This window comes from Pseudomonas sp. Emmai, from assembly GCF_055179735.1.
The window spans coordinates 400603-631288 of sequence record NZ_CM143685.1; the positions used below are offsets into that span (position 1 = coordinate 400603).

192 protein-coding genes, 2 tRNA genes and 6 pseudogenes (2 of these 200 running past the window's edge) are annotated in these 230686 nt (G+C 59.5%); 111 read left to right on the top strand and 89 right to left on the bottom strand.

What is annotated here, in order from left to right:
- Positions 1-11895 carry the 5' portion of a retention module-containing protein gene (locus tag ACY4LX_RS01825; protein WP_463259010.1) on the bottom strand. 1188 nt of this gene lie to the left of the window's left edge, so the window shows 11895 of its 13083 coding nt (coding positions 1-11895); the start codon lies at positions 11893-11895; its stop codon lies beyond the left edge, outside the window.
- Positions 11896-12254: 359 nt separating this feature from the next.
- Here ACY4LX_RS01825 and ACY4LX_RS01830 point away from each other — a divergent pair, with 359 nt between their 5' ends.
- From ACY4LX_RS01830 to ACY4LX_RS01880, 11 genes are all read left to right on the top strand, one after another.
- Positions 12255-13607, top strand: a complete 1353-nt coding sequence (locus tag ACY4LX_RS01830; protein WP_169372230.1) for a TolC family outer membrane protein — start codon at positions 12255-12257, stop codon at positions 13605-13607.
- A gap of 42 nt (positions 13608-13649) precedes the next feature.
- Positions 13650-15806: a type I secretion system permease/ATPase gene (locus ACY4LX_RS01835; protein WP_463259011.1), complete on the top strand. Its 2157-nt coding sequence runs from the start codon at positions 13650-13652 to the stop codon at positions 15804-15806.
- Positions 15796-17163 (top strand): HlyD family type I secretion periplasmic adaptor subunit, encoded by a 1368-nt coding sequence (locus ACY4LX_RS01840; protein WP_463259012.1) that lies wholly within the window; start codon positions 15796-15798, stop codon positions 17161-17163. Before ACY4LX_RS01835 ends, ACY4LX_RS01840 begins: the two co-directional genes overlap by 11 nt.
- 423 nt (positions 17164-17586) lie before the next feature.
- Entirely contained in the window at positions 17587-18474 is an 888-nt protein-coding gene (locus tag ACY4LX_RS01845; protein WP_463259013.1) for a TauD/TfdA dioxygenase family protein, read from the top strand.
- Between the two features lie 17 nt (positions 18475-18491).
- Positions 18492-19517, top strand: coding sequence for an ABC transporter substrate-binding protein (locus ACY4LX_RS01850; RefSeq protein ID WP_463259014.1), 1026 nt, complete (start codon positions 18492-18494; stop codon positions 19515-19517).
- 5 nt (positions 19518-19522) lie between these two features.
- Positions 19523-20383 carry an ABC transporter ATP-binding protein gene (locus ACY4LX_RS01855; protein WP_463259015.1) on the top strand — a complete coding sequence of 287 codons (861 nt, stop codon included), beginning with the start codon at positions 19523-19525 and terminating at the stop codon, positions 20381-20383.
- Between the two features lie 20 nt (positions 20384-20403).
- Entirely contained in the window at positions 20404-21270 is an 867-nt protein-coding gene (locus ACY4LX_RS01860; protein WP_463259016.1) for an ABC transporter permease, read from the top strand.
- A 164-nt stretch (positions 21271-21434) separates the two neighbouring features.
- A complete protein-coding gene (locus ACY4LX_RS01865; protein WP_463259017.1) occupies positions 21435-22361 on the top strand; it encodes a LysR family transcriptional regulator in 927 nt (308 codons plus the stop codon).
- 247 nt (positions 22362-22608) lie between these two features.
- The gene (locus ACY4LX_RS01870; protein WP_463259018.1) at positions 22609-24144 is read left to right on the top strand and encodes an MFS transporter; all 1536 of its coding nucleotides are present in this window, start codon (positions 22609-22611) and stop codon (positions 24142-24144) included.
- A 26-nt stretch (positions 24145-24170) separates the two neighbouring features.
- Positions 24171-25232 (top strand): HlyD family secretion protein, encoded by a 1062-nt coding sequence (locus ACY4LX_RS01875; protein WP_149661525.1) that lies wholly within the window; start codon positions 24171-24173, stop codon positions 25230-25232.
- On the top strand, positions 25229-26821 hold the full coding sequence (locus ACY4LX_RS01880; RefSeq protein ID WP_463259019.1) for an efflux transporter outer membrane subunit: 1593 nt from the start codon (positions 25229-25231) through the stop codon (positions 26819-26821). Before ACY4LX_RS01875 ends, ACY4LX_RS01880 begins: the two co-directional genes overlap by 4 nt.
- Here the strand turns inward: ACY4LX_RS01880 and ACY4LX_RS01885 are convergent.
- Positions 26802-27491 carry an NYN domain-containing protein gene (locus ACY4LX_RS01885; protein WP_463259020.1) on the bottom strand — a complete coding sequence of 230 codons (690 nt, stop codon included), beginning with the start codon at positions 27489-27491 and terminating at the stop codon, positions 26802-26804. The genes ACY4LX_RS01880 and ACY4LX_RS01885 overlap by 20 nt on opposite strands.
- Before the next feature lie 500 nt (positions 27492-27991).
- Between ACY4LX_RS01885 and ACY4LX_RS01890 the strand changes: the two genes are divergently transcribed.
- The 4 genes from ACY4LX_RS01890 to ACY4LX_RS01905 are packed head-to-tail and all read left to right on the top strand — an operon-like array spanning position 27992 to position 32696.
- On the top strand, positions 27992-28774 hold the full coding sequence (locus ACY4LX_RS01890) for an efflux RND transporter periplasmic adaptor subunit (protein ID WP_149661527.1): 783 nt from the start codon (positions 27992-27994) through the stop codon (positions 28772-28774).
- A complete protein-coding gene (locus ACY4LX_RS01895) occupies positions 28771-30090 on the top strand; it encodes an efflux RND transporter periplasmic adaptor subunit (protein ID WP_149661528.1) in 1320 nt (439 codons plus the stop codon). Before ACY4LX_RS01890 ends, ACY4LX_RS01895 begins: the two co-directional genes overlap by 4 nt.
- Positions 30091-32187, top strand: a complete 2097-nt coding sequence (locus tag ACY4LX_RS01900) for a biotin/lipoyl-binding protein (protein WP_463259021.1) — start codon at positions 30091-30093, stop codon at positions 32185-32187.
- Positions 32188-32198: 11 nt separating this feature from the next.
- Positions 32199-32696 carry a GNAT family N-acetyltransferase gene (locus tag ACY4LX_RS01905; protein ID WP_149661530.1) on the top strand — a complete coding sequence of 166 codons (498 nt, stop codon included), beginning with the start codon at positions 32199-32201 and terminating at the stop codon, positions 32694-32696.
- 68 nt (positions 32697-32764) lie between these two features.
- Here ACY4LX_RS01905 and ACY4LX_RS01910 read toward each other — a convergent pair whose 3' ends face one another.
- Both ACY4LX_RS01910 and ACY4LX_RS01915 read right to left on the bottom strand, forming a co-directional pair.
- Positions 32765-33076, bottom strand: coding sequence for a DUF6916 family protein (locus ACY4LX_RS01910; RefSeq protein ID WP_149661531.1), 312 nt, complete (start codon positions 33074-33076; stop codon positions 32765-32767).
- Between the two features lie 54 nt (positions 33077-33130).
- Complete coding sequence (locus ACY4LX_RS01915; protein ID WP_463259022.1) at positions 33131-33718, bottom strand: phage tail protein; 588 nt, start codon at positions 33716-33718, stop codon at positions 33131-33133.
- 212 nt (positions 33719-33930) lie between these two features.
- On the opposite strand from ACY4LX_RS01915, the gene ACY4LX_RS01920 reads away from it, so the two are divergent.
- The 7 genes from ACY4LX_RS01920 (at position 33931) to ACY4LX_RS01950 (ending at position 46967) form a co-directional block, all read left to right on the top strand.
- Positions 33931-35502, top strand: a complete 1572-nt coding sequence (locus ACY4LX_RS01920) for a glycosyltransferase family 39 protein (protein ID WP_463259023.1) — start codon at positions 33931-33933, stop codon at positions 35500-35502.
- A gap of 306 nt (positions 35503-35808) precedes the next feature.
- Positions 35809-36654, top strand: coding sequence for a sulfotransferase family protein (locus tag ACY4LX_RS01925; protein WP_149661570.1), 846 nt, complete (start codon positions 35809-35811; stop codon positions 36652-36654).
- A 51-nt stretch (positions 36655-36705) separates the two neighbouring features.
- Positions 36706-43104, top strand: coding sequence for an Ig-like domain-containing protein (locus ACY4LX_RS01930; protein WP_463259024.1), 6399 nt, complete (start codon positions 36706-36708; stop codon positions 43102-43104).
- A gap of 42 nt (positions 43105-43146) precedes the next feature.
- Complete coding sequence (locus ACY4LX_RS01935; RefSeq protein ID WP_463259025.1) at positions 43147-44664, top strand: TolC family protein; 1518 nt, start codon at positions 43147-43149, stop codon at positions 44662-44664.
- Entirely contained in the window at positions 44648-45253 is a 606-nt protein-coding gene (cysC, locus tag ACY4LX_RS01940) for an adenylyl-sulfate kinase (RefSeq protein ID WP_463259026.1), read from the top strand. Before ACY4LX_RS01935 ends, cysC begins: the two co-directional genes overlap by 17 nt.
- A complete protein-coding gene (locus ACY4LX_RS01945) occupies positions 45250-46035 on the top strand; it encodes an aspartyl/asparaginyl beta-hydroxylase domain-containing protein (protein ID WP_463259027.1) in 786 nt (261 codons plus the stop codon). Before cysC ends, ACY4LX_RS01945 begins: the two co-directional genes overlap by 4 nt.
- A complete protein-coding gene (locus ACY4LX_RS01950; protein WP_463259028.1) occupies positions 46023-46967 on the top strand; it encodes a sulfotransferase family protein in 945 nt (314 codons plus the stop codon). Before ACY4LX_RS01945 ends, ACY4LX_RS01950 begins: the two co-directional genes overlap by 13 nt.
- Positions 46968-47148: 181 nt before the next feature.
- Here ACY4LX_RS01950 and ACY4LX_RS01955 read toward each other — a convergent pair whose 3' ends face one another.
- The 5 genes from ACY4LX_RS01955 to ACY4LX_RS01975 all read right to left on the bottom strand — a co-directional run bounded on the left by ACY4LX_RS01955 (position 47149) and on the right by ACY4LX_RS01975 (position 50073).
- Positions 47149-47562: a DUF6124 family protein gene (locus ACY4LX_RS01955; protein ID WP_463260555.1), complete on the bottom strand. Its 414-nt coding sequence runs from the start codon at positions 47560-47562 to the stop codon at positions 47149-47151.
- 9 nt (positions 47563-47571) lie between these two features.
- Positions 47572-47985 carry a DUF6124 family protein gene (locus ACY4LX_RS01960; RefSeq protein WP_463260556.1) on the bottom strand — a complete coding sequence of 138 codons (414 nt, stop codon included), beginning with the start codon at positions 47983-47985 and terminating at the stop codon, positions 47572-47574.
- 9 nt (positions 47986-47994) lie between these two features.
- Positions 47995-48369, bottom strand: coding sequence for a DUF6124 family protein (locus tag ACY4LX_RS01965; RefSeq protein WP_463259029.1), 375 nt, complete (start codon positions 48367-48369; stop codon positions 47995-47997).
- Positions 48370-48778: 409 nt separating this feature from the next.
- Positions 48779-49537: a slipin family protein gene (locus tag ACY4LX_RS01970; RefSeq protein ID WP_463259030.1), complete on the bottom strand. Its 759-nt coding sequence runs from the start codon at positions 49535-49537 to the stop codon at positions 48779-48781.
- A 2-nt stretch (positions 49538-49539) separates the two neighbouring features.
- Entirely contained in the window at positions 49540-50073 is a 534-nt protein-coding gene (locus ACY4LX_RS01975) for an NfeD family protein (protein ID WP_463259031.1), read from the bottom strand.
- A 196-nt stretch (positions 50074-50269) separates the two neighbouring features.
- Between ACY4LX_RS01975 and ACY4LX_RS01980 the strand changes: the two genes are divergently transcribed.
- The 15 genes from ACY4LX_RS01980 (at position 50270) to pgaD (ending at position 66317) form a co-directional block, all read left to right on the top strand.
- The gene (locus tag ACY4LX_RS01980) at positions 50270-50731 is read left to right on the top strand and encodes an aminoacyl-tRNA deacylase (RefSeq protein ID WP_463259032.1); all 462 of its coding nucleotides are present in this window, start codon (positions 50270-50272) and stop codon (positions 50729-50731) included.
- A gap of 119 nt (positions 50732-50850) precedes the next feature.
- Complete coding sequence (locus ACY4LX_RS01985; protein WP_463259033.1) at positions 50851-51096, top strand: DUF2789 domain-containing protein; 246 nt, start codon at positions 50851-50853, stop codon at positions 51094-51096.
- 145 nt (positions 51097-51241) lie between these two features.
- A complete protein-coding gene (locus ACY4LX_RS01990; RefSeq protein ID WP_133840022.1) occupies positions 51242-51487 on the top strand; it encodes a type II toxin-antitoxin system prevent-host-death family antitoxin in 246 nt (81 codons plus the stop codon).
- A complete protein-coding gene (locus ACY4LX_RS01995) occupies positions 51477-51758 on the top strand; it encodes a type II toxin-antitoxin system RelE family toxin (RefSeq protein ID WP_133840023.1) in 282 nt (93 codons plus the stop codon). The genes ACY4LX_RS01990 and ACY4LX_RS01995 overlap by 11 nt, the downstream gene beginning before the upstream one ends.
- 389 nt (positions 51759-52147) lie before the next feature.
- Positions 52148-52576: a MarR family winged helix-turn-helix transcriptional regulator gene (locus ACY4LX_RS02000; RefSeq protein WP_149661544.1), complete on the top strand. Its 429-nt coding sequence runs from the start codon at positions 52148-52150 to the stop codon at positions 52574-52576.
- On the top strand, positions 52573-54645 hold the full coding sequence (locus ACY4LX_RS02005) for an FUSC family protein (RefSeq protein WP_463259034.1): 2073 nt from the start codon (positions 52573-52575) through the stop codon (positions 54643-54645). Before ACY4LX_RS02000 ends, ACY4LX_RS02005 begins: the two co-directional genes overlap by 4 nt.
- Entirely contained in the window at positions 54642-54851 is a 210-nt protein-coding gene (locus tag ACY4LX_RS02010; protein WP_054050271.1) for a DUF1656 domain-containing protein, read from the top strand. The genes ACY4LX_RS02005 and ACY4LX_RS02010 overlap by 4 nt, the downstream gene beginning before the upstream one ends.
- Positions 54848-55741, top strand: a complete 894-nt coding sequence (locus tag ACY4LX_RS02015) for an efflux RND transporter periplasmic adaptor subunit (protein WP_149661546.1) — start codon at positions 54848-54850, stop codon at positions 55739-55741. Before ACY4LX_RS02010 ends, ACY4LX_RS02015 begins: the two co-directional genes overlap by 4 nt.
- Positions 55738-57186 (top strand): efflux transporter outer membrane subunit, encoded by a 1449-nt coding sequence (locus ACY4LX_RS02020; RefSeq protein WP_463259035.1) that lies wholly within the window; start codon positions 55738-55740, stop codon positions 57184-57186. The genes ACY4LX_RS02015 and ACY4LX_RS02020 overlap by 4 nt, the downstream gene beginning before the upstream one ends.
- 82 nt (positions 57187-57268) lie before the next feature.
- Complete coding sequence (locus tag ACY4LX_RS02025) at positions 57269-57904, top strand: NADH:ubiquinone oxidoreductase subunit N (RefSeq protein WP_149661548.1); 636 nt, start codon at positions 57269-57271, stop codon at positions 57902-57904.
- A 283-nt stretch (positions 57905-58187) separates the two neighbouring features.
- Positions 58188-59693, top strand: coding sequence for a YdgA family protein (locus tag ACY4LX_RS02030; RefSeq protein ID WP_149661549.1), 1506 nt, complete (start codon positions 58188-58190; stop codon positions 59691-59693).
- 255 nt (positions 59694-59948) lie between these two features.
- A complete protein-coding gene (gene pgaA, locus ACY4LX_RS02035; RefSeq protein ID WP_463259036.1) occupies positions 59949-62429 on the top strand; it encodes a poly-beta-1,6 N-acetyl-D-glucosamine export porin PgaA in 2481 nt (826 codons plus the stop codon).
- A 12-nt stretch (positions 62430-62441) separates the two neighbouring features.
- Complete coding sequence (pgaB, locus tag ACY4LX_RS02040; RefSeq protein WP_463259037.1) at positions 62442-64439, top strand: poly-beta-1,6-N-acetyl-D-glucosamine N-deacetylase PgaB; 1998 nt, start codon at positions 62442-62444, stop codon at positions 64437-64439.
- Between the two features lies 1 nt (position 64440).
- Positions 64441-65793, top strand: coding sequence for a poly-beta-1,6-N-acetyl-D-glucosamine synthase (gene pgaC / locus ACY4LX_RS02045; RefSeq protein ID WP_463259038.1), 1353 nt, complete (start codon positions 64441-64443; stop codon positions 65791-65793).
- Positions 65790-66317 carry a poly-beta-1,6-N-acetyl-D-glucosamine biosynthesis protein PgaD gene (gene pgaD, locus ACY4LX_RS02050; RefSeq protein WP_463259039.1) on the top strand — a complete coding sequence of 176 codons (528 nt, stop codon included), beginning with the start codon at positions 65790-65792 and terminating at the stop codon, positions 66315-66317. The genes pgaC and pgaD overlap by 4 nt, the downstream gene beginning before the upstream one ends.
- A gap of 160 nt (positions 66318-66477) precedes the next feature.
- Here the strand turns inward: pgaD and ACY4LX_RS02055 are convergent, their stop codons facing one another.
- Complete coding sequence (locus ACY4LX_RS02055; protein WP_463259040.1) at positions 66478-68007, bottom strand: FAD-dependent oxidoreductase; 1530 nt, start codon at positions 68005-68007, stop codon at positions 66478-66480.
- A 141-nt stretch (positions 68008-68148) separates the two neighbouring features.
- Here ACY4LX_RS02055 and ACY4LX_RS02060 point away from each other — a divergent pair, with 141 nt between their 5' ends.
- The 5 genes from ACY4LX_RS02060 to ACY4LX_RS02080 all read left to right on the top strand — a co-directional run bounded on the left by ACY4LX_RS02060 (position 68149) and on the right by ACY4LX_RS02080 (position 72029).
- Positions 68149-68709 carry a YbhB/YbcL family Raf kinase inhibitor-like protein gene (locus ACY4LX_RS02060; RefSeq protein WP_463259041.1) on the top strand — a complete coding sequence of 187 codons (561 nt, stop codon included), beginning with the start codon at positions 68149-68151 and terminating at the stop codon, positions 68707-68709.
- A gap of 89 nt (positions 68710-68798) precedes the next feature.
- The gene (locus ACY4LX_RS02065; protein WP_463259042.1) at positions 68799-70520 is read left to right on the top strand and encodes a vWA domain-containing protein; all 1722 of its coding nucleotides are present in this window, start codon (positions 68799-68801) and stop codon (positions 70518-70520) included.
- Between the two features lie 17 nt (positions 70521-70537).
- Entirely contained in the window at positions 70538-71119 is a 582-nt protein-coding gene (locus ACY4LX_RS02070; protein ID WP_149661557.1) for an RNA polymerase sigma factor, read from the top strand.
- The gene (locus tag ACY4LX_RS02075) at positions 71116-71736 is read left to right on the top strand and encodes a hypothetical protein (protein ID WP_463259043.1); all 621 of its coding nucleotides are present in this window, start codon (positions 71116-71118) and stop codon (positions 71734-71736) included. Before ACY4LX_RS02070 ends, ACY4LX_RS02075 begins: the two co-directional genes overlap by 4 nt.
- Positions 71737-71756: 20 nt before the next feature.
- Positions 71757-72029, top strand: a complete 273-nt coding sequence (locus tag ACY4LX_RS02080) for a hypothetical protein (protein WP_463259044.1) — start codon at positions 71757-71759, stop codon at positions 72027-72029.
- Between the two features lie 300 nt (positions 72030-72329).
- Here the strand turns inward: ACY4LX_RS02080 and ACY4LX_RS02085 are convergent, their stop codons facing one another.
- Entirely contained in the window at positions 72330-72530 is a 201-nt protein-coding gene (locus tag ACY4LX_RS02085) for a KTSC domain-containing protein (RefSeq protein WP_463259045.1), read from the bottom strand.
- Positions 72531-72906: 376 nt separating this feature from the next.
- Here ACY4LX_RS02085 and ACY4LX_RS02090 point away from each other — a divergent pair, with 376 nt between their 5' ends.
- The 3 genes from ACY4LX_RS02090 to ACY4LX_RS02100 all read left to right on the top strand — a co-directional run bounded on the left by ACY4LX_RS02090 (position 72907) and on the right by ACY4LX_RS02100 (position 74868).
- A complete protein-coding gene (locus ACY4LX_RS02090; protein ID WP_463259046.1) occupies positions 72907-74025 on the top strand; it encodes a polymorphic toxin type 44 domain-containing protein in 1119 nt (372 codons plus the stop codon).
- Entirely contained in the window at positions 74006-74425 is a 420-nt protein-coding gene (locus tag ACY4LX_RS02095; protein WP_463259047.1) for a hypothetical protein, read from the top strand. Before ACY4LX_RS02090 ends, ACY4LX_RS02095 begins: the two co-directional genes overlap by 20 nt.
- Positions 74426-74556: 131 nt before the next feature.
- Complete coding sequence (locus ACY4LX_RS02100; protein ID WP_463259048.1) at positions 74557-74868, top strand: hypothetical protein; 312 nt, start codon at positions 74557-74559, stop codon at positions 74866-74868.
- Between the two features lie 441 nt (positions 74869-75309).
- On the opposite strand, the gene ACY4LX_RS02105 is transcribed toward ACY4LX_RS02100, so the two are convergent.
- A tRNA-Arg gene (locus ACY4LX_RS02105) sits at positions 75310-75386 on the bottom strand.
- A gap of 349 nt (positions 75387-75735) precedes the next feature.
- On the opposite strand from ACY4LX_RS02105, the gene gabD reads away from it, so the two are divergent.
- From gabD to ACY4LX_RS02120, 3 genes are all read left to right on the top strand, one after another.
- The gene (gabD, locus tag ACY4LX_RS02110; protein WP_054050229.1) at positions 75736-77178 is read left to right on the top strand and encodes an NADP-dependent succinate-semialdehyde dehydrogenase; all 1443 of its coding nucleotides are present in this window, start codon (positions 75736-75738) and stop codon (positions 77176-77178) included.
- A 185-nt stretch (positions 77179-77363) separates the two neighbouring features.
- The gene (gabT, locus tag ACY4LX_RS02115; protein WP_123515981.1) at positions 77364-78641 is read left to right on the top strand and encodes a 4-aminobutyrate--2-oxoglutarate transaminase; all 1278 of its coding nucleotides are present in this window, start codon (positions 77364-77366) and stop codon (positions 78639-78641) included.
- A gap of 129 nt (positions 78642-78770) precedes the next feature.
- The gene (locus ACY4LX_RS02120; RefSeq protein WP_149658981.1) at positions 78771-79985 is read left to right on the top strand and encodes an HDOD domain-containing protein; all 1215 of its coding nucleotides are present in this window, start codon (positions 78771-78773) and stop codon (positions 79983-79985) included.
- 124 nt (positions 79986-80109) lie between these two features.
- Here the strand turns inward: ACY4LX_RS02120 and ACY4LX_RS02125 are convergent, their stop codons facing one another.
- Both ACY4LX_RS02125 and desA read right to left on the bottom strand, forming a co-directional pair.
- On the bottom strand, positions 80110-81099 hold the full coding sequence (locus tag ACY4LX_RS02125) for a GGDEF domain-containing protein (protein WP_149658982.1): 990 nt from the start codon (positions 81097-81099) through the stop codon (positions 80110-80112).
- A gap of 382 nt (positions 81100-81481) precedes the next feature.
- A complete protein-coding gene (gene desA / locus ACY4LX_RS02130) occupies positions 81482-82669 on the bottom strand; it encodes a delta-9 fatty acid desaturase DesA (RefSeq protein ID WP_133840048.1) in 1188 nt (395 codons plus the stop codon).
- A gap of 147 nt (positions 82670-82816) precedes the next feature.
- Here desA and dibA point away from each other — a divergent pair, with 147 nt between their 5' ends.
- The 6 genes from dibA (at position 82817) to ACY4LX_RS02160 (ending at position 89220) form a co-directional block, all read left to right on the top strand.
- Positions 82817-84736, top strand: coding sequence for a phosphodiesterase DibA (gene dibA, locus ACY4LX_RS02135; RefSeq protein ID WP_463259049.1), 1920 nt, complete (start codon positions 82817-82819; stop codon positions 84734-84736).
- Positions 84737-85114: 378 nt separating this feature from the next.
- Entirely contained in the window at positions 85115-85297 is a 183-nt protein-coding gene (gene oscA / locus ACY4LX_RS02140) for a sulfur starvation response protein OscA (RefSeq protein ID WP_054050217.1), read from the top strand.
- 141 nt (positions 85298-85438) lie between these two features.
- Entirely contained in the window at positions 85439-86452 is a 1014-nt protein-coding gene (locus ACY4LX_RS02145) for a sulfate ABC transporter substrate-binding protein (protein ID WP_463259050.1), read from the top strand.
- A gap of 70 nt (positions 86453-86522) precedes the next feature.
- Positions 86523-87341 carry a sulfate ABC transporter permease subunit CysT gene (gene cysT, locus ACY4LX_RS02150; protein ID WP_463259051.1) on the top strand — a complete coding sequence of 273 codons (819 nt, stop codon included), beginning with the start codon at positions 86523-86525 and terminating at the stop codon, positions 87339-87341.
- 13 nt (positions 87342-87354) lie between these two features.
- The gene (cysW, locus tag ACY4LX_RS02155; protein WP_054050211.1) at positions 87355-88227 is read left to right on the top strand and encodes a sulfate ABC transporter permease subunit CysW; all 873 of its coding nucleotides are present in this window, start codon (positions 87355-87357) and stop codon (positions 88225-88227) included.
- A 3-nt stretch (positions 88228-88230) separates the two neighbouring features.
- On the top strand, positions 88231-89220 hold the full coding sequence (locus ACY4LX_RS02160; RefSeq protein ID WP_149658986.1) for a sulfate/molybdate ABC transporter ATP-binding protein: 990 nt from the start codon (positions 88231-88233) through the stop codon (positions 89218-89220).
- A 99-nt stretch (positions 89221-89319) separates the two neighbouring features.
- Here ACY4LX_RS02160 and ACY4LX_RS02165 read toward each other — a convergent pair whose 3' ends face one another.
- Positions 89320-89838, bottom strand: coding sequence for an Mpo1 family 2-hydroxy fatty acid dioxygenase (locus tag ACY4LX_RS02165; RefSeq protein WP_463259052.1), 519 nt, complete (start codon positions 89836-89838; stop codon positions 89320-89322).
- Positions 89839-89922: 84 nt separating this feature from the next.
- Here ACY4LX_RS02165 and ACY4LX_RS02170 point away from each other — a divergent pair, with 84 nt between their 5' ends.
- On the top strand, positions 89923-90609 hold the full coding sequence (locus tag ACY4LX_RS02170) for a Crp/Fnr family transcriptional regulator (protein WP_463259053.1): 687 nt from the start codon (positions 89923-89925) through the stop codon (positions 90607-90609).
- Between the two features lie 193 nt (positions 90610-90802).
- Positions 90803-91168 carry a response regulator gene (locus ACY4LX_RS02175; RefSeq protein ID WP_149658989.1) on the top strand — a complete coding sequence of 122 codons (366 nt, stop codon included), beginning with the start codon at positions 90803-90805 and terminating at the stop codon, positions 91166-91168.
- 130 nt (positions 91169-91298) lie between these two features.
- On the opposite strand, the gene ACY4LX_RS02180 is transcribed toward ACY4LX_RS02175, so the two are convergent.
- Positions 91299-92303, bottom strand: coding sequence for an AraC family transcriptional regulator (locus tag ACY4LX_RS02180; protein WP_149658990.1), 1005 nt, complete (start codon positions 92301-92303; stop codon positions 91299-91301).
- Between the two features lie 100 nt (positions 92304-92403).
- Between ACY4LX_RS02180 and ACY4LX_RS02185 the strand changes: the two genes are divergently transcribed.
- Positions 92404-93477 (top strand): fatty acid desaturase, encoded by a 1074-nt coding sequence (locus ACY4LX_RS02185; RefSeq protein WP_463259054.1) that lies wholly within the window; start codon positions 92404-92406, stop codon positions 93475-93477.
- A 318-nt stretch (positions 93478-93795) separates the two neighbouring features.
- Here ACY4LX_RS02185 and ACY4LX_RS02190 read toward each other — a convergent pair whose 3' ends face one another.
- The 15 genes and pseudogenes from ACY4LX_RS02190 to ACY4LX_RS02260 all read right to left on the bottom strand — a co-directional run bounded on the left by ACY4LX_RS02190 (position 93796) and on the right by ACY4LX_RS02260 (position 113486).
- Entirely contained in the window at positions 93796-94827 is a 1032-nt protein-coding gene (locus tag ACY4LX_RS02190) for an IS110 family RNA-guided transposase (protein WP_463259055.1), read from the bottom strand.
- Between the two features lie 148 nt (positions 94828-94975).
- Positions 94976-96100 (bottom strand): annotated as a pseudogene (locus ACY4LX_RS02195) (sulfatase-like hydrolase/transferase); the annotation flags it as partial.
- Positions 96101-96224: 124 nt separating this feature from the next.
- Positions 96225-97355, bottom strand: a complete 1131-nt coding sequence (locus ACY4LX_RS02200) for a hypothetical protein (protein WP_463259056.1) — start codon at positions 97353-97355, stop codon at positions 96225-96227.
- A complete protein-coding gene (locus tag ACY4LX_RS02205) occupies positions 97348-101028 on the bottom strand; it encodes a toxin VasX (RefSeq protein WP_463259057.1) in 3681 nt (1226 codons plus the stop codon). The genes ACY4LX_RS02200 and ACY4LX_RS02205 overlap by 8 nt, the downstream gene beginning before the upstream one ends.
- Positions 101025-101924 (bottom strand): DUF4123 domain-containing protein, encoded by a 900-nt coding sequence (locus ACY4LX_RS02210; RefSeq protein WP_463259058.1) that lies wholly within the window; start codon positions 101922-101924, stop codon positions 101025-101027. The genes ACY4LX_RS02205 and ACY4LX_RS02210 overlap by 4 nt, the downstream gene beginning before the upstream one ends.
- Positions 101911-103959: a type VI secretion system Vgr family protein gene (locus tag ACY4LX_RS02215; protein ID WP_463259059.1), complete on the bottom strand. Its 2049-nt coding sequence runs from the start codon at positions 103957-103959 to the stop codon at positions 101911-101913. Before ACY4LX_RS02215 ends, ACY4LX_RS02210 begins: the two co-directional genes overlap by 14 nt.
- Positions 103960-104090: 131 nt before the next feature.
- Positions 104091-104606 carry an Hcp family type VI secretion system effector gene (locus ACY4LX_RS02220; protein ID WP_054051032.1) on the bottom strand — a complete coding sequence of 172 codons (516 nt, stop codon included), beginning with the start codon at positions 104604-104606 and terminating at the stop codon, positions 104091-104093.
- A gap of 413 nt (positions 104607-105019) precedes the next feature.
- Positions 105020-105463 carry a hypothetical protein gene (locus tag ACY4LX_RS02225; protein ID WP_463259060.1) on the bottom strand — a complete coding sequence of 148 codons (444 nt, stop codon included), beginning with the start codon at positions 105461-105463 and terminating at the stop codon, positions 105020-105022.
- Complete coding sequence (locus ACY4LX_RS02230; protein ID WP_463259061.1) at positions 105435-105875, bottom strand: hypothetical protein; 441 nt, start codon at positions 105873-105875, stop codon at positions 105435-105437. Before ACY4LX_RS02230 ends, ACY4LX_RS02225 begins: the two co-directional genes overlap by 29 nt.
- Before the next feature lie 92 nt (positions 105876-105967).
- A complete protein-coding gene (locus ACY4LX_RS02235) occupies positions 105968-107476 on the bottom strand; it encodes a hypothetical protein (protein ID WP_463259062.1) in 1509 nt (502 codons plus the stop codon).
- Positions 107469-109193, bottom strand: a complete 1725-nt coding sequence (locus ACY4LX_RS02240; RefSeq protein WP_463260557.1) for a site-specific integrase — start codon at positions 109191-109193, stop codon at positions 107469-107471. Before ACY4LX_RS02240 ends, ACY4LX_RS02235 begins: the two co-directional genes overlap by 8 nt.
- Positions 109186-109836 carry a site-specific integrase gene (locus ACY4LX_RS02245; protein WP_463259063.1) on the bottom strand — a complete coding sequence of 217 codons (651 nt, stop codon included), beginning with the start codon at positions 109834-109836 and terminating at the stop codon, positions 109186-109188. Before ACY4LX_RS02245 ends, ACY4LX_RS02240 begins: the two co-directional genes overlap by 8 nt.
- Positions 109837-110548: 712 nt before the next feature.
- Positions 110549-111061: pseudogene (locus ACY4LX_RS02250) on the bottom strand (sulfatase-like hydrolase/transferase); the annotation flags it as partial.
- A 14-nt stretch (positions 111062-111075) separates the two neighbouring features.
- Positions 111076-111891 carry an ABC transporter ATP-binding protein gene (locus ACY4LX_RS02255; RefSeq protein ID WP_463259064.1) on the bottom strand — a complete coding sequence of 272 codons (816 nt, stop codon included), beginning with the start codon at positions 111889-111891 and terminating at the stop codon, positions 111076-111078.
- The gene (locus ACY4LX_RS02260) at positions 111888-113486 is read right to left on the bottom strand and encodes an ABC transporter permease (RefSeq protein ID WP_463259065.1); all 1599 of its coding nucleotides are present in this window, start codon (positions 113484-113486) and stop codon (positions 111888-111890) included. The genes ACY4LX_RS02255 and ACY4LX_RS02260 overlap by 4 nt, the downstream gene beginning before the upstream one ends.
- 383 nt (positions 113487-113869) lie before the next feature.
- Between ACY4LX_RS02260 and ACY4LX_RS02265 the strand changes: the two genes are divergently transcribed.
- Positions 113870-114883 (top strand): ABC transporter substrate-binding protein, encoded by a 1014-nt coding sequence (locus ACY4LX_RS02265; protein WP_463259066.1) that lies wholly within the window; start codon positions 113870-113872, stop codon positions 114881-114883.
- A gap of 149 nt (positions 114884-115032) precedes the next feature.
- Here the strand turns inward: ACY4LX_RS02265 and ACY4LX_RS02270 are convergent, their stop codons facing one another.
- Entirely contained in the window at positions 115033-115953 is a 921-nt protein-coding gene (locus ACY4LX_RS02270) for a LysR family transcriptional regulator (protein WP_463259067.1), read from the bottom strand.
- 183 nt (positions 115954-116136) lie between these two features.
- Between ACY4LX_RS02270 and ACY4LX_RS02275 the strand changes: the two genes are divergently transcribed.
- Entirely contained in the window at positions 116137-117042 is a 906-nt protein-coding gene (locus ACY4LX_RS02275) for a TauD/TfdA dioxygenase family protein (RefSeq protein ID WP_149658997.1), read from the top strand.
- A gap of 116 nt (positions 117043-117158) precedes the next feature.
- On the opposite strand, the gene ACY4LX_RS02280 is transcribed toward ACY4LX_RS02275, so the two are convergent.
- The gene (locus tag ACY4LX_RS02280) at positions 117159-118775 is read right to left on the bottom strand and encodes an alkaline phosphatase family protein (RefSeq protein WP_463259068.1); all 1617 of its coding nucleotides are present in this window, start codon (positions 118773-118775) and stop codon (positions 117159-117161) included.
- 212 nt (positions 118776-118987) lie between these two features.
- The gene (locus ACY4LX_RS02285; protein WP_463259069.1) at positions 118988-119932 is read right to left on the bottom strand and encodes a LysR family transcriptional regulator; all 945 of its coding nucleotides are present in this window, start codon (positions 119930-119932) and stop codon (positions 118988-118990) included.
- Positions 119933-120097: 165 nt separating this feature from the next.
- Here ACY4LX_RS02285 and ACY4LX_RS02290 point away from each other — a divergent pair, with 165 nt between their 5' ends.
- A complete protein-coding gene (locus tag ACY4LX_RS02290; protein WP_463259070.1) occupies positions 120098-122449 on the top strand; it encodes a TonB-dependent receptor in 2352 nt (783 codons plus the stop codon).
- A gap of 31 nt (positions 122450-122480) precedes the next feature.
- Here ACY4LX_RS02290 and ACY4LX_RS02295 read toward each other — a convergent pair whose 3' ends face one another.
- Positions 122481-123044, bottom strand: a complete 564-nt coding sequence (locus tag ACY4LX_RS02295; RefSeq protein ID WP_463259071.1) for a hypothetical protein — start codon at positions 123042-123044, stop codon at positions 122481-122483.
- A gap of 773 nt (positions 123045-123817) precedes the next feature.
- On the opposite strand from ACY4LX_RS02295, the pseudogene ACY4LX_RS02300 reads away from it, so the two are divergent.
- From ACY4LX_RS02300 to ACY4LX_RS02355, 12 genes and pseudogenes are all read left to right on the top strand, one after another.
- Positions 123818-123958, top strand: a pseudogene (locus tag ACY4LX_RS02300) (energy transducer TonB); the annotation flags it as partial.
- Positions 123904-124329, top strand: a pseudogene (locus ACY4LX_RS02305) (TonB-dependent receptor); the annotation flags it as partial. The pseudogenes ACY4LX_RS02300 and ACY4LX_RS02305, both read left to right, overlap by 55 nt.
- 120 nt (positions 124330-124449) lie before the next feature.
- Positions 124450-124788 (top strand): hypothetical protein, encoded by a 339-nt coding sequence (locus tag ACY4LX_RS02310; protein WP_463259072.1) that lies wholly within the window; start codon positions 124450-124452, stop codon positions 124786-124788.
- 383 nt (positions 124789-125171) lie between these two features.
- Entirely contained in the window at positions 125172-125987 is an 816-nt protein-coding gene (locus ACY4LX_RS02315; protein ID WP_463259073.1) for an energy transducer TonB, read from the top strand.
- Positions 125988-126032: 45 nt separating this feature from the next.
- On the top strand, positions 126033-126758 hold the full coding sequence (locus ACY4LX_RS02320; RefSeq protein WP_463259074.1) for a MotA/TolQ/ExbB proton channel family protein: 726 nt from the start codon (positions 126033-126035) through the stop codon (positions 126756-126758).
- Between the two features lies 1 nt (position 126759).
- A complete protein-coding gene (locus ACY4LX_RS02325) occupies positions 126760-127161 on the top strand; it encodes an ExbD/TolR family protein (RefSeq protein WP_003220570.1) in 402 nt (133 codons plus the stop codon).
- Positions 127162-127471: 310 nt separating this feature from the next.
- Positions 127472-128053 (top strand): alpha/beta hydrolase, encoded by a 582-nt coding sequence (locus ACY4LX_RS02330; RefSeq protein ID WP_133840072.1) that lies wholly within the window; start codon positions 127472-127474, stop codon positions 128051-128053.
- 53 nt (positions 128054-128106) lie between these two features.
- Positions 128107-129036: a sigma 54-interacting transcriptional regulator gene (locus ACY4LX_RS02335; protein ID WP_463259075.1), complete on the top strand. Its 930-nt coding sequence runs from the start codon at positions 128107-128109 to the stop codon at positions 129034-129036.
- A gap of 315 nt (positions 129037-129351) precedes the next feature.
- On the top strand, positions 129352-130134 hold the full coding sequence (locus ACY4LX_RS02340) for a MetQ/NlpA family ABC transporter substrate-binding protein (RefSeq protein WP_149659005.1): 783 nt from the start codon (positions 129352-129354) through the stop codon (positions 130132-130134).
- 561 nt (positions 130135-130695) lie between these two features.
- Entirely contained in the window at positions 130696-131361 is a 666-nt protein-coding gene (locus ACY4LX_RS02345; protein WP_463259076.1) for an amino acid ABC transporter permease, read from the top strand.
- Positions 131342-131473 (top strand): annotated as a pseudogene (locus tag ACY4LX_RS02350) (amino acid ABC transporter permease); the annotation flags it as partial. The gene ACY4LX_RS02345 and the pseudogene ACY4LX_RS02350, both read left to right, overlap by 20 nt.
- Positions 131462-131680: pseudogene (locus ACY4LX_RS02355) on the top strand (glutamine ABC transporter substrate-binding protein); the annotation flags it as partial. The pseudogenes ACY4LX_RS02350 and ACY4LX_RS02355, both read left to right, overlap by 12 nt.
- A 180-nt stretch (positions 131681-131860) precedes the next feature.
- On the opposite strand, the gene ACY4LX_RS02360 reads toward ACY4LX_RS02355, so the two are convergent.
- Positions 131861-133021 (bottom strand): AAA family ATPase, encoded by a 1161-nt coding sequence (locus tag ACY4LX_RS02360; protein ID WP_149659010.1) that lies wholly within the window; start codon positions 133019-133021, stop codon positions 131861-131863.
- 315 nt (positions 133022-133336) lie between these two features.
- On the opposite strand from ACY4LX_RS02360, the gene ACY4LX_RS02365 reads away from it, so the two are divergent.
- The 3 genes from ACY4LX_RS02365 to ACY4LX_RS02375 are packed head-to-tail and all read left to right on the top strand — an operon-like array spanning position 133337 to position 138554.
- Entirely contained in the window at positions 133337-134440 is a 1104-nt protein-coding gene (locus tag ACY4LX_RS02365) for an efflux RND transporter periplasmic adaptor subunit (RefSeq protein WP_463259077.1), read from the top strand.
- Positions 134437-135504, top strand: a complete 1068-nt coding sequence (locus ACY4LX_RS02370) for an efflux RND transporter periplasmic adaptor subunit (protein WP_463259078.1) — start codon at positions 134437-134439, stop codon at positions 135502-135504. Before ACY4LX_RS02365 ends, ACY4LX_RS02370 begins: the two co-directional genes overlap by 4 nt.
- A complete protein-coding gene (locus ACY4LX_RS02375; RefSeq protein ID WP_463259079.1) occupies positions 135501-138554 on the top strand; it encodes an efflux RND transporter permease subunit in 3054 nt (1017 codons plus the stop codon). Before ACY4LX_RS02370 ends, ACY4LX_RS02375 begins: the two co-directional genes overlap by 4 nt.
- 108 nt (positions 138555-138662) lie before the next feature.
- Here ACY4LX_RS02375 and ACY4LX_RS02380 read toward each other — a convergent pair whose 3' ends face one another.
- The 13 genes from ACY4LX_RS02380 to ACY4LX_RS02440 all read right to left on the bottom strand — a co-directional run bounded on the left by ACY4LX_RS02380 (position 138663) and on the right by ACY4LX_RS02440 (position 152121).
- Positions 138663-139292, bottom strand: a complete 630-nt coding sequence (locus ACY4LX_RS02380) for a class I SAM-dependent methyltransferase (RefSeq protein WP_463259080.1) — start codon at positions 139290-139292, stop codon at positions 138663-138665.
- A gap of 153 nt (positions 139293-139445) precedes the next feature.
- Positions 139446-139790 (bottom strand): DUF6124 family protein, encoded by a 345-nt coding sequence (locus ACY4LX_RS02385; protein WP_149659017.1) that lies wholly within the window; start codon positions 139788-139790, stop codon positions 139446-139448.
- 541 nt (positions 139791-140331) lie between these two features.
- On the bottom strand, positions 140332-140976 hold the full coding sequence (locus tag ACY4LX_RS02390) for a methionine ABC transporter permease (RefSeq protein ID WP_463259081.1): 645 nt from the start codon (positions 140974-140976) through the stop codon (positions 140332-140334).
- Positions 140966-142087 carry a methionine ABC transporter ATP-binding protein gene (locus tag ACY4LX_RS02395; protein ID WP_463259082.1) on the bottom strand — a complete coding sequence of 374 codons (1122 nt, stop codon included), beginning with the start codon at positions 142085-142087 and terminating at the stop codon, positions 140966-140968. Before ACY4LX_RS02395 ends, ACY4LX_RS02390 begins: the two co-directional genes overlap by 11 nt.
- Before the next feature lie 2 nt (positions 142088-142089).
- Positions 142090-142899, bottom strand: coding sequence for a MetQ/NlpA family ABC transporter substrate-binding protein (locus tag ACY4LX_RS02400; protein ID WP_149659019.1), 810 nt, complete (start codon positions 142897-142899; stop codon positions 142090-142092).
- 145 nt (positions 142900-143044) lie between these two features.
- A complete protein-coding gene (locus ACY4LX_RS02405) occupies positions 143045-144412 on the bottom strand; it encodes an LLM class flavin-dependent oxidoreductase (RefSeq protein ID WP_463259083.1) in 1368 nt (455 codons plus the stop codon).
- Complete coding sequence (locus ACY4LX_RS02410) at positions 144412-145605, bottom strand: SfnB family sulfur acquisition oxidoreductase (RefSeq protein WP_463259084.1); 1194 nt, start codon at positions 145603-145605, stop codon at positions 144412-144414. The genes ACY4LX_RS02405 and ACY4LX_RS02410 overlap by 1 nt, the downstream gene beginning before the upstream one ends.
- 38 nt (positions 145606-145643) lie before the next feature.
- Positions 145644-146885: an SfnB family sulfur acquisition oxidoreductase gene (locus ACY4LX_RS02415; RefSeq protein ID WP_149659022.1), complete on the bottom strand. Its 1242-nt coding sequence runs from the start codon at positions 146883-146885 to the stop codon at positions 145644-145646.
- 450 nt (positions 146886-147335) lie between these two features.
- A complete protein-coding gene (locus ACY4LX_RS02420) occupies positions 147336-148100 on the bottom strand; it encodes a hypothetical protein (protein ID WP_463259085.1) in 765 nt (254 codons plus the stop codon).
- Between the two features lie 468 nt (positions 148101-148568).
- Positions 148569-149324, bottom strand: a complete 756-nt coding sequence (gene tcyN / locus ACY4LX_RS02425) for an L-cystine ABC transporter ATP-binding protein TcyN (protein ID WP_149659024.1) — start codon at positions 149322-149324, stop codon at positions 148569-148571.
- 4 nt (positions 149325-149328) lie between these two features.
- Positions 149329-149994 (bottom strand): cystine ABC transporter permease, encoded by a 666-nt coding sequence (tcyL, locus tag ACY4LX_RS02430; protein WP_178129110.1) that lies wholly within the window; start codon positions 149992-149994, stop codon positions 149329-149331.
- Complete coding sequence (gene tcyJ / locus ACY4LX_RS02435; protein ID WP_123402703.1) at positions 149994-150794, bottom strand: cystine ABC transporter substrate-binding protein; 801 nt, start codon at positions 150792-150794, stop codon at positions 149994-149996. The genes tcyL and tcyJ overlap by 1 nt, the downstream gene beginning before the upstream one ends.
- Before the next feature lie 334 nt (positions 150795-151128).
- A complete protein-coding gene (locus ACY4LX_RS02440) occupies positions 151129-152121 on the bottom strand; it encodes a D-cysteine desulfhydrase (RefSeq protein WP_149659027.1) in 993 nt (330 codons plus the stop codon).
- Between the two features lie 190 nt (positions 152122-152311).
- Between ACY4LX_RS02440 and epsC the strand changes: the two genes are divergently transcribed.
- Together epsC and betT are read left to right on the top strand one after the other, a co-directional pair.
- A complete protein-coding gene (gene epsC / locus ACY4LX_RS02445; RefSeq protein ID WP_149659028.1) occupies positions 152312-153238 on the top strand; it encodes a serine O-acetyltransferase EpsC in 927 nt (308 codons plus the stop codon).
- A 418-nt stretch (positions 153239-153656) separates the two neighbouring features.
- Complete coding sequence (betT, locus tag ACY4LX_RS02450; protein ID WP_178129121.1) at positions 153657-155612, top strand: choline transporter BetT; 1956 nt, start codon at positions 153657-153659, stop codon at positions 155610-155612.
- A 17-nt stretch (positions 155613-155629) separates the two neighbouring features.
- Here the strand turns inward: betT and ACY4LX_RS02455 are convergent, their stop codons facing one another.
- A complete protein-coding gene (locus tag ACY4LX_RS02455; protein WP_463259086.1) occupies positions 155630-155887 on the bottom strand; it encodes a hypothetical protein in 258 nt (85 codons plus the stop codon).
- 824 nt (positions 155888-156711) lie between these two features.
- Between ACY4LX_RS02455 and mgrA the strand changes: the two genes are divergently transcribed.
- Entirely contained in the window at positions 156712-157749 is a 1038-nt protein-coding gene (gene mgrA / locus ACY4LX_RS02460; RefSeq protein ID WP_133837750.1) for an L-glyceraldehyde 3-phosphate reductase, read from the top strand.
- A gap of 139 nt (positions 157750-157888) precedes the next feature.
- On the opposite strand, the gene tauD is transcribed toward mgrA, so the two are convergent.
- The 7 genes from tauD to ACY4LX_RS02495 all read right to left on the bottom strand — a co-directional run bounded on the left by tauD (position 157889) and on the right by ACY4LX_RS02495 (position 166379).
- Positions 157889-158731 carry a taurine dioxygenase gene (gene tauD, locus ACY4LX_RS02465; protein WP_463259087.1) on the bottom strand — a complete coding sequence of 281 codons (843 nt, stop codon included), beginning with the start codon at positions 158729-158731 and terminating at the stop codon, positions 157889-157891.
- A gap of 55 nt (positions 158732-158786) precedes the next feature.
- On the bottom strand, positions 158787-159620 hold the full coding sequence (tauC, locus tag ACY4LX_RS02470) for a taurine ABC transporter permease TauC (RefSeq protein ID WP_169372122.1): 834 nt from the start codon (positions 159618-159620) through the stop codon (positions 158787-158789).
- Positions 159617-160411 (bottom strand): taurine ABC transporter ATP-binding subunit, encoded by a 795-nt coding sequence (tauB, locus tag ACY4LX_RS02475; RefSeq protein ID WP_149659034.1) that lies wholly within the window; start codon positions 160409-160411, stop codon positions 159617-159619. The genes tauC and tauB overlap by 4 nt, the downstream gene beginning before the upstream one ends.
- Before the next feature lie 15 nt (positions 160412-160426).
- Entirely contained in the window at positions 160427-161404 is a 978-nt protein-coding gene (tauA, locus tag ACY4LX_RS02480) for a taurine ABC transporter substrate-binding protein (RefSeq protein ID WP_463259088.1), read from the bottom strand.
- 469 nt (positions 161405-161873) lie between these two features.
- The gene (gshA, locus tag ACY4LX_RS02485) at positions 161874-163457 is read right to left on the bottom strand and encodes a glutamate--cysteine ligase (protein ID WP_149659036.1); all 1584 of its coding nucleotides are present in this window, start codon (positions 163455-163457) and stop codon (positions 161874-161876) included.
- A 214-nt stretch (positions 163458-163671) separates the two neighbouring features.
- Positions 163672-164055: a PaaI family thioesterase gene (locus ACY4LX_RS02490; RefSeq protein ID WP_140668028.1), complete on the bottom strand. Its 384-nt coding sequence runs from the start codon at positions 164053-164055 to the stop codon at positions 163672-163674.
- Positions 164055-166379 carry a Tex family protein gene (locus tag ACY4LX_RS02495; RefSeq protein WP_149659037.1) on the bottom strand — a complete coding sequence of 775 codons (2325 nt, stop codon included), beginning with the start codon at positions 166377-166379 and terminating at the stop codon, positions 164055-164057. The genes ACY4LX_RS02490 and ACY4LX_RS02495 overlap by 1 nt, the downstream gene beginning before the upstream one ends.
- A gap of 361 nt (positions 166380-166740) precedes the next feature.
- Between ACY4LX_RS02495 and ompR the strand changes: the two genes are divergently transcribed.
- Entirely contained in the window at positions 166741-167481 is a 741-nt protein-coding gene (gene ompR, locus ACY4LX_RS02500) for an osmolarity response regulator transcription factor OmpR (protein WP_123402686.1), read from the top strand.
- 102 nt (positions 167482-167583) lie between these two features.
- Entirely contained in the window at positions 167584-168897 is a 1314-nt protein-coding gene (locus ACY4LX_RS02505; RefSeq protein WP_133837757.1) for an ATP-binding protein, read from the top strand.
- A gap of 167 nt (positions 168898-169064) precedes the next feature.
- Here the strand turns inward: ACY4LX_RS02505 and rimK are convergent, their stop codons facing one another.
- The 3 genes from rimK to rimA are packed head-to-tail and all read right to left on the bottom strand — an operon-like array spanning position 169065 to position 171242.
- Entirely contained in the window at positions 169065-169970 is a 906-nt protein-coding gene (rimK, locus tag ACY4LX_RS02510; protein WP_054047778.1) for a 30S ribosomal protein S6--L-glutamate ligase, read from the bottom strand.
- The gene (rimB, locus tag ACY4LX_RS02515) at positions 169967-170446 is read right to left on the bottom strand and encodes a retropepsin-like aspartic endopeptidase RimB (protein ID WP_054047776.1); all 480 of its coding nucleotides are present in this window, start codon (positions 170444-170446) and stop codon (positions 169967-169969) included. Before rimB ends, rimK begins: the two co-directional genes overlap by 4 nt.
- A gap of 16 nt (positions 170447-170462) precedes the next feature.
- Entirely contained in the window at positions 170463-171242 is a 780-nt protein-coding gene (gene rimA, locus ACY4LX_RS02520) for a S6 modification regulatory phosphodiesterase RimA (protein ID WP_348132830.1), read from the bottom strand.
- A gap of 116 nt (positions 171243-171358) precedes the next feature.
- Between rimA and ACY4LX_RS02525 the strand changes: the two genes are divergently transcribed.
- Entirely contained in the window at positions 171359-171766 is a 408-nt protein-coding gene (locus ACY4LX_RS02525) for an RNA-binding S4 domain-containing protein (protein ID WP_149659039.1), read from the top strand.
- Positions 171767-171880: 114 nt separating this feature from the next.
- On the opposite strand, the gene ACY4LX_RS02530 is transcribed toward ACY4LX_RS02525, so the two are convergent.
- Complete coding sequence (locus ACY4LX_RS02530; RefSeq protein WP_348132834.1) at positions 171881-172690, bottom strand: phosphatase PAP2 family protein; 810 nt, start codon at positions 172688-172690, stop codon at positions 171881-171883.
- Between the two features lie 102 nt (positions 172691-172792).
- Between ACY4LX_RS02530 and hslO the strand changes: the two genes are divergently transcribed.
- Both hslO and ACY4LX_RS02540 read left to right on the top strand, forming a co-directional pair.
- Complete coding sequence (hslO, locus tag ACY4LX_RS02535; protein WP_123515852.1) at positions 172793-173695, top strand: Hsp33 family molecular chaperone HslO; 903 nt, start codon at positions 172793-172795, stop codon at positions 173693-173695.
- Positions 173696-173877: 182 nt separating this feature from the next.
- Positions 173878-175419: a phosphoenolpyruvate carboxykinase gene (locus ACY4LX_RS02540; protein ID WP_149659042.1), complete on the top strand. Its 1542-nt coding sequence runs from the start codon at positions 173878-173880 to the stop codon at positions 175417-175419.
- A 76-nt stretch (positions 175420-175495) separates the two neighbouring features.
- On the opposite strand, the gene ACY4LX_RS02545 is transcribed toward ACY4LX_RS02540, so the two are convergent.
- From ACY4LX_RS02545 to ACY4LX_RS02565, 5 genes are all read right to left on the bottom strand, one after another.
- Entirely contained in the window at positions 175496-176767 is a 1272-nt protein-coding gene (locus ACY4LX_RS02545; RefSeq protein WP_463259089.1) for a type II toxin-antitoxin system HipA family toxin, read from the bottom strand.
- A 2-nt stretch (positions 176768-176769) separates the two neighbouring features.
- Positions 176770-177258: a helix-turn-helix domain-containing protein gene (locus tag ACY4LX_RS02550; protein WP_463259090.1), complete on the bottom strand. Its 489-nt coding sequence runs from the start codon at positions 177256-177258 to the stop codon at positions 176770-176772.
- A 194-nt stretch (positions 177259-177452) separates the two neighbouring features.
- The gene (locus ACY4LX_RS02555) at positions 177453-177806 is read right to left on the bottom strand and encodes a DUF1493 family protein (protein WP_463259091.1); all 354 of its coding nucleotides are present in this window, start codon (positions 177804-177806) and stop codon (positions 177453-177455) included.
- Positions 177807-178004: 198 nt separating this feature from the next.
- Positions 178005-178304, bottom strand: a complete 300-nt coding sequence (locus ACY4LX_RS02560) for a hypothetical protein (RefSeq protein ID WP_149659045.1) — start codon at positions 178302-178304, stop codon at positions 178005-178007.
- A 513-nt stretch (positions 178305-178817) separates the two neighbouring features.
- Positions 178818-179099: a hypothetical protein gene (locus tag ACY4LX_RS02565; protein ID WP_149659046.1), complete on the bottom strand. Its 282-nt coding sequence runs from the start codon at positions 179097-179099 to the stop codon at positions 178818-178820.
- A gap of 297 nt (positions 179100-179396) precedes the next feature.
- Here ACY4LX_RS02565 and ACY4LX_RS02570 point away from each other — a divergent pair, with 297 nt between their 5' ends.
- Complete coding sequence (locus ACY4LX_RS02570) at positions 179397-179900, top strand: polysaccharide deacetylase (RefSeq protein ID WP_463259092.1); 504 nt, start codon at positions 179397-179399, stop codon at positions 179898-179900.
- 10 nt (positions 179901-179910) lie between these two features.
- On the opposite strand, the gene ACY4LX_RS02575 is transcribed toward ACY4LX_RS02570, so the two are convergent.
- Positions 179911-180963 (bottom strand): S8 family peptidase, encoded by a 1053-nt coding sequence (locus ACY4LX_RS02575; RefSeq protein ID WP_463259093.1) that lies wholly within the window; start codon positions 180961-180963, stop codon positions 179911-179913.
- Positions 180964-181231: 268 nt separating this feature from the next.
- Here ACY4LX_RS02575 and ACY4LX_RS02580 point away from each other — a divergent pair, with 268 nt between their 5' ends.
- The 3 genes from ACY4LX_RS02580 to ACY4LX_RS02590 all read left to right on the top strand — a co-directional run bounded on the left by ACY4LX_RS02580 (position 181232) and on the right by ACY4LX_RS02590 (position 185054).
- A complete protein-coding gene (locus ACY4LX_RS02580) occupies positions 181232-183160 on the top strand; it encodes a RecQ family ATP-dependent DNA helicase (RefSeq protein ID WP_463259094.1) in 1929 nt (642 codons plus the stop codon).
- 115 nt (positions 183161-183275) lie between these two features.
- Complete coding sequence (locus tag ACY4LX_RS02585) at positions 183276-184502, top strand: 3-hydroxyacyl-CoA dehydrogenase (protein ID WP_463259095.1); 1227 nt, start codon at positions 183276-183278, stop codon at positions 184500-184502.
- 132 nt (positions 184503-184634) lie between these two features.
- Positions 184635-185054, top strand: coding sequence for an acyl-CoA thioesterase (locus ACY4LX_RS02590; protein ID WP_149659050.1), 420 nt, complete (start codon positions 184635-184637; stop codon positions 185052-185054).
- Between the two features lie 69 nt (positions 185055-185123).
- On the opposite strand, the gene ACY4LX_RS02595 is transcribed toward ACY4LX_RS02590, so the two are convergent.
- From ACY4LX_RS02595 to ACY4LX_RS02610, 4 genes are all read right to left on the bottom strand, one after another.
- On the bottom strand, positions 185124-185609 hold the full coding sequence (locus ACY4LX_RS02595) for a glycine zipper domain-containing protein (RefSeq protein ID WP_463259096.1): 486 nt from the start codon (positions 185607-185609) through the stop codon (positions 185124-185126).
- Positions 185610-185995: 386 nt separating this feature from the next.
- Complete coding sequence (locus ACY4LX_RS02600; protein ID WP_463259097.1) at positions 185996-188344, bottom strand: FdhF/YdeP family oxidoreductase; 2349 nt, start codon at positions 188342-188344, stop codon at positions 185996-185998.
- Positions 188341-189180, bottom strand: coding sequence for a formate dehydrogenase accessory sulfurtransferase FdhD (gene fdhD, locus ACY4LX_RS02605; protein WP_149659053.1), 840 nt, complete (start codon positions 189178-189180; stop codon positions 188341-188343). The genes ACY4LX_RS02600 and fdhD overlap by 4 nt, the downstream gene beginning before the upstream one ends.
- Positions 189181-189272: 92 nt before the next feature.
- Positions 189273-190160: a LysR family transcriptional regulator gene (locus ACY4LX_RS02610; RefSeq protein ID WP_463259098.1), complete on the bottom strand. Its 888-nt coding sequence runs from the start codon at positions 190158-190160 to the stop codon at positions 189273-189275.
- Between the two features lie 136 nt (positions 190161-190296).
- Here ACY4LX_RS02610 and lysM point away from each other — a divergent pair, with 136 nt between their 5' ends.
- Positions 190297-190746 carry a peptidoglycan-binding protein LysM gene (gene lysM, locus ACY4LX_RS02615; protein WP_149659055.1) on the top strand — a complete coding sequence of 150 codons (450 nt, stop codon included), beginning with the start codon at positions 190297-190299 and terminating at the stop codon, positions 190744-190746.
- Positions 190747-191249: 503 nt separating this feature from the next.
- On the opposite strand, the gene yrfG is transcribed toward lysM, so the two are convergent.
- Positions 191250-191912, bottom strand: coding sequence for a GMP/IMP nucleotidase (gene yrfG, locus ACY4LX_RS02620; protein WP_463259099.1), 663 nt, complete (start codon positions 191910-191912; stop codon positions 191250-191252).
- Between the two features lie 90 nt (positions 191913-192002).
- On the opposite strand from yrfG, the gene nudE reads away from it, so the two are divergent.
- The gene (nudE, locus tag ACY4LX_RS02625; protein WP_133837780.1) at positions 192003-192569 is read left to right on the top strand and encodes an ADP compounds hydrolase NudE; all 567 of its coding nucleotides are present in this window, start codon (positions 192003-192005) and stop codon (positions 192567-192569) included.
- Positions 192566-193399, top strand: coding sequence for a 3'(2'),5'-bisphosphate nucleotidase CysQ (gene cysQ / locus ACY4LX_RS02630; RefSeq protein WP_463259100.1), 834 nt, complete (start codon positions 192566-192568; stop codon positions 193397-193399). Before nudE ends, cysQ begins: the two co-directional genes overlap by 4 nt.
- 116 nt (positions 193400-193515) lie before the next feature.
- Here cysQ and ACY4LX_RS02635 read toward each other — a convergent pair whose 3' ends face one another.
- The 4 genes from ACY4LX_RS02635 to rfbC form a co-directional block, all read right to left on the bottom strand.
- Entirely contained in the window at positions 193516-193971 is a 456-nt protein-coding gene (locus ACY4LX_RS02635; RefSeq protein ID WP_463259101.1) for a YiiD C-terminal domain-containing protein, read from the bottom strand.
- A 40-nt stretch (positions 193972-194011) separates the two neighbouring features.
- Complete coding sequence (locus ACY4LX_RS02640) at positions 194012-195406, bottom strand: sigma-54-dependent transcriptional regulator (protein ID WP_149659059.1); 1395 nt, start codon at positions 195404-195406, stop codon at positions 194012-194014.
- A complete protein-coding gene (locus ACY4LX_RS02645) occupies positions 195403-197211 on the bottom strand; it encodes a sensor histidine kinase (protein ID WP_463259102.1) in 1809 nt (602 codons plus the stop codon). Before ACY4LX_RS02645 ends, ACY4LX_RS02640 begins: the two co-directional genes overlap by 4 nt.
- Positions 197212-197315: 104 nt before the next feature.
- Entirely contained in the window at positions 197316-197861 is a 546-nt protein-coding gene (gene rfbC, locus ACY4LX_RS02650; protein ID WP_149659061.1) for a dTDP-4-dehydrorhamnose 3,5-epimerase, read from the bottom strand.
- Positions 197862-198026: 165 nt separating this feature from the next.
- Between rfbC and ACY4LX_RS02655 the strand changes: the two genes are divergently transcribed.
- From ACY4LX_RS02655 to ACY4LX_RS02670, 4 genes are all read left to right on the top strand, one after another.
- A complete protein-coding gene (locus tag ACY4LX_RS02655) occupies positions 198027-200939 on the top strand; it encodes an aminotransferase (protein ID WP_463259103.1) in 2913 nt (970 codons plus the stop codon).
- A 236-nt stretch (positions 200940-201175) separates the two neighbouring features.
- Complete coding sequence (gene aguB, locus ACY4LX_RS02660; RefSeq protein ID WP_149659063.1) at positions 201176-202054, top strand: N-carbamoylputrescine amidase; 879 nt, start codon at positions 201176-201178, stop codon at positions 202052-202054.
- 5 nt (positions 202055-202059) lie between these two features.
- Positions 202060-203166, top strand: a complete 1107-nt coding sequence (gene aguA / locus ACY4LX_RS02665; RefSeq protein ID WP_463259104.1) for an agmatine deiminase — start codon at positions 202060-202062, stop codon at positions 203164-203166.
- A 244-nt stretch (positions 203167-203410) separates the two neighbouring features.
- Positions 203411-203623, top strand: a complete 213-nt coding sequence (locus ACY4LX_RS02670; protein WP_123598111.1) for a hypothetical protein — start codon at positions 203411-203413, stop codon at positions 203621-203623.
- A 282-nt stretch (positions 203624-203905) separates the two neighbouring features.
- Here ACY4LX_RS02670 and ACY4LX_RS02675 read toward each other — a convergent pair whose 3' ends face one another.
- On the bottom strand, positions 203906-205999 hold the full coding sequence (locus ACY4LX_RS02675) for a TonB-dependent receptor (RefSeq protein ID WP_463259105.1): 2094 nt from the start codon (positions 205997-205999) through the stop codon (positions 203906-203908).
- Positions 206000-206243: 244 nt separating this feature from the next.
- Here ACY4LX_RS02675 and ACY4LX_RS02680 point away from each other — a divergent pair, with 244 nt between their 5' ends.
- The 6 genes from ACY4LX_RS02680 to ACY4LX_RS02705 all read left to right on the top strand — a co-directional run bounded on the left by ACY4LX_RS02680 (position 206244) and on the right by ACY4LX_RS02705 (position 210933).
- Positions 206244-206915 carry a DsbA family protein gene (locus tag ACY4LX_RS02680; protein WP_463259106.1) on the top strand — a complete coding sequence of 224 codons (672 nt, stop codon included), beginning with the start codon at positions 206244-206246 and terminating at the stop codon, positions 206913-206915.
- Positions 206916-207192: 277 nt separating this feature from the next.
- Positions 207193-208497 (top strand): OprD family porin, encoded by a 1305-nt coding sequence (locus ACY4LX_RS02685; RefSeq protein WP_463259107.1) that lies wholly within the window; start codon positions 207193-207195, stop codon positions 208495-208497.
- Between the two features lie 229 nt (positions 208498-208726).
- Positions 208727-209473: a 2OG-Fe dioxygenase family protein gene (locus ACY4LX_RS02690; protein WP_463259108.1), complete on the top strand. Its 747-nt coding sequence runs from the start codon at positions 208727-208729 to the stop codon at positions 209471-209473.
- Positions 209474-209486: 13 nt separating this feature from the next.
- On the top strand, positions 209487-209924 hold the full coding sequence (locus ACY4LX_RS02695; protein ID WP_208295464.1) for a GNAT family N-acetyltransferase: 438 nt from the start codon (positions 209487-209489) through the stop codon (positions 209922-209924).
- Positions 209921-210637 (top strand): AzlC family ABC transporter permease, encoded by a 717-nt coding sequence (locus ACY4LX_RS02700; RefSeq protein ID WP_149659069.1) that lies wholly within the window; start codon positions 209921-209923, stop codon positions 210635-210637. Before ACY4LX_RS02695 ends, ACY4LX_RS02700 begins: the two co-directional genes overlap by 4 nt.
- The gene (locus ACY4LX_RS02705; RefSeq protein WP_010464672.1) at positions 210616-210933 is read left to right on the top strand and encodes an AzlD domain-containing protein; all 318 of its coding nucleotides are present in this window, start codon (positions 210616-210618) and stop codon (positions 210931-210933) included. Before ACY4LX_RS02700 ends, ACY4LX_RS02705 begins: the two co-directional genes overlap by 22 nt.
- Here ACY4LX_RS02705 and ACY4LX_RS02710 read toward each other — a convergent pair.
- Positions 210850-211776, bottom strand: a complete 927-nt coding sequence (locus ACY4LX_RS02710; protein WP_463259109.1) for a LysR family transcriptional regulator — start codon at positions 211774-211776, stop codon at positions 210850-210852. The genes ACY4LX_RS02705 and ACY4LX_RS02710 overlap by 84 nt on opposite strands.
- Before the next feature lie 482 nt (positions 211777-212258).
- Here ACY4LX_RS02710 and ACY4LX_RS02715 point away from each other — a divergent pair, with 482 nt between their 5' ends.
- The 4 genes from ACY4LX_RS02715 to ACY4LX_RS02730 all read left to right on the top strand — a co-directional run bounded on the left by ACY4LX_RS02715 (position 212259) and on the right by ACY4LX_RS02730 (position 214206).
- Positions 212259-212549, top strand: coding sequence for a type II toxin-antitoxin system RelB/DinJ family antitoxin (locus ACY4LX_RS02715; RefSeq protein ID WP_149659071.1), 291 nt, complete (start codon positions 212259-212261; stop codon positions 212547-212549).
- Positions 212515-212829 carry a type II toxin-antitoxin system YafQ family toxin gene (locus ACY4LX_RS02720; protein WP_123511297.1) on the top strand — a complete coding sequence of 105 codons (315 nt, stop codon included), beginning with the start codon at positions 212515-212517 and terminating at the stop codon, positions 212827-212829. Before ACY4LX_RS02715 ends, ACY4LX_RS02720 begins: the two co-directional genes overlap by 35 nt.
- A gap of 289 nt (positions 212830-213118) precedes the next feature.
- On the top strand, positions 213119-213529 hold the full coding sequence (locus ACY4LX_RS02725; protein WP_149659072.1) for an MbcA/ParS/Xre antitoxin family protein: 411 nt from the start codon (positions 213119-213121) through the stop codon (positions 213527-213529).
- On the top strand, positions 213529-214206 hold the full coding sequence (locus ACY4LX_RS02730; RefSeq protein WP_463259110.1) for an RES family NAD+ phosphorylase: 678 nt from the start codon (positions 213529-213531) through the stop codon (positions 214204-214206). Before ACY4LX_RS02725 ends, ACY4LX_RS02730 begins: the two co-directional genes overlap by 1 nt.
- A gap of 188 nt (positions 214207-214394) precedes the next feature.
- Here the strand turns inward: ACY4LX_RS02730 and ACY4LX_RS02735 are convergent, their stop codons facing one another.
- Both ACY4LX_RS02735 and ACY4LX_RS02740 read right to left on the bottom strand, forming a co-directional pair.
- Positions 214395-214679, bottom strand: a complete 285-nt coding sequence (locus ACY4LX_RS02735; protein ID WP_123598117.1) for a DUF3077 domain-containing protein — start codon at positions 214677-214679, stop codon at positions 214395-214397.
- Between the two features lie 587 nt (positions 214680-215266).
- On the bottom strand, positions 215267-215590 hold the full coding sequence (locus ACY4LX_RS02740; protein ID WP_463259111.1) for a helix-turn-helix domain-containing protein: 324 nt from the start codon (positions 215588-215590) through the stop codon (positions 215267-215269).
- 228 nt (positions 215591-215818) lie between these two features.
- On the opposite strand from ACY4LX_RS02740, the gene ACY4LX_RS02745 reads away from it, so the two are divergent.
- The 7 genes from ACY4LX_RS02745 to ACY4LX_RS02775 all read left to right on the top strand — a co-directional run bounded on the left by ACY4LX_RS02745 (position 215819) and on the right by ACY4LX_RS02775 (position 222754).
- Positions 215819-216040 (top strand): tautomerase family protein, encoded by a 222-nt coding sequence (locus tag ACY4LX_RS02745; RefSeq protein ID WP_123402644.1) that lies wholly within the window; start codon positions 215819-215821, stop codon positions 216038-216040.
- Positions 216037-216693: a DsbA family oxidoreductase gene (locus tag ACY4LX_RS02750; RefSeq protein ID WP_463259112.1), complete on the top strand. Its 657-nt coding sequence runs from the start codon at positions 216037-216039 to the stop codon at positions 216691-216693. Before ACY4LX_RS02745 ends, ACY4LX_RS02750 begins: the two co-directional genes overlap by 4 nt.
- A 43-nt stretch (positions 216694-216736) precedes the next feature.
- A complete protein-coding gene (locus tag ACY4LX_RS02755; protein ID WP_463259113.1) occupies positions 216737-217447 on the top strand; it encodes an SDR family NAD(P)-dependent oxidoreductase in 711 nt (236 codons plus the stop codon).
- Positions 217448-217974: 527 nt separating this feature from the next.
- Positions 217975-219771 carry a hypothetical protein gene (locus tag ACY4LX_RS02760; protein ID WP_024645030.1) on the top strand — a complete coding sequence of 599 codons (1797 nt, stop codon included), beginning with the start codon at positions 217975-217977 and terminating at the stop codon, positions 219769-219771.
- A 28-nt stretch (positions 219772-219799) separates the two neighbouring features.
- Positions 219800-220747: an ABC-three component system protein gene (locus ACY4LX_RS02765; RefSeq protein ID WP_024645031.1), complete on the top strand. Its 948-nt coding sequence runs from the start codon at positions 219800-219802 to the stop codon at positions 220745-220747.
- Positions 220740-220970 (top strand): ABC-three component system middle component 8, encoded by a 231-nt coding sequence (locus ACY4LX_RS02770; RefSeq protein WP_200866307.1) that lies wholly within the window; start codon positions 220740-220742, stop codon positions 220968-220970. The genes ACY4LX_RS02765 and ACY4LX_RS02770 overlap by 8 nt, the downstream gene beginning before the upstream one ends.
- Positions 220967-222754 carry a DUF2326 domain-containing protein gene (locus tag ACY4LX_RS02775; protein ID WP_177030458.1) on the top strand — a complete coding sequence of 596 codons (1788 nt, stop codon included), beginning with the start codon at positions 220967-220969 and terminating at the stop codon, positions 222752-222754. Before ACY4LX_RS02770 ends, ACY4LX_RS02775 begins: the two co-directional genes overlap by 4 nt.
- Positions 222755-223083: 329 nt before the next feature.
- Here ACY4LX_RS02775 and ACY4LX_RS02780 read toward each other — a convergent pair whose 3' ends face one another.
- The 9 genes from ACY4LX_RS02780 to ACY4LX_RS02820 form a co-directional block, all read right to left on the bottom strand.
- Entirely contained in the window at positions 223084-224061 is a 978-nt protein-coding gene (locus tag ACY4LX_RS02780) for an integrase domain-containing protein (RefSeq protein ID WP_463259114.1), read from the bottom strand.
- A gap of 756 nt (positions 224062-224817) precedes the next feature.
- A complete protein-coding gene (locus ACY4LX_RS02785; RefSeq protein WP_145314196.1) occupies positions 224818-225126 on the bottom strand; it encodes a hypothetical protein in 309 nt (102 codons plus the stop codon).
- A gap of 238 nt (positions 225127-225364) precedes the next feature.
- A tRNA-Thr gene (locus ACY4LX_RS02790) sits at positions 225365-225440 on the bottom strand.
- A 78-nt stretch (positions 225441-225518) separates the two neighbouring features.
- Positions 225519-226343, bottom strand: a complete 825-nt coding sequence (locus ACY4LX_RS02795; protein WP_463259115.1) for an FkbM family methyltransferase — start codon at positions 226341-226343, stop codon at positions 225519-225521.
- A gap of 332 nt (positions 226344-226675) precedes the next feature.
- Positions 226676-227908 carry a methyltransferase gene (locus ACY4LX_RS02800; protein WP_463259116.1) on the bottom strand — a complete coding sequence of 411 codons (1233 nt, stop codon included), beginning with the start codon at positions 227906-227908 and terminating at the stop codon, positions 226676-226678.
- Complete coding sequence (locus ACY4LX_RS02805) at positions 227889-228578, bottom strand: ABC transporter permease (protein WP_149659085.1); 690 nt, start codon at positions 228576-228578, stop codon at positions 227889-227891. Before ACY4LX_RS02805 ends, ACY4LX_RS02800 begins: the two co-directional genes overlap by 20 nt.
- Positions 228575-229270 carry an ABC transporter permease gene (locus ACY4LX_RS02810; RefSeq protein ID WP_149659086.1) on the bottom strand — a complete coding sequence of 232 codons (696 nt, stop codon included), beginning with the start codon at positions 229268-229270 and terminating at the stop codon, positions 228575-228577. The genes ACY4LX_RS02805 and ACY4LX_RS02810 overlap by 4 nt, the downstream gene beginning before the upstream one ends.
- A gap of 77 nt (positions 229271-229347) precedes the next feature.
- Positions 229348-230094 (bottom strand): ABC transporter substrate-binding protein, encoded by a 747-nt coding sequence (locus tag ACY4LX_RS02815; protein WP_463259117.1) that lies wholly within the window; start codon positions 230092-230094, stop codon positions 229348-229350.
- A 13-nt stretch (positions 230095-230107) separates the two neighbouring features.
- Positions 230108-230686, bottom strand: the 3' portion of a protein-coding gene (locus ACY4LX_RS02820; protein ID WP_133837806.1) for an ABC transporter ATP-binding protein. It continues 195 nt past the right edge of the window; only the last 579 of its 774 coding nucleotides appear in the window; its start codon lies off the right edge, out of view; the stop codon is at positions 230108-230110.

Below are 230686 nucleotides of genomic sequence, written 5' to 3' on the forward strand. Positions count from 1 at the left end.
GATGAAATACGTGAGGTTCTTCGCCCCGGTGTTGGCCACTGCATCGGCGCTCTGGAACCAGTTGGCCGTGGTCTTGAACACGTCCTCGTAGTTGGTGCCGCCGCCCGACGCCATCGAGTTCAGGACGGCCTTGAGCGAGGCCAGCGCGTTCGGGTCGTTCAGGTTGACCGACACCGACTTGTTGACCTGGGTATCGAAGTCCACCAGGAAGATGTTCACGGTGCCCGAGTTGCCGCCCATGCTCTGCTTGAGGGTGTTGAACACCGACGTCAGCGAGTCCTTGGCCGCGTTGATCGACGACGCGCTCATGCTGCCGGAGCTGTCGACCATGAAGGCGATGTTGTAGTTGGTGCCCGGCACCACGGTCAGGCCGCCGATGTCGGCGACGATGATGTCGTTGCCGTCGGTACCGGTGACGGTGTCGCTGGCCGAGGTGGCGGTGATCGCGTTGTACGTCGCCGGGAAAACGGTGACCGGGATCTGCGCCGTGCTGATGGCCGAACCGCCCAGGGCCTCGGTGGAGGTCGAGGTCACGGTCAGGTTGAACTGGCCGTTGTAGTACGGCGGCGGGGTCACGGTCAGGGTGCCGAGGTTCCAGCCGGTGACGTTGGCTTCGCCGACCGTCGCGGTGGCGGTGAAGGTGTGGCCGGCGCCATCGGTGAGGATCGAGCCTGCCGGGATGCCGCTGATTTTAACGCTCAGGCTTTCGGAGCCGTCGGTGTCGGTCAGTGCAGTCTTTATCGCGGACAGGTGAACGCTGGTGCCTTCGAAACCGGTATTGAGTTTGTAGCCGTCGTAGTAACCCTCACCGCCCGTGCCATGCAGGTCGGAGACGGTTACGCCGGACGCGGCCAGATCCGCCACGCCGGTGTACAACGGCACGCCCGCGCTGCTCAGATCGACCGGTGTCGCGCCATTGACCGACAGGTTGACGTCATAGCTGCCTGGGCCGCTCTGGTTGTGGTGGTAGATGTCGAGGGTGTAGTAGCCGCTGGCGGTCGGGGTGAACGAACCGCTCAAGCTGCCGCCCGCGCCCCACAGGGCGGACGCGACGTTCTTGCCGCCAATGGTCACCAGCAGGCTGTCATCGCCAGAACCGCTGAAGGTGTAGGTCTTGCCGGCTTCGAGGTAGATCAGGCCGGAAGTTTTCGATGCCGTACCCGCTGCGACACTGCCGTCGGACTGCACGTTGGTCACGTTGGTGCTGGAGTTCGGTGTACCCGCCGCGTCGATCACCGACTTGAGCGTGCCAGTCGGCGCGCCGCTGCCGTCGGTGCCCAGGCCCGACAGACCGGTCCAGACTTCTTTGATCAGCCCGGTGGATTTGACGCCATTGTCCGCAACGGTCAGGGACGGTGCATCGGCGACCGGCGTGATGTCGATTTTGATCGTGCCGGTGTTGCCCAGCAATTGACCGTCGGTTGGCTGGAACTTGATCTGCGCGTAGTCCGCCTGATTGTTACCCAGGCCGGTGCCGCCGTAGCCGTTGGTCCCGGATTCGTTAGCGTCCGGAGTGAAACGCAGCTTGCCGGCGTCAATGTCAGCCTTGGTGAAGGTCTGGTTGGTGGTGACGTCGGTCCAGGTCGAGCCATTCAGGTACTGCAACTTGCCTTCGCCCGGCAGGCCGGTGATTTTCACCCCCAGGCTCGCGGCCGGGCTGTCGACATCACTGACGCCGAAGGTCGACCAGCCGAGGATCAGCGGGGTGTCTTCGGTGCCGGTGACGTTGACTGGCGCAGCGGTCGGCGCATCGTTCACAGCGACCACGTTGACGGTGGTGGTTGCGACGTTCGAGTAGTTACCGCCATCGGTCACGGTCACGGTGATGATCCGCGGCACGGTGCTTGGGTCTTCACTGTTGTTGGTGAAGCTGATGTTCTTGATCGCCTGCATGTAGTCGGCCAGCGTCGCATTGCCCGACAGGGTCAGCGTCACCGTGCCGTTGGTGCTGTTGGCATTGATGGTGATGCCGTTGACGCTGTTGCCCAGGTTCAGCGCATCGCCGTCCTGACGGTTGGTCAGCACCACGGTCGCGCCGGTCAGCATCGTGCTGTCCGGGTCGGTGATTTTCAGGTCGGTGTCGGCAATCGACACGCCCGCGCCCGGGGTGTTTTCGGTGAAGGTCACGTTGTAGTTGGCACCAGTGGCACCGCTGGAGTTGTTGGCATCCAGGTCGATGACCGGCGGCGCATCGTTGTCGATGATCGAGGTGCTGACGCTGCCATTGGTGGCGCTGACTGCGAGGTTCTCGAAGTTGCCGCCGGTGGCCGAGTCGATCTTGACCACGAAGTTTTCGGTGCCTTCGGTGATCTTGTCGTCAATGGTCGCCACGTTGAAGCTGGCGCTGCTGGCGCCGGCCGGGATCTTCACGGTGTACACACCGGTGAAGTCCGAACCGTCGGCGGCGGTGCCGCTGTAGACGATTTTCAGCGTCACGTCGGTTTGCGCCGGGTGCGTCAGGCTGACGGTGTAGCTGGCGGTCTGGCCTTCGGTCACCGAGGTGCTGCCGGTGATGCTGACTTCGGTCTTGTCGATGGTGTCGGTGACAGTGGTCGAAACGACTGACTTGTTCGCGCCGATGGCTTCGAGGTTACCGCCGCTGGCGCTCTTGATCGAGTCAGTGACAGTCGGTGCGCCGATGTAGAAATCGTTGCCCGCGATGACTGGCAAGCTGCCGGAGCTCTGGCCGACGGCGATGGTGATCACCTTGCCGCTGTCCAGGGTGACGGTCACAGGCTCGTTGTGCGCGGTGACCAGGTTGCCTTTGGCGTCGGTCAGGGTCGCGGTGTAGGTGATGGTGCCGTTTTCATTCACCGTCGGTGAGGCGGTCAACGTCACGGTAGTCGTGTCATTGACGTCATTCACCGTAGTGGTGACCGGCGTTTTGTTCGGCGCAACGGCTTCGAGGTTGCCACCGGCCGCATCCTTGATGGATTCGGCCACGGTGGTTGGACCTTTGTAGACGTCGTTGCCGGCCGCCACGGCCAAGATCCCGGAGCTCTGGCCGACGGCGATGGTGATCACTTTGCCGCTGTTCAGGGTGACGGTCACTGGGTCGTTGTGCGCGGTGACCAGATTGCCTTTGGCATCGGTCAGGGTCGCGGTGTAGGTGATGGTGCCGTTTTCATTCACGGTCGGCGAGGCGGTCAACGTCACAGTCGTCGTGTCATTGACGTCATTCACCGTAGTGGTGACCGGCGTTTTGTTCGGCGCAACGGCTTCGAGGTTGCCACCGGCCGCATCCTTGATGGATTCGGCCACGGTGGTTGGACCTTTGTAGACGTCGTTGCCGGCCGCCACGGCCAAGATCCCGGAGCTCTGGCCGACGGCGATGGTGATGACCTTGCCGCTGTTCAGGGTGACGGTCACTGGGTCGTTGTGCGCGGCGACCAGATTGCCTTTGGCATCGGTCAGGGTCGCGGTGTAGGTGATGGTGCCGTTTTCATTCACGGTTGGCGAGGCAGTGAGCGTCACGGTCGTCGTGTCATTGACGTCATTCACCGTAGTGGTGACCGGCGTTTTGTTCGGCGCAACGGCTTCGAGGTTGCCACCGGCCGCATCCTTGATGGATTCGGCCACGGTGGTTGGACCTTTGTAGACGTCGTTGCCGGCCGCCACGGCCAAGATCCCGGAGCTCTGGCCGACGGCGATGGTGATGACCTTGCCGCTGTTCAGGGTGACGGTCACTGGGTCGTTGTGCGCGGCGACCAGATTGCCTTTGGCATCGGTCAGGGTCGCGGTGTAGGTGATGGTGCCGTTTTCATTCACGGTTGGCGAGGCAGTGAGCGTCACGGTCGTCGTGTCATTGACGTCATTCACCGTAGTGGTGACCGGCGTTTTGTTCGGCGCAACGGCTTCGAGGTTGCCACCGGCCGCATCCTTGATGGATTCGGCCACGGTGGTTGGACCTTTGTAGACGTCGTTGCCGGCCGCCACGGCCAAGATCCCGGAGCTCTGGCCGACGGCGATGGTGATCACCTTGCCGCTGTTCAGGGTGACGGTCACTGGGTCGTTGTGCGCGGTGACGAGGTTGCCTTTGGCATCGGTCAGGGTCGCGGTGTAGGTGATGGTGCCGTTTTCATTCACGGTTGGCGAGGCAGTGAGCGTCACGGTCGTCGTGTCATTGACGTCATTCACCGTAGTGGTGACCGGCGTTTTGTTCGGCGCAACGGCTTCGAGGTTGCCACCGGCCGCATCCTTGATGGATTCGGCCACGGTGGTTGGACCTTTGTAGACGTCGTTGCCGGCCGCCACGGCCAAGATCCCGGAGCTCTGGCCGACGGCGATGGTGATCACCTTGCCGCTGTTCAGGGTGACGGTCACTGGGTCGTTGTGCGCGGTGACCAGGTTACCTTTGGCATCGGTCAGGGTCGCGGTGTAGGTGATCGTGCCGTTTTCATTCACCGTCGGCGAGGCAGTCAACGTCACGGTCGTCGCGTCATTGACGTCGCTGACGATGGTCGTGGCTGGCGTGGTGTTTGGTGCGACGGCTTCCAAATTCCCGCCCGAGGCATCCTTGATCGACTCGGAAACGGTGGTCGGGCCTTTATAGACGTCATTGTCCGCCGTGACCGGCAAGCTACCGGAGCTTTCGCCCACAGCGATGGTGATCACCTTGCCGCTGTTCAGGGTGACGGTCACGGGTTCGTTGTGCGCAGTGACCAGGTTGCCTTTGGCGTCGGTCAGGGTCGCGGTGTACGTAATGGTGCCGTTTTCATTCACGGTCGGCGAGGCAGTGAGCGTCACGGTCGTCGCGTCATTCACGTCGCTGACGATGGTCGTGGCTGGCGTGGTGTTTGGTGCGACGGCTTCCAAATTCCCGCCCGAGGCATCCTTGATCGACTCGGAAACGGTGGTTGGGCCTTTGTAGGCGTCGTTGTCCGCCGTGACCGGCAAGCTACCGGAGCTTTCACCGACCGCGATGGTGATCACCTTGCCGCTGTTCAGCGTCACGGTCACGGGTTCGTTGTGCGCGGTGACGAGATTGCCTTTGGCATCGGTCAGGGTCGCGGTGTACGTGATGGTGCCGTTTTCATTCACGGTCGGCGAGGCGGTCAACGTCACGGTCGTTGCGTCATTGACGTCGCTGACGATGGTGGTTGCAGGCGTAGTGTTCGGCGCAACGGCTTCGAGGTTGCCACCGGCCGCTTCCTTGATGGATTCGGAGACGGTAGTTGGACCTTTGTAGACGTCGTTACTTGCCGTGACTGGCAAGCTACCGGAGCTTTCACCCACCGCGATGGTGATCACCTTGCCGCTGTTCAGCGTCACGGTGACTGGCTCGTTGTGCGCAGTGACCAGATTGCCTTTGGCGTCGGTCAGGGTCGCGGTGTAGGTGATGGTGCCGTTCTCGGCAACGCCTGGGGTCGCGGTCAGGGTTACCGTGGTGGCGTCATTCACGTCGCTGACGATGGTGGTCGCAGGCGTGGTGTTTGGCGCAACGGCTTCGAGGTTGCCACCGGCCGCTTCCTTGATCGACTCGGAAACAGTGGTCGGACCTTTATAGACGTCATTGTCCGCCGTGACCGGCAGGCTACCCGAGCTTTCGCCGACCGCGATGGTGATGACCTTGCCGCTGTTCAGCGTCACGGTCACGGGTTCGTTGTGCGCGGTGACCAGGTTGCCTTTGGCGTCGGTCAGGGTTGCGGTGTAGGTGATGGTGCCGTTCTCGGCAACGCCTGGGGTCGCCGTCAGGGTTACCGTGGTCGCGTCATTCACATCGCTGACGATGGTGGTCGCAGGCGTGGAGTTTGGTGCGACGGCTTCGAGGTTGCCACCGGCCGCTTCCTTGATCGATTCGGAAACGGTGGTCGGACCTTTGTAGACGTCGTTGTCCGCCGTGACCGGCAGGCTGCCGGAGCTTTCGCCCACCGCGATGGTGATGACTTTGCCGCTGTTCAGGGTGACGGTGACGGGCTCGTTGTGCGCGGTGACGAGGTTGCCTTTGGCATCGGTCAGGGTCGCGGTGTACGTGATCGTGCCGTTTTCATTCACGGTCGGTGAGGCGGTCAACGTCACGGTCGTTGCGTCATTCACGTCGCTGACGATGGTGGTCGCAGGCGTAGTGTTCGGCGCTACGGCTTCCAAATTCCCGCCCGAGGCATCCTTGATCGACTCGGAAACGGTGGTTGGGCCTTTGTAGACGTCATTGTCCGCCGTGACCGGCAAGCTACCGGAGCTTTCACCGACCGCGATGGTGATCACCTTGCCGCTGTTCAGCGTCACGGTGACGGGTTCGTTGTGCGCAGTGACGAGGTTGCCTTTGGCATCGGTCAGGGTCGCGGTGTAGGTAATGGTGCCGTTTTCATTCACAGTCGGCGAGGCAGTGAGCGTCACAGTAGTCGCGTCATTCACGTCGCTTACGATGGTCGTGGCTGGCGTGGTGTTTGGTGCGACGGCTTCCAAATTCCCGCCCGAGGCATCCTTGATCGACTCGGAAACGGTGGTCGGGCCTTTGTAGACGTCGTTGTCCGCCGTGACCGGCAGGCTACCCGAGCTTTCACCCACAGCGATGGTGATGACCTTGCCGCTGTTCAGGGTGACGGTGACGGGCTCGTTGTGCGCGGTGACCAGGTTGCCTTTGGCATCGGTCAGGGTCGCGGTGTACGTGATGGTGCCGTTCTCGGCAACGCCTGGGGTCGCCGTCAGGGTTACCGTGGTCGCGTCATTCACGTCGCTGACGATGGTGGTCGCAGGCGTGGTATTTGGTGCGACGGCTTCCAAATTCCCGCCCGAGGCATCCTTGATCGACTCGGAAACGGTGGTTGGGCCTTTGTAGACGTCGTTACTTGCCGTGACTGGCAAGCTGCCGGAGCTTTCGCCGACGGCGATGGTGATCACTTTGCCGCTGTTCAGGGTGACGGTGACGGGCTCGTTGTGCGCAGTGACCAGGTTGCCTTTGGCATCGGTCAGGGTCGCGGTGTACGTGATGGTGCCGTTTTCATTCACCGTCGGCGAGGCAGTCAACGTCACGGTCGTTGCGTCATTGACGTCGCTGACGATGGTCGTGGCTGGCGTGGTGTTCGGCGCGACCGCTTCCAAATTCCCGCCCGAGGCATCCTTGATCGACTCGGAAACGGTGGTTGGACCTTTGTAGACGTCGTTGTCCGCCGTGACCGGCAGGCTGCCGGAGCTTTCGCCGACCGCGATGGTGATCACCTTGCCGCTGTTCAGCGTCACGGTGACTGGCTCGTTGTGCGCGGTGACCAGGTTGCCTTTGGCGTCGGTCAGGGTCGCGGTGTAGGTGATCGTGCCGTTTTCATTCACCGTCGGCGAGGCGGTCAGCGTCACGGTCGTTGCGTCATTCACGTCGCTGACGATGGTCGTGGCTGGCGTAGTGTTTGGCGCAACGGCTTCGAGGTTGCCACCGGCCGCTTCCTTGATCGATTCGGAAACGGTGGTCGGACCTTTGTAGACGTCGTTGTCCGCCGTGACCGGCAGGCTGCCGGAGCTTTCGCCGACCGCGATGGTGATCACCTTGCCGCTGTTCAGCGTCACGGTGACTGGCTCGTTGTGCGCGGTGACCAGGTTGCCTTTGGCGTCGGTCAGGGTCGCGGTGTAGGTGATCGTGCCGTTTTCATTCACCGTCGGCGAGGCGGTCAGCGTCACGGTCGTTGCGTCATTCACGTCGCTGACGATGGTCGTGGCTGGCGTAGTGTTTGGCGCAACGGCTTCGAGGTTGCCACCGGCCGCTTCCTTGATCGATTCGGAAACGGTGGTCGGACCTTTGTAGACGTCGTTGTCCGCCGTGACCGGCAGGCTGCCGGAGCTTTCGCCCACAGCGATGGTGATCACCTTGCCGCTGTTCAGCGTCACGGTCACGGGTTCGTTGTGCGCGGTGACCAGGTTGCCTTTGGCATCGGTCAGGGTCGCGGTGTAGGTGATCGTGCCGTTTTCATTCACCGTCGGCGAGGCGGTCAGCGTCACAGTCGTCGCGTCATTCACATCGCTGACGATGGTGGTCGCAGGCGTGGTGTTTGGTGCGACGGCTTCGAGGTTGCCACCGGCCGCTTCCTTGATGGATTCGGAGACGGTAGTTGGACCTTTGTAGACGTCGTTACTTGCCGTGACTGGCAGGCTACCGGAGCTTTCACCGACCGCGATGGTGATCACCTTGCCGCTGTTCAGCGTCACGGTGACGGGTTCGTTGTGCGCAGTGACGAGGTTGCCTTTGGCATCGGTCAGGGTCGCGGTGTAGGTAATGGTGCCGTTTTCATTCACAGTCGGCGAGGCAGTGAGCGTCACAGTAGTCGCGTCATTCACGTCGCTTACGATGGTCGTGGCTGGCGTGGTGTTTGGTGCGACGGCTTCCAAATTCCCGCCCGAGGCATCCTTGATCGACTCGGAAACGGTGGTCGGGCCTTTGTAGACGTCGTTGTCCGCCGTGACCGGCAGGCTACCCGAGCTTTCACCCACAGCGATGGTGATGACCTTGCCGCTGTTCAGGGTGACGGTGACGGGCTCGTTGTGCGCGGTGACCAGGTTGCCTTTGGCGTCGGTCAGGGTCGCGGTGTAGGTGATGGTGCCGTTTTCATTCACCGTCGGCGAGGCGGTCAACGTCACGGTCGTTGCGTCATTCACGTCGCTGACGATGGTGGTCGCAGGCGTGGTATTTGGTGCGACGGCTTCCAAATTCCCGCCCGAGGCATCCTTGATCGACTCGGAAACGGTGGTCGGGCCTTTGTAGACGTCGTTGTCCGCCGTGACCGGCAAGCTGCCGGAGCTTTCACCCACAGCGATGGTGATCACTTTGCCGCTGTTCAGGGTGACGGTGACGGGCTCGTTGTGCGCGGTGACGAGGTTGCCTTTGGCATCGGTCAGGGTCGCGGTGTACGTGATCGTGCCGTTTTCATTCACGGTCGGTGAGGCGGTCAACGTCACGGTCGTTGCGTCATTCACGTCGCTGACGATGGTGGTCGCAGGCGTGGTATTTGGTGCGACGGCTTCCAAATTCCCGCCCGAGGCATCCTTGATCGACTCGGAAACGGTGGTCGGGCCTTTATAGACGTCATTGTCCGCCGTGACCGGCAAGCTACCGGAGCTTTCGCCCACCGCGATGGTGATGACCTTGCCGCTGTTCAGGGTGACGGTGACTGGCTCGTTGTGCGCAGTGACCAGGTTGCCTTTGGCATCAGTCAGGGTCGCGGTGTACGTGATGGTGCCGTTTTCATTCACGGTCGGCGAGGCAGTGAGCGTCACAGTCGTTGCGTCATTCACGTCGCTGACGATGGTGGTCGCAGGCGTGGTATTTGGTGCGACGGCTTCCAAATTCCCGCCCGAGGCATCCTTGATCGACTCGGAAACGGTGGTTGGGCCTTTGTAGACGTCGTTACTTGCCGTGACTGGCAAGCTGCCGGAGCTTTCGCCGACGGCGATGGTGATCACTTTGCCGCTGTTCAGGGTGACGGTGACGGGCTCGTTGTGCGCAGTGACCAGGTTGCCTTTGGCATCGGTCAGGGTCGCGGTGTACGTGATGGTGCCGTTTTCATTCACCGTCGGCGAGGCAGTCAACGTCACGGTCGTTGCGTCATTGACGTCGCTGACGATGGTCGTGGCTGGCGTGGTGTTCGGCGCTACGGCTTCCAAATTCCCGCCCGAGGCATCCTTGATCGACTCGGAAACGGTGGTCGGGCCTTTATAGACGTCATTGTCCGCCGTGACCGGCAAGCTACCGGAGCTTTCGCCCACAGCGATGGTGATCACCTTGCCGCTGTTCAGCGTCACGGTCACGGGTTCGTTGTGCGCGGTGACCAGGTTGCCTTTGGCATCGGTCAGGGTCGCGGTGTAGGTGATGGTGCCGTTTTCATTCACGGTCGGCGAGGCGGTCAACGTCACGGTCGTCGCGTCATTCACGTCGCTGACGATGGTCGTGGCTGGCGTAGTGTTCGGCGCTACCGCTTCCAAATTCCCGCCCGAGGCTTCCTTGATCGATTCGGAAACGGTGGTCGGACCTTTGTAGACGTCGTTGTCCGCCGTGACCGGCAGGCTGCCGGAGCTTTCGCCCACAGCGATGGTGATCACCTTGCCGCTGTTCAGCGTCACGGTCACGGGTTCGTTGTGCGCGGTGACCAGGTTGCCTTTGGCATCGGTCAGGGTCGCGGTGTAGGTGATGGTGCCGTTTTCATTCACGGTCGGCGAGGCGGTCAACGTCACAGTCGTCGTGTCATTGACGTCATTCACCGTAGTGGTGACCGGCGTTTTGTTCGGCGCAACGGCTTCGAGGTTGCCACCGGCCGCATCCTTGATGGATTCGGCCACGGTGGTTGGACCTTTGTAGACGTCGTTGCCGGCCGCCACGGCCAAGATCCCGGAGCTCTGGCCGACGGCGATGGTGATCACCTTGCCGCTGTTCAGGGTGACGGTGACGGGCTCGTTGTGCGCGGTGACGAGGTTGCCTTTGGCATCGGTCAGGGTCGCGGTGTAGGTGATCGTGCCGTTCTCCGCAACACTCGGGGTCGCGGTCAGCGTTACGGTCGTGGTGTCGATCGAGTCGGTGATGGTGGTGACGGCCGCTACGTTGCTCGGCACCAGGTTCTCAAAATTCCCGCCGGTAGTGCCGGTAACGGTGATGCTGACGGTGCTGCCATTGTTGTAGACATCATTGGCTGGCGTTGGAACGTTCACGCTGCCGGTGGTCTGGCCGGCGCCAATAGTGATGGTCGAACCGTTGGACAGGGTCACAGTGACCGGCGTTTGTGCCGGGTTGGTCAATGTCGCGGTGTAGGTGATCTCGCCGCCCTCGACGACGGTGCCAGTGGCCGTGAGGGTCAGGTTGGTGGTGTCCACCGAATCGGTAATAGTCGTGACCGCTGGCGCTGGGTTTGGAGACAACTGTTCGAAGTTACCGCCGGTTGCACTGGTGATCGTGGTGCTGACAGTGCTGCCATTGTTGTAGACGTCATTGGCGGGCGTCGGAACGTTCACGGTGCCGGTGGTCTGGCCGGCGCCGATGGTGATGGTCGAGCCGTTGGACAGGGTGACGGTAACCGGCGTCTGCGCCGGGTTGGTCAGGGTCGCGGTGTAGGTGATCTGCCCGCCTTCAGTCACGGTGCCGCCCGCCGTCAGGGTGACGGTGGTGGTGTCGATGGTGTCGGTGACTTGAGTCGTCGCCGGCACGGTTGGCGGGGTCACGATGATGCCGCCGCCGCCCGTGGTGCCGGTGACGGTCACGTCGATCTGGGTCGGGTCGTTATAGACGGTGTCGTTCGGCGCCAGCGGTACGTTGACGGTGCCGGTGGTTTGGCCAGCCTGAATCACGATCACCGCGCCGTTGGACAGGGTGATGGTCAGGTCGCTGGTCGGTGCCTGGGTCAGGGTCGCGGTGTAAACCAGAACGCCGCCGGCTTCGGTGATGGTGGGCGTGGCGCTCAGGCTCAGGGTCGAGGCCTGCACGATGTTGGCGTTGTTGGTGGTCTGGCCGCCGATGGTGTTCTGCGTGGTCGCTCCGGCAGCGCCGATGCCCGCGGTCGGGAAACCAATGGTCGGGTCTACCCGGCCAGCGGTGGCGTCCAACATCACGAAGCTATGGCCGCCACCGGCCGCGCCGCCTGTACCGGCAGCGGTCGGGCCGGCTGCGGTGGCTTCGAGGTCTGTGGTCGGGTCGGCGCCGGCAGCGATGGCCTGCTGCAGTTCTTCAACCGATGGCGCGGCTTGTGCAGTGGCTTCTGCCAGGTCGGTGCTGGAATCCGGAGCGCTGCCACTCCATTGAGTGTCGCGGCCCAGGTCCAGGGTCCGGCCATCGGCCAGTTCGAGCGTGACGGCGCCAGCGGCACCGGTGTCTACCTGATCGCCGACAAGCAGTCGATCGCCTTCAACGAGTACGCGGCGCACGCCCTCTGGGGACACCGCGAAAACCTGACCGACAATGCTTTTGACGATGGCAACAACACTGCTCATTGAAGACTCTCCGGGTGTCACGTTCAGTTGACTTCCATGGACCTGATGGCGAACTCGCCAAAGCAGTCTGGACGTACTTTTAAAAAATGTAGGGCATAAGCTTGACGCTGTAATCCGTCAACAATTTGGCTATATTTTTTCGCTATTTACTTTATGCCAAACTATTGACCTTATGGGTGCCATCCTAAACAATCGCCCCAGTAATGTCACATTGATATTTAAGCGGCGACCTGTCCTACAGCGTGTGATCCAGTTCCTGTTTTGAACTTTCCGACATACGGTCATTCCGGTCACCATCATCCGACGCAGCGCCACTCTTTGCTGTGATTCAAGACAAGAAGTTCTGGGAAATTTTCTTCATGCGTTCGTACTTGTTCAAAGCCTTACCCTTCGCCCTTGCCGCCAGTTTCGTCCAAGCACAAAGCCTTCCAGAAGCCATGCAACAAGCGCTGGACGTCCATCCGGAGATCCAGGCAGCGGTTAATAGCCGATTGGCCGCGGATTATCAGTTAAAGGCCGCCAAAGGTGGATACCTGCCACGGGTCGATCTGCTGGGCGGTTACGGGCGCGAAGGCACGGATAACGTCACCACCCGCGCCGACACCGGCAGCAATCACTGGGAAACCCTGAACCGCAGCGAGTCAAGTTTGCGTCTGTCGCAGATGGTTTTTGACGGTTTTGCGACGTCCAGCGAAGTGGGGCGTCAACAAGCCACCGTTAACTCCCGCGCCTATTCCCTGCTGGGCACTTCCGAGCGCACCGCGCTGACCGTGGCCCAGGTTTACCTCGACGTGCTGACCCGCCGCGAATTCGTGCGCCTGGCCGAAGACAACCTCAAGAGCCACGAGCGCATCTTCGACCAGATCAAATTGCGCACCTCCCGGGGTGTCGGCAGCGGCGCTGACATGGACCAGGCCGAAGCCCGTATGGCCCAGGCCCGCAACAACCTGATCACCGAACAGACCAACCTGGCCGACGCCGAGACCAACTTCCTCAGCGCTGTCGGCCAGATGCCCGATCAGCTTGAGCGTCCTGCGCCATTCCTCGCCCTGCTGCCGGCCAACCTGAACGAAGCCCGCTCGCAGATGCTGGAAAACAGCCCGATCCTGCGCTCCGCCGAGTCCGACATTTCTGCGGCGGAAAAACAGTACGAAGCGGCCAAGTCGTCGTTCTACCCGCGTTTTGATGCCGAACTGGGCCGCTCTGCCGACAACGATGTCGACGGCCAGAATGGCCACAGCAACGAGTGGCAAGCCATGCTGCGCATGCGCTTCAACCTGTTCGCCGGTGGCAGCAACAAGGCGGACCTGGAATCCAAGTCGTACCTGTCGAACCAGGCGCTGGACATCCGCAACAACGCCTTGCGCGTGTTGAACGAAGAACTGGGCCTGGCCTGGAACGCCCTGAACAACGCCAACGCCCAGGTGCCGATCGCCCAGCAATATGTCGATCACAGCACCGCGGTACGCACGGCTTATCAGAAGCAGTTCAGCCTGGGTCAGCGCACCTTGCTCGACTTGCTCGACAGTGAAAACGAGTTGTTCACCGCTTCGCGCCGCCTGGCGGACATTAAAAACACTCAGTTATTTACTCAGTACCGAATCAAGGCGACCATGGGCGAGTTGCTCAAGAGCCAGGGAGTGGTCGCACCGTTGGCATCCGTTGTGCAGAACGACGTGAAGCCAAAGGTTCAATTGCCCGGTATGAATTGAGCAGGACCTTTATCGTTCAATTGTTAGCCAAGAGTGCCGAGCGTGGAATCAGAAGTCAGTCGAGTTCAACTCATTCATGATCCACGCGCGCTGCATGACGATCCGTTACTGGATGGTCTGCTGGCCCTGTGCACGCTGCACCAGAAACCCGCCAGCGCGGCGATGCTCACCACTGGCCTGCCGCTGCCCAAGCAACGCCTGAGCATCGAGTTGCTGCCCCGCGCCGCGGCTCGCGCCGGGCTGCAAGGGCGGGTGCTGCAGCGCAAGCTGGAAGATATTCCGACGATTGCGATGCCGGCGCTATTGCTGCTCAAGGACGGCCGCAGTGCGGTGCTGCTGGGCTGGCAAGGTGAAGACCAGGCTCGCGTGCTGCTCAGTGAAACCGATGGCGGCGAAAGTGTCGTCAACCGTGAACTGCTGGCAGACGACTACATCGGCAAAGTCTTCTTCGCCCAACCGCAACATAAATTTGACGTTAACCACGGCACGCTGATTCCCCGCGCGCGTTCGTGGTTCCGCGACACCCTCAAGCGTTCGCGCTGGCTGTACGCCGACGCCATCGCCGCCAGTTTCCTGATCAACATCATCGCCATGGCCGCGCCGCTGTTCGTGATGAACGTATACGACCGCGTGGTGCCGAACCAGGCCGAATCGACCCTGTGGGTGCTGGCGATCGGCATCACCGGCGCCTACCTGTTCGACCTGATCCTCAAGAGCCTGCGCAGCCTGTGCCTGGACCTGGCCGGCAAGAAAACCGACCTGATCATCTCGGCCACGCTGTTCGAGCGCATCGTCGGCATGGCCATGAAGTACCGCCCGGCCCGGGTCGGCAGCTTCGCCCAGAACATCCATGAGTTTCAGAGCCTGCGCGACTTCCTCGCCTCGCTGACCCTGACCAGCCTGATCGACCTGCCGTTTACCCTGCTGATCTTCATGGTCATCGCCATTCTCGGCGGCCATCTGGTTTGGATTCCGGTGCTCGCGTTCCCGATAGCGCTGCTGATCGGCTACGCCTTGCAGAAGCCACTGGTAGCGACCATGGAACGCACCATGGCTCTGGCCGCCGAGCGTCAGTCGAGCCTGATCGAAACCCTCGCCGGCCTCGATGCCGTGAAGGTCAACAACGCCGAAAGCGAACGCCAGTACCAGTGGGAACAGACCATCGGCACCCTCAGCCGCCTCGAGCTGCGAGTGAAAATGCTCTCCGGTCTGGCGATGAACATCACCCTGCTGATCCAGCAACTGGCCGGGGTGATCATGATTGTCTTCGGCGTGTACCAGATCATTGCCGGCAACTTGAGCATGGGCGGCCTTATCGCCTGCTACATGCTCAGCGGTCGTGCGCTGAGCCCGCTGGCCTCGCTTTCCGGCCTGCTGACCCGTTACCAGCAAGCGCGGGTGACCATGGTGTCGGTGGACCAGATGATGGAGTTGCCCCAAGAGCGCAACTTCGAAGAGCGCCCGCTGAGCCGCAAGGTCCTGCAAGGCGCCATCGAATGCCGTCAGCTGAACTTCACCTACCCGAACCAGCAAAACCCGGCGCTGAAGAACATCAACCTGATCATCAAGCCCGGCGAAAAAATCGGCATCATCGGTCGCAGCGGCTCGGGCAAAAGCTCCCTGGCCAAGTTGCTGGTGGGTCTCTATCAGCCGGACGACGGTGCCTTGCTGGTGGACGGTGTGGATATCCGCCAGATCGACGTCAGCGAACTGCGCCACAACATCGGCTACGTGCCTCAGGACATTCAATTGCTCGCCGGTACGCTGCGGGACAATTTGGTCTCGGGCGCGCGCTATGTAGAAGACGAACTGGTGCTGCAAGCCGCCGAATTGGCCGGCGTCCACGAATTCGCCCGTCTGCACCCGCAGGGTTATGAACTGCAAGTGGGCGAGCGCGGACAGAATCTGTCCGGCGGCCAACGGCAGAACGTGGCCCTGGCGCGTGCGCTTCTGCTCAACCCGCCGATCCTGCTGCTCGACGAACCGACCAGTGCCATGGACAACACCGGCGAAGAACGCCTCAAGCAACGCCTCGCCGCGGTGGTTGAAAACAAAACCGTGGTGCTGGTGACGCACCGGGCGTCGCTGCTGTCGCTGGTGGATCGCCTGTTGGTGATCGACCGTGGGCAGATTCTCGCCGATGGGCCGAAAGCCGTTGTGATGGAAGCGTTGAAGAAGGGGCAGATCAGTGTTGCTTAAGTCGGGTTTCAAGGACTCTATCCGCCGCTACTTCAAAGGCTCTGCCTCGCTGCAAGGCCAGCCGTTGCCGGAAGTGAACAAGGCACTGATCGAAGATGCGCCGCGTGTGGTGCGGTTGACCATCTGGGCGATCATCGGCTTCTTCGTGTTCCTGATGCTGTGGGCCAACTTCGCCGTGATCGACGAAGTGACCAAGGGCGAAGGGAAGGCGATTCCGTCGTCGAAGATCCAGAAAATCCAGAACCTTGAGGGCGGGATCGTCTCCGAACTGTTCGTCAAGGAAGGGCAGATCGTCGAGGCTGGCGCGCCGCTGATTCGCCTGGATGACACGCGATTCGCCTCCAACGTTGGCGAAACCGAGGCGGATCGCCTGTCGATGCTGCTGCGGGTCGAGCGCCTGAGCGCCGAGGTCGATGACCGTCCGCTGAATTTCCCGGCTGACGTGCTCAAAGCCGTGCCCGGCCAGGCGGCCAGCGAAGAGTCGCTGTACACCAGCCGTCGTCAGCAGTTGCACGATGAAATCGGCGGCTTGCAGGAACAGTTGATCCAGCGTCAGCAAGAGCTGCGCGAGTTCTCCTCCAAGCAGTCGCAGTACCGCAATGGCCTGGCGTTACAACGCCAGGAAATCAACATGTCCGAGCCGCTGGTGGCCCAGGGCGCGGTATCGCCGGTGGAAGTGCTGCGGCTCAAACGTGCTGAAGTGGAAACCCGCGGGCAACTGGACGCGACGACCCTGGCCATTCCCCGCGCCGAATCGGCGATCAAGGAAGTGCAGCGCAAGATCGACGAAACCCGCGGCAAGTTCCGCAGCGAAGCCCTGACCCAACTCAACGAAGCCCGCACCGACCTGAACAAGGCCCAAGCCACCGGCAAGGCCCTGGAAGATCGCGTGAGCCGCACCCTGGTGACATCGCCAGTGCGCGGGATCGTCAACAAATTGCTGGTGAACACCATTGGCGGCGTGATCCAGCCGGGCGTCGACCTGGTGGAAATCGTGCCGCTGGACGACACCTTGTTGGTGGAAGCCAAAGTCCGACCGCAAGACATCGCCTTCCTGCACCCGGGGCAAGAGGCGACGGTGAAATTCACCGCGTACGACTACACCATCTACGGTGGGCTCAAAGCCAAGCTGGAGCAGATCGGTGCTGACACCATTACCGATGAAGACAAGAAAACCACCTACTACATCATCAAGCTGCGCACCGATCGCAGTCACCTCGGGACCGATGAAAAGCCGTTGCTGATCATTCCGGGGATGGTGGCGTCGGTGGACATCATCACCGGCAAGAAGACGGTGCTCAGCTATCTGCTCAAGCCGATCATTCGGGCGCGAGCTGAGGCGTTGCACGAGCGGTAGATCTTCGCAGGGGCTGATGGCCTCTTCGCGGGCAAGCCTCGCTCCTACAAGGTTTGTGTCGTTCACATCATTTGTGTGCGACGCGGACCTGTAGGAGCGAGGCTTGCCCGCGAAGGCGTCCTCAAAAACACCACTTACTGATCGTTCCCACGCTCTGCGTGGGAATGCCGCCCTGGACGCTCCGCGTCCACCGTGACGCAGAGCGTCACGGGGTGTGTTCCCACACCGGGGCGTGGGAACAATCGGTGGCATATCGTTATTCATTAACGGTATTTAAATTTCAATTCTTATGACTATAAAGTCACTCTCCTGCGTACCTGCCGACCAATCGGCGCGCCGCACGACACGAACCAACACGGGACCTCCGTGAGTTTCTGATCGACGCGCGCGCCCTTGAGCGTGCCGTGCGTGGGAGTGATTTAAATGTCAGCCGTCTCTGCATCTCAAAGCATCGCGCCGCAAACCTTCGACATCCGCCCGTTCAGTGGCGCCGTCGGTGCCGAAATCATCGGCCTGGACCTGTCCCGCCCGATCAATGACCAGGACTTCGCCCGCATCCACCGCGCGCACCTGGATCATCACGTCGTTGTGTTCCGCGACCAGCGCATTACCCCCGAACAGCAAATCGACTTCAGCCGCCGCTTCGGCGTGTTGCAGATCCATGTGCTCAAGCAGTTCCTGCTGGCCGGGCACCCGGAAATCCTCATCGTGTCCAACATCATCGAAAACGGCGTCTCCGTCGGCCTCGGTGATGCCGGCAAGTTCTGGCATTCCGACCTTTCCTATAAAGAACTGCCGAGTCTGGGCTCGATGCTGCACGCCCAGGAACTGCCATCCGAAGGCGGCGACACCCTGTTCGCCGACATGCACAAAGCCTGGGACGGCTTGCCCGACGCGCTGCGAAAAGCCGTCGAAGGCCGCTCCGCCGCGCACTCCTACACGGCGCGTTACAGCGAAACCAAATTCGAAGGCAATTGGCGCCCGACCCTGACGCCTGAGCAACTCGCCCAGGTCGCCGAAGTCGTGCACCCGATTGTCCGCACCCACCCGGAAAACGGGCGCAAGGCGCTGTTCGTCAGCGAAGGCTTCACCACGCGCATCGTTGGCCTGCCTACAGATGAGAGCAAACAGCTGCTCGCCGAGCTCTACGCCCACAGCGTGTTGCCGCAAAACATCTACCGCCATCAGTGGCAGCCCCACGACCTGGTGTTCTGGGACAACCGTTCGCTGATCCACCTTGCCGCCGGCTGCCCCGGCTACCTGCGCCGCAAGTTGTATCGCACCACCATCCAGGGCGACGCGCCTTTCTGATTTGTCGGAGAACCACCATGTCCAAACGTCTTTCATTGGCACCGCTGGCTGCGGCCATCGGCCTGGGTTTCAGCCTGATCGCCAGCAGCCTGTTGGCGCCGACCGTGGCTCAGGCTGAAGGTGAAATCCGCATCGCCGAGCAGTTCGGTATTGTTTACCTGCTGCTCAACGTGGTCCGCGATCAAAACCTGATCGAGAAATACGGCAAGCAGGAAGGCATCGACATCAAGGTCGACTGGACCCAGCTCTCGGGCGGGGCGGCGGTCAACGATGCGTTGCTCTCCGGCTCCATCGACATAGCCGGGGCCGGCGTCGGTCCGCTGCTGACCATCTGGGACCGCACCCACGGCAAGCAGAACGTCAAAGCCGTCGCTTCGTTGGGGAACTTCCCGTATTACCTGGTGAGCAACAATCCCAAGGTTAAAACCATCGCTGACTTCACCGAAAAGGACCGCATTGCGGTGCCGGCGGTCGGGGTGTCGGTGCAGTCGCGCTTCCTGCAATACGCGGCCGCCAAGCAGTGGGGCGACAAGGAATTCAATCGTCTCGACAAATACACCATCGCCATTCCGCACCCGGACGCTACGGCGGCGCTGATCGCGGGCGGCACTGAGCTGACCGGGCATTTCTCCAACCCGCCGTTCCAGGATCAGGCGCTGGAAAACCCCAACGTGCATGTGGTGCTCAACACCTACGACCTGCTCGGCCCGAACTCGCCGACCGTGCTGTTCGCCACCGAAAAATTCCGCGACGAGAACCCGAAAACCTACAAGGCCTTCGTCGAAGCCCTGACCGAAGCGGCGCAATTCGCGCAGAACGATAAAGGCGCAGCAGCGGACACTTACCTCCGCGTGACCAAAGCCAAAATCGACCGTGCGGCGCTGCTGAAAATCATCGACAACCCGCAGTTCGAATTCAGCGTCACGCCGAAAAACACCTACCCCCTGGCCGAATTCCTCTACCGCGTCGGTGCCATCAAAAACAAACCGGATTCGTGGAAGGATTACTTCTTCCAGGACGCCAAACCGCTGCAAGGGAGCTGATCGAGATGAACGCTCCTTTGCAAGGCCACACGGCCAGCAACCCGATCACGGCAGCCCAGGCGCTGCTGTCGGTCGATCACGTCAGCCTGGAATACCGCACGCCGCAGCGCGTTGTCCGGGCCACTCATCAGGTCAGTTTCGAGATCGATCCTGCGGACCGTTTTGTGCTGCTCGGCCCGTCCGGGTGCGGTAAATCGACATTGCTCAAAGCGGTGGCCGGGTTCATCCAGCCTTGCGAGGGCGAGATTCGTCTGTTGGGGCAAACCGTCCACGCGCCAGGGCCGGACCGAATCGTGGTGTTTCAGGAATTCGATCAACTGCCGCCGTGGAAAACGGTGAAGCAGAACGTGATGTTTCCGCTGCTGGCCTCGAAAACCCTCAAGCGCAAGGAAGCCGAGGAGCGGGCGCTGCACTATTTGGACAAGGTCGGGTTGGCGGCGTTTGCCGATGCTTATCCGCACACCTTGTCCGGCGGCATGAAGGCGCGGGTGGCCATCGCCCGGGCATTGGCCATGCAGCCAAAAATCCTGCTGATGGACGAACCCTTCGCCGCCCTGGACGCGCTGACCCGACGCAAGATGCAGGAAGAATTGCTGCTGCTTTGGGAAGAAGTGCGCTTCACCCTGCTGTTCGTCACCCACTCCATCGAAGAAGCGCTGGTGGTGGGTAATCGCATCCTGCTGCTGTCGCCGCATCCGGGGCGGGTGCGGGCGGAAGTCCACAGCCATCAATACGACTTGCACAGCCTGGGTGGCGTGGCGTTTCAGGAATCGGCGCGGCGCATTCACCGGTTGTTGTTCGATGAAGGTCAATCGCCGGAAACCGAGCGCGAGCTGGATTTTTCTGACATCCGCATCGCTTATTGAGCCATTGAGAGGAGTGCCCGATGAGCCAGTTTTCATCCGCGCGTCAAGAATTCGAAACCGTATTAGAGCCTCTGACGAGCGTACCGCTGGAGCGAGAATTGCCCCTCGGCCAGCGTATATGGCAACAGGGCTGGGTTCGCAAAAGCCTGATTCTGATCTTGCTCGCCGTGTTGTGGGAAGTGGTGGCCCGTATCCAGAACAACGACCTGCTGCTGCCAAGCTTCCTGCAAACCAGCAGCGCGCTGTATGACGGCCTGCTCAGCGGCGAATTGCTGGGCAAAGTGTGGATTTCGCTGGTGGTTTTGCTCAAGGGTTACCTGATCGGCATCGTCCTGGCGTTTGCCTTGACCACCCTGGCGGTCTCCACGCAGTTCGGTCGTGATCTGCTGAGTACGCTGACCTCGATGTTCAACCCGCTGCCGGCGATTGCGTTGTTGCCACTGGCGTTGCTGTGGTTTGGCCTGGGGCAGAACAGCCTGATTTTTGTGCTGGTGCATTCGGTGCTGTGGGCTTTGGCCCTCAATACCTATGCCGGTTTTCTCGGCGTCTCGGAAACCCTGCGCATGGCCGGGCGTAACTATGGCTTGAAGGGTATGCGTTTCGTGCTGTTCATCCTGATCCCGGCGGCGTTGCCGTCGATTCTGGCGGGGCTGAAAATCGGCTGGGCCTTCGCCTGGCGCACGTTGATCGCGGCGGAGTTGGTGTTTGGTGCCACCAGTGGCAAGGGCGGGTTGGGGTGGTACATCTTCCAGAATCGCAATGAGCTGTACACCGACAAGGTGTTTGCCGGGTTGGCCGTGGTGATTCTGATTGGGTTGCTGGTGGAGAACCTGGTGTTCGATACGTTGGAGCGGGTGACGGTGAAGCGTTGGGGGATGCAACGCTAAAACACCCACCCCGCCGTAGGAGCAAAGCTTGCTCGCGATAAACGATAACGCGGTCCACCTGATACACCGCGACGCTTCCATCGCGAGCAAGCTTTGCTCCTACAGTACGGATTCGCTGCTAGCATTGCGCCTGAATCAATCCTGATCAGCGATGAGTGCTCAGCATGCAACTCCCGGACATGAACCTGTTGGTCGCCCTCGACGCTTTGCTCGACGAGGGCAGTGTGGTGGGCGCCGCGCGGCGGATGAACCTCAGCCCGGCCGCCATGAGCCGAACGCTGACCCGCATCCGCGAAGCCATCGGCGACCCGATCCTCGTGCGCGCCGGACGTGGCCTGGTGCCAACCCCCAAGGCATTGGCACTCCGTGAACAAGTGCGCGATGTCGTGGAGCAAGCCGCGCTGTTGTTCCGCTCCGCCGATGTGGTGGAACTGGGCACCCTGCGCCGGCGCTTCAGCATCCGCGCCAATGACTTTTTCGTCGGCGTTTACGGCGGCAAGTTGTTCGACACCATGGAGCGCCAGGCCCCGCATTGCGAGCTGCGGTTCGTCCCTGAAGGCGATGGCGACGATGAGGCGCTGCGCGAAGGGCGAATCGACCTGAGCGTCAGCAACAATCGCCCGTCGATGCCGGAAGTGAAGATCCAGAACCTGTTTTCAACGCATTTCGTTGGTCTGGCGCGGGAAGATCATCCGTTGTTCGGTCAGGAGATCACCGCCGAGCGCTACGCCGGGTTTTCGCATATCAGCATGTCCCGGCGCGGGATTGCCCGTGGGCCAATCGACACGGCACTTGAGGCGTTGGGGCTGGAGCGTCGTGTGGCAGTGATTGCGCCGAGCTTTCATGCCGCGATGTTTGCCCTGCCCGATTCCGACCTGCTGCTGCCGGTGCCCCAGGAAGCACTGCTGAGCGTACGGCGTCTGGGCCTGAAACTGCGCTCGTTCACGCTGCCGATTCCACTGCCGACGCTGATGCTGACCCAGGCCTGGCACCCACGCTACGACAAGGATCCGGCCCATCGCTGGATGCGTGAAACGCTGAAGGCGTGTTGCGATGAGACGTGGTTGGCCGCGCAGCCCATCTCAAGTTGATCACGGCCCCCTTGTAGGCGCGGGCTTGTGTGGCGAGGGGGCTTGCCCCCGTTGGGTCGCGAAGCGGCCCCAAAACCAAAGCACAGGGACTGCTGCGCAGTCCAACGGGGGCAAGTCCCCTCGCCACAAAAGCCTGATCCCGCAATTGCTGCGTCTGACGCACTTATAACCTGCCAACAAGTCAATTTTCGTAACGCCTCATCCTCCCTAAAATGCCCCGGTATTCACACCCCGGAGCTCGCAGTCCATGACTTCCCTCACGGCCCCGGCCCCTCTCGCCGTGGCCAGCCCTGCCGCCGTCACCCCGCCGGTTTTCGGCCTGCGGATCATCATCGGTCTGGTGGGCGTGTTGCTGGCGGTGCTGGTGTCCGGCCTGAACGAGATGGTGACCAAAGTCGCCCTCGCCGACATTCGCGGCGCGTTGGCCATCGGTTACGACGAAGGCACCTGGCTGGTCGCCAGTTACACCGCGACGTCGGTGGCGGCGATGGCGTTCGCGCCGTGGTGCTCGGTGACGTTTTCCTTGAGGCGTTTCACCCTCTACGCCATCGGCGCTTTCACGCTGCTGGGCGTGCTGTGCCCATTCGCTCCGAGCTACGAAAGCCTGTTGCTCATGCGCATCTTGCAAGGTCTGGCCGGCGGGGCGTTGCCGCCGATGCTGATGACCGTCGCCCTGCGTTTCCTGCCGGCCAACGTCAAGCTCTACGGCCTGGCCGGGTATGCCCTGACCGCGACCTTCGGCCCCGGCCTCGGCACGCCGCTGGCCGGGTTGTGGACCGAGTACGTCGGCTGGCAATGGACCTTCTGGCAAATCATCGTGCCGTGTCTGATCGCCATGGCGGCCGTGGCTTATGGTTTGCCCCAGGACCCGCTGCGCCTGGAACGCTTGAAGCAATTCAACTGGCGCGGTTTGCTGCTGGGTTTCCCAGCGATTTGCATGTTGGTGATCGGCATCTTGCAGGGCAATCGGCTGGACTGGTTCGAATCGAGCCTGATCTGCTTTTTGCTCGGCGGCGGTTTGCTGTTGTTGGTGCTGTTTCTGATCAACGAATGGTCGCAACCGATCCCGTTTTTCAAGTTGCAGATGCTCGGCATTCGCAACCTGTCGTTTGCCTTGATGACACTCGCTGGAGTGTTGGTTGTGTTGCTGGCGGTGGTGATCATTCCGTCCAGTTACCTGGCGCAAGTCCAGGGTTATCGGCCGATCCAGACCGCGCCGATCATGCTGCTGGCGGCGCTGCCGCAGTTGATCGCGCTGCCGTTGGTGGCGGCGTTGTGCAACCTGCGCTGGGTCGATTGCCGCTGGGTGCTGGGGCTTGGCTTGAGCATGTTGGCGCTGTCCTGCCTCGGGGGTTCGCAGCTGACCTCGGTGTGGATTCGTGATGATTTCTACGTTCTGCAACTGCTGCAAATCTTCGGGCAACCGATGGCGGTGTTGCCGCTGTTGATGCTCGCAACCGGCAGCATCACGCCGATGGAAGGGCCGTTCGCCTCGGCCTGGTTCAACACCGTCAAAGGCCTGTCGGCGGTGATCGCCACCGGCGTCATCGACGCGCTGACCACCGCCCGCCTGCATTTCCACTCGACCATGTTGGTGGACGACCTCGGCAACTCGCCCCTGGCCGACAGCGACAGCGCCGGCCTTGCCCACCGACTGCACGAGCAGGCCGTGGTGCTCACGGCCTCCGATCTTTATCTGTGCATGGCGGGCGTAGCGGTCGCGCTGATCCTGCTGATTTTCTGGCTGCCGACGCGGATCTTCCCGCCCCGGGCGCCGACTTGAACGCTTCACTGAAACAGAAGGTTTTTATGACGACTTTTACCAAGCAAAAAGTGGCGGTTGGCGTGGCCGCCGCGATCGCGGTCGGCGTGCTGATTTACCTGGTCGCGCCGGGGCTGTTCGGCAAACGCACGCAACAGAGCACCAACGATGCCTTTGTCTCGGCGGACTTCACCCTGGTCGTGCCACGGGTCGCCGGGTTTATCAAAGAGGTGTTGGTGGAGGACAACCAGCAGGTCAAGGCCGGGCAGTTGTTGGCCTTGATTGATGACCGCGACCTGCGCGCCGCCGCCCAGGCTGCCGACGCCGAAACCCTGGTCGCACGGGCGCAACTGCAAAACGCTCGAGCGACTCTTGAACGCCAGACCTCGGTGATCGCCCAGGCCCAGGCCACGGTGGTCGCGGCCAAGGCGGAAATGGCCTTCGCCGAGCATGAATTGAATCGCTACGACCACCTCGCCGGCGTCGGCGCCGGTACGGTGCAGAACGCGCAACAGGCACGTACCCGCATCGATCAGGCGACCGCGCGGCTGGCCAACGCCACGGCGGTGCTGGCGGCGGAGCGCAAGCAAGTGGACATTCTCACCGCCCAGCGTGATGCCGCCGAAGGTGGACTGAAACGCTCGCAAGCGGCGCTGGAAATCGCCAGTTACGAGCTGTCCTACACGCGCATCGTCGCGCCGCAGGATGGCATGGTCGGTGAGCGCGCGGTGCGGGTCGGCGCCTACGTGACGCCGGGCAGCAAGATTCTCGCCGTGGTGCCGTTGGCCCAGGCGTTTGTGGTGGCCAATTTCCAGGAGACTCAGCTGCGGGATGTGCAGCAGGGGCAGGACGTGCAGGTGCGCGTCGATAGTCTCGGCGGCGAGATGTTGAGCGGCCGCGTCGAAAGCATTGCACCGGCCACCGGGGTGACGTTTGCCTCGGTCAAACCGGACAACGCCACCGGCAACTTCACCAAGGTCGTGCAGCGGATTCCGGTGAAGATCGTCCTCGATCCGGGCCAGCCATTGGCGGATCGGTTGCGGGTGGGGATGTCGGTGGAGGCGCGGATTGATACGGCGACGCCAATGCATGAGGTGGCCAAGCGATGAACTCCGCTAATCACTCATCCCTGTGGCGAGGGGGCTTGCCCCCGTTCGAGTGCGCAGCACTCGCAGATTCTGGGTCCGCTTCGCGGCCCAACGGGGTGGTGCGGCATTCCGACAAGCCCCCTCGCCACAAAAGTTGCATGCAGCCAGTCGCTCTTGTGTTGAGCCTGTTTTTCCTGAGCGCCTGCACCGTCGGCCCGGACTTCCACAAACCCGAGCCACAACAGGTCACCGAATGGTCAAAACCGCAAAAGGCTGCCGAAAGCCAAGCGGTCACCCAAACCATGGACGAGCGCTGGTGGGAAGTGTTCCATGACCCGAAACTCTCGGCCCTGAGCCAACGTGCCCTGACCGATAACCTCGACCTGAAACTCGCCAGCAGCCGCTTGCAGCAAAGCCGCGCCGCACGCCAAGTCATCACCGCTGACCGCTATCCCACGACCGCCGCCACTGGCAGCTACGGGCGTGAACGCAACAGCGGCGAAGGCCTGAGCGATCCTTCAGGCAAAAACGGCAACTCAGCCTTCAACCTCTGGGACGCCGGTTTTTCCGCCTCCTGGGAACTGGATGTCTGGGGCCGCGTGCGCCGCGAAACCGAAGCCGCCGACGCCACCCTCGAAGTCGCCGAAAACGACCGACGCGGGGTGCTGCTGTCGGTATTGGCCGAAACCGCCCAGGACTACATCCAGCTGCGCGGCGTGCAGAACACCCGCGCCGTCACCGAGCAGAACCTCGACGTCGCCCGGCACAGCCTGAAGCTCTCGCAACTGCGCCTGGCCGACGGCGTGGCCACGGACCTGGACGTCGCCGAAGCCGCCGCGCAAGTGGCGGCCATCGAATCGCGCCTGCCCGCGCTGGAGCAGCGCCAGTCACAACTGATCAACGCTCTGAGCCTGTTGATGGGCGAACCACCGCAAGCGTTGCACGCCGAGTTATCCACAGACGCGCCCGTGCCGCAGACCCCGCGCCAGGTCGCCATCGGCCTGCCGTCGCAACTGGCCGAACGGCGCCCGGACATCCGCCAGGCCGAAGCCCGCCTGCATGCCGCAACAGCGAGCATCGGTGTGGCCAAGGGTGATTTCTATCCGCGGATCACCCTGTCGGGCAACATCGGTTCCCAGGCCATGCAACTGAGCGATTTCGGCTCCTGGGGCTCGCGCTTGTTCGGCATCGGCCCGCAATTCAGCCTGCCGCTGTTCGACGGCGGCAGACTGCGCGGCATGCTCAACCTGCGCGAAGCCCAACAACAGGAAGCGGCCATCGCCTACCAGCAAACCGTACTGCGCGCCTGGCATGAAATCGACGACCAGTTGACCGCCTACAACGCCAGCCAACTGCGCCGCGACAGCCTCGCCGAAGCCGTGCGCCAGAACCAGATCGCGTTACGTACCGCGCAACAGCAATACGTGGAAGGCGTGGTGGATTTCGTCAACGTGCTGACGGTGCAAGGGGAGTTGTTGGCGACTCAGCAGCAGTGGGTTGAGAGTTCGACGGGCGTGTCGTTGGCGATGGTGGGGTTGTACAAGGCGTTGGGGGGAGGGTGGGAGTCGGTTTATCCGGTGGCGAAAGTCGCTACCAATAATCCGGTTTGATGGCTGGCGTCTTGCGGGTAGGGACCTTGTCTGGAAACTGGTGTGACTGGAGCTCTTCTGCGGAGATGGCACGTCGCATCCAGTGCGAATGGTCCTTCAAAGAACCGGGCGGAATTCGTTTGAGCCCTGTCCTGTAGGGAAGAACGATACCTATGGTTATGTGGGGAAAGTCTTCTCGGATAGCTTTCAGTGCGGGAGCCATGTCTGTATCCCCAGATACCAGAACGAGTTGCTGGATGCTTTCAGCTGCGGTGACCTTGGTTTGTCTGGCCGCTGTGCGGTACATGCTTATCGCGATATGGACGTCAGTTTCCTTTTCTTCCAGCTTCCAGATAGGCGTTGTGTCCTGCCGCGAAGCACCGATTTTCTTGTTGATGAAACGGGGCGCGCGCGCCGGTTGGAGTTGGTGGCGGCCATAGTGAACGTCAACTTTGTGAGCCCTCAGAGCCCGGACGTAAGTATCTTGAGCCTCCTTGGATGCGATGCCACGCGTAGCCAGTTCCGGTTTAACCGACGCAGTGAAGTAGTCGATTGAGGCGACAGAGCTTTGAGGGTTTTCAATGTGAGCGATATAGGCCAACAACTGTGGCAGGTTTAGCCATTTGTAAGGGGTATCAGCCAGCAACCCGTAGAACACGTTGTAGCCATCAACGAAGAACGCAGTGCGCACAAATCCAACCCTCAGAAACGAAAAAACCGGCCGAAGCCGGTTTTTTCACCCCAACTGCCAGAGAACTGAATCTCTGCGTACGGGGTTGAGTAGTGCGCAAATCCTAAATTGCGTGTGTCATGCACGTCAACCATTGACGGATCAGGGCTCTACTCGACTGGATTCTTTCCAGCACCGGCAACCCAGTTTTGGACAGCTGCCAGGTTGAGGGTCAAGTCACAAATGGCTTCATCTGTTAACGATTGTTGCAACAGGCAAGCTGCGAAGAGGCGGATAGTGTGCAGGGGCGAAACGTCTATCCCCCGCTTCAGTTTCGACTGAAGGCGAGTTCCCAATTTCGTGTGGGATTTTGTACCCGCCCTCATTAAGCGAGAGAGCAAACAAGCACTCTGAAAATTTTGTCCTTTTTGAAACAACACATTTCCACCCAATGCTGGCTATTTGCTTGACGCAACCCCCCGCTGTCGTAGACTCCGGTCATCCGTCAGGGAGTCACGGTTATGCCGCGTTTTGGAAGTTGGGTTATCGGATTGACCTTTGTAACGTGCGCAGTACAAGCGCAAACCCCTGCGCCAGACGATCCGTTGCTGGAGAACAGCGCGGCCGGTGGCACTGCCCAGGCCAGCAGTGAGGCCCGGGGTGTGTTGCGGGCGCGGGATCAGGCGGTGCTGGCCAGCGAGTTGCCGGGGCGGATTGTCGAGTTGCCGTTCAGCGAGGGCGAGTCGTTCAAGAAGGGCGATACCCTGGCCAAGTTCGATTGCTCGGGTTTTCAGGCCCAGCTCAATGCCGCGCAAGCCGCCAGCCGTGGCGCCAGTGAAGAGCTGTCGCACAACAAACAATTGGCGGCGTTGAATTCGGTCGGGCGTTTCGAAGTGGCGCGGGCCGAGGCCAAGGTCAGCGAGACCCAGGCGCAATCCCAGGTGTATCAGGTGCAGGTCAAACGCTGCAGCGTGCTCGCACCGTTCGATGGCCAGGTGGTCGAGCGCAAGGTCCAGCGTTATGAAAGTGTGGCGGCCGGTGCGCCGTTGCTGGATGTGGTCGATAACCGCACCCTGGAAATTCATTTGCTGATTCCGTCGCGCTGGATGGGCAAGCTCAAGCCCGGCCAGACCTTCAGTTTTGTCCCCGATGAAACCGGTCAACCGCTGAACGCCACGGTCAAGCGCCTGGGCGCGCGGATCGATGAGGGCAGCCAGACCTTGCTGTTGGTAGCGACGCTGCCGAACGCTGCAGGCCTGATGGCGGGTATGAGCGGTACGGCACGATTCGCGGAGCTTAAGTGAACGCCCCGATGACCGGCGGGGCCGAGCAGGTCTTCGCCCGATTCCTCGACCTTGAACGTCAGACCCGAGCCGCTCGCAACCCGGCGCAACTGGCTTACAGCCTGGTCAATGACGGCCAGGCGTTGTTCGGTTTCCGCCACGCGGCGCTGTTGATTGCCGGCAAAGTGCAAGCCGTGACCGGTGTCAGCACCGTGGACCCGAACGCGCCGTTCGTGGCGTTTGTCGAGCAGGCGGTGGCGCAGTTGTTCAAGCTCGAGCTGTTGAAACAGGCGCGAGCGATTTCCCCCACGCTGCTAAGCGAACCGATTCAGGCCGATTGGAAAAGTCTGTCCAGCGCCCAGGTGTTTTGGTTGCCGTTGGTGGATCATCAGGGCGAGGTGTTTGGCGGTTTATGGCTGGCCCGCGACGTGGCGTGGAACCCACCCGAACAAATCCTGCTGTCGCAACTGGGCGACACCTACAGCCACGCCTGGCTGGCGCTGCAACCGCGCAAACCCTGGCGCCTGCGCTGGACCCGAAAACGTCAGGTCGCCTTGGTCGCCGTGTTGTTGCTGGGGTTGTTGATCCCGGTGCGCCAATCGGTGCTGGCGCCGGCGCAAGTGGTGCCGCTGGGTGGGCGCGTAGTGGCGGCGCCGCTGGACGGGGTGATCGCCGAATTTCTGGTCAAACCCAACCAAGCGGTAAAAACCGGCGACCTGCTGCTGCGCTTCGAAAGCACCACCCTCAAGGCTCAGGCCGATGTGGCCGATCGTGCGCTGGGTGTGGCGGAAGCTGAGCTCAAGGCCAATTCCCAGCGCTCGTTCGCCGACACAGAGTCCAGTTCGAAGATTGATCTGTTGGCGGCGCGGGTCGAGCAGAAACGCGCTGAACGTGATTACGCCCGCGAACTGCTCAAACGCAGCGAAGTCCGTGCCGAACGCGACGGCATCGCGGTGTTTGCCGACGCCGACCGCTGGACCGGAAAACCAGTGCAGACCGGCGAACGGTTGATGGAAATTGCCGACCCGAACCAGGCTGAACTGCGCATCGAACTGGCGGTGGGCGATGCGATTGCCCTGGCGCCGGGGGCGCAGGTCGCGTTGTTCCTCGACAGCGACCCCTTGCAGCGTCACTTGGCCAAACTCGAACGCTCAGCCTACGAGGCGCAGCCCACGGCGGGCGGGCAACTGGCTTACCGACTGGATGCCAATTTCGAAAATGCCCCGCCCCGAATCGGTTTGCGCGGCACCGCGAAAATCTTCGGCGACCGCGCGCCGCTCGCGTTGTACCTGTTGCGCCGGCCGTTGGCCGGGTTACGGCAAAGCGTGGGCCTCTAAATGACCTTGCCGAGCTTGCGGGCCGACCTGCAATTGTCGGCCGCCGCCCCAGCCCTCGACGGCTCGCCGCGCTGGACCCTGGCGGATCCGGTGCGCGGGCGCTATTTCAAACTCGGCGCGGCGGCGATGCGCTTATTGCGGCATTGGTCCCTTGGCGATCCCGAGCAAGTGCTGCGTGCCGCCAACCGTGAGCCGGGTTTGCCGCTGGACGGTGCCGAGCTTGAGCAGTTGCTGGGGTTTTTGCGCAGCCACGATTTGATCACCGCACTCGATCCGCAACAACGTGCCAGCTACAGCCTGAAAGCCGCCGCTCAGCGCCGCAGCCTGTGGCAAATCCTGCTGCATCAGTACCTGTTTTTCCGCATTCCGCTGTGGCGCCCCGACGCGTTTCTCAATCGCGCCTGGCCGTGGCTGGAGCGGTACGGCCCGCGTGCATTGCGCTACGGGTTGCCGGCCACTTTGGGGCTGGGTGTGTTTCTGGTGTCCCGCGACTGGCAGCGCTTTATCGCGACGTTCCCGCACCTGTTCAGCCTCGGCGGCGCGCTGTCCTTCGGCGTGGCGCTGTTCTTCGCCAAGCTCTGTCACGAGTTCGGCCACGCGTTCATGGCCAAGCGCGCCGGTTGTCGGGTGCAGAGCATGGGTGTGGCGTTCATGGTGATGCTGCCGATGTTTTATACGGATGTGAGCGATGCCTGGCGGGTCAATGACCGTCGAGCCCGGCTGCTGATCGGTGCCGGCGGCGTGCTGGCGGAATTGCTGCTGGCCTGCATCGCGCTATTGGCTTGGTCACTGCTGCCGGACGGCCCGGCGCGCACGGCGGCGTTCATGCTCGCCAGCGCCACGTGGATGACCACGCTGGTGATCAACCTCAATCCATTCATGCGTTTTGACGGTTATTTTTTGCTCAGCGATTTTCTCGAAGTGGACAACCTCCAGGGGCGGGCCTTTGCCCTGTGCCGCTGGCGTCTGCGCGAGTTTCTGTTCGGCTATGGCGAAGCGGCGCCGGAGCCGTGGTCGCCGAAGATGCAGCGGCGTTTGTTGATTTGGGGGTATGGCTCATGGCTGTGGCGTGCGGTGTTGTTTTTCGGGATCGCGCTGGCGGTCTACCACTTGTTCTTCAAGGTATTGGGGATTTTCCTGATGCTGGTGGAGCTGGTGTGGTTCATTTTTCTGCCGATCATGAGTGAATGGCGCCAGTGGTGGACCCGTCGTGAACAGGCCCACGGGCCGCGCGTATTGCTGAGTGGCCTGGCGTTGCTCGGGATGCTGCTGGTGCTGGTGTTGCCATGGCGCAGCGCGGTGGAGTTGCCGACGATGCTCGAGGCCGGACGCGCCAGTGCCTTGCATGCGCCGGTGGCATCGCGGGTCAAACGCGTGAATGTGCAGGACGGTCAGGTGGTTGCCGAGGGCGATGTGCTGGTCGAGCTGGAATCGCCGGACCTGGATTCGCGCCAGGCGATCGTGCGCCAGGAAATTCAGATCCAGCAGTTGCAGATGCGCCGTCAGGCCGGTCGCAGCGAAACCGCAGCGGACGCCACTATCGTTGAACAACGCCTCGCCGAAGCGGTGGCCGAATACCGTGGGCTGGCCGCTCAGCGCGAGCGCCTGCTGCTTCGCGCGCCCCACGCCGGCACAGTGCGCGATCTATTGCCTCAACTGGTGCCCGGTCGTTGGCTGGCCACCAAAGACGCGTTGGCGCGGGTGGTCGAAGACGGGGCGCGGTTGCGCGGTTATCTGGCCGAGGCTGATCTCTGGCGGGTGACGCCGGGCGCGCACGGGCGCTTTATCGCCGACGATCCGATGCACCCGGCCGTCGCCGTGCAACTGACCGACATCGATGCCAATGGCGTTGCTTATGTGGATCAGGAAGCGCTGACGTCCGACCATCACGGGCCGATTGCCGTGCGCCGTGATCAGTCGCAACGGGCGGAGCCGGTACAAGCGCAATACGGCGCACGGCTCAGCCTGCTCGACAATGCGTCGACACCGATGCAGCCCCTGCGCGGCATTGTGGTGTTGCAGGGCAGCGGTGAATCATTGCTGGGTACGGCCTGGCGGCGCATGGCGGCGCTGGGTGTCAGGGAAAGCGGTTTTTAAGGGAGAGCAGCATGGCGAACAAGGGTGCAGTGGCGGCGGACGGTTTGGTGGTAAGGCCTTCGCGGGCCAGTGACGGACCTTTTCTGCAGAGCCTGTATCAGTCGGCCCGGCCGGATCTGCAATGGATCGACGGCGAGCCCGAGCGGGTCGAAGAATTGGTCGCCCAGCAGTTTCGGGTGCAGGAACAAGGCATTGAGGATGAATACCCCCACGCGATGCATTACGTGGTGGAAAAACTCGACACCCCCATCGGCGCGCTGACCACGGATTTCGGCCCCAATGAAATTCGCGTGTTGTACCTGGCGTTCATTCCTCAGGCGCGCGGCCAGGGGCATGGCCGCACGGTGCTGCAAGGGGTGCAGAAAGCCGCGCAGCAGATTCGCTGCCCGGTGGCGACGGTGGTGTGGGCGAGCAATCCGCATGCGCGTCGGCATTACCTGGCGTTGGGGTTTTCGGTTGAAGAGTGTAATCCGGCAGCGGAGCGGTTGGTCTGGTATCCGCGAGGTTAGAGCCCGAAAAAACGCTGCATAACCTGTGGGAGCGAGCAAGCTCCCACAGTGGAGATGTTGGCGGTTGGTCAATTAAACGCGATATAGAAATATCCCAACGCCGGATCCCGCCCCATCGCCGGCACGCGGGACACGAAAATATCCTGCACCGCCCCCAACCCCGGCAGGTCCAGCGCACATAATCCGTCCACAAACTCCGTCGGTTCGAGGCTGTTGAATCCCACACTAAACGGCACACGCTCGCTGTGGGGCAGTTGCGAGCGGGTTTTTTGTTCGAGGCTATCGATATGAATCGGCAGTTCACTGCCATCGGGCAGGCGCAACGTGGTGGTCTGGCCCAGCAGCGGTTGGAAGTGTTGGTCTTGAACCTGTTCCAGCATGGTGTCGCTCCAGCAAAGTGAGTGGCCGGGGGAGGCGAATCCCCCGGCGTGTTTTCAGTTGCGCGAAGGAAACGCGCCTTGCAGCGCGATGCTGAAGTTCAGCACCAGGAAGGGGTTCATGCTGGCCATCGGCAGGCCGGTGCCGGTGGGCGAAACGGTGCCGGACACGGTGGTGGTCGCACCTTTGAGCGCAACGGGCGATGCGCCCTGAGCGTCGGAATAGATCGTCGCCAGACCTGGCCCGCCACCCGAGGTGCCGAGATAGGCATTGGTCGCGGTCGGCACGCTGGCCGGGTTGCTTGCCGGGTTGGCCAATTGCAGGGTGGTGGTCGCGGTGATCCCGCTCAGGGTGTGGGTGTGGTTGGGCAGGTTGCTGAGGGTGGCGGTGATGTTTTCGGTGCCGGAGTTTTCCCCCATGGCGCGGGTGGTCAAGCCCGGGCCAGTGCCTTGGCAGATCGGCACGCGGCTTTGCAGGTTGGGCACCCCGAATGTCTGGCTGCCGTTGCCGCCATAGACGGTCCCCAGCAGCGCAAACAAGGCTTGGTATTGCTGGATGCTCATGATCTGACCGTTACACAAAGCCCAACCGTTGGGCGCATAGTTAAAGCCAAACGTCATGACGGTGCCCATAAATACGTCCATAAATCCTCATCCTTCAGGTAAATGTTCTGGCGGGCCCCGCGTCTGTGCGTGGCCAGGTCACGCCAAGGCAGAGCGTAGACCCGGATCGGCGGTGCTGCCGGATGTCGTGTCAGACAAGGCCAGCATCGACGGCTAACCCTGGCTGGCCTAAAGTGACGGCATGTTTCAGTGACCACACCGTCGTGGATTTACCGGCCCTGCAAGAGGAAGTAATGGAGGCGCGCAGAGAAACGCCGGTCGGCGACAGGCAAGATCCCCACGCAGCGCCAGGCGCCTGGATGGGCGCTCAACGATGGGTTCGCTGGGCCAAAGAACACTGGTTGTTGCCGATCATGGTGTTGGCGACGCTGGTGCGTTTCTACGACCTGACGGCCGCCGCGATCTGGTGCGACGAAGGTTCCAGCCTGCTGCTGAGTCAGAATTCGTTGAGCGACATCTGGGTCCATGCCGCCCACGACGTGCACCCACCGCTGTATTTCCTGCTGTTGCACGGCTGGATCGACTGGTTCGGCGACGGCATTTTTTCGATCCGCACCCTGAGTGCATTGCCGGGGATCATCACGGTCGGGCTGGGCGTGTGGCTGGTGGATTTGCTCGCCACCCGGCGCGCGGCGTTGCTGGCCGGGATCCTCCTGGCGCTGCTGCCCACGGCGGTACGTTACAGCCAGGAAGTGCGCATGTACTCCCTGCTCGGCCTGCTCCTGATCGGCGCCACGATTGCGCTGGTTTACTGGGTCCGGCAGCCCCGGCGTAACGGCTACCTGGTGGTCTATGCGCTGCTGATGGCGGCGGCGTTCTATACCCACTATTTCACTGCGTTGTGCGTGATCGGCCACTGGCTGTGGCTGGCCGTGGTGCGTCTGCAACCAGGTTATCGCCTGCGGCATGTCCAGCGTCCGGCCTGGTGGTTGGCGAACCTGGCGATTGTATTGTTGTACCTGCCTTGGGTGCCCAACCTGATCGATCTGGTGCAGCACATGGACGCGCTCAAGGCCAACGGTGATGTCGGCTGGGAAGACGCGGTCACGCTGAGCTCGTTGCCGTCGATGATCTGGTTGTTTTTTACTCAGGACGATGGTGGAACGTTACCGTTCTGGCTGTTCATCACCTTGCCGCTGGCGTTGCTGGCGGTGATTGGCGTGGCGCTGGCACGGGATCGCAGTGTTTTCCGTGGCAGCGTGCTGTTGGCGCTTTTCGGCGTGCTGCCGGTTCTGCTGGTCTTCGCGGTGTCGTTCATCTCGCCGGTGTTCATTGAGCGTTATTTGACCGCTTATGCGTTGGGCTTGCCGATGCTGGTGGCACTGGCGGTTGATCGCCTGTACGCCCACTTCCGGGTGCTGGCCCTGGCTATTCTGGTGTTGTTCATCGGCGTTGAACTGGTGGGGGTGAAGAACAACGCTTCGGCCAATCCGGATGAACAATTCAGCGTCATGGTCGACTACGTCAATCAGCACTTCGCCCCCGGTGACCAAATCGTGACGGGCGACATGCTCTGGTATCTCGTTTACGTCTATTACAACCGCACCGAGGCCAAGCCGCTGCTGTATACGCCGCCCCAGGCCGATGGAGCATCGAGCCGGCCGAATGCCTATGGCTTCGGTACATTGATGAGCAGCGATGTGTATGTAGACCGACTCGATGATGTGGTTAAAAACGGCGGGCGCGTCTGGTTGATTGGTTTGGCACAGATGCCGGATGAGTTTCCTTCATTGCCTGCCGGCTGGAAAAACCTGAGCGAGAAGCGGGTGGGCGATATCCGGGCGAGGTTGTTTGTGCGGCCGTGAGGGGCATAGTGAAACCGCTGGTTGGCGGGTTGTGCATGCGCCTCGGTAATCACGACGCAAGTCTCTGGACCAAGCTTTGATTCAACCCGTCGCTACAAAGTAAAGCCGCATGCCAACACAACCTACGAATCGAACCAGCATTACCGTTTGTCGGCCTCTTGAAAATCGCTTAAACGTTTCACCTGAAAAACAGTGACATTCACCGCAGTTTCCCGCCCGTTCAGCGCCAATTTGATATCAAAACACCACTAGTCGAAACCCCAGCCATAGACTACGCTTTGCCCTACAAATGGACTTATGACTAGGGTGAAGGGATTGCAGCAGTTCCACTTTATCTCCGGCTTGCCGCGCTCAGGCTCCACCCTGCTTTCTGCAATTCTTTTGCAGAACCCGCGTTTTCACGCCGGTATGACCAGCCCGGTCGGTTCTCTCTTCAGTAGTGTCCTTGATCAATGCAGCGCCGGCAGTGAGTTTGGCGCGGTAATCGATACCGACCTGCGCCGCCGTTTGCTTCGCGGGTTGTTCGACTCTTTCTATGCCGACAAGGCCGACAAACCGGTGGTGTTCGACACCAACCGGCTCTGGAGTTCGCGTCTGCCGGCCATCAACGACCTGTTCCCCAAAGCCAAGGTGATTGCCTGTGTGCGCAATGTCGCCTGGGTGATGGACAGCCTCGAGCGCATTTACCGCGCCAATCCTTATGAAAACACCAAGCTGTTTGTCGACGCCGCTGAGCGCAACACCGTTTACAGCCGTTGCGAAACCCTGGCCCAGCGCAATCGTTTGGTGGGTTTTGCCTGGGCGGCGCTCAAGGAAGCGTATTACGGCGAACAGGCCGATTCGTTGCTGCTGGTCGATTACGACCTGCTGACCCAGGCCCCGGAGCGAGTGCTGCGGCTGGTCTACGACTTTATCGACGAGCCGTGGTTTGAGCACGACTTCAACAACCTGGCGTATGACGCGCCGGAGTTCGATCAAGGTCTTGGGGTCGCGGGCCTGCACAAGGTCAAACCCAAGGTTGAACTGCAAACCCGACGCACCGTCCTGCCGCCGGATTTGTTCAAACAATACGCAGAGTTGTCCTTTTGGCTCGATGGCTCAGCCAGCGCCGCCAATGTCATTCGTATGAAAGCCGACGCCGCGATCAGTTGATCGCGGCGTTTTCAATGATGCCTCAAGAAAGTTCGAGTTCGGGTGAGCAGCATGTGGTGGAGCAAAGGCAAGTCACGGGTTACCGAAGGCGCACGGGCACTGGCTGCCCCCATGATCATTTCGCTGGAACCGCGCATGCTGTTCGACGGCGCGGTGGCAGCCACGGTGGCCGATGCCGCCCAGCCTGACAGCCATCCGACCGCCGACGCCGCCAAAGCGCCGACTGCCGATCACCCGGTCGCCAGCAAGGACACCCACGGCCAGGCCGATGCGACACCTGCGTCGGCCGCCACGCCGGTTGCGGTGCCAGGGCAGACGGTGGTGTTCGTCGATTCGCGGGTCAAAGACTCGGACAGCCTGCTCAAAGGCGTCGCTCCCGGCACCCAGGTGGTGCAACTCGACGGCAGCAAGGACGGCTTGCAACAGATCGCCGATTACCTCGGCAGCCACCAAGGCATCAGCACGGTAGAAATCATTGCCCACGGCAACGCCGGGGATCTGTGGCTGGGCAGCACTTACCTGTCCGCCGATAACGTCGGCGCGCGCAGCGCGGTACTCGGGCAAATCGGCAAGGACATGAACGTCGGTGGCGACATCCTGATCTACGGTTGCTACACCGCCGAAGGTGATCGTGGCCTGAGTTTCGTCGACTCGATTGCCAGCATGACCGGCCGCGATGTTGCCGCGTCCACCAACCGCACCGGTGTGGGCGGCGACTGGAACCTGGAAATCGCAACCGGCACCATCGAAAGCGTCAACGTGCTCTCGACCCAGTCCATGAGCGCCTACCAATGGGGCCTGGCGACCTGGACCGCGACCAACAACCTGGACAGCGGCACCAACTCTCTGCGCGCCGAATTGGCGCTGGCGCAGAACGGCGACATCGTCACGTTCAGCAGCGGCCTGGCAGGTACGACCGTCAACCTGAACACCGAATTGCTGATCAATAAGAACGTCACCATCGACGGCGACCTGAACAACGACGGCGTGGCGGACGTGACCCTCAGCGGTCAATACAAAACCCGTGTCATCGAAGTCGCGTCCGGCAGCACCGTGTTACTCGACGGCTTGACCATCACCAAAGGCCTGGCGGCCGGCAATGGCGCCAACAGTGGTTTCACCGCAGCTGACGCCTTGGGCGGCGGGATTTCGAATGCCGGTAACCTGACCCTGAAAAACGTCACCGTGACGGCCAACGCGGCGTCCGGGGGCGGTGGCGGCGGTGGCGTGACGCCGATTTACGGCGGTGGTAGCGGTGGTGGTGGCGGCGGCGTTGGCGGAGCGGGCGGCGGTGCCGGCGGCAACACCACGGCACAGGGCCGGCCAACGTATTTCGGGACCGTGGGTGGTTCCGGCGCGGGCGGTATCGGCGGCAGTTATGACTCGATTCATCTCGGTGGTCGTGGCGGTGCCGTCAACGGTACCGGCGGTGCTGGCGGCACTTCCGGCACATCGGGCTACAGCGTTGGCGGCCATGGCGGTTCAGCCACCAACGGCACCATTACGGTCGGTGGCGGCGGTGGCGGCTCCGGTTGGGACAAAGTCGGCGGTATTGGCGGCTCGGCAGCGGGCGGCGTCTACAACTCCGGCACCTTGACCGTGATCGGCACCTCGCACATCACTGGCAACATCGCGGCCGGCGGCGGCGGTGGTGGTGGCGGCGGGAACGCCGGTGACGGCGGTAGCGCTGATCCCGGCGGTGCGGCCGGCCAAGGCATCGGCGGGATCTGGAACAAGGGCACGCTGATCATGACGGCGGCCAACTTCACGGCCCTGAACGGCAACGTCGGCGGCAGTGGCTCCGGCGGTGGTGCATCGGGCGGCGGCGCTGCGGGCAGCACCCCCTCGAACGTGACCAACCTGCGCAACGACGGCACCCTGATCAACAATTACATCGAGCCGCCCACCGCGACCATCGTCGTGGCCGACCCGACCTTAGGCATCGGCGAAACCTCCCTGGTGACCATCACCTTCAGCACCGCCGTGACCGGTTTCACCAACGCCGACCTGACCATCCCCAACGGGACGCTGAGCGCGGTGAGCAGCAGCGATGGCGGCGTGACCTGGACCGCGACGTTCACCCCGAGCGCATCGATCACCGACACCACCAACGTCATCACCCTGGACAACACCGGGGTGCAGAGCGTCAGTGGCAGTGTCGTGGGCATCGGCACCAGCGATTCCAACAATTACGTAGTCGATACCGTGCGGCCGACCGCGACCATCGTGGTCGCGGACAACGCGCTGACCGCCGGCGAAACCTCGCAAGTCACCATCACCTTCAGCGAAGCCGTGACCGGTTTCACCAACGCCGACCTGACCATCGCCAACGGCACGTTGAGCGCCGTGAGCAGCAGCGACGGCGGCGTCACCTGGACGGGCACGTTCACCCCGAGCTCCAGCATCAACGACACCACCAACGTCATCACCCTGGACAACACCGGGGTCAGCGACACGGCGGGCAACGCGGGCATCGGCAGCACCAATTCGAACAACTACACCGTGGATACCGTGCGCCCGAGCGCGACCATCGTCGTCGCCGACACCGCACTGGCCATCGGCGAAACCTCGCTGGTGACCATCACTTTCAACGAAGCGGTGACCGGTTTCACCACCGCCGACCTGACCGTGGCCAACGGCACCGTCAGCGGACTGAGCACCAGCGACGGCGGTATCACCTGGACCGCTACGCTGACCCCAACCAACGCGATAACCGACACCACCAACCTCGTCACCCTGGATAACACCGGGGTCAGCAGCCTGTCGGGCAACGCCGGCACGGGCACCACCAACTCCAACAACTACGGGGTTGATACCGTGCGGCCGACCGCCACCATCGTGGTCGCCACCTCCAGCCTCGCTATCGGCCAGACCTCGTTGGTGACCATCACCTTCTCCGAGGCAGTCAGCGGTTTCACCAACGCGGATCTGACCATTGCCAACGGCACGCTCACGGCGGTCAGCAGCAGCGACGGCGGCATTACCTGGACCGGCACGCTGACCCCGACCGCTTCGATCAACGACACCACCAACGTCGTGACCCTGGACAAAACCGGAGTCAGCGATCTGTCAGGCAACGCCGGCACGGGAACCACCAACTCCAACAACTACGTAATCGACACGGTTCGACCTACAGCGACCATCGTGGTCGCAAGCACCACGTTGGCCATCGGCCAGACGTCGCTGGTGACCATCACCTTCAGCGAGGCGGTCAGCGGTTTCACCAACGCCGACCTGACCATCGCCAACGGCACGTTGAGCGCGGTGAGCAGCAGCGACGGCGGCGTCACCTGGACGGGCACGTTCACCCCGAGCGCCAGCATCAACGACACCACCAACGTCATCACCCTGGACAACACCGGGGTCAATGACTCGGCAGGCAATGCCGGCACGGGCAGCACCAACTCCAACAACTATGTCATCGACACGGTCCGACCTACGGCGACCATCGTCCTGGCCGACACGACCCTGAGTGCCGGCGAAACCTCGCTGGTGACCATCACCTTCAGCGAGGCGGTCACCGGTTTCACCAACGCCGACCTGACCATCGCCAACGGCACGTTGAGCGCTGTCAGCAGCAGCGATGGCGGCATCACCTGGACCGCGACCTTCACCCCGACCGCGGGCGTCAACGATACGACCAACGTCATCACCCTGGTCAACGCCGGGGTGGCGGACCTGGCGGGTAATGCCGGCAGCGGCACCACCAACTCGGGCAACTACGTGGTCGACACCGTCGCGCCGAGCGCCACCATCGTGGTCGCCGACAACGCCCTGAAAATCGGCGAAACCTCGTTGGTGACCATCACCTTCAGCGAAGCGGTCAGTGGTTTCACCAACGCCGACCTGACCATCGCCAACGGTACGTTGAGCGCCGTGAGCAGCAGCGACGGCGGCGTGACCTGGACGGCGACTTTCACCCCGACCAGCGCGATCACCGACGCGACCAACCTGATCACCCTGGACAATACCGGCGTACAAGGCGTTTCCTCCGGCAACGTCGGCGTGGGTTCCAGCAATTCGAACAACTACGCCATCGACACCGTGCGGCCAACGGCTACCGTCGTGCTCGCGGATACCGCGCTGAAAATCGGCGACACCTCCGTGGTCACGTTCACCTTCAGTGAAGCGGTCAGCGGTTTCACCAACGCCGACCTGACGATTACCAACGGCACGTTGTCGGCGGTCAGCAGCAGCGACGGCGGCATCACCTGGACGGCGACCTTCACCCCGACCAGCGCCATCACCGACGCGACCAACCTGATCACCCTCGACAACACCGGGGTTCAGGATCTGGCGGGCAATGCTGGCAGCGGCACCACCGATTCCAACAACTACGCCATCGACACGGTCCGCCCGACGGCGACCATCGTCATGGCCGACACCGACCTGCGACCCGGCGAAACCTCGTTGGTGACCATCACCTTCAGCGAAGCCGTGACTGGTTTCGACAACAGTGATTTGAGCGTCGCCAACGGTACGCTGAGCAACGTCAGCAGCAGTGACGGCGGCATCACCTGGACCGCGACCTTCACCCCGACCGTGGGCGTGACCGATGCCACCAACCTCATCACGCTCAACAATGCCGGCATCAGCGACCTGGCCGGCAATGCCGGGACCGGTGTGACCAACTCAGCGAACTATGCGGTGGACACCGAGGTGCCAACGGCGACTATCGTGGTCGCCGACACCGCATTGAAAGTCGGGGAAACTTCAGGGGTGACCATTACGTTCAGCGAAGCGGTCAGTGGTTTCACTAACGCCGACCTCACCATCGCCAATGGCACCTTGAGCAACGTGACGTCGAGTGACGGTGGCATTACCTGGACCGCAACCTTCACCCCAACCGTCAACGTGACCGACACCACCAACCTGATCAGCCTCGACAACACCGGCGTGACCAACGCTTCGGGCAACAGCGGCGTGGGCGTGACCGACTCCAACAACTACGCCATCGACACCGCGCGGCCGACCTCGACCATTGTTGTGGCGGACAGTCGCCTGGGCATCGGCTCGACCACCACGGTGACCATCACCTTCAGCGAAGCAGTCTCGGGTTTCGACCTGTCGGACCTCAGCGTGGCCAATGGCACCCTGTCCAACCTGCTCAGCAGTGACGGCGGAACCACCTGGACCGCGACCCTGACGCCGACGGCCAGCATCAACGACACCACCAACCTGATCATCCTCGACAACAGCAACGTGACGGACCTCGCCGGCAACACCGGCAGTACGATTGCGATCTCCAACAACTACATCCTCGACGCCACCCGGCCAACCGCGACCATCTCGGTCGCCAACCCGAACCTGGGCATCGGCCAGAGCACGCTGGTGACCTTCACCTTCAGCGAAGCGGTGAGCAATTTCGACCTGTCGGACCTGAGCGTGACCAACGGCGAGTTGAGCAACCTGGCGAGCACCGATGGCGGCAAGACCTGGACCGCGACCTTCAAGCCAACCGCCGGCGTGACCGACCCGAGCAACTTCATCGCACTCGATACCAGCAACGTCACCGACCTGGCCGGCAACACCGGCACGGGCGTGGCGGTGTCCAACAACTACGCCATCGACAGTGAACGGCCGACCGCCACGGTGGTGGTGGCCAACCCGAACCTGGGCGTGGGCCAGACCTCGCTGGTGACGTTCAGCTTCAACGAAGCGGTGAGCGGTTTCGACCTGTCCGACATCAGCGTGGCCAACGGCACCTTGTCCAACCTGGCGAGCAACGACGGCGGCAAAACCTGGACCGCGACCCTGACGCCCACCAGCAACCTCAGCAACGCCAACAACGCGATCAGCCTCAACGTCGCGGGCGTGACCGATGGTTCGGGCAATGCCGGCAGCGGCACCAGCCAATCCAACGGCTATGCGATCAACACTGTGACCGCCCCGCCGACGACAGTCGTGGTGGTGCCGGCGGATCCGGAATTCCGCGCCCCGGCACCGGTGATCGTCATCGATCAACCGCACTTGCCGCTGCAACCGGTGATCTTCGCCGCGCCCACCGGCACGCTGGCCTCGCCCCTGACCTTTGCGCCGTTGTTCGAAGATCGGGTGCTGGGCGACGGTATCCGGCCGCTGGGGGACATCTTCATCAACCGTGGCGCGCTGGCCCCGAGCTTCATCGCTCAGGTCTTTGCCAGCAGCGACAGTGCCGGCGATGGCGGGGGGCACGGTTTCCTCGGGTTTGGCGGCGGCGATGGCGGAGTGTTCGGCACCAGCACGTTGTCGAGCCTGTTCCATCAGGACAGTGGCGCCGAGCGCGATTCGCTGAATTCATTCGGCAATCATTCGATCCGTAGCGGCGATGTTTCCCAGGGACTGCGTGGCGTATTTGGCGCGCCGAGCCTGACCCAGCAATTACAAGAACTCAAAGACACCGAGCAGCGGCAGGTCAGCCTTCTGGCCGCAGCTTTGCAACAGGCCGGCATCAGCGAAATGCAGGCTTGAACACACACCTAATACAGTGCGGCACCTAGGGGCGATCCAGGGATGAAAAGAAGTCATAAGTTATTCGGCGCCAGCCTGCTGGCGCTTGCAATCAGCGGATGTGCCGTCAAAAGTGAGCCGATTGAACGCAGCGTGAGTGAGCAACGCGCCAAAAGCGATATGCAAACCATGTACACCGGCCAGGAGCCGCTCAATGTCCCGCTGACCTTGCACCAGGCCATGGCTCGCGCGGTGAAATACAACCTCGAAGGCCGGCTCAAGATCATGGAAGAGGCCCTGGCCAAGCGCCAACTCGACCTCGCCAGTTTCGACATGCTGCCGCGCATGGCCCTCGATGCCGGCTATGCCGGGCGCAGCAACCAGGGCGCCTCCAGCAGCCAAAGCGTGCTGACCGGCACCCAGTCCCTGGAACCGTCGACCTCCCAGGACCGCGACCGTCGCGTCGCCGACCTGACCATGGTGTGGAACGTCCTCGACTTCGGCGTCAGCTACATCAGCGCCAAGCAGCAGGGCGACCAGCGTCTGATCGTGCAGGAACGCCGGCGCAAAGTGATCAACACCATCGTCCAGGACGTGCGCTCGGCGTATTGGCGCGCGGTGGCCGCCGAACGTTTGCTGACCCAGATCGACAGCCTGACGGCGCGGGTCGATACGGCGCGCAAAAACAGCCAGAGCATGAGCGATCAACGCATCGGCGATCCCGTGGTTGCTTTGGGTTACCAGCGCTCGCTGATCGAAGCGACCCGCCAGTTGCAGGAACAGCGCCGCGCGTTGTCCCTGGCCAAGACCGAACTGTCGACCCTGATCAACTTGCCGATGGGCACCGACCTGAAACTGGCGACCCCGGATGACTACACGATTCCGCAATTGAAAGTCGGCATGGCCAGCCTCGAACACGAAGCCTTGGCCAGCCGTCCGGAACTGCGCGAGCAGGACTACCAGACCCGCATCAGCACCGCCGAAACCCGTAAAGCCATGCTGCGGCTGTTGCCGGGGCTGGAGTTTTCCGCTGGCGGGCATTACGACAGCAACTCGTTTCTGGTCAACGACAAGTGGGCCGACTACGGCGTGAAGCTGACCTGGAACCTGTTCAACGTGATCTCCGCCCCGGCGGCCATCAACGTGGCCAAGGCCGGCGAAGAAGTGGCCAAGGCGCGGCGTCAGGCGATGTCGATCGCCGTGCTGGCGCAACTCTACGTGGCCAACGCCAACTACCAGGAAGCGCTGCATCAATTCCAGACCAACCAGGAACTGTCGAGCATCGACGGGCAGATTCTCGGCCAGTTGCGTAACCGCCATCAGGCGGCCGGCATCGGCGAACTGGATTTGATCCAGGGTGAACTGAACACCTTGCAGGCGGATTTGCGTCGGGACCTGTCCTACGCCGATCTGCGCAACGCGTACGGCCAGATCTTCGCCAGCGCCGGGCTCGACCCGATGCCGGACGAAGTGCAATCCACCGAAGTCCAGTCCATCGCCACCGCGTTGGCCAATCGTGAAGCCGCGTGGGCGTCGGGCAACATTGCGGTGCCGGTGGCGGCGCATGCCCCAGCTCAATAACCTGCGGGCGCCGACCGCCAGCATCAGCCGTGCCCAACGCGAGGCCCGCAACGGCCATCGCGGCACGGCGATTCTGCTCACCGGTTTGCCGGCGGCGGGCAAGTCGACCCTGGCCCAGGCGCTGCACGCCGAGTTGTTCGAACGCGGGGTGCAGAGCGTGGTGCTCGATGGCGACGGGCTGCGGGTCGGGCTCAATCGCGATTTGGGCTTTGCCGACAGTGATCGTCAGGAAAACATTCGCCGTGCCAGTGAACTCGCCGCGTTGCTGGTGGAGAACGGGCAGATCGTGATCCTGGCGATGATTGCGCCATTGGTGGAGTTGCGAGAAATGTTTGCCCAGCGCCTGGGCGAGGACTACCGCGAAGTCTGGTGCAGCGCCTCCCTGGCGGTGTGCGAACAGCGCGACCCGAAAGGTCATTACGCCCGCGCCCGGCGCGGCGATCTGGCGGGGTTCACCGGCGTTTCCGCACCTTACGAAACACCACCGTGTGCGTCGCTGGTGCTCGACACTGGCGTGCAGTCGGTCGAGGCCTGTCTCGACCGCTTGCTGACCTGGCTCGGCGAATGCGCGGTGCTGCCAAAACGATGAGCCGAGCCGCGTTCTCGCGCTTGCCGGTGACGGTGGATTTGCCGCTGCTGTTGCAAGCGTTGGCGGCGGTTGGCGAGGACGAATGGCACGGGCATTTCAATACGGCTTACTTTGCGGGCGAGTGGAGTGGCGTGGCGCTGATTTCGGCGGCGGATGCGTTGACTGAATTGTCGCCGGGCCTGGGTGAGCCGCTGTTGCGCGCGCCGTGGTTGCGCGATGGCCGCTGGCAGCAAGCCTTGCGCGACCTGTCGTTGGAAATCGTCTCGGCGCGCCTGTTGCGGCTCGGTCCGGGCGGGCACATTCATGAGCATCGTGACTATGACCTGGGCGCGCCGGGGGCGGATTTGCGTCTGCACATTCCGTTGCTGAGTCCGCCGCAGGTGGATTTTTTCCTCGATGGCCAGCGCATGCCGATGGCGGCGGGGGAATGCTGGTTTCTCGATTTGTCGCGGCCGCATCGGGTGGACAATCGCGACACTTCGGCGCGGGTGCATCTGGTGCTTGATTGCCGGCCCGGTGCGTGGCTGGAGCAGGCGATTATCGATGGGGTGCCGACGACGCCTTCGCCTGATGTCGGGGAGGGTGCTTTGCAGCAATTTCAGCGGTTGGTGGCGGGGGATGCCGGGCTTTCGAAAGCGTTGCAGGGCTTGGCCGACACCGAGGTTTTTATCGCTCGTACTTTAGAACTGGCGGCGGAGCGAGGCCTGGTGTTTTCCCGGGAAGAACTGCGGGCGGCGATGCGCAACGGCCGTCGCCAATGGAATGAACAATGGAACGCCTGAACCTGGAAGGGTGGTTGCCGATTCGGGTCTGGCAGCCGGCCGGCGAGTGGCAGGTGGATTGGTGCTGGTTTGGTGATACGCCGCTGCATCAGCCGTTTTTTCGCGAGGCGGTGGACGATGCGTTGCGGTTGCCATTCAACCAGGCGTTTCGTCGGCAAACGCCGTTGGCCGCTCTCGGTGAGTGGCAGGCCGAGAGTCCTGGGTTGGCGCCGAGCGCGTTTATTTTTCATGCGTCGCGGTGTGGTTCGACGTTGATCAGTCAGATGCTGGCCCGGCTCGATAATCACATCGTCATCAGCGAACCGCCGCCGCTGGATGCCTTGCTGCGCGGTGATTTGCCTGTCGTTGAACGGCGTGTCGCCATCGAAGGATTGTTGTCCGCCTATGGTCAGCGGCGTTGCGGTTCGGAGCAGCGGTTGGTGATCAAGCTTGATGCCTGGAACATTGCTGAATTGCCGTTGTTGCGGGCGTGTTTTCCTGAGACGCCGTGGATGTTTTTGTACCGCGATCCGTTGGAAATTGCCGTTTCACACCTGCGCCGTTCGGGCATGCACATGGTGCCGGGAATGATTGGCGCGAGTGGGCTGGATGACGAATTGCCGGTTGAGAGCCGCGAGGATTACATCGCTCGAAGGGTGGGGCGGTTGCTGTCGACGGGGTTGGCGCATTGCCGGGAGTTTGGGGGATTGGTTGTTAATTACAGCGAATTACCGGACGCGATGGCCGGGCGGTTGGCCGGGTTTTTCGGGCTGGAGGATGGGCAGCGCGAGCAGGTGTTTGCGGCGGTGGGGCGGCATGCCAAGCAGCCATCGGAAGTGTTTGTCGGGGACAGCGACAGCAAGCGTCGCGAGGCTTCGGCGTTGTTGATTGAGCGGGTAGAGCGTTGGGCGCGAACGCCGTACAAGGCGCTGGAAAAGGGGCGTCAGGTCTGACGCCTTCGCGGGCAAGCCTCGCTCCTACGGGGCGGAGGTGTTTGCAAAATTTTCGTTGATCTTTCCCACGCTCTGCGTGGGAATGCCTCAAGGGACGCTCCGCGTTCCAGCTCTCGAATGGGACGCAGAGCGTCCCGGGCTGCATTCCTTTGCTGCGCGTGGGAACGATCAGGCGTAACGGCTAAACCTTGGCCGCAGCCAACGCCTCGTGGTGATCCAGCACCCGCTCCACCAACAATTGCACGCCATCGGTCAAACGGCTGATCGCCAGGGCCACCGAACGGAGTGAGCCTTCCACGTCGTCCGCCAGGCCGGCCGCGATGGCGCTGATGGACAGCAAGTCTTCGGAAGCATTGGCCAGCAGGGCTTCGGGGTCGTCGATGTCCGGGGCGACGGTGAAGAGTTGGTATTTGCGGCGCTTGGCGGGTTTTGCATCCGCTGGGGGGAAGTAATGGGCGAAGGCGCGGTCGGCGGCTTCTTGATCGTTCCCACGCGCAGCAAAGGAATGCCTCAAGGGACGCTCCGCGTTCCAGCTCTCGAATGGGACGCAGAGCGTCCCGGGCTGCATTCCTTTGCTGCGCGTGGGAACGATCAGGCGTAACGGCTAAACCTTGGCCTCAGCCAACGCCTCGTGGTGATCCAGCACCCGCTCCACCAACAATTGCACGCCATCGGTCAAACGGCTGATCGCCAGGGCCACCGAACGGAGTGAGCCTTCCACATCGTCCGCCAGGCCGGCCGCGATGGCGCTGATGGACAGCAAGTCTTCGGAAGCATTGGCCTGCAGGGCTTCGGGGTCGTCGATGTCCGGGGCGACGGTGAAGAGTTGGTATTTGCGGCGCTTGGCGGGTTTTGCATCCGCTGGGGGGAAGTAATGGGCGAAGGCGCGGTCGGCGGCTTCTTGATCGTTCCCACGCTCTGCGTGGGAATGCCTCAAGGGACGCTCCGCGTTCCAGCTCTCGAATGGGACGCAGAGCGTCCCGGGCTGCATTCCTTTGCTGCGCGTGGGAACGATCAGGTGTAACGGCTAGAGCTTGGCCGCAGCCATCGCCTCATGGTGATCCAGCACCCGCTCCACCAACAATTGCACGCCATCGGTCAAACGGCTGATCGCCAGGGCCACCGAACGGAGTGAGCCTTCCACATCGTCCGCCAGGCCGGCCGCGATGGCGCTGATGGACAGCAAGTCTTCGGAAGCATTGGCCAGCAGGGCTTCGGGGTCGTCGATATCGGGGGCGACGGTGAAGAGTTGGTATTTGCGGCGCTTGGCGGGTTTTGCATCCGCTGAGGGGAAGTAATGGGCGAAGGCGCGGTCGGCGGCTTCTTTCATTTTTATGGCGTCGAGTGCTTCGGGGGAATCGGTTCCAGAGTTATCTGGAGGATTCGGAGTAACTTTGTGCATATAAAAATCCTAAACAGTAAGTGGAGGCCGTCACCGTTCGCTTGCACGCGAATGGGGTGGCGGCCGAGCGCAGGTGTGCAAGACCGGGACTGTTTAGGACACCCAGCAGATCCGAGGATCTCCTGCGCGCAGCCGCCATAAAGCAGCGAGCCGATAAAGGCTCGTTGGATACATAGCAGTTGCAACCTAAACAGTTTCGTCGGACTTGCACGTCCGTGTCACCGTTTTATTCAGTGACAAGCCCAGACTAGACCTGGGTTTGGGCGGTAACAAGTTCACCAAAGCCACTACAACTTGAAGGAAATCTCCGACGGGATTGCCGGACGTTGATGCCTGTAGGAAAGATCAGAAGATCGCAGCCTTCGGCAGCGCCTACGCGCCTGTGGGCGCCGCCGAAGGCTGCGATCTTTTAAGGTTTCGACGACAAATCCGCCATCCCCTTCAACAACTCAATCGGCAACGGAAAGACAATCGTCGAACTCTTGTCCCCGGCAATCGAACTCAACGTCTGCATGTACCGCAACTGCATCGCCCCGGGCTGACGCCCGAGCATTTCCGCGGCTTGCATCAGCTTTTCCGAGGCCTGCAATTCACCCTCGGCGTGGATCACCTTGGCCCGCCGCTCCCGTTCCGCCTCGGCCTGTTTGGCGATGGCGCGGATCATCGATTCATTCAGGTCCACGTGCTTGATCTCGACGTTGGCGACCTTGACCCCCCAGGCGTCGGTCTGGGCGTCGAGTACTTGCTGGATGTCCACGTTCAGCCGCTCGCGTTCGGCCAGTAATTCATCGAGTTCGTGTTTACCCAACACCGCGCGCAGTGTGGTCTGGGCCAATTGACTGGTGGCCATCAGGAAGTCTTCGACCTGGATAATTGCCTTCTGCGGGTCAAGCACGCGGAAGTACAGCACGGCGTTGACCTTGACCGAGACGTTGTCCCGGGTGATCACGTCCTGGGGCGGCACGTCGAGGACGATGGTGCGCAGGTCGACGCGAACCATTTGCTGCACCGCCGGGATCAGCAAAATCAGGCCCGGCCCCTTGACCTGCCAGAAGCGCCCGAGCTGGAACACCACCCCGCGCTCGTACTCACGCAGGATGCGAAAGGTCGACCCCGCCAGTGCAATCGCCAACAGCAGTAGCGCGGCAAAACCCAGTTGCAGGCCCATGGTTATTCTCCACCCGGCGCCGCGTCAGCCGCGGCCACTTCCAGCAGTAATCCCTTGCGCGCCACCACCCGGACCCGTTGCCCGGGTTGCAGCGGTGTGGCGCTCTGTACTTGCCACTGTTCGCCTTGCAGGTGCACCCAGCCGTTATAGGCACTGCCGGTCTGCAACGTCATCACCGGCGTGACGCTGCCCACCAGTCCGGCATCACCGCTGACGTTTTCGCGCGGTCGGGTTTTCAGGGCATGGATCACCAGGAACACCAGCAACAGCGCGCTGACCAGCCCCAGGCCGATCATCAACGGCACCGGCACGTCGGTGTTGGTCAGAATCACCGCGCCGGCCACAAACATCACCAGCCCGCCGAGGCCGATCACGCCGTAATTGGGCAACGTGGCCTCGGCCACCAGAAACGCGATGCCGAACACGATCAGCCACATACCGAGGGGATCGGGCACGAACAGCACAACGGCGTCCGCCGCGAAAACCGATCCGCTCAGGGCCAACAGCAACGCCACCGCACAACAACGAATGTTCACGTGACCCTCCGGGAGAGTCGGGGTGCTCTGTCTACAGTCTAGCTGAGCCCTCGGTTGTACGAATTTTGACCAGTTATTGACGGTGTTCCGGCCAGCAGATTTCCCGCGCACTGACGCCAGCGGGCCTAGACTTTCAGGGGTGAGAAGCGGTTTAACCATCGTCCGCGAAACGTTGTTGCGGACACTGAGGTGCATCATGCGTATGGCAAGAACGGTGCAGGACAGCCTCAACAAGGCTCACTGCGAATTCGACATCGTCACCCACCCGCACTCGGCCAGCAGCCTGGAAACGGCTCGCGTGGCGAATATTCCTGCCGAACGGGTGGCCAAATCGGTGATCCTCGACGACCACCACGGCCACTACCTGATGGCTGTCCTCCCCGCCAGCCGTCACCTGGACCTGAGCAAAGTGCGCGGCAGCGGCGAATGGCAAATCACCCGGGAAAGCACCCTGGCCCACCTGTTCACCGACTGCGAACGCGGCGCGGTCCCGGCGCTGGGCGAGCCCTATGGGATGGACATGGTCATCGACCCATTGTTGACCCGGCAGAAAGACATCTACCTGGAGGCCGGCAACCACAACAACCTGCTGCACATGAGCATGCCGGAGTATTTGAGGATGGTGCCGCATGCGGAGGTTTGTGAGTTGAGTCATTAGGTTTACGGTGTCAGTGATATCGCCTTCGCGGGCAAGCCTCGCTCCTACAGGGGACTGCGTTCTCCTGTAGGAGCGAGGCTTGCCCGCGAACAATTTTCCTACCACCCAGGAGCCCCACCATGGAATCCCCAACCCACAGCCTGCCGTCCCTGTTCAAACAACTCGGCCTGGACAACGATCCGGTCAGCATCGATAAATTCATCGCCACCCATTCACCGCTCAAACCCGAACTGCACCTGGCCGACGCGTTTTTCTGGAGCGAGAGCCAGGCGCAATTTTTGCGGGATGAAATTTTGGATGATGCGGATTGGGCGGAGGTGGTGGATCAGTTGGATGTGTTGATGAGGAAGGGGCGGGGGGTGTAAAAAAATCTGAGAGAAAATGGCGAAATGTAAAAAAAACTGGTGATTGGTAAAAAAATCTTAGGCTAAGGCTGTGCAGTAAGTTTTTTCTGAGTTGCTCGGCGGGGATCAATAGACCAGAATAACGACCTTAATTGAGGTCTTAATTATGCAAAATGTTCTGGCCGACATTGCTGTCAGCGTGTCCGAGTTGAAGAAAAATCCATCAGCGGTACTGAACGGCGCCCATGGCGGGCCCGTGGCAGTGCTGAATCACAATCGCGTCATGGGCTACATGGTTCCGGCCGATGTTTTTGAGTCCATGATGGAACGCCTCGATGATCTTGAGTTAGCCGAAATTGTTCGCTCACGCAGGCATGAAACCCCGATCCCGGTAAATCTGGATGACCTATAAGCTCGAATTCCTGCCGTCCGCACGCAAGGAGTGGGACAAACTGGGTCATACACTGCGCGAGCAATTCAAAAAGAAACTGGCCGAGCGACTTGAGCTTCCGCGAGTGTCGTCGGATTCGCTGCACGGCATGCCTGACTGCTACAAAATCAAGTTGCGGTCAGCGGGGTACAGGTTGGTGTACGAGGTTATCGATGAGCGTGTGGTGGTTTCCGTAGTGGCAGTCGGCAAGCGTGAGCGCAGTGCTGTCTACGACCGAGCAAAGCAACGCTAACAGGCCTGACCTATTGACTCTGCCGCTTGCGCCCGTCTCGCGGCAAATTCACTTTCGATTTCTTCATTGCTAAGGCCTTCGCCCTTCAACGATCGCCGTGCCGTGTCTACTTTCCGTTGCAAGAAGCTGACGTACTGCTTTGAAACTGCGAAATCCGAGGTGTTTTCGAGTTTTGATGCAGATCGTTTTGTCATTGATTCGATCCTCAGTCGGGTCGTAAAGCGTTACGGGATCCGAATGCTATGGCAATTTCTGACTAGGCCAGGCGTGATGCCCTCCCACGAATTTGTTTCAAAACTTGACCACACTTTCCCTCGAATGCGATATTGATAGTTAGCAAACTAACAGTGTGTCATTCCCCCGTGCCAAAAAACCTCGACGCTCTCCAGATGAACATCAGCAGTGCCATGGTGGTGGCCGCCAGGCATTGGCGCAAGATCTGCCAGACCACGCTGGTCAATTATGGAATCTCCGAAGCCTGCGCCGTCCCGTTGTTGATGATCGGGCGTTTGGGGGAGGGTGTGCGGCAGGTGACGGTGGCGCAGGCGGCGGGGATGGAGAGTCCGTCGTTGGTGCGTTTGTTGGATCAGTTGTGCCATTCCGGGTATGTGCGCCGCACGGAAGACGCCCACGACCGCCGCGCCAAATGCCTGAGCCTGACCGACACCGGTCGCGAGTTGGTGCAAGCGGTTGAAGTCGAGTTGGTGCGTTTGCGTCATGAGGTGCTGGAAGGCATCGACCAGAATGATCTGGAAGCCGCATTGCGTGTGTTGCGAGCCTTTGAAGCCGCCAACCCACCGCTGGTGATCCACCCGTGAACGGTTTCTGGACAGGCGTTCCCCCGGCGCGGGACTGGTTCTACGGTGTGCGTACTTTCGCGGCGTCGATGATCGCGTTGTACATCGCCATGCTCATGCAGATGCCGCGCCCCTATTGGGCGATGGCCACGGTGTATATCGTTTCCAGCCCGTTTGTCGGCCCGACCAGCTCCAAGGCGTTGTACCGTGCGGTCGGCACGTTCATGGGCGCAGCGGCGGCGGTGTTTTTTGTGCCGATGTTTGTGCAGAGCCCATGGGTGCTGGTGGTGATCATCGCGTTGTGGACCGGGACGTTGCTGTTCCTGTCCCTGCACCTGCGCACCGCCAACAGCTACGCCTTGATGCTCGCCGGTTACACCTTGCCGCTGATCGCGTTGCCGGTGCTGGATAACCCGCTGGCGGTGTGGGACATCGCCGAGGCGCGCACCGAAGAAATCTTCCTCGGTATTGCCGTGGCGGCGGTGGTCGGCGCGATGTTCTGGCCTCGGCGGCTGGCGCCGGTGTTCAACGATTCGGTGAATAAATGGTTCACCGACGCCTCGACCTACAGCCTGCGTTTCCTCACTCGCCAGGTGAAACCCGAAGAAGTCAGCGCCCTGCGCTCGGCGATGGTCACGACCTTCAACAGCCTTGAATTGATGATCGGCCAGCTCCCCCACGAAGGCGCGCGGCCGCAAACGGTGCGCAATACCAAGGAACTGCGCGGGCGGATGATCCACTTGCTGCCGGTGATCGATGCCCTGGATGACGCGCTCTACGCCTTGGAGCGCCGCACCCCGGAGCTTGTGGATAAGTTCGCACCTTTGCTGACCGCGACCACTGAATGGCTCAATTACAAAGACGCCGACCTCAACCGCTGGCAAGCGCTGAAAGATCAACTCGAAGCCCTGCAACCGAGCGCCGAGGCGCTGGATGATCGCAAGCAGCTGCTGTTCTCCAACGCCCTGTATCGCCTCGGCGAGTGGATCGATTTGTGGCAGGACTGCCGCAGCCTGCAATACGCCATCCAGTGCGAAAGCCAGGGCAGTTGGCGCGCGGTGTATCGGCACTGGCGCCTGGGTCGCCTGACGCCGTTTCTCGACCGTGGGTTGATGCTCTATTCGGCGTTGTCGACGGTCAGCGCGATCATCGTCGCCTCGGTGCTGTGGATCCTGCTCGGCTGGACCGACGGCGGCAGCGCGGTGATTCTGGCGGCGGTGGCGTGCAGCTTCTTCGCCTCGATGGACGACCCGGCGCCGCAGATTTTCCGGTTCTTTTTCTGGACCGCGATGTCGGTGTTGTTCGCCAGCCTCTATCTGTTTCTGGTCCTGCCCAACCTGCACGATTTCCCGATGCTGGTGCTGGCGTTTTCCGTGCCGTTCATCTGCATCGGCACCTTGACGGTCAAGCCGCAGTTTTACCTGGGCATGCTGCTGACGCTGGTGAACACTTCGTCGTTTATCAGCATTCAGGGCGCCTACGATGCGGACTTTCTCAGTTTCTCCAACTCCAACCTGGCCGGGCCGATTGGTTTGTTGTTCGCGTTTGTCTGGACCCTGATTGCCCGGCCGTTCGGCGCGGAACTGGCGGCCAAGCGCCTGACCCGTTTCAGTTGGCGCGACATCGTCAGCCTCACCGAACCGGCGACGCTCTCCGAACACCGCAAGCTGGGCGTGCAGATGCTCGACCGGTTGATGCAGCACTTGCCGCGTCTGGGTCTGATCGGCCAGGACACCGGCGTCGCCCTGCGCGAAGTGCGGGTGGCCCTGAACCTGCTCGACCTGCTCGCCTACACCCCGCGGGTGCTCGGCGTGCCGCAAGTGCTGCTGCATCAAGTGGTGGCCGAAGTCGGCGAGTACTTCAAGGCCTGCCTCAAGGCCGGCGAGCGCTTGCCGGCGCCGAGCCCGTTATTGATGACCATGGACCGCGCCCGTCGCGCCCTCAACATCGAGTGCGATGACGGCGCCCGGCTACATTTGCTGCACGCCTTGAGCGGACTGCGCCTGGCGTTGTTGCCCGGGGTTGAATTCGTCGGCACACCACAACTTGAAGAACCACTGCCCCATGGCATCGATGGAGCGCCTTTATGATCGGTGATCTGGATATCAGCGGGGTGTTCCTGCCCACGCTGCTGGTGCTGATGGGCATTACCTACCTGTTTTACCTGTTGGTGCACGGGGTGCTCACGCGCCTGCACTTTTACCGTCTGGTCTGGCACCGGGCATTGTTCAACGTGGCTCTCTACGCTTTGCTGCTCGGCGCCGTGGACTCACTCAGTCGATACCTGATGACATGAAAAAACCTTTTTTGACCATTGGTCGCGTGCTGCTGACCTTACTGATCGTGTCCTTCGCCGTCGTCGTGGTCTGGCGCATGGTGATGTACTACATGTTCGCGCCCTGGACCCGGGACGGGCACATCCGCGCCGACATCGTGCAGATTGCCCCGGACGTGTCCGGGCTGATCCAGCAAGTGCAAGTGCGCGACAACCAGTTGGTGCAGCGCGGCCAGGTGCTGTTCAGCATCGACCAGGACCGTTTCAAACTGGCCCTGCGCCAGGCGAAAGCCGCCGTGGCCGATCGCGAAGAAACCCTGGCCCAGGCCCAGCGCGAGGCCAAGCGTAACCGTGGCCTCGGCAACCTGGTGCCCGGCGAGCAACTGGAAGAGAGCCTGTCGAAAGTCGCCCGGGCGCAGTCGGCCTTGGCCGAAGCGCTGGTGACCGTGGACAGCGCCCAGCTCAACCTCGACCGCTCGACCATCCGCAGCCCGGTGGACGGCTACATCAACGACCGTGCGCCCCGCGCCCAGGAATTCGTCACCGCCGGGCGCCCAGTGTTGTCGGTGGTGGACAGCAATTCCTTCCACATCGACGGCTATTTCGAAGAAACCAAACTGGACGGCATTCACGTCGGCCAAGGCGTGGATATCCGGGTGATCGGTGACCGCGCTCGCTTGCGCGGGCATGTGGAAAGCATCGTCGCCGGCATTGAAGACCGCGACCGCAGCAGCGGCAGCAACTTGCTGCCCAACGTCAACCCGGCGTTCAGTTGGGTGCGCCTGGCGCAGCGGATTCCGGTACGGATTGCCTTCGACGATGTACCGGCGGATTTCCGCATGATTGCCGGGCGCACCGCGACGGTGTCGATCATTGATGACAAAGACAAAACCGAGGAGCCCGCGAAATGAGCAAAGCCTCGGCTTTGGCGGTGGCCGGGTTAGGCCTGTTGCTGTCGGCGTGTCAGGTGGTCGGGCCGGACTATCACTTGCCGGACGACGCGGCCCTGCACCGTGAAGACTTGCAGGGCAACCTCGCGCCGAACGACAAAGACGTGGTGTCGGCGCCGGTGCCCAGCGACTGGTGGCGCTTGTATCAGGACCCGCGTCTCGACCAATTGGTGGAGCAGGCCATGGCCTCCAACACCGACCTGCGCGTGGCGGCGGCGAACCTGTCCCGGGCCCGTGCCCAGGTGAATGAAGCGCAAGCGGCGGGCGGCTGGAGCGGCGGCGTGAAGATGGGCGCCCAGCGTTTGCAGGAGTCCGGCGAAGCGTTCCTGCTGCCGGAAAAAGTGCCGGTGGCCAACGTCGGCGATATCGGCATTACCACGTCTTATCAATTCGACCTGTTCGGTACTTTGCAGCGCGGGATCGAAGCGGCCAAGGCCAATGCCGACGCCACCCAAGCCGCGGCGGACACGGCGCGCATCACCCTGGTGGCGGATGTGGTTCGGGCCTACACCCAGGTCTGCGCAGCGAATGAAGAACGGGAAATCGCCCAGCATTCCCTCGACCTGCAAGCCCAGAGCACCACGTTGACCCAGCGTCTGCGTGATGCCGGGCGCGGCGATGAAACCCAGGTCACCCGTTCGCAAACCCAATTCAAATCACTGCGCGCTGACATGCCGCGTTATGAAGCGGCGCGTCAGTCCGGTTTGTTCCGTCTGTCGATGCTCCTGGCCAAACCCCTGGATCAACTGCCGGCCGGCACCGACAGCTGCGCCGAACTGCCGAAGATTGCGCAGTTGTTGCCAGTGGGTGACGGCGCCACGCTGCTCAAACGCCGCCCGGATGTGCGTCAGGCCGAGCGTCGTTTGGCTGCCGCAACCGCCGGTATCGGCATCGCCACCGGCGAGTTGTACCCGGACATCAGCATCGGCGCGACCGTCGGCACCGTCGGCCTGCTGGAAAACCTCGGCAAACCGTCGGCCAACCGCTGGGGCTTCGGCCCACTGCTGAGCTGGACCGTGCCGTCCAACGGCTCCCGCGCACGAATCCGCGAAGCCGAAGCCTCGACTCAAGGTGCGCTGGCGCATTTTGACGGCGTGGTGCTCAACGCGATTCGCGAGACGCAAACCGGTCTGGCCCAGTACTCCGCGCTGCTGCAACGCCGGGATGCCCTGGCCGACGCCGAGCAGTCGGCACAACTGGCGGCGGACCAGACCCACCGCTTCTTCCAGGCCGGCCGCGCGTCGTTCCTGGCGGACCTGCAAGCCACCCGCACCTACACCGATGTCACCGCACAACTGGCCTCGGCCAACACCCAGGTCGCGATGAGCCAGATCGATTTGTTCCTGGCGCTGGGCGGCGGTTGGGAAAGCGGACGAACGCAAGCGTCACAACCCGGCAAACCCTGAGGCCGTTGCTATGCTTTGACTTGATGAGGTCGCGTGACGACTTCATCAGTCAAGGCTCGCGTTGGTCATGGGGACTCTAATAATGAAAAACCCTTATGCTCCCGGCTTCTGGTGCGCTATTGCGGCATTAGTCCTGCTGTCGGCCACCTATTTCTACGGCATCATGCTCGCCCACCAGATCGACAAGGCACTGGTGTTCCTCGACAGCGCGGCGGCCCTGATTGCCGTGATGTCCATCGTCGTGGTCGCCTGGGCGTCGGTTCAGGGCACGCGCATCAAACGAAGACACCTCGAACAAGGCAAGACGCTGGTGCTGATTTGGGACACCAAAGTCGCGCTGCGTCGGGTCGAAACCGTGTTCGACCGCTATTTCTGGGGCAGCTACTGGCAACCGGGGCGTACGTTCCAGGAAGTCATGGGCGAACTCACCGGCACCCCGCTGGAAAAAAGCCTTGAAGCGCTGAAAACCCAATGCCTGGCGCTGGACAAGCAAGTCACCGAAGAAGGCTGGCACTGGCTCAACAACGCCCGCGAACTCTCCGACGTGGCCAACGCCATGGCCCGCGAGCGCTATCAACTGGACTTCTGCGACCCGCGCGCGGAAATCACGGGCGGGGCGGTGATCAATCGGGATTTTGAAGTGCTGGTCTATACGTGGACGGCGCGGCTTAAGAGCTTTGATCATCAGTTGGATGAGATTGAAGTGCAGTATTCGTGAATCGTTGTTGTCTGGGCTGACGCCTTCGCGGGCAAGCCTCGCTCCTACAGGGGAATGCGATCCTGTCTAGGAGCAAGGCTTGCCCGCGAAGGCGTTTTCATGACCGCTGAAACTCTCGACCCCCGCCACCTGTCCATAGACACTCTTTCACCTTTAAACATTGGGCCCTGCGCCCCCGCAAATGCTAATCTCCACCGCACTTTTGCGCAGTCGTGACCACGACCCGTCATGGGTTCAGGGAAGACGACCACTTTTTCAACAACGGACATTGATCGGGTAATTCATGAATAAATCAGCAGGCGTGCTTCTTGGAATTGTCGTCGCCATCGGTGCGATCAGCGCCGGCGGTGCCTGGTACACCGGCACTAAACTGGAAGGCGTGCTCAACGCCTCGGTTGCAGACGCCAACAAAGAACTGCAAACCGCGCTGGTAGGTTCCAATGGCACGGCGTCTCTGGAGCTGGTGTCCCTGGAACGTGGCGTGTTCAGCAGCACTGCGCATTACCGCCTCAAGGGCGAAGGCGAGATGTTCGGCGGTGCGCCGGTCGAGTTGCTCTTCGTCGACCGTGTCGAACACGGCCCGCTGCCGTTCTCGCGCCTGGCTTCGTTGAAATGGTTGCCGGTCATGGCCACTAACCACTTCGAGCTGGAAAAGACCCCGACCACGGAAAAATGGTTCGCCGCCGCCAACGGCCAGTCGCCGGTCAAAGGCGTGGTCAACATCGGTTACGACAACTCCACCAATGGCAATTTCGAATTGCTGCCGCTGGAAGTGGCGCTGGATGACAAGTCCAGCCTGAAGTTCTCCGGGCTGAACATGGACATCGCCGCCAACGCCCAGGCCCAGAAGGTCAAGGCCAACGGCTACATGGACAGCCTGAAGCTGACCACCGTGTCTGAAGATCAGGCGCCCGTGACGGTCGAGCTGAATGGCCTGACCCTGGCCAGCAACCTGGTGAAAAGCACCTATGGCTACTACACCGGCGAAAACACCCTCGAGCTGACCAGCAGCAAGACCACGTTCGGCGCCAAGCAGTCGATCGTCGGCGTCAACAAATTCGAAATGAAGAACCAGACCGAAGAATCCGGCACCAGCGCTTCCGGGCGTGCGGATTACAAGGTGGGCGAAATCTCGTTCAACGGCAAAACCGTCGGTTCGGCGCAGATGGCCATGAGCCTGAAGAACCTCGACATCCCGTCGACCATGTCGCTGATGCAGATTTACCAGACCAAGTTGCAGCCATATGAAAAAGCCGCCGCTGAAGCTGTCGCCGCCGGTCTGCCGGCCCCCGAGCTGAACCTGACGCCGGAAGAAGAAAAACAGGTCAAGGCCGGCCTGGAAAAACTGCTGGCCGCCGGTCCGCAGTTTGCGCTGGAGAACCTGTCGTTCAACACCGCCAACGGTGAAAGCCGCGCCAACCTGGTGGTCGACCTGACCAAACCAGCCTCCATGGACCTGCCGCCGGATCAATTGGTCCGCCAGTTGATTGCGCTGCTGGACTTCAATCTGCAAGTGTCCAAGCCAATGCTCGTTGACCTGCTCAGCGTCCAGGCACAAGCCGATGGCCAGACCGACCCCAAGACCATCGTCGACCAGGCTACGGCTACCAGCGACATGTTCAGCAGCATGGCCGTGGGCACGCAATTGGCCAAACTGGACGGCACCAACGTCGTCACCAAACTGCATTACGCCAACAATCAGGTCGAATTCAACGGCCAGAAAATGACCGTTGAGCAGTTCGTCGGCTTCGTGATGGGCAAGCTCGGTGGTGCTGGGCAAGTCCAGTAACACCCCGGCAATACAGCGCAACGCCCGGCCTCTGTGCAACCCAGACGCCGGGCGTTTTGCTGTCTGGCGTTTGAGCGTGGCTGCAGCGTGACGCAGGGACCGTCACGAATCTGAATAAATATTGTGTTCTGAATAGTTGACCAAACTCGCGTGCAAGACTGCGCCCCGATTAACCGGATCTCCTCGATCCGGCCTTCCATTACGAATGGGCAAGGGGGCATCGCGACCCGGCTGGCCATGTAAGGATGCTGACAAATGCCGCGTTTTGCAGGTCCCTTTATTCATCGTGGTCTACGCCCCTTGTGGCGCGTGGCGTTGTGCAGCCAGTTGCTCTGGCCGACGCTGGCGTTTGCCGACACGCCGTACGACCAGATGGTCCGCGATGCCCGTGCGGGCAATTACGCGCCCGCGCTGACGGTGTTGCGCCAGGTGCCCGTGAGCCAGGCCACCACCGGCCAGGTCAGCGATCACTTGCAGATCGCCAGTTGGGCCGGCCTCGACGCCGAAGTGGTGCAGGTCTATGAAACCCAGGGCCGCAGCCGGGCGTTGCCGATCCAGGCGTTGACCGCCACGGCGCGGGCCTATCGCAACCTCAAGCGCTGGGAATCGGCGACCGAGGTCTACACCAAGGCCCTGGCGCTGGAGCCGCAGAACCCGGACCTGCAACTCGGCCTGGCCCTGACTCAGGCAGACGCCGGCAAACCCGACGACGCCGTGACCCGCACCAAAGCCCTGGTAGCCGCCAAACCGGACGATCCTGCCCGGCGTCTGGCGCTGGCCTATGCCTTGACCCGCGCCGGCAAAAATTACGACGCACTGTTTGAATACGACCAGGCTTTCATCCGCTCCGGCAGCAAGCCGGACGTCGCCCGGGAATACGTGTTTGCCCTGCAACGTGCGCGCCTGCCGGAACCGGCCCTGCGCCTGGCCAAGCAGCGGCCGGGGCTGATCGATCCGGTGCATTTGCGCCTGATCGAAGGCGATCTGGCCGCCGAGCGTGTGCGTCTGGCGGAACTGGCCACCCGCAGCGAAAAAGAACGCTATGTCATCGCTGATCGAGCGCTGGCCGACTACGACCAATTGCTCGCCACCTGGACCCCGGACCCGGCGGCCCACGACGATGTCACCCGTTGGCGCATCGACCGCATGGGCGCGCTCAAGGCCCGGGCGCGCACCGCCGATGTGATCAGCGAGTACCAGAAGTTGATCGGCGAAGGCGTGAAGATTCCGACCTACGCCCTGCGCTGGGTGGCGTCGTCCTACCTGGACCAGCGCCAGCCGGAGATCGCCACGGACCTCTATCGCCAAGTGTTGATCGCGCCGGACGCCGATGTCGGTGATCGTCTTGAAGACAGCACAGCGCTCTATTACGCGCTGCTCGAAAGCGACAAGGCTGACGAAGCGCGCAAGGTCGCCGAGGACTTGGCCAAGGCCCAGAAACCACGGGTTGAACTCAAGGGTTTGCCGGTGGGCAATCCCAACGATGAGTGGATGGACGCGCAACAACTCGCCGCCCAGGCCGGGACTTACGGTGCTGATCTGCCCTCCGGCGAGCAGCGCTTGCAGACGTTGGTCGATCAGGCACCGGGCAACATCGGTTTGCGCCTGGCCCAGGCTGATCTGTACCTGGCCCGTGACTGGCCACGCCGCGCCGAATTGCAGCTCAAGGAAACCGAGAGCATGGTCCCGCGAGACATGGGCCTGGAAGTGGCCCAGGCCCACACCGCCATGGATTTGCAGGAATGGCGGCAGATGGATGCGCTGACTGACGACGTGGGAGCACGTTTCCCGGACAACCGTCAGGTCCAGCGTTTGCAGCGCCAGCGCGCGGTGCATGACATGGCCGAGCTGCGGGTGCAGAGCTATGGCGGCAAGAGTTATGGCGGTGGGGATAGCACGGCCGGTGCGGTCGCGGGCAGCAAGGATTTCGGGATCGAAACCGTGCTCTACAGCCCACCCATCGACGAAGACTGGCGGGTATTCGCCGGGGTCGGTTACGCCACGGGGGACTTCCAGGAAGGCACCGGGCGTGATCGCACGCAACGGCTTGGCGTGGAGCGGCGCACCCGCGACATGACCCTGGAGGCGGAAGTCTCCAATCACAACTTCGGCTACGGCAACAAGCAGGGCGCACGCCTGTCGATTGCCCGGGACATCGACGATCACTGGCAGTATGGCGGCAGCCTCGCTTACCTCTCGGCGGATACACCGCTGCGAGCGTTGAACAGCGACGTCACGGCCAACGGCGGCAGCGGTTTTATCCGCTGGCGCGCCAATGAAAGCCGCGAATGGAAACTGGCGGTCAGCCCCTCGCACTTCAGCGACGGCAACAACCGCGTCGAAGCCTTGCTGACCGGGCGCGAGGGCGTGTACACCGCGCCGAAGGTGCAAGTCGACCTCGGCCTGGAAGTCGGCACCAGCCACAACTCCGCGTCCGAGGACGTGCCGTACTTCAACCCCAAATCCGACTTCAGCGTGCTGCCGACAGTCAACGTCAACCACGTGCTGTATCGCCGCTACGAAACCTCCTGGAGCCAACAATTCCAGGCCGGCGCGGGCACTTACAGCCAACGCGACTTCGGCACCGGCGGCATCGGCCTGCTGGGCTATGGCCAGCGCTACAGCTGGAACGACGTGTTCGAGGTGGGCGGCTTGTTGACCGTGATCAACCGGCCTTACGACGGCGACCGCGAAACCGATCTGCGCCTGCTCGTCGACCTCACTTACCGCTTCTAGAAGAGTTTGAAGATGCCTTTTATCTCGCGTTTCATCCTTCTGCTGGGAGCGCTGCTGGTCAGCGCCTGCGCCCAGCAGGCCCCGGCGTTTACGCCACCCGCCGAGCGCCCGGTGCCGGCCAACGAAAAGCCGTGGCCGAAAAACCACGTGCTGGGGATCGCCTATCACGACGTCGAAGACCGCGACCCCGATCAAGCGGTGGTGGCGGTGCGCACCGAACGCATGATCGAGCAGTTGGCGTGGCTGCGGGAGAACAACTACAAACCGGTGACCGTCGACCAAATCATGGCCGCCCGCAACGGTGGCCCGGAGCTGCCGCCCAAGGCGATCCTGCTGAGTTTCGACGACGGTTATTCGAGCTTCTACACCCGCGTCATGCCGGTGCTGCGCGCCTATAACTGGCACGCCTTGCTGGCGCCGGTCGGGGTGTGGATCGATACGCCGCTGAACCAACCGGTGGATTTCGCCGGCACACCGCGTCAGCGCTCGGACTTCCTGACCTGGGAGCAGATTCGGGAAATCTCCAAATCCGGGCTGGTGGAAATCGCCGCGCACACCGATGCCAGCCACAAAGGTGTACTGGCCAACCCGCAAGGCAACCTGCAACCGGCCGCCGCGACCCGTCGCTACGATGCGCTCGCGGGTCGCTACGAAACAGAAGCCGAGTTTCAGGCGCGGATGCGCGCCGACGTCGTGACCATCACCGAGAAAATCCGCAAGGTCACCGGTTACAAACCGCGTGTCTGGGTCTGGCCTTACGGCGCGGCGGACGGTACTTCGCTGCAAGTGGTGAGCGAGCAGGGCTATCAAATGGCCCTGACCCTGGACGACGGCCTCGATGCCCTCGACAACCTGATGAGCAGCCCACGCTTCCTGGTGGCCTCGGACCCGGACGGTGAGCACTTCGCCAACAGCATCGTCTCGGTGCAGGCCGAATCGCCGATGCGCGTGGTGCATGTGGACCTGGATAACGTCTACGACGCCGACCCGGCGCAGTTGGAAATCAACCTCGGCAAACTGATCCAGCGCATGGCCGACATGGGCGCCAATACCGTGTTCCTGCAAGCTTTCGCCGACCCGAAAGGCGACGGCCTGGTGCATTCGTTGTACTTCCCCAACCGTCACCTGCCGGTGCGCGCCGACATCTTCGACCGCGTCGCCTGGCAGTTGCGCACCCGGGCTCACGTCAAAGTCTTCGCCTGGATGCCGGTGCTGAGTTTTGCCCTGGATTCCAAGCTGCCCCGCGTCACCCGTTGGGACCCGAAAACCGGCACCACGTCGGTGGACCCGGACCAGTACAAACGCCTGTCGCCGTTCGACCCGAACGTGCGCCGGATCATCGGTGAAATCTACGAAGACGTGGCGCGCCTGACCTCGGTCGACGGCATCCTCTATCACGACGACGCCGTGCTGTCGGACTTCGAAGACGCCGGCCCCGAAGCGCTCAAGGTCTATGCCGCCAACGGCTTGCCGGGCTCGATGGCAGCGCTGCGCGATGACCCGGCCACGCTGCAACGCTGGACGCGGTTCAAGAGCCGTTACCTGATCGACTTCACGAAAGAGCTGACCGCCAAGGTCCGCGTCATTCGCGGCCCGCAGGTGCTGACCGCGCGCAATATCTTCGCCGAGCCGATGCTCAACCCCGAGAGCGAAGCCTGGTTTGCGCAGAACCTCGACGACTTCCTCGGCACCTACGACTGGACGGCGCCGATGGCCATGCCGCTGATGGAAAAACAGAGCCTCGCGCAATCCGGGCCCTGGCTCGAAGCGTTGGTGGCGACGGTCAAGGCGCGTCCCGGTGCGCTTGAACGCACGGTGTTCGAATTGCAGGCCAAGGACTGGACCAAACAGACCGATGCCGACATCGACGGCGCGCAGCTGAGCGACTGGATGGGCCGCCTCAAGCGTCAGGGCGCCACCAGTTTCGGCTACTACCCGGACAATTTCCTAGAGAACCAGCCGGACCTGAAAACCGTGCGGCCCGCGCTCTCCAACAAGTGGAATCCATAACATGCTGGATAGACTGCTGGCCCTGCTGGTTCTGGCGATCGTCCTGGGGATTCCCCTGGGGCTGATCTTCCTGGTCACCGGGCAATTTCTGATGGACTTCGTGTTCTTTTATCCCCTGTTCATGTCCGGATTGTGGATCGCCGGCGGCCTGTATTTCTGGCTGCACTGGGAGCGGCACTGGCCGTGGCAGGACGATACTTTGCCGCCGCCGCTGGCTGGCGAGCCGCTGATTTCGATCCTGATCCCTTGCTACAACGAAGGTGACAACGCCGCCGACACCATCCACGCGGCGCTGGCCCAGCATTACCCGAACATCGAAGTGATCGCGATCAACGACGGCTCCAAGGACAACACCGCCGCTGTGCTCGACGCACTGGCCGCGCAAGACCCACGCCTGCGGGTGCTGCACCTGGCGGAAAACCAGGGCAAAGCCGTGGCCCTGCGCATGGGCGCCATCGCGGCGCGCAGCGAATATTTGGTGTGCATCGACGGTGATGCATTGCTGGCGCCAAACACTGCGGCGTATCTGGTGGCGCCGATGCTGGATAACGCGCGCCTCGGCGCCGTGACCGGCAACCCGCGCATCCGCACCCGTTCGACGCTGGTGGGCCGGGTTCAGGTCGGTGAGTTCTCGTCGATCATCGGTTTGATCAAGCGCACGCAACGAGTGTTCGGGCGGATCTTCACCGTCTCCGGGGTGATCGTCGCGTTCCGCCGTTCGGCGCTGAACCGGGTCGGCTACTGGAGCCCGGACATGATCACCGAAGACATCGACATCAGCTGGAAACTGCAACTGGACCACTGGAGCATCTTCTACGAGCCCCGCGCCCTGTGCTGGATCCTGATGCCGGAAACCCTCGGCGGCCTGTGGAAACAGCGGTTGCGCTGGGCCCAGGGCGGCGCCGAAGTGTTGTTCAAGAACATCCGCGGCATCTGGCAGTACCGCCATCGCTACCTCTGGCCGCTGCTGTTTGAATACTGCCTGTCCACCGGTTGGGCCTTCACCTTCCTGCTGTCGGTGATCTTCTGGGGCGTGGGCAAGTTTGTCGAAATGCCTTCTGCAATCGCGGTGGACCATTTGCTGCCGCCCGCGTTTACCGGGTTGCTGTTGGCCATGGTCTGCCTGTTGCAGTTTGCGGTCAGCATCCTGATCGACCGGCGTTATGAAAAGGGCCTGGGCAAGACCATGTTCTGGGTCGTCTGGTACCCGTTGATGTTCTGGCTCATCAGTCTGCTGACGACGCTGGTGAGTTTTCCGAAAGTGCTGTTCGGCCAACATCAGAAACGCGCGCGCTGGGTCAGTCCCGACCGGGGCATCAAGCCGTTTGACGATGAGGAGGAAGTCATCAAATGAAAATCATCAGAACCCGGCAGCGACCGTTCCTGGTCGTGATCGATGCCTTTTTCACGGTGCTGGCCTGGATCGGCCTGCTCTATCTGCTGGTGCGCGGGTTGTGGCCGCTGATTGATACCCACGACGGGCCGCGTATTGATGCGTCGGTGTTCGACGCCCTCGGCACGTTGCAGATTTATTTGTGGGTGGCGGTGTTGAACGCGGTGATCCTGATTTCCTGGGCGCGTTATCAGCATCGCAAGAGCAAAAGCTTTGCCCAACGTCGCCTGCCTGCGCCGGTGGTGGATGACATCGGCTTGAGCAAGAGTTTCAAGTTGACCGGTGATCGTCTGGAGAAACTGCGCACGCCGGGCTCGATGACCATTCACAACAATCAGGAGGGCGATGTGAGCCATGTGATCACTCACTACTTCCCGATTGAACCGGCGCTGCGATCGTCACCGCTGGCGCCGTTGGAGCATCCGTTGGTGATTCGATTGCCGGCCGAAGATGACGAAAACAGAGAGCCGGTGAGTCATCTCTAACGCTGGCCTGCACTCACCTGTGGCGAGGGAGCTTGCTCCCGCTGGAGGCCGAAGGACTCCCAATCTCGACAATCGCGCTCTTTCTGATAGAACGCGGTCACCGATTTTGCGTCTGCTGCGCAGACGAGCGGGAGCAAGCTCCCTCGCCACAAGGTCGTTGTTAGCTCAGGTCTCGCACCAACCGCCACGCCTCATCCACCGGCAACGGCTGTTTCATCCGCTCCGCCAACATCGCCATCGCCCGCTCCTCATCGCAGGCCACCGCCGCCACCACCACCCCGTGCTTGCCGAACAGGCCAATAAACGGCGGATGGTATGGATCGCCCTTGAACTCCACCTCGTCCCAACTCTCGGCATGGCCCAGGTAGTCGTAGTTTTTGCCGAAATGCCAGGTCCAGAAATACGGCACATCGAGGTAATGCTCATCGCCACCGAGCATGTTCGCGGCCGCGATCCGCGCCTGTTGCTGCGCCAGGCGCCAGTGCTCGATCCGTTGCGGCTGGCCGTTGAGCGGGAAGGTCGCGATATCGCCGACGGCCCACAGTCCATCGCTCACGCGCATGCCGCCGTCGACTTTCAGCGACTGGTCTTTTTCCTTGGGCAGATCGGCAAACACGTCGGTGGCCGGGGTGACGCCGATCCCGACCAGCACCAGATCCGCCGGTAAGCGCTGGCCGTTATCCAGCAGCACTGCTTCGACCTTGCCCGAACCTTCGATGGACTTGGCTTCGCCATCGGTGTGAAAAACCACGCCGTGGGCCACATGCCGGGCGCGAATCGCCTTGCCGACGGTCTCGCCAAATTGCGCCGCGAACGGCACGGCGTGGCGGGCGAGCACGGTCACGTCCAGGCCATAGGTGCGCAGGGCCGAAGCCGATTCCAGGGCAATGAAACTGTCGCCGATGATCACGGCTTTCTGGCCGGGTTTGGCCGCGTCGAGAATCCGTTTTGCCTGGTCCTTCGAGCGCAGTAGAAACACCTGCGGCAGCTCGGCGCCGGGCAGTTCCAAAGGTTTGGGGATGCCGCCGGTGGCGAGCAATGCGGCATCGTAGCTCAGGGTTTGGCCATCGGTCAGTTTCAAGGTTTTGTGTTGCGCGTCGAAGCTGGCGACTTCGTCGCGCAGGCGTTCGATGCGCTGTTTGCCGTAAAAAGCCTCGTCGCGCAGGGGCGGAACTTCGTCCGGCGGCATTTCCCCGGCGATCACGAATTTGCTCAGCACGGTGCGGTCGTAGCCGGCGTCGGCTTCCCGGTCGATCAGTTGGATTCGGCCGCCAAAGCCTTTTTCACGCAGGGCGGCCGCTGCGGCGGTGCCTGCGGCGCCCGCACCAACGATCACAAAGATGCGCTCATCGTCGGCGGGCGGCGTATGGGCGTCGACCATCGGCTGGTCGTCGACCCAGACTTCGTCGTCGCGCATTTCCAGCGGGTAGCGCTTGAGACCATCCAGTGATGGTGGCTCGCACAGCGCACCGTCTTCGATGCGGTAGGCTGCCTTGTGCCACGGACAGATCAGCCGCCCGTGACACAGCGCGCCCTCGGCCAGCGGCGCCCCGGCGTGGGGGCACTCGCCCTGGAAGGCGCGCAACTGATCGCCGACCCGTAGCAACACAATTTTGGTGTCGGCGATCTTGACTTCAAGACCCCGGTTTTCCGGCACATCGGCGAAACGGGCGACGCGATGCAGGGCCATGAGCGCTCTCCAGACAGGGGTTTCTCTATTGAGTTTGGCCCTTATCCCGAGGTTCAGCCCAATTCCTACTGCCACCGCGTCAACGGTACGGCTATAGTCTGCGAGCCGACGACGGCCTAATCCGCACAAGGTGCTCCGGTAATGACCCGATTGACCTCTCTGAACCCTTGGCTGGCGGCCGTTGCAGTCGCCCTTTGCGTGCAACTGCCCGTGCAGGCCCAGGAACGTTTCACCCTCAACATCCCCGGTGTCACGGACGATCGACTGTTTACGTCGGCGGCGGCCAGCGATGCGCCCAATTGCGGCGGGCATAACCAATCGCCGGCCCTGAATTGGAACGCCGGCCCGGCGGGCACCCTCAGCTACGCGATCGTCATGCACGACCCCGACGGCGGGAAAGGCCAGGGCGTCGATCATTGGGTGCATTACGGCATCAAGGCGAGCACCCACCAGATCCCGGCGGGTGTCGGCGCGAAAGGCACCTTCGAAGGCGTCGGTGGCACCAACGTCAAAGGCACTACGACCTACGTCGGCCCTTGCCCGCCGGTCGGCGACAGCGCGCACCACTACATCATCCAGATCTACGCCCTGGACCTGGCCCCGGACGCCTTGCCCGCCGGCCTGACCCGCGCGCAACTGCTGGAAAAAATCAAGGATCACGTGCTGCGCAACAGCAGCGTGGTGCGGCGTTATCACCGCTGAAGATTTTTTTCTTGGCGGTTTAACCCGAATCTGGCGGGCTGCCCGTCTCAGAGGATGAATGGATCAATTTCCTCCTGAGGTCAGCCCCCATGTCCCTCCCTCTGCATTTCCTGCGTCCGGCCGCCCATGGTTTCGCCATCGGGCTGCTGCTGGCTGTTGCTGGTTGTGGTGTTTCGTCCAAGCCTGATTCCGCTGTAGTGGCGCCGCCGTCACCGTTGCCGTCATCGGCTCAAGGTGAGTTGAAAACTGAAGCGGTGGCGCCGAGTCAGGCGGTCACGGCGGATGTCACGATGGCCAAGCGCAGTGTGCGTGCGGCGCCGATGGCCAGCTTTGCACCGATATCTGAAGCCGCTCCGCCCGGCTATCAGGATGAGCAGCGCGAGCAGTATCAAGCGTTGGCCGATAACCCGATCCACAGCGTGGCCGAAGCGCCGGTCTCGACCTTCAGCGCTGACGTCGATACCGGCGCCTACGCCAACGTCCGCCGCTTGCTGAATCAGGGCCGCCTGCCGCCAGAAGGCGCGGTGCGGCTGGAGGAGATGGTCAATTACTTCCCCTACGATTACGCCTTGCCCACCGATGGCTCGCCGTTCGGCGTGACCACCGAACTGGCGCCGTCGCCGTGGAACCCGCATACCCGGTTGCTGCGCATCGGTATCAAAGCTTCGGATCGCGCAGTGTCGGAGCTGGCCCCGGCGAATCTGGTATTTCTGGTGGATGTGTCCGGCTCGATGGACCGCCGTGAGGGTTTGCCGCTGGTCAAAAGCACGTTGAAGTTGCTGGTTGATCAGTTGCGCGAACAGGATCGGGTGTCGCTGGTGGTCTACGCCGGTGAATCCCGAGTCGTGCTGAAGCCCACCTCCGGACGGGACAAAGCGAAGATTCGTACAGCCATCGACCAACTGACTGCGGGCGGCTCAACCGCTGGCGCATCGGGCATCGAACTGGCCTATCAAATGGCACAACAGGCCTTCATCCCCAAAGGTATCAACCGCATCCTGTTGGCCACCGACGGCGACTTCAACGTCGGCATCAGCGACTTCGACAGCCTCAAGCAAATGGCGGTGGATAAACGCAAGACCGGCATTTCCCTGACCACGTTGGGTTTTGGTGTGGATAACTACAATGAACACCTGATGGAGCAACTGGCCGATGCCGGCGACGGTAACTACGCCTACATCGACAACCTGCGTGAGGCGCGCAAGGTGCTGGTGGATCAACTCGGCTCGACCCTCGATGTAGTGGCGAAGAACGTGAAGCTGCAAGTGGAGTTCAACCCGGCGCAGGTCAGTGAATATCGACTGTTGGGGTATGAGAATCGCGCGTTGAAGCGTGAGGATTTTAGTAATGACAAAGTCGATGCCGGGGAAATCGGTGCAGGGCATACGGTGACGGCGTTGTATGAAATTGTCCCTGTGGGCGAGAAGGGCTGGTTGGAGCCGTTGCGTTATGGTGATGCAGCGTCAGGCGCTTCCGGGAAATCCGGGGAAATGGCCATGTTGCGTGTGCGATATCAGTTGCCGGAAGGTGGGAATAGTCGCTTGATCGAGCGCCCGATTGCTTCGAGCTCGGCACCTGCCAGCGATGATCTGCGCTTTGCGGCGGCGGTGGCAGCGTTTTCCCAGCAGTTGAAGGACGGCCGCTACACCGGCGATTTCAGCCTCAAAGACACCGAAGCCCTGGCCCGCGGCGCCCGGGGTGATGACCGCTTTGGTTTGCGCGCCGAATTTGTGCAACTGGTCGAACTGGCCCAGAGCCTGCGGACTTCCACGGCATCGAATCAACAAGCCAACGCCAACCGCATCGAGTGAAGGGGATCATCACCGATATGACCGCTCCTGAAATGAGCACCGACGCCAGCAGCGACGAATCGCTGCTGGCGCGCTATCGATCCGGCGACGGGCCGGCGTTCGAGATCTTGTACGCCCGCCACCGTCAGGGACTTTATCGATTCCTCCTCGGCCTCAGCGGCAAGGCTGAACTGGCCGAAGAGGTCTACCAGGACACCTGGCTCAGCCTGATCCGCAGCACCAGTCAGCCACAAGGCCGGGCGAATTTTCGTACCTGGCTCTACCAGATTGCCCGCAACCGACTGATCGACCACTGGCGCAAACATGGCATCCACAACCCCCTGCACGACAGCTACGACGAAACGGCCCACGCCGTGATCGACAACGCCGCCGACCCCGAACAACTGCTGAGCCTGAGCCGCGACACCCAGCGCCTCGAAACCGCCCTGCAAACCCTGCCCGCCGACCAGCGGGAAGTCTTCCTGCTGCGCGCCCACGGCGACCTCGACCTGCCCCAAATCGCCACCCTCACCGAAACACCGCTGGAAACCGTCAAAAGCCGCTTGCGCTACGCCCAGCAAAAACTGCGTCGGCTGCTGGCCGAGGAGGTACTGACATGACTGACGCCCGCTCGAATAAAGAAGACGAAGTGCTGAAGCACTATCGTGAACACAGCAACGATGGCCCGCCGTCGCATCTCGACGCGTTCATCCTCGCCGCTGCACATCGGGAAACACCAGTACGCAAACCGAATGTTTGGCAGCGTTGGGTCCAGGCCTGCCAGAAACCCCGTTGGCAGGTGGCGTTCGCCAGCCTGGTTGGCGTCGCACTGATGCTGGCGTTAGTGCAGCGGACGCCCGAGCAAGCGCCGCAATTCGACTCCGCCCCGGCGCCCAAAACGTCATCCTTTGCGGCCAAGAAAGAAGCCCCGGCACCGATTGCACGTTCGTTGTCCGCCCCCGCCGGCGCGTTATCCGCCCCTGCACCCGCAGCGCCAATGGCTGATTACGCCGCGCCCGCCCAGAGCGAATCCATCAACGCGGAAATGGCCGACGAAGCCAAGGTCAGCAAACGCGCAGCAGCTCCGGTTCGGACGCTCGACGATCAACTGCGTGAAGTCCTGCGCCTGCAAAACACCGGTGAAACTCAAGCCGCCGACGAACTGTTGAAGATCCTGCACAAACGCTACCCCAACGAAAACCTCACCACCCGACTCAAGGCCCTGAAGAAAAACTGAGCCCCAGCCCCTCCACCCATTTGGCAACCAGCCCCGAAAGCGCGCACTATCGGGGCATAGCCGATGCGTTGGAGGAAGCCGTGGCGAAAAAAATCGATCGCATCGCCCAAATGCTCAACTGCCCGAAGAAGGGGGAAGAGCTGAGGCGGGGGATAATTGAGAGTCGTAAGGAATTTCTGCTGAACAAGCAGGAAGCAGGCGTTCCCGAGGAAGATGCCGTTGAGGATGAGGTGTTGGAGGAGGGGGACGAGGATGATGAGGAATATGACGAGTTTGATTGGACGACTGAATGATAAAAAACCGCTTAGGCGGTTTTTTATTGGCTTCAGTTATTCGGCTAAGCCGAACAACTGAAACCTTCAGCATCTCGCTCATTCTGATATTTACAGGACCCACAAAAAAGCCCCAAACCCTAAGGGCCTGAGGCTTTCTCGTTTCTTCTATATGGTGCCTAGGCGTCGTTTGAACTGGGCTCTGCGGGCCCCATTCTATAAGGGTTTGGTCAGTGGTGTTTCGGTTAGGCATACACGTGGGCATACACGGTCCATGCTGCTGGTAGGGTATTGGCTTGAAAACCTACCCCATGCAATGAGCTAGCACTGGTAGCGATCTTTAATGACTCTGTCGAAATACGACCCTTTGGAGCCTGCCGCCATCAAACCCTGATATACGCCTGATGGCACGCGGCAGAAGTCGTATGTGCGACCTTGCTTGAACGTGATTTTCATCCGTGCTGTGGTGGCGTCGTAGCCTACAGCCGTGATTGCCGACGAGTTCACACGAATCATATCCATAGTGCTTTCCCTAACTCTCACTGCCAACCGACCTGGTAGCTTGGCTTTTGATACTAGCCGATGACTGGCAGCTATGGGTCGAGAGGTACCCGTCATTCGGATAAAGATTGACCGCCAAATCTGTGTGCAATCGCCAAATCTTTGCAGACGCCTCCTATCCGCTGGTTTGTTCCCTCACTCACTATCAGTGGACTACTGACGCCTACGGCGACTACAGCAGTGAAGGGCGGGCAGGCTAAAATTTTGGGCAAGCGAGAGAAATAAGTTCAGATTTTTCCTAGAGACCGCCCACCATCACATGCGGTAACCTCGCGGCGCCTAAACAACGCTCTTGGCCTCCACTGACGGGGGTTTTTATGCACGACAAGGACGACGAATGATTTCCTCTGCTCGATTGGGTGACAAACATGTCTGCCCATTACCGGGGCACGGTACTACCCCGATTGCCTCTGCCTCCGCTGACACAAACATCAACCTCATGGGTTCTGCTCGTGTGGGCGATACCTGTGGGTGTGGCGCTGTTATCACGACCGGGTTTCCGTCCATCCAAGTGAACGGGCGTCCTATGGCTCATTTGGGCAGTCCTACCAGTCACGGCGGAACCATCATTACTGGGTCAGGCGATGTCGGTGGCGGCTTTGTCATGGGGGATGCTGGCGGCGCAACAATCATCAACTTCATGGCACTCGGAGCATTTCGGCCCGACGGCACTGTGGACGATGAGAAAATGGCCACACTGCTGGCTGATCCGAAGCTGACAGAGAAGGCAACCGCTGCTAATGCTTTGGTAGATCCCAAGGCAGCTACTAAGCAGCCGGACGCGAAGCCCGGGCCTAAGCCAGAGGCGGAACCTGTTGCTTGCAACGACCCTGACGAAATGGAAGGGCTGGCTAACTATATCGCCGATGAGATGAACCGAAACATCTTGAGTTCGGAAGTTTTATCGATGCAAAGGCTTAATAACTATGATCCCGCCTCGCCGGACAGGACGCCCCCGCTACTCAAAGGCTTGGGCGGGCCAGCTGCACGTGCGCTAAACAAGTACAGAGACATCGCTACATCGTGGGCAATCTGGACAAGTAAAGTGGGTCCCAAGATGGACTGGGATCATAAACCTAAGCTCCGTAAGCTGTTTGTTGGCGTCTACCACAAACAGGGGGCTTATGAATATTTCTACGACATCTGGTCGAACGTTCACTATGGATACGTTGGAATCATAGGGGGCATGTCGGAAAGCGAGCTACTGGATGGCGCAGGGGCTGCACAATTTTTGTGGGACGCTGCTACCAAAGGTGGACCACATAAAACGGCGAGCTCATGGACCGAACCGCGATCATGGGACGGTGTTGGCGATAGAGTATCGATTAAAATTGGGATGAAGCTCGCCAAACAGCACCCCACAGGTGGGGTAACCGCGAAGATGATCATGGACGAAGTGTTAGCAGTACCACCAGAGAACTGGGGAGAGGGAATTCGTGTCCACGAATGTAAGTAAGCGTCGGCCATGGTACATACGGCTACTGTGGTTACCTGTGCTGTATTTTGCGGTCACTCACTGGGATATAGCCCTGCCAACCGTAAATGTTCATTACTCTAAAGCAGGGAGAGATGAGTTTCGGTACATCTGGAACGTTCAAGACCGGATTTATAAAGGGGGAATGCTTCCCGGTGGTGGTGCGATTGATAATGGCGTGCTTTTTCCTGACGACGAGTTCTTCATGGAATTTTCGTGGTGGAGCAAAAAAGAAGGGCGTAATCATTGCATCAGCGTCACGCCGAAGTGGCCTAACACCGATATTTACCTAGACGCAGATGGCAACATTGATATGCGAAAAGAGAGCGGTACTGACGTAGACAGATTGAAGGAGTGTCAATGGGACCGAGCCAAGCCTTAGACAGATGCCTGCGTTGCAGGCTAAATCATGCTGGTCGCTTGCTCACACCAAAGAACTGTCACTCTGCGCGGCGTAAAACGAACTGCGTGAACGAGTGACTTTTACAGTGCTGAATTTTTAGGTGGTTAAATATGAAGCTCAAGGCTGGCATGCGTAATTTTTTATTATGGATTTTCATTCTTTTATTTATAGTCTCCACCAACACCTTGGTATACGTTTCATCGCTACTGAACTTCAAAGATAGTTCGCAGCTTATTTTCGTCTTTAGTTTGTATCTTCTTGTTTATATTGTGGCTTTGATTTTATTAGTTTGGGTGTGGCAGTTTTTACATAAATTTCTAGCGGTTAAATCATTGCCAGGCCAAAAAATATTGGCCACTTATGAGGTGACTTTTGAAGAGTATGAAAAAATTAAAGTTTTTTTGGCTGAAGTCAGAGCCTAGATGTAACGCTCTAAAATAGGATATTTTGCAGGTTTAGCTGATGTGTTTGAGAACAGGGGGCGGGGAGCAATGGAGCCGAAGGTGCACTTGAGCCGAGCGCCTGCCCGCATACTCCTGTGGATTGTCGTTTCGGAAAAGAGGGACACGGAAAAGAGCGGAAAAGAGGGACAGATTTATTTTCTCGGAGCCCATCAGAATCCAAATGGATCATGGGTTTGCGCATAACTGAAACGAGACACCACAAATCCTTCTCTTCCGGATTTCCGAAAGCTGCTGGAAACTCGCGAGAGATGGTTCACGGCAGTTGTAAACTCTAAGTTGACAACTGCCCTGCCGGCCCAAGCCCCATTGATCAAGCCCCTGAATTGTCCACTTGGAATACCAACACCCACAAAAAAGCCCCAAACCCTAAGGGCCTGAGGCTTTCTCGTTTCTTCTATATGGTGCACCAGGCGGGATTCGAACCCACGACCACTGCCTTCGGAGGGCAGTACTCTATCCAGCTGAGCTACTGGTGCAAGCGGGCGCCATGATACTCATAAGCGTTGCGGGCGTCCATGCTGCTGAATCGCCTGTGTTTTTCCAAGCTGTAACAGCCGTTTGCTACGTTGATCAGAAAAAATCCGCAAATGCGGCGTTTTCGTTCTTTTTTTCGAACGGCCTATTGTCCTTTCCCAGCATTGATCCTAGGATTCGTTCGAGATTTCAAACGCTCTTGTCTGGGTGCTGAACCGCACGAGTTTCGATCAGTGCGCTATTTATGTGCTTCAGCCCGGTGAATGATTTCCCTGACGGCAGCCTTTGAGGCGCCTTTCTACAATCATAATTCGCTCCGCGCTGGTCGCGGTGCTGTTAAGGAAAGCCGACATGCAGCTTAAAGACACCCAGTTGTTCCGCCAGCAAGCCTTTATCGATGGCGCTTGGGTCGATGCGGACAACGGTCAGACGATCAAGGTCAATAACCCGGCAACGGGCGAAATTCTGGGCACTGTGCCGAAGATGGGCGCTGCCGAAACCCGCCGTGCCATCGAAGCCGCTGACAAAGCGCTGCCGGCCTGGCGTGCACTGACCGCCAAGGACCGTGCGAACAAGCTGCGTCGTTGGTTCGAACTGATCATCGAGAACCAGGACGACCTGGCTCGCCTGATGACCCTCGAGCAAGGCAAGCCATTGGCCGAAGCCAAGGGCGAAATCGTTTACGCCGCTTCCTTTATTGAGTGGTTCGCCGAAGAAGCCAAGCGCGTCTACGGTGATGTGATTCCGGGCCACCAGCCAGACAAGCGCTTGATCGTGATCAAGCAGCCTATCGGCGTGACCGCAGCAATCACCCCGTGGAACTTCCCGGCCGCGATGATCACCCGCAAAGCCGGCCCGGCCCTGGCCGCCGGTTGCACCATGGTGCTCAAGCCTGCTTCGCAAACTCCGTTCTCCGCATTCGCTCTGGCTGAACTGGCCCAGCGTGCCGGTATTCCGAACGGTGTGTTCAGCGTGGTGTCCGGTAGCGCCGGCGACATCGGCAGCGAGCTGACCAGCAACCCGATCGTGCGTAAGTTGTCGTTCACTGGCTCGACCGAGATTGGTCGCCAGTTGATGGCTGAATGCGCCAAGGACATCAAGAAAGTGTCCCTGGAATTGGGCGGCAACGCGCCGTTCATCGTGTTCGACGACGCGGACCTGGATAAGGCCGTTGAAGGCGCGATCATTTCCAAGTACCGCAACAACGGCCAGACCTGCGTCTGCGCCAACCGTCTGTACATTCAGGATTCGGTCTACGACGCGTTCGCCGAGAAGCTGAAAGTGGCTGTGGCCAAGCTCAAGATCGGCAACGGTCTGGAAGAAGGCACCACCACTGGCCCGCTGATCGACGAAAAAGCCGTGGCCAAGGTTCAAGAGCACATTGCTGACGCGATCAGCAAAGGCGCGACCGTTCTGGCGGGCGGCAAGGTCATGGAAGGCAACTTCTTTGAGCCGACCATCCTGACCAACGTGCCGAAAAACGCTGCAGTAGCCAAGGAAGAAACCTTCGGTCCACTGGCGCCGCTGTTCCGCTTCAAAGACGAAGCCGAAGTGATCGCGATGTCCAACGACACCGAGTTCGGCCTGGCTTCGTACTTCTACGCTCGCGACCTGGGCCGTGTGTTCCGTGTGGCTGAAGCCCTGGAATACGGCATGGTCGGCGTCAACACCGGGTTGATCTCCAACGAAGTCGCGCCGTTCGGCGGCATCAAGGCGTCGGGCCTGGGCCGTGAAGGCTCCAAGTACGGCATCGAAGATTACCTGGAAATTAAATACCTCTGCCTGGGCATCTAAGCTCGGCAAGGCGTTTTGCTTCAAGCGGAAAGGGCACGAGAGCGCTGTCCCTTTCTGCGCTTCAAATGGAATTTTCTCTGTGGCCGGGAACGCTGTGGCAGTCGATCATCGCATGCTGCCGTAGTTGCCTCCCCGCCGCATTTTCCTTGAGCTACGCCGCCCGATGAGCGGTGAATGAGGACTTTATGAGCAAGACTAACGCTTCCCTGATGAAACGCCGCGAAGCCGCTGTACCACGCGGTGTTGGCCAGATTCACCCGATCTTCGCCGAGTCCGCGAAGAACGCCACCGTGACCGACGTTGAAGGTCGCGAGTTCATCGACTTCGCCGGCGGTATCGCCGTGCTGAACACCGGTCACCTGCACCCGAAAATCATCGCCGCCGTGACCGCGCAGCTGAACAAGCTGACTCACACCTGCTTCCAGGTACTGGCCTACGAGCCGTACGTTGAGCTGTGCGAAAAAATCAACGCCAAGGTGCCAGGTGATTTCGCCAAGAAAACCCTGTTGGTGACCACCGGCTCCGAAGCCGTGGAAAACGCCGTGAAAATCGCCCGTGCCGCCACTGGCCGTGCCGGCGTGATCGCGTTCACCGGCGCTTACCACGGTCGCACCATGATGACCCTGGGCCTGACCGGTAAAGTCGTGCCTTACTCGGCCGGCATGGGCCTGATGCCAGGCGGCATCTTCCGCGCGCTGTACCCGAACGAACTGCACGGTGTGAGCGTCGACGACTCGATCGCCAGCATCGAACGCATCTTCAAGAACGACGCCGAGCCGCGTGATATCGCTGCGATCATCATCGAGCCAGTTCAGGGCGAAGGTGGTTTCTACGTCGCGCCTAAAGAATTCATGAAGCGTCTGCGCGCCCTGTGCGACCAGCACGGCATTCTGTTGATCGCTGACGAAGTGCAAACCGGCGCTGGCCGTACCGGCACTTTCTTCGCCATGGAACAGATGGGCGTTGCTGCCGACCTGACCACCTTCGCCAAATCCATCGCTGGCGGCTTCCCGCTGGCCGGTGTGTGCGGCAAAGCCGAATACATGGACGCCATTGCTCCAGGCGGCCTGGGCGGCACCTACGCCGGTAGCCCGATCGCTTGCGCCGCAGCCCTGGCCGTGATGGAAGTGTTCGAAGAAGAACACCTGCTGGATCGCTGCAAGGCTGTTGGCGAGCGTCTGGTTACTGGCCTGAAAGCCATTCAAGCCAAGTACCCGGTGATCGGTGAAGTCCGTGCCCTGGGCGCCATGATCGCGGTCGAGCTGTTTGTTGATGGCGACAGCCACAAGCCGAACGCTCCGGCAGTGGCAGCGGTTGTGGCCAAGGCGCGCGACAAGGGTCTGATCCTGCTGTCCTGCGGCACCTACGGCAACGTTCTGCGCGTCCTGGTACCGCTGACTTCGCCGGACGAGCAACTGGACAAAGGTCTGGCCATCATCGAAGAGTGCTTCTCGGAGCTGTAATCGACCGAGTGTGACCTGATCGACAAAAAAACCCGCCTCGGCGGGTTTTTTCGTGTCCGCGGAACACATCGTGCTGTATCGAATGGCCAGCATTGACTAAGGTTCAGGCATTGCCATTGGAGTAGACGAATGACCGCTGTGGTGTTGCCCGCTGTTCCGCGAGTACTGATTGCCGAGGCCGATCCCTGGTCCCGCGACCTGCTCAAACAGGTGTTGTTGAATGTGCGCTGCGACGCACGGCTGGACCTGTGTGCTGACGGCCAGCAGGCGATGGAGCTGCTGGCAGAAGTGCCCTACGACCTGGTGATCGTTGACTGGGAGTTGCCGGGTATCGATGGCCTGACCGTTTTGCGCAGTGTCCGTCAGCGCAAACGTAATCCGCCGTTGCCGTTCATTCTGATGAGCAGCCGCAACGACAGCGCGAGCGTGCGCGAGGCCCTGCCCCTGGCGCCCACCGCGTACCTGACCAAACCCCTGGACATGGAAGGCCTGACCCATCGTCTGCAAGATTTACTGCTGAACGCCGGTGAAGAGGTGTCCTGCGAGGCGCCAACGCTGTCGCCGGGGATGACCTTGTCGGTGTACCTGGAGCGGCGACGTGAGTCGACAGACGGCGCGGCGTTAATGACTGATGTGCAGTTGGCGGTGAAACGCAGCCTCAATCCCAATGGCCTCGACCTGACGCTGCTGGAAGGCGAGATCCGCAATGACCCGCAAATCACGGCCGTGCTGATCGCCGCTGCCAACAGTGCGGCCCAGCATCACGGCGTGGCGGTGCAAACCCTGTCCCAGGCGTTGCATCGCCTCGGCACCGCGCAAAGCATGAACCTGATTTTGGGCTTGGCCCTCAAGCGTTGCGCGCGGCTGAGCGATCCGCAATTGGCGGACTACGCCGAACGTTATTGGGAACTGTCGCTGCGCACCGCCGAATATGGCCGGACTTTGGCGCGCTTGCTGGACCTGGATCAGGAACGCTGCTATTGCGCTGGGATGTTGCATCGTCTCGGCGACTTGGCGCTGCTGCGCTGTTTGCAGGAGTGGAAGCAGGCCGGCGGTGAGCTGGATGAATGGGAAGAGGTGGGCGATGCGCTGGCCGAATTTGGTGCCGGTTATGGTTCGGCGCTGCGCACGCGCTGGCGTCTGCCGCTGGAGTTGCGAGAACTGATTGCAGCGGTCTACCAGCTCGGTGGCGGGGTTTACTCCCGCGAAGCGCTGGTGATGAACATGGCTGCACAACTGGCGCGCCTGACCGAGCATGAGGGCATTGAGGAACTGTCCAAAAGCCGCACGGCGCGCTTGCTGAAGATTGGATTGCCGGAATTGATGCGGTTGCGCAAAAAATAACGGTCCCTGTGGCGAGGGAGCTTGCTCCCGCTGGGGCGCGAAGCGGCCCCCTTTATCCCAAATGCTGAAGGGGACTGCTGCGCAGTCCAGCGGGAGCAAGCTCCCTCGCCACAGAGGTGCGTTGTCAGGCGGAGATGATGCGGTTCTTGCCTTGGCGCTTGGCTTCGTACATCGCCGCATCGGCGCGGGCGAACAGGCTGTCGAGGCTTTCGTCATCGTCGGTAAGGCTGGTGAGGCCCTGGCTGACGGTGATGCCGAAGGTCTGGTCATCATGGCTGAAGCTCAACCGCTGAATCTCCCGTTGCAGGCGCTCGGCCACTTGCATGGCCATGTCCGGCGCACAGCCGGGGAACACCGCGGCAAACTCTTCCCCGCCAATTCGCCCGAACAGATCCCCCCGACGCAGGGCCGCGCGACCGCTCTCGGCGATGCGTTGCAGCACGATGTCGCCGCCCTGGTGGCCGTAGGTGTCGTTGACCACTTTGAAGTCATCGATGTCCAGCAGCAGGAAGGCCATCGGCGCGCCTTGCAGCCGCGCCTGTTCGAATTCGCGATGGGCGCATTCGAAGAAGTGCCGGCGGTTGCTGCTCTGGGTTAATACGTCGGTGGTCGCCAGGCGTTGCAGCTCGGCTTCCATCTGCTTCTTTTCGGTGATGTCCTCGGCAATGCCGACGATGATCACCGGTTGCCCCGGTTCGGCCTGGCGGTTGATGAAGCATTTGTCGCTAAGCCAGCGCACTTGGCCGTCGGCCGCGATGATGCGGTATTCGCGGTCTTCGACGGCACCTTTGTCCAGTACTTCGGCCAGGCTGCGCTCGGCGTACTCCAGATCGTCGGGGTAGATGCTGTCGCGCCACTGGTTGTAGTCGGCCAGCAACAGGCCGGCGGATCGGCCGAAAATCCGTTCATAGGCGGGGCTGACGTACAGCACCTGACGGGTTTCCCAGTTGAAGGCCCAAAGCACGGCATTGACGCTGACCAGCAGCGAGCTGAAGAGTTGTTCACGTTCGCTCAGGCGCGCGACTTCACCTTGGGCATGCATCAATGCCATCAGGGTTTGCGCGGCCTCGGGCCACTGCGGGTGGGATGAGTCTTGTAGGTTTTTGGTGACCATCGGCACAGATCTCAAAGGGCGTGCGCCGCTCGAGTGTCGAAAGCGGCCACTACGTGGGCCCCTTATCGATTATTTCTTGTGCCACAGCAGGCGCTGTCACGCTTTGGTGGGAAATAATTGATAACAGGTCTCGGCCCGCCTGGATGGCGAAGTGTCTTTGAGATAGGGGATTTGGAGCTTAGTTCCCGCTTGTGGTGGCGAGGGTGGTGGCTCCCGCCGGGCGGTAGTGGCGATTTGTCATTTCAGTTGAAACGTATTGCCCGGGGAAGCGACTGCCGCGCAGCCGAACGGGGCGGTGCGGCGATCCGACAAGCCCCCTCGCCACAGGCAGCGCCCTTGCCACAGGTTTGCCCCAATCCTGAGGCAAGCCTGTGATTGCAGGTCAGACAGCGGCAGCAGGACGCAGGGAGTAGGTTTTCAGCTGGTCGGCGAAGTCGCGCAGGGATTGAATCCCGCTGGCTTCGGCTTCGTGTACCCAATCCTTGATGGCCGCGAGCATGTCGTGACCATTTGAGCTGGTCTTGACCCAGATCTGCTGCAAGGCCAGGCGTTTCTCGTAAATTACCTTCAGCGCCTGGCTGTGCTCGAGCATGTTCTGGATGCGGACATGGTGCTTGTCGTCCAGCAGGCTGGTTTCCCGGGAGAGCAAACGCTTGGCGCGGTGGAATTGGTGACGGACCGAGTGATCGACCTTTTCCAGCTCCTGCTTGACCAGCGGCGCGATGACCAATTTGCGGTACTGGGCCATGATCTGGAAGCGGTTGTTGAGGATGGCCATGGCGGTGTCCATGTCCAGGCTGCCTTTGCCTTCGACCCGGTGGGCAATCGGCGCTACACGCTGGACCTTGGCCAGGCGGAAGAAACTGAAGACTTGGATCCAGGCCCAGCCGAGGTCGAACTCCCACTTCTTCACCGACAGTTTTGCCGAGTTAGGGTAGGTGTGATGGTTGTTATGCAGTTCTTCGCCGCCGATCAGGATGCCCCAGGGCACCAGATTGGTCGCCGCATCGCGGCATTCGAAGTTGCGGTAGCCGATGGCATGGCCCAGGCCATTGACCACGCCGGCGGCCCAGACCGGGATCCACATCATCTGGATGGCCCAGATGGTGATGCCGATGGTGCCGAACAGCAGCAGGTCGATGACGCCCATGATCGCCACGCCCAACAGCGGGAAACGGCTGTAGAGGTTGCGTTCGATCCAGTCTTCGGGGCAGTTCTTGCCGTAGATGCGCAGGGTTTCCGGGTTTTCCGCTTCTTCGCGGTACAACTCGGCGCCCTTGCGCAGAACGGTGGAAAGGCCCTTGATGACCGGGCTGTGCGGGTCATCGACGGTTTCGCATTTGGCGTGATGCTTGCGGTGGATGGCGGTCCACTCGCGGGTGTTCTGCGCCGTGGTCAACCACAGCCAGAAGCGGAAGAAATGTTTCAGGCCGGCATTGAGCTCCAAAGAGCGATGGGCTGAATAGCGATGCAGATAGACCGTGACACCCACAATGGTCACATGGGTCATCAGCAGGGTGACTGCCACCAGTGACCAGGGCGACAAGCCGAGAAAACCTTCGTACCACATAGGCTATAGGGCCCTCGATTAATAAATAAACAGCCGATGCATTATCACTAAGCCCACAGATAAAACCAGTCGCCCTTTCAGATAAGAGTGGCCGGATGTTTCTTTGACCTATAATTCCAACCCTTTTGTAGGGACATGGACGGCCGAATGTCAGCCACATACCGCGATGCATTGCGTGCAGCGCTGCTTTACCTGGTGCTTTCAGTAGCCTGGCTCCAGTTCAGTGGTTATTTATTGAACAGTTTCTTCGATAGCTCCCATGAACTGCTGCGATGGCAACTGATCAACGGTTACGCCTGGGTGCTGCTGAGCGCCGGATTAATCTTCCTCGCCCGGGCCAAGTTGTTCCGTTGCCTGGGCATCGGCGCCAAATTGCGTGAGCAAAATGACGACCGCGAACGCTTGCGCCAGGCCGCCGCCGTATTCGATTGCACCCGGGAAGGGGTGCTGGTCACCGACAGCCAAGGCCTGATCGTGCATGTGAACCGGGCGTTTATGGAAATCACCGGTTATCAGAGCGAAGAAGTCCTGGGGCAGCAGCCGAGCCTGTTCAAGTCCGGTCACCACCCGCCGGCGTTCTATCAGGCGATGTTCGCGATGCTCGGCAGCGTCGGCGAGTGGAGCGGGGAAATCTGGAACCGGCGCAAAAGCGGCGAGATCTACCCGCAATGGCAGACCATCCGCCTCATTCATGACGATCTGGGTCGGGTCAGTCATTACGTGGCGGTGTTTTCCGACATCAGCGCGATCAAGAACTCCGAACACGAACTGATGCACCTGGCCCACCACGACCCGCTGACCGACCTGCCCAACCGTCTGCTGTTCACCGATCGCGTCGAGCAAGCGCTGACCTCGGCGCAACTGCACAAGCGCGGCTGCGCCTTGCTGATGATCGACCTCGATCACTTCAAAATGATCAACGACAGCCTCGGGCACAACGTCGGCGACCAGTTACTTAAAGCGGTGGCCGGACGTTTCCAGGGGCTGTTCGCACCGGGCGTTACCCTGGCGCGCCTGGGTGGCGACGAATTTGCGGTGCTTGCCGAAAACTGCCCGCAACTGGTGCAGGCGGCGGCACTGGCGCAGCGGATCATCGATGGCCTGAAGCAGCCGTTCGAGATCGACGGGCATCAGTTGTTCATCAACGCCAGCATCGGCATCAGCCTGTTCCCCAGCGACGCCTTGAGCGCCGAGCAATTGCTGCGCAACGCCGATTCGGCGCTGTTCAAGGCCAAGAGCACCGGGCGCGATGGTTACGCGCTGTACACCGAAGAATTGACCGCCCATGCCCAACAGCGGGTCGAGATCGCCTTCGAACTGCGTCGCGCGCTGGAGCTGCAGGAACTACGGGTTTACTACCAGCCGGTGCATGACCTCAAAACCAGTCGCCTGATCGGCGTCGAAGCGCTGGTGCGCTGGGAGCATCCGCAACGCGGATTGATATCCCCGGCAGAATTCATCCCCGTCGCCGAACGCACCGGGTTGATTGCCGAGATCGACGCGTGGGTCATGCAGCAGGCGTGTCAGCAGATGTGCCAATGGCAGCAGGCCGGGGTGGTGTTGTCGTTTGTCGCGGTGAATGTGTCTTCGCGCCTGTTTGCCCGCCGCGAGTTGTATCAGCAGGTGGCGCACGTGCTGCACGAAACCGGGCTGGATCCGGCGTATCTGGAACTGGAAGTTACCGAAAGCGCGGTGATGGACGATCCGGAAGTGGCGCTGGAGCAGATGCACCGCTTGCGTGAGTTGGGCGTGCGCCTGGCTATCGATGATTTCGGCACCGGGTATTCGTCGCTGCTGCGGCTCAAGCGCTTGCCGGTGCAGAAACTCAAGATCGATCAGGGCTTTGTCGCCGGGTTGCCGTGGGATGAGGACGATGGCGCGATTGTGCGGGTGATTATTGCGTTGGCCAAAAGTATGGGAATGCAGGTGCACGCCGAAGGGATCGAGCAGGTAGAGCAGGCGGGGTTCCTGCTCGAACACGATTGCGATCTGGGGCAGGGTTATTGGTTTGGCCGTCCGGTGCCGGCTGAGTTGCTGGATTGGGCACGGGCGCCGGTGATTGGCTGAGGCTCACGACCTGCTTTTGTGGCGAGGGAGCTTGTGTGGCTAGGGGGCTTGCCCCCGTCGGGTGGCGAAGCCGCCCCAAAATGTCTGATACACCGCGCTAGCAGAATTTACGACTGCTTCGCAGCCGAACGGGGGCAAGCCCCCTCGCCACAGGGTTTTGTAGGGCACGGGGGCAAGCCCCCCTCCCCACAGGGTTTTGTGGGGCTTTCGAAAATGTGAAAACCCCCGCAACCCCTTGTCCCATCAAATAATACTTTCTAGTTATATAAACATTCTCAAATAGTCTTTTTAAGAATATCAGCGCCTATCTACTATTGCCCTCACGCCGCAAGCAGTGTCGCCACTGCCAGGCAACCTCTCAGTCGAAGGAGCAGCACCATGAGCGCATCCCTACGTAGCGTTGACGGCCAGGACGAAGCAACCATTTTGCGTGAGATCCAGAGCGCCCTGCGCGATCTGCGTTTTGGCGCAGTGGAAATCACCGTGCACAACGCTCAGGTGGTCCAGATCGAGCGCAAAGAGAAATTCCGCTTGCAGAACCCGACCAACAAGCCGAGCTGAAAAGATCAAAAGATCGCAGCCTTCGGCAGCGCCTGCGGGGGATTGATGTGGGAGCTGCCGAAGGCGGCGATCTTTAAACAGGCAACCCGGTTTCAAACCATAAGAAAAGCCAACACCACCAGAATTCCAGGAGCTTTCACCATGTCGTCGATTCGTCATTTTGCTTTGGCCGCGCTGGCCAGCGCCCTTTTTGCGGGTTCCGCGGTTGCCAAGGATTACGAGCTGCTCAACGTGTCGTACGACCCGACCCGCGAGCTGTATCAGGACTACAACGCCGAATTCATCAACTTCTGGAAGAAAGACCACGCGGGCGACAACGTGAAGATCCAGCAGTCCCACGGCGGCTCGGGCAAACAGGGCCGTGCGGTGATCGACGGTCTGCGTGCTGACGTGGTGACCCTGGCCCTGGCCGGCGACATCGACGAAATCGCCAAACTCGGCAAAACCCTGCCGGCCGACTGGCAGACACGCCTGCCGGATGCGAGCACGCCTTACACCTCGACCATCGTGTTCCTGGTGCGCAAGGGCAACCCTAAAGGCATCAAGGACTGGGGCGACCTGGTCAAGAACGATGTGTCGGTTATCACCCCGAACCCGAAAACCTCCGGCGGCGCCCGCTGGAATTTCCTCGCGGCGTGGGCCTATGGCCTGAAAGCCAACGGCGGTGACGAGGCCAAGGCCAGGGAATATATCCAGACCCTGTTCAAACACGTGCCCGTGTTGGACACCGGCGCGCGCGGTTCGACCATCACTTTCGTCAACAACGGTCAGGGCGACGTGTTGCTGGCCTGGGAAAACGAAGCGTTCCTGGCGCTGAAAGAAGACGGCGGCGCGGACAAGTTCGAGATCGTCGTGCCTTCGCTGTCGATCCTCGCCGAGCCGCCCGTGGCCGTGGTCGACAAGAACGCCGAGAAAAAGGGTAACGAGCAGATCGCCGAAGCCTACCTCAAGCACCTGTACAGCCCGGCCGGCCAGGAAATCGCCGCGAAAAACTTCTACCGTCCACGGGATAAAGATGTAGCGGCGAAGTACGCCAAGCAGTTCCCGAAACTGGACCTTGTGACCATCGACAAAGACTTCGGCGGCTGGAAAACTGCCCAACCGAAATTCTTCAATGACGGTGGCGTGTTCGACCAGATTTACCAGGCGCAGTAACCTGCAGCAGCCATAAAACGAGCCCCGATTTAACCGTCGGGGCTTTGCGCGTTCTCAACCAAGGACTTTTATGTCGCGTCGTATCTCCCCCGTCATACCCGGCTTCGGGCTGACGCTGGGCTACACCTTGGTGTACCTCAGCCTGATTGTGCTTATTCCACTGGCGGCGATGTTCATCCATGCCTCCCAACTCACCTGGGATCAGTTCTACGCCATCGTCACCGCACCTCGGGTGCTGGCGGCGTTGAAGCTGAGCTTCGGCACGGCGCTGTATGCCGCGATCATCAACGGCATCATCGGCACGTTGCTGGCCTGGGTGCTGGTGCGCTACACCTTCCCGGGGCGAAAGATCATCGACGCGATGATCGACCTGCCGTTCGCCCTGCCCACCGCCGTGGCCGGTATCGCGCTGACCGCGCTGTATACGCCGACCGGCCTGGTCGGGCAGTTCGCTGCGGACATGGGCTTCAAGATCGCCTACACCCCCCTCGGCATCACCCTGGCGCTGACCTTCGTCACGCTGCCGTTCGTGGTGCGCACGGTGCAGCCGGTGTTGGCCGACATCCCGCGTGAAGTGGAAGAAGCCGCCGCGTGCCTGGGCGCCAAGCCGTTGCAGGTGTTCCGCTACATCCTGGTGCCCGCGCTGTTGCCCGCCTGGCTGACCGGTTTTGCCCTGGCGTTTGCCCGTGGCGTCGGTGAGTACGGCTCGGTGATTTTCATCGCCGGCAACATGCCGATGAAAACCGAAATCCTGCCGCTGCTGATCATGGTCAAGCTCGACCAATACGATTACACCGGTGCTACCTCCATTGGCGTGTTGATGCTGGTGGTTTCCTTCGTCCTGTTGCTGCTGATCAACTTGCTGCAGCGGCGCATCGAAACCCCATAAGGAGGCGCGAACCATGTCCCAATCGTCTATTGCAGCCGCCTCTTCGGCCAACGCCGCCCGCCGTGGCAGTGCTACGTCGCGGCGCATCCTGATCGGCCTGTGCTGGCTGGTCTTCACCCTGTTTCTGTTGTTGCCGCTGTTCATCGTGGTGTCCCAGGGCTTGAAAAACGGCCTGGGCGCATTCTTCACCGCGATCTTTGAACCGGACGCCTTGTCGGCGCTGAAACTCACGGTCATCGCGGTGCTGATTTCGGTGCCGCTGAACGTGGTGTTCGGCGTCAGTGCGGCGTGGTGCGTGAGCAAGTACTCGTTCCGTGGCAAGAGCATGCTCGTCACGCTGATCGACCTGCCGTTTTCGGTGTCGCCGGTGATCGCCGGTCTGGTCTATGTGTTGATGTTCGGCGCCCAGGGCCTGTTTGGGCCGTGGTTGCAGGATCACGACATTCAGATTGTCTTCGCCCTGCCGGGCATCGTGCTGGCGACGATTTTCGTCACCGTGCCGTTCGTGGCCCGTGAGCTGATCCCGTTGATGCAGGAACAGGGCACCCAGGAAGAAGAAGCCGCGCGGCTGCTCGGCGCCAATGGCTGGCAGATGTTCTGGCACGTCACCGTTCCCAATATCAAATGGGGCCTGATCTACGGCGTGGTGCTGTGTACCGCGCGGGCGATGGGCGAGTTCGGTGCGGTGTCGGTGGTTTCCGGGCACATTCGCGGGGTGACCAACACCTTGCCGCTGCACGTCGAGATCCTCTACAACGAATACAACCACGTGGCCGCGTTCGCCGTGGCGAGCCTGTTGCTGATCATGGCGCTCTTCATCCTGCTGCTGAAGCAGTGGAGCGAAAACCGTATTAACCGCCTGCGCGCCAGCGCCGCGGAGGAATAATTCATGTCGATCGAAGTGCGTAACGTCAGCAAGAATTTCAACGCGTTCAAGGCCCTGAACGACATCAGCCTGGATATCCACAGCGGCGAACTCGTGGCCCTGCTCGGCCCATCGGGCTGCGGCAAGACCACGCTGCTGCGGATCATCGCCGGCCTGGAAACCCCGGACCAGGGCAACATCGTGTTCCACGGTGAAGACGTCTCCGGCCACGACGTGCGTGATCGCAACGTCGGGTTCGTGTTTCAGCATTACGCCTTGTTCCGCCACATGACGGTGTTCGACAACGTCGCGTTCGGCCTGCGCATGAAACCGAAAAACCAGCGCCCGAGCGAAAGCCAGATCGCGGTGAAAGTCCACGAACTGCTGAACATGGTGCAACTGGATTGGTTGTCGGATCGCTACCCGGAGCAATTGTCCGGTGGTCAGCGCCAGCGGATTGCCTTGGCCCGCGCCCTGGCGGTGGAACCGAAAGTCCTGCTGCTCGATGAACCCTTCGGCGCTCTCGATGCCAAGGTCCGGAAGGAACTGCGGCGCTGGCTGGCGCGGCTGCACGAAGACATCAACCTGACCTCCGTGTTCGTGACCCACGACCAGGAAGAAGCGATGGAGGTCGCGGATCGCATTGTGGTGATGAACAAGGGTGTGATCGAGCAGATCGGCTCACCGGGCGACGTCTACGAAAACCCGGCCAGTGATTTCGTTTATCACTTCCTCGGCGATTCGAACCGTTTGCACCTGGGTGACGACAAGCACGTGCTGTTCCGTCCCCACGAAGTGTCGCTGTCGCGGCATGAGCTGGAGGACCACCACGCGGCTGAAGTGCGGGATATCCGGCCGCTGGGCGCGACCACGCGGGTGACGTTGAAAGTGGAAGGGCAGAGCGAATTGATCGAGGCGGAAGTGGTGAAGGATCACGACAGCCTGGTCGGGTTGGCCAAGGGTGAGACGTTGTTCTTCAAGCCCAAGGTTTGGCAGAAGGTCGCGAACATCTAAGGCAAAAGCTTCGCGGGCAAGCCTCGCTCCTACAGGGTCAACGTTGTCATCACGACCGACGAAAATCCTGTAGGAGCGAGGCTTGCCCGCGAATGCGATCTACGCAGCAGCACGCTTCGGATTGATTCTCACACCCCCGACCCGCGCCTCAATCTGCTCCTTGAGGTCGCGCCGCAACCCCAACAAAAACGCCAACTCCGCCACCACAAACAACGGCCCGACGATCAGCCCCGTCACATCATCCACAAACGCTGGCTTACGCCCTTCGTAATGATGGCCGACGAACTGAATCGCCCAGCCAATCACAAACATCACCACGCCGATGCTCAGCCAGAGCATCGTGCTTTGCTGCGCGATTATTTGCCCTGTCCAGACGCACAGGCCGAGCAACACCGTCATCAACACCCCGAGGCGCAGCTCCAGGCGCAGGTAAAACCACGCCGCCGCCAGCGCCACCAGCACCGCCGGTGAAACCCAGCCTCCCAGCCACTGCGGCCGCGACAGCAAAACCGCCACCGCCACCACAATCAGCGGAATGCCGATAAAGTGGCTGACGATATTGCGCGGGTCACGGTGGTAGGCGGCGTATTGACTGAGATGGTCAACGAGGCTTTTCATTGTTATTCCTCCTGTAGGGTGAGGGATCATGCCCCGGGTTCAGCGTTCGCTCTGTCAGCCAGGCGACAATTTCCAGGAGTCTTCATGGACATGCAGGTTTGGCGTTCGCGCCTGATGAGCGGGCAGTGGTTCAGCCATTTACCTGTTCCCTTACAGGATAGTCTGCTGGCTGCGGCCCGGCTGCGGCGGTTGGCGCCTGGGCAGCGGCTGTTCAAGCGTGGCGATCCGCCGTGCGGGTTGTACGCGGTGCTTGAAGGTTCGGTGCGCATTGGCGCGGTGAGCGAGCAAGGCAAAGAAGCGTTGTTGAGCCTGGTCGAACCGCCGCACTGGTTTGGCGAAATCTGCCTGTTCGATGGCCAGCCCCGCACCCACGATGCGTTCGGCGCCGGGCAGTGCACCTTGCTGCACATCCCACAATCGGCGTTGCTGAAGCTGCTCGACGAACAACCGCTGTACTGGCGGCAACTGGCGCTGCTGATGAGCCACAAACTGCGCCTGACCTTCATCAACCTCGAACAACTGAGCCTGATGCCCGCCCCGGCGCGCCTGGCCCATCGCCTGCTGATGATTGCCGAAGGCTATGGCGAAATCGATCCGCCGCGCCGGGTGTTGCAACTGCCCCAGGAGCAACTGGCATCGATGCTCTCGCTGTCGCGCCAGACCACCAACCAGATGCTCAAGGAATTGCAGGCGCAGGGGATTATTGGCCTGGGCTATGGCGAGATCGAAATCCTCGATGCCGCGCGGCTCCGAGCATTAGCCACAATCTAACCTCCAACACACAACCCCCGTAGGAGCAAAGCTTGCTCGCGAAGAGGCCCGGCCAGTCAACAAACATTCGTCGACTGGCCGGGCCTCTTCGCGAGCAAGCTTTGCTCCTACAGGTTGTGCAGTCTTCGAAGTTTGTGGTGGGCAATCGACCCGAACACGCCTAGCCTGTACCCCTGATTAATCGAGGTGTGCCATGCGTGTCCTTTTAGTGGAAGACGAACCCGAAACCGCCAAACTCCTGGCCAACGGCCTGAACGAAGCGAGCTATTCGGTGGATGTGGCGCTCAACGGCATGGACGGCCGGCGCTTCATCGAGTCCGGCGAATACGACCTGATCATCCTCGACGTCATGCTCCCGGGCCTCAACGGCTGGCAGCTACAGCAACAAATCCGCAAACTCGGCGAAACCCCGGTGCTGTTCCTCACCACCAAGGACGGCATCGAAGATCGCCTGCGCGGGTTGGAATTGCATGAGGATGACTACTTGCTCAAGCCGTTCGCCGTGAGTGAACTGGTGGCGCGGGTGCGCAAGTTGTTGCGGCGGGATCGGGGGCGCTGAAAGATTTCTGTGGCGTCTGGGAAATCGCCTTCGCGGGCAAGCCTCGCTCCTACATTGGATCGCATTACCCCTTTAGGAGCGAGGCTTGCCCGCGAAGAGGCCTGTCCTGGCAACCCATTTCCAAAATCCGTCAGCGCAACCCATCCCGAAACTGCCCCGGCGTCATCCCCGTCCAGCGTTTGAACGCGCGGCTGAAGCTGCTTGTATCTGCAAACCCCAGCAGATAACTGATCTCACTCAACGAACACTGCGGATCACGCAGGTGCAGCAGCGCCAGGTTCTCGCGGCTTTCGTTGAGCAGGGTGTCGAAGCGGCAACCCTCGTCCGCCAGGTGCCGTTGCAGGCTGCGCAGGCTCAGGTGCAGGGTCTTGGCGATGTGCTCGGCGCTGGGTTCGCCTTCGGGCAGTTGTTCTTCGATGGCGTCGCGTACCTTGCGTTCCCAAGTCAGGGGTTTGAGCTGGGCGAGGGTGCGTTTGAGCACGGTTTCGTTGTGTTCGGCCAGTTCCGGGTTGGCGTCGTCGAGGTGACTTTCGAAGTCCACCAGGGCGAATTCCAGTCGATCTTCGGCGGCGGCAAAGTACACCGGCGAGCGGAACACTTTGTGCCATTGGTGCGGGTCCGCCGGTTCCGGGCGACGCAGGTACACCGCCAGCGGGGCGTAGTCGCGACCCAGGCGATTGCGGCAGGTGCGCACGTAGATCGCGGCAAAGGCGTCGATGGCTTCGAAGGCCGGGGCCGGGTTGCCGGGCGGGACTTTCAGGCGAAAGCGGTAGCGGTCGTCGCTGCGGGTCAGTTCCAGTTCCAGGGCATCGCTGACCACTTGGTGATAACGCACGATGCGCTCGAACACCTCCCGCAGACTGCCGCTGGCCACCAGCGCATAACCGAGCGCATGGAAGGTGGTCGGGCTGACGAAACGCGACACCCGCAAGCCAATCGCCGGGTCGCCGCTGACTTGCACGGCGATTTCCCACAGGCGCGTGGTGCTGGACAACGGATAACGGGCGTTAGGGTCGTCCATCAACTGCGGGTCAAGCCCCGCCTGGTGGCACAGGGCGGTGCTGTCGAGGCCCAACGCATCGAGTTGCTTGCGCAGGGCGCGGGTCCAGCTGGCGAGGGAGGTCGGTTCAGTCATGCTGATTGGCGCTTCCGGTCAACAGGTTGGCGTTCACGGCTACCGTCTTGTGGGGCATCACAAGGCAGGATGTGACCATCAATAACCAGAGGATGGAAGCATGGACGGTACTTCTGCAAGTCCCCAGCGACTGAATGCAGCCCAACGATCAGCCCATATTCGCGAAGTGGTGCTGGCCAGAGGCGTTGAACTGCGAAAACGCTACCCGATTCTCAACCATCAAGACGCCTTGGGCGCCGGTATTCTGGCCTTCGCCCTGGCCGGGATGATCGGTTCGGCGGCGCTCTACATCACCGGGCACATGGCCGGGTGGGTGTGCTTGCTGCTCAATGCGTTTTTCGCCTCGTTGACCCACGAACTGGAACACGACCTGATCCACAGCATGTACTTCCGCAAACAACGCGTGCCGCACAACCTGATGATGGGCCTGGTCTGGCTGGCGCGGCCGAGCACGATCAACCCGTGGATTCGCCGCCATCTGCACCTCAACCACCACAAGGTCTCCGGCACCGAAACCGACATGGAAGAACGGGCGATCACCAACGGCGAGCCCTGGGGCATCGCGCGGTTGCTGATGGTTGGCGATAACGTGATGTCCGCGTTTATCCGCATGCTGCGGGCCAAGACCTGGGCGCACAAGTTCAGCATCATCAAGCGCACGTTGAAGGTCTATGCGCCGCTGGCGCTGGTGCATTGGGGCGCGTGGTATGTGTTTCTCGGCTTCCATGCCGCCAATGGCATCGCGTACCTGATGGGCACGTCGATTGAATGGTCGGCGACCACGTTGTCGGTGATGCAGGTGATCGACATCGCGGCGGTGGTGATCATCGGGCCGAACGTGTTGCGCACTTTCTGCCTGCACTTTGTCAGCTCGAACATGCATTACTACGGTGATGTGGAATTGGGCAATGTGATCCAGCAAACCCAGGTGCTGAACCCGTGGTGGATGTGGCCGATGCAGGCGTTCTGCTTCAACTTCGGCAGCAGCCACGGGATTCATCATTTTGTGGTGAAGGAGCCGTTCTACATCCGCCAGATGACCGTGCCGGTGGCGCATAAGGTCATGCGCGAGATGGGGGTGAGGTTCAATGATTTCGGGACGTTTGGGCGGGCGAATCGGTTTGTGCGCAAGGAGGAAGTTCAGGGGCAACCGGTAGAAGGTGTGCGGGTGTGATGATCGTTCCCACGCTCTGCGTGGGAATGCCTCACCGGACGCTCTGCGTCCGTATATGGACTCCTCCTCGTTGGGAAGCTTCCTTCTCTTTGGCGCCCGTGCCGACTGCACACGTATATTCGGCCTCTGGATACAGCATCGTTTCGATGCAGGGCCATGATGGGCTATTCGCGCGCCGGCTCCCAATCGCTTCTACGTGCTTCGCGCACTTGGACGCTTGAGGGGTTTGCCGACGCCGGTTCGACCGGTTTGCCATCGTTAGGGTTGCTTCGCAATCGTGGTAGGCAGTTTTTACTCGTTGGCGTTTAAGTCTGTGGGTCAGGCTGCGGCCCTGTCCGGTTGGTAATCAGTGTCATTGCGCAGCATTGCCCAAGCCATGCGTGCAGTTTTGTTGGCCAGCGCGATAGCGGCCACATTGGGATGTGATCGCTCGGCCAAACGGACGGCCCACTGGCTGAGCCGGTCGTCTTTGGATTTGGCCGTGCGCAGTGCTGATCGAGCACCATGGACCATCAACGTTCGCAAATAGGCATCTCCTCGTTTGCTTATGCCAAGTAATCGGTCCTTTCCGCCAGAACTGTGTTGTCTGGGTGTCAGCCCTAGTGAGGCCGCCAATTGTCGGCCATTGGCAAACTGGCGGGCATCACCGATAGCGGCGATGAGCGCGGTAGCGATCATTGGGCCTACACCGCGTAACTGCTGCAAGCGGACGGCCGTTGGTTCACTTGCCGCGATTGCAGATATCTCGCCATTGAGTTCGCTCACGCGCTCGTCAAGTGCGCGTAGGTCGTCCCACAAGCCATTCAGCAGACGACGAAAGCGTGCCGTCAAACCGTTATCTGCATCTTCCAGCCAGCAAGGTATTGCGCGACGCAGCATCAGTAATTCCTTCGGCGCAACGAGGCCGTACTCGGCGATCAGCCCACGAATCTGATTGGCTTTGGCCGTGCGCTGTTCGATTAAGCCGGCCCGGATGCGATGCGTCGCCTGAATATCCTGTTGTTCGATGGTCTTGACGGCGACGAAGCGCATGCTGGGGCGGCTCATGGCTTCGCAGATCGCCTCGGCATCGTTGGCGTCGTTCTTGTTGCTCTTGACGTACGGTTTGACGAACTGCGGCGCGATCAGCTTCACCCGAAATCCGCGTGCTTGTAGTTGCCGCGCCCAATGGTGCGCACCACCGCAACTTTCCATGCCGATCTCACAGCCGGTTTCGATCTTTTCCAGCACCGTTTGCAGCCAGCGATCGCGCGATAAACGCTGCCGCCAGACGGGTAGCTCATGACAATCCACGCCGTGGATCTGAAACACGTTCTTGGCCAGGTCGACCCCAATTCGCATAAGCTTCATGTGTGGACTCCTTCTCACCGTTGACTGTGGTTCGCACTTTCAGTCTGGCACTCAAGATGCCGAAGTGAGGAGGAGTCCATCCCATTGCTTCTGGGACGCGGAGCGTCCCTGGCTGCATTCCTTTGCTGCGCGTGGGAACGATCGGTGGTTAGTCGGGCTGAAACGGCGACTCACTCAAGATCACCCCGGTTTCATCCACATACCGCTGCCAATGCTCAATCAGCGCAGCCAGTTTGTCCGGCTGCAACAGCGCCAAATCATGAATCTCCCCCGGATCACTCCCCAGATCATAAAGCTGCCAGGTCGCCGGCCCCACCGGCCCGGGGATGTACACCGCTTTCCACTGCCCCTGCCGAATCGCCCGGCGCCCGAACAATTCCCACCCGGTCACCGTGTGTTCGTCATGCACTTGCGCCGTTTCACCGGACAGAAACCCCAGCCACGATTTTCCTCGCAGTGGCGCCACGTCCTTGCCACGCCAACGCTTGCCGGGATGGCGCACGCCGGCCAGGTCGAGAATCGTTGGCGTGATGTCCATCACCGTGCCAAACCCATGGCTGATCTGTCCCTTGAGCGGCAGTTGCGGGTAGTGCACCAGCGCCGGCACACGAATCCCGCCTTCAGTGGTGAAGGCCTTGAACAGCCGTGACGGTGCGGTCGCGACCTGGGCCCAACTCGGTCCGTACCAGACGTAGGAGTTGGCACGGCCAATGTTCTCCAGGCTGTTGTCGTAGTGCTGGTTCAGATAGGTCAGCAGCTCAGGACCGAATTTCGGAAAGGCTTCCAGCAATGCGCCTTCAGCGCCGTTATCGGACATGAACAGGATGAAGGTGTTGTCCAGTTGCCCCTGTTTGCGCAGGTAATCGACCACGCGACCGATGTTCCAGTCCATGCGCTCGACCATCGCCGCGTAAACCTCCATGGCCCGGGCGGACACCTGGCGTTGTTCTTCGCTCAAGGCATCCCATTGGGCGGTGAGCTGGATCAGCGGATGAGGTTCGACATCGGCGTCGATCAACCCCAATGCCTTGAGTTTTTCCAGTCGCTCCAACCGCAGCACTTCGGGACCCGCGTCATAACGACCACGGTATTTTTCAACCACATCGGCCGGAGCCTGCAACGGCCAGTGCGGCGCGGAAAACGGCAGATAGGCAAAGAATGGCCGGGTCTGATCACGTTCCTTGAGGTACTGCAAAAGCTTGTCGCCAAAGGCGTCGGAGGAATAGAAATCCTTCGGCAGTTCTTCGACAAAGGTGTCGTCGATGTAAGGGTAAGTTGGCTGCCTATGGACGTCGGAAAACCCTTATTGTAAAAAGTGATAAACCGATCGCGGCACGTCCATTGGTGTCAATATTTTGGTTTATGAAACACTTGATATGTCCATAGTGTATCAATCATCACCCACTTTTTTTCTCACTAGTTTCTTTTTGGTAAACCTCTGCAAAAATTTCAGTGATTAAGCGCGTCGGTTTTTGTTTTTTCATTTCTTTGACCTGATTACTCAGGCGTTTTAAATCATCACTGGGTTTTGCACATTGCTCCCCAGGTAGTGACTCAGACCATGAACGCATGGCCTCAGGCAAAGCTTTGCGCCCGACTTTTGCAATTCGGCGACTTTCCCATTCGACAATTAGATTGGGTAAGGTCCAGAACGTCATGACGTGGAAGAGATACCAGAAGAACCCGTGAATCCAGCCCACTTCCTTTTCGCGAATCCTGCGATGCAGCCGGGCTCGTGCATTTCGGAAGGTGTGCATCCCTTCGTGGGGTGGATCATTGGGGCCTTGCAAGTCCATGGGGGCTTGAATGCTTTTAAGATCGTTGACCTCATACTCCATGTAGGCGCGCACGGCTTCCCAATGAGCGATTGCCAATGGCAGACCACCGCAGACGAACTCAAGGCTGACCCTCTTACCAGCCTGCTCGAATCCCATGCCCATCCCGTACTGTCGTCGGACGCCATATTGTGTGGCTCCTTGCGCCTCAATCACCCAAGCGGAGAGTGACTCCCAAGGTACGAAAACCGGTGTTTCCGCGTCCGTGGGCATGAAACAGACTTCCCGGCGCTGGCGGTTGAAGCGGGTCGGGATGACGGTTGTGTATTTTTTGTGGTTATAAAACCACACGATAAGGCCAGTACCGAGTCCCACAAAAAACAACCAGATCGCTGATCCCCGGGCAGCGAAATAAAGGTCTGAGCTGAACTCCAGAACTTCGGTCAACCCATAGCCACTTGATGCGAGGATCAGGCCAGCCACTAACGGAATTCCCAAGGCGATCAAAAGCGCAGCAGTGAACGGTGCTCCCAACGTCAATTGCCATGAGAACACTTGGGGTTTGCCACCGCCGAAGTCCAGGTACGTATCGTTCAGATCGCTTATATAAGGACTGTGTGGTGATGCGTCGGTGGGCAATGGCAGCGGTGCCAGGTAAGTCGTGGTGCCAGTTGCAAATTGCTCCACGTCCCCGGCGCGATGACCCGTCGTAGCAGCAGGCTCTATCAATTCGACATCAAGGGTTTTAGGCATGCGAAGCGATTTCCAGCATCAATGGTTCTACCGATAGCAATGGCGCGTGGGGTTGTGGCGCAACCAGGTTGATTGCAGGAAAAGCGCCAGTGCCCCTCGGGTCTAGACGGATGTTGTAGTTACGCTGCTGCATCTGTCCATTGGCACCGGTGTTGAGGATGGATACAACCAGCAGCATTTCCTCCCGTGATCTACCCACCATCTGATTATCAACTTGCGGATAGTTGACGCAAATGACTATTTGGTCCCCATCTATTCGGCGAAGTCCCGCTTCGACAGGTTCACTCAGGATTTCCCAACGTTCGGTTGTCATGGCCCGTTCGTAAGTGATCGTATTGATGCGATACGCCCCGATTTTCAGTTGATGACTTGCATTGCCCACGAGTGGCGGTTGGAACGAACTTACATCAAGCCCTGGCAGCAGCAAGTGAATGTCACCGATCTTCGCTCTGTACAGCAGGTTTTTCCACCAGGAATCGTATTCGATGCGACCGACTTGAACAGACGGTGCCTGCATTATTTCGGTCAGCGAGCGTTGATACGTTGCAAGATCCGAGTAGGTGCGATTGCTCGCATCTTTTCCCCACGGCGTACTTTGCAGCCATCGATCATGGGCACTGATGTTGTAGTAGTTGTAGGCATAGTTTCCACCCAGCTCCAACGCTGTAAAAATTGCACCCGCTAGGTTCGCCCGAAAAAATACGCTCGATAATCGAGCGCCCGATGCTGCCCATGCCGCCGCTCTGACAGCACCCTGTTCGGCAGCCATCACGGTGTAGCTCGCCTGGAGAGTACTGCCCACGCCATATAAGTTGCTGGACAGCAGCCCCGCAGAGCCTGCCATAGACATGATCGCGCCGGTTTGGGCGCCTTTATTTCCGCTGCGAACGGCTTGCTCCCAACTGCTTTGATAACTCTTGAGGCTTACACCCGCAGCGTATGCGCCGAGTAGGTAGGTCATCGCACCCAAACCGAGATGTAACTTGCCCATCTGGACATGCAGATGTTCTATCGCATGATTCTGCAATCCCTTTTCAAGTAGGGTGCTTCGCGCGGTGAGCGCCGTATCGAATATTCCCTGGGCTGCGGCAAAACCGGCCGCACCTGTGGCGGCTGCGGCATTGATTACGGGTGTCAGGAGCCGTTTGTCCTTGGTCTGGTTAGCTGTCTCTATCAGTACTTGCCGGAAATTCAGTGCCTGCACGACGAATAGCAGCAATGCTGCGCCATCGCCCATTAAGTTCTGTTTCGGTGCAGCCTTTACGCCGTTGCGGAAGTTGCTCATCAAACCGGATATTTCCTGGTGTTGAGCCGCGGGGAAGACAACAGTAATGCCTGCTCGTACCGGTGTCGCCCCATACAGACGGACACTGTTGTCCGCAACCTCGCCGATTGGACTGAGCCCTCCCGCCAGTCGAGTTTGCGTGATGCTCAGCTCCTTGCGAGCCATGACTATTTCAGACTGCAGTTGCACGGCTTTTGGCGATTTATGGCCGTAGGCCCGTTTGGCCGCATCACGCTTGCGATTTAGCGTCTTCAGGTGCGCCTGCTCATCAAGCAGGTCGCTGAGCGTGGTTTTCAGTGCTGCTTTCTCGGCGTTCGAGGCAACGGTAAACGTTACGCCCTCGCGTTTTGCCGCATCCAGGATTCGTGTCGGTAAAGCTTTCGGTAATTGTCTGAACATTTGATCAAGATCCGGCATGGGCTGCCCTTTGAAAACTTTTTCAAAATCAGCCAAAACCTTTTCAACGCCGCGATTGAGTGCTGGATGCATGGTCTGCTGTGCTGCGTCGGCAACAGCCTGGGTGTCTTGCGGTAATTGATCGAGGGCCGGCAGTCGATGTTGTTCGATTTTTTTCAGGCTTCGGATGTACTCGGGCACGTTGTTGAATAACGTAATGCCCGCAGCCTGTGCAAAACCGTATTGAACCCAGACACCGGTGTGATCGCTGTAGGGCAATGTATGAAACATGGGACGGGTGAATTGCGGCTCTTTTTCCAGATACTTGAGTATCTGATCGCAAGCCTCGTCGCTTCGACAGATATCTTTCAGGCAAGCGTACTCTGTGGCGAAAGACTGGCCGACCTGCTTGGCATTCTGAGGGTCGTAATACCACGCACTTTTGTGAAACGTTCCGGCGCAAAAAACCGCTGTTCTGTCAGATGTAATCTGATCAAGTCGTGCGTTCCAACGCTTTATCGATGCTCGATGCTCGAACAGTGCGTTGTCCATAGCCTCTCGATCGATCAGGTCATTGATGCCACGTTGGCCAAACTTGGCACCGTTGAGCGCGTCCTTGATGTGGCCGTCCTGCTCTCTGCCGAGCTTGAGCAAGGTCTCGAAGTGTTTGTTCACGAAATCTTGCGGACACGCCTGGAAGTGCTCTCTGGTGTAGTAGCTGCGATCGGTGTTTTCGATCTCATTAGAGGCAACGACTTGGCCCGCCGCAGAGCCACCGTACATGGCTACGGTCGATGCGCGATCATTTGCCGCCTGTCGCAGCTCGGCCAGTTTCGGCGGTATCGGAGAGCCTTTTGCCGGAGTCATCAGCCCACCCTTGTTAAGGTAGTCGACGATGGCTTGACGTGTCGTGCCTTGCTCGGGCTCCTTCATTTTTTCCAGGTCAGCGAGCATCTGCTTAACAGCAGGGTCGTTACTTACTTCTGCCAACCCTCCGACATCACTCTGGGTGAGCTGGGTCAGCGATTCGATGTAGCAGGCCAGCAGATAGTCACGCTCGTTGGCGCGCTCCTGGTCTCCACCCTTGGCCCAGCTGTCCATCCATCCGGCGACCTGATCCTGGTAGTTGGCAAGGTCACGAAGCACGCCAATATGATCCTCCACGACCAGGTACAGTACGTCCTGCTGGTACTCCGGTTCGATGCAACTGCTCAGAGGGGTCATGGAAGACTCCCGAAAGCGAACGGGCATTTCCCAAAGGTAGGGAACGCGTTCCTCTTCCGGGTAATTGTAAACCTGCACCGTGGGAATGAACGTCGCCGTCTCTTCCGGTTCATTTCGTTGGCGTCGCTCAGCGTTCTTGGCATCTTCTATTGCTTTCGACTCGGCTTCGTCCTTGGCGATTTCTTCGTTGCGAAGACGAACGGTCGCGATCTCGGCGACCCAGCGCTCGGCCTGGGCTGGTGTCAATAAGTGCAGGCCGCCGGTCTCACAGTTGGCCTTGCTGAGTTCGATGGCCTGCATAAAGTGATTGCGTTCGGATTTGCTCTTGAGAACCTGGCGGCATTTTTTTGCGGTCCATTGAACCTCAGAGTAATTGGCGTAAAGGGTGCTGCGTGTCGAGTAAACCAAAACGGGTTTCTTGATCGGTTTATCCCGGGCGTCACTTTGAACGTCTGTACCCTGCCAAAGCATCTCGCTGACCACCCCATCGACGATCCGGTATTCCGAAAGCTCACCGTTCTGACTGTCGATTACATAGAGCCAGCCATCACGTAGCAGGCGGATGCCCAGAGGTCGGGTAGCTAATTTGTAAGGAACCGAAATTTCACCCGATGGATCCAGCGCTTTTTCATCCACCAATCCATAACGCAAAGGCACCAGTTGGATTTTGCCCTTCATCAGCCAGCAAGCTCCCGTCGAGCATTTGGCGTCGTCGCGACTGACGCTGACGTTATTGGGGTCTTTTCCTTGAGCTTTCGAGGTCGTCATGCCGGGTTCCTTTGCAGGCTTTCTGCCCTGTCCTTGGCGATGCTGGCTACGTGTTCCAGTCGTTGTGTGGGTGTTCGCTCTGAGGTCGTTTCAAGCAAAACGTCGAGATCCCTGTGATCCGCCAGTGCCGTTATCCCGAGAAAACCGTGAATGTTGGCGTATAGCGTGATGTCGAGCTCGCTGCAAAACCCTCGCTTATAAGATTGGTTCGCGAGTTCATTGAGATATTTCCAACGCTCCAGGGGTTGCAGCTGTGACTGGAAAACCGGGAAGTATTCCTCCATATGCCGGTCAAGACGCATGACAACGGATCTGAAATTGACCTCATCCAGCAGGTCGATTTGCACAGTGCTCAGTCGGTACTGTTTGGCGTACGAGTTGACGTAAGCTTTTGCAGGACGAGGGTGGTGGTGCCAGCATCCCAGAGCCGCGTCGGCGGTCAGAATTTGGTGGCTAGGCCCCCACATTGTTGGGTCTTCCAGGTTAGTTGCGTGCATAAGCAAGGCGTGCATGACGGCAGGGTCTGCCAAGCGAAGCAGCACCTCGGTGCCTTGCGGATGCTCCACGCAGGTCAGCCAGCGACAGTGATCCAGCAGTGCGCTCCAGGGTTGATCACTGAAAAGCAGATAGCCCCATTCCTTGTCGGCATGCGCTAGAAACTGCTGGAGAATTGGGTCGCGCTGGTCTTTTACGCGAATCAGGCAGGGCGAAAGGTCGCTCAGTGCAGACCAGCGAGTGCCCAGGTACAGCGGCTCGAAGTCGGGGCTGTTTGACCAGGTGTACAACTGTCTGGGTAACTTTTCGACGCTGACGCCGTCCAGCAGCAAGGCGGCAGTTTTATCCCACGGTAAGTCATGAGGCAGACAGTCTGCCAAAGTCAGGTCAGACGTCAGCATTCAAGGCCTCCTGTCGTGCTTTCTCGCAAATAGCGCATATGGGTTTCTTCTGCATCAACGCCTGCCGTTGCGCCGGTACCAATACTTGCCCGGCCTTATCTGCATCCGCTTGCTTCAGCACGCCCGGAATCAGGGGGGCGGCGCCGGTGCCGCTCCCCGGGCTCCCCCCGGAGTTCATATTGATCACCGGCCCACTCATCGTCACGCCACCAGCATCAATCTTGATAAAGCTGCCGCCGCCGATCAGGGTCAGCTCTGCGCCTGCTTCCATCACCACTTTCATGCCGCTGCTGAGGTGGATTTCCTGGCCGGCGTCGATGAATTGGCCGGTGCCGATCTTGATGTGCTGGTTCACGCCCACGGTCAGGTGGTCGTTGGCGCGGGCCTCGACTTTGCGGTCGGCGTAGACGGTGTGGTGTTCTTCGGCCTTGAATTCTGTGTAGCTGTTTTGCTCGACGGTGTCGTGGCGTTCGTTGCCGACGCGGATTTTCTGATCGTGCTCGATGTTTTCGTCCCAGTCGCGCTGGGCGTGCAGGTAGATCTGCTCCTGACCTTTCTTGTCTTCGATGCGCAGTTCGTTGTAACCGCCGCCCCCCATCGAGCTCAGGGTCTTGAAGGTGCTGCGGGTCTTGTTCGCCGGCAGCGCGTAGGGGACGGTGTTTTCCTTGTGGTACAGGCAGCCGCTGATCAGCGGTTGATCGGGGTCGCCTTCAAGGAACGTGACCAGCACTTCCATGCCGATGCGCGGGATGGCGATGCCGCCGTACTGGGCGCCGGCCCAGGCGGAGGAGACGCGTAGCCAGCAGCTGGTTTTGTCGTCGGCCTGGCCTTCGCGATCCCAGTGGAATTGCACTTTGACGCGGCCGTATGGGTCGCAGTGGATTTCTTCACCTTTGGGGCCGGTGACCACGGCGCTCTGGCTGCCGAGGATTCGCGGTTTTGGGTGGTTCAGCGGTGGCCGGTTCGGCACGTCCCACGGGGTGGCCTGGAAGTGGTTGCGATAGCCCTGGTGGAAGTCGTCTTTAAGGTTAGTGGTGCTGCTGGTGACCGACTCTTCCAGCACTTGCGGCTGTTTGCCTTCGTGGAGGACTTCGGTGAGTAGCCACAGGTCGTTCCACTTGGCTTTCGGGTGTTGGGTCAGGGCCAGGAAGTGGCCGCTGACCAGCAGCGGTTGATCGCTGCGGCCTTCGGCGAGCTGGAAGTCGCTGCGGTGGCGTTCGAGGGCGCGTTTGGCCAGGTGCTTGCCGCGTTCGCGGTCGATGAAGCGACCGGGGTAGTCGTAGTCTTCGAGGTCGGGCAGGGCATCACCACGGTTTTCGCTTTCGAGGGTCAGGCGTGGTTTTTCGAAGTCGTAGTCGCGGCGGGTGGTGCGGCTGGTGCGGGTTTCCAGGCGCAGGTCGAAGCGCTTGATCACCGGGTCGTTGGCGACCATGCCGGAGTCTTGCTGATAGGCCACGGGCGCGAGTTTCGGGAACACCGTCTGGTCATCGCCGAACACCAGTTTGTGGGCCGTGGCGCTGTGCTGGAAGTGGTAGTGGATACCTTCTTCCTCGCACAGGCGCTGGATGAAGTGCAGGTCCGATTCATCGTACTGAACGCAGTAAATACGCTCGGGATAGATCGACCCGACTTTGAATTCGTAGGCGTTGCTTTGGATACCGTGCTCTTCGAGGACCATGCCGACGATTTTCGGCACGCTGAGGTTCTGGAAGATGCGCTGGTTGATGCGGTGCGCCAGGTAGGACAGTTGCGGGCGCAGGGTCACCGCGTAGCGGGTCAGGCGTTTGCCGGAATCACCCTGGGCGGCGCGATAGATCTGGCCATGGATGCCGCTGCCATCGGGCGAGAGCTGCAAAAAGGCCGGTTTGTGCAGCAGCGTTTCGAGGTCCAGGGACGGCTGTTCACTGACCAGCTCCACCTCAAACACAAAGGGCTGGCTGATGGCTTCCCGGCCTTGCAGGGCAAGGACCTGCAGGTCGTTGGAAAGGCCTTCGATAGTCAGGGCAAAGTGAGTCTGATTGGCCGGCGCGAACATCCCTTGTTCCTCGTGCTGTGCTGCGGCGTAAACCAATACCCGATCAAAGGATCAGCAGACGCGAAATTCTGGAAAGGCGTAAACAACATCGACCAGCAGAGCTGGCCGATGCGTAAAGCGGTCAGCCGCGATTAAGCGACTGGTTGACGCCAGTCATCGGAACCCGAAGTACCGGATACTTCGTGGGTCCAGGTGATTTTACGGTAGGTGAACTGCACTTCTTCCAGGTGCGTGAAGTGGGAGTTCGACGGATCCTGGCAGTTGTGCATTTTGTTGTTGATGGCGACGATGATCGCGTCTTCCAGCTTGGTGGTGTAGTAGTGCTCTTGGGTCCCTTGGGCCGAAGTGCGGTACCACTGGATAACGATTTCGCTCATGCGCTCGCCGGAAGTCAGTGCGGCTTGCAGCAGTGGCGAAGCTTTGTCGTAGACCTTGGTGATCACAACTGGCTTGTGAACGCGCTGACCGGTTGGTTGGCCGGACTGTGGGTCACGCGGGATGATCACGTCGTGGCTGAACGCCTGAACCATGACCTGGTCTTCGTGACCTTCCTGGTAGGTGTTGCCAACGGAGTCAGCGGTGAATGCGCCAGCAGTGATCAGGCCTTGTTTTTCGCCAGTGACGGACATGTAGGCAGGTGTTGCCATGGGATGCTCTCCTTGCTTGATAAATAGAGGTGCCCGGAGGCGAAATCGCCCGGTGGGTGCCTGACTGTGATCAAGGAACGTGCCAGGTTTTGCGAAGTGCCCGGCATACGGGGGTTAAGCGGGTGCCGGAGGCTAAAGGTAGGATGTTTGTTCGTGGTTTGGGAGCAAAAGTGCGCAAGAAGTTGCGCAGTACTGCGCAACTTCTTGCGCACTTGGCTGCAGGCCACGACTGGCTTGGCCTGCAGCGATTTTAAGGCCGAAATATTATGAGCATGTGCGCAACTTCTTGCGCATCATGGCGATAAGGCACTATCGCCGCTTCCAATGCTAAGCATGTTAACCAAGCATGGTTGAGATTGAGGAAATAATCGAAAGAAACGATCAGTAGCGTCGACAGCTGCGCAGCATTTTTCCTACCCAAGTGGCACAACATTCGAACTTGGAAGCATCCGCTCAAGTTCGGCAACGCGATCAAGTAACTCAAGAATAGTCGCGTCAGCTTCTGTTAGCAGGCTGGCGAGGTGATCACGTTGCTGAATGACATTTTCCATACGCTCCCGAAGGCTGCGATTTTTTTTACGAGCTGAAACTCTTACTTGATGAGCTGACTCCGGTCGATTGTCAATATTGTCAGCGATGTACTTCTGGATTTCGGCGATGAGCGTAGGGAAGCGAGATTTTTTTAAAGCGGAAGGATCGCATCCGGCTTCCTTGGCCACATTGTTCTGACTGATTGGAGTGCCTTTTGGCAAGCGCTGTGGCTCATCATTTTTTAGCCGCTCAAACGCATCTCGGTAGAGATTGCAAGCGCTTAAACGGTGGGCGGGTTCAGCTGGTTGCTGCTTGATCGATGACATTACGATAGTTCTCTGCACTTCTTTTCTGAGCTTCCAATGATGCTCTCAAGGGGCTTCCGGTCGGGGCGCTGGCCATACGGTGCTCCAGAACGTCTTCTAGCTCCTGCACCACATTGAGTCGATCTCGATCATAAAGTACGTCTGCACACGGTCTGGCTTCCCCTGCGATATCGCCGCCGCCACAGTGGGCAATACTATCAATACCGCCGTACGGGCAAGGCTCACGGCTGGAGCACACGCCGAGTATTATTGGGCGATAAACGACAGCGCCTTTTTTAGCTAATTGGGTCATTTTCTCCATCTCACTGGGCAGAATCAGCCGAACGATCTCAGCCTTCCGCTTCTCGCCATGCGGACTGATAAAACGGTCGGAAACCAGTTGCTGTAGTTCTCGACCCAAGGTCTCGTACATAGTGCGGACGTATAGCGTACGGGCCTTTTCTTCCAGTCGAAGGTGCGAAAAATTTTGACCATAGTAAAAACTCATCGCGCGAGTGATGTGTTTCAACTGAAACTGTAAGGTGCATCGCTTACCAACCCTGAGGCTTGCATATTGACGGCACCTGTGCGGCGGAGTTGGTGCCATGCCAGTGGCCAGACCTCTCCTACAGCAAACTCCTCCGGTAACGTAGGGGTCACCAAACGCGCCAATTCCAGATCTCGAGGTGTGATCCGCAGCTGTTCAGGGTCGAAAAATTTGGGATTGGCAACGAGGGCTCTGAGGTAATTGACAATTGAGGGCCGAATGGCGCGGTTCATCGTTTTTCTGGTCGGTATCCAAGGCTCGCTGGTATAGGCGATGAGATAATGGTCTTCAGCAATCGGTGCAGACGTTTTGTGTGGGTCGTATGTGATCCCTTCGGCGCGAAGTTTCGCCACAGCGGCCATCGCATCCACCGCTACTTGCGCTGAAGGTGATGTGACCCAGAAGGTGTCGGAGTCTGCTTGAGTTTTGGTTGTTCGACCGCGTAATAAAGTGATGTCGCCGAAGCGAGGGTCTTTCTCTACCGTCAGGCAATTCGCGCGTAAATTCCAGCATTCTTCAACGCGCATAAGACTGAAGTTCAATAGGTAAGCCAGCCCTGCGCGGGTAACGACATTTAAATAGCTAGATAGTGTTTTTATGGTCAGTGCTGAACCTGGAGTTCCAGCCCAGCGTTCAAGAACGTCAGAAATACCAAATCGATCCGCGGTGTCGGCGAAGGGGCCGTAAAAACGGCGGTCAGAATATGCTCCATTGCAGCCATCTGCAGGCCATTGAAAGGGTGCAACGGCGGCGAATCGATCCTTGGGAGTCGCGAGTCGATTGTGATGATAGGCACTCAAACAGAACCTGAAGCACGCGTCGATTTTTCCCCGATGCACCAGGAACTCATCAAGGCATTCACGCAGACGGATGACTTGGTAGCGCCAAATACGCGGAGGTATGAAAGGCGTTTGGCGCGTCTCGTGATCCGGAAGCGCTGCCTCAAGCCGGGCCAGTGACTTTCGGTCGAGAATGGTGAAACCTAAAGTGTCTCGACGCTCATACAGCTCGTGCAGCAGCATCAGAAACTCTCTGGCTCGCGATGACTGCAACACTTCTGGAATCTGGTCCGCAATGCGCGGAAAACGGCTTAGGTCGGAGGCGAGAATCCCTTTTTCCGCGCAAAGCGCGAACAGTCGACGCATTTGATCGAAGCGGGTTTTAATCGTCCGATGCCCGCGAGCACCATTCGGGCCATACAGCCACCAGCCAATTATCACTCTCAAGAGGTTGGCGTTCTCGCTGTTGATGGGCGCGGCCATTTTTTTAATAGGGCCGTCACCAAAATTCAACGTCAGTGGCACCCCTGCCCATGGGTCTAACCGCCAGATCGGATCACCCCATCGGCTAACGACATTTCCATTGGCATCAATGACAACGGGCCAGTTGGCGTTCGGTGGCCAGCAGGGAGGACGATAGTTGAGGGCACCGGGTACCGCCAATACTGAGTCAATAGAAAGCCCCATCTTGGGTAACAGATTATCCATAAAGGTCTTCCTCGTGAATTTCGACCAGTCGAATGAAACCGTCCCAAGCAGGATGATAATCACCTTCTCTAATACGCGCCTGAGCCTCGGCAACCCAGCTCTTTCGCACTGAACTGCTATTCTCAAAAAACTTCAGCTTCTCTGTCAGCCTCTCAACAGTGATCAAGGCCGGCTGCTTAATGTGTACAGGTTTTACCGATGGTCGAAACCTCGATAACTCAAGCAGCTTGAGATGGCGAAAACTGCTTAGGGACCACACATGATCCCCACTCTCAATATCACGATGGTGCGTGCAGAACAGGCAGCCTGCAGCGTTTATGCAATCAGGTCTGGAAGCCTCGTCTGGGATGTCTGATACCGGTTCAGGGTCAGGATTTACACAGGAGCCTGGTCCAGGAGGTGAAATGACTGGGTCATTGTGCTGATGGAAACGAGTAATTTCTACCATCGCCAACTGCGGATGTGGATCAGCATATACCCGTATGAGTGTTTCGACTGAGTGCTGAGCTAGTTCTGCTGTTTGTTTCGGATTGAGGGTTTCTCGGAGCAACCAATTGACTCGTGCTCCTCGCAACTTTGCGGGGCGAACTATCTCGATGTTCAAGGACGCACACACACGTAGCAGGCAATTAAATTGAGGCGCCACACCGTCTAGGCGGCTGTTTCGAATGAGGGGGAACAATAAGGTGTCTGTGTCATCTGGAAACCAGGCATTGCGCCATTGCAAGTATCGCTCGAGCCAGACTCGATAATCTGAAAAAACTTCAAAAATGACTTCCCCGTGACGACGGTTTTTATAAGAGCGTACCTGATAACCATCAAGATGACTGGTGTAGTGGAATTGATCCATCCGCAGCGTATGTGCTTGTTGAAAGTTCATGCCCGTTTGAGCAATGAACATCAATAGTTCTGCCTCAATTCGCAAGTTCAGCACCCCTACGCGAGAGCGTTTCGAAGGTACCGCGTCTCCCTCAGTGTGACTGGGCAGAGCACTCTTCGCCAAATTCTCCACATGCTCTCCAATTGGTGCTACACGTGGCCGAGCCTTGAAGCCACACCACCGTTCCAATTTTTGCCCACTACGGAATGATACGGTGATCGGGATTGGTCCTCTCGTTGCTTCAAGTGTCAGAGAGTTACAGATATCAGCTAGGGCGTTGCCAAATGCAAAGCAATCTTGGAGATTTTGCTTGTCCACTTTTGATGTGTGTAGTTTCCCCTTGCCGCGTGGTTTTCTGATACGCGTCTCTTTGATCAAGCTGGCATGCCGATTCAAAACTTTATCGAAAAGCGTCGCCGTCACGCTAGCCATATCGTAAGCCGAGCGTTCGCTTATAGAACGTTCGATTCGGATGCGGTGCAATTGGAAGTCCGCCCATTGCAAGTATGTGTCGCTGATTGATCCAAGTGATAGTCCTAGCTTTTCCCTGTCCGCCCATGCGAAGAACCGTCGCAGGCACTGAATTTTGTTATCGACCGAAAATCGACTGCTACCTCTGGCGAGATCATCTACCAGGTTTGAATGTAATCGCCGTACTAACTCGATCCGATCCATCACTATATCGCCAACTTCCTGCTGAGCGATTTTGATCGCGGCTTTTTTTGTATACAGTGCAGCACCTCCAACGTAGAGAAGTGGTTTCAAATCCAATGGCGTCTCGGTCTTACCATAAGTTAGCATCGGAAACGAGAGATCAAGATCTGGCAGCTTAGTCATCATGGCTCGCCACCAACGCGGAGTGGAACCCAGTAAAAGAGGTCAAGAAACTTTCTGCCAGAGCTTGTTTGATCGGAGCTGCTTGGATGAACTTGATGTACTTAAATGTAGTCGCCTCGGAATTTTGGCCGTGCAGCAGTGCTTTCCCTACGACCGAAATCGCGATTGCGACATCGCTACACGCACTTAGGGCCAGGCGGGCTAATTCAGTCCCAAATGTGCAGCGAGATTGGTGAAAATGGAATGAGCGAAGAGCTGGGACACCAGCGGCGATCCCGTTTTTTCGAAAGGACAACATTTCTACGTTCACTGCTGATGATTGATCTGAACCCCTGCGACCATAGGAGTTTCCGAAGCGAGTTAGAAAGAGTAGGTCGCGATTCTCTGGTGTCGCGGCGGCTTCTCGTCTCATCCGTTCAAGAGTCTTGGCATACTCCAACAGCTCATCGCGCAGTGCTTCGGGTATCCAGACTTGTCCAGTGACATCGAACTTTGTGTGAACCGGCGGCGAAGCACCTGGCCCCAAAGTCATACGTAATAGTCCGTGGGCTGATGGGTCTGGAATTGCTCGTATCAGAGTTTCAATTTTCAGGTCGCAAATACTGCCAAGGCGCACTCCCGTAAAGAAACCCAAGGAGAGCATGAGGTACAACTCACTAGTAACCTCGGTTTTGGCACGGTGAGAATTGCGTCGCGATCAACCGCAGAGACCGGCAACAGCCCGTCTTCCAGTACCTCCCCGAGCCTAGCCCGATTAGGAATACCGATATCCGTGGTAACGCCATTTAAGGAGCGCTCGAAGCCCACCTGGTCAAAGTATGTGAGGAAGTATGGCTTATCACGCCATAGCGGCAGATCCGGGGATAGCAACCCCTTGGCTTTAATCCATCGATAAAACATGACGCTGTTGCGCATGTACTCTGATGCCGTGGATGGGCTGAGTTGACCTGAATCACGCATCTTGATTAGTGCGCCGCGATACCTCACCAAGCACCGATCAGCCTTTCGCACAGGGAAGGTGAGCCAATGCAGCTCGTGTTGTTCTAAAAAATTGGCGTAGTTCAGTAACCCGTTCATGTTGCTTGCAACGGTCCTCAGTGAAACATCACCGATGCTTACACGCTCTACTGCCCAAAGATTTGCTTCTCTCCAAGGTTTGCAGTCAGCCCAGAAGATCTGTGGCACCCCGTCTATAGCATGTCGGTTGATACTAGGCTGGTATCGGGGCTTGCCAGCGATTAGCTCAATGTAGTGTGGCACGTAGCGGATGTGTTCGAGCGTGGCCAACATGATCTCCAGCAAACAGATTAGATGTCCATACCGAAGCATGGTGTACCTTGGACGTCCTTGCCACTCAACTTACTCTTATCTTCGATGTACAGCGCTGGCGTGGATTTCAACAGCCCCGGCGTGTGTTCATCGTAGGTCGGCTCGAACCCGTAATGGTTGGCGGCGCCGGGCAGCAACGAGAACGAACGCTCGAAACCCCGTGCGTGCGGCGCCAGTTCAGCGGTCAGGCCCAGGTGCCATTTGCCGCTCATCAACGTCTGGTAACCGGCCTCGCGCAGCAACTCAGGCAACGCCACCACGCGGTCGTTGAGGTGACCCTCGTAACCCGGTTTGCCGATCAACTCCGGAGTCAGCGCTTCGGCCATGGTGCCGATGCCGGCGATGTGGTGGTCGGTGCCAGTCAGCAGCATCGAACGGGTCGGCGAACAGGTGGGTGCGGTGTGGAAATCGGTCAGGCGCAGGCCGTTGTTGGCCAGGGCATCGAGGTTCGGCGTGGCGATTTCACCACCGAACGCGCCGATATCGGAAAAGCCCAGGTCATCGGCCAGGATCACCAGAAAGTTGGGACGTTGCGGCATCAAAAATCTCCTGTTCAGCAGGCAATGAAGGACAGCGGCAGGTCACGGATCTGCACCGGCACGGTGGGTTGGTAGTGGTCGTCGCTGGTGAGTTCGTGCAGCAGCTCTTCGCGCAATTGGTGGAAGTCAAAACTGCTGCGCTGGCGCGGGTGGGGCAGGGCGATGTCGACCACTTGCTTGATGCGTCCGGGGCGCGGCTCCATCACCACCACGCGGTCGGCGAGGAAGATCGCTTCCTCGACGTCATGAGTCACGAGGATCGTGGTGATTTTTGCTCGACTGCGAATCGCCAGAAGCTCGTCCTGCATCTGCTGTCGGGTCAGAGCATCGAGGGCGCCGAAGGGTTCGTCCAGCAGCAGAATCCGTGGGCTGGCCACTAGGCCGCGCGCGATGGCGACTCGTTGCGCCATGCCGCCGGAGAGTTGATGCGGGTAGGCGCGGGTGAAGTCTTTGAGGCCCACCAGCTCGATGAAATCGTCGACGCGTTTTTGCTTTTGCTCGGCGCTCAAGGGTTCGTTGACCAGGCCCAGGCCGATGTTGTCGGCCACTGTCAGCCACGGGAACAATCGATGTTCCTGAAACACGATCCCGCGCTCGCCACCAATGCCGCTGACCGCTGTGCCGTCCACGGTAATCTGCCCGCGAAACTGCGTATCGAGCCCCACCAGCAGCCGCAGCAACGTCGATTTGCCGCAGCCGCTGGAGCCGACAATGGCGACGAATTCGCCCTCGGCAATTTCCAGGTTGAATTCGCGAATCGCCTCCAGTTCAAAGCCATCGACATCGAAGGATTTGCCCACGTGGTTGAAGCTGACAATCGGTGCGTTCATGCGTGTCTCCAGCGGGTCGCGCGGATTTCCAGGCGTTGGCCGATAAGGTTGAGCAGGGCGCCGGTCAGGCCCACCAGGAGCATGCCGGCCATGATCAGGTCCATGCGCAGCAGCTGTTGCGCGCCGATCATCTGGCTGCCGATGCCGCCATTGGACGGCATGAAATATTCGGCGCCGATGGTGCCGAGCCAGGCGTAGATCAGGCTCAGGCGCAGGCCGGCGAAAATCCCTGGCGCAGCACCGGGCAAGACCAGACGGCGCAGGCGCTGGCCGAGATTGAGGCGCAGCACTTGCGCCGCTTCATTGAGCTGCGGCGAGAGGTTGGCGACGCTGCGTTGGGTGGCGATGAACAGCGGGAAGAACGCGGCGAGGGCGACGAACACCCACTTGGCCAATTCCCCCAGGCCAAACCACGCGGTGAGCAGTGGCACCCAGGCGAAAATCGCGATCTGGCGGATCGCCGCGAGGGTCGGGCCGAGCACCCGTTCACTGGTGCGCGACAGCCCCAGCAGCAAGCCCAGTGCAAACCCGAGGCCGCCGCCCAGCAGCAGACCGCCGAGGGTGCGGCCCAGGCTCAGGGCCATGCCGCCGAGCAACGTGCCGTCGAGCAAACCGTGCCAGGTGGTTGCCAACACGGCCAATGGGCTGACCAGAATATTCGCGTCGATCCACTGCTGATCCGTGGTCACTTGCCACAACGCCAGCAGCGCCAGCGGCAACAGCCACGGCTGTACCCGCGGCCACCCGGCATAGCGCGGGCCGCGACGAATTTCGGCAGTGGCGGGATGCGGCCAGTGCACGAGTTTTTTATCCAGCAGACCGATGCCGCGATCCATCGCCACGCCAATCAAGCCAATCACCACGATCACCACGAACACGATGTCGAGCATGAACAACTGCCGCGCCCAGACCATCAGGTAGCCGATGCCTTCGCTGGAGGCCAGCAGTTCGACGGCCAGCAACGAGGTCCAACCGGCGGCCAATGCCAACCGTACGCCGGCCATGACGGCAGGGAGGGCGGCGGGCAGGATGAGGCGACGGATCAACAAGCGAGTGGGCAGGCGCAGCACGGCGGCGGCTTCGCGCAATTTGGGTTGGGCATCCCGCACGCCGACCAGCGTGTGCAGGGTCACCGGCACCACGATGGCTTTGACCAGCACCACCAGTTTCAGCACTTCACCGATGCCGAAAAACACCATGAACAATGGAATCCAGGCCAGGGTCGGCACTTGCGCCAACCCGGCGAACGTCGGGAATACCAGACGCTCCAGGCGCCGACTGAAACCCAGCGCCGCGCCGAGGATGGCGCCGGCGCTGACTCCGGCGAGCAAGCCCCAGAACAGGCGTTGCAGGCTGATCCACAGATGGCTCCACAACTCGCCCTGGGACAGTTCGACCGCGCTGCTCCACACCAGCGAGGGCGCCGGCAGGATCTGCTCGCTCATCCAGTGATTACGGCTGGCCAGCCACCAGAGGGCGAACAGACTGATGGGCAACAACCAGGGCAACAGGCGTTGGCTCAGGCTGGGCCAAAGTCGTCGACCGTTGAGCGGCGGGGCGGCCAGCGGCAGGCTGAGAAGGGAAACACGGGCCATGGATGACCTCCGTTTTTGACCTTTGTAGGAGCGAGGCTTGCCCGCGAAGGCGATGTCAGATCCAACATCAATGTTGGATCTGACGGCCTCTTCGCGGGCAAGCCTCGCTCCTACAAAGGATCGGTGTATGCGAAATCGATCTATAAAAAATTGAATCAATGCTATTGAGAGATAAGCCAAGCCATTTAAGGCTTCCAGCCCACACGCATCCAATGCATTTGAAGAATATTTTCGATGCTGTTTATGCATACCCGCCCAAGACACTCGCGTTGCCTGGCATAGATCTAAAAGCTATAAAAATGTGAATTTATAGTATTTAAGTGCTGGCCCCGATTCAGCCTACGTTCTGCTCCTCAACGCCATCGCCACCAGGAGCCGCACCCATGAATCGTCCCTTCAAACGTGTCATCAGTCTGTTCGCCATCCCGGCCCTGGCGGGGTTGCTAGCGTTTACCGCCCACGCCGATGAACTCAAGGAAATCAGGATCGCCGTGCCCGACCTCAGTGCCGGCACCCAGCACAGCGGCGGCGGCATAGCGGATGTATTGCGCGACCAGCAGATCTACGAAAAAGCCTTCGCCGATCAGGGCATCAAGATTCAGTGGAGCTTCTTCAAGGGCGCCGGTCCGGTGATCAACGAAGCGTTCGCCAACGGTCAGGTGGACCTGGCTTACCTCGGCGATTTGGCGGCGATCATCGGCAAGTCCAACGGTTTGGACACGCGGTTGCTCAGCGCCTCCGCGCGCGGGGTGAAACAGTATCTGGGCGTGGTGCCCGGTTCGGGGATCAAGACCCTGCAAGACCTCAAGGGCAAACGCGTGGCGATCTTCCGTGGCACCGCCACGCAGTTGTCGTTCGATGCGGCGCTGGCCAGCCAGGGTTTGAGCGAGAAGGACGTGAAGGTGATCAACCTGGACTTCAACGGTGCGGTGGCGGCGTTGGCGGCCAAGCAGATCGATGCGTCGTGGGGCAGCTCCGGGTTGACCGCGCTGCGGGCCAAGGGCTTGGCCGAGTTGCCGTTGAACACCAAAGATTTGGGCGGCGCCGGCAGTATCCAGAGTGTGCTGGTGGGCACCGGAAAGTTTGTCGACGAGCATCCCGACGTCGTCGCAAAACTGTTGAAAGCGCAGCAGCAAGCAGTGGAGTGGCTGACCCAGGACAGCAACAAGGACGCGTACATTCAGTTGGTGTCGGGGCTGGCGAGTTATCCACCGCTGATTCTTCAGCAGGATTTGCAGGATCAGAAATTGAGCGAAGTATTCCCCTCGACCCTGGACCCGGTATTCCTCGGGAAATTGCAGGATGCGGTGGATCTGGCTTCGCAACAGAAGCTGATTCGCAAGCCGTTCAAGGTGACGGATTGGGTGGTGCCGGAGTTGGCGGCTGCCAAGCTTTGATATGAACACCTGTGGCGAGGGAGCTTGCTCCCGTTCGGCTGCGTAGCAGTCGTATTCCGGTGATCGCTTTGCTTTGCGGGTCATCGCGTTGGCTGGTTTGGGACCGCTTCGCGGTCCAGCGGGAGCAAGCTCCCTCGCCACAAATGCATTCAAACCGCGACAGCGATCTGCTGTTTATCCACCGCCACCAACGTCTCGATCATCGCCCGCGCCGCCGGCGACAACCGGAACCCGGTGCGGCTGACAATCCCGCATCGCGCATTCATGCTCTCGACGTTCTGCGGCAAATTGCGCCAGTGCAGCAACACCAGCGAACCCTGGGCAATGTCCTCGACAAACGCCTCTTCGGTGCCAATGCCAATCGCATTCGACTGCAACACAATCTTCACCAGCGCCGGAAAGTGCTCGGTCTCGATGGTCGGTGAAAAATCCATCCGCCCACTGAGGTTCGCCAGCAGTTTGCGGATGCCCGGCGGGATCAATGTGGTCGCCAGCGGATAGTCGAACATGTCGTTGGTGGACAGGCTGTCCTTGACCAGCAGTGGATGCCCCGGCCGGCAGAAAAACACCCCGCGCTTGGGTGTCAGGGCCTGGGTCTGGAAGTTCGGGTCGGCCTCGAAATGACGGATGTCGGCGATGAAGAATTCGATCTCTTCCCGGGTCAATGCGCGGCTGAGTTTTTCCCAGTTATCCACCTGAAAACAGGTGCGCACTTTCGGGTGGGCGTTGATGAATTGCGCCACCGCATCCGGCACCAGTTTCACCGCCGGCGCCGGGCCGCAGCCGAAGCGCAGTTCGCCGGCGTCGAGCTTGGTCATCTGCGTCACTTCGGCGTTGAGCAACGCCGCGCCTTGCACCAGGGTCAGGGCATGTTGCAGCACCACCTGACCCTCGGGCGTGGGGCGCAGATCCTTGTTGCCTCGGTCCACCAGCACGCAACCGAATTCTTGCTCCAGCCCTTGGATACTGCGGCTGAACGCCGGTTGAGTGATGCCCATGGCGTCGGCCGCGCGGACAAAACTACGGTGCTCGTTAAGGGCGATGAAGTAGCGCAACTGGCGAAGATCCATATGCTTTTCCGGCATCCTAAAAATAGCTCGAAGGCATTTGCGACGAGGGTTGCTTGAGGTTTTAAATGCAAGCTCTTATTCCGTCAACGAAGCATGTGAATATCTATTAGACCTAAATTGAATATATATAGAGCAATGTTTAGTTGCCGTTCAACCGTCAGCAGTCCGATCGAGGGTCTACCCATGAGCAATGCCGCTTTAGCTGTAAAACCTGCTGTTCACGCGCTTGAAATCCATCCGGTGGCCGGTCGGATCGGCGCCGAGATCCGCGGCGTGCAACTTTCCGGTGAGCTGGACGCCGGCACCGTCGAAGCGATCCAGCAAGCGCTGGTGCAGTACAAAGTCGTGTTCTTCCGCGAGCAGACCCAACTCGACGATCAGAGCCAGGAAGCCTTCGCCCACTTGCTCGGCGAACCGGTGGCGCACCCGACCGTACCGGTGCGCGACGGCACCCGTTATCTGCTGGAACTGGACGGCGCTGAAGGCCAGCGCGCCAACTCCTGGCACACCGACGTAACCTTCGTCGACGCCTACCCGAAAGCCTCGATCCTGCGCTCGGTAGTGGCCCCGGCGTTCGGTGGCGACACCTTCTGGGCCAATACCGCCACCGCCTACAACGAACTGGCGCCGGAGCTGCGAGAACTGGCGGACAAACTCACCGCCGTGCACAGCAACGAATACGACTACGCCGGGGCCAAGCCCGACGTGTCGGCGGAGAAGCTGGAGCGCTACCGCAAGATCTTCACCTCCACCGTCTACGAAACCGAGCATCCGGTAGTGCGCGTGCACCCGATCAGCGGCGAGAAGAGCTTGCTGCTGGGGCACTTTGTGAAGCGCATCAAGGGCTACTCCCAAGCGGATTCGGCACATTTGTTTGGCCTGTTGCAAAGCCATGTCACGCGCCTGGAAAACACCGTGCGCTGGCGCTGGAAGGCGGGTGATGTGGCGATCTGGGATAACCGTTCGACCCAGCATTACGCGGTGGATGACTATGGGACGCAGGACCGGATCGTGCGGCGGGTGACGTTGAAGGGTGAAGTGCCGGTGGGCGTGGCGGGGCAGCGGAGTCAGACCATCAAAGGGATTTGAGGCCGAGCACCTACTCTGTGGCGAGGGAGCTTGCTCCCGCTGGGCCGCGAAGCGGCCCCAAAAAAAGGGACTGCTGCGCAGTCCAGCGGGAGCAAGCTCCCTCGCCACAATATGGGTTACCACACGCCGATCTGCACCAACTTCTCGATCTGCGGCTCGCCATACCGAAACCGCTGTCCGCGCAGATCAATCTCCTGATGACTGATGGTGGTGCGCCGTTTCAACCCGCGCACCCACTCAAACAGATACCCCGCATGCTCTTCGCGAACGGCGGCAAACGCCGGGTCCGCGCCCAGATCGCGCAACTCCTGCGGGTCATTCAGCAAATCAAACAGCTGCGGCCGAAACCCGTCATACGCCAGGTATTTCCAGCGCTCGCTGCGCACCATGGTCATGCGGCAACGGTCGATGGGTTGCGCCAGACGCTCCCGCGCCGGGGCCTGGAAGGCGTAGTCGTATTCGCTGATCGCATAGCGGCGCCAGTCGGTTTCCACGCCATGCAGCAACGGGATTAGCGAGCGTCCTTCGAGCCGGTGATCCGCGCTCGGCAAACCCAGTGCCTCAAGAAAGGTCGGCAGCGCATCAATGGTTTCCACCAGCCGATCGTCCACCGATCCCCGGGTGCCATCCGCCGCCGCTCGCGGGTCGCGCACGATCAACGGAATCCCCACGGCCGGTTCCAGCAAAAACTCTTTTTCCCCCAGGTAATGATCGCCGAGGAAGTCGCCGTGATCGCTGGTGAACACGATCAGCGTGTCGTCCCAGCGCCCGTTGCTCTGCAGAACATCAAACAATCGCCCGAGCTGATCATCGACCTGTTTGATCAGCCCCATGTAGGTTGGCACCACGTTCAACCGCACCTCATCCCGGGAGAAATTCAGGCTCTCTTCGTGTTGGCGAAACGCGTTGTACACCGGGTGATCGCTCTCCTCGCCAAGCGCTGCGCGCACCGGTTCAATCACCTGCGTGGCGCCATACAGCGCGTGATACGGCGCCGGGGCGATGTAGGGCCAGTGCGGTTTGATGTACGACAGGTGCAGGCACCACGGCTGCTCGCCTTGCTCGGCGATGAAGTCGATGGCGCGGTCGGTGGTGTAGACGGTTTCCGAATGCTGCTCGGGGACGCGTGCGGGGAGATGGGCGTTGCGCATTTTCCAGCCGCTGAGGATTTCGCCCTTGGCGCCTTCGGCGGCGTTGGCCCAGTCGTGCCACGGATTACGACCGTCGAAACCGTGGTCGCGCAGGTAATGGGTGTAGGGCGCGGACTCGCGTTTGTCGTCGAACAGCGGGTCGTCGGGGAAGATGCCGTCGTGGCGGAAAAAGGCTTCGAAACCCACCTCGTTCAACACGTCGGCCTGCTCGCTGGAAGGATCGATCGCCAGCCGTTGCAAGGCATCCAGATTAGGCGTGGCGTGGGTCTTGCCCACCAGCGCGGTGCGGATGCCATGCGGGCGCAGATAGTCACCGATGGTCAGTTCTTCCAGGGGCAACGGCACGGCGTTCCACGCCACTTGATGGCTGCTGACATAGCGCCCGGTGTAGGCCGACATCCGCGACGGCCCGCAGATAGTGCCTTGGGTGTAGGCGCGGCTGAAACGCACGCCGGCGGCGGCCAGGCGATCGATATTCGGCGTGTGCAAATGCGGGTGGCCGTAGCACGACAGGTAATCGCGGCGCAGTTGATCGCACATGATGTACAGCACGTTGCGCACGGGGTTTTGGGTGTTGGGCATGGGGTTCACCGATCGGAAGACAGGCGAGGGTTTTCGCTGGTTGGACGGGGTAGAGGCAAGTGCATTTGGGGAATGGGTTTTATGCAGTGGGTGCATCGTTGGCCGGACAGACGCCTTCGCGGGCAAGCCTCGCTCCTACAGGGGCGGGTTGATCCCGATATTGGCGCGACCCCAATCCTGTAGGAGCGAGGCTTGCCCGCGAAGAGGCCCGATCAAACAGCCAAATTCTCCAGCGAACACACCTCCTCATCCACCGCATCAATCGCCTTGATCTGCGCAATCATCGCCTCGGCCAATGGCGACAAGCGATACCCGGCGCGGCTGACAATCCCGTACCGCGTGTACAACTCCTCCAGATCATCCGCCAGCCCATCGATCTTCAAACACATCAATTCACCTCTGGCCAAATGCAGCGCATCTGAATAAGCACCGACAATCCCGATGGCATCCGAACGCATCACCACGCTCAGCAAGCTGGAGCTGTTTTCACATTCCACATTCGGCGTGAAATCCGGGCGGCCACTCAAGTCGACGATGACTTTGCGCAGGTTTGGCGGGCGGATGGTCACGGCCATCGGATAGCTCATCAATTCCGCCGCGCTGACGCTTTCACGCGCCGCCAAAGGATGCCCGGCGCGGCAGCAGAAATGCCATTTGCGCGGGCGCAGGCGTTGAGTCAGGTAGTCCGGGTCGGCTTCGAAATAGCGGGTGTCCGCGACAAAAAATTCGAACTCCTCACTCAGCAATCGCTTGCTCAGGCTCTGCCAATCGTCCACCTGAAACTGCACCCGCGCTTTCGGATAGCGCCCGATAAAACTGCCGATGGCCCGGGGGATCAACCCCGCCGCCGGTGCAGGGCCGCAACCGAAGCGCAACTCCCCGGCCTCCAGGCCATTGAACTGGCTGATCTCGTTGGCCATCTGCTGCGCGCCGCTGACCAGGCGCCGTGCATGTTCGAGCAACACCTGGCCCTGTTTGGTCGGCGCCAGGTCCTTGCGGCCGCGATCCACCAACTGACAACCGACGCTGTGTTCCAGCGCCTGAATGCTGCGGCTGAACGCCGATTGCGAGAGGTTCACCGCCAAGGCGCCCGCGACAAAACTGCGCTGGTCGGCGAGGGCGATGAAGTGGCGGAGTTGGCGCAAATCGATATGCATTTTTCACATAAAAAATATCGGGCGAATGCATTGGATATGCATCGGGTGGACTCCTTATAAAGGCAATCTCTTATGCAGTAAATCTTTGTAAAAACATAAATAAATAACTTAAAAGAATATGCACTGCTGAATGTCACTGCGTGTTTTTTGACCAGGAGCCGCCCCATGAGTCCGTTGAACCTTGCCTCGCCCTTATCGCCCCGACGGCTCAAACGCCTGCCCCTGGCCCTGTTGCTGGCGGGCAGTGCCCAGGCCTGTGCGGCCGACAGCACAACGCCCGAAGCGGCACCTGCCAGCAAACCCACTGCCGACAGTTCGCAGCTGGAAACCGTGACCGTCACCACCCGTCGCCGCGAAGAAAGCTCGCAAGACGTGCCAACACCGATGAGCGTCGTCAGCGGCCAGGCCCTGGAAACCCAGCGGGTCTATCGCATTCAGGATTTGCAGCAACTGGTGCCCAGCGTCAACGTCGCCTACATGCATGCGCGTCAGTCCAGCGTGTCGATTCGTGGCCTCGGTAACAACCCGGCCAGCGATGGACTTGAAGGCAGCGTCGGGCTCTACATCGACAACGTCTACCTCGGGCGGCCGGGCATGGCGGTGTTCGACCTGATGGACATCGAACAACTCGAAGTGCTGCGCGGTCCCCAGGGCACGTTGTTCGGCAAGAACACCACCGCCGGGGTGATCAACATCAGCACCCGCGCGCCCTCGTTTACCCCGGAACGCAGCATCGAAACTTCGGTGGGCGAGGACGGTTACTTCCAGACCAAGGGCACGATTTCCGGGCCGCTGAACGACGAACTCGCCGGGCGCTTTTCCGCGTATCGCACCCGCAGCGACGGCGACATCAAGAACGAATTCAACGGCCACGACTTGAACGGTGGTTCTCGCGAAGGCTTCCGTGGCCAGTTACTGTTCAAGCCCAACGAGTCGTTCAACCTGCGCTGGATCGGCGATTACAACGAAGAGGATTCCAGCGCCGGCACCCGCGTGCTGTACAGCACCGGGCCGACCATCAATGGCGTCAATCTCTACGAATCCCGGGCCGCTGCGGCGGGGGCGACGCTGGTCAACGGCTCCCATCGCAAGGTCAATCTGGATAACGATCAACACGTCACGGTGCATCAGGGCGGTACGTCGGTGGAGGCTAACTGGACCTTGCCGAGCGACTTCACCTTGACCTCGGTCAGCGCCTATCGCTGGTGGAATTTCACCCCGCGCAATGACGACGGCTTGAACGTACCGGCGAGCTACAACGCCGGGGTCTCGGTGGAAGATAAGCAGTACTCCCAGGAGTTTCGTTTGGCGTCGCCCAAGGGCGAATTCTTCGACTACGTGCTCGGCGCCTACTACTTCGGCTCGGACCTGGACAACAAATCCTTCGCCTACTACGGCCCGCAAGCCGACATCTGGAACGGCACGCCACGGGGTGCACTGGCCAACGTCGACAGCGTCGGCAACGGCCATATCGAAACCAACAGCTTTGCGTTGTTTGCCCAAGGCACCTGGCACCTCACCCCACGGCTGGACTTCACCGCCGGGGTACGTGGCACCTACGAAGAGAAAAACGCCTGGGTCACTCGCGATGCACCGGTGGGTGGCGCGGCGGTGACCGGGGCGGCGGCGACGGCCAGACGTGGTCGCACTGGCGCCTACGATTCCGGCGATCTGAATCAGTACAGCTCCAGCCCCTCCGGCCTGCTGAACCTGAGCTACCGCTTTACCGATGATTTGCTCGGTTATGCGACCTTGTCCCACGGCGAAAAATCCGGTGGCGTGAACCTCGTGGTCGGCTCCGCACCCACCGCCGGCGCCGACTCGCTGTTGATCGGCACCGAGCGCGCGAACAACGCCGAACTCGGTTTCAAAAGCACCCTGTGGGACCGTCGTTTGCAACTCAATGCCAATGTGTTCTGGACCCAGGTCAACGCCTATCAGACCAACGCCTACGACGACGTCAACCGCGTGCAATACCTGACCAACGCCGGCTCGGTGCGTTCGCGCGGTGTGGAAGTCGAAAGCACGATCATCCCGTTGCGCGGCCTGACCCTGAACCTCAACGGTTCCTTCAACGACGTCAGCTACCTCTCCTACAAAGATGCCCCGTGCCCGCCAGAAGTCAGCCAGCGTCCAGGCGCGCCGGCCTCTTGCGACCTCAGCGGCCACCAGGTGGTCGGCGCCTCGAAATGGATCGGCAACGCCAACGGCGAATACAAATGGAACCTGAGCAACGGCTTCGAAGAATACGTCACCGCCAGCTACGCGTTCCGTTCCAAAGCGGTGGGCACGGTGGAGGATTCCGACTACGGGCAGATCCCGAGTTACGCGGTGGTCAACTTATCCACAGGCCTGCGCGGCGACTTCAACCAGGGGCAGTGGGATGTGTCGCTGTGGCTGAAAAACGCCTTCGACAAAACCTATTACACAACGCTATGGACGGGCGGCAATGGTGGTTATGAAGGGTTGCTCGGTACGCCGCGCACCCTCGGCCTGACCGGTCGCTACGACTTCTGATAAGCGACCTAAGGCTTCTAAAGCCATTCGGTTATTGCAGGACTCGATAGCAGTAGGGCGTCTCGCACTTTTGCCTATCAATCTGGATGACCTCCATTTGGCCTTTGACAGTGAAGCCTGAATCAAGGATGCCGTGGATTGTCGCTTTTCCATCTTTCGGGATCGTTACCCAGGACGAATCTCCTGCTTTGTGAACCGTAATATTGGAAGAGCTTGCGTTGAAGATTTCAAAGTCAGGGGTCGAGTGTGTGTTTTTGTCGGATTTTTTGCCGTCGGCGGCGTTAGCCGTTTCGGAGTCGGACATCGTGATACACATCTCTTTGGTGCAGCCTGTCATGGCAATAGAGACAAATTTGAATTTGTTGCTCGGTGAAGCGTTGAACAGGCCACCTGCTGTTGGGAAAGAAGTGACAGAAAACGTGCGTCCAGGGAGTAGTGAAGTGTCCGGCTGACCGTGAACGCGTATGCCCATTGTGAGTGTCTTGGAATCATTCTTGATCTCGGTACTGTAATAGGGCGTTTTAATTTCTTCTGCTGCATAGAGGTGTGATGCACAAAGCATAACGAGCGCGGCAATAAGGGTTTTAGTGTTCATGGTGTTTCTCGCCATCCTGAATGGGTGTGCGACTAGTTGAAAGCTTTTTATAAAGAGGCGCTACTGTCAGAAATTACAGTTCCTTCGACTGTTTGATAGCATTTTGGAATTTTCAGGCGGTTTTTAATCGCGATTAAGCATGATTTTTCACGTTCGGAGCAATTGGGTAATTGTCGGTTGAGCGTAGGTATCACTGAGTGCCAACAGAAGCAGGAGTAAAGCTGTTTTGAATTATTTATAGTCACTCAACCAACCACCACCAAGCTCATCGGCTGAAGGGCAGCAGTGGTTTTCAAATAGGGTCGTTGTTTTCACCTGACCACAATGACAAAAAAGTTCGTGCGGTGGGTTCGAGCACCAACTTTGATGGCGAAGTAGTAGGTCTGGCTGGAGAGTTAATCAAGCAATAATCAGTGCTGTAACAAGCAACAGGCTAATGCATTGAACATGCATCAGCCTGTTTTTGTTTGTGGGCGATATACGCTGTAGTTAGTTGTAACGGCTATGACTTTCCCCCTGAATCGATGCCTTCCACGAATACTTTTGATGCTCGCAAAGCATCGTTTTTTCGACGCTGCGCTGTAAGCCTTGTAAAGCGTGGCTTTGGCGAAATTGACCGTTTCACATATACGATCTGGGTCTATCCATAACTTCAAAGATTACTTTAAGAGATAAGCGTCTGGCCCAATGATTGGCCCATCGATACACCGCGCGGGGGATTCAGTGCGGGGTGTCATCGGGTTATTCGCAAAGAGACCGCAGGGAGTTAATCAATGGGCAATGTCCAGACCGCCGCCGGCGCACATGAGCTGCTCTGGCGCCAGGCGCCGAGTGGCGAGTTGGTCGACCTCGGCCGGGTGCCTACAAAGATGCCCCGTGCCCGCCGGAAGTCAGCCAGCGTCCAGGCGCGCCGGCCTCTTGCGACCTCAGCGGCCACCAGGTGGTCGGCGCCTCGAAATGGATCGGCAACGCCAACGGCGAATACAAATGGAACCTGAGCAACGGCTTCGAAGAATACGTCACCGCCAGCTACGCGTTCCGTTCCAAAGCGGTGGGCACGGTGGAGGATTCCGACTACGGGCAGATCCCGAGTTACGCGGTGGTCAACTTATCCACAGGCCTGCGCGGCGACTTCAACCAGGGGCAGTGGGATGTGTCGCTGTGGCTGAAAAACGCCTTCGACAAAACCTATTACACAACGCTGTGGACGGGCGGCAATGGTGGTTATGAAGGGTTGCTCGGTACGCCTCGGACGTTGGGTGTGACGGGTCGTTATGACTTCTAACTTCGAAGTTATAGCAAACGAATATAAGTAGCTGTCATTTATGACAGTTGCTGGAAAGTCGTTTGTTAATTAATTTCTTATGGAGGATTTTTATTAACTTTAATGCGTAGAGGTTGCCCCATGTCTAATCCTTTAAGTGGTACTTACGATAGTTCGGGTGATTATTCTTTATCAATAGAAAAGCATGATGAGGCGTCCGGAAAATTTTCTGGGCGCATGGGGCTTAAGTCGACGGGTGTCACTGAAGAAATAAACGGGAATTTTCATTTTTATAATGACAGACAGCGAACATTTGTCTGGTTCAGCACGGGCGTGGATGATTGGGAGCTCATTGCTCCCTATAAAGATGGCAGTCCGGGCTTTTCTGAATTTGAGGGGGCACGGCTTCCGAAAGATCGCTCCAGGGGTGGCGTGGAGCGATTTATCTTTACCAAGAGACCCGTACACAGAAGGCCCTGACGTGGTAACCGAGTGAAGATCTATATAGAGATTTTTTGTGTTGGTGAACAAATCTAATTCGGCAATAAGGCTGATGCATTGATATGTATTGGCCTTTTTTTTTGCGCTTATTCGTCTGCAAAACTTTTTTGTTCATACCTTCCACGAATACTTTCAATGCTTGAAATGCATTGTCTTTTTCGAGTCCCGCTACAAGCCTTACAGGACGTGGCTTTGGCGAAATTGACCGCTTCCCATATTCGATCTGGGTCTATCCATAACTTCAAAGATTACTTTAAGAGATAAGCGTCTGGCCCAATGATTGGCCCATCGATACACCGCGCGGGGGATTCAGTGCGGGGTGTCATCGGGTTATTCGCAAAGAGACCGCAGGGAGTTAATCAATGGGCAATGTCCAGACCGCCGCCGGCGCACATGAGCTGCTCTGGCGCCAGGCGCCGAGTGGCGAGTTGGTCGACCTCGGCCGGGTGCATCGCGTGCCGTTGGGCCAGTTGCGTTTGCAGCGGGCGCCCAAGGGCATCCTGAGCCGGCGCGAAGCGATCCTGCTCGGTGTACTGGCGTTGCTGGTGCATGGCGCGGTGATCTATTGGGTCAACCAGCAGCCGATCAAGGAACTGCCGATCGTACCGCCGGAAATTCCGCCGATGACCATCGAGTTCTCGCGCCCGGCGCCGCCCGTGGTCGAGACACCACCGCCACCACCTCCACCGGTTCAACAGGTGGTCGAGCCTCCGCCGCCGGTGGAAGACGAGCTGGCCGTGAAGCCGCCGCCACCGAAGCCGATTCCTAAACCAAAACCGGTCGCCAAACCTGTACCGAAACCGGCACCTAAAGCCGTTGAACAGCCACCGGCGCCGCCACAACCGACAGCGCCTGTTGCCGCTCCGGCACCGCCCGCACCACCGGCGCCCGCGCCAGTGACCCCGGCCTCGGCCAATGCCGCGTACCTGAAGAACCCGGCGCCGGAATACCCGTCCCTGGCCCAGCGCCGCGGTTGGGAAGGCACGGTGTTGTTGCGAGTGCATGTGCTGGCCAACGGCAAGCCGGGGGAGATCCAGATTCAGAAAAGCAGTGGTCGCGATCAGCTCGACGAGGCCGCGCTCAACGCGGTGAAGCGTTGGAGTTTCGTGCCGGCCAAGCAAGGTGATGTCGCCCAGGATGGCTGGGTCAGCGTGCCCATCGATTTCAAGATTCATTAAACCGAAACCAATTTCGCGCAAAAAATTTACACGAGGGAATACATCATGACGTTACTGGCCTCTCCACTTGAATCCATCGAAGGCGCGGTGATCTGGCTGCTGGTGGTATTTTCCGTTGCCACCTGGGGTTTGGCGTTGCTCAAGGGCGTGCAGTTCGGTCGCCTGAAAGCCCAGGATCGCAAGTTTCATAAACAGTTCTGGGCGGCGTCGAGTCTTGATTCGGCGGCCGAGTTAAGCGAAACCCAACCGGGTGCTGCGGCCCGTGTGGCCCAGGCCGGTTATGCGGCGATCCAGGTGGGTGAAGCGCCGCAGGCCAATGATTTGAGCCAGGCGATCAATCATCAGGATCGTCTGGAGCGCGCCTTGCGTCAGCAGATCGTCCGCGAACGTCGTTCGCTGGAAACCGGGCTGGCGGTGGTCGCGAGTATTGGCAGCACCTCGCCGTTCATTGGTTTGTTCGGCACGGTGTGGGGAATCATGGAAGCGTTGAAAGGCATCAGCGCGGCGGGTTCGGCGAGCCTGGAAACCGTGGCCGGGCCGATTGGTGCGGCGCTGGTCGCCACCGGTGTAGGGATCGCCGTCGCGGTGCCGGCGGTGCTGGTTTACAACTACTTTTTGCGTCGCCTGAAACTGACGGCGGCGGACCTGGATGACTTCGCCCACGACTTCTACAGCCTGGCGCAGAAGAGTTCGTTCCGCCTGCTGGTTCACCCGGCTTCGCACAAGGTGGTGGCCCAGGGTGGCGCGCAGAAAGTGAAGGAGGCGTCCTGATATGGCCTTCTCCACGCAAGACAGCGATGAGGTGCTGAGCGAGATCAACGTGACACCGCTGGTGGACGTGATGCTGGTGCTGCTGGTGGTGTTTATCGTCACCGCGCCGCTGCTGACCAATGCGATCCCGATCAACCTGCCCAAGACCGAGGCCGTGGCCCCGGTGGAGCAGAAAGACCCGCTGGTGGTCAGCATCGACGGCGCCGGCAAGCTGTTTATCAACAAGGATGAAATCCAGCCGGACTTGCTGGAATTCAACCTGAAATCGGCGAAGGCCAAGGACCCGGAAGTGCGCGTGCAATTACAGGCGGACGACGGGGTGAATTACGGCGAAGTGGCACGGGCCATGGCCTCGATCGAGCGGGCGGGGATTACCAAGTTGTCGGTGATTACCGCGCGTTAACAGATTTCAAGTTTTCCGGGGCCGTCTCCTTGGCAGGGTGCGGCCCTTTTTTTTGGCGTAAAGATCGTTCCCACGTTCTAACGATCGTTCCCACGCGCAGCAAAGGAATGCCGCCCGGGACGCTCCGCGTCCCTTCCAATGTCGTGACGCGGAGCGTCACAGGATGCATTCCTTTGCTGCGCGTGGGAACGATCAGTATCCGGCTTCATATTCTTTATAGGTCTTAATAAATAGCTTCTTATTCCTTAACGAATATAACTCTCGTCCCTATACTCGATCAGGAACAGACACGCAGCAGGAGAGCTCCCCCATGCGCAACGAATCAATTCGCTACCTGATTGTGCCGGGCTGGCAAGGATCGCCGGAAGATCATTGGCAAAGCCATTGGCAGAACAGTCTGCCGAACAGCGCACGGGTGGAGCAGGCCGATTGGCTGACGCCACGCCGTGAAGACTGGGTCGCGGCGCTGGCCGAGGCGATCGCCGCCGACAGCACGCCGGTGATCCTGATCGCCCACAGCCTGGGTTGCATCACCGTGGCCCATTGGGCCGCCACCGCGCCGGTGCAGTTTTTGCGGCAAGTGCGCGGCGCCTTGCTGGTCGCGCCGGCGGACGTCGAACGCCCGGCGTGCTCGCCAGCGTTGCGTAATTTCGCACCGATTCCGACCACCCTGTTGCCGTTCCCGAGCCAGGTCGTCAGCTCCGACAACGACAGCGCCGTCAGTGCACCCCGTGCAATGGAGCTGGCCCGCAATTGGGGCGCCGAGGCGGGAATTCTCTCGGGTGCCGGGCACATCAACGTCAAGTCCGGTCACCAGCGTTGGGAGCAGGGTTTTGCCTATCTCTATCGCCTGCAAAACCGCATGGAGCATCACGCCCTGCGCCGCGCCTGATTTCTATTTTTTCAACGCCCCCGTCTCCCGGCGGTTTTGGGCGGGAGTCTGCCATGAGTTTTGAAGCCTTCGGTCAGCCGCTGCTGACCTTCCCCGACGCCGAAAAAAGCCCCCTGAGCATCCGCGCCAAAGCGCTGGTGTTCGTCGATCCACGCTCGCGGCAGTTGCGCCAGGAATTGGAGCAATTGGCCCCACGCGCCATTTCCGTATTGATTCGCGGCGAAACCGGCAGCGGCAAGGAATTGCTCGCGCGCCACATTCATCGCGCCAGCGATCGTGGCGGGTTGTTCGTCTCGGTCAATTGCGGCGCGATCAGTCCCACTTACGCCGACGCCGAATTGTTCGGCTACGCCGCTGGCAGCTACACCGGCTCGGCCAGCAGTCGCGCCGGCTGGTTTGGTTCGGCCAATGGCGGGACGCTGTACCTGGACGAGATCGGCGACTTGCCGTTGCCGATCCAGATCAAGTTGCTGTCGGCCCTGGAAAACCACGAAGTCACCCGCGTCGGCGCGCCCCAGCCGAGCCCGGTGGACGTGCGCCTGGTCGCCGCCACCAGCATCGACCTGGCCCAAGCCGTGGCAGCGGGAAAATTTCACGAACGGCTTTATCACTACCTCAGCGAAGGCCAGCTCGAATTGCCTGCGTTGCGTGAGCGGGTGGGCGACATTCTGTCCTTGGCGGAATATTTCCTCGGCATCTACAGCCAACGCCTGGACCTGCCCGTGCCGCTGATCAGCGAAGCCGCGCAACAGGTACTGGAGGCTCACAGCTGGCCGGGCAACACCCGGGAGCTGGAGAACGTCATTCACTTCGCGCTGCTGGTGAGCACCGGGGATGAGATCTTGCCGGAGCATTTGAATTTGCCGGAGGTACCGCCATCGCTGGCGCAGATCGAACGGCAACTCAAACAAATCCTCGCCAACGGAACCGCTGCCGATCAAGCCGCCCTGAAACAACTCCTCAAAAACACCGCGCTCCTGTAGGAGCAAAGCTTGCTCGCGAACCCAGACGACACGGTGTGTCAGAAAGAACGCTATCGCTGTAGGAGCAAAGCTTGCTCGCGAACCCAGACGACGCGGTGTGTCATGAAGGACGCCTTCGCGGGCAAGCCTCGCTCCTACAGGTAATGTGCGAGCTAGAGCTGTATGAACAAAATGGAATATCAAAGTGAATAAAAGATATTGTTCGGGAATAAAAAATCCCGGTATTGTCCGCTTCACGCCAGCGATAGCACTTCACTGGCACTCGTACTAATAGCCGTCGCCATAAGCGACCGTGATTTCCGATAAGGACACTGCATGAAAAAGGTTCTGTTGTTCACCGCATTGGCGGCTGCCCTGACTGCAAGCCTGGCCCAGGCTGGCGAGAAACTGGTGGTTGCGGCGACCCCGGTCCCACACGCCGAGATTCTGGAACTGATCAAGCCAACCCTCGCCAAAGAAGGCGTGGATCTGGAAATCAAAGTCTTCACCGACTACGTTCAGCCGAATGTGCAGGTCGATCAGAAGCGCCTGGACGCCAACTACTTCCAGACCCTGCCGTACCTGAAAAGCTTCAACGAAGGCAAAGGCACCAACCTGGTGACCGTGATCGGCGTGCACGTCGAACCGTTCGGCGGCTACTCGAAGAAAGTCAAAACCCTGGCTGAGCTGAAGGACGGCGCCACCATCGCCATCCCTAACGAAGGCAGCAACAGCGGCCGCGCCCTGATCCTGTTGCAGAAGGCTGGCCTGATCGAGTTGAAAGACCCGAAAAACGCCCTGGCTACCCCGAAAGACATCGCCAAGAACCCGCACAACTTCAAGTTCAAGGAACTGGAATCGGCCATGCTCCCGCGTGTGCTGGACCAGGTCGACCTGGACATGATCAACACCAACTACGCGCTGGAAGCAGGCCTGAACCCGGCTAAAGACGCGCTGGTGATTGAAGGTGCCGATTCGCCGTACGTGAACTTCCTGGTGGCTCGTCCGGACAACAAGGACAGCGACGCTATCCAGAAACTGGCCAAAGCCCTGACCAGCCCGGAAGTGAAAGCGTTCATCGCCAAGAAGTACAACGGCGCGGTATTGCCAGCGTTCTGATTTGACGCCGCTTTAAACCCCTTCAAGGTTTCGAACGCCGACGGCTTATATAGCGTCGGCGTGATCGTTCCCACGCTCTGCGTGGGAATGCCTCAACGGACGCTCCGCGTTCGGCTTTGGATGTGACGCGGAGCGTCACGGGCTACATTCCCACGCGGAGCGTGGGAACGATCAAAGCGCTCTTCAGGCCGCCTGCGCCTTCAACGCCCGGCGCAACGCCACCAACAACTTCACGATGTCCTGCGGGTCCAGCCGCTGCGGTGCTTTTACGTCAGCCATATTCTTCTCTTCCTTGTGATGGGTTTGGCCGGGAGTCTGGCCAAAAGCTGTGCGTCCTTGGAGGGGCTTTTTGAAAAAAAGATCCTTCCTACAGCGAAAAGGAAAATAGCCGTCATCCGTTGTTGCCGCAAATCCACGAGATAGTTTTTGTGTGATATCAATATGCTTTAGCGGTATTTAAATTCCTCTTTTTATACCTTTAAAGTCGGTGCCTGCCGGACGGTTATCCACCGTTCATGGACTGCACCACCGTCGCTTACCGAGCGACGTTCAGGATGTTCAATGAACTTCGATTACGCTTTTATCCTCAGCACCCTACCGGCGTTTCTCAACGCCGTGGGCGTGACGCTGCAGGTCGGCTTCATCGCCATCGGCACCTCGCTGCTGGTGGCGCTGATCAACGCGACGATCCTGGTGTTTCGCACGCCTTACTTGCAGCGCCTGGTCGGGTTGTATGTGGAACTGGCGCGCAACACCCCGTTGTTGATTCAGTTGTTCTTCGTCTACTTCGCCCTGCCAACGCTGGGCATCCGCGTTTCCGGATTTACCGCAGCGATCATCACCATGACCTTCCTTGGCGGCGCGTACCTCACGGAAGTGCTGCGCGCGGGTGTGGATGCGGTGCCGCACGCGCAACTGGAATCGGGCCGCTCCATCGGCCTGTCCCACGGGCAATTGCTGCGCTACGTGATCCTGCCGCAAGCCGGGATCCTCAGCCTGCCGTCGCTGTTCGCCAATTTCATTTTCCTGCTCAAGGAAACCACCGTGGTTTCGGCGGTGGCGGTGCCGGAGATTCTCTACACCACCAAGAGCTACATCGCGCTCTACTACAAAACCTACGAAATGCTCGCCGTGCTGACGCTGATTTGCGTGCTGCTGTTCTTGCCGCTGTCGCTGCTGCTCAGCCGTCTGGAAAGGAGGCTCCAGCATGGCCAGTTCGGGTCTTGAATTGCTGTGGGTGTCGTTGCCGCAACTGGGCAAGGGCGCTGCGCAAACCTTATCGATTTCCTTTCTGAGCATCGCCATCAGCACCGTCGGCGGCGTGCTCTACGGCGTGCTGGCCCAGACCCTGGGCGCCGAAGCACCGATTGCGCCGGCGGTGAAGAAGGGCAACCTCGAACTGCGGGACTGGGTAAACACCGAGTTGGCGAAGTTGGGTGAAGAGAAATATCTGCTCAAGCTGTACGACCAGTACGTGCGTAAAGAACTGAGCGATGACACCAAGCCTGAGAGCGTGATTGTCGAGGGTGGGAAGTGGCAGGGGTGATTCGCTGACCTGATCGTTCCCACCTGTGGCGAGGGAGCTTGCTCCCGCTGGGGTGCGCCGCACCCCCAAGACCTGAGTATGCGATTTGTCTGAGTTAACGCATCGATGGTTTTACGGCTGCTGCGCAGCCGAGCGGGAGCAAGCTCCCTCGCCACAAAGCGTGGGAACGATCGGTGTACCTCAATCCGGCCAATTCCACGCCGGCTCATCCAGCACCCGTTGCCCGACAATCCCGGTCTGGCCCAGGGTCTTCTCCAGCACAATGCAGTTGCACTCCAGGTCTTCCTGCAACGCCGAGATCAAGCGCCGGGCATGGGACACCACCCACACCTGACATTGCTCGGACGCACGGATGATCAACCGCGCCAACGCCGGCAACAGGTCCGGGTGCAGGCTGGTTTCCGGCTCGTTCAGCACCATCAGCGTCGGCGGTCGAGGCGTCAGCAAGGCGGCGACCAGCAGCAGATAACGCAGCGTGCCATCCGACAACTCCGCCGCCGACAACGGCCGCAACAACCCTTCCTGATAAAACTCGATGGCGAAGCGTCCACCCTGCAACGGTGCGATGTTCAAGCGCGCGCCGGGGAACGCATCGCTGATGGCGGCCTGCAACGCTTCGGGATCGCCGATTTCGCGGATGGTCTGCAACGCTGCCGCGAGGTCGCGACCGTCGTGGTGCAGCACCGGCGTGCGCGTACCCAACTGCGGTTGACGCACCGGGGCGTCGGCGTCGCTGCGAAAGTGATCGTAGAAGCGCCAGCGGCGGATGAACTCGCGCAGGTGCATGACTTCCGGGGAGGTGCGAAAACTGCCGACCTGATCGAACAGGCTGTCGAAATTCGGCGTGTGTTGCGCCAGCACATCCCAGTTGCGGCCCTCGCGGGCGCGGATCATCGGGCCTTCGCGATCCACCAGCAGGCTCGCCGGGCGGTAGAGGGCGCCGGCCCAGATGCATTCTTTTTTGATTTCCGGATCGAGGGCAAAGTAAGACTCGGTCGGCGCCGGCAAACCCAGGGCAATCGAATAGCTGAAGTCTTCGCCGGCAAACCCCAGGCGCAGGCGTTTGACGCCCTGGCGCACGGTGGCTTCGATCGGCACTTCGCCGTTACGCATGCGCCGGCTGATGTTCTCCGGCCCGGCCCAGAACGTTGAATCCAGCCCGCCCTCACGGGCCAGCGCATTGACCACGCCGCCCTGGGCCGTCTCCGCCAACAGGCGCAAGGCGCGATAGAGGTTGGACTTGCCGCTGCCGTTGGGGCCGGTGATCAGGTTCAACCGACCCAGCGGGATCACCAATTTATTGATCGAGCGGTAATTGGCCACCGCGAGGGTTTTGAGCATGGGGAGCTTCCTGCTGTGTAGGCGGCCAGTTTGCCTTATTGTCGGCCATGAGTAGATCCCTGTGGCGAGCGAGCATTTGTGGCGAGCGAGCTTGCTCGCGCTGGGCTGCGAAGCAGCCCCGATGTTTTTCAGAGGCACCGAATGCGACTGCTGCGCAGTCGAACGGGAGCAAGCTCCCTCGCCACAGGTTACTCACTGGGGCACAGATAGGTTGTTGGCCCCAGGGTTTGCGCAAACCTGCACGCCCGTTGAACCCTGTTCTAAGCTCACAGTCGTATCGTCACTTGCACGTTCGTACAAGGAAAAGGAGTCTGCATGGCGGGTACCGGATTGAAAATAATAGTGGGGCTGGGCGTCTTCGCCCTGCTGACCGCCTGCGGCGATAAAAAACCGGTCGAGAAAGACCTGCCGCGCGTCTTCGTGCAAGCGGTCAAGCCTGCGGATTACGCCGCTTCCGTGACCCTTACCGGCGACGTCCAGGCCCGGGTGCAGACCGAGTTGTCGTTCCGCGTCGGCGGCAAGATCATCCAGCGCATGGTCGATGTCGGTGACCGGGTTTCGGCCAAGCAGGTACTCGCCAAACTTGACCCGAAGGACCTGCAGACCAACGTCGATTCCGCCCAGGCCCAGGTCACCGCCGAACAGGCCCGGGTCAAGCAGACCGCCGCCGCGTTCGTGCGCCAGCAAAAACTCCTGCCCAAGGGCTACACCAGCCAAAGCGAATACGATGCCGCCCAGGCTGCACTACGCAGTAGTCAAAGCGCCCTGACCGCCGCCCAGGCGCAATTGGCCAACGCCCGGGAACAACTGAGCTACACCTCGCTGATCTCCGAAGCGCCGGGGGTGATTACCGCGCGCCAGGCCGAAGTCGGCCAGGTCGTGCAGGCCACCGTGCCGATCTTCAGCCTGGCTCGGGACGGCGAACGCGACGCCGTGTTCAACGTCTACGAATCACTGCTGGCCGAGCCGCCCTCGGACAAATCCGTGGTAGTCAGCCTGCTCGACAACCCGGCAATCAAAACCACCGGCACTGTCCGGGAAATCACGCCAGCGGTGTCCGCGCAGACCGGCACCGTGCAAGTCAAAGTCACCCTCAACGGCCTGCCGGACGGCATGCAACTCGGCTCGGTGGTCAGCGCCACGGCCAAGGCACCGGGCAAATCCGCCGTGGAATTGCCCTGGTCAGCGCTAACGAAAAACCTCAACGAACCCGCCGTGTGGCTGGTGGACGCCGACGGCAAGGCGCAACTGCACAACGTCACCGTCGGCCGTTACCTGACGGGCAACGTCATCATCAGCGACGGCCTGGACGGTGGTGAAAAAGTCATCATCGCTGGCGGCCAGTTATTGCACCCGGGAATGAAAGTGGAAATCGCCGAGAACACCTACAAGGATCTGGCGCCGGGAGCTGAACAATGAAGCGCCTGATGCTGTTGACCACCGGTTTGCTACTGGTCGCCTGCTCGAAAAAAGAACCGCCGCCGGAGCCGGTGCGCCCGGTGCTGTCCATCGAGGTCAAAGCGTTGAGTCAGGAAGACCTCGGCCGTTTCGCCGGCAGCATCCAGGCGCGCTACGAAAGCAATATCGGCTTTCGGGTGCCGGGTCGGATTGCCAGCCGTAACGTCGATGTCGGCGCCGAAGTCGAGAAGGGCGCCTTGCTCGCGACCCTCGACCCCACCGATCAGCAGAACCAATTGCGCTCGGCCCAAGGCGATCTGGCGCGGATCCAGGCGCAGTTCATCAACGCCCAGGCCAGCGCTCGCCGGCAGCAGGAATTGTTTGATCGCGGGGTCGGCGCCCAGGCGCAACTCGACATCGCCCAGACCGACCTGAAAACCACCCAGGCGTCCCTCGATCAGGCCAAGGCTTCGGTGGATCAGGCCAAGGACCAACTCAACTACGTGCAATTGCGCACCGATCACAAAGCCATCGTCACCGCGTGGAATGCCGAAGCCGGGCAAGTCGTCACCGCCGGCCAGCAAGTCGTGACCCTGGCGCAACCGGACATCAAGGAAGCGGTGATCGACCTGCCCGATACCCTGGTCGATCAGTTGCCGGCGGACGTGGTGTTTCAGGTGGCCGCGCAACTGGACTCGAGCATCACCAGCACCGCGACGATCCGTGAAATCGAGCCCCAGGCCCAAAGCGCGACCCGCACCCGTCGCGCACGCCTGACCCTGACCGACACGCCAGCGGGCTTTCGCCTCGGCACCGCGATCAGCGTGACCCTCAGTTCCGCGATCAAACCGCGTCTTGAATTGCCGCTCAACGCCCTGCAAGAGGTCGATGGCAAAACCCGGATCTGGGTGGTCGACCCGCAGACTCAAACCGTTTCCCCTCGGGATGTGAGCCTGATCAGCCGCACCGATTCAACGGTGGTGTTGGCCGACGGCGTGAAGTCCGGCGAGCGCGTGGTCAGTGCCGGTGTAAACAGCCTGAAACCCGGGCAGAAAGTCAAAGTCGATGAGGGCAGCCCGCAATGAAAGGGAGTTTCAACTTATCCGAATGGGCCCTCAAACATCAGTCGTTTGTCTGGTATTTGATGTTCGTCGCGCTGCTGATGGGCGTGTTCTCCTACATGAACCTGGGCCGCGAGGAAGACCCCTCGTTCACCATCAAAACCATGGTCATCCAGACCCGCTGGCCCGGCGCGACCCAGGAAGAAACCCTCAAGCAGGTCACGGACCGCATCGAGAAAAAACTCGAGGAACTCGACTCCCTCGACTACGTGAAAAGCTACACCCGACCCGGTGAATCAACCGTGTTCGTGTACCTGCGCGACACCACCAGCGCCAAGGACATCCCGGAAATCTGGTACCAGGTGCGCAAGAAGATCAACGACATTCGCGGCGAGTTCCCCAAGGGCCTGCAAGGGCCGGGGTTCAACGACGAATTCGGCGATGTGTTCGGCTCGGTGTATGCCTTTACCGCTGACGGCTTGTCGATGCGTCAGTTGCGCGACTATGTGGAACAAGTGCGGGCGGCGATTCGCGATGTGCCGGGGCTGGGCAAGGTCGAGATGATCGGCGAGCAGGATGAAGTCCTGTACCTGAATTTCTCCACGCGTAAACTCGCCGCGCTCGGCATCGATCAGCGCCAGGTGGTGCAGAGCCTGCAATCGCAGAACGCCGTGACCCCGGCGGGTGTGATCGAGGCAGGTCCCGAGCGGATTTCCGTGCGCACCTCGGGCCAGTTTGAGTCCGAGAAAGACCTGGCCAACGTCAACCTGCGGCTCAACGACCGCTTCTATCGTCTGGCCGACATCGCTGAAATCAGCCGTGGCTATGTCGACCCGGCCACCCCGCAATTCCGTTTCAACGGTCACTCGGCCATTGGCCTGGCGATTGCGATGAAGAAGGGCGGCAACATCCAGGAGTTCGGCAAGGCCCTGCATCAGCGCATGACCGACCTGACCGCCGATTTGCCGGTGGGCGTCGGCGTGCACAACGTGTCCGACCAGGCCGCGGTGGTGGAAAAAGCCGTCGGCGGCTTCACCAGTGCGTTGTTCGAAGCGGTGGTGATCGTGCTGATCGTCAGCTTCATCAGCCTTGGCGTGCGCGCCGGGCTAGTGGTGGCGTGCTCGATACCGCTGGTGCTGGCGATGGTTTTCGTCTTTATGGAATACAGCGGCATCACCATGCAGCGGATTTCCCTCGGCGCGCTGATCATCGCCCTGGGCCTGCTGGTGGACGACGCGATGATCACCGTGGAGATGATGGTCACGCGCCTGGAAATGGGCGAGACCAAGGAGCAGGCGGCGACGTTCGCCTACACCTCGACTGCATTCCCGATGCTCACCGGTACGTTGGTGACGGTGGCCGGTTTTGTGCCGATTGGCTTGAACGCCAGTTCCGCCGGTGAGTACACCTTCACCCTGTTCGCGGTGATCGCTGTGGCGATGCTGGTGTCATGGGTGGTCGCGGTGCTGTTCGCCCCGGTGATCGCCGTGCACATTCTCAGCACCAATGTGAAACCGCATTCCGCCGAGCCGGGTCGCATCGGTCGGGCGTTCAATGGCGGCATGTTCTGGGCCATGCGCAACCGCTGGTGGGCCATCGGCATCACTGTCGCGTTGTTTGTGGCGTCGGTGTTTTCCATGCAGTTCGTGCAGAACCAGTTCTTCCCGTCCTCGGACCGGCCGGAAATCCTCGTCGACCTCAACCTGCCGCAAAACGCCTCGATCGACGAGACGCGCAAGGCGGTGGACAAGCTCGAAGCGACGTTCAAGGACGACCCGGACATCGTGCGCTGGAGCACCTACATCGGCGAAGGCGCGATCCGTTTCTACCTGCCCCTCGACCAGCAATTACAGAACCCGTACTACGCGCAATTGATCATCGTCAGCAAAGGCCTGGAATCGCGCACCGCGCTCAGCCAGCGCTTGCGCGAGCGGCTGCGCAAGGATTTTGTCGGCATTGGCAGCTACGTCCAGGCCCTGGAAATGGGCCCGCCGGTGGGGCGGCCGATCCAGTACCGGGTCAGCGGCAAGGACATCGATCAGGTGCGCAAACACGCGATCGAACTGGCCACCGAACTGGATAAAAACTCGCACATCGGCGAGATCATTTACGACTGGAACGAGCCGGGCAAGGTCCTGCGCATCGACATCGCCCAGGACAAGGCGCGGCAACTGGGGCTGTCCTCGGAAGACGTGGCCAATCTGATGAACAGCATTGTGGTGGGTTCGCCGATCACTCAGGTGGACGATGACATCTACCTGATCAACGTGGTTGGTCGTGCTGAAGACGCCGAACGCGGTACGCCGGAGACCTTGCAAAACCTGCAAATCGTCACGCCGAGCGGTACGTCGATTCCGCTGCTGGCGTTTGCCACGGTGCGGTATGAGCTGGAGCAGCCGCTGGTCTGGCGCCGCGACCGCAAACCGACGATTACCATCAAGGCGGCGGTGCGCGACGAGATCCAGCCGACCGATCTGGTGAAACAACTGCAACCGACCATCGACCACTTCGCCGCCGGTTTGCCGGTGGGCTACAAAGTCGCCACCGGCGGCACCGTCGAGGAAAGCGGCAAGGCCCAGGGGCCGATTGCCAAGGTTGTGCCGCTGATGCTGTTTTTGATGGCGACGTTCCTGATGATCCAGCTGCACAGCGTGCAGAAGCTGTTCCTGGTGGCCAGCGTCGCGCCGCTCGGGCTGATCGGCGTGGTGCTGGCGCTGATCCCCACCGGCACGCCCATGGGCTTCGTGGCGATCCTCGGCATCCTGGCGCTGATCGGCATCATCATCCGCAACTCGGTGATTCTGGTGACGCAAATTGAGTCGTTGGAGAAGGAAGGCCTTGAACCGTGGGACGCGGTGGCGCAGGCGACGGAACATCGTCGCCGGCCGATTCTGCTGACGGCAGCGGCGGCGAGCCTGGGGATGATCCCGATTGCGAGGGAAGTGTTCTGGGGGCCGATGGCTTACGCGATGATTGGCGGGATCATCATCGCGACCTTGCTGACGCTGCTGTTTTTGCCGGCGCTGTATGTGGCCTGGTACAAGATTCGCGAGCCGAAAAAAGAGTCCGCTTAATGATCGTTCCCACGCTCCGCGTGGGAATGCCTCCCGGGACGCTCCGCGTCCCTACGGCGGTGACGCAGAGCGTCACGGGCTGCATTCCCACGCAGAGCGTGGGAACGATCAGTCGGCGCGGCGCCAAACGCTGGCCAACCAAGGCTGCTGCTCGCGCGGCAACCCCGCCGGCCGGTAGTAATGCTCCAGCTCCACAAACCCCGCCTCGGTCAGCAACGCCTGCCACGCCTGCAAATCGTGATAAGCCCCATAACGTGGCCCATTCCAGCCTTCCTGGTTTTCGCCACGGGGATTGGAACTGAACAACACCCCGCCCGGTTTCAACGCGGCGTACAGCTCCTTCAACACCCGAGGCAATTCCTGGCGCGGGATGTGAAACAGCACCGCGTTGGCAAAGATCCCGTCGAAGCGTTCTGATGGTAAATCGAGCTTCAGGAAGTCCTGCTGCCACACTTCGCAACCACTGTCCTCCCGGGCCATCTGCGCAAACTTTTCCGAGCCATCAAGCCCGACAGCGATGTGCCCCATGCGCGTGAAGGTCTGTAGATCCCGGCCGGGACCGCAGCCAAAATCGAGAATGCTGAACGGCGCCTCACCCTGGATGTGCCGCAACAGCGCGTCGATGTTCTGGCTGACATCGTGATCGCGCGTCCCCTCGCGAAAGCCCTCGGCCACGGAGTTGTAATGGCCCAGGGTGGTGGCGGTGATCTGCTGGAGGTCGTCGGGGGTCTGTTTCATGGTGGGCTGCGCAGGCAATGGGGATTTGCCGAATATACGCCATGAGCCTAAGGACGGGGTGGCAACGTGGGTGGCGGCTGTACGCAGGTTAGTAGGCCGGTCAATAGGAAAACCGGTGCACCCGAGAGTGCCCTGTGTACAGCCGCCAAATCTTCAGCCCTGCTTCATACCCAGGCAATCAATCGAACGATCAACCATGGCTTTGGCGATCTCCAGCAAATGCCAAACCGAAAACACCATGGCGCGTTCGGCCCCCTTAAGTTGGTCGCCACACTGATATGCCGTGACTGAGGCACAACGCAGCAAGTCAGCCACATAGAGTTGAGTGTCTTCAAAGCTCACATCGTCACTGACGTTGTAGAAACGCAGTTCATCGGGCGCCGAAGGCTGGTCGCCAGTGAGGTAGAAATCGATTGCGCGATAGAGCGCGGATCGGTCTCTGAGCGGGGCGTCGGTTTCAGGTGCGTTGGAGGGTGGATCGGGAACGGATCTTTTCATGGGTAAAACTCCTGATATTGATTGGAGCCGACCGATATCGCGACTAAACGAACAGAGGTGGCGGCTGCGCGCAGGTTAGTCGACCGGTCACCAGGCAATACCGGCGCACCCGAGGGTGCCCTGCGCACAGCCACCATAAATTACAGGCGATAAAACACCTGAGATGAGGTGGCGCTGTGCGCCCGGTAATCCGGGCGACTAAACCCGATCACTGATAAGCAGTGACGGGCCGAAGACTAGCCACGGGATTTGGCAGGCGCAAGCGTGCGAAATGATCTAGGAAATGTCCTGCAAATGAAAGGGAACGGGCCTGCTGGCACTCTGATTTTCTTGTAGGAAGTCTTCCCTTCGCAGGTCGGTGATGACCTACGGCAGACGAGCTTTTGTGGCGAGGGAGCTTGCTCCCGCTGGGTTGCGAAGCAGCCCCCAAGCCATTCAATGAGGTGTGTCAGGCAAAACAGGTCAGCAGGTTTTGCGATTGCTGCGCAATCGAGCGGGAGCAAGCTCCCTCGCCACAAAAGCTCTGCAATTGCACAAGCAGTCAGCGTTTGTTGAGGCCCCGTGCGAGGCGATCCCCACCCAATTGGATGATGGCCACCAACACCACCAACAACACAATCACCGTCAACATGATCTGGCTGTCAAAGCGCTGATATCCGTAACGATACGCAATGTCCCCCAGCCCACCAGCACCAATCGCCCCGGCCATGGCCGACGAGTTGATCATCGTCACCAAGGTAATGGTGAAACCGCCGACAATCCCCGGCAACGCCTCTGGCAACAGCACATGCCAGACGATATGCCAGCGCCGGCAACCCATCGCCTGCGCCGCTTCGATCAAGCCGTGATCGACCTCGCGCAAACTCACTTCAGCGATGCGCGCAAAGAACGGTGTCGCGGCAATGGTCAGCGGCACGACGGCCGCCCAGACACCGTAAGTGGTGCCGACAATCAGCCGCGTGAACGGGATCAGCGCCACCATCAGGATCAAAAACGGAATCGAGCGAAACAGGTTCACGAACGCCCCCAGTGCACGGTTCAGCACGGGCGCCTGGTAGATGCCGCCCTTGTCGCTGGTGACCAGAATCACGGCCATCGGAATCCCCGCCAGCAGCGCGATGAGCGATGAGACACCGACCATCAAAAACGTGTCGATAAAGCCCTGCAGCAAGCGATCAAACCACATAACCCAGCACCTCCACCTGTTGCGCCCAGTGGCCGGCGCGCTGACGCAGTGCCTCGGCGCCCAGGGACGAGCCTGTCACCGCCAACAGCAATTGCCCCAGCGCATGCCCCTGAATCCGTTCCACGCCGCCCTGAAGCAACCTCACGCGGCCACCGAGGGCGGCAAACAATGCCGCCAGGTCCGGTTCGTCGGTCGCGCTGCCGGTGAATTGCAAACGCAGCACCACCGCGGCGTCCGAGGATTGCGGCTGTGCCTGTAGGCGACTCTGCAATTCCTCCGGCAACGCGTGTTGCAGCGGCGCGAGCAAGGTCTTGCTGACCTCATGCTGCGGGTTGCCGAAGACTTCCCACACCGGCCCTTGCTCGACGACACGTCCGTGCTCAAGCACCACGACCCGGTCGCAGATATCGCGGATCACCGCCATCTCGTGGGTGATCAGCACGATGGTCAAACCCAGGCGCCGATTGATCTCGCGCAACAGGCCGAGGATCGACTGGGTGGTCTCCGGATCCAGCGCCGAAGTCGCCTCGTCACACAGCAGGATTTCCGGGTCATGCACCAATGCACGGGCGATGCCGACGCGCTGTTTCTGCCCGCCGGAAAGCTGCGCCGGGTAGGCTTTGTGCTTCTCTTGCAGGCCCACCAGTTCCAGCAGTTCGCGGACCTTTTTCTCGCGCTTGTCCTTGGGCACACCGGCCACTTTCAGCGGCAACTCAACGTTCTGCCAAACCGTCTTGGCCGACATCAGATTGAAGTGCTGGAAGATCATGCCGATCCGCCGACGCAGCGCCACCAAGCGGTCTTCATCGAAGTCGCCGATGTCCACTTGATCGATCAATACCCGCCCGGTGCTCGGCTGTTCCAGGCGATTGATCGTGCGGATCAGCGACGACTTGCCGGCGCCGCTGCGGCCGATGATGCCGAACACCTCACCGCGCTGAATCGCCAGGTCGATGCCGTGCAACGCCGCCACCGGGCCTTGCTGGCCGTTGTAGGTTTTGCCCAGGCCGATGAAGCGCACATGGGCACGGTTAAGGTCCGGGTGCAGTTCGGTGTGTTCGGCTTTCTGGGGCTCTGGAATCTCCAGTCGCCGTTGGATCGCGGCCGTCATGCTTAGCTTTCCCAGCCGGCTTGATAGAGCTTGCCGTGGGCTTTATCCAGCGCCGCACGAACGGCGGGCGAGTGCTGGTAGATGTCGACGAATTTGATCAGGCGCGGGTCGGTTTTGCTTTTCGGCTGGATCACGAACTGGATCACGTATTCCTTGTGATCGAGGCCGTCGAACAGCAACGCCGAGCCGGCATCGAAGGTCTTCGACAGACGAATGTAGGCCGGGTAGCCCTGGACCAGATCAGCGTCGTCGTAGGCGCGAACCAGTTGCACGGCTTCAACCTGGAGGATTTTGATTTTCTTCGGGTTGGCGATGATGTCTTCTTCGGTGGCCTTGTAGCCCACGCCTGGCTTGAGGGTGATCAGGCCCGCCTTGGCCAGCAGTTGCAGGCCGCGCCCGCTGTTGATCGGGTCGTTGGCGATGGCCACGCTGGCACCCTCTGGCAGCTCGTCGAAGCTTTTGTATTTCTTCGAGTAGAGGCCGACGTTGTTGATGATTCCCGGCGCGAACGGCACCAGGTCAAACCCGGCGGCGGCCTTGGCGTTTTCCAGGAACGGGATGTGCTGGAAGTAATTCACATCAATGTCGCCGGCGGCGAGGCTGACGTTCGGGGCGATCCAGTCACTGAACTCGACGAGTTCGACTTTCAGGCCTTGCTTGGAGGCCTCTTCGACGGCGGCTTCCAGCGGGATCGCGAACGCGGCGGTGGTGCCGACTTTCAGCGGCGCGTCGGCGGCGAACACCGCCGAGCTGAAGAGGCCGAGGGCCAGGGCCAGTGCTTTGACTGGGTGAGAGAGGTAGTGCTTGGTCATGATGGTTATTCCAGTCAGGGCATTGAAGTTTGTGGATCGTTCCCACGCTCTGCGTGGGAATGCCTCCCGGGACGCTCCGCGTCCCTGCGGCTGTGACGCAGAGCGTCACTGGCTGCATTCCCACGCGGAGCGTGGGAACGATCGGTTACAGGGGTTTGTGTCGGTAGTGGGAGCCGGTGTGTTGCTCCGGCAAGTGCGCCTCACCGTGAAACAGCTTCTCGCGCAGGCTGCCGCTGTCGTAGGCGGTTTTGTACGACCCGCGACGCTGCAACTCCGGGATCACCAGGTCGATGAAATCCACATAGCTTTCCGGCGTGACAATCCGCGTCAGGTTGAAGCCATCCAGCCCGGTTTCGGCGATCCAGGATTCCAGTTCATCCGCCACTTGCTCAGGCGAACCCACCACGGTGATGTAGCGGCCACCCAGGGCGTGTTGTTCGAGCAATTTGCGCCGGGTCCAGTCGTTGTTTTGCAGGTTCTTGGTCGCCGACTGGATCGCGTTGCTTTTCACGTACTGGATCGGCTCGTCGATTTCGTACTGGGAAAAATCGATCGCCGTGGACGCCGAGAAATGCGCCACGCCGGCCTCGGCGCTGGCGTAGCTCAGGTACTCGGCGTGTTTGGCCCAGGCCAGTTCTTCGGTGGTGCCGACGATCACGTTCAAACCCATGAACACCTTGATGTCCTCGGGATTGCGCCCGGCCTCGACCGCGCTGGCGCGGACCTTGTCCACTTGCACCTTGGTCGACGGTTTGTTCTGGCCGCTGATGAACACGCACTCGGCGTGACGCCCGGCGAACAGCAAGCCGCGATCCGAACTGCCGGCCTGAAACAGCACCGGCGTGCGTTGTGGCGACGGTTCGCAGAGGTGATAACCCTCGACCTGATAGAACTCGCCCTTGTGCTCGACCTTGTGCACTTTCTCCGGCTGGGCGTAGATCCGTTGCTTGGGATCGTTGAGCACCGCGCCGTCCTCCCAACTGCCTTCCCAGAGTTTGTAGAGCACTTGCAGGTATTCATCAGCCTGGTCGTAGCGGCGGTCGTGCTCGACTTGCTCGCTCAGGCCCATGGCTTTCGCGGCGCTGTCGAGGTAGCCGGTGACAATGTTCCAGCCCACGCGGCCGCGGCTCAAATGGTCGAGGGTCGACATGCGCCGGGCGAACAGATACGGCGGCTCGTAGGTCAGGTTGGCGGTGAGGCCGAAACCGAGATTTTTCGTCACCGCCGCCATCGCCGAGACCAGCAGCAACGGGTCGTTGACCGGCAGCTGGATCGACTCTTTCAGCGGCACGTCCACCGAGTTTTGATAGACGTCATACACGCCGACGATGTCGGCGATGAACAACCCGTCAAACAGTCCGCGCTCCAGCAGTTGCGCCAGTTCGGTCCAGTATTCGATGGTTTTGTACTGGGTGGACGTGTCCCGTGGATGGGTCCACAAGCCATGGTTGATGTGCCCGATGCAGTTCATGTTGAACGCGTTGAGCAGGATCTTTTTCTTCGCGTCGGCCATCAGAGGGTCCCCCGCAGCGGCGGGTTTTCATCGTTGAGGTAGTAATTGCCCACCGCGTGATACTTCCAGCGCACCGGGTCGTGCAGGGTGTGCACCCGAGCGTTGCGCCAGTGGCGATCCAGACCGTGTTCGATCAGGGTGGCCTGGCTGCCGGCGAGTTCGAACAGCGTGCTGCCGGCGGCGAGGGAGATTTCGGTGCTGATGGCTCGGGCTTCGGCGACGGCAATCGACGCAGCGGCGACGGTCTCGGCGTTCATCTCGGCCTGGGCCTTGTCGAGAAATTCGCCGGAGCGTTCGAGCAAGGCTTCGGTGGCGTGCAGGCGAATCGCCAAATGGCCGAAGCTCTTGATGGTCAGCGGGTCGTCGACGGCTTTTTCATGGGTGGCGTCGATCCACGGCCGGGTCTTGGTGCGCACGAAGTGCAGGGCATCTTCGTAAGCGGCGCGGGCGATGCCGGTGTCGATGGCGGCGTGAAGAATCTGTGCCAACGGGCCGACGGTGGTCGGGCGTTCGAAAGCGCTTTGGAACGGGATCACGTCTTCGGCGGCGACGTACACGTCTTCAAACACCACCGAACCGCTGCCGGTGGTGCGCTGGCCGAAGCCGCTCCAGTCGTCGATCACCGTCAGGCCTTTGCTGTCACGCGGCACGAAGGCGAGTTGCTGCACGCCGTGTTCATCCACCACCGAAGTCGGAATGCGCTGGGCGTAGATCGCGCCGGTGGCGTAGAACTTGCGACCGTTGATGCGGTAGCCATCACCGTCGCGTTTGAGGCTGGTGACGCGGTCATGGGCGGTTTTGGTGCCGAGTTCGGCCAGGGCATTGCCGAAACGCTGGCCGGCCAGGACTTCGGCGTACAGGCGCTTTTTCTGGTCTTCGCTGCCATTCACCCGCAGCACTTCGAGGGCGTAGAAATGGTTCTGCGGGATTTGCCCGAGGGAGCCGTCAGCCTGGGCAATCAAGGCAATGACCTTGGCCAGGGTGACGTTGGACACGCCAGCCCCGCCGTATTCTTTTGGCACGCTGATGCCCCAGAGGCCCGAGCGGGAAAACACTTCGAGTTCCGGGTGCGGCAAACGGCGTTCGCGGTCGCGCAGGGCGCTGTCGCGTTTGAAGTCGTTGGCCAGGTCACTGGCGACGATCAGGGCTTGCTCATCGCTGGTTATGACCGCGACGTGGTGAGAAAGAGTCATGTGTTTCTCCAGAGATCTGGTCAAAAGTGTTCTGGTCGTTAGATCCAGGAGTGACGAGCGGGTAGCGTGCCGTTGAGGTGATAAGCGCCGACGGCGTGGTACTTCCAGCGAACGGGGTCGTGCAAGGTGTGCACGCGGGCGTTGCGCCAGTGACGGTCGAGGTTGAATTCGGCGAGGGTGGCGCGGCTGCCGGCCAGTTCGAAGAGCTTTTCGCTGGCCAGCAGCGAGATTTCGGTGGTCAGCACTTTGGCTTCGGCCACGGCAATCGAAGCGCGGGCGGCGGATTCGGCGGTGAGCGGTGCGGCGTTGACTTGATCGAGCACTTGCCCGGCCTTGCGCAGCAGCGCTTCGGCGGCGTGCAGTTCGATTTTCAGTTTGCCGATGTCGGCGATCACATACAGGTCATCGCTGGCCCGTTCGACCTTGGCGTCGATCCATGGGCGGGCGCGGGTTTTGACGAATTCGATGGCGTCGTCGATGGCGCCACGGGCGATGCCGGCGTCGATGGCCGCCTGGATCAATTGCGACACGGCGCCCTGGATGTTCGGGCTGTCGTTGATCTTCCAGTTATCCACCACCAGCTCGGCGTCGACCCGCACGTTGTTGAGCAAAATGGTGCCGCTGGCGGTGGTGCGCTGGCCGAAACCGGACCAGTCATCGACGATGCGCAGCCCCGGCGTACCACGGCGGACGAAGGCCAGCACTTGCTTGCCGTCATCGTTCAAGGCCTTGACCGCGACCCAGTGGGCGAACAGCGCGCCGGTGGAGTAGAACTTCTGGCCACTGATGACAAAACCGTCGCCATCCGCCGTGATCCGCGCCTTGAGTTCGAGGGTGTTCTTGGTGCCGCGTTCCGGCCCGGCATTGCCGATGCGCCAGCCTTCGAGCACGCTTTTGAACAGCTGCTTTTTCTGCGCTTGCGTGGCGCTGCCGAGCACCAGATTCAGGATGCCGAACTGGTTCTGCGGGATCTGACCCAGTGCCGGATCGGCCGCGGAAATGATCGCGAACACATCGGCAATGGTGACGAACGAAACCTGCGGGCCACCGTACTCGCGCGGGATGGCAATGCTGCCCAGGCCGCTACGGGTGAACTGTTCGATTTCCGACCACGGCAACTTGCGCTGCTGGTCACGTTTGGCGGCTTGCAGGCGGGCGACTTGCGCCAGCTCATGGGCGGCCTTGATGGCTTGTGCGTCGTTGCGCAAAACCTGCGCGGGCAACAACAGGGGGGCGATATCCAGGTCACTCTGGATAGTAGCTTCTGCCAGACTGGACATCAGTGCCGCTCCTTGGCTGCACGCAATGCCCTGGCGATCTGCACTGGGGTGATTGTGTTCCGGACCATACCTACCTCACATCTCATGAAAAACGCCGCGAGGGTGGCGGCGAGCGAAAAACAAGAATGTCCGGTGGTCCGGTGCATATACCCTAAGCGCGTATAAAAAATTAATAAACTAACTTTTGGGAATATGCATAGAAGGGCGTCTGTCCGTGGGGCAACAGTTGTTTGTGGAGCAACAGTCGACGCGTGGGCTGGGGTGGAGAGGGGCTCCTGTGGGAGGGGGCTTGCTGTGGCGAGGGGGCTTGCCCCCGTTCGACTGCGCAGCAGTCGCCAACCCCTTCACCGCGATTAATAGATAAATCGCAGTTGTAGATTTGGGGGCGCTTCGCGCCCCAACGGGGGCAAGCCCCCTCGCCACAAAAGCCCTCCAGCCACAACGGTGTTTTCACTTCTTGCGGGGTTCTGCGGCTTTGAATTCTTCTTTCAACGGCACTTTCAGGTAGGGATTGGCGCAGCCGATCCTGAGCATTCGCGGCGGCGCCCAGCGCGAGTTATTGCCGACCCGGTCGAGGATGCAGTAGGTCACTTCCAGCCTCAGGTCTTCGCCGGCTTCAAGAATGATCGCTGGCGGCACCCAGACCTGGATCGGCTGGCCGATATCTCCGGCCTTGAGCTTGGGCAGGTCCATGCGCACATCGCCCCACTGCAGGGTGATTTCGTCGTCGACGGCCATGTTCAGGTAGGGCTCGATGGTCAGCGGCACACCGCGTTTGATCTGGTTCGGGTTGACCCCGTGACGGCGAATGGTATCGGGGAGGTTGACCGGGGCCAGCCCCTGGTTTTCGTCACCGGACACCGCGGGCGCCTGGCCGCCGGGGCAATCGAGTTTGATCTGCAACCGCGTGGTCAGCGACAGCGCCGGGTCCTGCCCGACCTGCATGACGCGGTAGTGGACGTGGGAGGTGCCATTGACGACAAAGCTCTCGGGCACGCGCAGTTGCACGGTCTGATTGACGTCGTCGACGATCAGGGCTTTTGAAGCCACGTAGCAGTCGTCCCAGTACAGTTCGATCAGATCGCCTTCGTCCATCCCGGGGTAGGGCGCTACAGCGATCAGCAAGTGGGCGGCCGAGGTGATGTTGATGCCACTCCTGTGGGATTGCGCCAGGGTCGGGGCCGCAAGTTCGGGTTTGTTCGAGGTGCTTGTCATGGTTCTCTCCTTGAAGCCTTGCAGCGAAGTCCGTTTCTGGAAGTTCAATAGGCGTGAATTACCGGGCAACAAAAAGTTCGTAGTGATAACGAATGCGTCGGGATAATTGGCGTCTGTTGCAGACTAGATAAGAGCGCGCCGGAATAGGTGTCAATAGAGTTTGTTAGTTGGATGATGGATTCAGTGTTATTCAGAAATTTCCTACGCCATGCAGTTAATAAGCTGCAGCATGCTGTCGAACTTTACCCACGTTTTCTCCCGGTTTGACCCGTCGGGTACGCAGACCCGTTGAGCCGGGTGGTTCGGGTTAATGGCGAATTTTAGGCAGGAGGATTCTGTTGCAGAACATATATATGTACGGCATTCAGGCCGGCGAAGTTATATAGGCTTGATTCGAGAGAGGGGTGTTTGAAGCGGAAGGTAACTGTCACTTCCATCCATGGAAGTTAACAAGTTTTAAATCATCTTTCAGTTGTGCGAGTTGTTCAGAAACTTGCTGAGGAACTGTTGGGTCCGTTCTTCTTTAGGATTGGCAAACAGCGCCTTCGCGTCACCTTGCTCGACGATCACACCCTTGTCGAAAAACACCACGCGGTTCGCTACGTCACGGGCAAAGCCCATTTCGTGGGTGACGATGACCATGGTGCGGTTCTCTTCGGCCAGGCTGCGGATGGTCGACAACACTTCACCGACCAGCTCGGGGTCGAGCGCAGAAGTGGGCTCATCGAACAGGATCACTTCCGGCTCCATCGCCAGCGCTCGGGCAATGGCCACGCGCTGTTGCTGACCACCGGAGAGGCGTCGCGGGTAAGCGTCTTCCTTGCCCGCCAGGCCAACCCTGGCCAACAGCTTTTTACCCAGGGCCACGGCTTCGGCGTGCGGGATCTTCTTTACGATGATCGGGCCTTCGATGACGTTTTCCAGGGCGGTGCGATGGGGGAACAGGTTGAAGTTCTGGAACACGAAACCCACGTGCTGGCGCAAACGTCGCACCAGGCCTTGCTGCTGGTTCAGCGGGCGGCTGCCATCGATCTCGATGTCGCCGACCTTGATCCGGCCGCTGGTGGGTTCTTCGAGGAAGTTCAGGCAACGCAGGAACGTGGTCTTGCCCGAGCCGCTGGGCCCGATAATCGCCACGACCTCGCCTTCTTTCACTTCCAGATTGATGCCGTTAAGCACCACTTGACCCTTGAACTGCTTTGTCAGTTTTTCCACGACAATCATTGGGTCAGGACTCCTGGTCGTGCCGATTGACCCGCGCTTCCAACTTGTTCTGCAGGTGCGAGAGCACCGTGGCCAGAATCCAGTAGATCAGCGCGGCGGCCAGATACATGGTGAACACTTCGAAGGTGCGGGCGGTGATCAATTGCGCCTGGCGGAACAGCTCCGGCACCTGGATGGTGGCGGCCAGCGCGGTGTCCTTGACCAGGGAAATGAAGCTGTTGCCCAGCGGCGGCAAAGCCGTGCGCATCGCTTGCGGAATGATGGCCCGGCGCAAGGTCTGCGCGCGGGTCATGCCGATGCTCGCGGCGGCTTCCCATTGGCCACGCTCGATGGAACTGATCGCGGCACGCAGGATTTCGCAGGCGTAGGCGGCCATGTTCAGCGAGAAGCCGATCAGGGCTGCCGGCAGCGGATCAAGTTCGACCCCCAATTGCGGCAAGCCGTAATAGATCACGAACAGTTGCACCAGCAACGGCGTGCCGCGAAAGAACGACACGTAGATGCGGGCGAGCCAGCTCACCGATTTGAACCGCGACAGGCGCATCAACGCCAGGCCGAAGCCCATCACCAGGCCGAAGAACATCCCGCCCAGGCTCAAGATCACCGTGTAGTACGCGCCCTTCAACAGGAAGGGCGCGGAGTCCAGTGCGAGTTGGAAAGCTTCTTCCATTATTTGGTGACGTCAGTCTGGAAGTATTTTTCCGAGATCTTGGCCAGTGTGCCGTCGGCGCGCAGCTCGTCGAGGGCTTTGTTCACTGCAGCCAGCAGTTCAGGCTCGCCTTTACGCAGGGCAATCCCGGATTCCTGACGGGAGAATGCCTGGCCGGCAGCCACGGTTTTCGGGGCTTTCTTGGCGTATTCAAGCGCCGCGAGGCGGTCGATCAGGATGGCGTCGGTACGGCCGTTGTTCAGGTCGGCGAACTTGGTCGGATCATCGTCGTAGGTGCGCACGTCAGCGCCCGGCACGTTGGCGCGGACCCACTGTTCGTAGTTGGTACCCAGGCCTACACCGACTTTCTTGCCGGTCAGGTCAGCGGCGGTCTTGATGTTCAGCGCGGCTTCCTTGCTCTTCAGCACCAGCGCTTGAATCCCGGAGATGGTGTACGGCTCGGAGAAGTCATACTTCTTCTTGCGCTCGTCGGAGATGGTCACCTGGTTGACCACCAGGTCCAGGCGCTTGGATTCCAGAGCGGCGAGGATGCCGTCCCACTTGGTTGGCTGAATCTTGGCTTTAACGCCCAGCTTTTTGGCCAGGGCTTCGGAGAGCTCGACTTCGAAGCCGGCCAGTTTGCCGTCGGCGTCGACGAAACTGAACGGTGGATAAGTGCCTTCCAGGCCGACGTTGATCACGCCTGCGTCCTTGATTTTTTGCAGCTGCTCACCGGCAACCGCTTGCCCCAACAGGCCGGCGCTCAATGCCAGGCCCAGCGAACCTACCAGCAGGTTGCGACGTAGTGCGGAAAAATTCATGACAAGCCCCTGTGTTTTCTTATGGAAGACGCTATTAGGAATGTTGGCAAAATCGGGATTTGAACGATTGCGATATCCTGCCCTAAAGCAGCTTATGCGTCTCGCGCCAAATTCGCCTGCGGCGCGACTATATGATGATGGCGTTAGATAGGAAAATACTAAATATCAATTTTGTTATTCGTTTATAGAATATGCGGCCGACGCAGTTGATCGTTCCCACGCTCTGCGTGGGAATGCGGCCCGGGACGCTCCGCGTCCCATTGGAACGCAGAGCGTCCCTTGAGGCATTCCCACGCGGAGCGTGGGAACGATCTGTCTGCGCGGGAACGATCGGTCAAAGAAAGTCTTTATAGGCAAACAACGCCGGCGCCCCACCGGTGTGCAGGAAGATGATCGGCCCGTCATCAAACCGCCCACGGCCAATGCCATCGAGCAATCCGGCCATGGCCTTGCCGGTGTACACCGGATCCAGCAGCAAACCTTCCTGACTCGCCAGCAACTTCACCGCCGACAACGTCCCGGCATTCGGCTCGCCATAACGCGGGCCGAAGTATTCATCCCACAACTCGACTTTGAACGATGACGGCAAACTCACCCCCAGCAACTCCGCCGTGCGCTCGGCCAGGCCCTGGACTTTCGGTCGCTGATCTTCCTCGCTACGGGACACCGTCACGCCAATCACTGGCAAATCCGGGAGTGCTTCGTTCAAGGCCAATGCCAGGCCACTGTGGGTGCCGGCACTGCCCGACGCCAGGACCACGGCCGCGAACTTCAGGCCGGTGTCCTTGATCTGTTCTGCCAATTCCAGCCCGGCGCGAACGTAACCCAGCGCACCCAAGGCGTTGGAGCCGCCAATCGGCACCACGTACGGATGCTTGCCGTTATTGCGCAGGCGATCGGCCAAGGCTTGGAGTTGGTCGTCGGCGTTGTCGAGGTTCTCCACCAGCTCGACCTTGGCATCGAACAAATCCAGCAACAGCCGATTGCCGTTGCCAACATAGTTGGCGTCATCCGTGCCCAGCGGATTTTCCAGCAGCGCCACACAACCCAGGCCCAGTTTGGCGGCGATGGCCGCCGTCTGGCGTACGTGGTTGGATTGCAGTGCGCCAGCGGTGATCAAGGTGTCGGCGCCCTGGGCCAGCGCATCGGCGGCCAGGTATTCGAGTTTGCGCAGCTTGTTGCCGCCCATCGCCAGCGGTGTCAGGTCGTCGCGTTTGACGTAGACATCGCGGCCCAGCCAGGTGGACAAGCGTTCGAGTTTTTCCAGAGCGGTAGGGTGGCCAAGCAGGTCGAGGCGGTTAAAGCGGGCAAGCGATTGTTTGATCATGGGTCCGTACTGGCGGAGGAGGATGTCAGGACTATAGGCACGGCTATTTGTGCGAGCAACCGCCAATCGCTTATATCCGAATGTGCTGAACACAGCACAATTGGTTCTTAATTCGGCTCAGAGCCCTTGCCGTAAAGTAATCGCCGTCAGCGCGGCCAGACAGTCCGGCCGCCCGTGTGGAGTTTTTACCGTGAGCGAGCGTTCCAGCCATTGGCAATTGCAGACCATCGTCAGCCAGCTGCGCACGGCACGTGATCAATGGCGTGCACAAAACGGCCGCGCCAGCGGCGAGCAGGGCGGTCGCGAGTTGCCGTCCCGGGCGGCGATGGCGGAGATTCTTGAAGCCTTGTGCGGGGCGTTGTTCCCGATGCGTCTGGGGCCGGTGGATTTGCGTGAAGAGAGTGAAGACTTCTACGTCGGCCATACCCTCGACGTGGCGCTGAACGCATTGCTGGCCCAGGCGCGACTCGAACTGCGTTACGCCGCCCGGCACAGCGCCGAGGTCGACACCGAAGTCGAGGCCAAGACCATTTCCATCATCCAGGACTTCGCCCTTGCCTTGCCGGGGCTGCGTAGTCTGCTCGACACCGACGTGCTGGCGGCCTATCACGGCGACCCGGCAGCGCGCAGCGTCGATGAAGTGCTGCTGTGCTATCCGGGGATCCTGGCGGTGATTCACCATCGCCTCGCCCATCACTTGTACCGTGCCGGGTTGCCGTTGCTGGCGCGGATCAGCGCGGAAATCGCGCACTCGGCGACCGGCATCGACATTCATCCGGGGGCGCAGATCGGCCGCAGCTTCTTTATCGATCACGGGACGGGTGTGGTGATTGGCGAAACGGCGATCATCGGCGAGCGGGTGCGGATCTATCAGGCCGTGACGTTGGGTGCCAAGCGTTTCCCATCGGATGAGGACGGCCAGTTGCAGAAGGGCCATCCGCGGCATCCGATTGTCGAGGACGATGTGGTGATCTATGCCGGGGCGACGATTCTGGGGCGGATCACCATCGGCAAGGGCTCGACCATTGGCGGCAACGTATGGCTGACCCGCAGCGTACCGGCGGGGTGCAACCTGACGCAGGCGAATTTGCAACATGATGATGGAACGCAGAAGTAAGGCCCGAGATCTGGGCTGACTGAACTGGCCTCTTCGCGGGCAAGCCTCGCTCCTACAGGTTATGCGCGATTTTTCGAAATTGCGCGGACCTGTAGGAGCGAGGCTTGCCCGCGAATGGTTTCAAGCCGAACCGCGATAATGGCAATCCGCCAATTTCCCAGTGAACGAATCCCCCTACCCCCACGTCATACCCTTCCTTGAGCTAGCGTAGGAAAGCGACCGCCGAGCCCTGCGATTAGTCCTTAGCACGCTATTCATGTTTAACTTGAACGCTCATTCAAGTTAAACCGCCGGTTTGCTGCCCGCTCACAACAGGAGGCTTGCCCTTGCCGAGTCCGTTTCTGATTGCCCTGTTTCACCCCCTTGAGGTGCGCTGTTCATGAGTGCACCGTCCACCCTTCCAAGCGGCCAAGTCCGCATGAATCCACCGGTGTTTTACTTCGCGGCGGGTTTCATCCTGTTGTTCGGCATCGTTGTCATGGCCTTCCCCAAGCAGGCCGGTGCCTGGCTGCTGGAAGCGCAAAACTGGGCGGCCAATACGGTCGGCTGGTATTACATGCTCGCGATGACCCTGTATCTGGTCTTCGTGGTGGTCACCGCGTTATCGGGCTACGGCAAGATCAAGCTCGGTGCCGACCACGACGAACCCGAATTCAGTTACCTGTCCTGGGCCGGCATGCTGTTCGCGGCCGGGATCAGCATCACGCTGTTTTTCTTTTGTGTGTCCGAACCGCTGACGCACCTGGCGCAGCCGCCCCAAGGCACCGCCGGCACGCCGGAAGCGGCGCGCCAGGCGATGCAGATTCTGTTTCTGCACTGGGGCCTGCATGGCTGGGGCGTTTTCGCCTTTGTCGGTATGGCGCTGGCCTACTTCGCCTATCGGCATAACCTGCCGCTGGCCCTGCGTTCGGCGCTGTACCCGCTGATCGGCAAGCGCATCAACGGCCCCATCGGCTACGCGGTGGATGGCTTCGGCATCATCGCCACGGTGTTCGGCCTCGGTGCGGACATGGGGTTTGGCGTGTTGCACCTCAACTCGGGGCTCGACTACCTGTTCGGCATCGCCCACACCCACTGGATTCAGGTGGGCCTGATCACGCTGATGATGGGCGCGGCGATCATCGTTGCCGTCTCCGGCGTCGATAAAGGCGTGCGGGTGATGTCCGACATCAACATGCTGCTGGCCTGCGCGCTGCTGCTGTTCGTGCTGTTTGCCGGCCCGACCCAGCACCTGCTCAACACCTTGATCCAGAACATCGGCGACTACCTCGGCGCGTTGCCGATGAAGAGTTTCGACCTCTACGCCTACGATAAACCCAGCGACTGGCTAGGCGGCTGGACGGTGTTCTACTGGGCCTGGTGGATCGCATGGTCGCCGTTCGTGGGCCTGTTCATCGCGCGGATTTCCCGTGGCCGGACCATCCGCGAATTCGTCTTCGGCGTGCTGTTGATCCCGCTCGGTTTCACCCTGGCGTGGATGTCGATCTTCGGCAACAGCGCCATCGACCAGGTGCTCAACCACGGCATGACGGCGCTCGGTATGTCGGCCATCGATAACCCGTCGATGACCCTGTACCTGCTGCTGGAAACCTATCCGTGGAGCAAGACTGTGATCGCGGTCACGGTGTTTATCAGCTTCGTGTTCTTCGTCACCTCCGCTGACTCCGGCACCGTGGTCCTGTCTACGCTGTCGGCCAAGGGCGGCAACCCGGATGAAGACGGGCCGAAATGGCTGCGGGTGTTCTGGGGCGCGATGACCGCGCTGGTGACCAGCGCGCTGCTGTTCTCCGGCAGCATCGATGCGCTGAAGTCGGCGGTAGTGCTGACCTCGTTGCCGTTCTCGATGATCCTGCTGCTGATGATGTGGGGGCTGCACAAGGCGTTCTACCTGGAGTCGCAGAAGCAGATTGCGCAGATGCATTCCCTGGCGCCGGTCTCCGGTTCCAAGCGTGGAGGCTGGCGTCAGCGCTTGAGTCAGGCGGTGCATTTCCCGTCGCGGGATGAGGTTTATCGCTTCCTCGAAACCTCGGTGCGTCCGGCGATTGAAGAAGTGACGGCGGTGTTTGTCGAGAAGGGCTTGAGCGTGGTCGCTCAGCCAGACCCGGCCAACGACAGCGTCAGCCTGGAAATCGGTCATGGCGAGCAGCATCCGTTCATCTACCAGGTGCAGATGCGCGGCTACTTCACGCCGTCCTTCGCCCGTGGCGGCATGGGTTCCAAGCAACTCAACAACCGTCGCTACTACCGCGCCGAGGTGCATCTGAGCGAGGGCAGTCAGGACTACGATCTGGTGGGCTACACCAAGGAGCAGATCATCAACGACATCCTCGACCAGTACGAACGGCACATGCAGTTCCTGCACCTGGTGCGCTGATCGAGCGCCGGTGACGGCTAGGCTTTGTTCAACACCATGAACAACACCAGCGCCGCCACCGGCACACTGAACACCACCGTGCCGACCACCAGCTCCGAGCTCACGGGCTGGTTGGCCGTGACCACGCCCACCGCGCCGTTGATCACCGTCAGTGCCAGCCACAGGACGACGAAGCTGTAAGTCAGTGTCTGGCGGCTGAAGCCGACTCGCTCGCCGATGTAGAGCATCAGTGCGAGCAGGACCAGGCCGAAGAAGATGATGATGGTGGTGTGCATATGTGCTCCGCCTGTCGATAGGTGTTGCCTGTCCGACCGCCATCGCGAGCGAGCTCGCTCCCACAATTGATCCTTGTTGTTCACCAGTTTAGTGGTCGCTGGAGATCCAGTGTGGGCGTAGTGCATGTCGATCCGGGATGTGTCTTTCGCTCGGGTGTTCCCGCGTCCGGACTCTCCATCCCCCTTCGCATCGTCGCCAGCCGGGCGGTCTCCCGTGTGAGCGAGTAGTCCCCAAGGTCGAGCGCTGCGCCCGGAGCGATTTCCAGTCCATGACGCGCTCAGACCACGCTGAACCCTTGACTTTGCAGGCTGTATCGAGCGTCCTGAACGGGCGCTTTGGGCCTGGGTGTCATTGCTGTACCCCCTATAAAAATGCATGCCATGTAGTACGAAATATTGCCTCGCCACGTCGGTTTAAGAGTGGCGCTCGGCCCGTGATCTGACCGTTTTGTATCGAAGTTGTCGAGGTCTCGTTGTGCAGGTAGCGCTAAGGTTCGCGGTACATACTGCTTCTCGGGAAAGTACACATTTGGGCGGCGGCGGTGGGCACCACCGACTCGGAGGGTCGTTGAATGTGGCGCTCATCCAAAGGGTAGTCGGTGATCGTTCGGGCCGCACGCGTGCAAGCCGAGAGCCGCGTGTGGAAGAAGTGTGAAACGTTTCAGCAAATAGTCGCAGCCAGGGTTGGCGGCGCATTACTTGGGCGTATGCTGGTCAACTTCGACGTATCGAAGTCACTGAACATTAGAAGACGGGCCTCTCCCGCAAGCGAGTTGGCCCGGGTGGAAATCGACACCATTTCAAAACAGACAAGAGAGGATTCGATGACTTACACCGCTGCCGAAAACCGCTATGAGTCCATCCCTTACCGCCGCGTAGGTCGCAGCGGGCTGGTGCTGCCGGCACTGTCCCTGGGGCTGTGGCACAACTTCGGCGACAGTACGCCGATCGACACCCAGCGCTCGTTGCTGCGCACGGCGTTCGACCTGGGCATCAACCACTTCGACCTGGCCAACAACTATGGCCCGCCGTATGGCAGCGCCGAAATCAACTTCGGTCGCTTGCTGCGCGAAGACTTCAAGCAGTACCGCGACGAACTGATCATCTCCAGCAAGGCCGGTTGGGACATGTGGCCAGGCCCGTACGGCCAGGGCGGCGGTTCGCGCAAATACGTGCTGGCCAGCCTCGACCAGAGCTTGCAACGCCTGGGCCTGGACTACGTGGACATCTTCTATTCCCACCGCTTCGACCCGGACACCCCACTGGAAGAAACCGCCAGCGCATTGGCCACTGCCGTGCAGCAGGGCAAGGCGTTGTACATCGGCATCTCGTCCTACTCCGGGGTGAAAACCCGCGAAATGGCCGCGCTGCTGCAAGAGTGGAAAGTGCCACTGTTGATTCACCAACCGGCCTACAACCTGCTCAATCGCTGGGTGGAAAAAGATCTGCTGGATGTCACCGATGAACTCGGCGCTGGCGTGATTGCGTTCACCCCGTTGGCTCAGGGTTTGTTGACCGACAAATACCTCAACGGCATTCCGAAGGATGCGCGGGTCAACCGTCCGGGCGGTGGTTCGTTGCAGTCGGCGCACCTGTCTGAAGCCAACATCGCCCACGTGCGCGGGCTCAATGAGATTGCCAAGCGGCGTGGCCAGAGCCTGGCGCAACTGGCCTTGGCCTGGACCCTGCGTGACCCGCGCGTGACCTCGGCCCTGATCGGCGCGAGCCGGCCGGAGCAGATTATCGAGAACGTCGGGGCGTTGAAGAATCTGAGCTTTAGCGCGCAAGAGTTGGCGGAGATTGATCGGTTTGCCCAGGAGGGCGGGATCAATCTTTGGGAGAAGCCTTCTACCGCTGAGTAACTGAGTACTGATCGTTCCCACGCTCCGCGTACTGATCGTTCCCTCGCGCAGCAAAGGAATGCATCCCGTGACGCTCCGCGTCACAGCGGACGCGGAGCGTCCATGGCTGCATTACCACGCAGAGCGTGGGAACGATCGGTTACCTGAAAAACGGCACATCCCCCAACACCGTCGCCCGCTGCATCACCCGCCGCGCCGGGCGGTAATCATCCACCGCGTAATGCTGAGTCACGCGGTTATCCCAGAACGCCACGTCGTCCTTCTGCCAGCGCCAGCGAATGGTGAAATCCGGCCGTGTGGCGTGGGCGAAGAGAAACTTCAGGATCACCTCGCTCTCGGTCTCCGACAGCTCATTGATCTTCGACGTAAACCCTTCATTGACGAACAGCGACCGGCGCCTGCTCACCGGGTGTGTACGAATCACCGGGTGCGACAGCGGCGGGTTCTTGCGTCGGGCTTCCTCCCACTGCGCTAATGCTTCCGGCGTGTTGCCGTAGCGCTCCAGCGGGAATGAACGGGTGAAGTCGTGAGTCGCGGTCAGCCCTTCGAGCAAGGTTTTCATCGGCGCCGACAACGCTTCATACGCCGCAATCCCGCTGGCCCATAACGTGTCGCCACCAAACTCCGGCAGTAACTTGGCACTGAGTACCGCGCCCATCGCCGGGGTCGGCAGGAAAGTGACGTCGGTGTGCCAGATCGCGTTGTCGCGCACGTCGGTAACGGCGGTGTCGAGGATCAGCACTTCCGGCTGTTCCGGCACGTTCGGGTAGATCGGGTGAATGTGCAGGTCGCCAAAATTTGCGGCGAACCGTGCCTGTTGTTGCGGCTCGATCGGTTGGTCGCGGAAGAACAGCACCTGATGCTTGAGCAGCGCCTGTTCGATGGCGTCACGCTGTGGCGGGGTCAGCGGCTGACTGATGTCGATGCCGCTGATCTGCGCGCCGAGGGCCGAGCTTAAAGGGACGATGGTCAGGTGGCTCATGGTGGTTCTCTTCAATCCGGGGCGCCGAGTTGTCGGCGTAGTCAGTGACAAATCTTCAGTGCGCCTGGCCGTGCCACGGCACCAATTTGCGTTGCAGGGCGCGCAGGCCCATTTCCATGGCGAAGGCAATCAGCGCGATCACCAGAATCCCCAGCACCACCACATCGGTGACCAGGAATTGCGCCGCCGACTGCACCATAAAGCCCAAACCGCTGGTGGCGGCGATCAATTCGGCGGCGACCAGCGTCGACCAACCCACGCCCAGACCGATGCGCACGCCGGTCAAGATGTCCGGCAGCGCGCTCGGCAGAATCACATGCCGAATCAACTGCGCCCGGGTCGCGCCCAAGGACTGCGCGGCGCGCAACTTGGCCGGATCAACCGTGCGCACGCCGGTGGCGGTGGCGATGGCAATCGGGGCGAAGATCGCCAGGTAGATCAGCAAGACTTTCGACAGCTCACCGATGCCGCACCAGATCACGATCAGCGGCAGGTAGGCCAGCGGTGGAATCGGGCGGTAGAACTCGATCAGCGGATCGAGAATGCCGCGAGCGATGCGGTTGTGGCCGATGGCAATCCCCACCGGCACGGCGGTGAGCACCGCGAAGCCGAGGCCCAGGCCGATGCGGCTCAGGCTCGCGCCCAAGTGCTGCCACAAGGTCGAATCCATGTAGCCGGTGGTCGCCAGCAGCCAGCCTTTTTGCAGCACGGCGGACGGCGGTGGCAGGAACAGCGGCTCGATCATGCCGGTGGCGGTGACGGCCCACCAGATGAACACCAAAGCGAACAACGTCAGCACGCTGATCCAGCGCGTGCTCACACTGCGCCGCACCGGAATCACCGTCGAACCGGGTTTCACCGTCACGGCCGGAATTTCATAGCTGCTCATGCGCGCTCCTGCCGCGTGGCGGCGCTGCGTTGGGAGAACACTTTGGCGAGCACGTGTTCGCGGGTTTCGATAAAGCGCGGGTCGGATTTGATCGCCCGTGCCGACTCACCGGCGGCGTAACGCTGGCCGAAGTCCAGGCTCAGGCGCTCGACGATTTGCCCGGGGTTGGGCGCCAGCAGAATCAGGTCAGTGGCGAGGAACACCGCTTCTTCGATGTCGTGGGTGATCAGGAACACCGGTTTGGCGGTGCGCTGCCAGACTTGCAGCAACAGTTCCTGCATCTGTTCGCGGGTGAAGGCATCGAGGGCGCCGAAAGGCTCGTCCATCAGCAACACGCGCGGGTCGGCAGCAAGGGCGCGGGCGAGGCCGACACGTTGCTTCTGGCCGCCCGAGAGCTGCCAGATGCGCCGGTTTTCGAAACCGGACAGGTCCACCAGTGCGAGCATTTCCCTGGCGCGGATCTCGCGTTTTTCTTTCGACACACCGGCCAGTTCCAGACCGAAACCCACATTGGCCAGCACGTCCTGCCAAGGCAGCAACGCATCGTCCTGGAACACCACGCCGCGTTCAGCACTCGGGCCTTTGACCGGCACGCCATCGAGGGTGATGCGTCCGGCGCTGGGTTCGACGAAACCGGCGATCAGGTTCAACAGCGAAGTCTTGCCACTGCCGGACGGGCCGAGGGCCACCAGCAATTGCTGGGGCCCCAGGCTCAAGGAAATATCCGTCAGTACCGGTTCCGGACTGCCGGGGTACTGTGCGCTGATGCGCTCCAGCTGTAGCAAAGCCATCGCGGTTAACTCCGATCAGTTGGTGATGTATTTCGCGCTGACATACGGGGCGTAGTCCGGCAGCACGGCCTCGACCTTGCCTTGTTCTTTCAGGAACGCGGCGGTGTCGGTGATGGCCTTGGTGGTCGGTGCGCCGAGGGTGATCACTTGATCAGCCGCCAGTGGGTAGACGTTGCCTTGCAGCAGCAATGGAATGTCAGCCGCTTTGGCCCCGGACAGCTTCACCAGTTTGTCGACGTTGCTTTGGTTGGCGAGCCAGGCATTCGGATCCTTGCGGTAGTCGGCGTAGGCGTCGAGGGTCACTTTGGCGAATGCGGTGACGATTTCCGGGTGCTTCTCGGCGAAGTCTTTACGCACGATCCAGGCATCGAAAGTCGGCGCGCCGAACTTGGCCAGTTCGCCGGAGGTGATCAGCACTTTGCCGTTTTCCTTGGCGACGCCCAGAGCCGGGTCCCAAACGTAAGTGGCGTCGATATCACCGCGTTTCCACGCAGCCACGATGGCCGGCGGCGCGAGGTTGAGGATGGTGACTTTCGACGGGTCGATGTTCCAGTGCTTGAGCGCGGCCAGCAGGCTGTAGTGGCCGGTGGAAACGAATGGCACGGCGATTTTCTTGCCGATCAGGTCTTGCGGGGTCTTGATCCCGGAACCGTCGCGAGCGACCAGGGCTTCAGCGGCGCCGATCTGGGTGGCAATGAGGAAGGTTTCCACCGGGACTTTGCGAGTGATCGCAGCGGTCAGGGGGCTGGAACCGAGGTAGCCGATCTGCACGTCGCCGGAAGCGATGGCGGCGATGATGTCGGCACCGTTGTCGAATTTGCGCCAGTCGATCTTGGCGTTGGTGGCTTTTTCATAAGCGCCGTCGGCCTGGGCGACTTTGGCCGGGTCGACGGTGGTCTGGTAGGCGACGGTGACGTCAGCCGCCTGGGCAAAGAAACTCGCCGCAGCCAAAGACGCGGCCGCCAGGAGGCGAAGAGGGAAATTCATTTTCATTGAGAGAAGCTCCTATCAGGCGACCGAGGATCGGCGTGAAAGGAGACTAAATGATATAAGAATCCGAAAATAAATAACTTTTTCGAATTAGCTTATGAGCGGAAAATTCTAAGCACGTCACCAGATCGTTCCCACGCTCTGCGTGAAAATGCAGCCCGTGACGCTCCGCGTCACTGGACGCAGAGCGTCCCTTGAGGCATTCCCACGCGGAGCATGGGAACGATCAAGATCGCCGCCTGCGGCAGTGCCTACAAAAGTAGCCTGTGGATCCACATTTGCTTTTGTGCAGGCAAAAAAAATCGCAACCCTGGCAGCGTCCCGTAGCTTATGAGCGGAAAATTCTAAGCACGTCACCAGATCGTTCCCACGCTCTGCGTGGGAATGCAGCCCGTGACGCTCCGCGTCACTGGACGCGGAGCGTCCCTTGAGGCATTCCCACGCGGAGCATGGGAACGATCAAGATCGCCGCTTAGTTACTGATCGCCAGAATACTCGCCTGATACGACCCGACAAACACATCGAAATCGCCGACTTCGTTCTGTTCCAGTTCCGTCTGATCAGCCAGCGACTTGCGCGCCAGCTCCTCAAACTTCGCCTGCTCTTCAACGCTCAGCGGTTCACTGCGAAAGTACTCCGCATGAACCCGGCTCTGACGCAGGGAGAACTGGGCAAAGCTTTCCTTATGCTCGGCCATCGCCGCCAGCACCATGGCCGAAGGCGTCCGGGACGGGTCCTTGATCTTCTCCAATTGCACGTCCAGCGCCTTGCTGTGCGCCTCGCCGCCATGGCTTTGATCAAGCAACGCGGCCAGCGGGGCAATCTGCTCCAGCAACTCGGTGGCCCATTCCTTCATGTCCACCGGTTGGCCGTCACGCTGCAATTGCAGGCCCGGGCGGCGACCTTCCTTGACCACGCTGAGGAAGTTGGTCGTGGCATTGGTGCAGGTGGTGTTGGCCAGCAACGGGCTTTCATTCAACGCGCAGTACAGCAGGAACGCATCGAGGAAGCGCGACTCGGTCAGGTCGATGCCCATCGGCAGGAACGGGTTGATGTCCAGGCAACGTACTTCGACGTACTGAATGCCACGGGCCACCAGCGCCTGGATCGGCCGCTCGCCGGTGTAGGTCACGCGTTTGGGGCGGATGTTGGAGTAGTACTCGTTTTCGATCTGCAGGATGTTGGTGTTGAGCTGAATCCACTCACCGTCCTTGTGCGTGCCGACTTCAACGTACGGGGCGTAAGGCGTGGCCACCGCTTTGCGCAGGCTGTCGGTGTAGCTCGCCAGGTCGTTGTAGCACGGCGTCAGGCCGGCCTGGGCATTGCTTTGATAACCGAGGTCGCTCATGCGCAGGCTGGTGGCGTATGGCAGGTACAAGGTGTCCGGGTCCAGTTGCTCCAGTTGATGGGAGCGGCCGCGCAGGAAACCGGCATCCAGCGCCGGCGAGGCACCGAACAGATACATCAGCAGCCAGCTGTAGCGACGGAAGTTGCGAATCAGCGCGATGTAGGCCGACGACTGATAGTCGCGGTCGGTGCCGACAAAGCCTTCAGCCTCTTTGAGCAGCGGCCAGAGCTGTTCCGGCAAGGAGAAGTTGTAGTGAATCCCGGCAATGCACTGCATGGTCTTGCCATAACGCAGGGCCAAACCCTTGCGGTAGACGTACTTGAGTTGACCGATGTTGGACGTGCCGTAATAGGCGATCGGGATATCTTCCTCGGCCGGCAACGGGCACGGCATCGATGGACTCCACAGGTACTCGTTGCCGAGCTTGCTGTAGGCAAAACGGTGAATGCTGTCCAGGCTCGCCAACGTGTCTGCCGGGTCGGGCAGGGCGGGCGTGATGAACTCCAGCAACGATTCGGAATAATCGGTGGTGATTTTTTCGTTGGTCAGCGCGGAACCCAATTCTTCCGGGTGCGGCGTTTGCGCCAGTCGACCTTCATCGGTCACGCGCAGGCATTCACGTTCGATGCCGTGAAGGCACTGTTCGAGCAGAGAGAGGTTAGCGCGCTCGCCGAGCAGAGCCAGGCGGCGGTTGAGAAGTTCGCTCAAGTTGGATTCCTTCACGCGTCAGTCGCCCCAATATGGGGGTGGGCAAGACGGTCTACAAGGGTGAAGTTAAAACTGGCGTTTTCGCCTGGTTCTTGAGCCATATCGGCCCGTACTGAAATGCCAACTTCACTCCCTGAATCTGGCTGTCGCGCACGCGGAAAAGTTCGACGCCGCAGTCGTAGCGCCGAAATTAACTCAAATCGAGGGTGGGGAGCTATAGGACAGCGAACGTGCCTTGCGCTTTTGCGACCAATTTGTCGCCTTGCATCACGTCGGCTTCGACCACCAATGTGCGGCGGCCCGGATGGATGACCCGCGCCGTGCACATCACTTCACCGTCAGACACGGCGCGAATGTAGTTGATCTTGCATTCGATGGTCGCGCTCTGCTGGTCAAAGCCGTGGGTGCTGGAACAGGCCAGCCCCATGGCAATGTCCACCAGACTGAACAACGCCCCGCCGTGCAGCTTGCCGCCGCGATTGCGCAGTTCTGGCGCCAGCCCCAGGGCGACTTGCGCCACCCCGGTTTCCAGACTGTGCAAACGACATCCCAGCAACTTGAAAAAAGCGCTTTCGGTCAGCCCGGCAGGGATGTCCATCAGCGTTTCTTCAACTGCTTGGCATTGGCGAACAGCGAAGCCATGGCGTTGTTGGCCGGGGCCGGCGCCGTGGTTTCCTTGCGCGGTGCAGTGTTCTGGGATTGGCGCGAAGACGAGCCCGGGCGTGCGCCACGGGCGCCGTCGATTTTCTCGCCCGGCGTGTCGCTCATGCGCATCGACAGGCCGACGCGTTTGCGCGGGATATCGACTTCCATGACCTTCACCTTGACCACATCACCGGCCTTCACCGCTTCGCGCGGATCCTTGATGAACTTCTCCGAAAGCGCGGAGATGTGCACCAAACCGTCCTGATGCACGCCGATGTCGACGAACGCGCCGAAGTTGGTCACGTTGGTCACCACGCCTTCGAGGATCATCCCCAGTTGCAGGTCCTTGAGGTCTTCGACGCCTTCCTGGAACTCGGCGGTCTTGAACTCGGGACGCGGATCGCGACCGGGTTTTTCCAGTTCTTGCAGGATGTCGGTGACCGTTGGCAGACCGAATGTTTCATCGGTGTACTTCTTCGGATCGAGGCGCTTGAGGAAGCTCGCGTCGCCGATCAGCGAGCGGATATCTCGGTCGGTTTCAGCGGCAATGCGCTGCACCAGCGGATAGGCTTCCGGGTGAACGGCGGACGAATCCAGCGGGTTGTCGCCATTCATGACGCGTAGGAAACCGGCAGCCTGTTCGAAGGTTTTTTCGCCCAGACGCGCGACTTTCTTCAGCGCCGCACGGGTTTTGAACGCGCCGTGCTCGTCGCGGTGGCTGACGATGTTCTGTGCCAGTGTCGCATTGAGGCCGGAGATGCGGGCCAGCAGCGCCACGGAAGCGGTGTTCACGTCCACGCCCACGGCGTTTACGCAGTCTTCGACCACCGCGTCCAGGCCGCGCGCCAGTTTCAGCTGCGACACGTCGTGCTGGTACTGGCCGACACCGATGGATTTCGGGTCGATCTTCACCAACTCCGCCAGCGGATCCTGCAAGCGCCGAGCAATCGACACCGCGCCACGGATCGACACGTCGAGGTCCGGGAATTCCTTGGACGCCAGTTCCGACGCCGAGTAAACCGATGCACCGGCCTCGGACACCATGACTTTGGTCATCTTCATCGCTGGGTATTTTTTGATCAGCTCAGCAGCCAGTTTGTCGGTTTCACGGCTGGCGGTGCCGTTGCCGATGGCGATCAGGTCCACGGAGTGCTTGGCGCACAGGGCGGCGAGGATCGCGATGGTCTGGTCCCACTTGTTGTGCGGCACGTGTGGGTAAACCGTGGCGTGATCCAGCAGCTTGCCAGTGGAATCGACCACGGCCACTTTGCAACCGGTGCGCAGGCCCGGGTCGAGGCCCAGGGTGGCGCGCGGGCCGGCCGGGGCCGACAGCAGCAAGTCGTGCAGGTTGTGCGCGAACACGTTGATCGCTTCGGTCTCGGCGCCGTCGCGCAGTTCGCCCAGCAGATCGGTTTCCAAATGCGTGTAGAGCTTCACTTTCCAGGTCCAGCGCACCACTTCGCCCAGCCATTTGTCGGCGGCGCGGTTCTGGTTCTGGATGCCGAATTGCTGGCCGATCATGCCTTCACACGGGTGCATGGTGCCCGGCAACTCGTCGCCGACTTTCAGCGCCGAACTCAGGATGCCTTCGTTGCGGCCACGGAAAATCGCCAGCGCGCGGTGCGACGGCATGCTTTTGAGCGGTTCATCGTGTTCGAAATAGTCGCGGAACTTGGCGCCTTCCTCTTCCTTGCCGGCGATCACGCGGGCACTGAGGGTGGCTTCCTGCTTGAGGTAGCTGCGCAGCTTGTCCAGCAGGCCGGCGTCTTCGGCGAAGCGTTCCATGAGGATGTATTTGGCGCCTTCGAGGGCGGCCTTCACATCGGCCACGCCTTTTTCGGCGTCGACGAAGCGCGCGGCTTCGGCGTCTGGCGTCAGGCTCGGGTCGTTGAACAGGCCGTCAGCCAGCTCGCCGAGGCCGGCTTCCAGGGCGATCTGGCCCTTGGTGCGGCGCTTCTGCTTGTACGGCAGGTACAAGTCTTCGAGGCGGGTCTTGGTGTCGGCGAGTTTGATGTCGCGTTCCAATTGTGGGGTCAGCTTGCCCTGTTCCTGGATGCTGGCCAGGATGCTGATGCGCCGTTCGTCGAGTTCTCGCAGGTAGCGCAGGCGCTCTTCCAGATGCCGCAACTGGATGTCATCGAGGCTGCCGGTCACTTCTTTCCGGTAGCGGGCGATGAAGGGAACGGTAGAGCCCTCATCGAGTAGCGCGACGGCCGCTTCGACCTGTTGTGGGCGTACACCGAGTTCCTCGGCGATGCGGCTGTTGATGCTGTCCATAAAACCACCTGACAAATTGTGAAAGCAGGCTCGCAGGCGCAGGGATAAAGGCCCGGCGAGTCTGGTTGAGCGGCCTGGCCTGCGCCGCTGCCTGGGTCAAAAGGCATTCCGTTGACCCGTGAAATCGAACAATTACTGCGCAAGCCGTGAAAATAAAAAGCGGCCACCCACAGTGACGATCAGACGTTGCCTGACACAAAACGCCGCGCATTATAACCAGCGTTCTGTCATTCGGGGGCATTGCACCCTGTAGGCAGAAATACCGGTTTTCTGGCGATGAAGGAAAAATCTGCTAACAATGCACACGGTGCGTATAACGGCAGCTACGCCATAATGCGCGCCGAGCTAAAAGGAGCATCTAATGAGCAGCACTGCAAACAATGCTGAAGGCGAAAAAATTCTGATTGTTGATGACGATCCAGGGCTGAGCAGCCTGCTGGAACGCTTTTTCGTCAGCAAGGGCTACCGCGCCCGCGCCGTACCGAACACCGAACAGATGGACCGCCTGCTGGCGCGTGAAGTGTTCAACCTGGTCGTCCTCGACTTGATGTTGCCCGGCGAAGACGGTTTGACCGCCTGCCGCCGCCTGCGTGGCGCGAACAACCTGATCCCGATCATCATGCTCACCGCCAAGGGTGATGAGCTGAGCCGCATCAAGGGCCTGGAACTGGGCGCCGACGATTACCTGGCCAAGCCGTTCAACCCGGACGAGCTGATGGCCCGGGTCAAAGCGGTCCTGCGTCGTCAGGCCGCGCCAGTGCCGGGTGCGCCGGGCAGCGAAGACGAAAGCGTGACCTTCGGTGACTACGAACTGTCCCTGGCCACCCGCGAACTCAAGCGCGGTGACGAAGTACACATGCTCACCACCGGTGAGTTCGCGGTACTCAAGGCCTTGGTCATGAACGCCCGTCAGCCGCTGACCCGCGACAAGCTGATGAACCTGGCCCGTGGCCGCGAATGGGATGCCCTGGAGCGTTCCATCGACGTGCAGATCTCCCGTCTGCGCCGGATGATCGAGCCCGATCCGTCCAAACCGCGCTACATCCAGACAGTCTGGGGCGTGGGTTACGTGTTCGTTCCGGACGGCGCCGCCACCAAGTGATCGGCGATTTGTAGGAGCGGGTTTGCGGACGAAGTTGTCCGCAGACTCGCGATCCGCAATATGCGAGCATCGCTCGCTCCTGCAAGTGTGTAGCGGTTATCCATGAAAACCCCCGTTTGGTTCCCCCAGAGTTTCTTCTCCCGCACCCTGTGGCTGGTGCTGATTGTCGTCCTGTTCTCCAAAGCGCTGACCCTGGTTTATCTATTGATGAACGAAGACGTGCTGGTGGACCGCCAATACAGCCACGGCGTCGCCCTGACGCTGCGCGCCTATTGGGCCGCCGATGAAGAAAACCGTACGAAAATTGCAGATGCCGCGACCCTGATCCGGGTCGTGGGCGCCGGTGTGCCGGAAGGCGAACAACACTGGCCGTACAGCGAGATTTATCAGCGACAAATGCAGGCGGAGCTGGGTGCCGACACCGAGGTTCGATTACGCATGCACTCCCCGCCGGCGCTGTGGGTCCGGGCGCCGAGCCTGGGCGATGGCTGGCTGAAAGTGCCGTTGTACCCGCATCCGTTGCGTGGCCAGAAAATCTGGAACGTGCTCGGCTGGTTCCTCGCCATCGGCTTGCTGTCCACCGCTTCGGCGTGGATCTTCGTCAGCCAGCTCAATCAACCCTTGAAACGCCTGGTCTATGCCGCACGGCAACTCGGCCAGGGCCGCAGCGTGCGCCTGCCGATCAGCGACACGCCGAGCGAGATGGCCGAGGTTTACCGCGCTTTCAACCAGATGGCCGAAGACGTCGAGCAGGCCGGCCGCGAGCGCGAGTTGATGCTGGCCGGGGTGTCCCACGACCTGCGCACGCCGCTGACCCGTTTGCGCCTGTCCCTGGAATTGATGGGCGACCACAGTGATCTCAGCGATGACATGGTGCGCGACATCGAAGACATGGACGCGATTCTCGATCAGTTCCTGGCGTTCATTCGCGACGGTCGTGACGAGTCGGTGGAAGAGGTGGACCTGACGGATCTGGTGCGGGAAGTGGCTGCGCCGTACAACCAGAACGAACAGAAAGTTCAGTTGCGCCTGGAGCCGATACAGCCGTTTCCGCTGCGTCGAGTCTCGATGAAGCGCTTGCTGAACAACCTGATCGGCAACGCCTTGAACCATGCGGGCAGCAGTGTTGAAGTCGCGGCCTATGTGTCCGGCGACATCAGTGCGCCGTATGTGGTGCTGAGCGTCATGGACCGTGGCGCGGGGATTGATCCGTCGGAGCTGGAGGCGATCTTCAACCCGTTTACCCGCGGTGATCGGGCGCGGGGCGGGAAGGGCACCGGCCTGGGCCTGGCGATTGTGAAGCGGATTGCTTCGATGCATGGCGGGAATGTTGAGCTGCGTAACCGTTCGGGTGGTGGACTTGAGGCGCGGGTGCGGTTGCCGCTGGGGTTGATGCTGCCGCGGGATGCGGTCTAACCATCACACAAAGCCTCTGTGGCGAGGGAGCTTGCTCCCGCTGGAGGCCGTAGGACTCCCGATCCCGGCAACCGCGTTCTTTCAGCTAGAACACGGTTGTGTGGTTTTACGACTGCTGCGCAGCCGAGCGGGAGCAAGCTCCCTCGCCACAGGGGACCGAGTTGGGTTTAGCCTTTGCCTTTGGTGCGCGTCATATTCGGCCCACCATTCTTCTCAAGGTGCTCGATGATGATCCCCGCCACATTCTTACCGGTGGTGGTCTCAATCCCTTCCAGCCCCGGCGACGAGTTCACTTCCATCACCAGCGGCCCGTGATTGGAACGCAGGATATCCACACCGGCCACCGCCAAACCCATCACCTTCGCGGCACGCAACGCGGTCATGCGTTCTTCCGGCGTGATCTTGATCAGGCTCGCACTGCCGCCGCGATGCAGGTTGGAGCGGAACTCCCCTGGCTTGGCCTGACGCTTCATCGCCGCGATTACCTTGTCGCCGACCACGAAGCAGCGAATGTCCGCGCCACCGGCTTCCTTGATGTACTCCTGAACCATGATGTTCTGCTTCAGGCCCATGAACGCCTCGATCACCGACTCTGCCGCGGTGGCCGTTTCACACAGCACCACACCGATGCCCTGGGTGCCTTCCAGCACTTTGATCACCAGCGGCGCGCCGTTGACCATGTCGATCAGGTCGGGAATGTCGTCCGGCGAGTGGGCAAACCCGGTGACTGGCAAACCGATGCCCCGGCGCGACAGCAATTGCAGCGAGCGCAATTTGTCCCGGGAACGGGCGATGGCCACCGACTCGTTGAGCGGGAACACGCCCATCATTTCGAACTGGCGCAACACCGCGCAGCCATAAAACGTCACCGACGCACCGATCCGCGGGATCACCGCATCGAAACCCTCCAGCGGCTTGCCGCGGTAGTGGATCTGCGGTTTGTGGCTGGCAATGTTCATGTAGGCGCGCAGGGTGTCGATCACCACCATTTCATGGCCACGCTCGATACCGGCTTCGACCAGACGACGGGTGGAATACAGACGCGGGTTTCGCGACAGCACAGCGATCTTCATGCAACACCTGTGGAAGAGGTAGATACCGGGAACACCGGCTTGTCTTGTACGTATTTGATCCCCGGATTGACCACCAGCTGGCCGTCGATCAGGGCTTTGGAACCGAGTAACAGGCGATAACGCATGGACTTGCGGCAAGCGAGGGTGAACTCGACCCGCCAGACCCGATCACCGAGGGCCAGGGTGGTGCTGACCACGTAGCGCATCTGCGCGTGGCCGTTGGAGCTCTTGATGGTTTTCATCGTCACCAGCGGCGCCTCGCAGCGGCGGTGGCGCAGTTGCACCACCGTGCCCAGGTGCGCGGTGAAGCGCACCCATTCCTGCCCGTCCCGCTCGAAGGTCTCGATGTCGGTGGCGTGCAGGCTGGAGGTGCTGGCGCCGGTGTCGATTTTTGCCCGAAGGCCCGCGACTCCCAAATCCGGGAGCGCCACCCACTCGCGCAGACCGACAACGGTCAAATGGTCAAATGTCTTCAATAGGAAAAACCGGCGATTAACGCATCCACGCCTCAGGGGGTACCTGGGGCAATGCCTTGAATGCAGGTTTGGCGAACCAGAAGCCCTGCATCAGAAATATTCCACAGTCCGCCAGGAAATCCCGTTCACCGGCGCTCTCAATGCCTTCGGCAATGACTGTAACGTTCAACTCCGCACACATTGTGACAACCCCCCGAACGATAGCCTGACGAACACGGTCGCGATCGACATCGCGGATCAGCGCCATGTCGAGTTTGATCAGGTCCGGTTGGAAATCAGCCAGCAGATTGAGCCCCGAATAACCGGCACCGAAATCGTCGATGGCGGTCTTGAAGCCGAATTCGCGGTATTCACGCAGAATATTGGTCAAATGGCGATAGTTATCTACGTGTTGGCTTTCCAGGGTTTCGAAAATCAGTCGGTCGATCGGAAAATTGTGTTCCTTCGCCGCCGCCAGGGTGCTGCGAATGCATAGTTCTGGACGATAGACCGCGTTGGGCATGAAGTTGATCGACAAGTGTGTCTGCATATTAAGATTTGCCGCACCTTCGATGGCGCGGGTCCGGCAGCGCTGGTCGAAACGGTAGCGGTTCTCTTCTGTAACCTGATCTAACACGGACAGCGCGCCTTCACCGGCCAGGCCACGGACGAGGGCTTCGTGGGCGAACACCGATTGGTCCCGCAGGTCGACGATGGGTTGGAAGGCAAAGGCAAAATCGAAGCCCAGCGGCTCGCTTTGCTGGCAGCCCTTGCAAGCGTTTTGGGGCGAAGTTAATGAAGACGGAAATATAGTCACTCGATCACTCCATGCCGGAGATCCGGCCGAGACCAGATTCTAGCTGGCAGACCCGGTTCTTGCGCCCGACAGAATCAGTAGTACAGTTCCGACTATTGGCAGAAAGAGGAATTCGTATGGCACAAAAACAGGAAGAGGACGACAAGGTCCGTCTCGACAAATGGTTGTGGGCCGCGCGTTTTTACAAAACACGTGCCTTGGCCAAGTCGGCCATCGAGAGTGGCAAGGTGCACTGCCGGGGAGATCGCTGCAAACCGGGCAAGGAGCCGCGCATCGGTGATGAGTTTCAGATTCGCATCGGGTTTGAGGAAAAAACCATTGTGGTCCAGGCGCTGTCGATCGTGCGCCGTGGCGCGCCAGAAGCGCAGACGTTGTACGCCGAGACCGAGGCAAGCGTCGCCAAGCGTGAAGCGGCCGCGGCGATGCGCAAGGCCGGGTCGTTGGGCGTGAGCACCGATGGCAAACCGAGCAAGAAACAGCGACGGGACTTGTTCAAGTTTCGCGGGAGCAGTAACGACGAGTAGTCCAAGGATCGTTCCCACGCTCTGCGTGGGAATGCCTCAATGGACGCTCCGCGTCCGCTTTGGGACGCGGAGCGTCCCGGGCTGCATTCCCACGCAGAGCGTGGGAACGATCAATTACCGAACTGAAACGCTACGCACCACACTCATCCGCGAAACCACCGGCAATTTCCCCAGCAGCCCGAACACCGGCGCCGTCACCTTCAGGAAAAACCCCGAAACGTGATACGCAAAGGGCGTGTAGTAACCCCAGCCCAACGCCCAGACCGCCAGCAGCACGCCGCCGATGTAATCGTCCTGGCCCCAATGCGCGCCCGCCACCAGTCGCGGCATCATGAACAGCAACGCCAGGCCCCAGATCGTCAGCGTCTGCCCGGTTCCACGGCTGAACACCGTCATGAACAGCGCCCAGATCAACAGAACAGACGCATGGTCACCGGGAAAGCTCTGGCTCGAACGGTCCTTCAATTCCCACGTCTTCTCAAGCCCGGGGAAGTAATCGCTCATCTGAATCGCGCCGTTGATCATCATCGACGGACTGCTGTGCTGCCAGCCCATGTGATCGGCAAGTTTCGAAAACAGCATGCGGATAAACAGCAGCAACAACAGGATCGCCAGGAAGCCGAAAAACGCCCGGCGGACATCGATGGCGTCGAACACCCAATCGCCCTTGATCAGCAGTGTCAGCAAAATCACCCCGACCACCGCGTCGAACGGACGCAGACTTGCAATTGCCCAGATGTGGAGCCATATCGGGTTGCTGGCCAACGGAGCATTGAGCAGGTGAAACAGCCACTCGTCGAAAAACACGCACAACATCTGACCCGTAGGCCATAACCAGAATGCCAGCAGTACCAGAGGCACGAAATTGCACAGCACCAACCGGCGGAGGTTCCACCTTGCTTGGAACAAACCCGGATTGTTCATAAAATGCCTCCAATGGCTGAACATTGCGCACCAAAACGGTGCCGCGAAGCGTAATTGTCACTACTTGTAACTAAATTGTCATCACTTCAGATACCCAGACCTATGACCGATCTACCGGATTCCGACTTCACCCAACGCTTCATCTTCGATGACAGCGACACCCGCGGCGAGCTGGTGGCGTTGGAACGTAGCTATGCCGAAGTGCTGGCCAAACACCCCTACCCAGAGCCGGTTGCGCAACTGCTGGGCGAACTGATGGCCGCCGCCGCGTTGCTGGTGGGCACCCTCAAGTTTGATGGGCTGCTGATCCTGCAGGCGCGTTCCGATGGCCCGATCCCGCTGCTGATGATCGAGTGTTCCAGCGAGCGCGAAATCCGTGGCCTGGCCCGTTACGAAGCCGACCAGATTGCCCCCGACGCGACCCTCGCCGACCTCATGCCCAACGGCGTGTTGGCGCTGACCGTCGACCCGACCCAGGGCCAGCGTTACCAGGGCATCGTCGACCTCGACGGCGAAACCCTGTCCGAGTGCTTCACCAACTACTTCGTCATGTCCCAGCAAGTCGGCACGCGCTTCTGGCTGTACGCCGACGGCCGTCGCGCCCGTGGCCTGTTGCTGCAGCAATTGCCTGCCGACCGTCTGAAAGACGAAGAAGAACGCGCCGCCAGTTGGCAGCACATCACCGCGCTGGGCAGCACCCTGACCGCCGACGAATTGCTGAGCCTGGACAACGAAACCGTGCTCCATCGCCTCTACCACGAAGAGCAGGTGCGCCTGTTCGATGTGCAGAAACTGCGCTTCCGTTGCAGTTGCTCGCGCGAACGTTCTGCCAATGCGCTGGTCAGCTTGGGTCTGGAAGATGCCCAGTCGCTGGTGATCGAACACGGCGGCCACATCGAGATCGATTGCCAGTTTTGCAACCAGCGCTACCTGTTCGATGCCGCGGATATCACTCAATTGTTCGCCGGCGCGGGTGTCGATACGCCGTCAGATACCCGGCACTAAAACGGTTCAGCGCAGGTAAATTCACTGGTTAGCGCCGGAATAACGCCGTTACGACGGGAGGGCCCTACTATTTTTGGGCGTTTCTGGCATAATCCGGCCCACTTTTTGTCGCGGTAGTAGTGCACGACTTTCTACTACAAAACGTTTGGAGCACACTCGGCCACTGGCCGACGGGGAATCTCATGACGCAAGCCAATAACGCCGTGTACACCGATCTGAGTGTTGATGATCTGGTAAAAGAAGCCTTGAATCGCGGTGAAGGCGAGCTTGCCGATACCGGCGCGCTGGTTGTTCGCACCGGTCACCGCACCGGCCGCTCGCCAGTCGATCGTTTCATCGTTGACGAGCCGTCCACTTCGGCTTCCATCGCCTGGGGCCCGATCAACCGCAAGTTCCCGGCCGACAAGTTCGATGCCCTGTGGGCTCGCGTCGAGGCGTTCAACAACGCGCAAGAGCATTTCGTTTCCCACGTGCATGTAGGTGCGTCTGAAGACCACTACCTGGCTGTGAAGATGACCACCCAGACTGCCTGGCAGAACCTGTTCGGTCGTTGCCTGTTCATCAACCCGGAGAAGTACAACCCGGCCGGTCGTGACGAATGGCAAGTGCTCAACGTGGCCAATTTCGAGTGCGTGCCTGAGCGTGACGGCACCAACTCCGACGGTTGCGTGATCCTGAACTTCGCACAGAAAAAAGTGCTGATCGCCGGCATGCGTTACGCCGGTGAAATGAAGAAAGCCATGTTCTCCGTGCAGAACTACCTGCTGCCGGCTTCGGACGTGCTGCCAATGCACTGCGCCGCCAACATCGGCGAAGCAGGCGACGTGACCCTGTTCTTCGGTCTGTCCGGCACCGGCAAAACCACACTGTCCGCCGACGAAAGCCGTTACCTGATCGGTGACGACGAACACGGCTGGGGCGAAGGCGTTGTCTTCAACATCGAAGGCGGCTGCTACGCCAAGTGCATCGACCTCTCCGAGAAGAACGAGCCGGTCATCTGGAAAGCCATCAAGCACGGCGCCGTCCTGGAAAACGTCGTCATCGACGACGCCAAGCACGCTGACTACGCCGATGTCAGCCTGACCCAGAACAGCCGCGCCGCCTACCCGCTGGAGCACGTTGCCAAGCGTTCCGAGAAGAACCTCGGTGGCGAGCCAAACGCTGTGATCTTCCTGACCTGCGACCTGACCGGCGTGCTGCCGCCAGTCTCGATCCTCAGCGAAGAACAAGCGGCCTACCACTTCCTGTCCGGCTACACCGCACTGGTGGGCTCGACCGAAATGGGTTCCGGCAGCGGCATCAAATCCACCTTCTCCACCTGCTTCGGCGCACCGTTCTTCCCGCGTCCGGCCGGCGAATACGCAGAACTGCTGATCAAACGCATCCGCGGCTTCGGCTCCAAGGTCTACCTGGTCAACACCGGTTGGACTGGCGGCGGCTACGGCGTCGGCAAACGCTTCAACATCCCGACCACCCGTGGCGTGATCGCAGCGATCCAGAGCGGTGCGTTGATTGGCGTTGAAACCGAACACCTGGACACCATCAACCTGGACGTGCCGTTGGCTGTTCCTGGTGTTGAGACTGGCCTGTTGAACCCGCGTAATACCTGGGCTGACAAGGCTGCTTACGATGAAGCGGCTAAAGCGTTGGCTGGGTTGTTTGTTGAGAACTTCAAGAAGTTTGAAGTGAGTGATGCGATTAAGGCGGCTGGGCCTAAGTTGTAAGGTTTGGGTTTAGCGAAATGAAAAAGCCGCCCTTTTAGGGCGGCTTTTTTGTGGGCGAAAGAAGAGCAGTAGAGGGTCATTTGGCGGACAGGCGAAACGCTGAAGCCATATTGTCTTGTTCACGCTTCGACAATCCCGCCGCGCTAGCCACTTTTGGCCACTGGCTCACCACGTCTTGGAAACGCTCAATAATTTCTTCTGCATCATCACGACTAACCCGAAAGATTTTGGCCACTTCGCGAGCGAGTTCGAGATCCAAGGCGTTGTCGGCATCGGTAATGTTGAGCTTCAACCCATCGGCATGTGCCACCGGATTCATGTCGTAGGCATTAGACAAGCGCCAGCCACGACCAGGATCAAGAAGAAAGCCATGGTTGCGCATGTGGTCGTCGGTATTGGAGACCAGGATGTTGAATACGATCCGCGACCACAATTCGCGTAGATCTTCGTCGGGCTCTGAGCCGTGCCGCACGAGTACTTCAGCCAGCTCAAGGTAACTGGCGCCTACCGACGCATCGTCACCGTCCACGCGGTCAGTCATGGTCATGGCTGAGGCGAAATGCAGCCTCCCATTCGTTGCGGTGCGGTCGAAGCGTTTGACCATGAAGCAGTGGTGGTCGCTCGCATAGCGTTGCGCCATTCCCCTGGCCACTCGCAGGCCACACTGGTCTGCCAAGGCGTTCACCACGAATTCCCAGCCACCGACGTCGTAGTCGTCACGAGTGCTCGGGAATTTGGCGATCCACAGATGACCGTTCTTGTCGGCTACGCTGGCTTTGGGTCTGGCGCCACCCAGTGAGCCACCGGGTGCGATCAACATTCTCAACCACTCGCGTCCATCGAGTGAGGTGTTGTCGGGGTCGTTTTCCAGTGCGAGGCTTGCCTGCTCCAACGCGCGTAGTTCGGTAAAGGGCGGTGCTGCCAAGTTATCTCGATCGTCCAGGAAACTGCCTTCGTCATTCAACTTGTAGCGGATAGCTCCGACTCGATAGAGGTCATGAACGCCTAGCAGGTAATCGGACTCGTAGAGCTTTGTGCCTTTTGGGACCAAGCCTTCGCGGATGTCTCGTTCCAGTCGGCGCTTCATCAGCAATTGTCCCCAGCGATCCGGGCTTGAGTCGGCAAAAACGCCGAAGCGGGTCTGGTGTTGCCCAGGGAGCTGTCGTCCTTCGAAGAGCCCGATGCGGGGATCCAGCGTCGTGAAGTTCAACTCGGGATCGGCCAAAGCGGCAGGGTCGTATTCGAACTCGAACACGTTGGTGGAGCGAGCCTTTCGGGCATGGAGAAACCCAAGACGCCTTGGTCCGTTCAGGGTTTCCCAATCGGCATACACCGCGATCAGTGTCATTTTCAATCCGTCTCAGGTTTGTTTTTTTTCGTGGTAAACAACTTGGAAAACGAGTGAGTGTTCAATGGGAAGTCGACCTCAATATCCGAATCGGAGATGGGGCTTTGCGACGCTTCCTCCGTCCTGTCGCGAATCGGTGACGACGCCTTTGTGGAGGACATGTTGCGCACTCGTTGGCGTTTACTGGCTGCCGCGTTCGCCTGTGTAGTTAATCGCGCGTCTTGCAGCTGGCGTCCCAACTCATCGGTTGCAGCGAGCTTGTTCAAGTCTTTCTCCAAGCCCAGAACCTGCATCACAGACATGTACGCCCCTATCGTCACGCCTGAACCGCCGGACTCCAGAGAGCGAAGCGTTGTCAGCGACATGCCTGCCCTTTCGGCGACTTGCTTTGCGGTCAGCCTGCGGCGTAATCGAGCGAGTTTCAGGCGTTCGCCAAACTCCGCGAGCAGTCTGGATGCGGATGGCATGAGCGGCGCTGTTTTCTTAGCCATGTGCCATTATTCCTTCATTTTTGGCTCTTAACTGCCAGAATAATAGCACTTATGTTGTGGTTTGCTGGGTGGCGTTCAGAACGCATCAAGGCTTCATTATCAGTACGGCTGCCGTCGTCAGCCGATTCTGATAACTGCCAATATTCCAATTGAATTAACGATAAATAGTCAGAATATTGCCACTTATATATTTGTTAGAGACCTTCTAGAGATTGCGTATCCCACCGTTGCGCCTTGACTGCTTGGTAAAGCATGCCGATGGTCAGCGGGACTTTGTCGCCGCGCCCCTTGGCTCTGCGCTTGAGATGTACATCTAACCCTTCGGGTTGGAAGTAGCGATAGGCGTCGTAGTCGACGAAGTCGATTCCAAACTGTTCTTCCAGTGCTTCCATCAGGTTTTGCGCGTCAGCGCCGTCGCAGCCGAGGTCGAAGTTGATCGAGGTGGCGAGGCTGATGGTTTTGCGTTCGGGCAGGCCGAGTTCTTCGTGCAATAACTGCATGAGCAGGTGCATGGCGTGGTCGTCGGGGAAGTTGGGGGCTAGGTTCATGGTGCGTCTTCCATCAGCGGCATTTTGATGAGGTGGATTAAGCATGATTTTGCGGCGTGTTAGGTGTTGATCAAATTTTGATCGTTCCCACGCTCTGCGTGGGAATGCAGCCCGGGACGCTCTGCGTCCCAAGAGCCGAACGCGGAGCGTCCGTTGAGGCATTCCCACGCGGAGCGTGGGAACGATCTTCGCTGGGTGTCAGGCGGGTGCTTTCCAGCCCATCATGCGTTGTTGGGCGACTTTGAGTAGGTCGCAGCCGTCCTGGCTGAGCAGGTAGAGCGCGTGGGTGATGTGGGGGATGTCTTCGACGTCGCCGTTTTTGAAACAGGTGCAGTGCAGGGTTTTGAGGAGGTCGCTGGAGGCTCGGATTCGCTGGAGGGCGGCTTCGAGGATGTCCTGGGGGTTGGCCTCTGTGTCGATGATCAGGGGCGGGGAGTCGGTGAGGTTGGTTTGGAGTGGAAGGTAGCGATCGTTGGTGAACGGATTCCAGCTATTCATGGTGTGCAATCTCGAAATGTGTCAGAAGTTAGCGCCGTCATCGTGACCAAGCGATGGGAGGCGACTGTGTTCGGGTTGGTCAACCGGTGAGATCGCACGCTTACCCGGCACGCCTAAAGACGTCCCAAACACAGCCGCCATAAAGCGTACTGACACAAAAGTGCCGGCAGCATACAACGGGTGCGTGCGTGAATCTAATACGGGTGACCAAGCCCGAGTCGCTGATTTGGCAGCGACAGTCACAACTATAGAGATGGGCTGCGGGGCTGCGATAGAAGACAAGGAGTCTTCGCTTGTAGGAACGGGACGAAGCTTTGATAGGCCGTTCCTACGGATTCGCCAGTCTTTTAAACACGTCGTGTTTTTCGACCTCGCCCACCGTCTCGGTAAACAGGGTTCTTGTTATCAAATTTAGTCGAGCCGGTACCACAAAAGACTTGATGGATTATAAGAGTCTGCAGACCAGTTTTAGTCGGATAAATAATAAAGCAGTGAGTTATTGCCGGTTTCGTATCAGGGTTTTATTCGTGTTGTTGCAACTTCCAGAAGTTGGTGCCCGTCTTGGGTTAATAAGTAAAGTGCATTAATGATATGTGGAATGTCCTTGATATCCGCTTCATTGAAACTCTGGCAATAAAGCGTTTCGAGCAGGTCGTTGGCGGCGCCGATGCGTTGGCGGGCGGCGTCGAGGATTTCGTGCGGGTCGGCTTCGGTATCGATGACCAGCACCGGGGTGTCGCTGTAGCTGGACTTGAGAGGGCGATAGCGGTCGGTCTGTGATTGGAGCGTGTTCATCAAGGTTCGTCCTGTGCGAAATCACGGCAGGCCGAGACACTGATTCAGCCGCGCCAAAGACTATAAAAGGGCATCACACGGCGCGGCTATAGGACCGCGATGGACAGGATTCGTAGGGGTTTTACCTGTGTTTTAGGACTTGGCCTACGCGTTTGCCGAGGGTTTTTATGGAAAAACCCTTACGGGTTAAATTTCCCACGGGTTTGTCAGGCATTGCGCGGCAAACCTCTGTATGGTGCGCGCCAGAATCTGTAGGACGTTTCCGAACGTCTGACACACGCTTAAAGGGAATTAGGTATGCATTGGCTACGTATGGCCTCGATGGTGTTGTTGTGGGCCGGTGTCTGTCGTGTGGCGGTCGCCACTGACGCGGGTGGTTCGATGGTGCAGGCCAATATGGACCGCACCGGTTGGCCGGACGCCCTGACCACTCAGGCTAAAGTCGATACCGCGTCCCGCGCCGAAGTGCTGATGATTGGCAAGGCGCTGCTGGACAGCGAAGCGCTGGACGAACCCGGTCTGAAACAACGACTGGGCGTGCAGGCGGTGAAACTCAAGTCTGTGCGACAAGTGCGTGACGGCTTGTGGGATCGCTTGCTCACCACTTACCGCAATGCCAGCCAGAACTGCGATGGCGAACTCTTCTGTCCGCGTGTGCGCAGCGTTGCTGATTTGCGTCAGTTGGCAGCGGCGTTCACCGGTGATATCAGCCCGGCTTATGCCGCCTGGGCGAGCAAGAGCCGGGTATTTCATGAGCAGGCGCTGAATGAGCAGCTGCGAGTGGCGGTGTTGATTCCTTAAGCAGCTTGAATCAATTATTCATCCGCTGTGGAGGCTGGCGCGATGCAGCGTCAAGGTCCAGCAGCCCTCTGCCATAGGCTTCACTGTTGGCGTAGATGCCGGTTCGATTGGCGGTCGCCAACAGGTGATCGCGCACTTGCTGGGCGCTGAGCTCGGGATAATGGCTTTGCAGGGCTGCCAGTGCGCCGCTGACCAGTGCAGTGGCAGGCGACGTGCCCGCGGTTTGTACGTATTTGCCGTCCTTGCTGGTCGTCAGCAAGCCATTTTCTTCGCCCGCGTCGCCACCCGGTGCGGCGATGCACCAGTCTGCTGCCACGCCGCAGTAATTGGATTTTGCATTGATGGCGCTGCCGTCATTTTTCAGCGCGACCACCGCCAGCCATCCCTTCTCCAGCTCGGGTGATGCGATGGGCAAACCGGGCTCGGCCAACGGTTCTCTTTTCAGTTCGTTGCCGGTCGGAAACACAAACACCGCGCCTTCCTGCACAAGCTTTTGCGCGGTCGTCATCGATTCGGGCATTACCTGGCGATAGCGCGCCTCATTAATCTCAGTCGCCGGGATGGCATTGGCCCATGAGTTACTGAGGATTCGTGCGCCCTTATCGAAACCTGACTGCCAGGAGCGCGCGATTTCATTGTCGAAAAAAAACGGCTCATTGTCGTCGCCGAATCGGAAGGGGATCAGTTGCGCGTTGTACGCGACGCCGTGCATGCCCTGATCATCCTTGTTGGCCGCGAGAATACCGGCCATTTGAGTGCCGTGACCGATCCGGTCAATGGTGCCGACCTTTTGCTCGACGTAGTCGAATCCCGGGTCACGGACCCGCCCTTGAAACTCCGGCAACAGGCTGTTCAGGCCTGAGTCGATCAGCGCAACGGACACGTCCTGACCGGTGCCGCCGCGTGCGTAGAGGCTTGCGGCATTAATCACTGCCAGGCCTTTCTGGGCCTGATATTCCGGGGTTTCGAACGTGGCGAGGAGCGGTGGATCTTCGGGGAGCTGCATACAACCGGTGAGCAGCAGAGAGGCAAAAGCTATTGGATAAAGTGGTGTGGGCAGCATGGTCGTTCCCTCGTCTGGATCCGCGCGCATCAGGCGTCCTGCCATGATGGGAGGTGCGCGGACAGTGGTTTTGTGAGGACGAACATTACCTGCAGATCGGCTGGTGCCGCGAGAGCCTAAAGTGTTTCGTTTGTTTCATTCTGTGGCAAAAGCCCTGGGCGGCGAAGGCTGTATCATCCCGTATCGTTTTGGTCCCCGACCTTTTCTCGACTCGCTGCAATCGCCGGCTAGGCTTTTGGCATCGCAGCAGTCAACGGAGTGACAGCTTATGCACAACACCCTGGAACAGGTTTTCGGTTATCCACAGTTTCGGCCCGGCCAGGAGGCAGCGGTCAGCGCGGTGTTGGCCGGGCGCTCGGCAGCGGCGATTTTCCCTACCGGCTCGGGCAAGTCCCTGTGTTATCAATTGCCGGCGCTATTGCTGCCGCACCTGACGTTGGTGGTGTCGCCACTGCTGGCGTTGATGCAGGATCAGTTGGCGTTCCTGCAACGCCATGGCATTTCGGCGGGCAGTATCGATTCGGCCCAGAGCCGCGACGACGCCAGTGACGTGATGGCCCGGGCCAAGTCGGGCGAGTTGAAGATTCTGATGATTTCCGTGGAGCGCCTGAAGAACGAGCGCTTCCGCAATTTCTTGCAGCAGGTGCCGATCTCGCTGCTGGTGGTGGACGAGGCGCACTGCATCTCGGAATGGGGCCACAACTTCCGCCCCGACTACCTCAAGCTTCCGGACTATCAGCGCCAGTTCAACATCCCCCAGGCCTTGCTGCTGACCGCCACGGCGACGCCCAAAGTCATCGCCGACATGGAGGCGAAATTCGCCATTGCCCCCGAAGACGTGGTGACCACTGGTTTCTATCGGCCGAACCTCAACCTGCTGGTGGAACCGGTGCGCGGCCAGGACAAACGCCGACGTCTGGTTGAGTGGATGAGCCAGCGTCCCGGCCAGCCGAGCATCGTCTACGTCACCCTGCAGAAAACCGCCGAGCACATAGCCGAGCATCTGGGCCGCAACGGCATTCAGGCCGAGGCCTATCACGCCGGTTTACCCCATGAACAACGGGAAGGCATTCAGAAGCGCTTCATGGGCGGGCAGTCGAATTGCATCGTCGCCACCATTGCGTTCGGGATGGGCATCGATAAAAGCGACATCCGCAACGTCGTGCATTTCGACCTGCCCAAATCCATCGAAAACTACAGCCAGGAAATCGGTCGCGCCGGGCGTGACGGGCAGCCCTCCGACTGCCTCGTCTTAGCCAACCGCGACAGCCTCAACGTGCTGGAAAACTTCGTCTACGGCGACACGCCGGAACGGGATGGCATTCGCTGCGTGCTCGACGAGTTGCAAGCGGCTGCTCCCGAAGGTCAATGGGAGTTTCTGCTGGGGCCGTTGGCGGATCAGAGCAACATTCGTCAGTTGCCGCTCAAGACCTTGCTGGTGCAATTGGAGCTGCGCGGAATCATCGCTCCGCGCTATGCCTATTACGCGGAATACCGTTTCAAATATTTGCAGGAACCCGAGGCGTTGCTCGCCCGTTTCGAGGGTGAGCGCAAGGATTTCGTCGCGGCGATTATCCAGACCTCCACCCGTGCGCGGACCTGGGCGACGGTGAATTTCGATGCGCTGTACGAGCAGCATTCGGCCGAGCGCAATCGGGTGGTCAAGGCGCTGGATTATTTCCAGGAGAAGGGCTGGGTCGAACTGGAAAGCAAGCAGATGACCGAGGTCTACAGCCTGCTGCAAACCGGTTTTGATGCCCAGGCCCTGAGCGAAGAGCTGCACGCCTACTTCACTCGGCATGAGCAAACCGAGATCGCACGGATCCACGCGATGCTCGATCTGTTCGCCACCGATCACTGTCTGGGTTATCGCCTGGCCGAATATTTCGGCGACGAAAACGCACCCCGGCAGTGCGGGCATTGTTCGGTGTGTCACGGGGATGTGGCGCGGCTGCCGGCACCGCCAGAGTTGCCAGCGCTTGTGGATAAAAACTTTGAAGCGCTGTGTGGTGACTTTATCCACAGGCATGAGCAGCACACCGGGTATTTTCCGTCGGCGGAGCGGGTGACGCGGTTTCTGTGCGGGATCAGTGTGCCGTTGTTTACCAAGCTCAAGGCGCGATCGATTCCGGGCTCGGGTGCGCTGGAGGATTATCCGTATGCCGATGTGCGGGAATGGGCGCAGGCGCATCTCTGATGCCTTGGGGCGCATCCATCCCCTGAATGTCTCCCATCACACGAATAAATTTCAAAAACGTGCGATGGCTGACTATGGTGAAGGCTATCCCTGAGCCGCCAACAAGAGAACAACAATGAGCCAGACGCCGTTCGATATTCAGCGCGCCGCCGTGATCGGCGCGGGCACCATGGGCCGAGGCATTGTCATGTGCCTGGCCAATGCCGGGGTGCCGGTGCAGTGGGTCGATAACAATCCGCAGATGCTGGAACAGGCGCTGGCCGCCGTCGCTGAGACCTACGCCAATAATGTGCGCCAGGGCCGGATCGATCAGGCTGAAGCCGATGCTCGTATTGCGCGGATAAAATCGGCTGCCGATTACGCGGCAATCCGTGATGTCGATCTGGTGATTGAAGCGGTGTACGAAAACCTCGAATTGAAGCAGAAAATCTTCCGTGAACTGGATGGCCTGCTTAAGCCCGAAGCGATCCTGGCCAGCAACACGTCGGCGCTGGACATCGACGCGATTGCCGCCGCCACTCGCCGGCCGAATCAAGTGCTGGGCCTGCACTTCTTCAGCCCGGCGCACATCATGAAACTGCTGGAGATCGTTCGCGGTGCGCAAACCGCTCCGGCAGTGCTCGATGCCGCGCAGGATCTGGGCAAGCGCATGGGCAAGGTCAGCGTCGTGTCGGGCAACTGTCACGGTTTTATCGGCAATCGCATGCTGCATACCTACGTGCTCGAGGCGCGCAAGATGCTGCTAGAAGGGGCTTTCCCCTATCAGGTGGACGCGGCGCTGCAAGGCTTCGGTTTCGCCATGGGGCCGTTTCGCATGTACGACGTGGTCGGCATCGATCTGGAATGGCGGGCCCGCGAACTGGCCGGTAAAGGTCAGGATGCGCCCGAGGTTCAGATCGACAATCGCTTGTGTGAGTTGGGACGGTTTGGCCAGAAGAGCGGCAACGGTTATTACCACTATGAGCCGGGCAGCCGGCAGGCTGAGCACGATGTGGAGGTCGATGCGCTGGTGTTGAAGGTCAGCGAGGGTTTGGGCTTCCAGCGGCGTGAGATCGGGCCTGAGGAGGTGCTGGAGCGGTGTTTGCTGGCGCTGGTCAACGAAGGGGCGAAGATTCTTGAGGAAGGCATTGCCGCATCAGCCCATGACATTGACCTGGTTTACCTCAATGGCTATGGCTTCCCGGCGGACAAGGGCGGGCCGATGGCCTGGGCGGATCAGCAGGGATTGGCGGATATTCATCAGCGGTTGCTGGCGCTGGAAACCCGGCAGGGCGATCAGTGGAAGCCGGCGCGGTTGATTGGGGAGTTGGCGGCGGTGGGTGAGGGGTTTGCCGACAGGTAGACTCCGCCTGTTTGATCGTTCCCATGCTCCGCGTGGGAACGCCTCCATGGACGCTCTGCGTCCGCTGTTGGGACGCAGAGCGTCCCGGGCTGCATTCCCACGCAGAGCGTAGGAACGATCTTCGAGAACCCCATGAACCAACGCACCGACTACCCGCACTTCCAGCCCATCACCACCCGCTGGCATGACAACGACGCCTATGGTCACGTCAACAACGTCACCTACTACAGCTTTTTCGACACGGCCGTGAACACCTACCTGATCGAAGTGGGCGGGCTGGATATCCATGACGGCGAAGTGGTGGGTTTTGTGGTGAGCTCGGCGTGCGATTACTTTGCGTCCATCGCTTTCCCGGATCGCATCGAGATCGGCCTGCGGGTTGGCAAGTTGGGCAACAGCTCAGTGCAGTACGAACTGGCCGTGTTCAAGCAAGGTGAAGAGGAAGCCTGTGCGGCTGGGCGCTTTGTGCATGTGTTTGTGGATCGGGCGTCGAATCAGCCGGTGGCGATTCCAGCCGGATTGCGCGGGGCGCTGGAACGGTTGGTGGTTTGACAGGCCAAAAAAAATCGCAGCCCTGGGGCTGCGATTTCTGACCTACCTGACCGCGAAGCCGTGCCGGCCTCAGCGATGACGATAGTATTTGTGATGCTTGCGGTGGCCATAGGCATGACCGCGACCCCGGTGGTCGTCACGGTAGTAACGACGGTCATCGCGACCCCGATACGAACGACGATCGTCATCCTCATTGCTCTTGTTGCCCATGTAGTTACCCAGCGCGCCACCAGCGCCACCGCCGGCTGCGGAGCCGATCAGGCTGCCGGTGCCGCCACCCAGGCTGCGACCGACCACGTTACCGCCCGCTGCGCCCAACGCACCGCCAATAGCGGCTTCGCCACGGCTGCGTTTGTCGGCGCCGACGGCACTACCACCCGCGCCGCCCAGGGCCGCGCCAATGGTGGAACCGGTATTGCCGCCTAGTGATTGACCGACGACCGAGCCCAAAACCCCGCCCAATGCGCCGCCCACACCTGCTTCGGTGGTGCCTCCGGCAGAAGCTAAGCCACTGGCCAGGCTAAGGGACAACAAGAGAATCGAGGAGAACTTCATAGAGGAACCTCAAGGGGATGACGGCGCGATCCTGAGGCTGTGTCCTGATTGTGACAATCGAAATCCGACGAGTAACACGACTTGTACACAATTCTATAAGTTACTGTTTTTTGAGCGGAACTTAAGGGTTTTTCGCCGGTCTTTAGCTACTTCGGACAGGCCGTTTCTTTGCAGAAACGGCCTTTTTTGTGGGCGATTGGAAAGTGAATTACCGCTGAAATCAGAGGTGAACATCATCCTGTGGCGAGGGAGCTTGCTCCCGCTGGGTCGCGAAGCGGCCCCCAAAAAGCAGCAAACCCAATCTACCAGATAGATTGGGTTGGCCGGATTTGCGACTGCTGCGCAGCCGAACGGGAGCAAGCTCCCTCGCCACAGTGGTATGTGCGTTACGCCGACTTCGCGAAGATCAACCCCGTCTCACTGGCCATTTCCAACCGGATCGCCACAAATTTCGATGTCGGTGTATGGCTGCCATCCCCGGTGCTTTCCAGCGGCACCAGCGGATTCACTTCCGGGTAATACGCCGCCGCCTGGCCCGCCGGAATATCAAACGCCAGCAGCGTAAAGCCTTTCACCCGACGCTCACGACCATCGTCCCAGATCGACACGATGTCAGCCTTCTGCCCCGGTTTGAACCCCAGGCGAATGATGTCCGCTTCGTTCACGAACAACACATCCCGCTGACCCTTCACCCCGCGATAACGGTCATCCAGACCATAAATCGTGGTGTTGTACTGATCGTGGGAACGCAGCGACTGCATGATCAGGTCCGGCAACACACCCGTGGCACGCGCGCGTTCGTGCACCAGGTCTTTCGGCAAAACGTTTGCACGGAAATTGGCCCGTCCCGACGGCGTGTTCCACTTGCGCGCACCGGCACTGTTGCCGAGGTAGAAGCCGCCCGGATTTTTCACCCGCTCGTTGAAATCGCGAAAACCCGGAATGGTGTCGGCGATCAGGTCGCGGATGCGGTCGTAGTCGGCCACCAGCCAGTTCCAGTCCACCGGTTTGCTGCCCAGAGTCGCGGCGGCGATGCCGGCGATGATTGCCGGCTCCGAACGCATCTGCTTCGACAGCGCCTGCAACTGACCGTTGGAGGCGTGGACCATGCTGAACGAATCTTCCACGGTGACGGCTTGCGGGCCTTCGGTCTGGATATCGATGTCGGTGCGGCCCAGGCACGGCAGGATCAGCGCTTCTTTACCGTGGGCCAAGTGGCTGCGGTTGAGCTTGGTGCTGATTTGCACAGTCAGGTCGCAATTGCTCAGGGCCTGAAAGGTGCGCGGGCTGTCCGGGGTGGCTTGGGCGAAGTTGCCGCCCAGGCCGATGAAGACTTTGGCGCGACCGTCGGCCATGGCGTGAATCGCCTCGACCACGTTGTGACCGTTGTCGCGTGGCACCTTGAACTGGAAGCGACGTTCCAGGGAATCGAGGAACGCCACCGGCGGACGCTCGTTGATGCCCATGGTCCGGTCGCCCTGCACGTTACTGTGACCGCGCACCGGGCACAGACCGGCACCCGGCCGACCGATGTTGCCGCGCAGCAGCATCAGGTTGGCGATTTCCTGGATGGTCGCCACCGAATGGCGATGCTGGGTAATGCCCATCGCCCAACACATGATGACGTTCTTGGCCTTGGCGTACATGCGCGCCGCTTGCTCGATTTCCACCAGCGGCAGGCCGGACTGCTCGACGATCTGCTCCCATGGCGTGTCGTCGACGATGCCCAGGTACTCCAGTACGTTGACGCTGTGTTCATTGAGGAAGTCGTGGTCGAACACCGCAGGCTCACCGGCCTTCTGCGCATCGCGCTCCCATTGCAGCAGGAACTTGGCCATGCCGCGCATGATCGCCATGTCGCCGCCCAGGGCCGGACGGAAGTACGCGGTGTTGGTCGGCTTGTCGCTGTTGGTGAGCATTTCGATCGGGTGTTGCGGGTGCTGGAAACGTTCCAGGCCACGCTCTTTCAGCGGGTTGATGCACACCACTTGGGCGCCGCGTTTTACCGCTTCGCGCAGGGGTTCGAGCATCCGTGGGTGGTTGGTGCCCGGGTTCTGGCCCCAGACAAAAATCGCATCGGCATGTTCGAAATCGTCGAAGGTCACGGTGCCTTTGCCGACGCCAACGCTCTGCGCCAACGCCACACCACTGGCCTCGTGGCACATGTTCGAGCAGTCGGGGAAGTTGTTGGTGCCGTAGCTGCGCACGAACAATTGATAGAGGTACGCCGCTTCGTTGCTGGCGCGGCCCGAAGTGTAGAACTCGGCCTGGTTCGGGCTCGACAGGCCCTGCAAATGTTTGGCGATCAAGGCGAACGCCGCGTCCCAGCTGATCGGCTTGTAGCGATCGGTTTCGGCGTCGTAGCTCATCGGCTCGGTCAAACGGCCTTGGTACTCAAGCCAGTAATCACTCTGTTCCAGCAAGGAGCTGACGCTGTGTTTGGCGAAGAATGCGCCATCGACACGACGTTTGGTCGCTTCCCAGTTCACTGCCTTGGCGCCGTTCTCGCAGAACGCCACCATGCCGGCTTCATTGGAGTCGCCCCAGGCGCAACCGGGGCAGTCGAACCCGCCGTTCTTGTTGGTCTTGAGCATCATGCGCAGGTTTTTCAGTGCGTTGTCACTGGTCAACCAAGCCCGGGCCACGCTGGCCAGTGCGCCCCAACCACCGGCCGGACCCTTGTAAGGCTTGTAACGCGGAACGGGTGTCTGGTCGGCTTGATTGTGTTGACTCACGCTTGATTCTCCAACGCAGGGCTGTAGACCCGCGGCGCACTTTTTTGCGGCAGGTGGATGAGGTTGAGGTTGTGCCGACGGGCCCATTGCACGGCAAGGCCGGTGGGCGACGATAGGCTGACCAGGGTTTGAATCCCGGCGCGCAGCACTTTCTGGATCAGTTCGAGGCTGCAACGGCTGGTGACAATCGCCACGCCGCCCGCAGTCGGGATGTTCTGGCGGATCAAGCCGCCGATGAGCTTGTCGAGGGCGTTGTGCCGGCCGATGTCTTCGCGACCCATCAACAATTCGCCCTGGCCGTTCATGAACACCGCCGCATGCACGGCGCCGCAATGCTGGCCCAGCGGCTGGAAGGCGCCGATGCGCTGGCGCAGGCCATCGAGCCATTCGGCGGGCGGCAACGGCGCGCCGGGCAGCACTTTGAGGTCGGGCAACGCTTGTTCCACCGCTTCCACGCCACAGAGCCCGCAACCGCTGGTGCCGGCCAGTTGCCGACGTTGCTGCTTGAGGTTCCAGAAGGCGCGGTTGGCGATGGTCACTTGCGCGTATTGCGCCGAACCCTCGCCGGTCAATTGCAGGTCATAGATGTCGGTGGCGTCTTCGATGATGCCGCTGCCGAGGCTGAAACCGACGATGAAGTCTTCAAGATCGGTTGGCGTGACCAACATGACGGCCTGGCTGATGCCGTTGTAGGCAATCGCCAACGCGACTTCCTCGGCCAGCGCGGTGCTGTCCGAATCGGTGTATTGAAGGTCGCTGTAACTGTAAGTCTGGCTTGCGTCTGGCGCGGGCGTTTCGAGTGCGGGCGCCGCGCTCGCAGGGCGCTTGGCGTTCATGGCATCACCAACGGATTGATCAGTTGTAAGACTAGGCGCGTCAACATGTCGCGTCTAATCACTAGTACTGATGTACCGATAGATGACGTCGATCAAGAACCTGTCGACGATTTCTGATAGATCGCAAAACAGGCTTCCGCCAATGCCGAACGCGGGGCGCTACGACGCATGATCAGCCCCAGCCGGCCTAGGGTTTGCGCGTTTTCGATGGGTTGCAGGCGTAGATGGTCGGTGAGATTTTCCAGGCCGCCCTCCAGAGGCATCACCGCGCAACAGAAGCCGCCATGCACCGCTTGTAATAACTGGTGGACTGCGTCGGTTTGCAGCAACGGTTGGGGCGTCAGTCCGCGACTGTGGAAGTTGTGGTCGATGGACTGGCGAAAGTGCATGCCGCTGGTGAGCATGCCCAAGGGCAATTCGATCAGTGATTCCCAACTCAGCGGCGCCTCGCCGAAGGTGTAGAAACGCTGGTCATAGAGCAAGCCCATGCGGGTTTCGCTGAAGGCCAGGGAATCGAAGCGCTCGCCGTCGAGACGCTCCAGGTAGGACACGCCGAGGTCCAGCCGATTGTTCGCCAGTTGTTCGAGGATCTGCTCGGAACTCAGCGCCGACAGTTCGAAGCGCAGGTTCGGGTGTTCGGCGTGCAGGCGTTGCATCAACGGCAGCGGGTCGAAGCTCGACAGCGGCACCACGCCCAGGCGCAACGTCCCCACCAGATTACCGCGACACGCCGCCGCCTCGGCCTGCAACCCGTCGTAAGCCGCCAACACCGTGCGCGCCCAGGCCAACACCCGTTCGCCCGGCGCGGTGAAGCCTTCGAAGCGCTGGCCGCGATTGACCAGCGGCAGCTCCAGTTCTTCTTCGAGGCTGCGCAGGCGCATGGACAGGGTTGGCTGGGTGATGTGACAGCGCGCGGCGGCTTGGCCGAAGTGCCGGGTTTCGTCGAGGGCGATGAGGAATTTGAGCTGCTTGATGTCCATCTTCGCTCCAGGGCGCGGGCAGGGTTTGCGATTCTAGCGCTTGCGCGGGGTGGGGTCATTGGTCGGGTTGGAACCAGGGCTTGCAGGCTTGGTCTAGTCTTTTGCGTCTGGACCCTTATCCCATGGAGAGAACACGATGAGCCTTTTCAGCTTTTTAAAAGATGCCGGTGAAAAAATCCTTGATGCGCTGACGCCGGACAAGGCCGAGGCCAACAGCGAGGCGCTGACCAAGCACGTCAAGGATGCACTGACGGGCATCGATACTTCCAAGATTCAAGTGAAGGTCGAAGGCGATAAAGTCATTGCTACAGGCGAAGCCGCGACACAGGAAGAGAAAGAAAAAATCCTGCTGTCGCTGGGTAACGTAGCCGGTGTCAGTGGCGTTGATGATCAGATCACTGTGACGGGAGGAGTGGCCACGCCAGCGAAATTCGTCACGGTCGAGAAGGGCGACACGCTCAGCGCGATTTCCAAGCGTGTGTATGGCGATCCGAACAAGTACGACAAAATCTTTCAGGCCAACAAGCCGATGCTCAAGGATCCGAACAAGATCTATCCGGGGCAGTCGTTGCGGATTCCTGAGTAAGGCTCAAGACCTGTGGCGAGGGGGCTTGCCCCCGTTCGGCTGCGAAGCAGTCGTAAAGATTTTAGGGTCGCTTCGCAACCCAACGGGGGCAAGCCCCCTCGCCACAATTGATCGTTCCCACGCTCAGCGTGGGAGTGCCTCAACGGACGCTCCGCGTTCGGCTTTGGATGGGACGCGGAGCGTCCCGGGCTGCATTCCCACGCAGAGCGTGGGAACGATCAGAACAAAATCTTTCAGGCCAACAAGCCGATGCTCAAGGATCCGAACAAGATCTATCCGGGGCAGTCGTTGCGGATTCCTGAGTAAGGCTCAAGACCTGTGGCGAGGGGGCTTGCCCCCGTTCGGCTGCGAAGCAGTCGTAAAGATTTTAGGGTCGCTTCGCAACCCAACGGGGGCAAGCCCCCTCGCCACAATTGATCGTTCCCACGCTCAGCGTGGGAACGATCAGAAATGGCGCAAGACCTGTAGGAGCGAGGCTTGCCCGCGAAGCAGTCGACGCGGTTTCAGAGGCCTGCAATCAACTCCCGATAATCGACCACCGCCGCAAACTCCGCCGTGTCCTTCGGCCCTTTGCGGCTGTCCGGCTCGCTCACGGCCAACAGATGCGCCACGCCAAATTGGCGCGCACTGCGCAGGATCGGCAACGTATCGTCGATAAACAGGCTGCGCGCCGGATCGAAACCGATGTCCGCCTGCAAGGCATCCCAGAACTGCGGGTTTTCCTTGGCAAAACCATAATCGTGGGAGCTGATCAAACGCTCGAAATACGGCGCCAGTTCAATCCGTTCCAGCTTGAGTGACAGCGAATCGCGATGGGCGTTGGTGATCATCACCACACGCTTGCCGGCCTGCTTGATCGCCGCCAGAAAGGTATCGGCATCCGGGCGCAGGGCGATCAGGTGTGCGGTTTCCAGTTTCAGTTCGCGTACCGGGATATTCAGCTCGGCGCTCCAGAAGTCCAGGCAGTACCACTGCAACTGGCCGGCATTGCGCTCAAACAGCGGCTGCAATTCCATTTCCGCCATGGCCCGGCTCACTCCGTGCAACTCGGCATATCGCTGGGGCAGGTGTTCCATCCAGAAATGGTTGTCGTAGTGCAGGTCCAGCAGCGTGCCATCCATGTCCAGCAGAACGGTGTCGATGTCGCGCCAGGGCAGCAGGGACATAAAAAACTTCTCCAGCGGTAAAAAAGATATCCGGCTCAAACAATCAGGATAGGCCGGGTATAGTAACGCGCTTACGCCAAGGAGCCGTCTATGCGCCAGAAACCCACTGTCCTCGCCCGCGAGATCGTCGCCACCAGCCGTTTATTCTGCGTCGAAGAGCTGAAGCTGCGCTTTTCCAATGGCGTGGAGCGCACCTACGAGCGTCTGGTCGGCAAGGGCGCCGGGTATGGCGCAGTGATGATCGTGGCGATGCTCGATGCGGACCACGCGGTGCTGGTCGAAGAATATTGCGGCGGCACTGATGAATACGAATTGTCGTTGCCCAAAGGCTTGATCGAGCCAGGCGAAGACGTGCTGGCTGCGGCCGAGCGCGAGCTCAAGGAAGAGGCCGGGTACGGCGCGCGGCAGTTGGAGCATTTGACCGAGCTGTCGTTGTCCCCCGGTTACATGAGCCAGAAGATCCAGGTGGTCCTGGCCACCGACCTGTACGAAGAACGCCTGGAGGGCGACGAGCCTGAGCCGATGGGCGTGGACAAGGTCAACCTGCGCGAGTTGTCGGGCCTGGCCCAGAACCCCAAATTCACCGAGGGCCGCGCCTTGGCGGCGTTGTATCTGGCCCGTGACTTACTGACCCAACGTGGGGTGTTTTTGCCATGAAGTTGAATTTCCCCCATCCGTTGATGGCGCCGGTGGTTGAGCTGGCATTGAAGGCAGGCGATGCGATCCTGCCGTTCTGGCGTACTGGTACGGCCGTGACCGCAAAGTCTGATGATTCGCCGGTGACCGCCGCCGACCTGGCCGCTCATCATCTGATTCTGGCAGGGCTGACGGCACTGGATCCGAGCATCCCGGTGCTGTCCGAGGAAGACGCCGACATCCCCCAGAGCGTGCGCGCCGGGTGGCAGCGCTGGTGGTTGGTGGACCCGCTCGACGGGACCAAGGAATTCATTTCCGGCAGCGAAGAATTTACCGTCAACATCGCGCTGATCGAACAGGGTCGCGTGGTGTTTGGCGTGGTGTCGATGCCAACCAACGGGCGTTTCTACGTCGGTGGCGCCGGGTTGGGTGCGTGGCGTGGTGATCAAGGCGAAACGCCGTTGCCGATTCAGGTGCGCGACGTGCCGGCAGCCGGCGAGGCGTTTACCGTGGTGGCCAGTCGTCGGCATTCCAGCCCGGAGCAAGAGCACTTACTGGCGGGGCTGAGCGAAAGCCTGGGTGAACTGCAACTGGCCAATTACGGCAGCTCGCTGAAATTTTGCATGGTCGCCGAAGGGGCGGCGGATTGTTATCCACGCCTGGCACCGACTTCGCAGTGGGACACGGCGGCGGCGCAAGGTGTGCTGGAAGGGGCGGGCGGTGAAGTGCTGGATTTGAGTGGTGCGCCGTTCAGCTATCCGGCGCGGGAATCGTTGCGCAATGAGTTCTTTTTGGCGTTGCCGGCGAAGGCGGCGTGGCGGGAAAAACTGCTGGAGCTTGCACGCGGTTAAGATCGTTCCCACGCTCAGCGTGGTAACGCCTCAAGGGACGCTCCGCGTCCAGTGACGCGGAGCGTCACGGGCTGCATTCCCACGCAGAGCGTGGGAACGATCAATGTCAGCCCGGCTCAGCGGTGCAGGACGTATTGCCCGCTAAACGTCACCGCATTCTCCTCGCTCCCCACATTCACAATCCGCGACTGCAGCGTCAACCGCGCCCGGCCATAACGCTTGTACATCGCCACAAACTTCTTCCAGGTCACCGCGCCCGGTGCCTGGCATATGGCGATGGCATCGGTGGTCACCGGCAGCGGGTAATGGATCTGGCCTTCCTGAATCACGATGTGCCCGTCCTCAATCCCTTCTTCACGCAAGCGCAAATGCAGCCAGCCCCAACCCGCCAGTACCGCGCCGCAATACAGGCTGCCGCCGAACATGGTGCTTTTGTGATTGACGTTGGCCTCCAGCGGCAAGTGCAGGCGCAGTTGCTGGTCGTGCCAGTCGAGCACCCGGAGGCCCATGTCCCGCGTGAGGGGGATGTCGTGGTGCAGGATCGATTCCAGGTGACGACTGTCGCGGCTCATGCACGGTTCTCTTGTTTGAAGATGATGATGGGACGGTAGCTCAATCGAGGTCATCAGTGTGGCTGTGGGCGCCGCCGTCGGCGAAGTTCAGGCCGTGCTTGCGCAGTTTGTCGTGCAGGGTCTTGCGCGGAATGCCCAGGGCTTCGGCGAGGCTGCGCACCGAGCTGTGGGAGCGCGCCAGCTCGGCGGCAATCAGGGTTTTTTCGAAGTTTTCCACCTGCTCGCTGAGCCCGCCGCTGACCACTTCGACCGTGGTGCTGACGCCGCCGTCCGGAGCGCTGTTGTCCAGGGCCAGTTCCAGGCCGAGAGCAAAGCGTTCGGCGGCGTTTTGCAGCTCGCGGACGTTGCCTGGCCAGGTGTGGCGCAGCAGCAAAGCCCGTTGCCCCGGTTGCAGTTCGTGAGGCGGCAAACCGTGGCGGGCGCTGGCTTCGTCGGCGAAATGCTGGAACAGCATCAACGCGTCTTCACCGCGTTCGCGTAGCGGCGGAATGCGTAAGGGCGCGACGTTCAGCCGGTAATACAAGTCAGCGCGGAAACGTCCCTGATCGGCGGATTGGCGCAGGTCTTCCTTGGTGGCGGCGATGACGCGGATGTCCAGCGGGATCAGCTGATTGCCGCCCAACCGCTCGACCACGCGCTCCTGCAACATGCGCAGCAACTTCACCTGCACATCCAGGCTCATGCTTTCAATCTCATCGAGAAACAGCGTGCCGCCGTTGGCGAATTCGAACTTGCCGATGCGGCGTTTTTGCGCGCCGGTAAACGCGCCGGGTTCGTGACCGAACAACTCGCTTTCCACCACCGATTCGGCCAGGGCCCCGGCGTTGATCGCCACGAACGGACCGTTACGCCGGCTCGACAAATCGTGCAGCGCCCGCGCCACCACTTCTTTGCCGGCACCGGTTTCGCCGAGGATCAGCACGTCAGCCTTGGTCGCCGCCAGGGCGCCGATTTGCTCGCGCAGGCGCAGCATCGGTGCCGATTGCCCGACCAGTCGGGCGCTCAGTTCATTGCGGTCGCTCAGGGCCAGGCGCAGGCTGCGGTTGTCCAGCACCAACCGGCGCAAGGCCAGGGCGCGGCGCACGCTGTCGAGTAGGGCGTCGCTGGCGAAGGGTTTTTCCAGGAAGTCATAGGCCCCGGCGCGCATCGCTTGCACCGCCAGCGGCACATCGCCGTGGCCGGTGATCAGCAGCACCGGCAGCTCCGGGTCCTGGGCGTGCAGTTCGGTCAGCAGTTCGAGGCCGTCCATGCCGGGCATGCGAATGTCACTGACCACCACGCCCGGCCAGTCGCGCTCCAGTTGCCCGGCCAGGCCCTTGGCTTCGGCCAGGGGCAGGATTTTCAGGCCGGCCAGGTCCAGGGTCTGGCTCAGGGCCTGGCGCAAGTGCGGATCATCGTCGATCAACACGACCTGGATGCGGTTATCGATGGTCATGCACTTCGGTCCTCGGACGGTTGCAGGCTCACGCCGGGTGCGCCGGCGCGCAGCTTCAGGGTAATCAGGGCGCCGCCCTCCTTGTGGTTGGAGAACGACAGTTCACCACCGAAGGCGCGCATCAACGTGTCGCAAATCGCCAACCCCAACCCAAGGCCCTGGGTGCGGGTCTTGGTGGTGTAGAAAGGTTCGCTGGCGCGACCCAGGGCTTCCATGCAAAACCCCGGGCCGTTGTCGCGAATGTACAGGTTGACGCCATCGGCGGTGGATTGGGCACTCAGCCAGAGTTTACGCGGCGGACCTTTTTCGGTCAGGGCGTCGAGGGCGTTGGCCAGCAGGTTACCGAGCACCTGGCGCAACCGGGTTTCCCCGGCTTCGACCCACAACGTGGCCGCCGGCAGGTCGCGGATCAGCTCGACTTCCATGCTGCGCCGCCGCTTGGCCAGCAACGCCAGGGCATCGTCCAGCGCCGGTTGCAGGGCCACGCTTTCCGGGGCGTGGCGATCGCGGCGGGCGAAGGCGCGCAAGTGGGCGATGATCGAGGCCATGCGCCCGGTCAGTTCGCTGATCAGCTTGAGGTTGCCCCGGGCATCGTCGGTGCGCTGGTGATCGAGCAATACTTCGGCGTTTTCCGCGTAGCTGCGGATGGCCGCCAGCGGTTGATTGAGTTCATGGCTGATGCTCGCGGACATCGTCCCCAATGCTGACAACTTGCCGGCCTGCACCAGATCGTCCTGGGCGCGCACCAGTTCCTGCTGGGCGTGTTCGCGCTCCAGCACTTCCTGTTTCAGGCGCCGGTTGAGGCCTTCGAGGTCGCTGGTGCGCTCGGCCACCCGGCCTTCCAGTTCGCGGCGGGCCTTGGCTTCGAAGGCGATCCGCTCCAGGTAATGGCGACGGCGCTGCATCATCAGCCCGAGCAGCAACATCAACACCAGCAAGGTGGCGCCACCGATGGCCACGACCGTACGCACCGGGCGGTCGATCAGGGTGCGTGGCGCGAGGATGCTGACGTTCCAGCCGGTTTCCGCAATCGACTGGGTCTGGGTCAGCCAGGCATTGGGATTGAGCTTCAACGGTTGCGGATCGCGGGTCGGGTAGGGCTGGATCGCGCTGATGGCTTTGTTCTCGTCATCACTCAACGCGCGGGTGGAGCGAAAACGCCACTCGGGCCGCGACGTGAGAATGACCACGCCGTTGTGATCGGTCAGCAGCAGTTGTTCCGGGGTTTTGCCCCACAGGCTTTCGGTGTGATCGAGATCGACCTTGACCACCAGCACGCCGATGACTTTTTCGCCTTCGCGCACGGCGGCGGCGAAGAAGTAACCGCGCTTGGCCGAGGTGGTGCCCAAGCCGAAAAAGCGTCCGAGTCGCCCGGCCATGGCTTCACTGAAGTACGGCCGGAAGGAGAAATTGCGCCCGACGAAACTGTCGTGTTTGTCCCAATTGGACGCGGCGAGGGTCTTGCCGCTGGTGTTCATCAGGTACATGACTTCGGCGCCGGTCTGGGCGCTGATGTTTTTCAGCAGGCGGTTGGCGTTGCCTTGGGTGACGCCATCGTCAGGCGCCCCGAGCACGGCGCGTAAAGCGGGGAGGTCGCCGAGGATTTGCGGCAATACTTCATAACGGTGCAGGGTGCCCAGCAGGTTGGCGACGTAGAGGTCGAGGGTCTGACGATTCTGCCCGGCCAGTTCACTGCGGTAGTAGCGCTCGGCCAGATGCTGCAACGGCCACAGCAACGGTGCCAGGCACAGCGCGAGCAGGGCCAGGCTGCGCCAACGGGGTCTGCGGGGAAGGGTCGGAGTCATGGGCATCGAGCGCCTGGGGGGACAGGCGCATTATGCCTAGGGTTGCGGGCGCAGTCTGCGCAGCTGCGGCACCGCACGGCTGAAGTGAAGATTCAGGCAGGGTTTCAGGAAAAGACGTCAGCGTCCTTGAAGAACGCCGCCGCTGCATCCTTGCCCGACAGTTTTGGCGCCTCATCCAGTTGCCAGTCGATGCCCAGGTCCGGATCGTCCCAGCGAATGGCGCGTTCGGCCGACGGGGTGTAGTAGTCGGTGGTTTTGTAGAGGAATTCGGCGAACTCGCTTAGCACCACGAAGCCGTGGGCGAAACCTTCCGGGACCCACAGTTGACGATGGTTGTCGGCGGAAAGACGAACGGCGACCCATTTGCCGAAGTGCGGCGAGCTGCGGCGAATGTCCACCGCCACGTCGAGCACTTCACCGGCGGTGACGCGCACCAGTTTGCCCTGGGTATTTTCCAGTTGGTAGTGCAGGCCGCGCAGCACGCCTTTTTGCGAGCGGGAATGGTTGTCCTGAACGAACTGCGTGTTCAGACCGGTCGCTTCTTCGAAAGCCTTGGCGTTGAAGCTTTCGTAAAAGAAGCCACGCTCGTCACCAAATACCTTGGGCTCGATGATCAGGACACCGGGCAGGTCGGTGGTGACTACGTTCATGGGTTTTCTCCAGCGATAGAAAAGATGGGGGACATTCTTGCGCAAAGTGCTGGCGGGCGCGAGTGCGGCGATGTCTTTTGCCCCGTGCCGATCAGGGGCGGGGGGTTGCGTATCGGCCGCAGCGGTGGCGATATAAGCGCCTAATAAAATCTCAGGGGTCGTTGTATGCCGCTCGCCACGTTGATTCATCGCGCCAGTTTGCCCAGCCCGCAAGTGTCTGCGGAGCAAGCGTCAGCGCTGTTGCAGGCACATTACGGGTTGAGCGGGACATTGCAGGCCCTGGGCAGCCAGCAGGACCTGAACTACCGCGTCGACAGTGAACGCGGTCGTTTCGTCCTGAAAATCTGCCGGGGTGATTACTCGGCGCTGGAGCTGCAAGCCCAGCACGCGGGGCTCAAGCATTTGGCCGCACATCCCGATGTGCACGTGCCGCGCGTGATTGCCGCGAACAACGGTGCCGATCTGCTTTCTCTGGACATCGACGGGCAAGCGGTGCATGTGCGCCTGCTGGATTACATCGAAGGCCGGTCGCTGACTCACCTTGAGCACTTGCCGGGTTCGGTGGTCGCCGGTTTTGGTCGGCTCTGTGGCGAAATGGATCTGGCGCTGGCGGCCTTTGACCATCCGGGGCTGGAGCGCACGCTGCAATGGGACGCCCGCCATGCCAATGCCTTGATCGCCCACCTGTTGCCAGTGATTCAGGATGATCGGCAGCGCGGGTTGATTGCCGCCGCCGCCGAACAGGCCGAACGACGCTTGCTGCCGTTAGTGGCGAAACTGCCGGTGCAGGCGATTCACATGGACATCACCGACGACAACGTGGTCTGGCAGCGGGATTCGCAACGGCAATGGCAATTGCAGGGTGTGATCGATTTCGGCGACTTGATCCGGACCTGGCGCATTACCGATCTGTCCGTGACCTGCGCGGCGCTGCTGCACCACGCCGATGGCGACCCGTTCTGCATCTTGCCGGCGGTGCAGGCCTATCATGCGGTCAATCCGCTGCAGCATGAAGAGTTACAGGCGTTGTGGCCGTTGATCGTGGCCCGCGCGGCGGTATTGGTGCTCAGCGGCGAGCAGCAGGTCAGCATCGATCCGGGCAATGAGTACAGTCGTGACAACCTGACCCACGAATGGGAAATTTTCCGCGTCGCAACCTCGGTGCCGTTAGAACTGATGGAAGCGGCGATCCTGACCGCCGTCGGCCACAGCTTGCCGAGTATCGGCAGCGAAGGTTTCGCACCGTTGCTGCCGAGCCTGGTCGGCCGTGAATTTGCCTTGATCGATTTGGGCGTACTCAGCCCGCATTTCGAGGCCGGTAACTGGGAGCAAGAAGGGATCGATCAGCGCCTGCTGACGGAAGCTGCTACGGCCCACGGCCTGGCGGCCAGCCGTTATGGCCAATATCGGTTGTCTCGTACCCGACCGGACAGTGCCGACGAACCCGATACTTGCCCATTGCACGTCGAGTTATGCGTGCCACACGGCACGGCGGTTGAATCACCGTTTGCCGGGGTGGTTCACCAGCCATCGGCGGGGGTGTTGCAACTCGACGGTCCGCAACTGAGCGTGCGCCTGTGGGGTGTGACCCCGTCGCTGCACAGTGGCGCGGCGCTGGTCAAAGGCCAGGTGCTGGGTTCGGTCAGCGGGCCGCTGAGGGTGCAGTTGTGCCGAGGCGCTGCGTTCGATGCGCCATTGTTTTGCACGCCGTCCCGCGCCTTGGCCTGGCAGGCGTTGTGCCCGTCACCCGCGGTGCTGCTCGGGCTGGCTTGTGACGCTGAGGAGGAACTTGATTCGAAGACGTTGCTGGCACGTCGCGAGGCCAGTTTCGCCCGCACCCAAAAACACTATTACGTCGACCCGCCACGCATCGAGCGCGGCTGGCGTAATCACCTGATCGACATGCAGGGCCGTTCCTACCTCGACATGCTCAACAACGTCGCGGTGCTCGGCCACGGTCATCCGCGCATGGCCGCCGTCGCCAGCCGCCAGTGGTCGCTGCTCAACACCAACTCGCGGTTCAATTACGCGGCGGTGGCGCAATTCTCCGAACGCTTGTTGAAGTTGGCGCCGGATTCCATGGACCGTGTGTTTCTGGTCAACAGCGGTAGCGAAGCCAACGACCTGGCGATTCGTCTGGCGTGGGCGTATAGCGGCGGGCGCGACATGCTCAGCGTGCTTGAGGCGTATCACGGCTGGACGGTGGGCGCGGACGCGGTGTCGACCTCGATTGCCGACAACCCCAAGGCCTTGAGCAGCCGTCCCGACTGGGTGCATCCGGTGATTGCGCCGAACACCTATCGTGGCGAATTCCGTGGCCCGGACAGCGCGCCGGATTACGTGCGCAGCGTCGAACATAACCTGGCGAAAATCGCCGAACAGAAACGCCAGCTCGCCGGGTTCATCTGTGAACCGGTGTACGGCAATGCCGGCGGCATCTCGCTGCCGCCTGGGTATTTGCAGCAGGTTTACGCAATAGTCCGCGCTCAGGGCGGCGTGTGTATCGCCGATGAAGTGCAGGTCGGTTATGGCCGCATGGGCCACTTTTTCTGGGGCTTCGAAGAGCAGGGCGTGGTGCCGGACATCATCACCATGGCCAAGGGCATGGGCAACGGCCAGCCGCTGGGCGCGGTGATCACCCGCCGGGAAATCGCCGAGGCGCTGGAAGCCGAGGGTTACTTCTTCTCCTCGGCCGGGGGCAGTCCGGTCAGTTGCCAGATCGGCATGGCGGTGCTGGATGTCATGGAAGAAGAAAAGCTCTGGGAAAACGCCCAGGTCGTCGGCGGTTACTTCAAGGAACGGCTGGAAGCGTTGATCGACATTCATCCGTTGGTGGGTGCGGTACATGGTTCCGGTTTCTATCTGGGGGTCGAGCTGATCCGCAACCGCGACACCCTGGAACCGGCGACCGAAGAAACCACGGCGCTGTGTGACCGCTTGCGTGAGCTGGGGATTTTCATGCAGCCGACGGGGGATTTTCTGAACGTGCTCAAGATTAAGCCGCCGATGGTGACTTCGCGCCGGAGTGTGGATTTCTTTGTCGACATGCTTTCGAAGGTGTTGGGGGAAGGGTTGTAGGATTTGAGACCGCCTTCGCGGGCAAGCCTTGCTCCTACAGGTCGGTGGCGTTTACAAACCTGTAGGAGCAAGGCTTGCCCGCGAAGGCGTCCTCAAAACCGACGCTAAATATCGATTCTTATCGGCTTTTGATGGGTATATTTAGACGAAAGGCGTTCAAGTAACTTTTAAAGCCGATATTTATCGGCTATAAAGTCGCCATTGCCTACCTATAAAAAAGACCCAGGAGATGATTCATGAGCCGTATCGTTACCGTCGCCGCTACCCAGATGGCTTGTTCCTGGGACCTTGAAGCCAACATCGAGACCGCCGAGAAGCTGGTCCGCGAGGCCGCGGCCAAAGGTGCGCAGATCATCCTGATCCAGGAATTGTTCGAGGCGCCGTACTTCTGCCAGAAGCCGAACCCGGATTACCTGCAATTGGCCACGACCGTTGAAGACAACGTCGCGATCAAGCATTTCCAGAAAGTCGCCCAGGAACTGCAAGTGGTGCTGCCGATCAGCTTCTACGAACTGGCCGGCCGCGCCCGCTTCAACAGCATCGCGATCATCGATGCCGACGGCTCCAACCTCGGGATTTATCGTAAAAGCCACATCCCGGACGGTCCGGGCTACCACGAAAAGTACTACTTCAACCCGGGCGATACCGGCTTCAAAGTCTGGAACACCCGTTACGCGAAAATCGGCGTCGGCATCTGCTGGGACCAGTGGTTCCCGGAGTGTGCCCGCAGCATGGCGTTGCTCGGCGCGGAAATCCTGTTTTACCCGACCGCCATCGGCAGCGAACCCCATGACAAGACCATTTCGTCCCGCGATCATTGGCAGCGTGTGCAGCAGGGCCATGCCGGCGCCAACCTGATGCCGCTGATTGCCAGTAACCGCATCGGTAATGAGGAGCAGGACGGCTACGACATCACCTTCTACGGCTCGTCGTTTATCGCCAACCAGTTCGGCGAGAAAGTGCAGGAACTCGATAAAACCGAAGAGGGCGTGCTGGTCCACAGCTTCGACCTCGACGAACTGGAGCACACCCGCAGTGCCTGGGGCTCGTTCCGTGATCGTCGTCCGAACCTATACAATGCGCTCAAAACCCTCGACGGTTCCCTGGAGTCCTGATCCCAATGACCACTTTAAACAGCACCCCGCGCGCCGATGGCTTCTACATGCCCGCCGAGTGGGCGTCGCAAACCCAGACCTGGATGATCTGGCCCGAGCGCCCGGACAACTGGCGCCTGGGCGGCAAACCGGCGCAAGCCGCGCATGTTGCGGTGGCCAAGGCCATCGCGCGTTTTGAACCGGTGACCGTTGGTGTTTCTGCCGGGCAGTACGAAAACGCCCGCGCCCGCCTCGATGTGCCGAATATCCGCGTGGTCGAGATGTCCAGCGACGACGCCTGGGTTCGCGACACCGGCCCGACCTTCGTGATCAATCACAGCGGCGAAGTCCGTGGCGTGAACTGGGACTTCAACTCCTGGGGCGGTTTTGACGGCGGTCTGTACTCGCCGTGGAACCGTGATTCCCAGGTTGGCGGCAAGATCCTCGAGATCGAGCGCAGCCAACGCTACCGCACCGAGGGCTTCGTGCTTGAAGGCGGGTCGATTCACGTTGATGGCGAAGGCACCCTGATCACCACCGAAGAATGCCTGCTCAACCGCAATCGCAATCCGCACCTGAACCGTGCCGACATCGAAGCGGTGCTCAGCGCGAATCTGGCTGTGGATAAGATCATCTGGCTGCCGGACGGTCTGTTCAACGACGAAACCGACGGCCATGTGGATAACTTCTGCTGCTACGTGCGTCCGGGCGAAGTACTGCTGGCCTGGACCGATGACCCGCAGGACCCGAACTACCCGCGCTGCCAGGCGGCCATGAAGGTGCTGGAAAGCAGCACCGATGCCAAGGGTCGCCCGTTCACGGTGCACAAGATGCCGATTCCGGGGCCGCTGTATGCCTCCGAGGAAGAGTGCGCCGGTGTCGATCCCGTGGACGGCACCCAGGAGCGCAATCCTACCGTTCGCCTGGCGGGTTCCTACGTGAACTTCCTGATCGTCAACGGCGGCATTATTGCGCCGAGCTTCGACGATCCGCTGGACGGCCCGGCCAAGGAGATTTTGCAGAGCCTGTTCCCGCAGCACGAAGTGGTGATGGTGCCTGGCCGCGAATTGTTACTGGGAGGCGGTAACATCCACTGCCTTACCCAACAACAGCCCGCGCCGCACAACGAGTGAGTGCCGTTGTAACAGCCTGAGTTGATTGCAAAATCAGTCTCGCAAACGTTTTCCCGTTTCGCCTTACAGAAAGCCCGCAGCCCGTCAGGACCGCGGGCTTTTTTGTATCCGCTCATCGACATATCAGAAACATTGGCACAGCTCTTGTATCTGTCATGGGGCAAAACAGGGAGGGGAGAACGGCGACGTTCTGTCATAAACCTTGGATAAGTTAGCCGCTCACAAACCGGGAGAGAGCGCTGAAATGAACGCCGAAGTGAATGTGGTGAGCGAGCGGACATTGCATCCCCTGGCAGTCAATAGCGAATCGCTACAGATCCTTGCGCACTGGTTGAAGTCCAATGGAACGCGTCAGATCAGGGAACCTGATCCGCGCCGGATGATGATCGAGCGCTACCCCGCTGGTTTATTCAGCGAAGCGGAGCTGGAAGCGTTGTGGGATGTGATGGAAGGATAAGAAGAACAACAACGGATTGATAAAAGCGCTGCCGGGAAGGCGGCGCTTTTTTTTGGGGCGCTGATCGTTCCCACGCTCTGCGTGGGAATGCCTCAACGGACGCTCCGCGTTCGGCTTTTGGGACGCAGAGCGTCCCGGGCTGCATTCCTTTGCTGCGCGTGGGAACGATCATCAAATAGCTGTAGGAGCGAGGCTTGCCCGCGAAGGCGTCAGAACATCCAACTTATTCGTCGGCTGTTATACCGTCTTCGCGGGCAAGCCTCGCTTCTACATTGATGGTGTTTAGAAACTGTAGGTCCCGGTCACGACCAGGCTACGCGGCTCGCCCGGCTGAATCTGATACTGGCTGGTGGACGACGCGTAATAGGTCTTGTCGCTGATGTTGTTCAACGCCGCGCGCAAGTCCCAATCTTTCTGCCGGAACCCGGCCAGGGCATCCCAACGCCCATAACCCGGCAGGACCGTGGTGTTGAGGTTGTCGGCATAACGCTCGCCGACCAGGGTCAGGCCGGTTTCGGCGTACCAGCCCATTTCCGGCTTCCAGGTCAGGAACAGGCTGCCGTTGTGCTTGGCCACATTACTGATGCGTTTACCTTCAAAGCCATTGTTGTCTTTGACGACGGTAGCGTCCTGCACGCCGACGCCACCGCGCACATACCAGTTGCCGCCGAGCTTGCCGGTGCCGGTCAACTCGATACCACGGGAGCGTTGCTCGCCGGTGAGCAGGGTAACGGTCGGGTTGAGCGGATCACTGGTGCGGCGGTTGTAGAGTTCCAATTCGTAGATCGCCAGGGTGGTGCTCAAGCGATCGTCGAGCCAGTCGCTTTTCACCCCGATTTCCTTCTGCTTGGTCAGCTCCGGGCTCAGGTCGTTGCTGTTACCCGCCACGCCAGGCGTGATGCCGATCAAGCCACCGCCGACCGGCGAGAAGGTCTTGGTCCAGGAGGCGTAGAAGGAATGATTCTGCAGCGGCGTCCAGACGATGCCGACACGGGGGCTGGTGCTGTGGCTGTCACGGTCTTCGGAAAGGTTGCGCAGCTTGTTGGTCGACTCGATATCAAAGGTGTCGTAGCGCAAACCGGCGAGCAGTTGCCATTGATCGTTCAGGCGCAGTTGATCCTGCACGTACACCGCACGGCTTTCGACTTCGGTGTGGTTGTCGCTGGACACCTGCATGCGCCCGGTGTGGCGCAGATCGCGGTTCGGGTTGTACAGGTCCAGCGCCGGTACCGGCGAACTGCCCGGCCCGGAGGTTGCGGCGTTGGACAGCTTCGGGTCGCGACGCTGGCTGCCGATCTCGATGCCGGTCAGCAGGCGGTGCTCCAGGCCGAAGGTATCGAAACCACCTTCCAGCTCGACGTTGTTGTAAACGTTGCGGGTGGTCAGGTCCTGTTGCCAGTGCTGGCGGGTGACCTTTTGGGTCGCCGGGGTGTAACCCGTGAGGTAGGTGTTATCGAAATCGCTGTCGAGTTTGAACACGCCGAGGGTGTGGCGCAGTTGCCAGTTGTCGCTGAGTTCATAGCTGAGTTTGGAGCGTAGGGATTGTGACTTGTCGTCGATGAAATCGTGATCGTTGCCGTAGGTCGTATCCCGGCCTACGTCCGCCGGGCGTCCATTTACCCCGGGGATACCGCGATCCGGCGTACGGTTGTAGCGGCTGTATTCGTACTGCACCAGCCAGTTCAGGTCCGGCGTCAGCTGCCAGCTCATGGACGGCGCGAACAGTTGGCGGTTGCCGCTGACGCCATCGCGGAAGCTGTTCTGATCCATGTTGCCCATGTTCAAACGCAGGCTGATGTTCTCGCTCGGGTCGGTGCTCAGGTCCGCATAAAGACTGCGCAAATCATCGCTGCCGCCTTGGGCTTCGATGGTCGAGCGGTGGCCGAACTCGGGCAGCTTGCTGACCCGATTGACGATCCCGCCCTGGCTGCCACGGCCATACAACACGGCGGCCGGGCCTTTGAGCACTTCGATGCGTTCGATGTTGTGCAGGTCGCGCACGTATTGGCTGTCGTCACGGATGCCGTCGAGGTAGAAGTCGTTGCTGGCGTCGAAACCGCGGATGCGCAGGCTGTCGAAACGCGTGTCGGCGCCGCTGCTGACGTTGGGGATGCCACTTAACGCAGTGCCCAGGTCGTTGGTGCCGTAGTCCGAAATGTTGGCGGTTTTAACCGAGTCGATGGCTTGCGGCACGTAGCGCACCGGGGTTGCCGTGCGGGTGGCGGTGCTGGTTTCCTTGACGCGCGGGTCGTCCGCTTCGGATTCGGCGTTGATGGAGGTTTCGGGTAATACGGTGGTCGCGGCGCCGACGAAACCGGCAGACAACAAAGCAGAAAGGCCAAGGGTGACGGGCGTGAAGCGGAACGGGGCAGGCATCTGAAGCGCATCCGAAAGGGTGGAAGAATTCAAGGGTGCGAATGGTAATGCTTGCTATTTACTTTCGTTAACTATTCCTAAAGGGTTTCCTTGAATGATTGTTTCAACTTGTGTCGAGGTTGATACGCAGCGCATTCGCCCGATTCCCGAAACGGTCTGAAAGCCATTCCAGCGTTTTTCCGCAACGGTCTGAGGACTAGTCTGCCGGCATCGATTTTTCCTACCTTTTTGCCCGAGCCTTCCTATGACTCTTCACTACATTTACGACCCGTTGTGCGGCTGGTGCTACGGCGCCAAACCCCTGGTGCAAGCCGCACAAGCCGTGTTGCCCGTGATCGCCCACGGCGGCGGCATGATGACCGGTGCCAATCGCCAGACCGTTTCACCACAGCTGCGCAACTACGTGATGCCCCACGACCGGCGCATCGCCGAATTCGCCGGTCAGCCGTTTGGTGAGGCGTATTTCGAAGGTTTGCTGCGCGACGAAACAGCGGTGTTCGATTCCGCGCCGCCGATTGCCGCTGTGTTGGCCGCCGAGCACATGGCCGGTCGTGGATTGGAGTTGCTGGGCCGTTTGCAGACGGCTCACTATCAGGAAGGACGCCGCATCGCTGACGAAGCGGTCCTGTTTGAGCTGGCGAACGCCATCGGGCTCGATCCGCAGGCTTTCCAAAGCGCTTTCCACGAGGCCGACACTGAGCGGCATATCAAGGAAAGCCGCGCATTGCTGGCCAATGTCGGCGGCCAAGGCTTCCCGACTTTCGCCCTGGAACACAACGGCCAATTCACCTTGATCGACATCGGCCCGTGGCTCGGCAAACCGGAAGCCTTCGCGGCGTGGCTGCGTCAATCGCTGCCCGCCCAAGCCCCGGCGTCCGGGTTTCAAGCCTGCGGCCTCGACGGCTGCATCCACTGAATTCCCGTGAAACTTTGCAACTGGCGCTCGCCTATCAGAGATTCTTAGACGATTTTTGCCTATTCTCAGACGATTCATGAAATTGACACACGGTGAAGGGCGCGGATAGGATCCACGCCAACGCCTGTGGCTAACCGCCATGACTCACAAAACAATAAAAAGGCCCGCCGCGATTTTTCGTGGGCGGGCCTTTTTGTTTCGGGGTGAAAAAAGAGCGCAATAGCGCCATTTCAGCCGTTCGGCACAGCGCGTATCAACCCGTAATAAGGAAAACAAAATGTTGAATAAGCGAATCAGCCTGATCGCTCTGGGGATGTTGAGCGCTACACAGGCCATGGCTAACGACCAGGCCGAAGCCAAGGGATTTGTTGAAGACAGCAGCCTCAAAGTGCTGCTGCGCAATGCCTACATCAATCGTGACTACAAAGACGGCAACGACGATAAATCCGAGTGGGGCCAAGCGGCCATCGGTACGTTCTCGTCCGGTTTCACCCAAGGCACCGTCGGTGTCGGTGTCGACGCTTTTGGTCTGTATGCCCTCAATCTGGAGCGCAGTGAAGACCGCAGCGGTGCCCAGGGCATCGACTTCTTCAAGAAGGGCGACAGCGGCCACCCGGCCAACGACCTGTCCAAGGGCGGCGCCGCCGTCAAATTCCGCCTGTCCAGCACCACGCTGACCTACGGCGACCAGATGCCGGAATTGCCGGTGCTGAACTACGACAACTCGCGCCTGCTGCCAGAAAGCTACACCGGCACCCTGATCACCTCCAAGGAGATCAAAGGCCTGGTCCTGAACGCCGGTCGCTTCACCGCCGAATCGCGTAAAAGCGCGGAAGGCCGTGACAGCGGTGGCTTGAAGTCGATCAACGTGTTGGGCGGCAGCTACCAGTTCACCGAGCAGTTCAAGGCAGCGGTCTACGCGTCTGACGTTGAAGACGTGCTGAAGAAGCAATACGTGAACGCCAACTACGTGTTCCCGATCGACAAGGATCAGTCCCTGACCCTGGACTTCAACGGCTACCGCACCAAGCTGGACAGTTCTTATGTCCGCGAACACACAATCCCCGGCGAAAGTATCGTAACCGGCGAAGACAACAAGATCTGGAGCCTGGCCGCAACCTTCGCCACCGGCCCGCACTCGTTCACCATCGCGCACCAGCGCAGCACCGGCGACAGCAACCTGGGCTACGCCTACGGCGGCTATCAGAAAGACCAGGGTCGTGTCGGCGACGGTGGCAACACCATCTACCTGGCCAACTCCTACTGGTCCGACTTCAACGCCGAAGACGAACGCAGCTGGCAGTTGGGCTATGGCCTGGACTTCAGCACCTTCGGCATTCCGGGCCTGAGCTACAACGTGGCTTACGTGCGCGGCGACAACATCACCACCTCCACCAGCGAGGGCGGTACCGAGCGCGAAATCTTCAACCAGTTCAAGTACGTCGTGCAAAGCGGCCCGGCCAAAGACCTGAGCGTGAAGTTGCGCAGCTCGATCCTGCGCGTGTCGCAGAAATCCAGCGAGTACAACGCCAGCGGTAACGAACTGCGTGTGTTCGTGGACTACCCGATCAACATCTTCTGATGATCGGCTGAGTTAAAAAACTCAATAAAAAACCCCGACTGGCTCGGGGTTTTTTTTTGCTGTTTTCTGATGAAAACGCTCTAAAAGCTCTTTTTTTGGCATAAAAATGTCGATTCAAGTGATCTTTTTATGGCGCTTCAAGCAACGCTTGAGATGCCTGAAATTCTTTCTCATGGACGCAAATCCTGCACCTAATAGATTAGGCCGCTCAATGCAGCGGAGACTAGTAATGATCGTGTTAAACAGAGAAGTTGGCGAATCGCTACGGCGCGACAAATTTGTCAACGTCCAGGGTGGTGACTTCAACCTCTACGGTCATTTTGCCGACTTCGTCCGCCTGACCAAAAGTTGGGAAAACATGGAGCCGGACAGCTACTACGGCCAGGCCGAATCCGGCATGCGTTTCCGTCGTTACAGCGACTTCGAATACAACCCGGTAACCCGCGAACTGACGCAGCTGGAACACCGCGCCTATGTGCAATCCAAGGCCAACAACAGCTACGTCGGCGGCATGATTCGGCACTTCCAGGACTTCTCCGATGAAGTAATCAACTCGCCGGTAATGCGCAGCCTGATCGACATCGATTTCGAAGTGTATAAAAACGTGCTGCCGCCGGAGTTGCACGATGAAATCTGGCAATGCCAGATCCATCAGATCCGCATCGAGATCAAACCGGGCAAGCAACTGGAAATCACCCCTGAAGGCATTCATTGCGACGGTTACCCGTTTAGCGGTGTGCACTTCTGGGGCCGCAACAATGTGGACGGTGCTGAAAGCCGCCTCTACAGCGCCCACGAAGAGCAACTGGCGTCGACGACGTATCAGGAAATCCTCGACACCACGTTCTTCCTCGACCGCGACATGCGCCACTACGTAACCCCTGCCCGCAATACCCATTCCCACGACATGGCGTATCGGCAGATCCTGGCGATTTCCTTCTCGCGGCCCGGGACCGCTTTCGACATTGTTCGCTGAACAGCTCGACCCCATGGACAGCCCCTCCACATCCGTGATGATGTGGCGGGCCAATGCAAAGGATGCCGTGCGCCTGGAGCGCTTTTTTCGGCAGTTCGACGAGGTGTCGTTTTGCGAATGGCAGGACGCCAAATGCCTGCGTGGTGTGTTGGTGCAAAAGACCACCACCGCGTACCTGGCGCTCGACCTCAGCGGCGAAGTGGTCGGCGCGGTGCTGGGCGGTATGCTCGGCAGCCGCGGCACCATCAACCACTTGGCGGTGAGCCCGCACTATCGCGCCCAAGGCGTGGGTCAGCGCCTGGTGGAAGCGGCTTCGGCGGACATGAAGCGCGTAGGCGTGCTGCGGATGTTCCTGTTCGTCGACGATGCTAACCTTGCCGGCAAACGTTTTTGGACTGCCCAGGGTTTTTGCGAGCCGCGTGGCGAAACGACCTTTGAGAGGGACCTATGAATGAGACGTCCAGCAGCCAGCCGCTGATGGTCGAGCCGCAGCCTTCGCGCACCTTTGCAGAAGCCAGCCCGGTGGTGGCCGGTTACTTCACGGTGTCGTTTGTGTTTGGTTTGATGGCCGTCAACGCCGGGTTGCCCGTGTGGTTGCCGGTTGCGATGTGTCTGTTCGTGTATGCCGGCGCTTCGCAGTTCGCCGCGTTGGCGCTGATCTCCAGCGGCGCGTCGCTGACCACGATTATCCTCACCACGTTTTTGATCAACGCGCGGCACATGCTGATGTCGGTCTACATGGCCAAGGCCTTGCGGGCGTTGGGGCTCAGTCGATTTGAGCGTTGGTGTTATGCCGGTGGGCTGACCGATGAATCCTTCGCCTTCCACAGCGTGAAACTGGGCAGCGGCGCGCCGGTCAACGTGCGTTACCTGATCGGCTTCAACCTGTTTTGCCACACCTCGTGGGTGCTCGGCGGTTTGCTCGGGGCGATCTGCGCGCAGTACGCCTCGCACTTGATCAAATACCAACTCGACTACGCCCTGACCGCGATGATGCTCTACGTGCTGGTGTCGCTGTGCAACACCCGTAACAAGCTGATCGCCGCAGCGGCCGCAGTCGTCTGCATGGGCGCCTTGAGCCTGGTTGGCAGCTCGCCGTTCAACGTGTTTATCGCCACATTCGTGGGTTGCGGGGTGGGTGTATGCCTGACCAAACGTTCCTGATCCTGGTCGTCGTGCTGATGATGGCGGTGACCTTCCTGCCGCGCGCATTGCCGCTGCAGGTGAACACCGACCACTGGCCGCCCTTCGTCGCGCGAGCGCTGGAATACCTGCCAGTGGCGATCGTCGCTGCGATCAGCCTCACGCCCTTGTTGATCAAGGACCAGCATGTGCAGCTCGATCGCCCGGAATTCTATGCCGCGATTCCGACGTTGTTATGTGCGTATTTCAGCAAAAACCTCTTTCTCAGTGTGGCGGTTGGGACGGCTGCGTACATTGCGCTCGGCTCGTTCATGTAGGCGCAGGTCGACCACATCGCTCAAGGCCTGGCCCGACAACTCAGGGTTATTGACCGCCAGCCGCACTTCGAGGAAATCCTCGAAGCCAGGGAAAATGGTCAAGCCGTTACGCTGCGCGGCGTCGCGAGACACCATGCCGATGCCGTCCATTTGCGGGATCAGCGACAGGGTCAGGGTTTCACTGCAGGAATAAATCATCCGTTGGCCGGTTTCGTAGTTGCCCAGGCCGGCGTCGAGAAAGCGCAGGAAACTGTGGGAATACGGACAATCATCCGCAGGACGAACCTGAAACTTGTCGCCCAGCATCACCAGCGGGTCGTTTTCCTGACCGCAATGCGCGCCGACCACCTGAACGTGCACGTCCGGCAGCAAAATGCTCGGCAGCCCCGGCTTTTGCGGGCCGATCAAAATGGCCAGGTCGAAGTCTTCATTCTTCAGCTTGCTGAGGTTTTCCATCGACTCGGCGTAGGAAAACTCCAGTTGATGGTCAGGAAACACCTCAAACAGGCGTCCGATCATGCGTCGATTGAAATCCTCCGACAGCGTGGTATTCAACGCCACCTTCAGCGTGCGCTGGCCGGGCACCTTCAGCGCCGCCACTTTCTCTTCCATCTGCCGCGTCGCGACCAGGACCTTGTCAATATAGGGCGTGAGCTCCGTGCCCTGCGCAGTCAGGGTCAGGCCCTTGTTGGAACGTCGAAACAGACGAAATCCAAACTGCTCTTCGACCTTGTTCAACTGCGCGGCCAACGCCTGCACCGTCAAACAGGAATGCTCTGCTGCCGCCGACAACGAGCCGGTCTGCACGATGCGCATGAGGTTGCGTAAGGTTCTGCTATCCATGGGGTAATGCCCTCTAAAGTGGGCTGGCAATTGTTGTGTACCTGCGGCCTATCCGGCGCCGTATGCCGGCTATATTCCTGCACCTGAGCATAGTTGTCGCGAGTTTAGTAGCGAATTGATTCCGCAGCCGATGGCTGGAGGCTTACACAGGATCGGGGTTTTTGGTGGGGTTGGGGTGATTGAGGTCAAAAAAGATGCCCGGACTGGAAAGGTTCGGGCATTTTTTATTGGGTGGGGCTTACGGCTGCGGGGATTCTTCCTGCAGCGGTCTCGGAAGAGTCTCAGGGAAGATTGCGATCGGGCTGATGGTTGTCGCTATCGGCAGCGGTTGTAATAGGTCGAGAGATCTCCGGTCGATAAATATCTTCGATTGAGCAAATGGTAAGGCCGCCTATCAACTTGCCATTGACCGAAAATGAGACCCCCAATCACAATGCAGAGGTAGCGCCAATGTAGCTACAAATGACGATGAGGTTATTAACATGGGTGCATTACTGAAAACTACCGACGTTCGGTGCCGCATTGATGAGGATCTGAAGATGCGTGCGACAGAAGTATTAAGCGCTTGCGGGCTGAGTATCAGTGACGCCATGCGTCTTTTTCTCCGCCAGGTCGTAGCGACTCAAGGACTCCCGTTTGAGGTTCGCGTCCCTTCTGAGAAAACCGCCCGGGCTATGATGGAAGCACAAGAGATTGGCCAGCGGTTCGGCTCGATAGACGACATGCTGAGGGACGTTGATGGCAAAACCGGAAAAAAAGCAAAAGCGCGCTGAGCTGCCTAAGCAGTGCGCGCAAACGTCGGAATTCAAGAAGTCTTGGGAACGTTATAAACGAGCTGGGCGTCGTGACATGAATGAAGTCCGCCACATGATGGTCCTGTTATTTCTAGGTGAGCAATTACCAGCTGAGTACCTGGATCATGCTTTGACTGGCGATTGGGCTGGATTTCGGGAATGTCATATTGGTGGTGATTTCTTGCTGATCTACCAGAACACTCGCCCCGACCTGATTACATTTGTTGATCTCGGAAGCCATTCTGAGCTGTTCAAATAGAGGGTATGAATCTCGGTCAACGCTCCAAAAAAAGCAGCCCAATTTAATTAGGCTGCTTCACATAAGAGGTCTCACCCGAGCGCTGACGTTCAAGTCATCAACAGGGTTCCTAACGCCGACTATCGCCACTTGAAGGCAGTCGGTTTCGCGCTCTTGACGCGATTTTCTGCAGCAAACGATTTTGTGTCAATGCGCTGAAATAGTGCTTAGTACACTTGCGAATTAATAGTACATATCTATCCGCATCTGTACTAATCTGGCCCTAAGACATTCTCAAGGAGGCCACCCCATGCCTACCTCATCCCCCGCCCTCAGCCCACAGCAACAACTCGACTCCCCCGAAGCCGGCCGCGTCGCGCTCAAGTTCTTCTTCAACCTCATGGAGCGTTGGGGCTGCAGCGCCGAGCAACAACGCACGCTGCTGGGCAAAGTCGGCAACACTACGTTCTACAAGTACAAACACTTACCGCCCAACGTGCGTCTGCCCCACGACACCCTGGAGCGCATTTCCTACCTGATGGGTATCCACAAAGCGCTGAGCATCATCTTCAGCAACAGCCGCGAGCGCGCCTACAAATGGGTCAGCAGCCCGAACACCGCCGCGCCGTTCAATGGCCAAACCGCTTTGGATTACATGTTGGTAGGCCGCGTCGTGGACATCGCTGACGTGCGCCGCTACCTCGACGGAGTGCGCGGTTGATGGCGCCGGAACTGGCCGACCCGCAATGGTCGCGAGCCTATCGGATCGTCAACAGCTGCTTCCCGCCGATCTCGTTGTTTGAAGATGTGCTCGATCCAGAAGATTTGCCCACGGCCTACGCACTTGAAGCACTGACCAATGATCGGCTGATGGAAGAGGCTGGCGTGCTCTCCCGGGTGCGTCCTGAAGACCGAATTTCCGGGCCCGGCTCTACGCCCGTGATGGCTGCGTTTACGCACATCGGCAAAAGCAGTCGCTTTACGGATGGCACGTTCGGTGTCTACTACGCCGCGAGCAGCCAGGCTGCAGCCATTGCCGAGACGAGCTATCACCAGGAACGGTTTCTCGCGGCGACTAACGAGCCGGACCTGGAATTGACCATGCGCACTTACGTCAACAAAGTCGTCAAACCGCTGCATGACATCCGCGAAAACTATCCGCAGCTTCATGATCCAGACCCGACTGTTTACGGCCCCTCCCAGGCCTTCGCTCGGCAACTGCGCGAAACATTGTCCTGGGGGTTGCTCTACAACAGCGTTCGGTTGCCTGGGCATGAATGCGTTGCCGCGTTTCGCCCGCCAGCGGTGTCGATTCCGAAGCAGGGGAAGCATATTCGGTATGTGTGGAGTGCGAGTAGTCGGAAGATTTCGTTTGTGTTTGAGGTGAGTGAGGTTTGAGGGGGAGGCCCGAAATTGTTAGGAGTTGCGAATGATTTGGCCAGTTTCTAATCGTTTTTATGCAAAAGGTCCGTTTTATATTCGTTTTTATGCAGGGAGAATCGTTTTTATGTACGGAGCTCAGGTTTTTAATGATTGCAGCACGCAAAAAGCCCCGATTGATTCGGGGCTTTTTTATGCGTGCGCGACTACGTTGGACGGCGGTTGTTACACGGTGCATCGAGCACCTTCACCACGTCATCGATGATTGCCTTGCTCATTTCCTGCAAATAATACGACGCCCAGGCATGCCGGTCGGTTTCGCGAACCATAGCAGCGTCAGAGGCGAGCAGTTTGGCGACGTGGAGCAGGTTGGAAGCGTGGGAAAGGGCTTCGATCACCGGGACACCGGAGTTGATGCGGAACAGCGCTTCGTTGGCGTGGTAGGAGAACGGGGTGAGGCCGATGGTTTTCAGGTCTTGAGGGATGGTCATTGGGCACCTCCGGTTTTTGGGCGGTGATGGGCATGAACCGGTGTTGCAGAAACGCAAATTTCGAACGGATTGATAACGGGCATTAGCAAAAACTCCTGAATCAAAGTTAGAGCTACCACGTTCGTTCTCAGGCGAATGGGTGGCAGCTATGCGCGGGCTGAGAAACCGGAGATACAGGAACCCGGCAGACCCGAAGGTCTCCCACGCACAGCCGCCATAACACGGAAATGCAGGCACAAAAAAACGCCGGCAATCGTGATTTGGGGCGCTTGTGCGCCTGTATCTTACTTGGGTTCTCAGGCCCGGTCGCTGAATTGGCAGCGACGGCTTGAAGGTAGCTTTAGGCGGGAGGGAGCGCAATCGTGGCCAGGTGGTGGCGTCGGTCAAAAATTTACTGTGCTACCGGGCTAAGTGCTTGAGCGCTTGGAGTATCACGTGTCGTTGGCGATACGCAACTCAATGGACTACAAAAAAAGGGGCAAGATCCTACTGCTCAAACAGTCCTCGATAACTACTAAACAGCGCCTCCAAAATCGTCTACTGACGCACTCAGAGGGCATGAATGTTAGGAGGATGGGTTACAACGTTTAGCAGGTGCGACGCTGCGAAATCACGATCTGAGGCGAGACGCCGGCATCGTTGGGCGGCAGGGTAAAAGTGGTGCGAAAGCCGAGTTTATCCAGCATGTCCATCATTGCATCGATTGTGAATTTCTCGATCTTGCCAGTCGTGAGTTCAGAAACACGTGATTGGGTTACGTCCAGCTTGGCTGCGGCCTCACTTTGTTTGAGGCCCAGTTTTTTGATGCAGTCAGTGATGAATATTGAAAGCTCCATTTTCAAAGCCATTTTGCTGGCAACCTCCTCATCGTGGGCCCCGTGGAATGGGCTGTCGAAGAATTGAATTGCCATAAACGATTAACCTCAATTTCTGCTTTTATCTAAAATTTACGATAATTGAAGATTAGCTAATTGATCATTTCCCAGGCAAACATTTTTTCGAGCGACAATCTCGGCACTCATTACGCGGCGTAACTAATGAAGTACCCACCCCCACCTTTATCCCCCTGACCAACCCCCTACATTCTTCTCCAACGCCTCCCCATCATCCCGACGGGGCAGGTCACTGGAGATTCCCTCATGCCTTTCGTCAGCGTTCGCATCACCCGCGATGGCGTTACCTCGGAGCAGAAAGCTCAGGTGATCGCCGAAATTACTGAAACCCTGCAGCGCGTCCTCAAGAAGGACCCGCACTTGACCCACATCGTGATCGAAGAAGTCGACACCGATAACTGGGGTTACGCCGGTATCTCCACCACCCAGTACCGCAAGCAACTGGCAGAGGCGGAGGGCAAGTCATGACCGCGACCGTGTCTATCGATTTCATCTCCGACGTGGTGTGCCCGTGGTGTGCGTTGGGCGCGACGGCGCTGGCGCAGGCGATCGAGAACGTGGCCGGTGAGGTGTCGGTTGAGCTGACCTACAAGCCTTTCGAGTTGAACCCGGATATGCCAGCAGTCGGCGAAAACGCCGTCGAGCATTTGATGCGCAAATATGGACGCACCGCCGAAGACGTCGCTGCTGGGAAGGCGATGCAGATCGCTCGCGGCGAGGCCATTGGTTTCAAGTTCGATCTGGAGAAACGCAGCCACTTCTACAACACCTTTGATGCGCACCGGTTGCTGACGTGGGCGTTGCGGGAAGGTCGGCAGGTTGCACTGAAGAAAGCCTTGCTGCGCGCTTACTTCACCGACGGCCAGAACCCGAGTGATCGCGAGACGCTGGTTCAACTGGCGGCGGAAGTGGGGCTGGATGCAGCGGCTGCACGTGAGGTGCTGGCATCCGGGGCGTTCGCCACGGAGGTGCGTGATCTTGAGGCGTTTTATCGCGAGCGCGGCATCAATTCGGTCCCGGCCATGGTGCTGAACGGTCGTCACCTGGTGTCCGGCTCGCAGTCGGTCGAGTACTACGAACAGATGTTGCGACAAATGGCGCAGGCGCCTGTTGAAGCCTGATTCATCACTTTTTCAAACCATCATTTATTAGTTGAGGTTCATCATGAGCAATTCGAAAAAAGTCATCGTTATTACCGGCGCTTCCCAAGGTCTCGGCGCGGGCATGGTCAAGGCGTTCCGTGAACTGGATTACAAAGTCGTCGCCACTTCGCGTTCGATCAAACCGTCTACTGACCCGGATATCCACACCGTGGCGGGCGACATTGGCGATCGGGGGGTAGCCCAGCAAGTTATCCGTGAAGCGATCGAGCGTTTTGGTCGTATCGACACCCTGATCAACAACGCCGGGATCTTCGTTGCCAAGCCATTCACTGCCTACACCGAGGAAGACTACGCAGCGGTGCTGTCGGTGAACTTGAATGGCTTCTTCTACATCACCCAACTTGCGATTTCCGAGATGGAGAAGCAGGGCAGTGGTCATGTCGTCAACATCACCACCAGCCTGGTGGACCATGCGATTGATGGGGTGCCTTCGGTATTGGCTTCGTTGACCAAGGGTGGGTTGAACGCGGCGACCAAGTCGTTGGCGATTGAGTATGCCAAGCGTGGGATTCGGGTGAATGCCGTGAGCCCTGGCATTATCAAGACGCCGATGCATGGTGAGGAAACTCACGAAGCGCTGGGGAATCTGCATCCGGTTGGGCGGATGGGGGAGATCAGCGACATTGCACAGGCAGTGGTGTACTTGGACCGTGCGAACTTTGTGACTGGCGAGATTTTGCATGTGGATGGTGGGCAGAGTGCGGGTCACTAAGACCTGATTTTACAAACTGCAGAAACAACAAAGCCCTCGCAGAAATGCGAGGGCTTTTTTGTCTGGTGCCAGCAGCCCAACGTCCAGGCTTTCGGGTGGACTGCAAAAATCAGGTGTGGACACTTTGTGGACGTTTTCACGATTAGTCGTGACGGGCGTTCCGAATCCCAGAAATAACAAAGCCCCGCATTGCGGGGCTTTGAAATATGGTGCGGGCACCAGACGAACGGTAGCTTTTGGCGAGGCCAGGTTTCCTGCGGGTTTAGACGTCGGTGGAAAATTTGGCGTACCCCGACCAGTAACTATAAATAAATCAGCTAGTTATGGCCTTCAGTGGAATCGAATCGGGATTGCTCCTATAGGATAATTAACATCCTTAATGCCCGGATAACGCTTCCTAAAATAATGTAATTTCAGCCTTCCAGATTCGCGCTGGAAGCGTTGTCTTATTTCTGCTCGAGATTTCTAGGCTGGCACAAGGCCATTTGGTATGATCGTGCCCTTGCGACTAACAAGGAAGTATGCAGATGGATTTCACGAATGTTTATCTTGGGAAAAGCGCACAGTTCTATAAAATTAAGAAAAAAATAACCAAAAAGAAAATATCTGAAGTATTTAAAGATATCTCTTCTGAGAAAATCGGTGGGTTCTTAATAAGAATTATCAAGGAAGAACTGGTTGTTAATCAAGAAGTTATTTTGTGTTCTGCAGTCGCCTATAAAATTGTTAGTGAACCCTCATTTTTGGATCAAACCGATATTCGTGAGGAGAAGTACGCGTTTGCCTTAATCGTAGAGTACGATTCAGCTGTAGCTATAATAAAGAAGCATGTTTCCTCGCTGGAGAAGAAGTTTTCCGAGTTCTTAGATGAGTTCGAGTATGAGAAATTTACAAATTTCCAAGGGCGAAACGACCCGGAGTATGAAAAAGTTACAATGAGTAACATGGCGATTTCGGATGCTGTCATTAGAAGCCGAGCGTATGAAGCCCGACGGCTAAATGGAATACTTTCGTCAAACTCATCAAGCCGTTCTATACCACAAAGTTTTAGAATAAAGGTGCAAGGGGATACGATTACTTTGACACCTAACGCGTCTAGAGTAACCCTGAGAGATAAACGATCTAATTTAAATGAAGTCGTAAGGTGGGTAATGGCCACGGTGCAGGAAATTAAAAATCTTGCAAACAAAAGCGAGTTCATTAATGGCTTTGCCTCACCTATTACGCTTGAGGAAATTGTCCAAAAAGGTTTCGAGCCTATCGCATTATTTATTAATCTTGACGAATTAGATGAGCTAATCAGGTCCGGAAACTCCGCATCGGAAATAAAGGTTTTACGCGGTGGAGGTGAGGAGGCGATGTCCCCGCTTCAAATGAAGCGTCTATTCGATTGTTTCAAAACGCCGGCTAAGGTTGTGGCGGGAGGGACGATGGTTTTTAAAGGGAAAGAAGTTTCAGGCGCTGTAACTTTGCAAAAGCGGGTGGCTTCATTCAAATCAAAAATCACAGATAATATTTTGCTGTATATTGAAAATGAACAGTGCATGTCATTGACGAAATATATCAATACCCACAAGCCGTTTTCGATCATGTTTAATACTCCGAAGTATGCCTACTTCGGAAGAGACTGTTTCGAAGACAAGAAATTATTAAATAATTTGCCGGCGGTCTTATCTATTTTTAATCCTAACTACGATTTTTCTGGAGTTCGTAGTGAAAAGGAAAAGAATGAGGATAGAAGGTATCCACCAGGTATCGATAAATTTCCTGAGTTATCGTTATTTCGGAAGGTTGAAGATTTAGTATGCCTGCCTGATGGGGTCACTGTATGCGACGATATGAATGACGAATGGGCTGACCATATTTTCTTTGAACCCAATGCTAATCCTCCGGCGATATCGTTCATACATTCAAAATTTGTTAAAGGTGAAAGTTACGGTGCAAGTAGCTTTCATGAAGTGGTTGCTCAAGGCCTAAAAAATATTGGACGCACATTCGCTGATACTATTGAATTTAGAGAAAAACATGATCGTGATTGGGCAGGTTTCTACGAAAACACTCAAATCACTAGAGTCAGAGGCGGAAAAAATTGGACAGATATTGAAAACGCATTAAACGCGATTACATCCAATCAAAACTCAGTGAGAAAAATAGTGTTGGCAACACCATTTTTAAAAAAGAGTGTATTGGAAACTCAATTTAATGAGTTGGCGCAAACAGGGACGTGTCGGCCGCATTATATTCAGTTGATCTGGCTGATCAATACTTTCATTGGTGCTTGTAAGGAATATGGTGTTCAACCTCATATTCTATGTAATCCATGAAATAAAAATATCTGAGAGGGATGCAGGTATGAAATATCAGTATAGTGAATTATCCCCGACGCAATTTGAGACTCTGGTAATTCACGTTTGTTATCGGCTGTTAGGTTTGGGCACTGAAACATTTTCTGATGGGCCAGATGGTGGGCGCGATTCCCGTTTTCACGGAGAAGCAGAATTGTTTCCAAGCAGATCAAAGCCGTGGAGCGGTTTAACTGTGATTCAAGCAAAACATACGCTGGCATACAATAAGAAATTTTCAGACCCTGACTTCTTTGGGGTCGCCTCGTCGGCTGTCAATGGTGAGATTTTAAAGATTAAGGGACTGATCGATAACGATGGTTTAAGTAATTATTTGCTTTTTTCAAATAGAAAGCTTCCAGGCAATGCGAATGAGGCCATCAAGAACTTTATCTCTTTTGAGACTGGCCTCGACAAACAGAATATTGGATTGGTTGGTATCGAGAGTTTTGAAAATTATTTGAAATTCTACCCCGACATTCCAGCTGCTGTCGGTTTAAACCCATTCGAGATGCCTTTGAACATAGAGCCAGATGACCTAGCTAGTATTATAGTAGGGCTTAGTAATGGCTTAGGAGGTATAACTAAACGCGACATATCTACCCGAATATTTAGAACTGATTTTGAAAGAAAGAATGAGATAAATAGTCTTTCTGATCAATATTCTAAGCTCATAAAAAGAAAAATTGAAGACATGTATCTCATCCAGGACTTCCTCGCGATGCCTGAAAACGATGATTTGCAGAGGCTATACTTAGGCGTATCAGAAGAACTGGCTGCGAAAATTATCGCTCTTCGAATCCCTGGTCAGAGTTTTGATGTTGTGCTAGAGAAGTTGATCGAACTGCTGTTGGAACGGGATGTTGAACTAAAAGGGAACAAACAGTTAACCAGATCTATGATGTATTATATGTATTATCATTGCGACATTGGAGATGATGATGTTGCTAATGCCTAATAAGAACTCTCATCCCGATCTCACTGTTCTGGCAGTGTCTGGTTTTTTATTGGGCTCCATTAAGAAGTCTAAATTTGAGAGCTATTCTGATTTGCTGGAAAAGCTTAATTCTTACGATGCTAGGGCAAATATTTTATTTAAACCGAGCTTGCAGTTGCTTTTTCTTTTGGGGTTGGTTGATTATCACCGTAAGAATGATCTTATCGAGTATGTCGGACCATGAAAATTTCTAGGATATATTCAAATTTCGAAAGCGAATTTTCTACTGTTGATTTCCATGATGGTTTTAATGTCATACTTGGTAGGGTTTTTAATAAGACCTTGAAATCGACAGATGCCCATAATTTAGGTAAAAGCAAACTGGCAGAACTTATTGATTTTTGTTTGTTGAAAGGGCGGCACAAGACTTTCTTCTTGTTTGAATTTTTTCCTGTGTTTGAAAAATATGAATTTTACATTGAGCTTAAGCTGAACTCCGGTGAGTTTTTAACTGTAAAACGCGGAGTATCAAAAAACACTCGAATTTTTTTAAGGAAACACTCAAAAGCTAAACAATGCTTTCGAGGTTTAGAAGATGCGCTCTGGGATTATAGTGATCTTGCAATCGACAAAGCACGCCTTGTTCTTGACTCCTACCTTAATCTCTTGGTTATTGATCCATGGAGTTATCGTGATGCTATCGCTTACTGTCTAAGAGGTCAGGATGATTACACGGATGTTTTTCAATTGGATAAGCATAGAGGGCAACATGTCTATTGGAAACCATATGTTGGACACCTTCTGGGATTTGACTCGCATTCGTTGAAGAGAAATTACTTGCTAAAGAGCGAGGTTGAGGCTCTGCGGGAGGAAATCGCTAAGCTAAAATCCGCTATAGGCTTGACTGCAGGCGATCAAGAAGAAACGATATTGAACCTGCTTGACGTGAAAAAGAATCAAGTTTCTGATTTGGAATGGCAGTTGGAGAATTTTAATTTTGATAGCACTGATGTGCTTTATATTGAAGAACTCGCGGATGGTATAAATTCACAGATAAGTGATCTTAATAATTTAAGATACTATCTTTCTGCACGGTTAAAGAAACTCAATAAGTCCTTGGCGTCGAGCGATGTTAAAATCGAGTTGGACAGTTTGTCTCAGCTTTTCGAGGAGTCGGGTGTTATATTTGATGGTCAGCTTAAGCGAACATTTGGGGAGCTGGTAGAGTTTAATCGTAAAATAACTATTGAGCGTCAAGGGTTTATTTTTCAGCAAATAGGGGAGCTGGAAAGCGAACTTGTTGAAATAGCTAGCTCTATTTCTGAGCTTAGTGAAGAACGCTCAAAGAAATTGGGGTATCTACGCTCGCAAGATGTCTTTTTAAAGTATCAAGAAGTGTCAGATCTTCTTTCTGAACAGAAGTCCTACATTTATGAGCTGAATCGAAGGTTGGAAGTGAACTCTTCTGTGAAAAGTATGGAGGCTGATTGTAGAAAGCTGATTCGAGAAAAAGATGAGGTTGTAGAGAAGATTAGGATGAATCGCGATTCGGTCATCCGGTCGAATGATGGAATCTATAAAGGGATCAAAGAGCATTTTGCGAACTTTGTAACGGAAGTATTAAATAAGGACGGAGTATTAATAACTGAGCAAAATGCTGAAGGGAATTTGGAATATTCGGCTGGTCTTTTAAATGGTCTAGGACGAATAACTGGAGAGAGTGATGGGCATAGCTACAGAAAAATGCTGTGTATAGGCTTTGATATCGCTGTCGCAATGGCGTATTCAAAAATGGAATTTGTGCGGTTCTTATATCATGATGGTGGGTTGGAGACACTTGACGATAGAAAGAAAATTGAGTTCATTGAGTACGTCCGAACAGCATCTAGTCTCTCTGGGATTCAGTATATTTTGACTACAATCGACTCCGACGTGCCAGATGGAGTTGTATTCTCGGAGTATGAACTAGCCCGCGTGCTACATGACGAAGGTAGTTCTGGCAGATTGTTTAATATACCTACTTGGTAGTTTGAGTTAGAGTTTTTTTGTATTATGGCCATTAAGGTCATTGATGCGATAATTTTTTCTGTCAGGGGGGGTAGTGTTTAAGACCCATTTTTTTCCTAGTCGACGAACTATCAGCCTCGAGGTTAGAAGGTAATAGTAATGGGAGCCGGCTGTTTGTTGATTTAGAAACCAGGTGAGATGCTTGTGCTGCCACGTCCATGGATTATCTCGGTACCAGCGATCAGAGATCGCGGCTTGAATGGTCTTTGCTTGGCGTAGATGGCGCTGGCGTGTGGCATGCGACCCTGTCAGGACCCCCACCAGGAACAGCTCCATATCGAATGGTCTGATCATTGTCGACCACCAATGTAGGCCGATACCACGTCGATTCGACCATGCCCCAGTTCATAACTGATTTGTGAGCGTGCCTCTCGATCGAGTTGCAGATCTAGGTGGCTGCATCTGCCGCCGTTGATAGGCGCTAGGTGACAGGTGATCTGCTCATAGCGTTCGCATGCGTAAGCCGCGCGCAGTTCGTGGAAGCCTTTGAGGTTGTTCGTATGTAGGAAGTCTCGGACGGGTCGCACGACTCTCCGTTGGAAGTCGAAGTAGCTTTCGTTCGGTGCCGGCAGGTTGCAACTATCGTTGGGAGAGACCTGCTCGGCATAGCTGAGTGCTTCGTGGATTTGAACATTTACCTGAATCCAGCGAGGCGCAGATGCCCCCGAGCGTCCACCCTTGGTTCCATCCTGGATATTGATCTTGCCGTAATGTTTGGCTTCGCGCTTGAGGCGTGGTAGGTCGGCCAGAATCGCCTCGCGCAATCGCATGCCAGTGGCGCGTGCCAACTGCATAACGGCTGCGGCACGGGGATTCTGTTCGCAGAGCGCGTCGACGATCCGTTTCACCTGTTCGCGGTCTTGGCCTTGCGGCACTGAGCGACGAACACTGGCCCGCTGCATTCCCAACGCCTTGCTTGGGCTCGGTACTTTCACGGACTGATCACCGCGAAGCGCGGCCATGGTTCGGTTCACGCTGGCCAATCGGTTTTGCGCGGTCGCGATGCCGATAGCTCCTTGTGCAACCTGCTGGCGTAAGTGTCCTGCGTAATCCAGTAAGGTCTGCCGATCAATCTGCTGCGCATCGTTAAATCCTGGTCCATCCTCCGACCGACACCACCGAACAAACGCCTGCCAGCGATCACTGTGCGCTTTGACCGTCCCGTAATGCCCACCGCCAAACAGATCTTTCAGCGCTTGCGGCCCCGCATAACTCAGTTGCCGTCCATAGCCAAAATTGCGCCCATCCTGTCTACCGACCAATGCCATGATCGAACTCCTCTCGAAGCCAAAACTTTTAAAACCTTCCCCACGTCATCCCGCCAAGAATGTTGAGTGTTATCAGGGATCAAGGCCCCTGCGACCTGTGAGGGTTGTCCACTAACGCGGGACTGACGGCTCTTTACGACCGGGAGCTTGGGCATCTCATGATCTGGCCTCCTGAACACTTCCGAGGAAGTGGGCGGGTGGAGGCTGCCTGGCTGACGAGACCAGCGCCGCGAGATCCTGAGTCGGGTGAAGGCAGTGAAGCGATGACCCGGGCATGCCTGACTGTCAGTCAGGTGCAGTCCATTCCGTGGGCTGCGGCACCATCATCTGCATCGCTGTTGCTGTTGCTGTTGCTGGTGACTTCGGTGTTTGTCACGCCGATTGTCGCGAGGGAAAATGCCGCAAAGCCTTGTACGAGTTGGGCTGCAGCAGCGGTAGGAGCGCCCGTCTCTTTCCGGAAGAAAGAGACGGGCGCAGGTTGGCGCAAGGAAATGGCCAAGCGGATAGGTTGCTGCAGGGCAGCTATGAAAGGGGATGAGTTGCCGCAGTGGGCACACTGGTAAAAGTAGGCATCCATCACATCGCTGTGACCGTGCGAGCCGCCGGACGCTAATCGCACTTTGGAAGAACCACCACGGTGTGGCGTAGCCTTAAAGGTTCTGGCTACTTGGGGTTGCTGTCAGCGTCACCTTTGGATGTCGTTTTCTACACCCATGCAATGCTCCAAACAGATAACCCCTCAGAGTCTTCGCGTGATCAGCGATTAAGAACCTTGCTGATGTCTACCAGCTTTTTTCCATTACTTTTAGTGAGGTTGTACATTTCGGTAATCAATGTATCGATTTCGTCAATCAAGTCTGAGCGCTCTGCCTTGGTGGCACTATTGCGCAGGGTGTTAAGACGATTGGTAATGATCCGCTTCTTACCCAGCAAGCTGAAGTCCTTCACACTTCCGTAGATTTCCCAGTATTCATAACTTGGGTACTTCATTGCGATTTCTGAGATGTTTACTCCGCTTTCCAACAGCTGATTCATCTCTTTTAGTTCGTGTTGCGCAATGCTCATCAGTGTTTACTCATCCTTGTGACAGCGAGCGGGGCGCCCACCAAATCGGGTAGAGAATAACTAGTTGAGGCATGGAATTGCCATCTTTTTGATATCACTTGTCCAGACAGTTTGTGAGTGGTCAGGAAGGCCTGTTGACCGGTGTCGGGACGGCACGCAGCATAAGGTTGCTGGTATGAGATAGGTGCGGAAAACAAAAAAGGCCCACCTTTCGGTGAGCCTTTCTCGTTACTGCGTATGGTGCCGGCACCAGGAGTCGAACCCGGGACCTACTGATTACAAGTCAGTTGCTCTACCAACTGAGCTATACCGGCGTGTTAGGGCGACGATTATAGCGATTGCGTTGGTTCTGTAAACCCCTGAATTCAGACTATTTTTACTCGACCCTCAGGTTACCCACGAACCAGTGCTTTCCTGAGTTTCTGGAGAGTGCGCCAACCCCGGCTATTTTCCATCGCACGCACCTGCGCTTCCGCCTGTTCGGCCCGTTGCAGGGCGGCGGAAAGCTGCGATTCCGTGGCGCTGACGGGGTAGCTGAGCGCATGCCCCTGACACAGTTGGAAGTTGTCCAGATTGCACGGCGGAATCTCGAACGCCGGTTTGAGGTCGATGTGTTCGTTGGCCAGGAACCAGGTGTTGATGCCATCGAACAGGACGGCCTCGTAACCGGCGTCGGTGACGAGGTGTTCCCAGGTGTGGTCGCGGGCCCATGGGGTTTCGATGAGGATGATCCAGGGGCGCCATTTTGCGAAGTCCATGCCGCGCAGGACGGTTTCTTCGTGGCCTTCGACGTCGATTTTCAGGAAGTGGATCGGGCGATTCTGGGCGTATTGCTCGCAGATGGAGGTGAGGGTGCGGGCTTTGACGGCTTGGCGGTGGATGTCCATGCCAAGGGCGGTGCGTTGCTGGGCGGTGACCGGGTCGACGGTGGAGAGGCCGGTGCCGGGGATGCCGTAGAGGATGAGGTCTTCGGTGCTGTCGCTGGCTACGCATTGCAGGTTGGTGTCGCTGGGGCGTTGTTGGCACAGGGCGTCGTAGTAGTGCTGCATCGGCTCGACGTTGATGCCGGTCCAGCCGCGGTCGTGGAAAGCTTTGGTCACGGAGTCGTGGGTGGGGTCGTTGGCGCCGATGTCGATGTAGAAGCCGTTTTCGAACTGTTTGAGGGCGCGCCACAGGCGGATGTCTTCGAAATTCTGGGCATAGGAAATGAAGGTCACTGCGGCTTCCTGTCGGTGGTTCGTGGCCGCGCTTTCGGCGTCCTTGGCGTCTTGTATAACAAGGGCGGATGCCGGGCGCAATTTTCCGCTGGTGAGGTCCGGAATTCGGCGTTTATGTCCTTTCGGTTGAATGCTTATGCACAACGGGACCGCTGATTAGCTCGATCAACAGCGCTTTTGTGGACTCGTTCTCATTTGTTCGCAAATCCCTGTTTTTAGGGTTTTTTATTTATGTGTACGAAAAATGAACAGTTGTGTTTCAGTCGCGAAACATCGCATTTATTGGATCCACGAGAATTTCATCAACAGAGTTATCCACAGGCTGCGACTGATTAAGGGCGTTCGGCCAGGAGCAGGAAATTGCGCGGTGTGAGGGAGGTTTCGCTGAAGGTGCCGAGGCGAACGGCATAACCCTGAGCGGATAGGAAAAGTGCTCGATCAAGCACCAGCCATAGCTCCAGCGGGCGTCGGAAAAGGCCCCGCAGCAGCTCCAGGTTGCGCACTTCGGCCAATCGCTGCCACCCGGCGGCTTCGAGTGCTGCCCAATCTACAACGCCAACTGTGGATAACTCCTTCAACGCGGCCAAATGATGGCAGTAGTCGGCGAAGGATTTATCCAGCCAGGCGCTGGGCAGGGACGGCGTTGGCAGGTATTCGTCGATGCCACGCAATTGCCGTTGCAGCAGGTCGAAACCCAGGCGCCGGGCCATGGAGGTGTCCCGTTGACGTCGGACCCGTGCACCGGCGGTAACGGTTTCGCTCATTGGTAGTGCGAGGTCTTCGAAGGATAGTTGTAGGTCGGATCGCCTACCCGCTGAGGAAAGCGCCTCATACGTCGAAAGACTGATCCGGTTATAGCAGCACGGCGCAATGGCCAATTGTTTACATCCGGCCGCACTGGCGAGCCGGATCAACCGCACATGCAGATCACCACAAGCGTGCAGCGCTACCGGCGTGTGCTCAGCCTTCAAAAAGGAAGCAGCGCCAACCGCGAGCACATCTTGCTCAATATGCAGCGCCTGCAACTGATGACGCTGGCTGAGTGTTTGGCCGCTCAACACCAAAGAAGGATCGTATTCCAGGCAGGTCAGCTGCTGCCCGGTTTGCAACAGGCGTCGCCCCAAGTGCCCCTTGCCCGAACACCAATCCAGCCAATGCCTCGCTGGCGCGGTGAACGATAAGCGACTGGCAAACGCCTCAATCTGCTGCCACTTGCGCCCCGGTACATCGACGTTCAACCGATGTCCGGCCGCTTCAAGCGCATGCCCCGGCAACTCAGCCACCGAACTCAGCTCAAGGGACAACGCCGCCAATGAAGCAAACGGCTCCGGCGCATCGAGTAAATGAGGTTGGTTATGACTGCTTTCCGCCTCTTCGAGCGACCGGCCGCGTAGCCAGGAAGACAACGAAGGGTAGGACGTTTCCCAAGGCAGCTGCAGATGAGTAAACGGTCGTGGCTTCCACAACGTCTGATGCTCAATCAGAAAAGCATCCAGCGCCGTGAAACGGGCGAGTAGGGCCTCGCCCGTCAGCACGCAGGAAGAATCAACGCCCCTGGCAGGCATCGACGCGCAACCAGCGCTCCAGCAGCTTGAAGCCGCGCACGAGCACGTAAGCCATCACCAGATAGAACATGCCGGCGGCGAAGAAGATCTCCACCGGCAGGTAGGTCCGGGCAATGATGGTGCGGGCCATGCCGGTCAGCTCCAGCAGGGTCACGGTGCTGGCCAGGGCGCTGGCCTTGAGCATCAGGATCACTTCGTTGCTGTAGGCCGGCAGGCCGATGCGCGCGGCACGGGGCAGGATGATGTAGAACAGCGCCTTGGGCTTGGACATGCCCAGCGCCCGCGCTGCTTCGATTTCGCCCGGCGGAATCGCCTGGATTGCGCCGCGCAGGATCTCGGCGATATAGGCCGCCGTGTGCAAGGTCATGGTCGCCGTGGCGCACCAGAACGGATCGCGCAGGTACGGCCACATCGAGCTGTTACGCACCGCATCGAACTGCGCCAGGCCGTAGTAGACGAGGAACAGTTGCACCAGCAACGGCGTGCCACGGAAAAAGAAGATGTACGCGTAGGGCAATGACCGCACGTACCAGCGCCGTGACGAGCGTGCGATGCCCAGCGGGATTGCCAGCAGCAACCCGGCGATCACGGCGATGGCCACCAGTTCCAGGGTCAGCGTCGCGCCTTGGGCCAGTTTCGGCAGCCACTTGATGATGACTTCCCAGTTCATTGGGTGCTCCTCGCGAAGCCGCGAGCGGCGCGTCGTTCCAGGAAGTACATGCCGGTCATGGCCAGAATGGTCAGGCCCAGGTACATAAAGGCAGCGACCATAAAGAAGGTGAACGGCTGCTTGGACACGGTCACGCCGATTTGCGCATGACGCATGATTTCTTCCAGGCCGATCACCGACACCAGCGCAGTGTCTTTCATCAGGATCATGAACAGGTTGCCCAGGCCTGGTAGGGCGATGCGCCACATCTGCGGCATGATCAATCGGGTGAAGATGCGGAATTTCGACATGCCCAAGGCCACGCCGGCTTCACGATGACCCTTTGGGATCGCCAGGATCGCGCCGCGAAACACTTCCGTGGCGTAGGCGCCGAAGCACAGGCCCAGCGCAATTACACCAGCGGCGAAGGCATTGAGGGCGAGGTCGGGGTTGCCGAAAAACTCGCCCAAGGCACGCATCAGATTGACGGTGCCGAAGTAGATCAACAGCACCCAGAGCAATTCCGGGATGCCGCGAACCAGCGTCGAATAAGTGCCGCCCAGCCATTGCAATGGCTTGTGCGGGGATGTCTTGGCCAAGGCGCCGAGCAGACCGAGCACCAGCCCCAGGCACAGCGCCGAGAGTGCCAGTTTCACAGTCATCAGCGCACCAGCGGCGAGCGCCGGGCCGAATCCGTAGAGGTCGATAATCATGGGTTTCTTTTCAATCGCGGCAGGCAATGCCAAGGACTGGCGCCGTCAGCGAACGGCGCCGGCCAGGCAGGTCAGAATCAATAGATGCTGAACGGGAAGTACTTGTCGTTGATCTTCTTGTAGGTGCCGTCTTCGACGATTTCTTTCAAGGCCAGGTTCAGCTTCGCGCGCAGGGTGTCGCCTTTACGTACAGCGATACCGATCTTGTCGCTTTCTTCCACCGGGTCGCCCTTGAATTCATAAGAACGACCGGCTTCGCTTTTCAGCCACTCATAGTTGACGTACTTGTCCGCGAGGATGCCGTCCAGACGACCGGAAGTCAGGTCGAGGTAGGCATTTTCCTGGGTGTCGTAGAGTTTGATTTCAACGCCGGGCATGTGGTCTTCCATCCAGGTGCCGGCGAGGGTCGCACGTTGTGCGCCGATCACTTTGCCCTGCAGGGAATCCTTGTCGGTTTTGAAATCTTTGTCTTTCGGTGCGATGAATTGCAGCTTGTTGGAGTAGTACGGGTCGGTGAAGTCCACCGCTTGCTTGCGCTCGTCGGTGATCGACATCGAGGAGATCAGGAAGTCGAACTTCTTGGCGTTCAGGGCCGGGATGATGCCGTCCCAGTCGGACGTGACTACAGTGCAGTCGACTTTCATCTTGGCGCACAAAGCGTCGCCGATTTCTTTGTCGAAGCCGACGACATTGCCGCTGGCATCTTTGTTGTTGAACGGCGGGTAGGCCGCTTCGATGCCCATCTTCAAGGTCTCGGCCATGGCACCGGCGCTGAAGGCCAGGGTGACGGCGGCTGCCAGGAAGATCTTTTTGAAGTTCTGCATGCGGGTAGCTCCGTTAGCGGTTGCTGGACATGAATTGTTTGCAGCGTGCCGAAAGCGGGTTGTCGAACACCTGCTGTGGCGATCCTTGTTCTTCTACCAGGCCCTGGTGGAGGAACACCACTTCGCTGGAGACCTGACGGGCAAAGCCCATTTCGTGGGTCACGAGCAACATGGTGCGGCCTTCTTCGGCCAGGGCGCGGATGACATTAAGTACTTCCTGGACCATTTCCGGGTCAAGGGCTGAGGTGGGCTCGTCGAACAGGATCACCTTGGGCTGCATCGCCAGCGTGCGGGCAATCGCCGCCCGTTGCTGCTGGCCACCGGACAATTGCGCCGGGTAGGCGTGGCGCTTGTCGGCGATGCCGACCTTGGCCAGCAAGGCTTCCGCGACTTCGATGGCTTCGGCTTTACTCTGGCCGAGCACCCGGCGCGGGGCTTCGATGATGTTGTCGAGCACGCTCATGTGCGGCCACAGATTAAAGTTTTGAAACACAAAACCGATCTCGCTGCGCAGGCGATTGATCTGTTTGCCATCGGCGGCAACCAGTTCGCCGTTTTTCGCGGCCTTGAGCTTGAGTTCTTCGCCGGCCAC

Bases quoted from the DNA above. Each gene is read 5' to 3' on its own strand.
- pgaB (WP_463259037.1), top strand. From the start codon at position 62,442: ATGCCTTTTATCTCGCGTTTCATCCTTCTGCTGGGAGCGCTGCTGGTC.
- ACY4LX_RS01950 (WP_463259028.1), top strand. From the start codon at position 46,023: ATGGAACGCCTGAACCTGGAAGGGTGGTTGCCGATTCGGGTCTGGCAG.
- ACY4LX_RS02635 (WP_463259101.1), bottom strand. From the start codon at position 193,971: ATGAGCCGCGACAGTCGTCACCTGGAATCGATCCTGCACCACGACATC.
- ACY4LX_RS01920 (WP_463259023.1), top strand. From the start codon at position 33,931: ATGGAGGCGCGCAGAGAAACGCCGGTCGGCGACAGGCAAGATCCCCAC.
- ACY4LX_RS02185 (WP_463259054.1), top strand. From the start codon at position 92,404: ATGGACGGTACTTCTGCAAGTCCCCAGCGACTGAATGCAGCCCAACGA.
- ACY4LX_RS02205 (WP_463259057.1), bottom strand. From the start codon at position 101,028: ATGACGACCTCGAAAGCTCAAGGAAAAGACCCCAATAACGTCAGCGTC.
- desA (WP_133840048.1), bottom strand. From the start codon at position 82,669: ATGTGGTACGAAGGTTTTCTCGGCTTGTCGCCCTGGTCACTGGTGGCA.
- ACY4LX_RS02055 (WP_463259040.1), bottom strand. From the start codon at position 68,007: ATGGCCCTGCATCGCGTCGCCCGTTTCGCCGATGTGCCGGAAAACCGG.
- ACY4LX_RS02725 (WP_149659072.1), top strand. From the start codon at position 213,119: ATGCCTACCTCATCCCCCGCCCTCAGCCCACAGCAACAACTCGACTCC.
- ACY4LX_RS02345 (WP_463259076.1), top strand. From the start codon at position 130,696: ATGAACTTCGATTACGCTTTTATCCTCAGCACCCTACCGGCGTTTCTC.
- ACY4LX_RS02530 (WP_348132834.1), bottom strand. From the start codon at position 172,690: ATGAACAATCCGGGTTTGTTCCAAGCAAGGTGGAACCTCCGCCGGTTG.
- ACY4LX_RS02230 (WP_463259061.1), bottom strand. From the start codon at position 105,875: ATGTACGAGACCTTGGGTCGAGAACTACAGCAACTGGTTTCCGACCGT.
- ACY4LX_RS02315 (WP_463259073.1), top strand. From the start codon at position 125,172: ATGGGCAATGTCCAGACCGCCGCCGGCGCACATGAGCTGCTCTGGCGC.
- ACY4LX_RS02720 (WP_123511297.1), top strand. From the start codon at position 212,515: ATGGCAAAACCGGAAAAAAAGCAAAAGCGCGCTGAGCTGCCTAAGCAG.
- ACY4LX_RS02575 (WP_463259093.1), bottom strand. From the start codon at position 180,963: ATGCTGCCCACACCACTTTATCCAATAGCTTTTGCCTCTCTGCTGCTC.
- ACY4LX_RS02330 (WP_133840072.1), top strand. From the start codon at position 127,472: ATGCGCAACGAATCAATTCGCTACCTGATTGTGCCGGGCTGGCAAGGA.
- ACY4LX_RS02545 (WP_463259089.1), bottom strand. From the start codon at position 176,767: ATGACACTGATCGCGGTGTATGCCGATTGGGAAACCCTGAACGGACCA.
- cysT (WP_463259051.1), top strand. From the start codon at position 86,523: ATGTCGCGTCGTATCTCCCCCGTCATACCCGGCTTCGGGCTGACGCTG.
- ACY4LX_RS02775 (WP_177030458.1), top strand. From the start codon at position 220,967: ATGAAAATTTCTAGGATATATTCAAATTTCGAAAGCGAATTTTCTACT.
- aguA (WP_463259104.1), top strand. From the start codon at position 202,060: ATGACCACTTTAAACAGCACCCCGCGCGCCGATGGCTTCTACATGCCC.
- ACY4LX_RS02525 (WP_149659039.1), top strand. From the start codon at position 171,359: ATGGCACAAAAACAGGAAGAGGACGACAAGGTCCGTCTCGACAAATGG.
- ACY4LX_RS02260 (WP_463259065.1), bottom strand. From the start codon at position 113,486: ATGGCCCGTGTTTCCCTTCTCAGCCTGCCGCTGGCCGCCCCGCCGCTC.
- ompR (WP_123402686.1), top strand. From the start codon at position 166,741: ATGAGCAGCACTGCAAACAATGCTGAAGGCGAAAAAATTCTGATTGTT.
- ACY4LX_RS02225 (WP_463259060.1), bottom strand. From the start codon at position 105,463: ATGTCATCGATCAAGCAGCAACCAGCTGAACCCGCCCACCGTTTAAGC.
- ACY4LX_RS02555 (WP_463259091.1), bottom strand. From the start codon at position 177,806: ATGAACCTAGCCCCCAACTTCCCCGACGACCACGCCATGCACCTGCTC.
- ACY4LX_RS02235 (WP_463259062.1), bottom strand. From the start codon at position 107,476: ATGGATAATCTGTTACCCAAGATGGGGCTTTCTATTGACTCAGTATTG.
- ACY4LX_RS01930 (WP_463259024.1), top strand. From the start codon at position 36,706: ATGTGGTGGAGCAAAGGCAAGTCACGGGTTACCGAAGGCGCACGGGCA.
- ACY4LX_RS02590 (WP_149659050.1), top strand. From the start codon at position 184,635: ATGAACCAACGCACCGACTACCCGCACTTCCAGCCCATCACCACCCGC.
- ACY4LX_RS02540 (WP_149659042.1), top strand. From the start codon at position 173,878: ATGACGCAAGCCAATAACGCCGTGTACACCGATCTGAGTGTTGATGAT.
- ACY4LX_RS02755 (WP_463259113.1), top strand. From the start codon at position 216,737: ATGAGCAATTCGAAAAAAGTCATCGTTATTACCGGCGCTTCCCAAGGT.
- ACY4LX_RS01985 (WP_463259033.1), top strand. From the start codon at position 50,851: ATGGAATCCCCAACCCACAGCCTGCCGTCCCTGTTCAAACAACTCGGC.
- ACY4LX_RS01965 (WP_463259029.1), bottom strand. From the start codon at position 48,369: ATGCACAAAGTTACTCCGAATCCTCCAGATAACTCTGGAACCGATTCC.
- betT (WP_178129121.1), top strand. From the start codon at position 153,657: ATGAATCCACCGGTGTTTTACTTCGCGGCGGGTTTCATCCTGTTGTTC.
- ACY4LX_RS02400 (WP_149659019.1), bottom strand. From the start codon at position 142,899: ATGACCAAGCACTACCTCTCTCACCCAGTCAAAGCACTGGCCCTGGCC.
- ACY4LX_RS01845 (WP_463259013.1), top strand. From the start codon at position 17,587: ATGTCAGCCGTCTCTGCATCTCAAAGCATCGCGCCGCAAACCTTCGAC.
- ACY4LX_RS02335 (WP_463259075.1), top strand. From the start codon at position 128,107: ATGAGTTTTGAAGCCTTCGGTCAGCCGCTGCTGACCTTCCCCGACGCC.
- ACY4LX_RS02125 (WP_149658982.1), bottom strand. From the start codon at position 81,099: ATGGTCACCAAAAACCTACAAGACTCATCCCACCCGCAGTGGCCCGAG.
- oscA (WP_054050217.1), top strand. From the start codon at position 85,115: ATGAGCGCATCCCTACGTAGCGTTGACGGCCAGGACGAAGCAACCATT.
- pgaA (WP_463259036.1), top strand. From the start codon at position 59,949: ATGCCGCGTTTTGCAGGTCCCTTTATTCATCGTGGTCTACGCCCCTTG.
- ACY4LX_RS02060 (WP_463259041.1), top strand. From the start codon at position 68,149: ATGACCCGATTGACCTCTCTGAACCCTTGGCTGGCGGCCGTTGCAGTC.
- ACY4LX_RS02000 (WP_149661544.1), top strand. From the start codon at position 52,148: ATGAACATCAGCAGTGCCATGGTGGTGGCCGCCAGGCATTGGCGCAAG.
- hslO (WP_123515852.1), top strand. From the start codon at position 172,793: ATGACCGATCTACCGGATTCCGACTTCACCCAACGCTTCATCTTCGAT.
- ACY4LX_RS02645 (WP_463259102.1), bottom strand. From the start codon at position 197,211: ATGACTCCGACCCTTCCCCGCAGACCCCGTTGGCGCAGCCTGGCCCTG.
- ACY4LX_RS02160 (WP_149658986.1), top strand. From the start codon at position 88,231: ATGTCGATCGAAGTGCGTAACGTCAGCAAGAATTTCAACGCGTTCAAG.
- ACY4LX_RS02385 (WP_149659017.1), bottom strand. From the start codon at position 139,790: ATGAAAAGATCCGTTCCCGATCCACCCTCCAACGCACCTGAAACCGAC.
- ACY4LX_RS01945 (WP_463259027.1), top strand. From the start codon at position 45,250: ATGAGCCGAGCCGCGTTCTCGCGCTTGCCGGTGACGGTGGATTTGCCG.
- ACY4LX_RS01970 (WP_463259030.1), bottom strand. From the start codon at position 49,537: ATGGGCCTGCAACTGGGTTTTGCCGCGCTACTGCTGTTGGCGATTGCA.
- ACY4LX_RS02695 (WP_208295464.1), top strand. From the start codon at position 209,487: ATGGACAGCCCCTCCACATCCGTGATGATGTGGCGGGCCAATGCAAAG.
- ACY4LX_RS02690 (WP_463259108.1), top strand. From the start codon at position 208,727: ATGATCGTGTTAAACAGAGAAGTTGGCGAATCGCTACGGCGCGACAAA.
- ACY4LX_RS02770 (WP_200866307.1), top strand. From the start codon at position 220,740: ATGCCTAATAAGAACTCTCATCCCGATCTCACTGTTCTGGCAGTGTCT.
- ACY4LX_RS02405 (WP_463259083.1), bottom strand. From the start codon at position 144,412: ATGGCCGACGCGAAGAAAAAGATCCTGCTCAACGCGTTCAACATGAAC.
- ACY4LX_RS01875 (WP_149661525.1), top strand. From the start codon at position 24,171: ATGACGACTTTTACCAAGCAAAAAGTGGCGGTTGGCGTGGCCGCCGCG.
- ACY4LX_RS02705 (WP_010464672.1), top strand. From the start codon at position 210,616: ATGCCTGACCAAACGTTCCTGATCCTGGTCGTCGTGCTGATGATGGCG.
- ACY4LX_RS02255 (WP_463259064.1), bottom strand. From the start codon at position 111,891: ATGAACGCACCGATTGTCAGCTTCAACCACGTGGGCAAATCCTTCGAT.
- ACY4LX_RS02780 (WP_463259114.1), bottom strand. From the start codon at position 224,061: ATGGCATTGGTCGGTAGACAGGATGGGCGCAATTTTGGCTATGGACGG.
- tcyJ (WP_123402703.1), bottom strand. From the start codon at position 150,794: ATGAATTTTTCCGCACTACGTCGCAACCTGCTGGTAGGTTCGCTGGGC.
- ACY4LX_RS02180 (WP_149658990.1), bottom strand. From the start codon at position 92,303: ATGACTGAACCGACCTCCCTCGCCAGCTGGACCCGCGCCCTGCGCAAG.
- ACY4LX_RS02805 (WP_149659085.1), bottom strand. From the start codon at position 228,578: ATGAACTGGGAAGTCATCATCAAGTGGCTGCCGAAACTGGCCCAAGGC.
- ACY4LX_RS02655 (WP_463259103.1), top strand. From the start codon at position 198,027: ATGCCGCTCGCCACGTTGATTCATCGCGCCAGTTTGCCCAGCCCGCAA.
- gabD (WP_054050229.1), top strand. From the start codon at position 75,736: ATGCAGCTTAAAGACACCCAGTTGTTCCGCCAGCAAGCCTTTATCGAT.
- ACY4LX_RS02310 (WP_463259072.1), top strand. From the start codon at position 124,450: ATGTCTAATCCTTTAAGTGGTACTTACGATAGTTCGGGTGATTATTCT.
- pgaD (WP_463259039.1), top strand. From the start codon at position 65,790: ATGAAAATCATCAGAACCCGGCAGCGACCGTTCCTGGTCGTGATCGAT.
- ACY4LX_RS01910 (WP_149661531.1), bottom strand. From the start codon at position 33,076: ATGCTGGAACAGGTTCAAGACCAACACTTCCAACCGCTGCTGGGCCAG.
- ACY4LX_RS02785 (WP_145314196.1), bottom strand. From the start codon at position 225,126: ATGAGCATTGCGCAACACGAACTAAAAGAGATGAATCAGCTGTTGGAA.
- ACY4LX_RS02170 (WP_463259053.1), top strand. From the start codon at position 89,923: ATGGACATGCAGGTTTGGCGTTCGCGCCTGATGAGCGGGCAGTGGTTC.
- ACY4LX_RS01850 (WP_463259014.1), top strand. From the start codon at position 18,492: ATGTCCAAACGTCTTTCATTGGCACCGCTGGCTGCGGCCATCGGCCTG.
- gabT (WP_123515981.1), top strand. From the start codon at position 77,364: ATGAGCAAGACTAACGCTTCCCTGATGAAACGCCGCGAAGCCGCTGTA.
- ACY4LX_RS02240 (WP_463260557.1), bottom strand. From the start codon at position 109,193: ATGACTAAGCTGCCAGATCTTGATCTCTCGTTTCCGATGCTAACTTAT.
- cysC (WP_463259026.1), top strand. From the start codon at position 44,648: ATGCCCCAGCTCAATAACCTGCGGGCGCCGACCGCCAGCATCAGCCGT.
- ACY4LX_RS02280 (WP_463259068.1), bottom strand. From the start codon at position 118,775: ATGCCCAACACCCAAAACCCCGTGCGCAACGTGCTGTACATCATGTGC.
- ACY4LX_RS02320 (WP_463259074.1), top strand. From the start codon at position 126,033: ATGACGTTACTGGCCTCTCCACTTGAATCCATCGAAGGCGCGGTGATC.
- ACY4LX_RS02065 (WP_463259042.1), top strand. From the start codon at position 68,799: ATGTCCCTCCCTCTGCATTTCCTGCGTCCGGCCGCCCATGGTTTCGCC.
- ACY4LX_RS02120 (WP_149658981.1), top strand. From the start codon at position 78,771: ATGACCGCTGTGGTGTTGCCCGCTGTTCCGCGAGTACTGATTGCCGAG.
- ACY4LX_RS01935 (WP_463259025.1), top strand. From the start codon at position 43,147: ATGAAAAGAAGTCATAAGTTATTCGGCGCCAGCCTGCTGGCGCTTGCA.
- tcyN (WP_149659024.1), bottom strand. From the start codon at position 149,324: ATGATTGTCGTGGAAAAACTGACAAAGCAGTTCAAGGGTCAAGTGGTG.
- ACY4LX_RS01905 (WP_149661530.1), top strand. From the start codon at position 32,199: ATGGCGAACAAGGGTGCAGTGGCGGCGGACGGTTTGGTGGTAAGGCCT.
- lysM (WP_149659055.1), top strand. From the start codon at position 190,297: ATGAGCCTTTTCAGCTTTTTAAAAGATGCCGGTGAAAAAATCCTTGAT.
- ACY4LX_RS02675 (WP_463259105.1), bottom strand. From the start codon at position 205,999: ATGCCTGCCCCGTTCCGCTTCACGCCCGTCACCCTTGGCCTTTCTGCT.
- nudE (WP_133837780.1), top strand. From the start codon at position 192,003: ATGCGCCAGAAACCCACTGTCCTCGCCCGCGAGATCGTCGCCACCAGC.
- ACY4LX_RS02735 (WP_123598117.1), bottom strand. From the start codon at position 214,679: ATGACCATCCCTCAAGACCTGAAAACCATCGGCCTCACCCCGTTCTCC.
- ACY4LX_RS02410 (WP_463259084.1), bottom strand. From the start codon at position 145,605: ATGACTCTTTCTCACCACGTCGCGGTCATAACCAGCGATGAGCAAGCC.
- ACY4LX_RS02595 (WP_463259096.1), bottom strand. From the start codon at position 185,609: ATGAAGTTCTCCTCGATTCTCTTGTTGTCCCTTAGCCTGGCCAGTGGC.
- ACY4LX_RS02585 (WP_463259095.1), top strand. From the start codon at position 183,276: ATGAGCCAGACGCCGTTCGATATTCAGCGCGCCGCCGTGATCGGCGCG.
- ACY4LX_RS02760 (WP_024645030.1), top strand. From the start codon at position 217,975: ATGGATTTCACGAATGTTTATCTTGGGAAAAGCGCACAGTTCTATAAA.
- ACY4LX_RS02570 (WP_463259092.1), top strand. From the start codon at position 179,397: ATGCATTGGCTACGTATGGCCTCGATGGTGTTGTTGTGGGCCGGTGTC.
- ACY4LX_RS02610 (WP_463259098.1), bottom strand. From the start codon at position 190,160: ATGGACATCAAGCAGCTCAAATTCCTCATCGCCCTCGACGAAACCCGG.
- aguB (WP_149659063.1), top strand. From the start codon at position 201,176: ATGAGCCGTATCGTTACCGTCGCCGCTACCCAGATGGCTTGTTCCTGG.
- ACY4LX_RS02750 (WP_463259112.1), top strand. From the start codon at position 216,037: ATGACCGCGACCGTGTCTATCGATTTCATCTCCGACGTGGTGTGCCCG.
- ACY4LX_RS02800 (WP_463259116.1), bottom strand. From the start codon at position 227,908: ATGCCTGCCAGGGGCGTTGATTCTTCCTGCGTGCTGACGGGCGAGGCC.
- ACY4LX_RS02165 (WP_463259052.1), bottom strand. From the start codon at position 89,838: ATGAAAAGCCTCGTTGACCATCTCAGTCAATACGCCGCCTACCACCGT.
- rfbC (WP_149659061.1), bottom strand. From the start codon at position 197,861: ATGAACGTAGTCACCACCGACCTGCCCGGTGTCCTGATCATCGAGCCC.
- ACY4LX_RS02270 (WP_463259067.1), bottom strand. From the start codon at position 115,953: ATGGATCTTCGCCAGTTGCGCTACTTCATCGCCCTTAACGAGCACCGT.
- ACY4LX_RS02815 (WP_463259117.1), bottom strand. From the start codon at position 230,094: ATGCAGAACTTCAAAAAGATCTTCCTGGCAGCCGCCGTCACCCTGGCC.
- ACY4LX_RS02580 (WP_463259094.1), top strand. From the start codon at position 181,232: ATGCACAACACCCTGGAACAGGTTTTCGGTTATCCACAGTTTCGGCCC.
- ACY4LX_RS01915 (WP_463259022.1), bottom strand. From the start codon at position 33,718: ATGGACGTATTTATGGGCACCGTCATGACGTTTGGCTTTAACTATGCG.
- tauD (WP_463259087.1), bottom strand. From the start codon at position 158,731: ATGAGCCACCTGACCATCGTCCCTTTAAGCTCGGCCCTCGGCGCGCAG.
- ACY4LX_RS01830 (WP_169372230.1), top strand. From the start codon at position 12,255: ATGCGTTCGTACTTGTTCAAAGCCTTACCCTTCGCCCTTGCCGCCAGT.
- ACY4LX_RS02810 (WP_149659086.1), bottom strand. From the start codon at position 229,270: ATGATTATCGACCTCTACGGATTCGGCCCGGCGCTCGCCGCTGGTGCG.
- ACY4LX_RS01890 (WP_149661527.1), top strand. From the start codon at position 27,992: ATGCCGCGTTTTGGAAGTTGGGTTATCGGATTGACCTTTGTAACGTGC.
- ACY4LX_RS02420 (WP_463259085.1), bottom strand. From the start codon at position 148,100: ATGACAAGCACCTCGAACAAACCCGAACTTGCGGCCCCGACCCTGGCG.
- ACY4LX_RS02565 (WP_149659046.1), bottom strand. From the start codon at position 179,099: ATGAACACGCTCCAATCACAGACCGACCGCTATCGCCCTCTCAAGTCC.
- ACY4LX_RS01870 (WP_463259018.1), top strand. From the start codon at position 22,609: ATGACTTCCCTCACGGCCCCGGCCCCTCTCGCCGTGGCCAGCCCTGCC.
- ACY4LX_RS02245 (WP_463259063.1), bottom strand. From the start codon at position 109,836: ATGCTCTCCTTGGGTTTCTTTACGGGAGTGCGCCTTGGCAGTATTTGC.
- ACY4LX_RS02415 (WP_149659022.1), bottom strand. From the start codon at position 146,885: ATGTCCAGTCTGGCAGAAGCTACTATCCAGAGTGACCTGGATATCGCC.
- ACY4LX_RS02085 (WP_463259045.1), bottom strand. From the start codon at position 72,530: ATGGATATGATTCGTGTGAACTCGTCGGCAATCACGGCTGTAGGCTAC.
- ACY4LX_RS02560 (WP_149659045.1), bottom strand. From the start codon at position 178,304: ATGAATAGCTGGAATCCGTTCACCAACGATCGCTACCTTCCACTCCAA.
- ACY4LX_RS01990 (WP_133840022.1), top strand. From the start codon at position 51,242: ATGCAAAATGTTCTGGCCGACATTGCTGTCAGCGTGTCCGAGTTGAAG.
- ACY4LX_RS02030 (WP_149661549.1), top strand. From the start codon at position 58,188: ATGAATAAATCAGCAGGCGTGCTTCTTGGAATTGTCGTCGCCATCGGT.
- cysQ (WP_463259100.1), top strand. From the start codon at position 192,566: ATGAAGTTGAATTTCCCCCATCCGTTGATGGCGCCGGTGGTTGAGCTG.
- ACY4LX_RS02200 (WP_463259056.1), bottom strand. From the start codon at position 97,355: ATGCCTAAAACCCTTGATGTCGAATTGATAGAGCCTGCTGCTACGACG.
- ACY4LX_RS02395 (WP_463259082.1), bottom strand. From the start codon at position 142,087: ATGACGGCCGCGATCCAACGGCGACTGGAGATTCCAGAGCCCCAGAAA.
- ACY4LX_RS02365 (WP_463259077.1), top strand. From the start codon at position 133,337: ATGGCGGGTACCGGATTGAAAATAATAGTGGGGCTGGGCGTCTTCGCC.
- ACY4LX_RS02190 (WP_463259055.1), bottom strand. From the start codon at position 94,827: ATGAAGCTTATGCGAATTGGGGTCGACCTGGCCAAGAACGTGTTTCAG.
- ACY4LX_RS02710 (WP_463259109.1), bottom strand. From the start codon at position 211,776: ATGGATAGCAGAACCTTACGCAACCTCATGCGCATCGTGCAGACCGGC.
- ACY4LX_RS02285 (WP_463259069.1), bottom strand. From the start codon at position 119,932: ATGCATATCGATTTGCGCCAACTCCGCCACTTCATCGCCCTCGCCGAC.
- ACY4LX_RS01880 (WP_463259019.1), top strand. From the start codon at position 25,229: ATGAACTCCGCTAATCACTCATCCCTGTGGCGAGGGGGCTTGCCCCCG.
- ACY4LX_RS02070 (WP_149661557.1), top strand. From the start codon at position 70,538: ATGACCGCTCCTGAAATGAGCACCGACGCCAGCAGCGACGAATCGCTG.
- ACY4LX_RS02375 (WP_463259079.1), top strand. From the start codon at position 135,501: ATGAAAGGGAGTTTCAACTTATCCGAATGGGCCCTCAAACATCAGTCG.
- ACY4LX_RS02265 (WP_463259066.1), top strand. From the start codon at position 113,870: ATGAATCGTCCCTTCAAACGTGTCATCAGTCTGTTCGCCATCCCGGCC.
- ACY4LX_RS01980 (WP_463259032.1), top strand. From the start codon at position 50,270: ATGCGTATGGCAAGAACGGTGCAGGACAGCCTCAACAAGGCTCACTGC.
- ACY4LX_RS02290 (WP_463259070.1), top strand. From the start codon at position 120,098: ATGAGTCCGTTGAACCTTGCCTCGCCCTTATCGCCCCGACGGCTCAAA.
- ACY4LX_RS02275 (WP_149658997.1), top strand. From the start codon at position 116,137: ATGAGCAATGCCGCTTTAGCTGTAAAACCTGCTGTTCACGCGCTTGAA.
- ACY4LX_RS02640 (WP_149659059.1), bottom strand. From the start codon at position 195,406: ATGACCATCGATAACCGCATCCAGGTCGTGTTGATCGACGATGATCCG.
- ACY4LX_RS02010 (WP_054050271.1), top strand. From the start codon at position 54,642: ATGATCGGTGATCTGGATATCAGCGGGGTGTTCCTGCCCACGCTGCTG.
- ACY4LX_RS02715 (WP_149659071.1), top strand. From the start codon at position 212,259: ATGGGTGCATTACTGAAAACTACCGACGTTCGGTGCCGCATTGATGAG.
- tauC (WP_169372122.1), bottom strand. From the start codon at position 159,620: ATGAGCAGCTATGAAATTCCGGCCGTGACGGTGAAACCCGGTTCGACG.
- ACY4LX_RS02025 (WP_149661548.1), top strand. From the start codon at position 57,269: ATGAAAAACCCTTATGCTCCCGGCTTCTGGTGCGCTATTGCGGCATTA.
- ACY4LX_RS02220 (WP_054051032.1), bottom strand. From the start codon at position 104,606: ATGGCAACACCTGCCTACATGTCCGTCACTGGCGAAAAACAAGGCCTG.
- ACY4LX_RS02215 (WP_463259059.1), bottom strand. From the start codon at position 103,959: ATGTTCGCGCCGGCCAATCAGACTCACTTTGCCCTGACTATCGAAGGC.
- ACY4LX_RS01900 (WP_463259021.1), top strand. From the start codon at position 30,091: ATGACCTTGCCGAGCTTGCGGGCCGACCTGCAATTGTCGGCCGCCGCC.
- ACY4LX_RS02680 (WP_463259106.1), top strand. From the start codon at position 206,244: ATGACTCTTCACTACATTTACGACCCGTTGTGCGGCTGGTGCTACGGC.
- ACY4LX_RS02360 (WP_149659010.1), bottom strand. From the start codon at position 133,021: ATGCTCAAAACCCTCGCGGTGGCCAATTACCGCTCGATCAATAAATTG.
- fdhD (WP_149659053.1), bottom strand. From the start codon at position 189,180: ATGAACGCCAAGCGCCCTGCGAGCGCGGCGCCCGCACTCGAAACGCCC.
- ACY4LX_RS02670 (WP_123598111.1), top strand. From the start codon at position 203,411: ATGAACGCCGAAGTGAATGTGGTGAGCGAGCGGACATTGCATCCCCTG.
- ACY4LX_RS02440 (WP_149659027.1), bottom strand. From the start codon at position 152,121: ATGATCAAACAATCGCTTGCCCGCTTTAACCGCCTCGACCTGCTTGGC.
- ACY4LX_RS01865 (WP_463259017.1), top strand. From the start codon at position 21,435: ATGCAACTCCCGGACATGAACCTGTTGGTCGCCCTCGACGCTTTGCTC.
- ACY4LX_RS02075 (WP_463259043.1), top strand. From the start codon at position 71,116: ATGACTGACGCCCGCTCGAATAAAGAAGACGAAGTGCTGAAGCACTAT.
- dibA (WP_463259049.1), top strand. From the start codon at position 82,817: ATGTCAGCCACATACCGCGATGCATTGCGTGCAGCGCTGCTTTACCTG.
- ACY4LX_RS01855 (WP_463259015.1), top strand. From the start codon at position 19,523: ATGAACGCTCCTTTGCAAGGCCACACGGCCAGCAACCCGATCACGGCA.
- ACY4LX_RS02745 (WP_123402644.1), top strand. From the start codon at position 215,819: ATGCCTTTCGTCAGCGTTCGCATCACCCGCGATGGCGTTACCTCGGAG.
- yrfG (WP_463259099.1), bottom strand. From the start codon at position 191,912: ATGTCCCTGCTGCCCTGGCGCGACATCGACACCGTTCTGCTGGACATG.
- ACY4LX_RS02020 (WP_463259035.1), top strand. From the start codon at position 55,738: ATGAGCAAAGCCTCGGCTTTGGCGGTGGCCGGGTTAGGCCTGTTGCTG.
- ACY4LX_RS01995 (WP_133840023.1), top strand. From the start codon at position 51,477: ATGACCTATAAGCTCGAATTCCTGCCGTCCGCACGCAAGGAGTGGGAC.
- ACY4LX_RS02390 (WP_463259081.1), bottom strand. From the start codon at position 140,976: ATGTGGTTTGATCGCTTGCTGCAGGGCTTTATCGACACGTTTTTGATG.
- tauA (WP_463259088.1), bottom strand. From the start codon at position 161,404: ATGAAAATGAATTTCCCTCTTCGCCTCCTGGCGGCCGCGTCTTTGGCT.
- ACY4LX_RS02015 (WP_149661546.1), top strand. From the start codon at position 54,848: ATGAAAAAACCTTTTTTGACCATTGGTCGCGTGCTGCTGACCTTACTG.
- ACY4LX_RS02700 (WP_149659069.1), top strand. From the start codon at position 209,921: ATGAATGAGACGTCCAGCAGCCAGCCGCTGATGGTCGAGCCGCAGCCT.
- tcyL (WP_178129110.1), bottom strand. From the start codon at position 149,994: ATGGAAGAAGCTTTCCAACTCGCACTGGACTCCGCGCCCTTCCTGTTG.
- rimK (WP_054047778.1), bottom strand. From the start codon at position 169,970: ATGAAGATCGCTGTGCTGTCGCGAAACCCGCGTCTGTATTCCACCCGT.
- ACY4LX_RS01860 (WP_463259016.1), top strand. From the start codon at position 20,404: ATGAGCCAGTTTTCATCCGCGCGTCAAGAATTCGAAACCGTATTAGAG.
- tauB (WP_149659034.1), bottom strand. From the start codon at position 160,411: ATGGCTTTGCTACAGCTGGAGCGCATCAGCGCACAGTACCCCGGCAGT.
- ACY4LX_RS02100 (WP_463259048.1), top strand. From the start codon at position 74,557: ATGAAGCTCAAGGCTGGCATGCGTAATTTTTTATTATGGATTTTCATT.
- ACY4LX_RS02505 (WP_133837757.1), top strand. From the start codon at position 167,584: ATGAAAACCCCCGTTTGGTTCCCCCAGAGTTTCTTCTCCCGCACCCTG.
- ACY4LX_RS02295 (WP_463259071.1), bottom strand. From the start codon at position 123,044: ATGAACACTAAAACCCTTATTGCCGCGCTCGTTATGCTTTGTGCATCA.
- cysW (WP_054050211.1), top strand. From the start codon at position 87,355: ATGTCCCAATCGTCTATTGCAGCCGCCTCTTCGGCCAACGCCGCCCGC.
- ACY4LX_RS02550 (WP_463259090.1), bottom strand. From the start codon at position 177,258: ATGGCTAAGAAAACAGCGCCGCTCATGCCATCCGCATCCAGACTGCTC.
- ACY4LX_RS02730 (WP_463259110.1), top strand. From the start codon at position 213,529: ATGGCGCCGGAACTGGCCGACCCGCAATGGTCGCGAGCCTATCGGATC.
- ACY4LX_RS02175 (WP_149658989.1), top strand. From the start codon at position 90,803: ATGCGTGTCCTTTTAGTGGAAGACGAACCCGAAACCGCCAAACTCCTG.
- ACY4LX_RS02370 (WP_463259078.1), top strand. From the start codon at position 134,437: ATGAAGCGCCTGATGCTGTTGACCACCGGTTTGCTACTGGTCGCCTGC.
- ACY4LX_RS02495 (WP_149659037.1), bottom strand. From the start codon at position 166,379: ATGGACAGCATCAACAGCCGCATCGCCGAGGAACTCGGTGTACGCCCA.
- ACY4LX_RS02340 (WP_149659005.1), top strand. From the start codon at position 129,352: ATGAAAAAGGTTCTGTTGTTCACCGCATTGGCGGCTGCCCTGACTGCA.
- pgaC (WP_463259038.1), top strand. From the start codon at position 64,441: ATGCTGGATAGACTGCTGGCCCTGCTGGTTCTGGCGATCGTCCTGGGG.
- ACY4LX_RS02455 (WP_463259086.1), bottom strand. From the start codon at position 155,887: ATGCACACCACCATCATCATCTTCTTCGGCCTGGTCCTGCTCGCACTG.
- ACY4LX_RS02090 (WP_463259046.1), top strand. From the start codon at position 72,907: ATGATTTCCTCTGCTCGATTGGGTGACAAACATGTCTGCCCATTACCG.
- ACY4LX_RS02325 (WP_003220570.1), top strand. From the start codon at position 126,760: ATGGCCTTCTCCACGCAAGACAGCGATGAGGTGCTGAGCGAGATCAAC.
- ACY4LX_RS02145 (WP_463259050.1), top strand. From the start codon at position 85,439: ATGTCGTCGATTCGTCATTTTGCTTTGGCCGCGCTGGCCAGCGCCCTT.
- ACY4LX_RS02210 (WP_463259058.1), bottom strand. From the start codon at position 101,924: ATGCTGACGTCTGACCTGACTTTGGCAGACTGTCTGCCTCATGACTTA.
- ACY4LX_RS02380 (WP_463259080.1), bottom strand. From the start codon at position 139,292: ATGAAACAGACCCCCGACGACCTCCAGCAGATCACCGCCACCACCCTG.
- ACY4LX_RS02765 (WP_024645031.1), top strand. From the start codon at position 219,800: ATGAAATATCAGTATAGTGAATTATCCCCGACGCAATTTGAGACTCTG.
- ACY4LX_RS02685 (WP_463259107.1), top strand. From the start codon at position 207,193: ATGTTGAATAAGCGAATCAGCCTGATCGCTCTGGGGATGTTGAGCGCT.
- ACY4LX_RS02740 (WP_463259111.1), bottom strand. From the start codon at position 215,590: ATGGCAATTCAATTCTTCGACAGCCCATTCCACGGGGCCCACGATGAG.
- ACY4LX_RS02490 (WP_140668028.1), bottom strand. From the start codon at position 164,055: ATGGACATCCCTGCCGGGCTGACCGAAAGCGCTTTTTTCAAGTTGCTG.
- mgrA (WP_133837750.1), top strand. From the start codon at position 156,712: ATGACTTACACCGCTGCCGAAAACCGCTATGAGTCCATCCCTTACCGC.